We start from the raw sequence: 230,686 nt of genomic DNA, 5'->3' as shown, positions 1-230,686 counted from the left end.
CGCAGCCCTTCAGCCGGCCCGTGGCGATGCTGAACTTCGGCTGGAAGACAAGGAAAAGCTGGCCGAGATCCAGTGCCTGGCGCAAATCCTCCTCCATCTGCCGGCGCAGCCGCAGCACCTCCTCCTGTTCCTGCGTGAACATCACCGCCTGGCCACGGCCGCCCGCCTTGGCGCGGTACAGCGCGATGTCGGCGCGGCTCAGCATCATCTCGACCGTGGTGCCATGCTGCGGCGCCACGGCGGTGCCGATGCTGGCGCCGGAGCGGAGCGTATAGCCCTGCAGGCGATAGGGCTGGGCCAGCACATGGATCAGCCGCTCCGCGAAGACCGTGGCCTCTGCCTCGTTGCGCAGCCCGGGCTGGATCACGGCGAATTCGTCGCCGCCCAGTCGCGCCAGCATGTCCTCGGGGCGCATCGCGGCGCGCATCCGGGCCGTGGCGGCCAGCAGCAACTGGTCGCCCACCGGATGGCCCAGGCTGTCATTCACCTCCTTGAAGTGGTCGAGGTCGATGCAGTGCACCGCCAGCATGCGATCCGGTGCGGCGCGACCCAGCAGCGCCTGAAGCCGGGTGCCGAACAGCAGCCGGTTGGGCAGGTCGGTCAGCGTGTCATGCTCCGCCAGGTGGCGGATGCGGCGGTCGGCGCTGCGCTGTTCCGTCACATCCAGCGCCACCCGCACCACCCGCACCAGGTCGGTGCCGGCGAAGACCGGGGCGGTGCTGACCATCAGGGTCAGATCCTCGCCATTCGGCCGGCGGACGTGCTGTTCCTGGGTCGGCAGCGCCACGCCGGTCGCCAGCACGCGCTCGATATCCTCCTCCACCCGCGACGAGGCGCCGATCTCGGTGGCGCGGCGGCCCAGCGCCGCCGCCTCATCCTCCAGCCGCGCGAGATTGAGGCCGGCCTCGTTCATCAGCACGATCCGCCCGTCGGGGTCGAAGGCGGCGATGCCGACGGGCAGCGCGTCGACCAGGACGCGCAGGGTGCGCTCGGCCTCCGCCGCCCGCTGGCCGCCGCGGGCGATCAGCAGCAGCAGCAGCAGCACCGAGAGCAGCAGCCCGCACAGGCTGGCCACGAAGATCACGCCCAGTTGGCGGGAGTTGACGCGCGCCACCTCCACCGCCCTGCGCCGTTCGGTATGCAGATCGAGGTTCAGCCGGGTCAGCAGCAGGTCGACTTCGCCGACCACGGCGTCGATGCGGGCGAAGGTGGCCGCGTCGCCCGCCCGAAGCAGCAGGATATCCGGCTCGATCTGCTCCATCGCAGCCTGCATGCCGGCGACGACGTCGCTGCTGTCCTGGAGCGTGCGTGTCGTCGCCTCCTCCGCCCCCTCCAGCAGCGGCAGGCGGCTCAGCAGGATCTCGTAGCGCTCCAGCAGCCGGTCCTGGTCCCAGCCCGGCTCGCCCCGATGGTGACGCTGCAGGGCCAGGCCGAAGCGGTGCAGCTCCACCAGCGCCTGGGTGCTGAACCAGATGGAGACGCGCTGGCTGCCAGCCTCCAGCCGGAACTGCTCGCGCGCCCGCTGCAAGGCCGCGCCGACCGAGATGACGAGCAGGACAACGGCCGCCAGAAGCAGCGTGGCACTGCGCCAGCCGGTGCCGTGGAACCTCAGGCGCCCCCGGCGCGGCATCCGGCCTCAGCTCACATCAATGTGGCGAAGCTGCCAGATGGCCCGGTCTCGATAGACGGATCGGTCGAGATCCGGCCGGGCCGACCAGGGGTAGATCAGCCAGATGGGGCCGCGATCGCGCACCCGCAGCGGCACCCCATCCTGGCGCGTGGCGAGGAAGGCGCCGTGACGGTCGGCATCCTCGCGCGGCAGGTTCACCGCATAGTCGTTCAGGGCCGTGGCGCGCAGCTGGTCACCCTGCGCGCCCACGGCCCGCAGCAGCCGGGCGAGGGGGACACCGCTGAAATGCAGCGTATCGGCACCCGTCCAGGTCGTGCGGGTGCGCAGCGCCTCCAGGCCCAGCGCCTCCAGCTCCGCAAGGTCGAAGCTGCGTTCCGCCCCGGTGATGCGTCCGGTGACACGCAGGATGACGCGGCCGCGCTGCGGCTGGGCCTGCACCGGCAAGGCGGCGAGAAGCGGAATAAGCACGAGGCTGCGGCGCCGCATGGCGGAATTCCAGATCGGAGAGATCACGTCGCATTTTTTGCGCGGTCGCCCAGTCTCGCTCACAATTCGATGAAAATAGTTAACGCGACGAAGGAAATCGCCGTGATGGGCCTGGCCAGGGAATCAGCCCGGCGCGCCCTCCACCATCTCCACCGCCCTTTGGAGATCAACGCTCAGCAGGCGGGAGACGCCGCGTTCCTGCATGGTCACGCCGTACAGCCGGTGCATCCGCCCCATGGTCAGCGGGTGATGGGTGACGATCAGGAAGCGGGTGCCGCCGCGCCCCTGGTCGTCGCCGGCCGCCATCACCTCCAGCAGGTCACACAGGCGCTCCACATTGGCGTCGTCCAGCGGCGCATCGACCTCGTCCAGCACGCAGACCGGCGCGGGATTGCAGCGGAACACGGCGAAGACGAGCGACAGCGCCGTCAGCGCCTGTTCCCCGCCCGAGAGCAGGTTCAGCGAGGACAGCTTCTTGCCCGGCGGTTCCGCGAAGATTTCCAAGCCGGCCTCCAGCGGGTCGTCGGAGCCGACCAGGGCCAGATGCGCCTTGCCGCCGCCGAACAGGCGGGTGAACAGCGCGCGGAATTCGGTATCGACCTTGTCGAAGACCACCCGCAGCCTTTCGCGGCCTTCCCGGTTCAGATGCCCGATCACGCCGCGCAGCTTGGCGATGGCGGTGGCCACTTCCTGGCGCTCCGCCTCGATCCGGGCGCGGGTGGCGTCCAGGTCGTTCAGCTCGGCCTCGGCGCGGAGATTGACCGGGCCCATCTCCTCCCGCTCCTTGGTCAGCCGCTCCATCTTGCGGCGGGCCTTGTCCTCGGCCTGGTCGGTCAGCTCGGGGACCTCCCGCGGCAGAGGCGGGTGACCCTCGCCGAGGCGTTCGACGATGCGCTCCTCCACCGCCAGGGCGGCGGCCTCCGCCTGGCCGGCGGCGCCCTCCATGCGGAGCTGTGCCTCGCGCGCCTGGGCGAAGGCGGCATCGGCGCCGCGCCGGGCGATCGCGGCCTCCCGGTCCTCGGTCTCGGCGGCGGTCAGCGCGGCGGCGGCTGCCTTGTGGGCGGCCTCGGCCTCGGCCAGGGCGCGGCCGGCGGCGGCGCGCTGGGCGGCGGCGGTCTCCGGCGCCTCGGCCAGGGCATCGCGCTCGGCGGCGGCGGCGGCGGCGCGCTGGGCGAGTTCCTGGCGGCGGCCGGCGGCCTCCGTCCTGCGGCGCGCCCATTCCGCCCGCTCCGGCCCGATCGCCGCCTGGCGCTGGGCGATGCGGGTGGCCTCCGCCGCCAGCGTCGCGCGGCTGTCGCGGCAGCCGGCCTCCGTGTCGCGGGCCTGGGAGAGGGCGAGGCGCGCCGCCTCCACCTGCGCGCGCAGCGCGGCGAGGTCGGGGGCGGCGGCGCGGGCGGCCTGGGCCTCCGCCAAAGCCTTCGCGGCGGCCTCATGCTCGGCGGTGATGCGGGCGAGTTCCGGGGTCAGCGCGGCCAGCCGCGCTTCCGCCTCCGCCGCCCGCGCGGCGAGGCCGCGCGCCGCGTCGCGCGCCGATGTCAGCCGGGATTCGGCGCCGCGCCGGGCCTCGCGCGCGGCGGTCTCGGCGCGGGTTGCCGACAATTCCTCGGCGGCGGCGGCGCTGCGGGACTGGCGGGCGGCGGCGGCGTCGGGGGCGGCGGCGCGGGCGATGCGCGCGGCCTCCAGCGCCGCGGTCGCAGCCTGCACCTCCTGTTCAAGGCGCGCCAATTGGGGGGCGATGGCGGCGAGGCGCTGCTGCGCCTGCTGGTCGCGCGCGGTCAGCCGGTCCAGCGCCGTGGCGGCGAGGTTGGCGCGGCGTTCGGCGGTGGCGCGCGCCTCCCGCTGCCTTGCCTCGGCGCCGCGCGATTCCTGCTCGGCCGCGGCGGCCTCGGCGCGGGCCTGGCCGGCGGCGCCGGCGGCGGCCTCGGCCTTGTCGAGCCGGGCGGTGGCGGCGCGGAGCGCATTGCGCTGGGCGAGGCGGACGGCGCCGGGGGTGGGAATGCCGGGCAACAGCCCCTGGCCGTCCCAGCGCCAGACGGCGCCATCCTCCGTCACCAGGGACTGGCCGGGCTTCAGCAACGACTGAAGTGACGCGCCATCGGCGCCCTTGGGCAGCAGCCCGACCTGGGACAGCGCACGGGCCAGCGCATCCGGCGCTTCCACCAGCCGGGCCAGCGGCGTGGCGCCGGCCGGCAGGGCCGGCATCGGGTCGAGCGGCGGCAGCACCCGCCAATGGCGCGGCGCGTCGGTGTCCAGCGCCGCGTCCAGCCCCTCCCCCATCGCCGCGCCCAGCGCGGCTTCCAGGCCGGGCGGCACGCCGATGCGGTCGAGCACCGTCTCGGCGCCCCCGCCCACTTCGCGGGCGCGCAGCACATCGGCGAGGGCCGTGGCCTCCGCGGCGGCGCGGGCGCGGGCGGCGCCGGCCTCGCTGGCGGCGGTGCGGGCGGCCTCATGCCGGGTCTGGGCGGCGGCGCGGGTCTTTTCGGCGGCGTCGAGCGCGGCGCGGACCTCGGCCAAAGCGGCGGTGGCCGCCTGCGCCTCGGCGCGGCCGGCGGCCATCTCGGCCTCCGGCACGGCCCCGGCGCGGGCGGCGTCGCGTTCGGCGGTGAGGCGCGCCTGCTGTTCGGCGCCGCGCCTTGCGGCGGTTTCGGCGGCCTGGAGTTCGGCCGTGGCGCGGGATTCGGTGGCCTCCGCCTCGGAGGCCAGGCGGCGGGCCGCCTCATGCGCCGCCTGGGCGGTGGCGCGGGCGGTCTCGGCGGCGGAGAGCGCCGCTTCGGCCTCGGCGAGCGCCGATTCGGCCTCCGTCACCCGCGTTGCCGCCGCCGCGCGGGCTTCCTCCGGGATTTGCGCCTGCTGGGCCGCCGCATGATCGGCCGTGATCCTGCGGTGCTGTTGGGAGAGGCGCTCGGCGCGCGTCGCCGCCTCGGCCTCGGCAACTGCCAAAGCATTGGCCTGGGCGGCGGCCTCGGCGGCGATCTGGGTGGCGCGGTCGGCGGCTTCCACGGCAGCAGCGACGGCGGCGATGGCGGCCTGTTCAGCGGCCTCGGCATCGGCGCTGCGGCCGGGCAGTTCGGCGGCGATCCGGGCAAGTTCCTCGCCCTCCGCCGTCAGGCGTGCCTCGGCGGTGTCGGCATCCGCCTCCACCCGCGCGGCGTGGTCCAGGTCTTTTGCCAATGCGGCATGACGTTGCACGGCGCCGGCCAGCGCTTCCCGCGCGCGGGCTTCCTCGGCGCCCAGCGTCTCCGCCTCCACGCGCCGGCGTTCCAGCGCGGTGCGGGCATTGCCTTCCGCCGCGCGCGGCGCCGGCAGGCCCTGTTCGGCGGCGAAGGCCCGGCGCACCGCGGCCTCGGCAGCGGCCTCTGCCTGACTGGTCGCATGGCGGGCATGGGCAAAGGCGTCGCGCGCCTGGGTCAGGGCGGCCTGGGCGCGAGCCCGCAGAATGGCGAGCCACTCCACCTCCGCCTCCCGCACCAGCCCCGACAGGTTGCGGTAGCGCGCGGCCTGGCGGGCCTGGCGTTGCAGGTTCTGGCGGCCGGATTCCATCTGGCCGAGCAGATCCTCCGCCCGGCCGAGATTGGTCTCCGCCTGGCGCAGCTTGAGTTCGGCCTCATGCTTGCGGGCGCGCAGCCCGGCGATGCCCGCCGCTTCCTCCAGCACCGCGCGGCGTTCCTCCGGCCGGGCGGAGATCAGCGCGGCGACGCGGCCCTGGCTGACCATGGCGGAGGACCGGGCGCCGGAGCCGATATCGGCGAACATCGTCTGCACATCGCGGGCGCGCAGCTCGCGGCCATTCACCCGGAAGGAGCTGCCCTCCCCCCGCGCGATTTTTCTCGAAATCTCCAGATCCTGGGCTTCGGCATTGGGGGGCGGGGCGAGGCCGCCGGCTTCCTCCAATGTCAGCGTCACCTCGGCCAGGTTGCGACCGGGCCGGGTGGAGGTGCCGGCAAAGATGATGTCGTCCATCTCGCCGCCGCGCATGGCGCGGGCATTGGTCTCGCCCATCGCCCAGCGCAGGGCCTCGACGACATTGGACTTGCCGCAGCCATTCGGGCCGACGATGCCGGTCAGGCCGGGCAGCACCTCCACCACCGTGGCCTCGGCAAAGGACTTGAAGCCCGCGATGCGCAGCTTGGTCAGCCGCGCGCGGCGCGCGGCCTCGACTTGCTCTTCGGTCCGTGCCGGCTCGTCGGGGGTTTCACCCGGCTGCTCTGCCGGCACGGACTCCATGGATCAGCGGGTCTCGCCCACAAGCTGCGCGAAGCGGGTGAAGGTCATGTTGCCCGGCACGGCGCGGCTGCCGAAGACGAAGGTGGGGGTGGAGGAGACGTTGTGTTCCTGCTGCCCGGCGACGCGGGCGGCCAGGATGGCGCGGGCCAGCGCCTGGTCGGCGAGCACCTCGTCGTACTTGGCGCGCGGCATGCCAGCCAAGGCGGCGACCTTGAACAGCTCCTCCCGCGGGTCGCCGCCGCGCGCGAAGGCCCAGCGGTCCTGGCTGGACAGCAGGGTGGAGATGAAGGGCTCGTAGCGTTCCGCCGGCAGGCTGCGGGCGACGGCGGCGGCGGCCAGGGCCAGGCCATCCAGCGGGAAGTCGCGGAACACCATGCGCATGCGGCCGGCCTGCACCAGGTCCGACTTCACCTTGGGCCAGGTCTCCCGGTGGAAGGCCGCGCAATGGCCGCAGGTGAGCGAGAAATACTCGATCACGGTCACCGGCGCGTCGGCGCGGCCCAGGCTGCGCTCCGTCATGCGCGGGTCATCGGCGGCGAGCGCCGGCGGGGGCGGCGTGGCCGGGGCGGCGCCCTGCGCCAGCACCGCGCCGGGGGCGAAGGCCAGGGCACCGGCGGCGAGCGTCAGCAGTGAACGGCGGTCGGGCATGGAAGGCAGCCTCCGAAAAGGGTCGGTCAGCGCTTTCGATAGACGCCGAGGGCCAGCTTTGCCAGAGCATCGCGCAATTCGCCCGGCGGCATCTCCGCCAGCCGCGCCTCCACCCCCTCCGGCAGCGTCACCGGCTTCGGCCGCGGCCGGGGGGGTGGGGCGCCGGCCGGGGCCTGCTGCACGAAGCGCAGCCGCTCCACCGTGGTGCGACCGAGATGGGCGTTGATCCGGCCGATCAGCTCCGGCGCCAGATGCTGCAATTCCATCGCCACCGGCCCGGCGCAGGCCAGGGTCAGGGTGCCGGAGGTCAGGCGCAGCGGCTGGGTCGAGGCCGCCAAAGCGGGGCCGACCACATCCGGCCAATCGGCCATCAACTGCGCCCCGGCCGGGCTGCGCTTGCGGAAGGCCGGGCGGGTCAGCCGCGGAATCAGGGAGGACAGCGGCAGGGGGGCTGTCGGGAATCGCCGCCGGTCGCCATCTTCCGCCATGCGTGACCCCTTCCCTCCCCGATCCCGCCCTGCTGCTGGCCTGGTATGACCGTCATCGCCGGGTGCTGCCCTGGCGCGGCGACGATGCCAGCCGGCCCGACCCCTACCGGGTCTGGCTGTCGGAGGTGATGCTGCAGCAGACCACCGTGGCCGCCGTCGGCCCGCGTTATACACGATTCCTCGCCCGCTTCCCCGATGTCCAGGCGCTGGCCGCTGCGGGGTGGGAGGAGGTGGCGGAGGAATGGGCCGGCCTCGGCTACTACGCCCGCGCCCGCAACCTGCATGCCGGGGCCAAGGCCCTGGCGGCGCAGGGTTTTCCCCGCACGGTGGAGGGGCTGCGGGCGATTCCGGGCATCGGCCCCTATACCGCCTCCGCCGTCGCCGCCATTGCCTTCGGCCAGCCGGTGGTGCCGGCGGATGGCAATGTGGAGCGGGTGGTGGCGCGGCTGATGCGGGAGGAAACGCCCCTGCCCGCCGCCAAGCCGCGCCTGACGGCGCTGGCCCAGGGCTTCATGGCGCATGCGGCGGCGCGCGCCCGGCCGAGTGACTTCGCCCAGGCCCTGTTCGACCTGGGCGCCACCATCTGCACCCCGCGCAACCCCGCCTGCGCGCTGTGCCCCTTCCGCGACGGCTGCTCCGCCCGGGCGGCCGGGGTGCAGGCGGAGCTGCCGCGCAAGACGCCGAAGCGGGCACGGCCAACCCGGCATGGCGTGCACTTTCTGCTGTTCGACGATGCCGGCGCCATCCTGGTGCGCCGCCGGCCGCCGAAGGGGCTGCTGGGCGGCATGCTCGAAATCCCCGGCACGCCCTGGCGCGCCACGGCCTGGGCGGCGGCGGAGGCGCTGGACCACGCCCCGCTGCCCGGGCTCGCCTGGCTGCCTTCGCCCGGGGAAGCCCGGCATGGCTTCACCCATTTCGAGCTGCGCATGACGCTGCTCACCGCCCGCCTGCCCGGCCCGACCGAGGCGCCCGGCTTCGCCTGGATGGACCCCCAGGCCGCCCGCGCCGCCATGCCGAGCGCCATGCACCGGCTGCTGGCGCTGGAAGCGATCGGATAGTCGGGCGGATAGTCGGGACGATTCAAGTCCTCTCAATACTCCGTGTGGTAAATCCAGCTTGACAGTCAGGCCGGAGCCGCAATGCGAATCAAGACCCTCTTCACCCTCGCCATGCTGGGAATCGCCTCGGTCGGCGCAGCGGTCGGCGGCTTCATGGCCCATGACCAGTGGCAGCGCAGCCGCGGCGCGGCGCAGGCCAGCGGGCTGACGGAGGCCGCCGCCGGCCTGCTGCGCCTGACCGAGAAGCTGGTCATCGAGCGTGGCAACTGGGTGATCCGCATGCACTCCGCCGCCCCGGCCGATGCCGCCCTGCTGACACGGCTGAGCGCCATCGAGGCCAGCACCGATGAGGCGCTGGCCGCCGCCCTGACCGGCCTGCACCACGCCGGCGATGCCGCGCTGGAGGCGCATATGCGGCGCATCGAGGCGATGCCCGCCACCCTGACGACATTGCGCGCCGCCACCCGCAGCGCCGCCCTGCTGCCGATGGCCGAGCGCACGGCAGCGGCCCGCGCCCGGCCGCAGCAGGTCTATGACGGCCTGCTGACCGAGATCACCGCGGCGCTGGATGCCAGCCATCGCGGCATCGCCGGCCTCGGCGAGGGGCTGGAGACGCTGGTGCAGGCGGCGCGCATGGTGTGGGACCTGCGCGATGCCGGCAGCCGCCAGATCGTCGCCATCGCCACCGCCCGCGGCAATGCCCGCGCCCTGACGCCGGCCGAGCTGGAAACCATCGCCGGTGCCGGCCGGGTGCTGGAGACCGGCTGGCGCCAGGTTCGGCAATTGGCCGGGCTGGTCGGCAACCCGCCTGGCCTCGCCAGCGCGATCGAGTCGGTCGAGCGACGCTTCTTCGGAGAGGCGGCCGGCAAGGTCCGCGAACTGGTCGCGGCCGGCCGTGTGGGCGGCACCTATCCGATGGATGGCGACGCCTTCACCGCCTTCGCCACCCCCTCCCTCCAGATCCTGCTGGAAGTGCGTGACGCGGCGCTGGCGGAAGCGGCCGGCCTGGCCGCGGCGAAGCAGCAGGCCGCGAATGCGACGCTGGCCCTGGAACTGGTCGTGATCGGGCTGGTCGGCCTGCTGCTCGCGGGGCTCAGCCTGCTGCTGGTGCGCCGTGTGGTGGTGCCGATGGTGCAGCTGACCAGCACGGTGCAGGCCCTGGCACAGGGCGACAATGCCGTGACCGTGCCCTGCCGGGGCCGCGCCGATGAGGTGGGCCATATGGCGGAGGCGGTGGAAGTGCTGCGCCAGAACGCCGAGGCGGCCCGCCAGGCCGCCGCCGCGGCCGTGGCGGAGCAGGAGTCCAAGATGCGCCGCGCCGAGGCCACCCAGGCCCTGGTGGAACGCTTCGAGACCGAGGTGACCACCGTGCTGGAAGCCGTGGCCGGTGCTGCCGCACCGCTGGACGCGACGGCAGACCGGCTGGGCCGCGCCGCCGGCGAGGCGCGGGAACAGGCCGAGGGCATGGCCATGGCCGCCGGCGCGGCGTCCGAGAATGTGCAGACCGTCGCGGCCTCGGCCGAGGAGCTGGCCAGCAGCATCGCCGAGGTGGCGCGCCAGATCGCCGACAGCGCCCGCATCGCCCAGCGCGCCGCCGTCGATGCCCGCACCACCGATGCCGCCATGGGCGGGCTGGCGGAGGTGGCATCGCGGATCGGCGATGTGGTGGGGCTGATCCAGTCGATCGCCGGCCAGACCAACCTCCTGGCCCTGAACGCCACCATCGAGGCGGCGCGGGCCGGCGATGCCGGCAAGGGCTTCGCCGTGGTGGCCGGGGAGGTGAAGGCCCTGGCGGCGCAGACCGCCAAGGCCACCGAGCAGATCGGCGCCCAGATCAGCGCCATGCAGGCGGAGACGGGCCGCGCGGTGGAGGCGATTCGCGGCATCGGCCGCACCATCGAGGATCTGGCGCAGATCGCAACCCAGGTGGCGGCGGCGGCCGAGGAACAGTCCTCCGCCACGCAGGAAATCGGCCGTGCCGTGGCCCAGGCCGCGACCGGCACCGATCAGGTGACGCGCCGGACGGCCGAGGTCATGCAGGGCGCGGAGGCCACCGCCGCCGCGACCGGCGGGCTGCGCGACGCCTCCGCCGGGCTGTCGCGCCAGGCGGATGCGCTGCGCGGCCAGGTGACGGGCTTCCTGACGGCGATCCGGGCGGCCTGACCACAGGGCGTTACAGCAACGTCTTGAATCAACCAGCGCGCGCATGCCAGCCTGCCGATACGGAAAGGCAATGGGTGCGCGATGGCAGGACGCCGCGTCTTCTGTATGGGCCTCGGCGCCATGCTCTGCGGTTGCGGCGGCGCGGTGCGGCCGCCGCCGCTGCCGCCCACGGAGTCCGTGCGCCTCGCCGCGGCGGAGGCGGCGCAGGACCGGGTGACGCCGCGCCGCATGCTGGCCAGTGGCGAGGCCAGCGCCACCGTCCGGCGCATCGCCGGCCGGCTGAATCCGCCGGCGCTGGAGATCTGCCGGGAGATCGGGCTGAACCGCTGCGACTGGTTCTTCCGTACCTCCCGCAGCACCACGCTGAACGCCGCCGCGGGCAGCGATGGCCGGGTCGAGATCAATCGCGGCGTGCTGGAATATGCTCGCAACGACGACGAGGTGGCGCTGGTGATGGCGCATGAACTGGCGCACCACGCCGCCGACCATGTGCGCCAGGGCCGCGCCAACCAGCAGGTCGGCGCGGCGATCGGTGGCACGCTGATGGGCGCGCTGGTCATCGCCGGGGCGCTGGCGGGCGGGCGCAACTCCGCCGCCAGCAACCGCCGCGATATCGAGGGGGCGGGACGCCTCGGCGGACGTCTCGGCCGGCTGAGCTTCAGCCGGGATCAGGAGCGGGAGGCCGACCACCTGGGCGCCCTGATCCTGTTCCGCGCCGGCTACGACCTGGATAAGGCGCGCAGCTTCCTGCTGACCATGGCGCGGCTGTCGGACCGGCAGGAGAGCGGAATGTTCGATAGCCACCCCGCCGGGCCGGAGCGGATCGCGGCCTTCGACCAGACCGTGGCCCAGCTGCGCGCGACGCAGGGGCGCATCCCGGTGCGGCCGGGCTGACTGGACAGCCGGCGCGGCCAGCGTCACACCGGGGCGGAAACGCTTTGGAGACCCTGCCCATGGCCATCGCCCTGACATCCACCCGCCCGGCGCTGCGCTTCGCCGGTATTGCCCTGCTCGGCTCCTGGCTGCTGGCGGCCTCCGCCCAGATCAGCCTGCCGATGTGGCCGGTGCCCGCCACCCTGCAGACGCTGGCCGTGCTGCTGCTGGGCGCGCTGGGCGGGCCGGCGGCGGGTCTTGCCGCCGTCATGGCCTATCTGGCGCAGGGCGCGATGGGGCTGCCGGTCTTCGCCCATGGCACCGGCGGGCTCGCGGTGATGATGGGGCCGACGGCGGGCTATCTGCTGGGCTTCCTGCTCGCCGGCTGGCTGGCCGGCTTCGCCCGCGGGCTGGACATGTGGCGCCAGGGCGCGGTGCTGCTGGCCGCGCATCTGCTGATCTTCGTGCCGGGCGTGGCCTGGCTGGCCGGCTTCACCGGCTGGGCAAGGGCCTTCGAGGTCGGCTTCCTGCTGTTCGTGCCCGGCACGGCGGTGAAGACCGCTCTGGCCTGGGCGCTGCTGCGGGCGCTGAGCCGGCGCTAAATCAAGGCCTCGCGCAACGAAGCCGGAAGTCCCGCGAGCAGGAACGGGTCGGCGATCGCGGTCGGCGGGCCGGCGGCAACCAGCCGGGGTTCCGCCTGCTGCGTGTCGAGGATACGCCACAGGTCGCAGGCGCCAGCATAGGCCGCGAAATTGGCGCAAGCGCGGGGGAACCGGCGCCGCGCATCGGCCTCGGGCACCGAATGCCCGCCGGCAGTGACACGGGCGGCGATACGGGCCAGCGCCATCTCCACATCCGGCAGGATGCAGAAGACGAGGTTGGCCGCGAAGCCGGCGGCCTTGGCGGCGGCGATGGTGCGCAGATGGGTGCGGCCGGCGAGGGTTGTTTCCAGCGCGAAGCTGCGTCGCTGGGCGATATGGTCTGCAATGTGCAGAAGCACCGTTCGCGCGGCCTTCGTCGCCGTCTCGGCATCCGGTGTCGGCGTCAGCGGCGAGAAGCCGCGCGCTATCTCATCCAGATTGACGAAACGCTCGGTGCCGGCCGCGGCCCGTAGGTAGCGTCGGGCATAACTGGTCTTGCCGACACCATTCGGGCCGGCGATCAGCCATAGGACCGGCCGGTCAGCCGCCATCCCGCGCAATCTCCTGCCGCAGCTCGTCGATCAGCCGCAGCCGGCCGTCGCGGGTCTCGACATGCCAGAAGGTCCAGCCGTTGCAGGAGGGTGCCGCCTGCAAGGCCGCGCCGACCTTGTGGATGGAGCCCACCGCCTCGCCACAGCGCAGCGTCGCATCGGCGCCGACCACGGCGCGCCAGCGGCGGTTGCGGTCCACCAGCGTGCTGCCGGCGGGCACCAGCCCGCGTTCCACCAGCACGCCGAAGGCGATGCGCGGCTGCTCGCGCTTGTTCGGCAAAGCCAGCGCCGCGCTTTCATCCATCGGCACGATGCCGCGCAGCCTTTCCTCCGAGGCGGCGGCATAGACCGGGTCCTGCTCGATCCCGATATAGCGCCGGCCGAGCCGCTTGGCGGCAGCGGCGGTGGTGCCGGTGCCGGAGAAGGGGTCCAGCACCACCTCCCCCGGTGACGTGCAGGACAGCAGCACGCGGTGCAGCAGCGCTTCCGGCTTCTGGGTCGGGTGCAGCTTGGCGCCATCCGGGCCGCGCAGGCGCTCCCCCCCGGTGCAGAGCGGAAAATACCAGTCGCTGCGCATCTGGATGTCGTCGTTCAGCGACTTCATGGCGGCGTAGTTGAAGCGGTAGCGGGATTCCGGCCCGCGCGCCGCCCAGATCATCGTCTCATGCGCATTGGTGAAGCGCCGGCCGCGGAAATTCGGCATCGGGTTGGCCTTGCGCCAGACCACGTCGTTCAGGATCCAGAAGCCCAGGTCCTGAAGCGACGTGCCGAGCCGGAACACGTTGTGGTAGCTGCCGATCACCCAGATCGTGCCATCCTTGCGCAGCACCCGGCGGCATTCGCTCAGCCATTCGCGGGTGAAGGAATCATAGGCGCCGAAGCTGGCGAACTGGTCCCAGGCATCGTCCACCGCATCGACCAGGCTGTCATCCGGCCGGCGCAGCTCCCCCTTCAGTTGAAGGTTGTAGGGTGGATCGGCGAAGATCATGTGCACCGAGGCCGGCGGCAGGCGCTTCAGCACCGAGATGCAGTCGCCGCGCAGCACCTCGTCCAGCGGCAGGTCGAGCCCCATCCCCATCGTAACGCCACGCACCCCCTCGATTCGCGAGTCGCAACATGCGCGGCGCCGAGTCGCGCCGTCAACTCAGATACTTGGCGCGGTGAGTTGCAGGAAGAACTGATCGACCGGGGCGAAGCCTCGGCGGTGATGCGGCGTGGGGCCGAGGCGAGCCAGGCAGGCGCGGTGCTCGGCGGTGGGATAGCCCATGTGGCGGCCGAAACCCCAGCCGGGAAAGCGCGGATCGAGCCGCGCCATGGCCCGGTCGCGGGTGACCTTGGCGAGGATGGAGGCGGCGGCGATCGACAGGCTGATCGAATCCCCGCCCACCAGGCAGCGCACGGCCCAAGGCACGGGCGGCGCGCGATTGCCATCGACCAGCACCAGGTCGCAGGGCGCGCGCAGCCGGCGCAGGGCGCGGGCCATGGCGAGGTGGCTGGCATGCAGGATGTTCAGCCGGGCGATCTCCGCCACGCTGGCGGCGGCGATGCCGTATTCCAGCTCGCCGCGCCGCGCGGCTTCCAGCAACGCGACATAGGCGGCATCCCGCCGGGCCGCGTTCAGCTTCTTGCTGTCATCCAGCAGCGCGGCCAGGGCGGCGGCGGGCGGCGCGGTGAAGACCACGGCGGCGGCCAGCACCGGCCCGGCCAGCGGCCCGCGCCCCACCTCATCCACCCCGGCGACCCGCCCGCCGGCCTGCGATTCGTGGCTGTAATCCGGCATGCGCCGGGCATAGGGCATTTTGCCAACCGGCGAAATCATGGCGACGGCCGCCTGCGGCGACTCGTCGGCATGTTTGCCATTGCCTCAAGCGCCGGCACCCCCTCCGGGGGCTTGGCTGCGCGCCACTTGGCGCGGCGGCCGTTCGGCCGCTCGGCCCGCCATGCGGACCGCTGGTCCTTCAATCCGGCCGTTGGTTGCCATCAGCCGGTGCGCCGTTCCACCAGCCGCAGCGCGGCACAGAGCCGGGAAAAGGCATACCAGTACGGGCCATGCCCCACCGGCCCCTGCCCCAGCGCCGCATCCGGCCCCACCGGGGCGCCACGCCGCAGCAGGCCGAGGCGATTCTCGAAGCGGCCACGCATGTTTTCGAGAAAGGCGCCGCTCGCGGCCGTGTACTGCTCCAGCATCTCCGCCGCGATCTCGATCTCCGACTGCGCATGGCCCTCGATGGTCAGGCGCTTGAGCGCGCGGCTGTCGGCGGCCAGGGCGATGTGCAGGCGGTGGAGCTCCGCCAGGTGGCGGGCGATGGATTGCCGCATCTCCCGCGCCAGTTCGGTGCGGTTGGGATCGCTGTCGGGCATGGGCGCAGCCTCCGGCTTTTTCGGAAGGCTGCGCCGGCGGAGGTTGCGATTGGGTTAGCGTTTCCAGCCCCAGATCGCGAAAACGCGGTGCGGCACCGCCAGCGGGTCCTGCGGGAAGCGCGCATCGAGCATCGCCGACAGCTCCGCCTCGAAGCGCGCCACCGCCTCGCCCCCCAGGGCACCGCCCACGCCGGCGGAGGCGCGGATGCGGCCGATCCAGTCCGCGCGGCTGTAGAGCGCGGCGTGGTCGAAGCCGCCGAAGCCGATATCCTGGAAACCGGCCAGAGCGAGGTCCGTGGCCCAGGCCGGGTAGAAGCCGGTGCCGCGGCCCATGCGCCAATGCGGGTTATGCGCCTCGATCAGGAATTCCGTGGCATGGGCGACATTGCCGGGCAGCGGGATCCAGTCGAAGTGGCAGATCAGCAGTGCGCCGCCGGGCTTCAGCACCCGCATCGCCTCCGCCGCCGCCAGCCCCCGGTCGAACCAGTGCCAGGCCTGGCCGGCGGTGACCAGGTCGAAGGCGGCATTGGGCTGGTCGGTGCGCTCGGCGATGCCCTCATCGAAGCGGGCGCGGTCGGCCAGGCCCTCGGCCTCCGCCAGCCGGCGCGCGGCGGCGACCTGGCCGGCGGCGGGGTCGAGGCCCAGCGCGGTGGCGCCGCGCGCGGCAAGGCCCCGTGCCAGGGTGCCGGTGCCGGTGCCGAGGTCGAGCGCGGCGATGCCGGGGCGCAGCAAGGCCTCATGCGCCAGCATGTCATAGAGGCCGGGCGGAAAACCCTGGCGGTGGCGGGCGTAGTCGGCGCTGGTGGCGCTCCAGTTCGGGTTGCTCATGGGCGGGGGGGCTTCCGGCCGGGGCGCTGGGGGCGCTTCACGCGGCGCTTGGGGGTGGCGGTCAGGCGGGCCAGCGCGGCGGGCGGCGTCACCGCGCGGTCGCCGTCGAGCCAGGCGAGGTCCTCGGCCGTGTCCACATCGCGCAGGGTGCGCAGCAGGGCGACGGGGCGGCCGTGGCAATTGGCCAGGGTATCGGCCAGCGCCTGGTCGGAGGACCAGCGCACCGCCGCGAAGGGTTTTGGCGGGCGCCGCGGGCCGAAGCCGACCAGCCAGTAGCCGCCATCCTCCGCCGGGCCGAAGACCGCCTGGGCGCGGCCGAGCGCGGCGAAGGCGGCGGCGATGTCCGAGGCCGCGATGCCGGGGATGTCGCTGCCCACCAGCACCACGCGCCGATGCGGCGCCATGGCGCGCTGCATGCGCTGGCCGAGATCGCCCTTGGCCTGGGCGGAACGGGCCAGATGGGCCGGCCAGCGGGCGGCACCGCGGGCGGGGGTCACCACCAGCTCCGTCCGCCAGCGCCGGTCGCGCCCCACGGCGGCGAGCAGCGCGGCGAGCTGGCCGCGATAGAAGCGCAGCGCGGCCATGGCGCCGATGCCCTTCGCCAGGCGCCGCTTCACCGCGCCCAGCCTCGGCGCGCGTGCGAAGACCAGCAGCGTGTCACCCCTCATCGGCGCCCTCGGCCCGTATAGATCCGCGCGATCATGCCCGGGGGAAGGCCCGCGTAGAAGAGGGCGAGGCAGGTGAGGTTGCGCGCCGACCGCGCCCACCACCCATCGCGCCGCCAGCGCGCGGCGGAGGTGACGGCGGCGACGGGCAGCGCGGCCAGGCGCGCGCGGCCGAGGCGGCGGACGAGGTCCACATCCTCCATCAAGGGCAGCGGGCGCATCCCGCCCACCTGCGCCAGCAGGTCGCGATGGATCAGCAGGCCCTGGTCGCCATAGGGCAGGCCGAGGACGCGGCAGCGCCAGGCGACGGCGCGTTCCAGCCGGCGGGCCTGGGGCGCGGCATCGTCCAGGGCGAAGCGGAAATAGGCGGCGCGATCGGGGCTGGCCATGGCGACGCCGGCGGCCTCCGCCCAACCGGGCGCCAGGCGGGTATCGGCATGCAGCAGCAGCAGCCAGGGGCCGCGCGCGGCGGCGATGCCGGCTGCGATCTGCGTGCCACGGCCGCGCGGGGCGGTGATGAGGCGCGGGGCCGTGGTGCCATCCGTGCTGCCGCCATCCACCACCAGAACCTCCGCCGGCGCATCGCCCAGCGCCGCCAGCACCGCCGGCAGGGTGGCGGCGGCGTTCAGCGCGGGGATGACGACGGAAAGGCCCTCTATTCTCATTTTGTTCTTGACGCCCTGCGCGGGAATGTCTTCTGATGCCTGAGAACAAACCGCGAAACAAGAGGATCGGAGCCATGCCGGACGGAGGTGCCACCGCGATGCCCTCCCTGGCCCGCAAGGGTCGGGGTGCCGTCACCAATCCGGGCGTCCGCTACGAGTCGAGCCATTCCGAACTCTATGACGATGGCTGGGGCACGCTGGACACCGATTTCGCCGAATTGCCGCCGCTGGCGACGACGCTGACGCGCGACCATGCGCGCAGCGCGATGTCCTGGAACGACAGCCCGGATATCGGCTTCGACCGGTCGCTGAACCCCTATCGCGGCTGCGAGCATGGCTGCGTCTATTGCTACGCCCGGCCCAGCCACGCCTATATCGGCCTGTCCCCCGGCCTCGATTTCGAATCGAAGCTGATGTTCAAGCCGAACCTGCCCGAACTGCTGGAGAAGGAACTTTCCAAGCCGGGCTACAGGCCGAAGCCGGTGGCGCTGGGGGCGAATACCGATCCCTACCAGCCCGTGGAACGCACGCTGGGCATCACGCGGCGGGTGCTGGAGGTGCTGGAACGCTTCGGCCATCCGGTCACCATCGTCACCAAGGGCGCGCTGGTGCTGCGCGACCTCGACATCCTGCAACGCATGGCGGCGCGCAACCAGGTGCGGGTCTGCCTCTCCGTCACCACGCTCGACATGAAGCTGGCGCGGGTGATGGAACCGCGCGCGGCCCATCCGCTGAAGCGGCTGGCGGCGGTGACGGCGCTGACCAAGGCCGGCATCCCGACCGGCGTGCTGGCGGCGCCGATGATTCCCGGGCTGAACGACATGGAGATGGAGCGCATCCTGGAAGCCAGCGCCCATGCCGGCGCCACCCATGCCGGCTATGTGCTGCTGCGCCTGCCGCTGGAGATCAAGGGCATGTTCGAGGCCTGGCTTCAGGAACACCACCCGGACCGCGCCGCCCGCGTGCTGGCCCTGGTGCGGGAGACGCGCGGCGGCCGGCTGTATGACGCCCGCTTCGGCCAGCGCCAGACCGGCAGCGGCGCCTATGCCGAGCTGCTGTCCCAGCGCTTCCGCATCGCCCTGCGCCGCTATGGGCTGGAAGGGCGGCCGGGCCAGTTCGGCGCGCTGGATTGCAGCCAGTTCCAGGCGCCGCGCGCCGAGGCGCGGCAGATGGAGCTCTTGTAGGATCTACATCCGCCGGATCGGCACCCGGTCGGTCGTCGCCCAGTCCGGCCAGCCGATGAAGCGTTCCACCAGCACCAGCGCCGTGGCGACGATGAGCACCACGACGATGATCTGGACGGTGCGGCGGGATGGCGGATGGCGCAGCCACTGCGCCATCCGGATCAGCGCGCGTGTGAGGGGATCCACCTAGCCGTTGGTCGGCACGCCGAGGCGCCGGGCCACCTGCAGAATGCTCTCCCAGGTGTCCGGCTGCAGCGGCACGCCATGCGCCAGCCGATCGGCACGGGTCTGCGCTTCCTTGTCGCCGGGCGCCAGCACCGGGCTGGCGGGATCGGCCGGTGCCGTTTCCATCACCCAATCCACATAGGCGCGGCCCGTCGCCTCGAATTCCGACTGGGTCCCGAAATGCCTGGGCGAGACGTAGAAGCTCAGCATGCCATTGGCGATGCGCCCCCGCGCATCGACGGGGCCGGACGTGCCGCCGCCGGTCAGCGCGCCGGCCAGCATCTCGCACATGAAGGCGAGCCCACTGCCCTTGTGCTCGCCGAAGGCGCGGATCGCCCCCTTGCCGTTGGAGGGGTTGCGCGGGCCGATCTGGGGATAGTCGCCATAGAGCGTGTGCGGATCGGCGGAAAGCTGCCCGTCCGGCTCGATCAGCGCATCATGCGGCAGCGCCTTCCCGCCATTGGACGCCACCAGCACCTTGCCCTCCGCCACCAGCGAGGTCGCGAAGTCCAGGATCAGCGGCCGACCCGGCAGCGGCACGCCGACGCTGAAGGGCGCGGTCGAGAATCGCCGCTCCACCCCGCCGAAGGGCGCCACCAGCACGCTGCCCGCGACATTGACGAAATGCACGGAGATCAGCCCGGCCTCGATCGCCTTTTCGGAATACTCGCCGACCCGGCCGATATGCCCGGCATTGCGCAGCCCGACCACCGCGATGCCATGCTGCAAGGCGCGTGCGATGCCGAGTTCCACCGCCTGCGGGGCCACCGTCTGACCGAAGCCGAACTTGCCATCCAGCAGCGCGAAGCAGCCGCCATCGGTGACGATCTCCGCCTGCTGGCCCTTCAGCACATAGCCGGCCTCCAGCCATTCCACATAGCGCGGCACCCGCGCCACGCCATGGCTGTCATGCCCGGCCAGATTGGCGCCGAGCAGATGGGTGCTGATGCGATTGGCCTCTCCGCCATCGCAGCCCGCGGCCGCGAAGATCTTCTCGACGACCGCTTCCAGGGCAGGCGCGGGCACGGTGACATATTCGGCGGCCATGGCTCTCTCGGATTTTCTTGTGCCGCCAGCCTAGAACAGCTCCGCGCCGCCGGGAACCTACAGCACCATGCCGCTTTCCGGATCGATCACATGCATGTGGTTGAGGTCCGCCGCCAGCGGCATCGGCACCCCTGGCTCGGCCGGGGTCGTCGGGTCGATTCGCGCGCAGATCTCGGCGCCCTGCATCCAGAAATGCACCAGCGTCTCCATCCCCATCGGCTCGATCACCTCCGGCGTCACATCGAACACCGCGATATTGTCGCGCTCCAGGTTCTTGGGCTCGGTGAGGTGTTCCGGGCGGATGCCGAACAGCACCTCCCGCCCCGCCGCGCCCTGGTAGCGCGCCGTGCGATCCGCCGGCACCGGCAGCACGATGCCATTGGGCAGGTTCAGCCGCAGCGCGCCGGAGCCATTCTCCATCCGCGCCGGAAAGAAATTCATCGCCGGGCTGCCGATGAAGCCGGCGACGAAGCGGGTCCTCGGGTGGTGATACAATTCCTGCGGCGGGCCGACCTGTTCGATGATGCCGTGGTTCATCACCACCACACGATCCGCCAGCGTCATCGCCTCCACCTGGTCGTGCGTCACATAGACGGTGGTGGTGCGCACCTTCTGATGCACCTTCTTGATCTCGGTGCGCATCTGCACGCGCAGCTTGGCATCGAGGTTCGACAGCGGTTCGTCGAACAGGAACACCTTCGGATCCCGCACGATCGCGCGGCCCATCGCCACGCGCTGCCGCTGGCCGCCCGACAGCGCTTTCGGCTTGCGCTCCAGCAACGGCTCGATATCCAGGATCCGCGCCGCATTGTTCACGCGCTTGGCGATCTCCGCCTTCGGAAACTTCCGCAGCGTCAGGCCGAAGGCCATGTTCTCGTAGACCGACATGTGCGGATACAGCGCGTAGTTCTGGAACACCATCGCGATGTCCCGGTCGCGTGGCGGAATGTCGTTCACCACCGTGCCGCCGATGGCGATCTCGCCGGAGGTGATTTCCTCCAGCCCCGCGATCATCCGCAGCGTGGTGGATTTGCCGCAGCCGGAGGGACCGACGAGGACGACGAATTCATGGTCCGCGATCTCCAGATCAATGCCCTTCACCGCCTGGACATTGCCCTCATAGGCCTTGACCACCTTGCGGACCGAAACCTCAGCCATGTCGGATTCCCTAGCCCTTGGTTGCGCCGGCGGTCAGGCCGGCAATGTAGTAGTCCATCAGGAAGGCGTAGATCACCACCGGCGGCAGCGCGGCCACCAGGGCACCGGCCATGATCTGCCCCCAGGCGAAGGTATCCGCCCGCACGAGCTGGGAGACGACGCCGATGGTCAGCGGCATCTGGTCCGGCGTGGTGACGAAGGCGGTCGGATAGACGAAGGCGGCCCAGGACACGGTGAAGGCGAAGATCGTGGCCGCGATGATCCCGGGCAGCGCCACGGGGATGAAGATGCGCAGCAGCATCTGCGACCAGGACGCGCCATCGATCAGCGCCGCCTCGTCCAGCTCCTTCGGGATGGAGGTGAAGTAGCCGATCATGATCCAGGTGCAGAACGGCACCGTCAGCGTCGGATAGACCAGGATCAGCCCCCAGATCGAATTCAGCAGGCCGAGCCCGCCGACGATCTGGTACAGCGGAATGAACAGCAGCGTGTCCGGCACCAGGTAGGTCAGGAACACGCCGGTCGCCAGCACCTGGCTGCCGAAGAAGCGCATCCGCGCCAGCGCGAAGGCGGCGAGGATCGAGATCACCATGGTCAGCGCCACCACGAACAGCGTGATGACGATGCTGTTGAACATGAAGCGCTGGAACAGCGGGTTGAAGATGATCGCCGTGTAGTTCTCCAGCGTCGGGTCGCGCACCAGCCAGGGGCTGCCGATCTGGCTGGCGATCTCGCCGCTGCCCTTCAGGCTGGTGATGAACATGTAGAAGGGCGGCGCCATGAAGATGATGGCGGCGATGACCAGCGAAATATAGGCCGTCAACAACGCCCAGCGCCGTTCCTTCCGGAGGCTGCCGGCCAGGTGGTAGATGCCCTTCGGGGCCTCGCCCGCGGTGGTGGCCGACATCACATCTGCTCCTTGTTGCGCCGGGTGACGCTGCGCAGCACGAAGAAGGCGCAGAGGGCGAGGATCGGGAACATGAACAGCGACACGGCCGCACCGCGCGGGATGTTGCCGGACAGGATGCCGACCTGGAAGGCGTAGGAGGCAAAGACATGCGTCAGGTCGCGCGGCCCGCCATTGGTCAGCACGCGGACGATGTCGTAATTCGCGAAGGTCACGATCAGGCTGAACAGCACGGTGATGGAGATGATGTTGGCCATCATCGGCAGCGTCACGTAGCGCAGCCTCTGGAAGGAGGATGCGCCGTCGATCATCGCCGCCTCATACAGCTGCTCCGGCACCGATTTCAGCGCGGCCAGATACATGATCATGAAGAAGGGCGCGCCGATCCAGACATTCACCATGATGATGGCGATGCGCGCCCACCAATGGTGGCCCAGCCACGGCACCTCCGGCACCGAGATCACGGCCAGCAGCCAGTTGATCGAGGAGTAGGAGGGGTCGAACATCCACCACCAGCCGAGCGTCGACAGCGCCGGCGGGATCACCCAGGGCACCAGCAGCATGCCGCGCCACTTGCGCTGCCCCTTGTCCGGGATGTGGTGCAGCATATGCGCCAGCCAGAAGCCGATGGAGGCCTTCAGCACCACCGCCGTGATGGCGAAGAAGCAGGACTGGAACGCCACCATCCAGAAGGTGTCGCTCTCGAACAGCAATTCGAAGTTCAGCGTGCCGGCGAAGGCCGTCATCCGCCGGTTGAGCGTCGAGAGATAGATGGCATAGGCCGCCGGATAGGCGACCAGGCCGACGATGATCGCCAGCAGCGGCAGGGTCATCAGGAAGGCGATCGTCGATCGCCGTCGCGCGAAGCGCTGCATGGCGTTGGCGCGTCCGCGATCCCTGCTCGCCATGCCGCCCAGGGCGTGGCTGCCATCGGCTACCATGAACTTCTCCCCTGCATCCTTGCGGATGGGCGGCCGCGGCCGCCCATCCGTCGCCCCCGCCGCGCCGGCTTCAGCCGCCGCGGACGATGTTGGTCAGTTCGCGATGCAGCCAGTCCAGCGACTGGTCGATGGTCTCGCCACCCTGGGCGATGCGCGCCACCACCTTGGTGTTCAGCGCCTGCTGATAGGCCTGCACGGCGAATTCCGCCGGTGCCGGGGCCATGGCGATGCTGGCGGTGGCGTTGTGGTGCGCCCGCAGCGGGTAGTTGTAGACGGTGCCGACCGGCGGCCCTTCCTTCGCCCAGACCTCGAAGTTGTTCATGCTGACGAAGGGCGGGATGTCGTAGCCGTTGCTGGTGTTGGTCTGCTTCTCGGCGGAGGTCCGCTCGGACAGGAATTCCAGAAGCTGCTTGGCCGGACCCTTGTTGCGGCTGAACGCCCAGATGCCCCAGAAATACGGCAGGTAGGGGGTGAAGCGCCCCTCCGGCCCGGCCGGCACCGGCACGGTCCAGCACTTCTCCGCCACCTGCGGCGCATCCCGCTTGGCCACCGCCCAGGCGGAGGGCGGGTTGAAGATCAGCGCGGAACGGCCGGAGATCAGCGCCCGGTTGTTGGCACCATCATCCCAGGCCCAGACATCGTTCGGCAGGAAGCGGGAGAGCTTCACCAGGTACTCCACCGCCGTCTTCAGCTTGGCATTGCCCTGCACCGTGACCTTGCCCTCGCGGTCCATCATGCTGGCGCCGAAGGAGGCCATGATGGCGCCCACCGTATCCACCGCATCGGTGAAGGAGCCCATGGGCATGCCGAAGGGCACGCCGGCGGCGTGGCACTTCTCCGCCGCCGTCAGGAAGGTGTCCCAGTTCCAGGTGTCGGCGCCCGGGCCGCGGGTGTCGTTCGCGGGCCACATGGCGCGGATGTCGATGCCCGCATGCTGCTCCATCAGGTCGAAGCGGACGCAGGCCGGCTTCATCTGGGTGCCCGACACCGCCGGGATCGCCACCCATTTGCCGCGGATCTTGCCGAGATATTCCGCCGCCGCGTTCACCGGACCGTATTTCGCCGTCAGCCGGCCCATCACATCGTCCAGCGGCTCCAGCATGTCGTACTTCGCCGCCGGCTCCCAGGTCGGGAAGGACAGGATGTCGTGGCCGGAGCGCGACTGCGCCTGGGCGGCGATGGTCAGCAGGTTCTGGTTGCCGACCGAGGTGATGAAATCGACCTGCACATTGACGCGGTTCTTCTCGCCCCATTCGGCGCAGAGTTCACGCATCGCGCCATTGCCCGCCGGAACCCAGTGGTCCCAGAAGCCGCAGCGCAATGTGGTGGTGGCCTGGGCGTGAACCGCAGGCGCGGCGAGCGTTCCGCCCGCAACGGTGGCCAAGGCACTGGCGCGCAGCACATCGCGCCGGCTCATCCCGTCGAATGCCATCCGAACCTCCTCCCTCGCGGCCGGTTCTCCGGTCCGCTTTGTTCCCGCGGAAAGGTTAGTCAGCCTTTGCGCGCCCATGCAACCGCTGATGACGTTGCTTGCGCGATAGGAATCGCCCGCTGCCGCAGGAATCGCCGGATGCCGGAGGATTGACCCGAACCCCCGGGGCGCGGGACGATGCGGCCATGGACATTCTCGATTTCGACGTGGTCGTGATCGGTGCCGGCATCGCCGGCGCCACCGCGGCCGCCCATTGCGCGGCCACCGGCCGCGTCGCGCTGATGGAGGCGGAGGAAACCGCCGGCTATCACAGCACCGGGCGGTCCGCCGCCATCTGGATCCAGAACTACGGCCCGCCGGATGTCCGGCGCCTCTCCGCCGCCTCCCGCGCCTTCTTCGCCGCGCCGCCCGCGGGTTTCGCCGAGGCGCCGCTCTTCGCGCAGCGCCCCGTGGTCACCATCGCCCCCGCCGAGCAGGCGGCCGAGATGCAGGCGATGCTCGACGCCGGCGAGGGGCTGGAGCCGATCGCGGTGGCGGAGGTTGCCGCCATGGGGCCGCCGCTGAAGGCCGGCTATGCCGTCTCCGCCGCCATCGAGCGCGATGCCTTCGACATCGACGTGGCCGCGCTGCATGCCGGCTTCCTGAAGGCCGCGCGGGCGGCGGGCGGCGTGCTGGCGCTGCGCGCAAGGGCCGGGCGCATCTGGCACGAGAAGGGCCTGTGGCACGCCACGGCGAATGACGGCACCGTCTACCGCGCCCCGGTCCTGGTGAACGCTGCCGGCGCCTGGGGGGATGAGGTCGCGGCGCTGGCCGGCATCGCCCCGATCGGGCTGCAACCGAAGCGGCGCACCGCGCTCATCATCGATCCCGGCCAGCATGATTGCAGCGGCTGGCCCCTGGTCGGCGATGCGGCGCATAGCTGGTACGTGCGGCCGGAGGCGCGGCGCAAGCTGATGGTCTCCCCGGCCGATGAAACCGACATGCCGCCGCATGACGTGCAGCCGGACGAAATCGACATCGCCATCGCCATCGACCGCATGCAGCAGGCGCTCGATATTCCCGTGCACCGGGTGGAGCATCGCTGGGCCGGGCTGCGCAGCTTCACGCCGGATCGCAGCCTGGCCATCGGCTTCGATGCCCGGGCCTCTGCGGCAGGGGCGCCGGGCTTCCTCTGGATGATCGGCCAGGGCGGCTACGGCATCCAGACCTCGCCGGCGGCGGGGCGGCTGGTGGCCGGGCTGGTGGCCGGCGCGGTGGCGGAGGATTTGCGGCCGGTGGTGCCGCTGGTCGATCCCAATCGATTCAGGGCCGCCGCATGACCGCCTTGCCGACGGCGGGGGATGTGCGCGCCGCCGCCGCGCGCATCGCGCCCCATATCATCCGCACGCCGATGCTGCGCCACGCGCTGCTGGACCAGATCACCGGCGGGACCATCCTGGTGAAGCCGGAGCCCTTGCAGCGCACCGGCAGCTTCAAGCTGCGCGGCGCCACCAACGCATCCCTGCGGATGTCCGACGCCGCGCGGGCCGGCGGCGTGGTGACGCATTCCTCCGGCAATCACGGCCAGGCGGTGGCCTGCGCGGCGGCGCTGCTCGGCATGAAGGCGCTGATCGCCATGCCGCAGGACGCGCCCGCCATCAAGGTGGAGAGCACCCGCCGCTGGGGCGCGGAGATCACCTTCTTCGACCGCAGGACGACGGACCGGGAAGCGCTGTCCGCACGGCTGGCGGCGGAGCGGGGCGCCACGCTGCTGCCGCCCTTCGACCATCCGGACGTCATCGCCGGCCAGGGCACGCTGGCGCTGGAACTGGTCGAGGATGCCGCCGCCGCCGGCCTGTCGCTGGATGCGCTGGCCGTCTGCACTGGCGGCGGCGGGTTGATCGCCGGCTGCGCCCTGGCGGCGGAGGACGCCTCCCCCGCCACCGCCATCTGGGCGGTGGAGCCGGAGGGCTGGGACGATACGCGGCTGTCGCTGGAAGCGGGGCAGCGCATCGCCAATGACGGCCAGGGCGCCACCCTGTGCGACGCGCTGCTGTCGCTGCGGCCCGGCGAGCTGACCTTCGCCATCAACCAGCCCCGCCTGGCCGGTGGCGTGGTGGTGACGCAGGCGGAGGTGTTCCGGGCGATGCGCTTCGCCTTCGAACATCTGAAGATCGTGGCCGAGCCGGGCGGCGCCGTCGCCCTGGCCGCGGTGCTGGCCGGCAAGGTGGAAGCCCGGGGGCGCGCCGTCGGCGTGGTGGTCAGCGGCGGCAATGTGGACCCGGCGACCTTCGCGAAGGCGCTGGCCTCGCCCCTCAGCTGATGGCCGCCTGGAAGTGCATGGCATCCGGCGTGCCCCAATCGCCGCCCCAGACCCATCCCTGGGCCTGGAACGCCTGGATCACCGGCACCGGCATCATCCCGGCGCCGTCACGCCACGGCACGCCAAACCCGTTGCGAGCCGGGTCGAAATCCACTGCCGCGCCATAGGCATGGGTGGACAGGCGGCTGCCGCTCGTCCGTCGCCTGAACGTATACCCCCCGCCGTAGAGGTGCATGCGCGCGGCCTCGATCGCGGACTGGCTGCCGTAATGCGACATGATGGTGTCCAGCGCCTGCCCGAGGCTTTCGGCGCAGCGCCAGTGGATACGCAGTGACCTGATCTTGAGTCCATGATCCCAGGACGCCACCATTCTCCAGCGCGCGGGAATGGCAACCAGATTGGCGCCTTCCCAATGCGAATCGGGTGCACCGTCGTTGTCCTTGTCCGGATCGCCGTAGAAGGCATCCAGTGCGGCATCTGTATCCTGCGGCCATACGGGCATGTCATGCGCCTCCATCCTGCCAGCAAACCCTGGCGGATTTTGTTGTGAACCAGCAACATGAATCCGGCGCTGCCTGATGGCGCAACCGCATCGCGCGCCGCCTTAGCGCCCTCTTAACCGACCTCCGCTATCTCCTACCCCGACCGGCCCAACAGGGGCGCGGATGGGACTTCATGGAGATCCATGGCCAAGGGCGGCAAAAACGGCGCGACGATCGTCATCAAGCGCATCGAGGAAGGCGGCGGCGGGCACCATGGCGGCGCCTGGAAGGTCGCCTATGCCGACTTCGTCACGGCGATGATGGCCTTCTTCCTGCTGATGTGGCTGCTGAACGCGACCACGGAGGAACAGCGCCGCGGCATCGCCGACTACTTCGCCCCCACCAATGTCCTGGGCCAGAGCACCACCGGCTCCGGCCAGCCCTTCGGCGGGCGCACGCCGAACGAATCCGCCCAGCTCACCCAGAATGCCGGCGCCATCCGCCTGCAGCACGGCCCCCTGCCGGTGCTGGAGGATGTGGAGGTGGAGGAGGATGTGCCCACCGTCGCCCGCCCCATCCCGATGCGCGACGCGCCGGAAGGCGAGGATGAGGAGGCCGAGGAGCGCCGCAGCCAGCAGGCCCGCGCCGACGCCCCGCCGGGCGACATGGACCCGGTGGAACAGGCGCGGATCGCACAGCTTCAGGAGGAGGGGCGCGAGGCCGAGGCGCGGGCGCTGAGCGACGCCGCGCTGCGCGCCGAGCACGAACGCCGCGAACGCGCCGAATTCGAACGCACGGCGGAGGAGTTGCGCAATGCCGTGGCGGAGGACCCGCTGCTGGCCGAACTCGCCCAGCAGATGCGGGTGGAACAGGTGCCGGAGGGGCTGCGCATCCAGCTTCTGGACGCCGACCAGCAGCCGATGTTCGCCCTTGGCGGCGCCGCACCGAATGACCGCGCCCGGCAATTGCTGGCCCGCGTCACCCAGGCGGTGGCGCGGCTGCCCAATTCCATCGCCATCGCCGGACACACCGATGCCACGCCCTTCCGCGGCGGCGGCGATCGCTCCAACTGGGACCTCTCGGCGGAACGCGCCAATGTCACGCGCCGGCTGCTGACCGAGGCCGGCCTGGCGGAAAGCCGCATCCGCAGCGTCACCGGCCATGCCGCGCGCGACCTGCTGCTGCCGGAGACGCCCAATGCGGCGGGCAATCGACGCGTCTCCATCACCCTGCTGCGCGACCCGCCACCCGGCGCGGCGACAGCTCCGGCCACGACACCGCCGGCCGCTGCTCCCGCGCGCCCGGCCAGCGTGACGCCCCCGGCGCAACGCGCCGCCGCCCCCACCCCCTCCACGCCACGGAGCCTTGTGCGATGACGACAATCGGTGGCCTGGTCTTCCTGCTGGCGATGGTCTTCGGTGGCTACATGATCGCCGGCGGCAAGTTCGGCATCATCCTGAAGTCGCTGCCCTATGAGATGATGATGATCGGCGGCGCCGCCATCGGCGCCTTCGTCATGGGCAACAGCATGCACAGCGTGAAGCACACGCTCGGCGGCTTCGGGAAGATCATCAAGGGCGAGCGCTTCCACAAGCACGAATATGTCGACCTGCTGTCGCTGCTCTACTGGTTCGTGCGTCTGGCGCAGACCAAGGGCGCGATGGCGCTGGAAGCGCATATCGAGAAGCCCTCCGAAAGCCCGGCCTTCCAGAAGTTCCCCAAGATCATGGCGGACAAGATCGCGCTGGCGATGATCTGCGACTACCTGCGCATGGTCGGCATGAATGCCGACGACCCGCACCAGATCGAGGACATCATGTCCAAGGAGCTGAAGAAGGTGCGGGAGGAGGAGATGCATGTCGCGCACACCTTCCAGACCACGGCCGATGCGCTGCCCGCGCTCGGCATCGTCGCCGCCGTGCTGGGCGTCATCAAGACCATGGCTTCCATCGATTCACCGCCCGCCGTGCTCGGCGGCATGATCGGCGGTGCGCTGGTCGGCACCTTCCTCGGCATCCTGCTGGCCTATGGCGTGATGGGGCCGATGGCGACGCGACTGAACGGCGTGATCCTGGAGGATTGCAAATACTACGAGGTGATCCGCGCCGTGCTGGTCGCGCATCTGCACGGCAATGCACCGCAGGTGGCGGTGGAGGCCGGCCGCAAGACCGCGCCGACCCATTCCATGCCGAGCTTCGCGGAGCTGGAGGAGGCGTTGCAGAACCTCCAGATCGGCTGATCGGGCCGAAGGCGGTCAGCCACCCGGCGGTCGCAGTGCCAGCCGCCCCTCGGTGACCAGCGCGCGCACCCGGCGCAGCAGCTCCGCGCGCAGGAAGGGCTTGCGCAGGATCTGGATATGCGGCGGCAGGTCGCTCAGATTCTCCACGCCCGGATAGCCGGTCACGATCAGGCCGGGCAGTTCCGGCCGCAGCGTCTCGATCCGGCGCAGCAGGTCCACGCCGGACATGCCCGGCATCGCATAATCGGTCACCACGCAATCCAGCTTGGCACCGGCCACGACCAGGCGCAGCGCCTCATCGCCGCTGCCCACCCGCACCACCTGGTAGCCGGCGCCGGACAGGAAGGCGCCCAGCGTCTGCAGCACGGCCGGCGCGTCATCCACCAGCAGCACCCGGCCCTGCGCGGGCTGCACCGGCGCGGCCTGCCGATCCGCCGCCCGGTCGAGATCCACCGAGGCGCTGCGCGGCAGGAACAGCTCCACCCGCGTGCCCTGGCCGGGCTGGCTGGTCACCCGCACATCGCCGCCGGATTGCCGCGCATAGCCGAGCACCATCGGCAGGCCCAGACCGGATCCCTCCCCCACGCCCTTCGTCGTGAAGAAGGGTTCGAAGATCTTGTCGAGCAGCTCCGGCGGAATGCCGGACCCGGTATCCTCCACCGCCAGCAGGGCATAGTCGCCCGCGGGCAGGGTCTCGGTCGCCGCCTCCGGCCCGATATGGCAGCCTTGCGCGCGGATGGTCAGGGTGCCGCCCTGCGGCATGGCATCGCGCGCATTGATCGACAGGTTCAGGATGCAGGCCTCAAGCTGCGCCGCATCGGCGAAGGCATGCAGGCCGCCCTGCTCCTCCTCCGCCCTGATGCGGATATTCGGGCCGAGCGTGCGTTCCAGCATCGACACCGTGCGGCGCAGCAGGCCGGCGATCTCGATCCGGCTCGGCCGCAGCACCTGCTTGCGGGAGAAGGCGAGAAGATGATGCGTCAGCCGCGCCCCGCGCAGTGCCGCGTCGATCGAGGCCTCGACCAGTTCCTCGCTCTTCGGATCCGACTGAACGCGGTCCTTCAACATCTCCAGGCTGCCGATCATGGCCTGGAGCAGGTTGTTGAAGTCATGCGCCACGCCGGCGGTCAGCCGCCCCACCGCCTCCATCTTCTGCGCCTGGCGCAGCAGCGCCTCCAGCTGCACCCGCGCCGACAGGTCGAGGATGGCGGAGAGCACCATTGGCCCGTCCTCGGTCTCGATCGGGTTGAGACCGATCTCCACCGGGAACTCGCTGCCATCCTTGCGCAGCCCGTGCAGATCCCGCCCCGCGCCCATGGGGCGGGAGCGTGGATCGGACATGAAGGCGCCGCGCAGCCCCGGGTGATGGTGGCGGTAGCGGGCGGGCACCAGCATCTCCACCGGCTGGCCCAGCATCTCCGCGCGCGGATAGCCGAAGACGCGCTCGGCCTGGGCGTTCACCATCTCGATCAGCCCGGCGGCATTGATCATCACCATGGCATTGGGCGCCGCCTCCACCACCTGGCGGAAGCGCGCCTCCCCGGCGCCGCGCTGCTGGCGGCGCAGCGCGGTCAGTTCCGTCACCCGCTCCTCCAGCTCCCGGCGGGTGGCCTCCAGCGCATCGATGGCACGCCGCTGCTCGGTCAGGTCACGCAGCAGCAGGGCGAAGCCGGCCTCCGGCTCCGGTTGCGGCAGGATCGTGCTCTGCGCCCAGAAGCAGGACCCGTCCTGCCGGCAGATCGAGGATTCCAGGACGAGGCGCCCCCGCCTCCGCGCCTGTTCCAGGTCGCGCCAGGGCTGGCCGGCCGCCGCCTGCTCCGGCGCATAGAGTATGCCGACATGCTGGCCGAGCGCGGTCGCCTCGGCATGGCCCAGGATCCGCTGCGCCGCCTCCGTCCAATGGATGATGCGGCCATCGGGTGCCAGGCGAATGGCGGCGCAGCCCGGCAGGGCGTCGGCAAGTGCATCGATCAAGGCATCTTCCTGCATGGGCGACCTCATCGCGGGCGGTCCCGCCTGGCCGATTCACGGCGGCACCGCCACAGGGCGCGGCACCGCCGCGGTCTGGCCCGCGGCGCCGCCGCAGTCTGAACCGCATCGGTTGATGCATTGACACAATTAGAGCCCAAAACCTTCCCATTGTCGTGAGGCTTATTGCCGTTCAGCCGGGTCCGAGCACACGGCCCGTGCCGGCCTCCACCAGCAGGCGGCGCTGCGTGGCGCGGCGGTGCAGGGTCAGGCGCAGCCGCCCGGCATCGGCGCCCTCGCCGCGCTCGACCACGGAATAGACATGGCCGGCGCGCAGATCGGCGAGGAAGTCGGGGAGTGCGACACCCAGCAGCGCGGCCGCCTGTTCCGCGGTCAGCGCCACATCGCCGGCCGCATCGATCTCCACCCGCTCGGGCAAGGTCATCGCTGTCTCCCTGGTTGACCAGGGCGCCGCGGAACGGCAACGGGGAGGCATGACACAGATCCCGCCTCCCGATCCCGCCAGCCTGGACCCCGACGGCGCAGCCTATCACAGGCTGCTCGGCCTGACCCTGATCCACTGGGAGGACGGCTTCGCCCGCCTCGCCTGCCAGGCCGGGGATGCGCATCGCAACCGGTCCGGCATCATCCATGGCGGGCTGATCCTGTCGATGATCGACCAGGCCGCCGGCTATGCCGGTCTGTGGTGCAGCGTGCCCGGCAATGTCCGCAAGGCGGTCACGCTGGACCTCGATTGCCGCTTCACCGGCCAGGTGAAGGGCGGGCGGGTGATCGCCGAGGGCCGCATGGCGCAGCGCGGCCGCAACATCTTCTTCGTGCGGACGGAGGTCTTCGACGAATCCGGCCAGATGGTCGCCTTCGGCGCCTCCACCCATCGCTGGCGGGCCGGCAGCGAGACGCATGAGGGCCAGAAGCCCGGCGCCTGAGCGACTGGACAGGCCTTATACCAGCAGGGCCAGCCCGGCCTCCGGCCCCGCCAGGATTTCCGCCAGCCGGGCCAGCTCGATGCGGCTGAGCCCGGCCGGGTTCCCGGCCAGCCGGGCGAGGCGGCGCAGCGCTTCCTCCCGCCGTCGTTCGAACTCGGCCTGCTGGCCCAGTTCGCGCCCAGCGGCCTCCAGCCCACACAGGTCGCGCGCCGTCGCCTCCAGCATCGCCACCGTCGCATCATCGGCCGGGGGCGCCGCGGCGGCGCGGGTGGCGGGGGCGAGCAGCCGCGCGGCAAGCGCGGTCGCGTAATGGCCATGGCAGGCCTGGGCGGCCTCACGCCGCAACCGCGCCACCAGCGCCTGCCGCGCTGCCGGCGCATCCGCCTCCGGCTCCGCCAGCAGAACGGCCAGCCGCGCGGCGGTCGCCGCCATCGCGGCGGCATGGTCGCATTCGGCCAGGCAGGCCACCTCCGCCGCCAGCCGCGCCGCCAGCGCCGCCTCGGCCATGGCGGCCAGTTCCGGCGCCAGCCGGGTCGCGAGGCTGGCGACCAGGCCGGGCCGGGCGGCGTTGCGCAGCAGGAAGGCCATGCCCGCCGCCAGGGGTGCGGGCCCTTCGGCCGCCAGCGACGCCAATGTGGTGCGCAGCACCGCCTCCGACGGGTTCACCGCCAGGGAGGCCTGCCAGAGCGGCACGGCGCGGCGCCACAGCGCACTGGCCAGTTTCAGCGCCGGCAGCACGGTCTCCGGCGTCAGGCCCGGCGCCGTCCAGCCGTCGGGCGGGCCGTCCCGCAGCGCCTGGCCGGCCGCGGGCCAGAGCCGGGCGCCGAGGCCGGCGACCACCGCATGGTCGGCCAGACCATGCCAGGGCGCGGCGGCCTCCACCTCCGCCGCCAGCGCCGGCAGGTGCCTCGCGACCAGCGCGGTGGTCGCGGGGATGGCGGCGCGGGGGAAGGAGGGCAGGCCCTGCGCCGCGCCCACTGCGCCTTCCAGCGGCAGGAACAGCAGTTGTGCCAGGCGCATGGGGCGTTCCGGCACGACCGGAAGACCCTCCAGCAGGCCCAGCACCCGCCCCGCCCCATGGTCCTGTCCCTGTTGCAGCGCCTGGTGCAGCCGTCGCGTCTGCCCGCCGAGCAACCTCATGGCACCAGCGCCCGCAGCGCCTCATGGCGGGCCATCCACATCCCGGCGGGCATCTCCGGCAGGCCGGGCAGCACCGCGTCCCGGGCGCGCAGCAGCGTGTCCCAGGGGGCATCCTGTGGCGGATCCTCGGCCCAGCCCTCGGCCTCCCGGGGCAACACCGGCAGCATGGACAGCATTTCCGCCAGCAGGACACCGCGCTCCGCCGGATCGGCGGAAGCCCAGAGGGCGCCCAGCATCGGCCAGCCATCCAGCAGCCATTCCGCCCGCGCGGCCAGCGCCGCCAGCTTGGGCAGCACCTCCGCCGGCTGCGGCGCCTGCCGCGCCGGGCCGGGGGGCAGCTCGGCCACCGCCGCCCAGAGCGCGGCGAGGCAGGCATCCGCCTTGGGCAGGGTCATGCGCGCGGCGCTGAGCGCGATGGAAGCGGCGCGACGTTCGGCCTGGCCGGGGGCGGACTGCGCGAAGGCGGCGATGCTGGCACAGAAGGCCTGCAGGGCGACGATACCCTGCGGGATCGCCGCCGTGGGCGGGCTTTGCGCAAGCTGGTCGTGGCCCACCCCGGCCTGGGCCAGGATCGCGACCATCGGGCCGAGCAGCGCGCCGGCGGCCGCTTCCTCGCCGAAGGCCTTGGCCAGCGCCTCCCGCACCACGTCGCGCACCGCCTCCTGCTGCCGCTGCGCGGTCAGGGCGGCGGCCTGGGCGGGGCGGCCGGCATAGCCCAGCCAGGCCACCTCCCGCGCCGCGGCGCGGATCAGGGCCGGGGTCGGTCGTTCCTGCTGGGAGATCCGGGCCCAGAGCTGGCGGTCATGCAGCGAGGGGGCGCGCCGCGCCAGGCAGGCGTCCCATGCCACGACCTCCGTGCCACCCGGTCCGGGCAGGAGCAATTCCGCGGGTTCGGGCGACTGCCTGCGCAGCCTGGCGCCCGCGAGCAGGGGCGCGGTGAAGGGCACGGCACAGCCGCGCTCGGCGAAAAGCGCCGGGCGCGCCGGCGGGCGGGGGACAGGTTGGGGCATCGGCCGGGCCAGAGTGCCGGGCGGTGGATGAACAAAGTATTTGTCCCGGACAGGGATTCAGTTCCGCGCCCTTGCCCCTGGGCCGGATTCGAACTGCCGGAGCCGCCGCCGGGGTTCCTCCGACATGTCGAGGCCGCGCTCATCCCAGGCGTAGTGCGACATCAGCACCAGCTTGGCGGCGTAGTAGTCGGTCGCATCGGCGACGCGGGGCAGCGCCTCATGCCGTCCCCAACCCGCCTGGGCGGCCATGGCAAGCTGCGCGATCGCCAGGATTCCCGGCGTGGCGGCATAGGGGGCGGTGGCGCCGGTGACGACATCGACCCAGGCTGGAATCCGGCGCCAGCGCGGATCGCCCCAGAACTCGGCACAGGCCCGCAACGTCGGCTCCGCCACATGGCCGCCCCAGACCAGATGCAGCGGCACGCGCACCGCATCCCAGGAAAAGCGCGGCGGCCAGCCCGGGGCCGGACGGGGGCTGCTGCCATTGGCGGGCAGCATCAGCCAGTCGGGTGGCAGCCCCCAGCGGCCGAAGCGCGCCGCCCGGGTCAGGCGCAGCCCGGTTTCCCGCAGCGCGCGCCAGACCGGATCGGGCATCGCGGCCTCCAGCGCCCGCAGCGCGCCGAACAGCCAGTAGGACAGGTTGAGCACCACATGGTCGGCGTGGCGGAAGCCATAGGCGGCGGGCAGAAGCAGCGCCTCATCCCCCCGTCGCAGCACGCAGAGCCGCAGGATGTCGCGGGCGATGGCCAGCGCCTCGGCCCGGTGCGCCACATCCCCCCAGCGCTCATGCGCGATCAGCAGGCCCCAGGCGATCAGCAGGTCGCCATCGGTGGCATTGTTCGGGTCATCCACCGGGATAGCCGCGCCCGGATTGTAGCGCCAGGCGTGCAGCGAATCGCCCGGGCGGCGCAGCGTGCCGCGCGTCCAGCGCAGGATGCGTTCGAAGCTGCTCCGGTCGGAATGCCGGGCGGCGAAGATCAGCCCGGTGCCCTGGCCCTCGCTATGCGAGACGTTGCGGTTGCCGGAATCGATGATCCGGCCCTCCGGCAGCAGCCAACGGCGGCAGAAGCCCGCCCAATCGCCCGCATCCCGCGCCACCTCCGGCCGGGATGCAATGGCGACGCGCAGGGGGTCGGAGGCCTGCGCAGGATGGCTCCCGGCAGGCAAGGTCAGGGCCGGCAGGGAGGATATCAGCATCGAAGTCAGTGCGCGGCGGCCACCGACACATCGGGGCGGGAACCCGGGCAATATCGACACTCCACAGTAAATACATTTTAGAAAATATACTCTGACGTGCAGCGACCTAATTCGCAATATCTCAAGTATGCAGTGAAGTGTTACTTTCACCTACGTGAACAATAATTCCACAGAAAATCTTTCACCACATGTATTGCGTTGCGGTGTCTCCGTGGGCACAAGCCGTGAGGGGGGGCGATGGGAACCCTCATCCGCTGGGACAGAGCATGCCCCACAAGAATTCGAACTGAAATTGATATGGATCACGATCCGCCAGACGGTGAGGCCTAGGCTGATCGGATGAAACGCCGCCCCGCATTCCGGCTGGCTTCCCTTCTCGCCGGCCTTCTTCCAGGCGCCACCCTGGCCATGGATGGCGCCACCCTGCCCTTGCCACCCATGCCGATCAGCCAAGCGCTGGCGCTGGCACGCGATCAAGGGCTGGTGCCGGAGGCGCCGCAGGCCCTGTCAGATGGGCTTCTGCTGCATGTCGCCCTGCCTGTCGCCGACCGCTGCAGCCCCGCCGGCGCCTGGCTGCTGTGCCCCGGCCTGCGGATGGCCAGCGCCGGCGCCGCGCCCTGGGCCCCGCTGGTCGCGGCCTGGTGGACCCGCGACCTGGCCGAACCGACACCGTTGGCGCAACTGCGCGCCGAGGCCATCGGCCGGCTCGGCCCTCCTGCAGTGGAAACGGGTGAAAGCGACAGTCGGCGCGGGCTGGACCTCACCCTGCACCGGCTGGCCTGGCATCTGCCCGGTCCCCCGCCCCTGCTGCTGGAGGTGCGCTACGTGCTGGAGGACGACCCGCAACCCGCGCCAGGCGCCGCCCCCCTGGCCCGGCGCGTGGCCTGGTCCGCGGTGCCGGTACCGCGCTGAACCCACGCCAGATCATGCGGCTTGCACCGTCGTGCATGCCGCATGATCCTGCTTCCGCCTGATCGCGAGCCTCCGATGTCTCGGTGAGTCCGCCTCCCATCATCACGCTTCAGCGCAGAAGCCGCCGCATCAGCGTGTACAGCGCCTCCACCTCCGCCCGCTGGGCATGGGCCGTGCCCGCCTGCGCCACCGTGGCGCCACCGGCGGCGCTGCCCCAGGCGAAGGCCTCCTCCGGCGCCAGGCCGCGCGCCAACGCCAGGGTCATCGCCGCGACGAAGCTGTCCCCGGCGCCGGAGGCGCCGCGCACCGGCACATCCGGCGCCGGCAGCCGCCACACCCGCTCCGCGCTCGCCAGCACCGCGCCGCGATGGCCGAGCGTCACCGCCACCAGCCGCGCCGCGCCGGAGCGCGCCAATTCCTGCGCCGCCGCCTCCTGCTCCGCCGCCTCGGGCAGCTTGCGGCCGATCAGGGATTCGAATTCGCCGAGGCTCGGCTTCACCAGTTCCAACCCGCCGGCCTCGATCGCCGCGCGCAGCGCCGGGCCGGAACTGTCCACCACCACCCGCTGGCCGCGCGCGCGGGCCTCCACCGCCGCACGGGCGAAAAAATCACCGCCCATGCCGCGCGGCAGGCTGCCGCTGAGCACCAGCCAGCGACCGCCCGCCTTCGCCAGGGCATCGAGCGTGGCGCGGGCCTCGGCCTCCGTCACCTCCGGCCCTTCGGGAATGAAGCGGTATTCCAGGCCGCTCGACAGGTCCTGCACGATCTGGGCGATGCGCGTTCGGCCGGCGATCGGCACGATCTGGCGCGGCAGGCCGAGGTCATCCACCAGTTCCTCCAGGAACCGGCCCGTGACACCGCCGGCCAGCAGCACGGCCAGCGCCTGCCCGCCCAGTTCCCGTACCACGCGGGCGACATTCACCCCGCCGCCGCCGGGGTCATAGCGCTCATTGCGGGTGCGGATCTTGCGCACGGGCCGCACCGACTCGGCCTCGCTGGCCAGGTCGATGGAGGGATTGGCCGTCAGCGTGACGATGCGTTTTTCACTTGGCATACGATAAACCTGCCAGAGGGCACGCCGCGAGGCGAGGGGGCGGGATCATGTCCCGAACCAAATCACCGCCAGTGTCAGCGCCCCACCCATGGCCAAGGCCAGGGCACAGGCCGGCAAGGTGCGGCGCAGCACCGCGCCCTCCTGCCCCGCGAGGCCCAGGCTGGCCCCGCCGGCGACGATATTGTGCGGGCAGATGACATTGCCGATGGCCGCGCCGAAGCCCTGGGCGGCCAGCAGCGGCAGGGCCGGCAGCGCCAGCGCCGTGGCGGTGGCGAGCTGGAAATCCGTCAGCAGGATGTTCGATGCGGTGGCGGAGCCGGTGACGAAGGTGCCGAGCGCGCCGGTGGCCGCGGCGAAGAGCGGCCAGGCGCCGCCGGCCAGGCCCGCCGCCGCCTCCGCCAGCACCGCGATCATGCCGGAATGCACCATCAGCCGCGCCAGGCCGAGCATCAGCACCAGCGCCAGCAGCACCGGCGGCAGGCGCGGCAGGGCCCGGGCGGCGGCCTGGCGGAGCGCGGGCAGGCCTTCCCGGCGCAGGGCCACCGCCAGCAAAAGGCTGGCCAGCAGCAGCGTGCCAGGATGGGTCAGCGGCTGCATCGCGCCGTGGAAGGCGCCATCCGCCAGGGACCAGCCCAGCGCCGGGGCCGACAGCACCTCCCCCACCCCCGGCAGCAGGCGGGTGGCGAGGATCAGGCCCAGCAGCAGCAGATAGGGCAGCACCGCGCGCCCCAGCGCCGCCGCCCCCGGCGCCGGCTCCGCCGCCGCGCGGGGCCGGCGCGGAAGGGTTGCGATGAAGGCGAGGCCGCCGATCAGGGCGCCGCCCAATGTGGGCAGTTCCGGCCCGATCCAGATGGCGATGGCCAGGAACGGCAGCAGGAAGGCCAGGGCAGCGCGCAGCGCCAGGGCCGCCCCGCCCGATCCCGGCCCCGATCCCGTCACCCGATGCAGCGCCAGCGCCATCACCCAGCCGCAGCCCGCATGCAGCAGCGCCGTGGCGCCCGACAGCGCCCGCGGATCCAGCCCGCTCGCCGCCACCTGCGGCACCACCGGCGTGCCCACCGCCCCGAAGGACACCCCCACCGCATGGCCGAGCAGCGCCATGGCCACAGCCTGGGTCGGGGGAAAGCCCAGCCCGACCAGGATCGGCGCCGCCAGCACCACCGGGGTGCCGAAGCCCGCCGCCCCCTCGGTGAACAGGGTGAAGAACCAGGCCACCAGCAGCGCCGTCACCCGCCGGTCGGCCGAAAGCCGCAGCAGGGCGCGGCGCAGCGTCTCCGTGCCGCCATTGGCCTGCTGAAGCTCATGCAGGCACAGCGCCGGGGCGACGATCCAGAGAATGGTGAGGGCGGAGAAGCCGGCCTCCGCCGCCACGCCGCCCAGCGCCGCGGCCGCGCCGCCAGAAGCGATCGGCCCCTGCCAGCCGAAGACGAGCAGGGCCACCGGCAAAGCCAGGGCCAAACCGGCCAGTCCGGCCGGCACCGCGCCGCGCCCGGCGCCGGCCATCAGCAGCACGATCAGCGCGATGGGCGACAGCGCCGCGATGGTCATCATCCGCTCATCCCCCCCTGCGTGGCAGCGCGATGCCCCGCGCCAGCGCGACACCGTTCCAGGCCGCGGCGGAGATCCGCGGCCCGCATCGCCCACCGCTGTATCATACCAACGGCCCTTCCGCGTGACCGCCCCGGGCCACCCTGATGCGGCCGTGCCGAAGGCACGCCCGCGGCGGCGGCCGCTCGGACCGGTCAAGGACCGGCCCGCCGGTATCAAACGATTGAGAATCCGCGCACCATATCCGCACGGAGGGGCCGTTGGCTGAACCCCGCCCGGCGAAGCGGCGCCAGCTTTCGTCCGACAACATTGATTTTCATCAATGTTGTGACGTTCCCATTCCCTCAATCTACGCGTCGCATATCGAAGGAGGACCCCATGGCCATGACGCCACCGCAAGTGTCGGCCGACAGCGCCATCCCGCGCCGCATCCTGCTGGCCACCGATCTCAGCAGCCGCTGCGACCGCGCCCAGGACCGCGCCGTGCGCCTCGCCCAGGCCTGGGGTGCGAAGCTGTCCATCCTGCATGTGATCCCCGGCGAGGTACCGGCGGACAGGCCCTCCTGGCGGCGTGAGGACGGCGGCGGCCGCGCGATGGTGGAGGCGCAGATCCGCGCCGATCTCGAAGGCAGCGGGCTCGATCCGGAGGTGCTGCTGGCGCGCGGCGACCCGGCCGAGACCATCCTGCACCAGGCAGGCGCGCTGGGTGCCGGGCTGCTGGTGACGGGTGTCGCCCGGGATGAGATGCTGGGGCGCGCCTCGCTTGGCGCCATCGTGGACCGGTTGGTCAGCCACGCGCCGATGCCGGTGCTGGTGGTGAAGGGCCGCGCGCAGCGTTCCTATCGCGAGATCCTTGTCGCGACGGACTTCTCCGCCGCCTCCCGCCATGCGCTGGAGACGGCGCTGCGGCTGTTCCCCGAGGCCCGCATCACCCTGTTCCACAGCTATCAGGTGCCCTTCGAGGGCTTCATCAGCCGCGGCGCCAATCAGGAGGAGATGCGGCAGATGGCCCTGGCGGAGCAGGCGACCTTCCTGGACGGCGTGAGGGCCGCGCCGGGCTGGCAGGAACGGGTCACCCCCCTGCTGGAACATGGCGAGGTCAGCGGACTGGTCTGCGACTATGTGCGGGAACGCGGCGTCGGGCTGGCGGTGCTCGGCACCCAGGGGCGCAGCGGCCTCGCCGGCTTCCTGGTCGGCAGCACCGCCAAGCGGCTGCTCGCCGCCCTGCCCTGCGATACCATGACCGTGCGCCAGTCAAGCTAGGATCATTCCCATGCAGGTCGCCGTCTTCAGCGCCAAGCCCTATGACCGGCAGTTCCTGGAGGCCGCCAATGCGGCGGCCGGGGCGCCGCACCGCCTGGTCTTCCAGGAGGCGCGGCTCTCCGCCGAGACCGTCGCTTTGGCCCAGGGTGCGGGGGCCATCTGCGCCTTCGTCAACGACCAGGCGGATGCCGGGGTGCTGGAGGCGCTGGCCGGGCTCGACGTGCGGCTGGTCGCGCTGCGCTGCGCCGGCTTCAACAATGTGGACCTGGTGGCGGCGCAGCGGCTCGGCATCACCGTCGCACGGGTGCCGGCCTATTCGCCGGAATCGGTGGCGGAGCACACGGTGGCGATGATGCTGTCGCTGAACCGCCGCATCCACCGCGCCTATGCCCGCGTGCGGGAGGGGAATTTCGCGCTGGACGGGCTGCTCGGCTTCGACATGCATGGCCGCACCGCCGGCATCGTCGGCACCGGGCGCATCGGCCTGGCCGTCGCCCGCATCCTGCGCGGCTTCGGCTGCCATCTGCTGGCGCATGACACATTTCCCTCGGAGGAGGGGCGCGCGCTGGGCCTGGATTATGTGGCGATGGAGGAACTGCTGGCCCGGTCCGACATCATCACCCTGCACTGTCCGCTGACGCCGGCGACGCGGCATCTGATCGACGCGGCGGCGATCGGCGGGATGAAGCGCGGCGCCATGCTGATCAATACCAGCCGGGGCGCCATCGTCGACACGCGGGCGGCGATCGACGGGCTGAAATCCGGCGCCATCGGGCTGCTGGGCCTCGATGTCTATGAGGAGGAGGCGGATCTGTTCTTCGAGGATCTGTCCGGCCAGATGCTCCAGGACGACATCTTCGCCCGGCTGCTGACCTTCCCCAATGTGCTGGTCACCGCGCACCAGGCCTTCTTCACCGCCGATGCCATGGCGGCGATCGCGGAGATCACGCTGGACAATATCAGCGCCTTCGCCAGCACCGGCCGCGCGCGGCATGAGGTCTCGACCGAGAAGCTGGCCTGAGCGCCGTTTCGGTGCCCTCTGGCGCCGGGCGCGGCCTCTGGCCGCCTGGCTGCGCGCCACTGGGCACGGCGCCCGTTCGGGCGCTCGGCCGGCGTCGCCGGCCGCGGTCGGTCTTTGCGGGTATCGGCATGATACCGCCCCTCCGCCCCGGCTTCACGGCTGATTCACCAGGGCGCGGTTAGCCTGCCATCCAGACATCCAGGATGGAGGTCGGCGCCCGGGCGCATTCCCGGCCAGGCCAGGATACGCGGCCCTTGCAACGTGACTTGCCCCAGCGGCGCGACCTGCCCCCGCAACGCGGCTCCATGGACCGGATGGTGCGGCTGCTCGGCCTGGCGCCGGAGGCCGGCGCGGCGGCGCTGGCGGCACGGATGGGGCCGGATGTGGCGCTGCTTCCCTGCGGCCAGGCGGTGGCCCTGGTGCAACCGGCCGAGGCGCCCCTGCGCCGCCTGTTCCAGCGCCGCGACCGCGCCGCCCTGCTGCGCGCCTGGCCCCGGCTGCGGCAGCGGCTGGAACTGGCCTGCCGGCACGGCGCCTTCCTGGCCTGCGACCCGCTTTCCGCGACCTGTCCCGAGGCGGCGCTGCGCGACCTGCTGGCCATGCAGGAAGGCGCGCTGGCCAGCACCCTGGCGCGGCAGGGCGGCCGGCAGCAATGGGATGTGGTGCTGCACGGCGTCGCACCCGATGGCACGGCAGCCCAGGCCGCGCTGGAAGCCGCGCTGCATCCGCATGTCGTCGCCATCGCCGCCCAGCCCCATGACCTGGGGGAGCACGAGTCCGGCGCCACCATCATCCTGCGCGACGGCGCGGTGGCGGCGCTGCAGGCGGCGCTGAATCTCGCCTTGCCGCGCGACCAGCGGGTGGAACTGCGCGGCCCCTTGCCGGCGCTGGCACTCGGCGCGCTGCGCCTGCTGCGGCCCGCTGAGGCAACCGGCCACTGGTCGCTGGGCGGCCTGCCGGAACGGCGCCAGCCCGCCGAGGTGACGGAGCTGTGGCGCGGCCTGGCCAGCGCGCTCCAGCCCGGCACGCCGCAACTGCGCCAGGCCGCCACCATCGAGGCCGCCTGAGATGAGCGCGCTCTACGCCTATGCGGTGACCATGGGCGGCATGCCGCTGCCCCAGGCACCCGGCATCCTGCCCGGCCTGCCCCTGCTCGCTTTGGATGAGGCCGGGTTGACCGTGCTCGCCAGCCAGGTGCCCGAAGGCTTCTTCGACGCGGCCGAGGACCCGGACTGGCTGGGCGCCCGCGCCGAGGCGCATCACCGCGTGGTCGCCGCCGTGCCGGGGCCGACGCTGCCCCTGGCGCTCGGCGCCGTCTTTCCGGATCCTGGTTCCCTGCGGCTCTGGCTGCGGCAGCGCGCGCGCCGCTTCGGTTGCGCCCTGGCCGCCGTCTCCGGCTGCGCCGAATGGTCGGTGACGCTGGAGGAGGATGTGGCCCAGCACGCCGCCTGGCTGCGGCAGGCCGACCCTGATCTGGCCCGGCCCGCCACGTCCGACGAGATCGGCCAGCCCACCGCGCCACGGCCGGGCGCGGCGCTTCTCGCCGCCCGCCAGGCGCGGCGGCGGCAGGCGGCGCAGGACCTCGCCCGGCTGCTGGGTGCCGAGGCGCGACACCTCGCCCCGACCCGCCCCGAAGCGGGCGCCGTGGCCGGCTGGGCCGCGCTGCTGGCCGGCGATGCGCAGCGCCGGCTGCGCAAGGCGCTGGACACGGCCGCCATGGACCTGGCCGGTACGGGGCTGGTGCTGTCCCTCGCCGGCCCCTTCCCGCCCTATGCCTATGCGCGGGAGGCCGCGCGGGATGCCTGACGTGGCCGGATTTTCGAGGATGGAGACAGCCATGCAGGCGCCGAAGCCGGATCTTCGCAGGCTGAATCTCAGCAGGTTGGGTGCGGATGGCCTGCTGGCCGCGCTGTCGCTGGGCGCCGGGACGGGCCTGATGGGCGCGGCGCTGGCCGGGGGCCTGGAAACGCCCTGGGCCATGCCGGCCGCCGCCGGCCTCGGCCTGCTGGGCGCCGGCGTGGCGCTGGCCGGTCTGTGGCGCCGGGGCGCCGCCCCCGCCGCACCGGCGACACGGCCGGAGGCTATGACGGAACCCATGGCCGCGCTGCTGCGCGCCCTGACCGAGGAGATGATGCGGCTGAAGCGGGAGGGCGCGGAGGCCACGCGCATCCAGGCGGATTCCGCCCAGGCCGCCACGCGCATGGCCGAAGCCGCCGCCCGCGCCACCGCGAGGCTGGAGGAAAGCGCCGAGAGCAGCGGCAGCGCCGCCCAGGCGCTGGCTTTGCTGCCCGGGCTGGTGGACAGCCAGGCGCAGCGCATGGCGCAGATGACGGCCCGCGCCGAGCAGGCCCTCGCCCTGCTGCCGCAGGGCATGGCGGCGCGGCTCGACAGCCTGCCGCAGGAGGTCGCGGCCCAGCTCGCCGGGCCGCTCGACGCCTCGCTGGTCGCGGCGGAGGGGCGGCTGATGGCCCGGCTGGACCGGATGCCGGAAGGCCGGCCGGAGCCGACGCCCGGGGCGCGCCCTGATCCCGAGGAGAATGGCCGCATGGGCCAGGTGGCGCAGCGCCTGGAACGCGCCGCCACCGCCATGCTGGCGCTCGGCGACGCCCTGCCGCAGCGGCTGGAACAGGTCGCCAGCCATGTGGAACAGCGGCTGGAAGCCGCGCTGCCGCCCCTGCTCGCCGCGCTGCCCGGCCCGGTGGAGGCGGCGGCCGCGGCGTTGCGGACGGAAATGGACGGCCTGTCGGGCCGGTTGCGTGCCGATACCGCCATGCTGCGGGAGGAAGCGGCGGCGCTGGCGGCCATGGCCCCAGGCCTGGAAGGCAAGGCCGCCGAGGCCGTCGCCGAGCTGGCCGGGGCAGCGGAAATGCTGCGTGCCGAGACCAGCCGCATGGCCGCCCTGCCCGAGGCCCTGACCGCCGAGGCCCAGGCCTTCACCGCCGGACTGCGCGACGAGACCGCCGCCGCGGCAACCGCGATGCATGAACAGACCGCGCGGCTCGGCGCGCTGGAGACGGATACCGCCACGACCCTGGCGGCGATGCGGGAGGAGGCCGCGCGGCTCGGCACGCTCGGCCCGCTGCTCGCCGCCCAGGCCAGCGCGATGGTGGCCCAGGCCGCCGAGGCCGGCGCCACATTGCGGCAGGAGGCTGAGGCGCTGACCCGCGTCGCGCCGGAGATCGCCGCCCAGGCCGAGGCCATGGCGACCATGATGCGGGAGACGGCAGAACGCCTGCGGGAGGAAGCGGAACGGCTCGGCGCCGTCGCCCCGCAACTGGCGGAGGAGGCCGCGGCCAGCGCCGCCCAGGTGATGGAAGCCGCCGACACCTTGCGCGGCGAGGCGACACGCCTCGGCGGCGCCGTGCCCGCCTTCGATGCCCGGATCAACGAAATGGCGCAGCGGCTGGACGATGCGACGGAAGCCCTGCGCCAGGAAGCCGCCTGCCTCGGGCTGGTGGCCCCGGCGGTGGAGTCGCAGGGCATGGCGACACGGGACGATATCGCGGCGGCGACGGATGGGCTGCGCCAGCAGATGGATCGGCTCGAGCGGCTGGAACCGATCGCGGAGGCCCATCTGACCGCGGTCCAGGCGGCACAGCCGCTGCTGGAGGGCGCGGCGCAGCGCCTCGCGAGTTCCACCGGCATGATGGACGCCGCCGGCCACCGGCTGCGCCCGGCGGCGGAAGCGCTCGCCGCGCTGGCCGAACGCCTGCCGGAGACCTGCGCCGCGCTGGAGCGCGCGGCGGAAGCGCCGAACCGGGCCGCCGAACGGCTGGCGGAGGCGGCGGCGGCGCTGACCGCCGCGACCGGGGCAAGCCCGGGGGCGGCCACACTGGAAGTCGAGACGATCCCCATGGATCGCGCCGGCGCGGCGTAATACCGGCGGATCGGTCTCTTGACCGGTCCGAGCGCCCGAATGGGCGCCGCGGCTTATGCCGCGCAGCCGAGGAAACCGGAGGTTTCCGCCCGGCGCCTGAGGGCCTGGCAAGGTATACCAGCGCTCGATGCAATCGAGCGCTGGTATAAGCCTTACAGGATGAAGTCGCTGGCCTGCAGGGCCGGCTGACCGACCAGCAGGATCAGCATCTCGGCATCCCCGCCATCGCCGGCATCCACCTGCACCGCGGTGCCGGTGAGGCCGTACTGGACCCGGACGGAGGCCACGCCGCCGCCGAGGAAGGCGTCGCTGCCGACGAAGACGAAGCCCTGGTCCCCCGGCATCAGCAGGTCGGTGTCGATGAAGGAGAGGTCGATCTTGTCGCCCTCCGCCACCGAGAAGTCGCGGATGCGGTCGGAGCTGCCGCGCAGGCTTTCCTCATAGGCGGCGAAGCGGAAGATATCGGCGCCCGCGCCACCCAGCAGGATGTCGAGGCCAAGGCCGCCCATCAGCACGTCGTCGCCGGCGCCGCCCAGCATGCGGTCCGCACCGTCGCCGCCCTCCAGATCGTCATTGCCGGTGCCGCCGAGGATGGTGTCGTTGCCGTCCATGCCGAACAGGCGGTCATCACCGGCATCGCCCAGCAGGCGGTCGTTGCCGGCATCGCCGACCAGGGTGTCGTTGCCCGCGCCACCGGACATGGTGTCGTTGCCGTCGCCACCGAGCAGCGTGTCGGCACCCGCATCGCCGACCAGGCGATCGTTGCCGGCACCGCCGATCAGCAGGTCATCGCCACCGCGGCCGAGCAGGCGGTCATCGCCGTCGCCGCCGCTCTGCGTGTCGTCGCCCTCGGTGCCGACGATGCGGTCGGCACCCTCGCCGCCGGTGATGTCCAGGCCTTCGAACACCGTGTCCTCGGCCTTGGCGTTCAGGTTCTGGATGCGGGTGTCCTCGGAGGCCGGGGTATCCGCCTGGTTGAAGGCGGTTTCCGGCGTGCCGTGGAATTCCTGCATGTAGGCTTCCAGCGCCTGCTGCTCGCCCAGCGCATTGGCAGGGACATTGCCGCCCGCGGTGAAGTCCTGCGACGCGTCGATCGGCGCGCTCAGCGTGCCGTCATCCAGCAGGTAGCGGAAGTTGCTGCCATTGGCCTTCACCGGATAGCCGTCGCCACCATTCGCCGTGAAGTTCAGCGCGACGACGCTGATGAGCGCCGGGGCGCCGGCGACGATCTCGCCATTCTCGACCACGCGGGCGATCACATGGCCGGCCTGGTCCGTCAGGGCGACGCTGGTCACCTTCTCACCCACCGCATTGTCCGGGTCGAAGGCGAAGCGCACGCCGCCGAGCTGGATGAAGCCGCCGCTGCCGGGATTGATGCTGGCGGCGAATTCCAGGATGTTCAGCAGACCCTGCGGCGTGGTGTCGAACACCATCAGCTTGTTGTCGAAGCGCAGCGCATTCTCGACATCGAGTTCGGAGACCCCGCCGGCGGGCTTGCCGGCGCTGTCATTGGCGATCGGCGGCAGCTTGTCGCCGCTGACGACATCGATCGCGCCGATCTGCGCGCGGATGCCGCCGCCATTCTTCAGGGAGAAGATGAAGGGCTGGTCGCCCAGCGCATCCGCCGCCGCTTCGCGGTTGGCATCGGCGGTCAGGTTGCCGAGGTTGGTTTCCTGGCTGCGGACCTGGGCACGCTCGCCTTCCAGATAGACATCGGTATAGCCGAAGACATTGCCGTCCTTGGCGGCGATCACCGCGGCCACCGCATCGGTGATCTCGGCCACCTCGGCGCCCTTGGTGCCCTCGGCGAAGGCGGTGGTGTCGAGGTCCTCGACCTCCACGCCCCAGGCATCGGCCACATTCTGGTCGGTCGCGGCGTAGGCGCCGTTCACCGCGCTGTCGAGGTTCTCCAGGATGATGCGGCCCTCGGCATCGAAGTCAACCACCAGGCGGCCGAGGTAGGTGTACTCATTGTCGGTGTTGACGATCAGCGTGGTGCCGCCATCCGCGCCGGTGGTGACCAGCGGGTAGGTTCCGGCGAAATCCGCGGCATGGCCGGGGAATTCCACCGCCTGGTCGTTCTCGTCGCCAAGGCGGGTGTTGGAGCCGGCGGCGAGGATGATGTCGACACCGCTCAGCAGCGTCGCCAGTTGCTGCTCGAACTGGATCTGCTGGAGGTGGGACATCAGGATGATCTTGTTGACGCCCTGGGCGATCAGGTCGTCGATCACCGGCTGAAGCTGGGCGGCCAGCAGGACCATGTCGTTGGTCTCGGCGCCGTCGCCGTCAAAGCCCTTCACCTCGACGCCGCCGGTGGAGGAGATGTTCTCCAGGATCTGCGTGGTCACGCCGACCAGGCCGATCTTCTCGCCACCCTTGTCCACCACGGCGGAAGGCACGATGCGGCCGGCCAGCGTCGAGGCATCCTCCAGCCCACCCGTGCCGACCGTCTCCGTGTAGCGGCCGGCAAGCGCCGGGTCGCCGGAGAAGTCGAGGTTGGCGGAGAGATAGGGGAAGGCCGCGTCGTTCACGGCGTCGGCGAAGGCATTGGTGCCAAGGTCGAATTCATGGTTGCCGATGGTCGAGGCTTCCACGCCGATGCGGTTGTGGATCTCGATATCCGCCGCGCCGGGGTTGTTGCCGCGGCCATGGGTGGCGGCGACGGAGGCATCGGTGCCGGCGGCCAGGAAGGGACCGGGGATGTAGTTGTCGCCGCCGGCCAGGATCAGCGTGTTCTCATAGGTGCCGTCGAAGGCATCGACCAGCGCGGCCAGGTTCTTCGCCGTGCTGCCGGCCAGCAGGCCCGCCTCGCCATCGGCGAAATGCAGCAGCTGGAGGGTGAAGGCCGGGGTCTGGGTGGTGGTGAAGACGGAGAGCGTGCTGCTCACCTCGTTGCTGACCACGAGCAGCGCCTTGCCGGTCGGCGAATCCTCGGCCGGGATCACCAGCACGCCCTCGGGGCTGACCGAACCCTCCATCCGCGCGGCGCCGACATAGGACACCGCCTCCGGGTTCGTCACGTCGAAGCTCAGCGTGATATTGGAGCGTTCCAGCGCGACGAAGGCATAGGTGGAGCCGCCGATCTGGGCGATCTCGATGCCCTCCGGCTCCGGCCCCTTGTTGTCGCTGCGGCTGTCATCGACCAGTTCGGGGAAATGCTCGGCCACGATGCGCTCGATGATGTCGGCGCTGTCGAAGACGATATTGCCCTGCGCGTCGAGGATGGAGAACGACCGCGCGCCATACATCAGGATCTGGTCGATATCGCCGTCGCCATCCGTGTCCCCGCGCAGGCCCGGCGCGTTGGAGACGGTAAGCCGGCCGAGATTGTCATTGTCCTTCAACTCGGCCGCATTCGGGAAGACGGTCGGGTCGAGCACATAGCCGTTGTTGCCGACGCGGATGGTCTCGCCGCCGCTGAGAAAGTCGTCGCGGTCGTCGCCCTCATTGGCGATGACGTAGAAGGTCTGGCCATCGGCCTGGTAGCTGTCGATCGCATCCGGCATGTACATGCCGAAGACCGGGGCATTCACCAGGTTGCCCGGCAGCGGGTCGTTGCCCGGGCCGTCACGGTCGCTGTAGTCGGCCAGCAGGCCGGAGAAATCCTTCAGCCCGAGCGGCACGATGGCCGTGAAGGTGGCGGTGGCGATATCCAGCAGGGCCACCGCATTGGCTTCCTGCAAGGTCACCATGGCGGTCAGGCCGTCGGCGGAGATCGCCACATACTCCGGCTCGACATCCTGGGCGACGCTGCGGCTCTCGAAGATGCGCACGCCGGCGGCGCGCAGTGCGTCTTCCTGGCCGTTGAAGGCATCGAAGGTGGCGGTGGTGACGGTCGCGTTGGCCGCACCATTGCTCAGGTCGATGATGCTGACACTGCCGTCGCCATCGGTGCCGTCCTCGTTCATCTCGCCCTCATTGGCGACGAGGATCCTGCTGCCATCGGGGGTGAAGGTCAGGCTGTCCGGCAGCGCGCCCACGGTCACCGCATTCAGCAGCGCGCCATCGGCGGCGTTCAGCAGCACCACCTGGCCGGGCAGCGCCTTGTCGGCATCGGGCAGGGCCACGGCGACCACGCCATTCTTCACCGCGACGCTGGTGATGTCGGTGGTGACGAAGCCGAGATCGGTGAAGTCGATGGTCGTCACCAGCACCGGCGCGGCGGGGTTGGACAGGTCCACCACCTGAAGCCCGCTGCCGGAGGTCACGAAAAGGCGATTGCTGCCGGGATCGAAGGCCGAGATCTCGGCGCCGGCCAGGGCCAGGCTGCCGGTCTCCGCGAAGGTCAGGGCGTTGGTGGCGGTCGTGCTCAGGCTCATGTCATCGCTCCGGACATCGCGGCACGCCGTTCCACCCGACCCGTCTTCACGGATGCGGGTCGCCGGCTGCCTTTCATGCGCGGCTTGGTATCCGCGGCATGTGACAGGCGGAGGTCAGTTGGGCTTAAGGAATATTAACCTTGCTGCCGCCGCGCCCTTTTCCGGCGGTCGGAACCGCCGATGTTGCGACCAGCGCGGCGCCGCTTACCGGCCGAAACGCTTCGTAGCCAAAAGTCGGTGGCCCTCACGGCCCCGCCGGGCCAGAGAGACATGCAGAGGGCGTCCGCCTCCCCGGCGCCACAAGCAGGGTTCATATTGCCGCGCATGCGCCACCATCTTCCCCCCCGCCCCGCCATTCTCCGCACCTCCGGCCTGCTTGGCCTGGCGCTTCTGGCCACTGGCTGCGCGGCGCGGATCGACCCGGCGGCTTCCGGCCTGCGCCTGCCCAGCGTCTTCCGCATGGCCCAGGCCGAGCCGGCGCCGACCGCCATGCGCTGGCCGGAGCCCGATTGGTGGCGGGAATTCGACACGCCGCAGCTCGATGCGCTGATGCGGGCGGCCATGGCGGGCAACCTGGACCTGGCCGGCGCGGCGGCCCGGCTGCGGCAGGCGGATGCGGAGGTGCGGATCTCCGGCGCGGCACTGCTGCCGACCGTGGATGGGGACCTTTCGGCCGGCCGGTCGCGCGGCACCAACCGCAATCCGGGCTCGGCCGGCAGCGCGGGGAACAGCTTCGGGGTGGGCCTCTCGGCCAGCTATGAGGTGGACTTCTGGGGCCGCAACCGGGCCATCCTGGAAAGCGCCCGCTCCTCCGCCACCGCGGCGCGCTATGCCATCGGCGTCACCGCGCTCAGCACCCAGTCCTCCGTCGCCACCGCCCTGTTCAACGTGCTCGGCGCGCAGGAGCAGTTGGAAATCCAGCGCGGCAACCTGGAGCTGGCGAACCGCAACCTGTCCATCCTGCGCCAGCGCGTGGCGGTGGGCACCGCCACCGGCCTGGATGTGGCGCAGCAGGAAACCACCGTGGCGCAGCAGCGCGCCGCCATCCCGCCGCTGCAACAGACGGCGGAACAGAACAGCTTCGCCCTCGGCACCCTGACCGGCGTGGCGCCGGGGGAGATCGACATCCGCGCCATGCGGCTGGAGGCGATTCGCGTGCCGCCCGTGACGGCCGGCCTGCCGGCGGAGGTGCTGGTGCGGCGGCCGGATGTGCAACTGGCGGAGGCCAACCTCGCCGCCGGCAATGCCAATCTCGCCGCCGCCCGCGCCGCGCTGTTCCCGACCATCGCACTGACCGGCTCGGGTGGCCTGCAGAGCACGGCGCTGGACCTGCTGCTGCGGCCGGGTTCCACCGTGTACAGCCTGGCGGCCGGGCTGACCGCGCCGATCTTCAATGCCGGGTCGCTGCGCGCCCAGGTGGAGCAGTTCGACGCCCGGCAGCAGGAGTTGCTGGCGGAGTACCAGCGCACCATCCTGGCCGCGCTGCAGGACACCGAGACCAGCCTTTCCGCCCTGCGCCGCACCAGTGAATCGGTGGAGTTGCAGCGGGTGCGCGAAGCCTCCGCCCGGCGGGCCTATGCGATCGCGGAGGCGCAGCTGCAGGCCGGCACGGTGGATCTGCTGACGGTGCTGAGCGTTCAGTCCAGCCTGTTCACCGCCCGCAACGCCCTGGCCCAGGCGCAGACGGACCGGTTGCAGGCCGCTGCCGCCTTGTTCACCGCGCTCGGCGGCGGCTGGACCTATGTTCCGCCCGCCTCCACCCCATCTCCCCAGCCCGCCCCGATTGCCGGCGGCCCGACAAGGCCCCTGCCATGAATGACCTGCCCCGCCCGCCGCAGCCGGAGCCGCCCTTGGCCTCCCCCACGCCCAAGGCCCTGCCCGCGCCGCCGGAGGTGCTGGCGCTGCCGGCACCGCAGCCGGCCGCGCGGCGCCGGGCCTGGCCCTGGCTGCTTTCGGCCGCGCTGCTGGCGGCGGCAGGTGGTGGCTATGCCTGGCAGCAGGGCTGGTTCGGCGCGACACCCCAGGTGACGACCGGGGCTGGCCCCGCCGGCGCGAGGCGCGGCATGCCCGCGATTCCGGTGACGGCGGCGACCGCGACGGTCGAGAACCTGCCGATCCTGCTGGATGCGCTGGGCACCGTGCAGGCCTCCAACACCGTCACCATCGTGCCGCAGGTCTCCGGCCGCATCATGGAAATCCTGTTCCGCGAGGGGCAGGAGGTGACGGCGGGCGACATCCTGGTGCGGATCGATTCGCGCAGCTACCAGGCGGCGCTGGACCAGGCGGTGGCGACCCGGGCGCAGCGGGAGGCGCAGCTCGCCAATGCCCGGCGCGACCTGCAGCGCTACACCCAGCTCGCCCGCAGCAGCGGCACATCCCAGCAGACGCTGGACACCCAGCGCGCCACCGTGGCGCAGCTTGAAGCGCAGTTGCAGTTCGACGACGCGACCATCGCCAATGCCCAGGCGCAGTTGGACGACACCACCATCCGCTCCCCCATCGATGGCCGGATCGGGCTGCGGCAGGTGGATATCGGCAATTATGTGCAGTCCAGCAGCACCACCGGCATCGTGGTGGTGACGCAGCTTCGCCCCGTCGCCGTGAACTTCACCCTGCCGCAGCAGACCCTGCCGCAGGTGATGCAGGCGCTGGCCGGGGGCGAGGTGCCGGTGGAGGCGAGGCTGGCGGAATCGGCGCCGCCGCGCGCCGATGGCAGCCCGCCGCCGGCCAATCCGGTCGGCCGGCTGGTGACGGTGGACAACCAGGTGGACGCCACCACGGGCACCATCCGGCTGAAGGCCGAATTCCCCAATGCCGACCTGCGGCTCTGGCCCGGCGCCTTCGTCAATACCCGCATCCAGGTGGACACGCTGCGCGACGTGGTGGTGCTGCCGCTGGTCGCGGTGCAGCGCGGGCCGCAGGGGCCCTACGCCTTCGTGGTGAAGGACGACAATACGGTGGAGCAGCGGCCGCTGACGCTCGGCACCATCGCCGGCCAGCAGGCCGTGGTGCTGCGGGGGATGCGCCCGGGTGAGCGGGCCGTCACCTCCGGCGCGCTGCGCCTGGTGGCGGGCAGCGCGGTGCAGGTGGCCGATCCGGTGGTGCCGGTGGCGGTGCCGCGGCAGGCGCGGCGCCGGCCGCCGGCCGGTGGAGCGCCAGGGGCTCCTGCTGGCGCTCCCCCTGGCCCCCCGCCCGCACCGTGAACATCTCCGCCCCCTTCATCGCGCGGCCGGTCGCAACCGCGCTGCTGGCCATCGCGGTGCTGCTGACCGGCCTCTATGGCTACATGCGCCTGCCCGTGTCCTCGCTGCCGGAGGTGGATTTTCCCACCATCCAGGTGACGACGCAGCTTCCGGGGGCCTCGCCCGAGACGATCGCGGTGCTGGTCACCGCCTCGCTGGAGCGGCAATTGGCGCAGATCGCCGGGCTGGCGGAGATGGTCTCGGTCAGCGGGCCCTCGGTCAGCCGCATCACGCTTCAGTTCAACCTGGACCGGGACATCGACGACGCGGCGCAGGATGTGCAGGCGGCGATCAATGCCGCGCGCGGCACCCTGCCCTCCACCCTTCCCTACCCGCCGACCTATGCCAAGGTGAACCCGGCCGACCCGCCGATCCTGACCCTGGCGCTGACCAGTGAGACGCTGCCGGTCTCCCGCATGTCGGATATCGTCGACACGCTGCTGGCGCAGCGGCTGGCGCAGGTGGGCGGCGTCGGCCGCGTCGCGGTGCAGGGCAATATGCGCCCGGCGGTGCGGCTGCAGGTCGATCCGCGCCGGCTGGCCGCCTATGGCATCGGGATGGAGGCGGTGCGCAGCGCCGTCACCGCCGGCAATGTCGCCGGCGCCAAGGGTTCGGTGAACGGGCCGCTGCAGGCCTCCGCCGTCATGGCGAACGACCAGATCACCACCATCGCGGGCTTCGAGGACCTCATCATCGCCTGGCGGGATGAAGCTCCGGTGCGGCTGCGCGATGTCGGTGTGGCGGTGGAGGGGCTGGAGAACACGCTGACGGCGGCCTGGTTCAACGGCCGCCCCGCGGTGCTGCTGGATGTGCAGCGCCAGCCCGGCGCCAATATCGTCGCCACGGTCGAAGCGCTGCGCGGCCAGCTCGATGGGTTGCAACGCGCCTTGCCGGCGGGGATGGAGCTTTCCGTCGTCTCCGACCGGACGGAGACGATCCGCGCCTCGGTGCATGAGGTGCAGCTCACCCTTGTGCTGTCCATCCTGCTGGTGGTGGCGGTGATCTTCCTGTTCCTGCGCACCCTGCGGGCCACCATCGTGCCCGGCGTGGCGCTGCCGCTGTCCATCATCGGCACCTTCGGCATCATGGCGCTGCTCGGCTATTCCATGGACAACCTCTCGCTGATGGCCCTGGTCATCGCGACGGGCTTCGTGGTGGATGATGCGATCGTCATGATCGAGAACATCGTCCGCATGATCGAGGAGGGGAAGAAGCCCCTGCAGGCCGCCTATGAGGGTGCGAAGCAGATCGGCTTCACCATCGTCTCCCTGACCCTGTCGCTGGTCGCGGTCTTCATCCCGCTGCTGTTCATGGAGGGCGTGGTCGGCCGGCTGTTCCGCGAATTCGCCATGGTGCTGACCATCTCCGTGCTGGTTTCCATGGTGGTGTCGCTGACCCTCACCCCGATGATGTGCGGGCTGCTGCTGCGCCCGCATGGGGAAGACAGGCCCGGCCGCATCTCCGACCTGTTCGAGCGGGGGTTCGAGGCGATGCGCCGCGGCTATGCGCGCACGCTGGACATGGCCCTGGCGCGGGAGGGGTTGATGCTGGTGCTGGCGACCCTGACCGTGGCCGGCACGGTGGGCCTCTACGTCGTCATGCCGAAGGGCTTTCTTCCCCTTCAGGATACCGGCCTGATTACGATTACCACCGAGGCGCCGCAGGACGTCTCCTTCGCCCGCATGTCCGAATTGCAGCGGCAGGTGGCGGAGGTGGCGCAGGCCGATCCGGATGTGATCGCCGTGACCTCCGTCGCCGGCGCCGGCACGGTGAATGCGGCGCAGAACACCGGGCGGTTGACCGCGGTGCTGCGGCCGCGCGCGGAACGCAGCGACGGCGTCTCCGCCATCATGGCGCGGCTGTCCCCGCGCCTTGCCGAGATTCCCGGCATCGAGATCTACATGCAGCCGGTGCAGGACATCCAGATCGGCACCCGCCCGTCCTCCACCCAGTATCAGTACACGCTGATGGACAGCGATGCGGCGCTGATCGCCGAATGGGCGCCGCGCATGCTGGCGGCGATGCGCCAATTGCCGGAGCTGCGCGATGTCGGCAGCGACCAGCGGGAGGATGGGCTGCGCGTACAGGTCCAGGTCGACCGCCTGCGCGCGGCGCGGCTGGGCGTGACCATGCAGGCGGTGGACGACACGCTGTACAACGCCTTCGGCCAGCGCCAGATCTCCACCATCTATGCGCAGAACAACCAGTACCGCGTGGTGCTGGAAGCCGATCCGGCCCAGGCCAATGACCCGGCCGCCATCGGCCTGCTGCGCGTCACCGGATCGGCCGCCGGCGCCACCATCGCGCCGCAGATCCCGCTGGCGGAGATTGCCACCATCACCCGGGGCCGGGCGCCGCTGACCATCACGCGGCAGGACCAGTTCCCGGCGGTGACGCTCAGCTTCAACCTGGCCCCCGGCGCATCCCTGGGCGGCGCGCTGGAGGCGATCCGCACGGCGCAGGCCGGGCTCGGCCTGCCGGATTCCATGGCGGGCAGTTTCGGTGGCGACGCGGCGGAATTCACCCGGTCGCTGGCCGGCCAGGGCTGGCTGATCCTGGCGGCGATCATCGTCATCTACATCGTGCTGGGCGTGCTTTACGAAAGCGTCATCCACCCCATCACCATCCTGTCCACCCTGCCCTCCGCCGGCATCGGCGCGCTGCTGGGGCTGGAGCTGTTCGGGCTGGACCTGTCGGTGGTGGGCATGATCGGCATCGTGCTGCTGATGGGCATCGTCAAGAAGAACGCCATCATGATGATCGACTTCGCGCTGGAGGCGCAGCGCGAGCACGGCATGACGCCGCGCGACGCGATCCGGGAGGCCTGCCTGCTGCGCTTCCGGCCGATCATGATGACCACCATGGCGGCCCTGCTGGGCGCGCTGCCGCTGGTGCTGGGCAGCGGCGCGGGGTCGGAGCTGCGGCTGCCGCTCGGGGTTTCGGTCATCGGCGGGCTGCTGCTGAGCCAGGTCATCACGCTCTACACCACGCCGGTCATCTACCTGGCGATGGAGGCGATCCGCAGCCGCGCACAGCGGCTGGGCCATCGCGCCGCCCCGCCGGCCCCGGCCGAATAGCCCATGTCGATCTCCGCCCCCTTCATTGCGCGCCCCATCGGCACCACGCTGATGGCCATCGGCCTGGCCCTGGCCGGGCTGGTTGCCTATTTCGACCTGCCGGTGGCGCCACTCCCGAAAGTGGATTTCCCGACCATCGCGGTCACCGCCAGCCAGTCCGGCGCCGATCCGGCGATCATGGCGTCGTCCGTCGCCGCGCCACTGGAACGCAAGCTGGGCGAGATTCCGGGCATCAGCGAGATGACCTCCAGCTCCTCGCTCGGCTCCACCCGGATCATCCTGCAGTTCGATCTGTCGCGCTCCATCGAATCGGCGGCGCGGGATGTGCAGGCGGCGATCAACGCGGCGCAGGCCGACCTGCCCTCCGGCCTCACCAGCCAGCCGAGTTTTCGCAAATTGAACCCGGGTGATCAGCCGGTGCTGATCCTGGCGATGACCTCGGACACGCTGACGGCCGGCGAGATCTATGATGCGGCGGACAGCGTGGTGGTGCCGCGCCTCGCCCAGGTGAACGGCACCGCGACGGTGGGCATCGCCGGCGCCGAGCAGCCGGCGATCCGCGTCGCCGTCAATCCGGCGGCGGCGACGGCGGCCAATGTCTCGCTCGACCAGATCCGCACCGCGATCACCAATGCGAATGTCACCCAGCCCACCGGGCTGATCGACGGGCCGCTGCAATCCGCCGCCATCGCGGTGAATGACCGGCTGGTGACGGCGCAGGAATTCGGCGACATCGTGGTGACCCAGGCGGATGGCGCCATCGTCCGCCTGTCCGGCCTGGCGCAGGTGGATATCGGGTCGCGGGACCGGCGCCAATCCGGCTCCTATAACGGCCGCCCCGCCATCATCCTGACGGTCTACAAACAGGCCGATGCCAATGTGCTGGAGGTGGTGGACGGCATCCGCGCCCTGCTGCCCGACCTCGGCCGCTGGATCCCCGCCGGCATCGACATCACCATCATGCGCGACCGGTCGGAGACGATCCGCGCCAGCGTGGCGGAAGTGCAGCACACGCTGCTCATCAGCATCGTGCTGGTGGTGCTGGTGGTGGCACTGTTCCTGCGCCGCACCTCCGCCATCATCGCCGCCGGAATCTCCGTGCCGCTGTCCCTGCTGGGAACGCTCGGCGTGATGTGGATGCTGGGCTATTCGCTGAACAACCTGTCGCTGATGGCGCTGACCATCTCGGTCGGCTTCGTCGTCGACGACGCCATCATCATGATCGAGAACATGGCCCGGATGACCGAACGCGGGCTGCGGCCGCGGGAGGCGGCGCTGGAAGGCGCGCGGCAGATCGGCTTCACCGTGGTCTCGATGAGCCTCTCGCTGATCGCCGTCTTCATCCCCCTGCTGTTCATGGGCGGCATCGTCGGCCGCATGTTCTTCGAATTCGCCGCGACCCTGTCCATCGCCGTGGCGATCTCCGCCGTCATCTCACTGACCGTCACGCCGATGCTGGCCGTGCTGCTGGCCGGCCAGACGTCGCGCCCGCCGGGCCGCTTCGGACGGGAGTTCGAGGCGGCAATGGACCGGATCATCGCCGGCTATATGCGCAGCCTGGTGATGGTGCTGCGCTGGCGGCGGCTGACGGTGGCTGGCACCATCGGGTTGGTGGGGCTGACCGTCTGGCTCTACATGCAAGTGCCCAAGGCCTTCTTTCCCGAACAGGACAGCAACCTGCTGAGTGGCGCCGTGATCGCCCAGCCGGACACCTCCTTCCAGGCGATGGTCGCCTATCAGGAACAGGTGGTGGAGATCATCCGCGCCGATCCGGCCGTGGAGAATGTCTCGGCCTCGCTCGGCGGTGGTGGCTTCTTCGGCTCCAGCAATATCCGTCTGCAGGTCGGGCTGACGCCGCTGGCGGCGCGGGACGGGATGAACGCCGCCCAGGTCATCGCCCGGCTGCGTGTGCCACTGGGCCGCATCGTCGGCGCGCAGACCTTCCTGCGGGCGCAGAGCGACATCATGATCGGCGGCCGCCAGGGCAATGCGAATTACCAATATGTGCTGCTGAGCCCCGATCTGGAGGAACTCGGCACCTGGAGCGAGCGGCTGGTGAACCAGCTTCGCAGCATCCCGCAGGTGGTCGATGTCTCCTCCGACCAGGAACGCACCGGCCTCGTCTCCCGCCTGGTGATCGACCGGGATGCGGCGGCGCGGCTCGGCGTTTCCATCTCCGCGCTGGGCGGGACGCTGAACAATGCCTTCGCGCAGCGCCAGGTCTCCACCATCTACCGCACCCGCAACCAGTACCGGGTGATCCTGGAGATCGATCCGCGGCTGACGGAGGACCCTGGCCAGCTTACCGGCATCTTCGTGCCCGGCCGCGACGGGCCGGTGCCGCTGGGGTCGCTGGTGCGGCTCGAACGCAGCACGGCGCCGCGCTCGATCACCCATCAGGGCCTGTTCCCGGCCGCCAGCATCAGCTTCTCGCTGGCCGAGGGGGTGGAGTTGGGGGAGGCGACGCGGATCGTCGAGCAGGCGGCGCTGGATATCCAGATGCCGGCCAGCGTGCGGGGCGAATTCGCCGGCAATGCGCGCAGCTTCCAGAGCTTCCTGAGCGGCCTGCCGCTGCTGATCCTGGCGGCGCTGGTCACCATCTACATCGTGCTGGGCGTCTTGTATGAAAGCCTGATCCACCCGCTGACCATTCTCTCAACCCTGCCGACGGCGGGCATTGGTGCATTGCTGGCGCTGCTGGCGACCAATACGCCGTTCAGCGTGATCGCGATGATCGGCGTGATCCTGCTGATGGGCATCGTGAAGAAGAACGCCATCATGATGGTGGATTTCGCCCTCGCCCATGAACGCGAGGGCGGCGAGGGCGGCATGGTGGCGATCCTGGAGGCCTGCCGCGAACGCTTCCGCCCGATCCTGATGACGACTCTGGCCGCGCTGTTCGGCGCCATCCCGCTGGCGATCGCCACCGGGCCGGGGGCGGAGCTGCGGCAGCCGCTGGGCATCACAATCATCGGCGGGCTGATCCTGTCCCAGCTTCTGACGCTCTACACCACGCCGGCGGTCTATCTGACGTTTGAGCGCATGGCGGCGAAGCGGCGCCGGCCGCTGCCCCGGGTGACCGCGCCGGCCTGACCGGATGAAGGAATTTTCATACATCAAGGCTTGAGGCATCGACGTCCAAGGTATTAGCCTTGGCGCATGACCAACCTCCGCCCCGTCCCACCCCGCATCGACTATGGCGCCCGCGACTACTGGTCCGGCACCATCAAGATGGGATTGTCAAAGTTCTTCATCCTGCGGGTGCTGCACGACGCGCCGCTGCATGGCTATGACGTGGCCCGTGCGGTGGAGCGGGTGACCGGCGGCTGCTGCTCCCCCACCGAGGGCACCATCTACCCCGTGCTGCGGGAATTCGAGGCCGGTGGCTTCGTGACCGTGGCGGAGGAGGTGGTGCAGGGCCGGCAGCGCCGCGTCTATGCCCTGACCGACAGCGGTCGCGCCGCCTTTCGCGTGGCGCTGGACGCCTGGATGGAGGCCACCGCGGCGCTGACCGATACCGGCCGCGCCTTCGCCCAACCCTGCAAGACCCCCGGAGACTGCACATGACCATCGCCATCATCGGCGCCGGCCCGATCGGCCTTGCCGCCGCCGCGCAGCTTCGGGCGCGCGGGCTGCGCCCGCTGGTGCTGGAAGCCGGGCCGCGCATTGCCCAGGCGGTGCGCGACTGGGGACATGTGCGCATGTTCTCCCCCTGGCGCTACAACATCGACACGGCGGCGGCGGAATTGCTGGCCGCGCGCGGCTGGGTGGCGCCGGACCCGGAGGCCTATCCGACCGGGGCCGAACTGGTGGAACGGTATCTCGACCCGCTGGCCGAGGCCCTGGCCGGGGACATCCGCACAGATGCGCGCGTCACCGGCGTGGCGCGGCGCGACCTCGGGCGGCTGCGGGATGGCGCGGACCGCGCGGCGGCGCCCTTCATCCTGCATCTGGCCGAGGATGAGGCCATGGAGGCCGCGGCGGTGATCGACTGCACCGGCACCTGGTCAAGCCCCAACCCCGCCGGCGCCCATGGCATGCCGGCACTGGGCGAGGCGCGGAACCGCGGCCGCATCGCCTATGGCATTCCGGATGTGCTCGGCACGTCGCGGACAGACCATGCGGGCCGCACGACGCTGGTCGTCGGCGCGGGACATTCGGCGATGAATGCCATTCTCGACCTGGCGGAGCTGGCGCGGCAGTCGCCGGGCACGCGCATCCTCTGGGCCTTTCGGCGGCCGCTCGGCGCGGTGAATTTCGGTGGTGGCGCCAATGATGGGCTGGCGGCGCGCGGTGCCCTGGGTGGGCGGGCGCAGGCGCTGGTGGACAGCGGCGCGGTGACCGCCCTCGCCCCCTTCCTGATCGACCGCATCGCCGAACAGGGGGACGCGCTGGCCATCACCGGCCGGCAGGACGGCCAGGCGCTGACGGTGCAGGCGGATCGCATCATCGTCGCCACGGGCTTCCGGCCCGATCTGGGCTTCCTGCGCGAAATCCGGCTGGATCTGGACCCGGCGGTGGAGGCGACCCCCGCCCTCGCCCCGCTGATCGACCCGAACCACCATAGCTGCGGCACGGTGCGCCCGCATGGCGAGGCGGAGCTGCGCCAGCCGGAGCCGGGCTTCTACATCGCCGGCATGAAGAGCTACGGCCGCGCGCCCACCTTCCTGCTGGCCACCGGCCATGAACAGGTGCGCAGCATCGCCGCCCACCTGGCCGGCGACACGGCCGCCGCGCAGCGGGTCGAACTCGTGCTGCCGGAGACCGGCGTGTGCAGCCTGGATCGCGCGCCGGAGGCCGCCTCCTGCGGCACGCCGGCAACCCCGCAGGGCGGTTGCTGCACGCCAAAGCCGGCGCTTCCCGCCACCGCGCCCTGCTGCGGCGTGGCATGAGCGAGGTGGCGCCCGCCGGAGCCCCCAGGGGCGCAAGACGCGTTGTCATCGCCCTCGGCACGTCGCAGACGCTGGCCTGGGCCTCCTCCTACTACCTGCCGGCGATCCTGGCGGCGCCGATGGCGCGGGAATTCGGTATTTCGACCGCCTGGGTCTTTGGGGCTTTCTCCGCTGCGCTGATGCTCTCTGCCGTGCTGGGGCCGGTGGTGGGGCGGGTGATCGATACCAAGGGCGGGCGCGGCATGCTCACCGCCTCCAACCTGGTGCTGGCGCTGGGGCTGGTGGCGCTCGGCCTGGCGCAGGGGCCTTGGAGCATGGCGGCGGCCTGGTGCGTGCTCGGCATCGGCATGGCGATGGGGCTGTATGACGCGGCCTTCGCCACGCTGGCGGGGCTGTATGGCAGGGCGGCGCGGGGACCGATCACCGGCATCACGCTGATCGCCGGCTTCGCCAGCACGGTGGGCTGGCCCGTCTCGGCGCTGCTGGCGGAGGCGTTCGGGTGGCGCGGCGCCTGCCTCGGCTGGGCGGCGCTGCATCTGCTGATCGGCCTGCCGCTGAACCGGCTGCTGGTGCCCCCGGCCCCGCCGCCGGAACGCAAGGCGGCGATGGCGGAGGACGCGCCGCCGGCACCCGGCCGCCTCGCCATGCCGCTGCTGGCCTTCGTCTTCGCCGGAAGCTGGTTCATCGCCGGTGCCATGGCGGCGCATCTGCCGGCGCTATTGCAGGCGGCGGGCGCCAGCGGCGCCACCGCCGTCGCCGCGGCGGCGCTGATCGGGCCGGCGCAGGTGGCGGCGCGGGTCGCGGAGTTCGGGCTGCTGCGGCGCTTCCATCCGCTGGTCTCGGCCCGGCTGGCGATGCTGGGGCATCCGCTGGGCGCCCTGGTGCTGATCGGCTTCGGTGGCCCCGCGGCGGCGGCCTTCGCGGTGCTGCACGGCATGGGCAATGGCGTGATGACCATCGCCAAGGGCACGCTGCCGCTCGCCGTGTTTGGCCCCGCCGGCTATGGCGCGCGGCAGGGGCTTTTGGGGGCGCCCGCGCGGTTCCTGCAGGCGGCATCGCCCTTCCTGTTCGGGCTGCTGCTGGAACGCGGCGGCGTGGCGGCCGCGCTCAGCGTCACCATGGCGCTGGCCCTGTCCGGCTGCCTGGCGCTGCTGGTGCTGCGGGCGGCGCCGGAGGCGGCCGTTCAGGCGGGCAAGTAGCGGAGAAGATCCTCAACGCGCATCACCTCGCAATAGATGCGGTTGAGGATTTCGAGCTCGCGCAGATGCAGCTCCTCGCTGCCGGCGGCGCAGGCATCCTCCAGCACGATCACGTCGAAACTTTCATCGGCCAGGCTGCGGACGGTGGAGCTGACGCATTGGTCGGTGAAGATGCCGGCGCAGACCACATGGGTGATGCCCATGTTCGCCAGGATCAGGCGGAGATTCGTGCCGGTCAGCGCGGAATCGGTGGTCTTCGTCACCACGATCTCGCCGGGCAGCGGCGCGACGGAGGCATGGATCGCGGAATCGGCGCGATCATGCGGCAGCAGCAGGTTGTTCCAGCCGGGCTTCTTCTGGCTCAGCGACCGGTCCGCGCCATCCGGCCGCAGGCAGGCGATGCGGGCGAAGAACACCGGATGGCCATCGGCGCGGAAGCGCGCCAGCAGGCGCTGAATCGCGGGCAGCACCGTGCCGTGCATGCGGTCATGGAATGGCGTCCAGGCGTGATACCGGGCGAGGTCCTCACCCGTCAGCGACGCCGGGTCGGGGCGTTCGAGATAGGTTTCCTGGACATCGATCACCAGCAGCGCCACGCGGCCCGGGACCAGCACGGGGTCCGGTGCCGCCGGCGCGCCCTGGTAGTAGAAGCTGCGCCAGCCGGTCTTCCAATCCATTTTTCTTCAATGCCCCATCACATGCCGTGGGAGGATAGCCCGGCCCAGGGTTACCAGGTGAAGGGCTGCCCCACATGTCGTGAATCGACGATGGGCGAATACTCATGAGCCAATGCAGACCCAACTGCCCCTTTCCGGAGACCGCGTGATGGACCTGGATGTGCTGGTCATCGGCGCCGGCCAGGCCGGGCTTTCGGCGGGCTATTTCCTGCGACGCGGGGACCGAAGCTTCCAGATCCTCGATGCCGGGCAGGCCGCGGGCGGTGCCTGGCGGCATGGCTGGGATTCGCTGACCCTGTTCTCTCCCGCCGCGCAAAGCGCCCTGCCCGGCTGGCCGATGCCGGCGGTGCCAGGCGGTGGCTATCCGCCACGCGACGCCGTCATCGCCTATCTCACCGCCTATGAGGCCCGCTACGCCCTGCCGGTGCGGCGGCCGGTGCAGGTCACGGCGGTGCGCCGCGCGGCGGAGGGGTTGCAGGTGGAGGCGGCGGATGGCGCGGCCTGGACGGCGAGGGCCGTCATCAGTGCCACCGGCACCTGGAGCCATCCCTTCATCCCGGACATCCCCGGCCGGGACGTTTTCGCCGGCCCGCAGATCCACTCGGCCCATTACCGGCGGCCGGAGGATTTCGCCCGGAAGTCCGTGCTGGTGGTCGGCGGCGGCAATTCCGGCGCGCAGATCCTGGCCGAGGTTTCCCGGACCGCCGCGCAGGCCACCTGGGTGACGGATCGCCCGCCCGTCTTCCTGCCGGATGATGTCGATGGCGGCGTGCTGTTCGACCGCGCCACCGCGCGCTGGCAGGCAGAACGCGAAGGCAGGCCGCCGCCGCCGCCGCTCGGCGGCCTGGGCAACATCGTCATGGTGCCGCCGGTGATGGAAGCCCGCGCCCGCGGCGTGCTGCACAGCCTGCCGCCCTTCGCAAGGCTGGAGGCCGAGGGCGCGGTCTGGGCGGATGGGTCGCGCGTGGCGGCCGATGTCCTGATCTGGTGCACGGGCTTCCGGCCCGCGCTGGATCATCTGGCGCCGCTGGGCGTGGTGGAGGCCGATGGCCGCGTCCGCGTCAGCGCCACCGGGCGGGCCCTGGCCGAGCCGCGCCTCTGGCTGCTCGGCTATGGCGACTGGACCGGCGGCGCTTCCGCCACCCTGGCGGGCGTGACCCGGGCGGCGCGGGCTGCCGTGGCCGAGATCGGTTGAATCCATAATTCCAGTTTCATCGAATTGTCACGCCGCGACCGCCCCGCCACCGGCATAAGCGCGGCATGGAGATCGAGGACGCGGCGACCGCCTTCATGGCGCTCGGCCAGGGCACAAGGCTGGATCTGATGCGGGCCCTGCTGGCGGCCGGGCCTTCGGGCGTGGCGGCCGGCATGCTGGCGGAACGCCTCTCCGTGCCCGGCTCCACCCTGTCCTTCCATCTGCGCGCCCTGGAACAGGCGGGGCTCGTCGCCGCCACGCGGCAGGGCCGCAGCCTGATCTATGCCGCCCAGATCGACCGCCTGCGCGCGTTGATCGGTTTCCTGACCGAGGCCTGCTGCAACGGCGCGCCCGAGCGCTGTGGCGACCTTCACAGACTGCTGCCGGAGACACCGCCGATGACACAGGTCTTCAACGTGCTGTTCCTCTGCACGCGAAATTCCGCGCGCTCCGTCATGGCGGAAGCGATCCTGCACAAGATCGGCCAGGGGCGTTTTCGCGCCTTCTCCGCGGGGTCCGACCCGGCGACGGAGGGTCCGCTGCCGGAGGTGCTCCAGCAGCTCAAGGCGCTGGGGCACGACACCTCCGCCCTGCGGTCCAAGAGCTGGGATGAATTCACCGCGCCCGACGCGCCGCGCATGGATTTCGTCATTGCGCTGTGCGACACGCTCGCCGGCCAGGCCTGCCCGGATTTCGGCGAGACGGTGCTGACCGCCGCCTGGCCGCTGCCGGACCCGGCGAAGTTCAGCGGCAGTGCGGCGGAACGCGCGACGCTGCTGAACGAGCTTTACGCCGCGCTGCAACGGCGCCTCGGCATCTTCACCGCCCTGCCCTTCGCCACCCTGGACCGCATCGCGCTGAAGGCCCGGCTGGATGAGCTGGCGCAGCCGCAGGCGAGCGCCGGCGCATGAGGATCGGCATCAATGGCATGGGGCGCATCGGGCGGCTCGCCTTGCGCGCGGCCATGGGCGCGGCGGAACGGCAGCCGGAGGATCCGCGCGCCGGCAACCGCCTGGACATCGCGCATGTGAACGAGGTGAAGGGCGGCGTCGCCGCCTGCGCCCATCTGCTGGAATTCGATTCCGTGCAGGGCCGCTGGCGCGCCGACATCGCGGCGGAGGCCGATGCCCTGCATATCGGCGGCAAGCGCATCGGCTTTTCGGAACATGCGAAGCCCGGCGACATCCCCTGGGGCGATCACGGCGTCGACGTGGTGCTGGATTGCTCGGGCAAGTTCCTGACGCCGGAGGCGCTGCAGGGCCATCTCGACCGCGGCGCGAAGCGGGTGATCGTGGCGGCGCCGGTGAAATTCGACAGCGTGCTGAACGTCGTCGTCGGCGTGAACGAACATCTCTACGATCCGTCGCTGCACCCGATCGTCACCGCCGCCTCCTGCACCACCAACTGCCTCGCCCCGGTGGTGAAGGTGGTGCATGAGGCGATCGGCATCCGGCATGGCCAGATCACCACGCTGCACGATCCGACCAACACCAATGTGGTGGTCGATGCGCCGCACAAGGATCTGCGCCGCGCGCGTTCGGCCATGCTGTCGCTGTCCCCCACCACCACGGGCAGCGCGACCGCCATCGCCCTGATCTATCCGGAGCTGAAGGGCAAGCTGAACGGCCATGCGGTGCGCGTGCCGGTGCTGAATGCCTCCCTCACCGACTGCGTCTTCGAATTGCAACGCGCCACGACGGCGGAGGAGTTGAACGAACTCTTCGCCGCCGCCGCCGCCGGCCCGCTCGCCGGCATCCTGGGTTTCGAATCGCGCCCGCTGGTCTCCATCGACTATGCCCGCGACACGCGCAGCAGCATCGTCGATGGGCTGAGCACCATGGTCACCAACGGCACCATGGCAAAAATCTACGCCTGGTATGACAATGAGATGGGCTATGCCTGCCGCATGGTCGACCTCGCCATCCATATGGAGCGCGTCGGGCTGTGAATGCCGGCACCCGCAACTACACCATCGTCACGGCCGCCTATTGGGGCTTCACCCTGACGGATGGCGCCTTGCGGATGCTGGTGCTGCTGCATTTTTTCCGCCTCGGTTTTTCGCCCTTCACGCTGGCCTTCCTGTTCCTGCTGTATGAAGCGGCGGGCATCGGCGCGAACCTGATCGGTGGCTGGCTGGCCACGCGCTTCGGCATCGCGCGGATGCTGGCCGTCGGGCTTATCACGCAGATCACGGGCTTTCTGCTGCTCTCGGCGCTGTCGCCAGGCTGGAGCATGGCGGCCTCCGTTGCATGGGTGGTGCTGGCGCAGGGTATCTGTGGCGTCGCGAAGGACCTGACGAAGACCGCCAGCAAGTCCGCGATCAAACTCACGGCCGGTGATGCCTCTGGCCAATTGTTCCGCTGGGTCGCCTGGTTCACCGGCAGCAAGAACGCGATGAAGGGATTCGGCTTCTTCCTCGGCGGATTGCTTCTGGAGATCGTGGGTTTTCGCGGGGCACTTTGGCTGATGGCGGCGCTGCTCGCCTGCGTGTTGCTGGGCGTGCTGCTGTCACTGCCGCCGCTGATGGGCAGAGCGAAAGCCTCGAAATCCGCCAAGGAACTCTTCGCCAAGAACCACGGCGTGAATCTGCTGGCGGCGGCGCGGGTGGTGCTGTTCGGCGCGCGGGATGTCTGGTTCGTCGTCGGGCTGCCGGTCTTCCTCTATGCCTCCGGCTGGACCTTCACCATGGTCGGCGGGTTCCTGGCCGTCTGGACCATCGGCTACGGCCTGGTGCAGGCGGCAGCCCCCGCCCTGGTCCGGCGCAGCACGGATGGGCTGGCCACCGAGGTGCCGGCGGCACGGCTGTGGTCGCTGCTGCTGGCGCTGGTGCCGCTGGCGATCCTGGCCGCGCTCTGGTCCGACCTGCCGCGCGGCGATCTGCTGGTGGTCGTTGGGCTCTGCGTCTTCGGCTTCGCCTTCGCGGTGAATTCCTCGATCCACTCCTATCTCGTGCTGGCCTATGCGGGGTCGGAGAAGGCGGCGGAGGATGTGGGCTTCTACTACGCCGCCAATGCGGTGGGCCGCTTCGCCGGCACGCTGCTCTCCGGCCTGCTGTATCAATGGGGCGGGTTGTCGGCCTGCCTGATCGGCTCCGCCGCCATGCTGATCGCCTGCTGGCTGGTCACCCTGGCGCTGCCGATGACACGCTCAGTACCGGCAGCAGCAGCCGCGCCGGCGCCGCCCCGCCACAGCGCACCGAAAGCGTGATCGGCAGCGCCTCCGCCCCCGTCGCATGGCGCGGATCGGTGCCGGTGCCGGGATTGACCGGGTAGGCGGGGAAGCACGCGCCGGCCAGGGAAATCCGCAGACGGTCGCCCGGCGCCAGGGTGATGCACAGCGCGCGCAGCTTCAGCCGCACCATGCCGCGGGACAGCACGGCATGGGCCTGGGACAGGGCGTAACTTCGCCCCTCCGCCGTCACCAGCGACAGGGTGGCGTTCAGGTCGAAGCTCGGCGCATTGGCCCGCACCTCGGCGACCAGTTCCGACTCCCCCACCAGATCGAGCGGCGCGGTCAGCGGTTCGGTGGTGAAGGCCAGCACGTCGAAGCGCGCATCCACCTCCGCCCGGTCACGCCAGGCGGCGCCGCCGTGATGCAGGCCGAGCGCCGGCACGGGGCGCCAGGGGTCGTGGGTGACGTGTTCCCAGTGCGCGGCCTCCGGCGCCGCCGCTGTCAGGCCGCCATCCCGCACCGCCGCACGGCCATCGCCGGCCAGGAACAACGGCCGCATCTCCGGCTCCGGCAGCGCCGCGAATCCGCGCCAGGCGCGCAGGCCGAGATCGAACAGCCGCACGCGGGAGGCCGCCATCCAGCCGGTCAGCGGCGCGCCCTTCAGCACATGGTCGAACAATGCCACCTGAAGCGCATCCACATCGGACAGCGCCGCCGGCCCGAAATCCGCGCCGGCACCAACGGGCGACCAGGCCAGATGCGGCCAGGGCCCGATCATCAGCCAGTGATCCGCACCGCCCCGCGACAGCGCCCGATACCCCGCGAGCGTCCCGTCCAGGTGATAGTCGAACCACCCCCCGACCCAGAGCGCCGGCACATCCGGCCGTATCACGTCACGCGTCGCGCCAATGGCTTGGACCGGGGAGGCGCGTTGCCAATAGCCGTCCTCGGCCGGCGCATCGCGCCAGGTGGCGTAGTGGTGCAGCCCCGCATGCTTTTGCAGCACGGCGGGCGCCGCCGGCACAGGCCCGGCCAGCATCTCGGCCCCCGCCGCCGCCAGTTCCGCATAGGCCGCCGCATCCCCGGCCCGCCGCGCCTGCGCCGCGCCCATCTGCGCCGCCCAATAGGCATTGCCCGCGAGCAGGAAGGCCCCCTTGTCGCGCGCCTTCTCCCCATACAGCTCCCAGCTCGCCATCGCCGGCGACATCACCCGCAGCGCCGCCGGCCCCCGCGACAGCGCCAGCAATTGCGTGGCGCCCTGATAGGAGAAGCCATACATCGCCACCTGGCCGTCGCATCCGGGCAGCGTGGCGGCCCAGGCCACGGCCTCCGCGCCATCCTCCGCCTCCCGGTCATAGGCCAGGAAGTGGCCCTCGGAGGTGCCGCTGCCGCGCACATCCTGGATCACCACGATATAGCCCTGGGCCGCGTACCAGGCGGGATGGACGAAGACGACGGTGGAGGCGATGCGCCGGCCATAGGGCTGGCGCATCAGCAGCACGGGATGCGGGCCGGGCGTCGCCGGGCGCCAGACATCCGCATCCAGCCGCACGCCGTCCCGCAGGCGCATGGACAGTGTTTCGGGCGTCACCCGCCGTAGGTCCGCCGCACCATCTCGTCCATATGCTCGCCCGTGGTGCAGGGCGCGTAATGCGGCGGGCCGGCTTCCGGCAGGCAGGTCGGCACGCAATGCACCACATAGTCGCGGCGCGGGCTGTAGAAGGCGGCGCAGGAATAGCGGTCGCGGCCGCTCGCCGCGTTCACCACGCGATGCGGCGTCGACTGGTACAGGTCGTTGGTCCAGCGCCGCACCATGTCGCCAAGATTGACGATGAAGGTGCCGGGGATCGGCCTGGCGCTGATCCACTGCCCCTCCGCATTGCAGACCTCGAGGCCCCCCGCATCATCCTGCAACAGCAGCGTCAGCGCGCCCCAATCGGTATGCGCACCGGCGCCCAGCTGGTTGAAGGCCGCGTCCTTGGGATGCGGCGGATAGTGCAGCAGGCGGACGGAGGGCTTCACGCCGACAAAGCCATCGCCGAAATAGCTTTCCGCCAGGCCGAGCGACAGGGCGAAGGCGCGCATCAGCCGATCGGCCAGCGAGGTCACGGCGTTGTGGTAGGCCTCCATCTGCGCGCGGAAGTCGGGCAGCCCTTCCGGCCAGAGATTCGGCGGGCCGTTCGGCACCTCGCCCGCGAACATGAAGCTTTCCTTCAGGTCGGGCGGGGAGCCTTCGTCGAGGCGCTGGCGCTGCATCGCCTCATAGCCGCGATTATGCGCGCCGGGGCGGAACTGCACCGCCATCTTGGCGTCGAGCGGCAATGCGAAGAAGGCGCGGGCCGCGGCGAACTGGCCGTCCAGCAATGTCTGCGGAATGCCGTGATTGGCGGCGTAGAAGAAGCCGGTGTCGCGGCAGGCCTTGTGAATCTCCCAGGCCACATCCTTGCGCGCCGCGGGCTCGGCAGAGGCGAGGCCGCCGATGTCGATCACCGGGATGGAGGTGGCCACGACGGGGGGCTGGTAGATGATCATGCGACGTCCTTCTGATTCCCGGCGGGGGGCACGAAGCTCCGCATCTTGCCGGGGTTGAGCAGGCCGCGCGGATCGACCTCGGCCTTGAAGCGAAGCTGGTCACCGGGGGCGAGCTTGTAGCGGCTGCCATCCTCCACGGTGGAGACATGCGGATTGGCGATGGCCGCGCCGATGGATTCGTGGAAATCCATCACCGATTGCAGATGCCCGGGCGTCGACCAGCGGATCAGGTGCACGCCGCTGAGCGCGACGCGGCCTTCCCAGACGAAGAATTCGAAATGCGCCAGCACCTGGTCCGGGAAGCGCGCCTGCACCGCCGCCCATTGCGCCTCCGCCCGGTCGATGTCGTAGAGCGATTGCAGATAGGTGATGGCCTTGTCGCTTTTCAGCGCGTGCAGCGTGGTGTGGCCATAGGTGAATTCAAAGACCGGGGTGCGCGCCGGATCGGTCTCCGCCTCCAGGCTGTCGGCGCTGTGGTCGATCTGGCCGCCATGCGCCGCCACCAGGTCGCGCAGCGCCTCCATATGCGCCGCATCCACCATGCAGGGCACCACGTCCCGCCCCGCCGGCACCAGCACGCGCAGCGGCGTCATCAGCGCGACTGTGGGCGCGCCGAGCACGCTGACCAGCTTCCTGGCGATGCCAGGCGCTTCCGCCAGCGCGCGGCCGAAGCGGAGCGCGGCGTTGATCTCCGGAAAGCTGACCAGCACATCCTGCCAGGGCCGCACGGGATCGAGCGGCATTTCGATCTCGGTGACGATGCCGGTGCTGCCAAAGGTGCGGTTCACCAGGCCGGTGTCCTGGCCGCGCAGCTCGATGATGCGGGGCGTCTCCTCCACCGTGATGACGCGCGCGCCCAGCAGATTGCCCGGCTCCCGCAGCCCGCCATGAGTCACCGCGCCGACGCCGCCCGATCCACCGGCGAAGAAGCCGCCGATGGTCGACAGCCGCTTGGTGGAGGGGTAGTGGCGCAGCTCCTGCCCTTCCTTGCGCGCCAGCGCATCCAGCGCCGCGATGCGGATGCCGACCTGGGCGCGGATGCGGCCGGACTCGATCCAGCGCAGGCGGTTCAGGCCGGTCATTTCCATCACCACGCCGCCGAAGAGGGGCGTCGCCTGGCCGTAATTGCCGGTGCCGGCGCCGCGCACCACCAGCGGCAGGCGCAGCCGGGCGCAGGCGGCGGCGATGCGGATCACATCGGCCTCGTCGCGCGGCATGGCGATGAGATCGGCGCGGCAGGCATCGAGCTTTTCCGTCAGCACCGGGCTGAACCAGTAGAAGTCGCGCGATTTCAGCTTGAGCTGCGCCGGGGCGTCGGACCAGGGCACGTCCCCCAGCGCCGCGACCATCGCCGGCTTGTCGAAGCGTGTGAGCACGGCGCTCATGCCGGATCCTCCTCGCGACCCACGGCCCAGGGAAAAAAGATGCGTTCCGCCAGCACCACCGCCTGGAACAGCAGCATCCCCATGCAGGAGAGGACCAGCATGGCGCCGAAGGCCACCGGCAGGCGGAAATAGGCGGTGGAGGAATAGATCAGGTAGCCGAGACCCCTTTCCGCCGCGACGAACTCCGCGACCACCGCCCCGATCAACGCCAGCCCGATCGCCACCTTCAGCGCGCCGAAGATGTGGGGCACGGCGCAGGGCAGGCGAATATCGACCAGCCGCTTGAACCAGGACGCCTTCATCGAGGCGCTGAGCTCCAGCAATTCGCGCGGCGCCGCGGACAGTCCCGTCGCCATGCCGACCACCAGCGGAAAGATCGCGATCAGCGCGGTGATGGTGATGCGCGCGGATTCGCCCGTGCCCATCACCACCGTCAGGATCGGCGCCAGCGCCACCACCGGAATCGACTGCTTCACCAGCAGCAGCGGATAGATGGCGGAGGATGCGGCGCGGGAGGATGAGATGGCGACCGCGATCGGAAAGGCCACCAGGATGGCGACGATGTAGCCACCGACCACGGTCGTCAGCGTCGCGCGCAGATCGACGAAGAGCGCCGGTCCGACCGCGATGGTCTCCGTCCAGACCGCGCTCGGCGCGGGCAGGATGAAGCGCGGCACGGCGAAGATGCGCACGCCCGCCTCCCAGACCAGCACCAGCGTGGCCAGTGTCAGCACCGCCACGCCGAAGCGGCGCAGCCAGCCAAGCCTCAGGCTAGGCAGCGAGACCCGGAAGCCGGTGGGCGCCGAGGCGGTTGATGGTGTCCCGGACATCGTTGATGGCCTCCTGGAAGGCAGGCAGACGGGTGACCTCCGGCCCGCGCGGGCGGGGCAGGTCGGGGATGAACTCGGCGGCGATGCGGCCCGGGCGCGGCGACCTCACCAGCACGCGGTCGGCCAGCATCACCGCCTCCGCCACCGAATGGGTGATGAGGATCACGGTGCGCGGCCGCGCGGCGCCGAGGCGCAGCAGCTCGAAGCCCAGCTCGTCCCGCGTCAGCGCATCGAGGGCGGAGAAGGGCTCGTCCAGCAGCAGGATTTCCGGTTCTGTCACCAGCGCGCGGCACAGCGCCACGCGCTGCTGCATGCCCCCCGAAAGCTCATCTGGCCGGCGCTTCGCGAAATCCGCCAGGCCCATCATCGCCAGCAGGGACATGGCCCGCTCGCGCTCGGCCTGACCGATGCGCAACCCGCGATGCTTGAGAGGAAAAAGCACATTGCCCAGCACGTCGAACCACGGCGGCAGCGTGGGCTTCTGGAAGGCCAGCGCCATCGCCGCCTGCTGCGTGGCCGGCGCCGCGCCGCGCACCTCCACGCTGCCGCGCGAGGGGCTCAGCAGCCCGGCCACCATCCGCAGCAGCGTCGATTTGCCACAGCCGGAAGGGCCGACCACGGCCACGAATTCATGCGGCGCGACGTCGAACGCAACCTCCGCCAAAGCCTGCACCGGCGCAGCGTTGCGCACCGCATAGGCGTGGCCGACACCCGCAAAACGGATCGCCGGGGTCATGTGCCGGTGGCGGGCATGAAGCTGCGGTCGACGAAGGTCTCGGGGTCGGTCGCCGGGTTCAGGTTCTGCGCGCGGATCAGCCAGCCATAGGTCTCGCGCAGCACGGCAGGGTCGAATTGGCCGAAGCGCGCCGGGTCCATCTCCAGCATGCTGCGCTTCATGATCTCGATGCGGCTGGCCTCGATCTCGGGGTTCTGCTGCGGGTTCAGCGCGGCGGTCGCACGCGCCACGGCCAGCGGGTCCTGCTGCTGGAACAGCAGGGAACGGCGCATGGCGCGCAGGAAGCGCCGCGTGAGATCGCCGCGCCGTGCCAGCGTGTCGTCGGAGGCGATCAGCACGCCGCTGTACATGCGCAGCCCGGCGAGGGCGAAGGGCAGCACCACCAGCTCCGCCCCCTGTTCGCGCGCCGGGCCTTCCAGCTGCACGGTATTGGTCAGCCACAGCATGGCGGCATCGACGCGCTTGGTCAGCAGCATCGGCCCCAGCGCGGCAGGGTCGGTGTTGACGATGCGCACGCGCGCGGGGTCGAGCCCCGCATCGCGCATCACCAGCGGAAAGAACAGGTTTGAAGACGCCGTTGGCGCGGTGCCGAGCGTCTTGCCCTGCAAATCCGCAAAACTGTTGATGCCGCTGCTGTTCAGCGTGATGACGGCATGCGCCGGCTTCGCATGCAGCGAGAAGATGGCCTTCACCATCGCGCCCTGCGGCCGCGCCGCCATGACATTGGCGATGTCGGAATAGCCGAAATGGGATGCGCCGGTGGCGACCTTGGTCAGACTGTCGGCGGCGCCGCTGCCGCGGCGGATCTCCACATCCAGCCCCTCGGCGGCGAAGAAGCCCTGGGCGATGCCGCCGAAGCCGGCCTGCTTGTCGCCGGTCGGCAGCCAGTCGATGGTCAGGACAATCTTTTCGGTCTGCGAACGGGCGATGCGCGGCGCCATGAGCGCGAGCGCGGTGGCCGCGCCGGCCGTGCCGATCAAGGCGCGGCGCGAAAGGTCGAGGGTTGCGGTGGCAGGGCGGTCGCGCATCGTCCCAACTCTCCTGAGGTCGGGTGCGTGAAATGCAAGCCGCATGCCACGGCAGGACAGGCCCGCATCACCGCCATGCGGCCCGATGGCTGCGCAAATGCGCGGCGGCCCTCAGGCCGGAGTGACCGCGGCCTGGGCATGGATGAAACCGGCGATCGCGGCGATCGCCGCGCGCGAATCCGCCGCCTGCGGGTCCTCCGTGATGAACAGATGGCCCCGGCCCGGAAACAGCCGCAGTTCCACCGCACCGCCCGCTTCGCGGCAGGTTTCGGCGAAACGTTCGGCCATGTCCGGCGTCAGATTGGCATCGGCAGTGCCCTGGATCAGCAGCGTCGGCGGCGGCACCGCCTCCCCCCGCGCCACGATGTGCTGCGGACTGCCATCCTCCATCGCCGCCTCGTCCGGCCACCAGGCGTGATGCGCCGCCAGCAGCTTTTCCGCCTGCCGCGCCTGCGCCATGCGGTAGCGCGCCAGCGGGTCCAGCACCCCCCAGCAGACCGCGACGAAGGCCAGTGCGGCATCGCCCCCCGGCCGCAGCGCCGCCAGCATCACCTGATGCCCGCCGCTGGATGTCCCCAGCCCGCCCACCGGCCCCAGCCCCGGCTGCGCCTTCAGCCAGCGGATGGCGCACAGAATGTCCTCGATCGAGGCCGGATAGGGATGCGCCGGCGGTTTGCGCATCTCCGGCGCCATCACCAGCACCCCGGCCTCCGCCAATGCGCCATCCAGCGCCGCATTCATCATCCGGTCGCCAAAGGTCCAGGCACCGCCATGCACCGAGACCACGGCCGGATGCGGGCCTGGCCCCTCCGGGCGGTAGATCCGGGCCAGCAGCCCGTCCGGGTGGTAGGGGACATCCTCGATGACCATGCGCGCCTCTCCGCCGGCATGGGGCTTGCTTGCCGCTGGCCGGTCGCAGCGACAGGACAAGCAGCATGTATGCCATCGGCGAATTCATGGCCGCGATCGGCGATGTGCCGGTGATCGAGGATGGCGCCGAGATCCGGCTGCGCTCCCGCGACAATTTCGCGGTCAGCCCCCTGCTGCGGAAGGCCCTGGCCGGCAAGACGGCGGACCTGATCGTCGCGCCGCGCGACCGGGCGGAGCTGCTGCGGGTGATCCAGCAGGCGGTGCGGCTGCGCATCCCGCTGGTGCCGCGCGGCGGCGGCACCGCCAATTACGGGCAGTCCGTGCCCCTGGCCGGCGGCATCCTGCTCGACCTGCGCGGCCTGGACGGCATCCTGTGGCAGCGGGATGGCCGGGTGCGCTGCGGCAGCGGCATCCGCATGGACCTGCTGGATGCCGCGCTACGGCCGCGGGGGTGGGAGGTGCGGATCCATCCCTCCACCCGCAAGGCCAGCACGCTGGCGGGCTTCATCGCCGGCGGGTCGGGCGGCATGGGCAGTTGCGGCTTCGGCATGCTGCGCGACCGCGGCAATATCACCGCCCTGCAGATGCTGAGCATCGAGGACAAGCCCCGCACGCTGGAACTGCGCGGCCGGGACGTGGAGCTGGTGCACCACGCCTATGGCACCAACGGCATCATCACGGAGGTGGAGCTGCCCCTCGCCCCGGCCTGGGCGTGGCGGGAGGTGATCCTGGCCTTCCCCGACTATCCCAGCGCCGCCCGCTTCGGCGTGCGGCTGGGCAAGGAGGCCGGCATCCTGAAGAAGCTGATCTCCATCCACGAAGCGCCGGCACCCGCCATGATGCGCGCCCTGGGCGGGCTGGTGCCGGCGGGGATGACGGCGGTCTTCACCATGCTGGCCCCCTCCACCCGCGATGCGGCGGATGACATGATCGCCGAATTCGGCGGCACGTTGCTGGCGGACCATGCCGAGGGCGAGGGCCCCTATGGCGCGCCGATCTATGAATTCGCCTATGGGCACGGGCTGCGCCAGATCCAGAAATCCCATCCGCAGACCACGGTGCTGCAAGGCATGTTCCCGGCCGATGGGCTGCTGGAGACGTTGACCCGCATCCATCGCCGCCTGGGCCATGTCGGGCCGATGCGCAGCGAGATCTTCCTCTCGGATGGCGAGGTGGTCGGGCTCGGCTCGCCCTATATCCCCTTCCAGGATCCCGCACAGATGGCGGAGCTGGTGCAGGCGATGCAGGCGGAGGGCGCGCAGATCGCCAATTCCCATACCACCGGGCTGCGCGGCGTCGGCATCAAGTCCATCGGGGCGCGGGAGCTGGCCTTCAAGCGGGAGATGGACCCGCACCACCTGCTGAACCCCGGGCAGATGGAAGCGGAGGCCGTGGCCTCCGCCCTGCCGACGGATGGCTGGCGCTTCCGCAAGGCGGGATGATCGCCGCAGGATTGCCGAAATGGCAAATCCGCGATGCGCACAATTCAATCCCGGACAGATAATGTCCTGATAATTATTTCTTGACGCACGCAGCGGTGGCGTGAATTCTCGCCTGATATTTCAAGGCAGGAACATCACCATGCTGGTTTCGCGACGCAGTCTTCTCGTATCCGGCGCGGCGGCGACACTGGCTTGTACCGTTTCGCCCGCGACGGCGCAGGTCTTCACCCGGCCGGTGCGCCTGGTCGTGCCGATCGCGCCGGGCGGCATCGTCGATTCGGTCGGCCGCATCCTCGCCACCGGCCTTGCCGGCCCTCTGGGCCAGACGGTCGTGGTGGAGAATCGCGCAGGCGGCGGCGGCGTGGTCGGCACCGATGTGGTCGCCAAGGCGGCGAAGGATGGCCACACATTGCTGGTCTCGGATTCCGCCATCGTGGTGAATCCCTTCCTGCTGCCCAGCCTGCCCTATGACTTCGCCGCGGACCTCCAGGTGGTCGGCATGATCAGCGCCTCGCCACTCGTTGTCGCGGTCGGCCCCAACCTGCCCGTGACCTCACTCGCCGAGTTCGTGGCGCTGGCCCGCAGCCGGGCGGAGCCGGTCACCTTCGCCTCCCCCGGCGCCGGCACCATGACGCATCTGGCGGCGGAGCTGTTCGGCCGCCAGCAGGGGCTGCGCATGACCGCCGTGCCCTATCGCGGCGTCGCCGCCGCCTTCCCGGACATCATCGCCGGCCGCGTCGACTGCGTGTTCAGCAGCATCGCCGGCGCCCGCGGCCTCATCGCCGATGGACGCCTGCGCGGCCTGGCCACCACGGGCGCGGAACGCAGCCCGCTGCTGGCGGAACTGCCGACCATGGCGGAAGGCGGCGTGCCGGATTTCGTCGTCGATATCTGGCTCGGACTTTTCGCCCCGACCGGCGTGCCGGAGACAACGCTCGTGGCCTTGCGGCAGGGGCTGGAGGCGGCGCTGCGTGACCCCGCGACCGTCGCCACCTTCGCCCAGACCGGCAATGCCGTAGTGCTGTCCTCCCGCCCCGAGGCCATCGCCTTCGTGCGCGCGGAATATGAGCGCTGGCGCGCCATCGCCGCCGCCCAGCCGCGGCCCACGAATTGAGGGCGCGGAGATGTCCCGCCTCATCATCGAGAATATCGGCGAATTCTTCACGGGCGACATCGCCGCGCCGACCGCCGCCCTGACCAGCCTGCTGATCGAGGATGGTCGCATCGCCGCCCTCGACCCGGCGGCGGTGGAGGCCGCGCGCCCGACCTGCGAGCGCGTCATCGATGCCGCCGGCGGTGCGGTGCTGCCCGGCCTGGTGGATGGCCATGTGCATCCCGTGCTCGGCGAATGGACGCCGACCCAGGACGCCATCGGCTGGATCGGCAACTACCTGCATGGCGGCACCACCAGCATGGTCTCGGCCGGGGAGCTGCATATCCCCGGCCTCGACTACGGCAATCTCTCGGCGGAGCTGGTCACCTCCATCGCCATCGTCACCAGCGCCACCACCGGCCGCGTGCGCTGGTCCGGCGTGAAGCTCAGCGCCGGCACGGTGCTGCTGGTGCCGGGGATGGAGGAGGCGCATTTCGACCGCCTGGCCGCGGCCGGCGTGCGCTTCGCCAAATTCCTGTTCTACCCCTTCGGCGAGGATCGGACGGAGGCGCTGCGCTATGTCGCGCAATGCCATGCCCGCGGCATCAGGGTGAAGGTGCATACCGGCGGCGTCTCCCGCTCCGGCGCCTCGGCCGTCTGCGGCTATGACACGCTGTCCTGGCTGCAGCCGGATGTCGCCGCCCATGTCAGCGGCGGGCCGATTCCGATGAGCGACGTGGATATCGAGCAGGTGGTCGCCCGCACCGGTTTCGCGCTGGAGGTCTGCACCTCCGGCAATTACCGCTCCACCGCCCTGCTGGTGCGGCTGCTGCGGGAGAAGGGGGAGCTGCACCGGCTGACGCTGGGCACCGATACGCCGGGCGGCACCGGGGTGATCCCGCGCGGCATGCTGCGCAACCTGCTCTACCTCGCCTCCATCTGCGAGCTGACACCGGGCCAGGCCATCGCCGTCGGCACGGGCAATACCGCGGCGGCGCATGGGCTGGATGTGGGGCGGCTGGAGGTCGGGCGGCCGGCGGATATCGTGATCTGCGGCAGCATCACCGGATCGGCCGGCACCACGGTGGCGGATGCCGTGGCGCATGGCGACCTGCCGGGCATCAGCCATGTGCTGGTGGATGGGGTGGACCTGGTTTCCGGCCGCAGCGGCCAGACCCCGCCACCGGCCAGGCCGGCCTTCTTTTCCTGCTGCGGCGCGGGGGCGCCGAGCCGGTTCCGCTGCGACTGAAGGCACATGGGGGGCTTGGGTCCCCCGCCCGTTGCATGGCAGTAGGATGGCAACGCCGCGGGTCCAGCATCCGTCGCCCCGCGCCCTGTCCAGGAGGAATCGCCATGCCCGACGCCAACCAGCCCCCCACCGGCCCCATCCTGCCCATCGGCTTCGCCGACGCGCCGGGCCGCAACCGCCGGCTGCGGGAATTGCTGGCGGGGAAGGAGCTGTTCCTGGCCCCCGGCGCCTTCGACTGCGTCACCGCGCGGCTGGTCGATGCCTCCGGCTTCCCGGCGCTGTACATCACGGGCGCCGGCATCTCGATGAGCGCGCTGGGCGCGCCGGATGTGGCGGCGCTGTCCTTCGGCGAGATCATCGACCGCATCCGCCGCATCTGCGACGTGGTCTCCATTCCCGTCATCGCCGATGGCGACACCGGCTATGGCGGCCCGCTGAACGTCATCCGCACCGTGCGGGAGTATGAGCGTGCGGGCGTTTCCGCCATCCAGATCGAGGATCAGGAATGGCCGAAGAAGTGCGGCCATGAGCCCGGCCGCAAGCTGGTTTCCGCCACCGACATGCAGATGCGCATCCGCGCCGCGGTGGAAGCCCGGCGGGACCCGGATTTCGTGGTGATCGCCCGCACCGATGCCCGCGCCGGCGAAGGCCTGGCCGCCGCCATCGGCCGCGCCCGGCAGTACCGGGAGGCCGGGGCCGATGTGATCTTCGTCGAGAGCCCGCAATCCGAGGCGGAGCTGGAGGAGGTGGGCCGCGCCTTCCCGGACGTGCCGCTGCTGGCGAATATGGTCGAAGGCGGCAAGACCCCGATCCTGCCGGCCGAGCGGCTGACGGAACTCGGCTTCCGGCTGGCGATCTACCCCAATGCCATGACCCGGCTGATCGCCAAGGCGGGGATGGAGATGCTGGCTTCCCTGAAGGAGACCGGCTCCTCCAACGCCATGGCGGACCGCATGTACAGCCATGGCAAGCTGTGGGAGCTTTTTGATAACGCCACCTGGCGGGCGCTGGAGGATCGGTATTTGCGGGTCGAGACGCCCGCGAAGGGGTGAGCGGTCGTAGCGAGACGCGAACGCGTTTGCTGTCCTGCACTTCCCCCCTCACCCAACCCTCTCCCCCTGTCAGGGGGAGAGGGCTTTTCCGGGCTTTTCAGCCCTTCTGGGCGATCTCCCGGTGCTGGCGGACGACCTCCGCCATTACCCGGCGGATGAACTCCTCGGCGAAATCCTCATCCAGGCCGGCGCGGGCGGCGGTTTCGCGCAGGCGGGCGACCTTCGCCTCCTCCCGCGCCACATCCACCGCATCCAGCCGGTGGCGGGCCTTGAGATGGCCGACTTCCCGCGTCACCCGGAAACGTTCCGCCAGCATGGCGACCAGGGCCGTGTCGATATTGTCGAGACTGCTGCGCAGTCGCCAGAGATCCTCCGGTGCGGCCGGCTCGGTCGCGGTTTCGTTGGGCATGGGATGCTGCCGCCTTCTCGCCTGGAACTGAGGTTGAAGGCGTAGCAGACCGCCCGGCCTGAGGGGAAGCCAGGCTCCCCTACAGGATCTGGCTCAGGAACAGCCGGGTCCGGTCGTAGCGGGGGGCCGAGAAGAACACCTCCGGCGCCGCCTGCTCCACGATCTCGCCCTGGTCCATGAACACAACCCGGTCGGCGACGGTGCGCGCAAAACCCATCTCATGGGTGACGACGACCATGGTCATGCCGGTGCCGGCGAGTTCCACCATCACCTCCAGCACCTCCTTGATCATTTCCGGGTCCAGCGCGCTGGTCGGCTCGTCGAACAGCATGATGCGCGGCGCCATGCACAGCGCGCGGGCGATGGCCACCCGCTGCTGCTGGCCGCCGGAAAGCTGCAGCGGATACTTCTTCGCCTGTTCGGGAATCCGCACCCGTTCCAGATGCGACATGGCGATGGCCTCCGCCTCCGCCAGCGGCATCTGCTTCACCCAGGACAGCGCGAAGGTGCAGTTCTCCAGCACCGTCATATGCGGGAACAGGTTGAAGGACTGGAAGACCATCCCCGTCTCCCGCAGGATCGGCGCATCCCGCTTCGGCTCGCCAGTCAGGGCCTGGCCATGGATGCGGATATCGCCCTTCTGGTGCCGCTCCAACTGGTTGATGCAGCGGATCATGGTGGATTTGCCGGACCCCGATGGCCCGCAGACCACCACCCTCTCCCCTTCCGCCACGGTCAGGTCCAGCCCCTTCAGTGCCTGGAAGCCGCCATACCATTTGCTGACGCCGACAAGCTCGATCGCGGCACTCATCGGCGCTGCCCCTCCCCCAGCCTGCGTTCCAGGTTCAGGCTGTATTGCGACATCAGGAAGCAGAAGACGAAGTAGATCAGCGTGATGAAGAAGAAGGGCTCGATGAACAGGCCGAGCCAGCGTGTATCCTCCCCCACCGCGCGCGACATGCTGAGCAGGTCGAACAACCCGATGATGGAGACCAGCGTGGTGTCCTTGAACAGGCCGATGAAGTTGCCGACGATGGAGGGGATCATGATGCGCAGCGCCTGCGGCAGGATGATGAGGGAGGTGGACTGCCAGAAGCCCAGCCCCATCGCGGCGGCCGCCTCATACTGCCCCTTCGGGATCGCCTGAAGCCCGCCGCGCACGATCTCCGCCATATAGGCGGAGGCGAAGAGGCAGACGGCGACGATGGCGCGCAGCAGCCGGTTCACCTCCACACCCTCCGGCAGGAACAGCGGCAGCATGGTGTTGAACATGAACAGGATGGTGATGAGGGGGACGGAGCGGAACAGCTCGATGAAGGTCACGCAGAACACCCGGATCAGCGGCATCTCCGACCGCCGCCCCAGCGCCAGCACCACGCCGGCGGGCAGGGAGAAGGCGATGCCGATGCCGGAGATCACCAGCGTCAGGAACAGCCCGCCCCAGAAGCGCGTCTGCACCTCCACGAAATCGAGCTGCGAGACGATGACGAAGGTCAGCACATAGAGCGCCGCCAGCGCGCCCCAGCCGATGCGGCGCGCCCTTTCGTCATCCGCCGCGCCGAACAGCCGCGCCACCAGCGGCCCGAAGCCGAGGCCGAAGCGCATCTCCGCCAGGCTGGTCAACCAGGTCCAGGCGAAGGCCGTGGCGCCCAGCGCGATCAGCGCGGTCCAGACCAGCGTCTGCTGGCCGCCATGGAAGAAATAGGAGGCGAGGAAGGGATAGGCCAGCACCAGGCTGAGCCCGATGGCGACCTTCGACCGCACCCGCGGCAGCCAGAGCGGCACGGCCCAGGCGATCAGGATCAGGAAGCCGGTATTGATCCGCCAGACCTGGTCCTTCGGATACAGCCCGTAGATCAGGTTCGGAATCCAGGCGGCGACACCCGGCCAGCAGGCGCCGGAACGGCCGACCATGTCGAGGCATTGCCGGCGATTCTCTGCCTCCCACACCGCATTCACCAGCGCCCAGTTCACGATGGCGCTGACCACGACATAGAAGATGTAGATGCCGAGGAAGGTCAGGATGGCATTCGGCACGGAGGAGAACAGGTTGGCCCGCATCCAGCCGACCACGCCGATGGTGGAAGGCGGCGGCGGATCGGCGGGGCGGGGTGCGAAGACCAGCGGCGCGTCCGACATCTCAGCGTTCCCTCAGCAGGATGCGGCGATTGTAGGAATTCAGCACGAAGGACACGGCCAGGCTGACCACGCAGTAGAAGCCCATGGTCATGGCGACGATCGGAATCGCGCGTCCCGACTGGTTGAGCGAGGTGTTCATCCAGACGCTGACGAGATCCGGAAAGCCGATGGCGATCGCCAGCGAGGAATTCTTCGTCAGGTTCAGATACTGGCTGATCAGCGGCGGGATGATGACGCGCATCGCCTGCGGCAGGATGATGAAGCGCATGGTGCGGGAAGGCTTCACGCCCAGCGCCCGCGCGGCTTCCGTCTGGCCATGGCCGACGGATTGGATGCCGGCGCGCACGATCTCCGCGATGAAGCAGGAGGTGTAGATGGACAGCGCCACCACCAATGCGCAGAAGGCGGGCGGCACCGAAAAGCCGCCCTGGAAATTGAAGCCGCGCAGCACCGGCCAGTCCCAGGTGAGCGGCGCGCCCAGCAGCAGATAGACCAGCGTCGGCGCCACCAGCACCAAGGCGATTCCCACGAGCACGGAGGGAAAGGGCCGCCCCGTCGCACGGAAGCGCTGCCTTGCCCAGAGATGCAGCAGCACCGCCCCGATCAGGGCAGCGACCAGCGCCAGCAGCACCAGGCCGAAGCCCTCGCCCGGCACGGGGGCGGGGAAATAGGCGCCGCGATTGTTCAGATACATGACGCCGCCGAGATCCACGCTGGCGCGCGGCAAGGGCAGCAGGTTGAAGACGCCGAAATACCAGGCGATGATCTGCAGCAGCAGCGGCGTGTTGCGCAGGATCTCGACATACCAGCGCGCCAGCGTGCGGATCAGCCAGTTCGTCGAAAGCCGCCCAAGCCCCACCACCAGGCCGAGGATGCTGGCGAAGACCACGCCGATGGCGGCGACCAGCAGCGTATTGGCGATGCCCACCTGGAAGACGCGCAGATAGCTGTCACCCTCCCGATACGGGATCAGGGTGAAGGCGATGTTGAAGCCGGCGGAGACATCGAGGAAGTCGAAGCCCGCGGACATGCCGCGCGTCGCCATATTGGCGATGGTGTTCGACACCAGGTACCAGATCAGCCCGACGACGCAGACGAAGGTGACGGCCTGGTAGAAGACCGAGCGCACCGTCGCGTCATTGGCCAGCGTGCCAAGGCGCAAGGGCGGCGTGGCCGGGCGGCGGATGGCGGTGGATTGGGACATGGTCAGCCCTGCCTGGGCCGTGCGAGGCCGTCCCGGAAGGGCCGCGCATCGCGCGCGGCCCCCGGCCTCAGCTTCTCACGGCACGTCCTGTGGGAAGCGAAGGCGCCTCAGCGGAACGGCATGGCGTAGAGAATGCCGCCATTGGTCCAGAGCGCGTTCAGCGAGCGTTCCCGCGGAATGCCGATCGGCGTATTGGCGCCGACATTGCGCTCATAGGTTTCGCCGTAATTGCCGATATGGCGCAGCACCCGCACCATGAAATCGGCCGGCAGGCCCATGCCCTGGCCGACATTGCCCTCCACGCCCAGCAGCCGCTTGATGCCGGGATTCGGCGATTGCAGCATCTGCGTGACATTGGCGGAGGTGACGCCCATCTCCTCGGCCTCGATCATGCCGTAGAGCACCCAGCGGACGATATCGCCCCAGTTGTTGTCGCCATGCCGCACCACGGGACCCAGCGGTTCCTTGGAGATGGTCTCCGGCAGGATGATGTGGTCGTTCGGGGTCGGGAAGGCGGAACGGCGCGCGGCCAGGCCCGACTTGTCGTTGGTATAGGCGTCGCAGCCGCCGCCCAGATAGGTCTCCACCAGCACGTTGACGTTCTCATTCGTCACGGCGGTGAAGCGCATGTTGTTGGCGCGGAAATAGTCGGCGAGGTTCAGCTCCGTCGTCGTGCCGGTCAGCACGCAGATGGTCGCGCCATCGAGCTGCCGGGCGGAGGTGATGTTGGAGGCGCGCGGCACCACGAAGCCCTGGCCGTCGTAGAAATTCACGCCGGCGAATTCCAGGCCGAGCTGGCCGTCACGCACCGCGGTCCAGGTGGTGGTGCGCGACAGCATGTCGCTCTCGCCATTGGCGAGCGAGGTGAAGCGCACCGCGGAGGTCACCGACTGGTACTGCACCTTGCTGGGATCGTCGAAGATCGCGGCGGCCACGGCGCGGCACACATCGACATCCATGCCCGACCAGGTGCCATTCGCCGCCAGGGCGTAGAAGCCCGGGGTGGGCAGCCCGACCTGACAGTTCAGGCTGCCGCGCTGCCGCACCTGTTGCAGCGTCTGCTGGGCGGAGGCGGTCGCCACCACGCCAAACATCGTCGCCGCTGCCATGAGCAGCGAAACACCGAATTTCATTCCTTCATTCTCCCAGATACCGAACTGAAGCCCTGCAAGTGGCGTGCCATGGCCCTTGAATGGGCCTATGCGCGCAACTGGTCTCAGCCAGACGCCACCTGGGACGGAACGCTAGGTGGAACGGAATGGTGTTTCAAGCGGTATCGGGCAAGGGCGCCTAACGGAACACCAGCACCGGGATCCTGCAGCTTCGCAACAGGGCCGTGGTGGTGCTGCCGAGGATCATGTTGCGCAGGCGGCCATGGCCATAGGCGCCCATCACCAGCAGGTCGATGCCGGCACCCGCCACATGCCCGGCGATCGCCGTCTCCGGCTCGCCCCGCAGAACGGTCAAGGACGCCGTCCTGCCGGCATCGGCCAGTTGCTGGGCCGGCCTGGCCAGCAGCGCGCGCCCGGCCGCCTCATCCGCCGCCACCGTCACCAGCTCGCATTCCAGCCCGTCCAGGGCGGCGGTGCCGGCGGCATAGGCCACCGCCTTCTGGCCCGAAAGCCCGCCATCATAGGCGATGGCGCAGCGCGTCACCGGCCTGAAGGCTCGGGATGCCACCAGCACCGGCAGGGTGCTGGCGCGCAGCACCCGTTCGAGGTTGGCGCCGAGATGGCCCACGGCGAAGTTCGCCGCCTCCCCGCGCTTGCCGATCACCAGAAGATCGGCCTCCGCCTCGAACTCCACCACCGTGTCCACCAGCGCGCCGTGGCGCTGCACGGTGCTGACCTGCGCGACGCCGGCAGCCTTCAGCCGCGCCTCCGCGGCCTCCAGCAGCGCCCGCGCCCGGCGCAGCGAAACCTTGCCGCGCGCCGCATCCAGCTCCGCCAATTCGCGCAGCAATCCCTCCGAGGCATTCACGCCGAGCGCGCCGCTGCGGTCCACCGGCAGGTCGGCCGCGGCCCGGTCCAGCACATGCAGCACGCGGACAGCGGCGCCGCCCATGCGGGCGGAGGCCCAGGCGGCGTGGTCGAGGATGCTCTCGGCATAGATCGAGCCATCCGTGCAGGCGAGAATCCGCGCCATCTTTCCGTTCCCCCTCAATGCATCGCCGGTGCGTCGGATGCGCCCGGCTTGTCGTGTGTGGCGAGCTTGTCCACCAGCGTGGCGCTCGCTTCGTTCATGCCCAGCAGTTCCACCTCCGTGCCCTCGCGGCGGAACTTCAGCACCACGCGGTCCAGCGCGGCGATCGCCGTCAGGTCCCAGATATGGGCACCCGATACGTCGATGACCACGCGCTCGATGGCTTCCTTCAGGTCGAAGGCCTCCCCAAAGCTCTCGGCGGAGGCGAAGAAGATCTGGCCGGTGACGGTGTAGGTGCGCTGCCGGCCATCCGCGGAAAGCGCCGAGCGGATGCGGAAGATATTGGCCACCTTGCGGGCGAAGAAGATGCCGGACAGCAGCACGCCCACCAGCACGCCCTGCGCCAGGTCATGCGTGGCGACCGTGACGCCGACAGTCGCCAGCATGACGATGGACGAGCTCTTCGGATGCACGCGGAGGTCGGCCAGTGACCTCCACGAAAAAGTGCCGATGGAGACCATGATCATCACCGCGACCAGCGCCGGCATCGGAATCTGCCGCACCAGGTCAGCCAGCACGAGAATCAGGAACAGCAGGAACAACCCGGCCCAGAGCGTGGAAAGCCGCGCGCGGCCGCCGGATTTCACGTTGATGACGGACTGCCCGATCATCGCGCAGCCGGCCATGCCGCCAAAGAAGCCGGCGACGATATTGGCGAGGCCCTGGCCGTAGCTCTCGCGGATCTTGTCGGAAGGCGTGTCGGTCAGGTCATCGACGATCTGCGCCGTCATCAGCGATTCCAGCAGGCCGACCACGGCCAGCGTCGCCGAATAGGGCAGGATGATCCACAGCGTCTCCAGCGTCAGCGGCACATCCGGCAGCAGGAAGGCCGGGAACTCCGCCGGCAATTCGCCCATGTCACCCACCGTGCGCACATCCAGCCCGAACCAGATGGCCACGGCGGTGATGACGATGATGGCGACCAGCGGCGAAGGCACCGCTTTCGTCAGCAGCGGCAGCAGATAGATGATGGCCAGCGCCGCGGCGCAGAGCACATAGGTGATCCAGGTGACGCCGATCAGTTCCGGCAACTGCGCCATGAAGATCAGGATGGCCAGCGCATTGACGAAGCCGGTCATGACGGAACGCGAGACGTAGCGCATCAGCACGCCAAGCTTCAGCGCGCCTGCGATGATCTGAAGCACACCGCAGAGCAGCGTCGCCGCCAGCAGGTAGTTGAGGCCGTGCTCCTTCACCAGCGTGACCATCACCAGCGCCATGGCCCCGGTGGCCGCCGAGATCATCGCCGGCCGGCCACCCGCAAAGGCGATGACCACGGCGATGCAGAAGGAGGCATAGAGGCCGACCTTGGGATCGACGCCCGCGATGATCGAAAAGGCGATCGCCTCCGGAATCAGTGCCAGCGCGACGACGGTGCCGGCCAGGATATCGGCGCGGATATTCGAGAACCATTCGGCCTGGAGCCGGGCAAGGGACATGAATCAGGACTCCGGGGAAAAACCCCGCACAGGAGAAAAAGGACGCAGGGCACCAACCGCCATCAGGCGGGGCGCGGAAGGCACGTCACGCCCGCGATGCGGGCGTGGTGCGAAGCGTCAGGGGGGCGTGAAAGCCATGCAGGCCGTGTAGCAGCATGTTGCTGCGCCGCACAACCTTGCTCAGGTGATGACGGAAGGGGCATCCCGGCCGGTATGACGGGCAATCCCAGCAATCTCGCCCGCCGCCGCGATCACCGGCGCCAGCACGGCCTGCGTCTCCGCGTCGTGCCGCGCCACATCGGGCTCGAAGCGCTCGAGATAGACGCGCAGCGTGGCGCCCACCGTGCCCGTGCCGGACAGGCGGAACACGGCGCGGGCATCCTCGGCGAACAGGACGCGCACGCCCTGCTGCGCGGTGACGGAGCCATCCACCGGATCGGTGTAGGAAAAATCATCGCATGCCGCGACGGTCAGCCCGGCGAAGACCTTCCCCGGCAGCGTCGGCAGCATATCGCGCAGCGCCTGCATCAGCCCCTGCGCCGCCCCGGCATCGACCTCCTCATAGTCATGGCGGGTGTAGTAGTCGCGGCCGAAGCGCGCCCAATGGTCGCGCAGGATGGCATCCGCGCGCTGGCCCGTGCTGGCCAGGATGTTCAGCCAGACCAGAACGGCCCAGAGCCCGTCCTTCTCCCGCACATGGTCGGACCCGGTGCCGGCGCTTTCCTCTCCGCACAGGGTGATGCGGCCGGAATCGAGCAGGTTGCCGAAGAACTTCCAGCCGGTCGGCGTCTCATAGCAGGGGATGCCCAGCGCCTTGGCCACGCGGTCCACCGCCCGGCTTGTGGGCATGGAACGTGCGACGCCGGCCAGGCCCCGCGCATAGCCCGGCGCCAGATGCGCCTGCGCCGCCAGCACGGCCAGGCTGTCGCTCGGCGTCACGAACAGGCCGGGGGCCACGATCATGTTGCGGTCGCCATCCCCGTCGGAGGCCGCGCCGAAATCCGGCGCCTCGGCGCCGAGCATTTCCGCCATCAGCTCGGCGGCGTGGACGGGGTTGGGGTCCGGATGGTGGCCGCCGAAATCCGGCAGCGGCTCGGCATTCACCACCGTGCCCGGCGCGGCGCCCAGCGCGCCTTCCAGGATCGCCTTGGCATAGGGGCCGGTCACCGCGCTCATCGCGTCGAAGCGCATCCGGAAGCCGCCGCGGAACATCGCGGCGATGGCGTCGAAATCGACCAGCTTGCGCATCAGCACGGCGTAATCCGCGACAGGGTCCACCACCGCCACGGTGCAGTCACCCAGCGTCACCTCCCCCACCACGTCCAGGTCGAGGTCCGGCACATCGAGGATGGCGTATTCAACCAGCATGCTGGCGCGGCGATGCATGGCGCCCGTGATGTCCTCCGGCGCCGGGCCGCCATTGGCGGCGTTGAACTTGATGCCGAAGTCCCCATCCGGCCCGCCCGGATTGTGACTGGCCGAGAGGATGATGCCGCCGACGGCGCCCGAGATGCGGATCAGGTTGGAGGCCGCCGGCGTTGAGAGCAGCCCGCCCTGCCCCACCAGAATCCGCGAAAAGCCATTGGCCGCGGCCATCTTCAGCGTGGTCTGCACCACCTGCCGGTTCAGGAAGCGACCGTCACCACCCAGCACCAGCGTCGCGCCCTGCCGCGCCGCGCCGATGGTGTCGAAGATCGCCTGGACGAAATTCTCCACATAATGCGGCTGCTGGAACACCGTGACCTTCTTCCGCAGGCCGGAGGTGCCGGGCTTCTGGTCGGCAAACGGCGTGGTCGCGATGCGGCGCAGGCTCATGCGAAGTCTCTCCCATTTGGCGGCACCATCGCCCCGCGCCTTCACACTCGGCAAGGCCCCGGCTGATTACGCTTCGACGAGCCCCCGGTTGCGCAGCAGCGCCGCGACGCTGGGCGGGCGGCCACGGAAGGCCACATACAGCGCCATCGGATCGCGGGTATCGCCGGCCTGGTAGATGGCCTTCAGCTTCGCCGACAATTCGGGATGGAAGGGGTCGCCCGCCTCCTCGAAGGCCTCGAAGGCGTCGGCGTCCAGCACCTCGGCCCACATATAGGCGTAGTAGCCGGCCGCGTAGCCGCCGCCGGCGAACAGATGCTGGAAATGCGCCGGGCGGTGGCGCAGGCCGATCGCCTCCGGCATCCCGATCCCCGCCAGGAATTCGGCCTCGAAGGCCACCAGATCGAGGCTTTCGGGGTCTTCATGGGTGTGCAGCGCCAGGTCGATCAGGGCGGAGGACACGAACTCCACCGTGGCAAAGCCCTGGCCGTCCTGCCGCGCCGCCAGCAGATTGCGCAGCAGCGCCTCCGGCAGCGGGGCGCCGGTTTCGTGGTGGCGCGCATGTTCGCGCAGGATCTCGGGCACTTCCAACCAATGCTCCAGCACCTGGCTCGGGAACTCCACGAAATCCGCCAGCACGGCGGTGCCGGATTGCGACGGATGATGCGCGACCGAGAGCAGCCCGTGCAGCGCATGGCCGAATTCGTGGAACAGCGTCCGCGCCTCGTCGAAGGACAGCAGGGCCGGCGCGGATTTGGCGATGTTGTTGTTGTTCACCACGATGGGTGTCACCGCCCCATCCAGCCCCTGCCCAACCCGGAAGCTGCTCATCCAGGCACCGGACCGCTTGCCCGCCCGGGCAAAGCTGTCCAGCAGGAAGACGCCGCGATGCGCACCCTCCGCATCCTGCATGTCGAAGGCGCGGACATCCGGGTGGTAGACGGGAATGTCCGGGCGCTCGACGAAGCTGACGCCGAACAGGCGGCGCGCGGTGTCGAAAACCGCGTTCAGCATGCCGTCCAGCGGGAAATAGGGCTTGGTCAGGCTCTCATCGATGGCGTGACGGGCGCGGCGGGCGCGTTCGGCATAATGGCGCCAGTCCCAGGCCTGGATCGGATGGCCGGCCAGCGCCTCCAGCTCCGCCCGCTCCACCTCCGCCCGGCGGCGGGCGGGCGCCCAGACCTGGTTGAGCAGTTCGGCCGCCGCCGCGGGTTCCCGCGCCATGTTGTCGGCCAGGCGCCAGGCGGCGAAATCCGCATGGCCGAGCAAACGCGCGCGTTCCCGACGCAGGGCCAGGATTTCGCGAATCAGCGAAAAATTGTCCCGCGCGCCGGTGCCGCGCGCCACCCAGGCGCGCCAGGCCACCTCCCGCAGGTCGCGGCGGGTGGAAAAGGTCAGGAAGGGCTCGATGGAGGAGCGGGACAGGGTGATGACATAGCCCTGCGCCACGCCGCGTTCCCGCGCGGCCTCCCGCGCCGCCTCGCAGGCGAAGTCGGGCAGGCCGTCGAGCTCCGCCTCCGTCAGCACCATCTGCCAGTCATTCTCGTCGGCCAGCACGTTCTGGCCGAACTGGGTGTGCAGCACGGCGAGCCGGGTGGAGATCGCGGCCATGCGGTCGCGCCCGGCCTGGTCCAGCGCCGCGCCGCCGCGCACCAGCCCGGCATGGAGGCGTTCCAGCAGCCGGTCCCGCGCCGGGTCCAGCCCCAGCGTGGCGCGCTGACCCGCCAGGGTGGAGACCCGCGCGAACAGGCCGGGGTCGAGCGTCACGGCGGCGCGGTGCCGCGCGAGCTTCGGCGCATAGTCCCGCTCCACCGCCTGCAGGGCCTCGGTCGCCTGGCTGGAGACGAGGTTGAAGAAGACGCTGCGCACCCGGTCCAGGGTCCGGCCGCTGCGCTCCAGCGCCTCCACCGTATTGGCGAAGGTTGGGGGTTCGGGGTCGGCGGCTATGGCGGCGATCTCCGCCACCTGCTCGGCCATGCCCTGGTCGAAGGCCGGGCCGTAATGTTCGGGCCGGATGAGGTCGAAGGGCGGCACGCCGAAGGGCGTGGTCCAGGGGCTCAGCAGGGGATTGGTGTCCATGGCGCCCAATGTAGGGTGCCCGGCCCGTTCAGGTCACGGGTCCCATCTCCTCCGGTCCATTCGGATCGCCCGGCGCCGTTTCCCAGGCGAGGCCGACGAGCACCACGCTGCGCTTGCCGCCCCGCTCCGCCCGCACCACCAGCGCCCCCTGCTCCTCCATATAGGTCAAAAGCCGCCGCGCCCGGCCGATGGAGCGGCTGCCATAGGCGCGCGCCAGGGTGGCGTCGGAGGGGCAGGGCTGGCGTTCCAAAGCGGCGCGGGCCAGCAGCAGGAAGACGCCCTGCACGTCGTCGGGCAGGGACTCGGCGCGGCTGACGGCCTGCGCCCATTCGCTGCCCTCCGCCACCTCCGCCGCGATGCCGGCACGGGCCGTGGTCAGCAGGCGGCGGAAGGCCGGGATGTCGATGGCCGGGCCGCCGACCTCCTCGATCCGGCAGCGCACCAGAAAGTCCTGGTACAGCACGCTGGCCGGGCGGAAGGGCGCGTCCGGCTCCATCAGCACCTTGGCCAGCACGGCGCGCAGCCTGCGGCGGTGTTCCGCCTGCTCCGCCGGGCTGGCCGGCGCCACCGGCTCGGCGGCCTGCGCGGCGGGGCGGGCCTGGGCGAGCTGGGCCAGGATGTCCGGTGCCGGCGCGCGCGGGGCGCGGCGGGGCAGGCGCAGCGCCTCCGGCTCCGGCGCCGCCAGGATCAGCTCCCGCGCCTCCGCCGCGCTGGCCTGGGAGGGGGGCGGCACCAGCTTCGGCCCGGCGCTGCGCGACCCGGTCTCCACCAGCCCCACCCGCACCCGCAGGGGACGGCGGGAGATGGAGGGGCCGAGCGCCATGAACTGCCCCCGCTCCAGGTCCCGGAACATCTCCGCCTGGCGCCGCTCCATGCCCAGAAGGTCGGCGGCGCGGGCCATGTCGATGTCGAGGAAGGTGCGGCCCATCATGAAGTTGGAGGCCTCGGCGGCGACGTTCTTGGCCAGCTTGGCCAGCCGCTGCGTGGCGATCACCCCGGCCAGGCCACGCTTCCGGCCCCGGCACATCAGGTTGGTCATGGCGCCCAGCGCCGCCCGCCGCGCCTCGTCGGAGGTTTCGCTGGCCGCGGCGGGGGCGAAAAGCTGTGCCTCGTCCACCACCACCATCACCGGGTTCCAGGCATCCCGGTCCACGTCGAACAGCCCGCCCAGGAAGGCGGCGGCGAGCCGCAACTGCGCCTCCACCTCCACATGCTCCAGGTTCAGCACGACGGAGACGCGGTGCCGCCGCACCCGCTCCGCCACCACCTGAAGCGCCGCCTCGGTATGGTCCGCCGCATCCACCACCAGATGGCCGAAGCGGTCGGCCAGCGAGGTGAAGTCGCCTTCCGGGTCCACCACCACCTGCTGCACCCAGGGGGCGGATTGTTCCAGCAGCCGGCGCAGCAGATGCGACTTGCCCGACCCGGAATTACCCTGCACCAGCAGGCGGGTGGAGAGCAGCTCCTCAAGGTCGAATTCGGCCGGGTTGCCGGACGCGGTCAGGCCGATCTCGATGGCGATGGTCATCCAGGACTCCAGAAGGGCGCCCGGCCTCGCCTGGGCCGGGGGCGCGGCGGAGACCCAATACCAATGGCCCGAAACGTTGACACGTTTCAGGCCCCTCAGTCGGTCGTGCCGGAGGCACGCCAAAGGCGTGACGGGCGGAAACCTCCGGTTTCCTTGGCTTCGCCGCATAAGCGGCGGGCCGCATTCGCGGCCTCGGACCAGTCAAGCGACCGGTCCGCTGATATAGCGCCAACCCGGCCCGGACGAAAGCGGCGCCCATCCGCCAGGTGGCAACCCCTTGTCCCGGCGGGATTCCCCCGCGCCACCCTTCAAGCCGCCGAGTCGCCGCTTCAGCGCCAGACGGAAAGGGCCTGAAGCAGGACGGCGCGCGCCGCCTCGGGGTGGCGCAGCCGCGCCACCAGCTCATGCGGCCCTTCCGCCGCCGCCGCCAGCCGGCCCTCCTCGCCCAGCGTCAGGGTCACCTCGCGGGTTTCGAACAGCAGGGGATGGGTCAGCCGCAGCGCCGGCAGCAGCGCCAGGGGCGTCACCCGGGGCCGCCGGAGGCCCAGGCCACTCACCAGCAGGCGGGGCCACAGCGCCCGGCGCAGCGTCGTCGGCAGCGGCGCCAGGTCGCGGAGGCCCAGATGCAGGCCGAGTCCGCTGGCCGGCAGTACCGTCACCCGCGCCTCCGCCGCTTCCAGCACCAGCCGGGCGGCGGCGGGATCGGCCGCGAAATTGGCCGCGCGCCCCCCGCGCCCGCCAGGCGGGGCCACGCCCGGCCCGCCGCCGAGGCACAGGATGCCGGCGCAGCGGCCGAGGAACTCCGGGTCCATCCGCGCTACGGCGGAGGTCCGGGGATGGATGCAACGACCCCGAAAAAAATCCGTGCCAGGGCCGCGCCGGCGCCCCACGCCAGAAATCCGCCGCGCGTTAACCAAGCCCTTACCGCCCTCCCGGCAAAACCTGCCCAGTCGGCATGGGCCGGCTCGGGGATGGCAGGATGCGATCAGCGGGGGTCGGCGCCGAAGGCGCCAGGTTGGGGGACGTGGCATGGGTGGCCTGATCGCCCAGCTTCGTGGCCTGGGCATGCTGCGCCTGGCGGCGCTGGCCGGCATCGGCCTGGCCGTGCTCGGCCTGGTGACCGTGCTGGCGATGCGCGCCTCCGAACCGCCGATGGCCCTGCTGTATGGCGACCTCGACCCGCGCGATGCCGGGCAGATGGTCGCGGCCCTGGAACGCGCCCGCATCCCGCACCGGCTCGCCGCCGGCGGCGCCCAGCTCCTGGTCCCGGAATCGGAAGTGCCGCGCATCCGCCTGATGCTGGCGCGGGAGGGCATGCCCTCCGGCGGTTCCATCGGCTACGAGATCTTCGATCGTGGCGAAAGCCTGACCACCACGCCCTTCCAGCAGGATGTGAACCGGCTGCGCGCCCTGGAGGGCGAGCTCTCCCGCAGCATCCGCGCTTTGGCCGGCGTGCGCACCGCCCGCGTGCACCTGGTGCTGCAACGCCGCGAGCCCTTCTCCCGCGAAAGGGGCGAGGCACAGGCCAGCGTGGTGCTGACCATGCAGGGCGCGCAGCGGCTGGACCGCGAAGGCGTGCAGGCGGTGCTGCACCTGGTCGCCGCCGCCGTGCCCGGGCTGCGGCCGCAGCAGGTCTCCATCGTCGACAGCCGCGGCGAATTGCTGGCGCGCGGCGGCCAGGCCCTGACCGGCCCCGCCGCCGCCCAGACCGGGGAGGAGATGCGCCGCACGCAGGAGCTGCGCCTGGCCCGCGCCGTGGAAGACCTGCTGGAGCGCACGCTGGGCGCCGGCCGGGTGCGCGCCGAGGCCTCGGTGGAGATGGATTTCGACCGGGTGCAGACCACCGAGGAACGCTTCGACCCGGAAAACCAGGTGCCGCGCTCCACCCAGTCCAGCACCGAGAGCAACCGCAGCGGGGAGGCCGGCAACGTCACCGTCGCCAACCAGCTTCCGGGCGCCGAGGCGCAGAATGGCGGCAACCGCAGCGAACAGCAGCGGCAGGAGGAGACGACGAATTTCGAGATCGGCCGCACCACCCGCAACACGGTGCGCGAACAGCCCTCGCTGCGCCGCGTCTCGCTGGCCGTGCTGGTCGATGGCGTCTGGGAACCGCAGCCGGATGGCGCCCCGCCGCGCTTCCGCGAACGCAATGCGGATGAGATCGGCCGCATCATGGCGCTGGCCCGCTCCGCCATCGGCTTCAACGAGCAGCGCGGCGACAAGGTGGAGGTGGTGAGCCTGCGCTTCGCCGAGCCGCCGATCGCCGAGGCGACGAGCGAGGGCTTCTCCATCCTCGGCCAGGCCCTGCCGCCGGCGATGCTCGGGCGACTGCTGGAATCCGGCATCCTCGCCTTGGTCGCGCTGGCCGCCATCCTGCTGATCGGCAAGCCGGTGGCCAACCGCCTGGTGCTGGCCATGACCCCGCAGCCGGTGCTGGTGGGCGTCGGGCCGGATGGCAATACCGTGACCTTCGCCACCGCCGCCGAGGCCGCGATGGCCCAGGCCAATGGCACCATCACAGGCGCCGCCCAGGTGGCCGGCCCGGATGGTACGCCCTTGCTGGCGCAGGAGGGTGGCGAGGGCGGCGCGGTGGATGAGCAGATGGTGAAGCTGTCCAAGGTGGAAGGCGAGATGCGCGCCTCCGCCCTCGCAGCGCTGGTCGAGCTGGTCGAGAAGAACCCTGATGCCGCGGTCACGGTGGTACGCCGCTGGCTCGCTCCCCCGGAGGATTTGTGATGGCGACGCTGACCGGACCGCAGAAGGCCGCCACGCTGATGCTCGCGCTGGGGGAGGAACATGCCTCCAAGATCTTCACGCGGCTGCATGAGGATGAAATCCGCGACCTGTCGCTGGCCATGGCCGCGCTGGGTTCCGTCGGCGCCGCGACGGTGGAGGAGGTGCTGCGCGAATTCGCCGCCCAGCTCGGCCAGGCGGGGCATCTGATCGGCAGCTATGAAAGCACCGAGCGCCTGCTGCTGAAGACGCTGCCGAAGGAACGCGTCGCCCAGATCATGGAGGAAATCCGCGGCCCGGCGGGCCGCACCATGTGGGACAAGCTGGGCAATGTGAACGAGGCGGTGCTGGCGAACTACCTGAAGAACGAATACCCGCAGACCGTCTCCGTCGTGCTGTCCAAGGTCCGCCCCGACCATGCCGCCCGCGTGCTGTCGCTGCTGCCGGAAGGCTTCGCCATGGAAGTGGTGATGCGCATGCTGCGGATGGAGACGGTGCAGAAGGAGGCGCTGGAAGGCGTCGAGCGCACGCTGCGCATGGAGTTCATGTCGAACCTCGCCCGTGGCTCGCGCCGCGATGCGCATGAAGTCATGGCGGAGATCTTCAACAACCTCGACCGTGCCGCCGAGGGCCGCATCCTGGCCGCGCTGGAGGAGCGCTCACGCGACAGCGCGGAGAAGATCCGCGCGCTGATGTTCACCTTCGACGACCTCCAGCGCCTCGACGGCCAGGGCATCCAGGCGCTGCTGCGCGCCGTGCCGAAGGACAAGCTGACCCTGGCGCTGAAGGGCGCGTCGGAGACGCTGCGCGACATGTTCTTCCGCAACCTGTCCGAACGCGCCTCCAAGCTGCTGAAGGACGACCTGGCCGGCATGGGCCCGGTGAAGCTGCGCGAGGTGGACGAGGCGCAGGCGCAGATCGTCGGCATCGCCAAGGACCTCGCGGCCCAGGGCCAGATCCAGATCGCCGATGGGCGCGACGATGAGATGCTGGCATGAGGCTCGCCCTGCGCCTGCCCGACCTCAACGCGCCGCCACCGCCGGCCGCGCCGCCGCCGCCCGACCCGGCGGTGCTGGCCGCCGCCGCCCGGGCGGAGGGCCTGGCGGAAGGGCGCGGCATCGGCCATGCGGTCGGGCTGAAGGAAGGCCGCGCCGAACAGGCGAAGGCGCAGGAGGCGGCGATCCAGCGCGCGGTGGATCGCTGCGCCGCGCTGCTGGCCGAAGCCCCGGAAGCCGGGCGCCGGGTGGCGGAGGAATCGGCCCAGGCCCTGGCGGAGATGTTGATGCAGGCGATGGATCTCGCTCTGCCCGGCGCGCTGGAACGGCTGGGACCGGATATCGTGGCGCGGCTGGTGGTGCCCATGCTGCCCGCCATCGCCGACCGGCCGGAGGCCTTGCTGCATGTCGCGCCCGATCTCGTGACGCCCATCGCCGCCCGGCTGCCGCCCCGCGCGCCGGAGGTGGTGGCCGACCCGGCGCTGGCCCCCGGCGATGCGCGGCTGTCCTGGCGCGACGGGGCGCTGGTGATGTCGCTCGAAGCCCGCCGTGCCGCGATCGCGGAGGTGCTGGCGATCGCCGGGCTGACGCCCGTGAAACAGTCCATGACAATTGAGGAACCCACGCCATGACGGCACAGGATGGTTTCGAGGCCGTGCCCGCGCAGGATGCGCAGCATGGTACCGGCAATACCGGCGGGCCGCGCGACCTGGATGCGGTCTATGACATTCCGGTGCAGGTCAGCGCGGTGCTCGGCCGCGCCACCATGCAGGTCTCCCAGTTGCTGAAGCTCGGCCGAGGCGCGGTGGTGGAGCTGGACCGCAAGCTCGGCGAGGCGGTGGACATCTACGTCAACAACCGCCTGGTCGCGCGTGGCGAGGTGGTGATGGTGGATGACAACCGCCTCGGCGTGACGATGACGGAAATCGTCAAATCCGACCGGGGCGGCTGAGGCCATGGCCCGGCTGCTCATCATCGGTTCGCTGGAGGGGGAGCTGGGCGCGGCGGCGCGCGTTGCCATCGCGCGCGGCGCCAAGCTCGGCCATGCGGAAGGTGTCGCCGCCGGCCTGACCCGGCTGCGCGGGGAAGGCGCCGACCTCGCGCTGGTCGATCTGCGGCATGACGTGGTCTGGCTGGTGCAGGCGCTGGCCGCCGAGCGCATCGCCTGCCCCGTGGTCGCCTGCGGACGCGCCGAGGATGCCGATGCGGCGGTGCGTGCCATCGAGGGCGGCGCGCGGGATTTTCTTCCCCTGCCGCCGGATGCGGACCTCATCATCGCCATGTTGGAGGCTGCCGGCGCGGCGCCGCAGGCCAGCGACGGGCCGGTGGCGCGCGACCCCTCCATGGCGACACTGATGGCCCGCGCCGCGCAGCTCGCGCGCGCCGAGGCTTCCGTCCTGCTGACCGGCGAGAGCGGCACGGGCAAGGAGGTGATGGCGCGGCATCTGCACGCCATCTCCAAGCGCGCCCGCGGCCCCTTCGTCGCGCTGAACTGCGCCGCGCTGCCGGAAACGCTGCTGGAATCGGAGCTCTTCGGGCACGAGAAGGGCGCCTTCAGCGGCGCCGTTGCGGCGCGCAAGGGCAAGTTCGAACAGGCCGAGGGCGGCACGCTGCTGCTGGACGAGATCGGCGAGATGGACCCCCGCCTCCAGGCCAAGATTCTGCGAGTCATCCAGGAGCGGGAGGTGGACCGGCTGGGGGGCGGGGCGCCGATCAAGGTGGATGTGCGGATCATCGCCGCGACGCATCGTGACCTGGCCGCCGAGGTTGTCGCCGGACGGTTCCGGGAGGACCTGTATTTCCGACTGAACGTGGTGGCGCTGCGCATCCCGCCGCTGCGCGAGCGCACCGCCGACATCCTGCCGCTGGCCGAGCATTTCTGCATCCGCTACGCCCAGGTGAACGGCCTGCCGGAACGGCCGCTGTCGCCGCTGGCCCGCCACCGCCTGCTGGCGCATCCCTGGCCCGGCAATGTGCGGGAGCTGGAGAACGCCATCCACCGCGCCGTGCTGCTGGCCGAGGGCCATGAGATCGGGCCGGAGGCGATCGAGCTTTCCCGCCCCGCCGCCCCGCCGGCGGCCCCGGCCCTGCCGGCGCCTTCCGCACCGGCGGCATCCCCGGCGGAGCCGGCCGGTCAGGTCGCCGCGCTGGTCGGCCGCAAGGTGGAGGAGGTGGAGCGGGAGCTGATCCTGGAGACCCTCACCCACTGCCTCGGCAACCGCACCCGCGCGGCGGAGATCCTCGGCATCTCCATCCGCACGCTGCGCAACAAGCTGGGCGAATACCGCACCGCCGGCATCGCCGTGCCGCCCGCGCCCGGCCAGCCACCCTTCCAGATCGCGGTCTGATCCATCATGGGCGGGATCGTGATTCCGGCGTGGCTGATCCGCGCCCGGCCGGGCGGCGACGTGGCGCTTGGCCTCGGCGTGGTGCTGCTGGTGGCGGTGCTGGTGGTGCCGCTGCCAGGCTGGATGCTCGATATCGGGCTGGCGCTGTCCATCACCGCCTCCGTGCTGGTGCTGATGGTGTCCCTGTTCATGACCCGGCCGCTGGACTTCACCAGCTTCCCGACCGTGCTGCTGCTGACGACGCTGCTGCGCCTGGCGCTGAACGTCGCCACCACGCGCGCCATCCTGACCGATGGGCATCAGGGGCCGAACGCCGCCGGCAGCGTCATCTCCGCCTTCGGCAGCTTCCTGATGGGTGGCGACGTTCTCGTCGGCCTCATCGTCTTCGCCATCCTGCTGCTGGTGAACTTCGTCGTCGTCTCCAAGGGCTCGGGCCGTATCGCCGAGGTCGCGGCGCGGTTCAGCCTGGATGCGATGCCGGGCAAGCAGATGGCGATCGATGCCGACCTTTCCGCCGGGCTGCTGACCGAGGACCAGGCGCGCCTGCGCCGGCGGGAGCTGGAGGAGGAGAGCGGCTTCTACGGCGCCATGGACGGTGCCGCGAAATTCGTCCGTGGCGATGCCATCGCCGGCCTTGTCACCACGCTCATCAACCTGCTGGCCGGCATCGCCATCGGCACCGTCCGCCAGGGCCTGCCCTTCGGCGAGGCGGTGTCCACCTATTCCATGCTGACAGTGGGTGATGGGCTGGTCGGGCAGATTCCGGCGCTGCTGGTCTCGCTTGCCGCCGGTATCGTCGTCACCAAGGGCGGCGTGCAGGGCCGTGCCGACCAGGCACTGGTGCTGCAATTGGGCGGTTCCAAGCCGCTGGCGCTCGCCTCCGGCGCCGCCGTGGTGATGGGGATGCTGCCGGGGATGCCGCTGATCCCCTTCCTGGCCATCGCCGGGGCCGCCGCCTGGGGCGCGCGGATGCAGCACCAGGTGATCCAGGCCCAGCGCGCCGTGGACGAGGCGCCGCCACCGCCGCCCGGCGAACCGCCGCTGAGCGATTCGCTGAAGATGGACCTGCTGCGGCTGGAACTCGGCTATGGCCTGCTGAGCCTCGCCGCCGGCGACGCGCCGCGGCTGTCGGAGCAGATCAAGACGCTGCGCAAGACCACGGCGCAGGAGCTGGGCTTCGTGCTGCCCAGCGTCCGCATCCAGGACAATCTGCAACTGCCGCCCGACACCTATGTGATCCGGGTGAAGGAGATCGAGGCCGGCCGCGGCGTGCTGAAGCCGCCCTTGCATCTCGCCATCGACCCCTCCGGCAACCCGCCGGCCATTCCCGGGGAGCGGGTGCAGGAGCCCACCTTCGGCCTTCCCGCCGCCTGGATCGAGGAATACCGGCGGGAGGAAGCGCTGGCGCTGGGCTGCACCGTGGTGGATGCCGCCGGCGTGCTGGCGACACACCTCACCGAGGTGACTCGGGAAAACATGCCGGAGATGCTGTCCTTCGCGGAAACCCAGAAACTGCTGGACGAGATGGCGCCGGAGCATAAGCGCCTGGTCTCCGACCTGGTGCCGGCGCAGGCCAGCATCGGCACGGTGCAGCGGCTGCTGCAATCGCTGCTGGCGGAGCGGGTTTCCATCCGCGACCTGCCGACCATCCTGGAAGGGATGCAGGAAGCGGCGGCGGCCGGGGCGCGCTCGCTGGGGCCGATCCTGGCCACGGTGCGGATGCGCCTGGCGCGGCAGATCAGCGACGCGGCGCGCGGCCCCAATGGCTATGTGCCGATCATCGCCTTGTCCGGCGAATGGGAACAGGCCTTCGCCGAATCGCTGGTCGGACCCGGGGAGGAAAAGCAGCTCGCCATGGCGCCGTCGAAGCTCTCCGCCTTCATGGGGGCGCTGCGCAACGCCTTCGATGCGGCGAGCGGGGCGGGTGAGCCGGCGGTGCTGGTCTGCTCCGGCTCCATCCGCGCCCATGTCCGCGCCGTGGTGGAACGCTTCCGCCCGGCCACCAGCGTGCTGGCGCATACCGAGATCCATGCCCGCGCCCGCATCCGCACGGTGGGGAGCGTCGCATGAAACTGCGCGTCATCCGTGCCGCGCGCATGTCCGACGCCATGGCGCAGCTTCGCGCAGAGCTGGGCGAGGATGCGGTGCTGCTCTCCACCCGCCGCGTCGCCGGCGGGGTGGAGGTGACGGCGGCCCAGGAACAGGACGATGAGCCGCTGATGATCGCGCCGGATTCGGCGCGCAACCACCGGCCCATCCCGCCCGACCTCGCCCGCCACAACGTGCCGGCGGCGCTGGCGCAGAAGCTGGCGCAGGGCAGGCTGGCCACGGCGCTCGGCACGGTGCTGGGCTTCGGCAAGCTGCCGCTCGGCCCGGCGCCGATGCTGCTCTGCGGCCCGCCCGGCGCGGGCAAGACCCTGACCACGGCGAAGCTCGCCACGCGGCTGGTGATGGCCGGCGCCAAGCCGCTGCTGATCACCGCCGATGGCAAGAAGGCCGGCGCGGCCGAACAGCTCGCCGCCTTCGCCCGGGTGCTGGACCTGCCCTTGGCCATCGCCAGCGGCCCGGCGGCGCTGGCCAAGGCGCTGGCGCGGCGGGCGGAGGGTCAGCCGGTGCTGGTCGACCTGCCCGGCTGCGACCCCTTCAACCCGGTCGGCGCGCGGGGCCTTGCCGCGCTGCTGGACGTGGCGAAGGGCGCGCCGGTGCTGGTGCTGCCGGCGGGGCTCGACGCCGATGAATCGGCCGAGACGGCCAGCGCCTTCCGGCTGCTCGGCTGCCGCTGGCTGCTGCCGACCCGGCTGGATGCCGCGCGGCGGCTGGGCGGCGTGCTGGCGGCGGCGGCCACCGGCCTGAAGCTGACCGAGGCCGGCACCGGCCAGGATGCCGTGGCCGGCCTCGAACCCCTGTCACCGGAATGGCTGGCGAAGCGCCTGGCGGCGCCAGCCCTGCGGGAGGATCTCGCCTCGTGAGTGGACGCATCATCGCCATCGCCTCCGGCAAGGGGGGCGTCGGCAAGACCTGGCTGTCCATCACGCTGGCCCAGGCCCTCGCCCAGCAGGGGCGGCGCGTGGTGCTGATGGATGCCGATCTTGGCCTCGCCAATGCCGATGTGCAGCTCGGCCTGAACCCGGCGCGGGACCTGGCATCGGTGCTGGCCGGCGCGGCACCGGAGGATGCGGCGATGCCGGTGCCTGCCGGCTTTCACCTGTTGCCCGGACGGTCGGGCAGCGGCGCGCTCGCCGGCCTGTCCGGCGCGGCGCTGGAGGAGGCGCTGGCCCTGCCGCGCCGGCTGGCCGCGCGCTTCCAGGATGTGGTGCTGGACCTGGGCGCCGGGGTCGATGCGGCGCAGCGGCGCATGGCGGCGCTGGCCGACCTGCTGCTGGTGGTGGCGACGGAGGAGCCGACCAGCCTGACCGACGCCTATGCCGTGCTGAAGCTGCATGCCCAGGATCAGGACCAGGATGGAACCGCGCGGCCGGCGCGGCTGGTGGTGAACCTGGCCAGCAGCCCCGCCGCCGGCCAGCGCACCCATGCGACGCTGGAAGCCGCCACCCGGCGCTTCCTCCAGCGCGGCCTGCCGCTCGCCGGCGTGGTGCGGCGGGATGCCAAGGTGCCGGATTCGATCCGCCACCAGACCCCGCTGCTGACCCGCCATCCGGGCAGCCCGGCGGCCACGGATGTGCGGGCGCTGGCGCGGGGGCTGGGTTAGCCCCGGCCCAGCACCAGCAGCACGCCGGCCACCGGCACGCCCTTTTCCTGCCGCAGCGCCGTATCCTCCCGCGCCAGGGGCGAGAGGCCCGCTGCGGCGGCAAGTGCCAAGACATGGGTGGGGTCGTGGCGGTAGCGCAGCCCCTCCCCCAGCGCGAAGGCGTCGCCCTTCCCGGCTTCCAGGCTGAAGGCGGCAACGCCGCCCGGCGCCAGCGCCCCGGCGATTCCAGCCAGGGCCGGGCCCAGGTCGCCCAGGTAGTTCAGCACATCCACCGCCGCCACCAGGTCGAAGCCGGCCGGGCGGGTTGTCAGGAAATCGACCAGCTCGGCCTCGTGCAGCGCGTCGTACAGCCCGCGCCGCCGCGCCTCCGCCAGCATGCGGGGCGAAAGGTCCAGCCCCTCCATCCGCCGCGCCCAGGGTTTCAGCGCGAGGCCGGACAGGCCGGTGCCGCAGCCGAGGTCGAGCACCCGGCGCGTGCCATCCGCCGCGACGCCCGCCTGCGCCAGCAGCGCCGCCAGCAGCGCAGGGGTGCGGTAGCCGAGGCGGCCTTCCAGATCGGCGTCGAAACGCGGGGCATATTGGTCGAACAGGTCGCGCACATAGCTGGCCGGGGCGCGATCCGGCGGCGCCTCCGCCCCCAGCGCCGCCAGCAGGAAACGGGCCTGCTCGGCCAGGGCCGGGGCCAGGCCCGGCACGGCCAAAGCGCGTCGCGCGGCGGCGGTGGCGCCTTCCTGTCCCGCTTCCCGCAGGGCATGGGCCAGGGCGATCCAGGGCTCGGCGGCCTGGGGGGTGATCTCCACCGCCCGGCGCAGCGGGGCCACCGCCTCCCCGGCCCGGCCCATGGCACACAGCGCCTGGCCGAGGTTGCGCAGCGCGGTCGCATCCCCCGGCCGCCGGGCCAGCGCCGCGCCCAGCGCGGCCACTGCCGCCTCCAGCAGGCCGGCCTCCGCCAGGGTGGCGCCGCGGCTGGCCAGGAAGACGGCGCTGTCCGGCTGGGTCGCCAGCGCCTGGGCGGAGAGTTCCAGCGCCGCCGCCAGGTCCCCGCGCTGCCGCGCCGCGACGGAAAGCAGGTTCAGCGCATTGCCATCCCCCGGCCGCAGCTTCAGCACGCGGCGGTACAGTCGCTCCGCCAGCGCCAGGTCGCCGCGCGCGTGGCGGGCCGCGCCGTCGCGCAGCAAATCGTCAGCGGATGCTTGCGCCACGCCGTTCCCTTCCGCGATGCTTGCGCCGCATGACCTCTCCCCCATCCGTCAGCCCCGGCCGCGACATCAGGGTGGATTTCCTGCGCGGCCTGGCGCTGTGGTTCATCTTCATCACCCATACGCCCGGCAATCTGCTGGCGCACGCCACGCTGCGCAATGTCGCCTTCTGCGATGCGACGGAGGTCTTCGTGCTGCTGGCCGGATACGCGGCGGGCATCGCCTATGGCCGCATGCTGGAACGCGATGGCTGGCTGACGGCCGGGGCGCGGATCGCGGGGCGGATGGGCACGCTGTATGTGGCGCATATCTTCCTGTTCGTGGTCTTCGCCGCCCAGGTCGGGTTTTCCGCTGCCGCGCTGAACCAGGCCGCCTATCTGGACGAGCTGCATCTCGACCCCTTCGGCAACGAGCCCTATCGCGCGCTGCTGGAGGCGCTGCTGCTGCGCTACCAGCCGCATTTCCTGGACATCCTGCCGCTGTACATCGTGGTGATGGGGCTGTTCGCCCTGGCGCTGCCGCTGATCCGCCGGCCCGGCTGGCTGCTGGGCCTGTCCATCGCCATGTATGCGGCGACCCGGCTGAGCGGCTTCACCCTGCCGTCCTGGACCGGGGGTGGCTGGTTCTTCAACCCCTTCGCCTGGCAATTGCTGTTCGCCATCGGCGTGGTGCTGGGCCGGGCCGATCCGGTGGCGCTGGCGCGGCGCTTCCCCTGGCATCGCGGGCTGGCCGTGGCGGCCTTCCTGGTGCTGCTGGCATCCGCCCTGGCGCTCAACCTTGTCTGGCACGGGCCGGGCTTCGGCCTCTACGCGCCGGAACGGCTGGCGGCGGGCCTCGCCACGGTGGACAAGGCCGGGCTGCACCCGGCGCGGCTGGCGTCCGTGCTGCTGCTCGGCTGGCTGGTGGCGCATCTGATTCCGCGCCAGGCGGGCTGGCTGCGCCATCCGGTGCCGGCGGCCTTCGTGCTGATGGGCCAGCAGGGGCTGCCGGTGTTCTGTTCCGGCATCTTCCTGTCCTTTCTCGGGCGGCTGGCGCTGGATCAGCAGTCGGGCGCGCTGGCGCAGGTCGCGGTGAATCTGGTAGGGCTGGCCGCGCTGTATCTCGTTGGGCTGGTCTCCGCCTGGTATGGCGGCGAAGGCAAGCGCAAGGCCAAACCCGTCTTGCCCGTCGCGGCGGAGGCCGCTAGGCCATGAGCGTCATGCGCGCTTTCGCGAAACGCACCCTGGCCGGCCTCCTGTTGTCCAGCCTGTGGGCCATGCCGGCGCGCGCCGCCGAACCGGCCTGCGATGCGCCGGCGGAGGCGCTGGAAGCAGCCCCCATGGCCGGGGTCTTCGCCGCCCTGGCGCATACCGACCTGCGCATCCTGGTGGTGGGCAGCGCCTCCACCCAGGGGGGCGGCACCTCGGGCCCCGCCGCCACCTGGCCGCTGCGCCTTCAGGCCGTGCTGGCGGAGAAGGTGCGCCCGGTGGCGGTGCAGTTGGAGGTCTTCGGCGCCCGCGGCACCACCGCCGCCGACCATGCCCGCATCCTGGCCGAGCAGGGGCCGCGTGTGCGACCCCATCTCATCATCTGGCAACTCGGCACGGTGGAGGCCGCGCGCGGCCTGCCGGTGGAGGAGATGGCGGAGGCGGTGCAGGGCGCGGTGGAACGGCTGCGCGCCATCCGCGGGGAGCGCACGGATGTGGTGCTGATGGATCCGCAATTCTCCCGCTTCCTGCGCGGCAATGCGGATGTGGAAAGCTACCGGGACTGGCTGCGCGTGGCGGCCGCGGCCAGCGGGGCGCAGTTGTTCAGCCGCTGGGCGATCATGCGCCATTGGGTGGAGACCGACCGGATCGACCTGGAACGGGCGCCCCGCGCGCGCCGCGTCGCCGTGGCGGATGAGCTGCATGACTGCCTGGCCCACGCCCTGGCCGAATTCATCCTGGATGGCGCGCAGCGGGGGCGGCGGCACCGGCGCTGACGGCGCTTCGGTTCGCGGCCGCAAAGCATGACATCGTTGCAACGCGGCATGCGGAACCGGGCAGGCCACCATGCGCTGTAGTCCCATGAATTGTCAGCAGCAACCCCTTGTCGGATCAGCACCGCCGCCCAGGCCGGTTACGGCCCCCCGTCCCTCCCCGGCCTTTGATCGCTGGTTGCAGGACGAGCTGGCGCGTCGCTATGACGACGCGCTGGCCGAGCCGGTGCCGGAGGAGCTGCTGCGGCTGCTCCGCACCACGAACTGAGGGTCCGCTCAGAAGCGGATCTGCGTTCCCACATAGATGGTGCGGCCCTGGCCCGTGCCGATGGTGCTCAGGAAGGGCGTATAGGCCTCGTCCAGCAGGTTGGTGACGCGGGCATTCACCTGGATCGCGGGCGTCACGTCATAGGTCGCGAACAGCCCGAGCAGGTTGTAGGGATCGCCACCCTGGCTGGCCTCGCCGGCCGTGAAGGTGGCATTGCCCCCGGCCACGAGCCCGCCCGAGACGTAGTCCCAGCGCGCACCCACCGTCAGCTTCTCCTCCAGGAACCGCGCCCCGGCGCGCAGCGAGACCACGTCGTCCGGCGTGTACTGGCTGGCGCCCAGGCCCGGAAGCTGGCTCGGCAGGCGGGAATTGGTGTGGGTGTAGCTCAGGCTGGCGAAGACCACGCGCGGATCGTAGCTGATCTCCGCCTCGAAGCCGTCGAGCTTGGCGGTACCGGCGACGTTCTGGAACTGATAGGCGCGCGCTGAGGGAACGTAGCTCGTCGCGATATAGTCCTCCACATCCATCATGAAGTAGTTCAGCCGCGCGCTGAACACGTCGTTCGGCCGCAACAACCCGCGTCTGCGAACGTTCACGCCGAATTCCCAGCCCTGCTGCGTCTCCGGCTGCAGGTTCGGATTGGGGATATAGGAGCTGGAGACGGTGCCCGGATGATCGCCGCCCAGCATCGTCTCCTGCAAGGTCGGCGCGCGCATCGAGCGTGACCAGGTGACGAAAGGCTGAAGCCAGTCCGTGACATTGGCCGCCAGCGTGATCTTCGGATCGACCGAGCCTTCCGAGATATCCACATCATAGGCGCCATAGTTTCTGCTGAGCACGCCCGAGCCGTTCAGCGTGTAGTGATTGTAGCGCAGCGCCGGGGTCAGGTCGAAAATGCCGTAGCTGAAGGTGTTCTCGGTGAAGATGCCGAGCAGGGAGCTGGTGCCGTCGCCCGGATTGACCCCGCCATTCCGCGACGACACGTCGTCGTGGAAATACTCGAAGCCCGTGGTGCTGCGCACCCGCACCGGGCCGAGATTGAAGCGTGACGTATTGGCGGCATCGAAGCCCATGCCGACATCCTCGATGACGCGACCGAGGGCGGTGCCGGTGCCGCCGGTGTATTTCATCGACAGGTCGTTGCGATAGGCATTGACCCGCAGGTCGATCAGCGGATTGCCGGGGTTGTAGCGGTAGTTCGCCGTCAGCGTGCGGTTCTCCACCGTCTGGCGGTAGGAGTTGGCGTAGAAGTCGTTGTCGTAGAACACGCCGCCCAGCGACAGCGTATGGCCGCTGCCGAAATCGATATTGGTGCGCAGCAGGCCCGACAGCAGTTGCTGGCCGGAATTGGCCACGCTGTTGCCGTCGCCATCCTGGTAGTTGTCCGAATTGCGATGGCTGATCGCGCCGACCACGCCGATGCCGCCCGATCTCGCGCCGGCCGCCAGCATCTCCTGGAATCCGACGCCATTGCTGCCCCAGGACAGGCGCGTCAGCCCGCCCATCGTCCGGCCCTGCGCCACCACGTCATCGACATCGAGCGTGCGGAAATTCACCGTGCCCGCCAGAGCGCCGCCGCCGACGCCGGTGACGGCGCCGCGCGTCACGTCGATATCGGCCAGCAGGTTCGGATCGACATAGGTGAAGCCCGCCGCCTCATGGCTGGTGAAGCGGAAGTTCTGGCGCGCGCCGTCGATCGACATGTTGACGCGGCCAGAGCCCTCGAAGCCCCGAATGTTCACTGCGACGCCCGGCTGCTGCGCGGACTCGCGCGTAAAAGTGCCGGGCACGCTGCGCAGCAGGTCATCGAGGCTGAGGGCGCCTTCCAGGTTCAGGCGGTCCTGGCCGATGGTGCTGCGCGCGCCGGTGTCGCCCGGCTCGGTCACCACCACGGGGCTGAGGCGCACCGTCTCCCGCGCTGCCTCCTGCGCGCGGAGGGCCGGCGCGGCGAGCACCATCCCCATGGCGGTGCCCGCCATGAGCCAGTTGGGGAAGGATGGCATGACTTCGATCTCCGTCCTGCCGCGACAGGGGGTGCCGCGGCGCCTGTGTCATTCGCGGGCCGGGCTGGTCGCCGTGACGGTGCGGCGGCCTGGCTGGGGTGGCTGCGGCAGGGTTACTGCGAATACGACTTATTCGCAAATAAACTCGTGAAGAAAGGCGGCGATTGGCGGTGACGAAGCGTAACGCGGACAACGCCCGTGCCGCCGCCCTCGACACGGGCAGCGGCAGCCAGGCGGCGCCGGATCAGAACAGCCCCTCGATCCGGCCCTCCGCATCCAGCCCGATCGTCTCCGCCGCCGGGCGGCGCGGCAGGCCGGGCATGGTCATGATCTCCCCGCAGACCGCGACGACAAAGCCGGCGCCGGCCGAAAGCCGCACGTCGCGCACCGGCAGCGTGTGGTCCACCGGCGCGCCGAGGGCGGTAGGGTCGGCGCTGAAGGAATACTGCGTCTTGGCAACGCAGACCGGCAGATGGCCAAAGCCCTCCGCCTCCCACCGCGCCAGTTTCTGCGCCGCCGGGGCGGGAATCGCCACGTCCTTCGCGCGATAGACCTGCTGTGCGATGGTCCGCAGCTTGTCGGCCAGGGGCATCGCATCCGGATAGAGCGGCTGGAACCGCGCCGCCCCCGCCGCGATGCGCGCCTGCACCGCCTGGGCCAGCTCCGCCGCGCCCGCCGCGCCGTCCGACCAATGGGTGCAGAGGATCGCCTGGGTATCCAGCCGCGCCATGGCCGCCTGCACGGCGGCGATCTCGGCCGGGGTGTCGCTGGTGAAGCGGTTCAGCGCCACCACCACCGGCAGGCCGAATTTGTGCATGTTCTCGACATGGCGGGCGAGGTTCGCCACGCCGCGCTCCACCGCCGCCACATCCTCCTGCCCCAGGGCGGATTTGGCGACGCCGCCATGCATCTTCAGCGCGCGGACGGTGGCGACGATGACACATGCCGCCGGGTTCAGCCCGGCGAGGCGGCACTTGATGTCGAGGAACTTTTCCGCACCCAGATCGGCGCCGAAGCCGGCCTCCGTCACCACCACATCGGCCAGCCCCAGGCCCATCCGCGTGGCGACGACGCTGTTGCAGCCATGCGCGATATTGGCGAACGGCCCGCCATGCACCAGCGCGGGGCTGCCCGCGATGGTCTGCACCAGGTTGGGCGAGAGCGCGTCGCGCAGCAGCGCCGCCATGGCGCCATCCGCCTTGATGTCCCGCGCCGTCACCGCCGTTCCGTCGCGGCGGCGGCCGACGATCATCCGGCCCAGCCGGTCCTGGAGATCGGCCAGGTCCTTCGCCAGGCAGAACACCGCCATCACCTCGGAGGCCACGGTGATATCAAAGCCGTCCTCCCGCACCACGCCCTGGCTGGCCCCGCCCATGCCGACCACGCAATCGCGCAGGTTCCGGTCGTTCATGTCCATGGCGCGGCGCCAGGAGATGCGGCGGGGGTCGAGGTTCAGCTCGTTGCCCCAGTACAGGTGGTTGTCCACCATGGCCGAGAGCAGGTTGTTCGCGCTGGTGATGGCGTGGAAGTCGCCCGTGAAATGGAGGTTGATGTCCTCCATCGGCAGCACCTGGGCATGGCCGCCGCCCGTCGCCCCACCCTTCACCCCGAAGCAGGGGCCGAGGGAGGGTTCGCGCAGGCAGATCATGGTCTTCGTGCCCAGCGCGTTCAGCGCATCGCCCAGGCCGATGGTGGTGGTGGTCTTGCCCTCCCCGGCCGGGGTCGGGCTGATGCCGGTGACCAGCACCAGGGCGCCGGGCGGGCGGGCGGAGGCCTCCGCCACGAAATCCGTGCCGATCTTGGCCTTGTACTTGCCATAGGGCTCCAGCGCCGAATCGGGGATCCCGGCGCGGGCCGCGATCTCCGCGATCGGGCGCAAGGTCGCCGCGCGGGCGATGTCGAGGTCGGTGGCCATGCTGGTGCTTGCTCCCTGCGATGCCTCCGCGCTTATCGGGACATGGCCTTGGGGGCAAGCCATGCCAGTCAGCGCAGCAGGGCGAAGCCCAGCGCCATCAGCAGCACCAGAAGGCCGGTCAGCAAGGCGAGCAGTATGGCGAGGCTGCGGCGCATGGGACGTTCCTCAGGCCAGTTCGAAGATTTCGGTCTGGATCCGGGCCGCAGGCAGGCCCATGCCCAGCAGCGCCTGTTCCGCCGCCGCCGTCATCGGCGTCGGCCCGCACAGGAAGCAGTGCAGCAGCGGGCGGGGTTCGGCGGGGAGATACGCCTCCAGCACCTGCCGTGTCACGAATCCGCTCTCGCCTTGCCAGCCCTCCGGCGGGTCCTCCAGGATATGGATCAGGCGCAGGTCGAGCCGCGCCGCCAGCGTCTCCAGCTCCTCCCGGAAGGCCACATCCTCCCAGCCCTTGTTGCCGTAGAACAGCCAGACCGGCCGCCGGTCGCCGCGCGCGGCCAGGCTGCGCAGCATGCTGAGCATCGGCGTGATGCCGATGCCGCCGACGATGCCGACAATGCCCTCCGCCTCCGGATGCCGGTCGATGGAGAAGACGCCGAAGGGCGCGTCGATCCAGGCCGGGTCGCCGGGGCGGACCTCCCCGATCCGGCTGGTGAAATCGCCCAGCTCCTTGATGCCGAATTCCAGCCGCGGCAGGGATTCGGGGGCGGAGGCGATGGTGAAGGGATGCTCGCGCAGCCCGAAGGGGGAATTGCGCAGGGTCAGCCAGGCGAACTGGCCCGGCAGGAAGCCGCGCAGCCCGGCATGGCCCTCCGGCTCGATGGCCAGGGTCCAGACATCGTTGCGGCCGGGCCGCACCTCCACCACCCGCCAGGGCGCGCGCTTCTGGCGCAGCGGCTTCACCAGCCGGACCCAGACCAGCAACAGCAGCCAGGACAGGGTCGCCGCCAGCCACAGCGCCCGGTTCATGGGCGATGCGGTGAAATAGCCGATGCCGATGATATGGGCGACCGCGGCCCCGAAGCCCAGCGTCGCCAGCACCACATGCAGGTAGCGCCACAGCCCGTACTCCAGCCGCAGCAGCTTCCGCCATTCGGAGGTGACGACGGCCAGGCCGAACAGCACCAGCGCCGCGCGCCCCGCCGTCAGTTCCCAATCCGCCTCGAAGGGATTGATGGTGGGGCCGAGGCGGTCCTCGTACCACAGCCACAATATGCCGAAATGCGCAGCCGCGATCGCCAGGGCGATCCAGGCCAGGTAGCGGTGGAACAGGTAGATGATGTCGACGCCGAAGGGCGAGGTCATCGGCCGGATGCGGGCGGTCAGGGCGAATTGCACGCCCATCATCGCCATCCCGGCGAAGCCGAGCGCCATGGAGAAGTTCCACCAGAAGTCCCGCCCCGGCGGCACCTCGCCCAGGAACAGCAGCGCCTGGGGCGTCAGCACCAGGATCAGATAGAGCGTAATCCAGGCTGCCTGGCGGATCGCCATGCCTTCCTCCCTGCCATTCCCGGTTCGAACGCAGCGGCGGCGCGGACGTTCACCGGATGCTCCAGAACCTCCGCACCGCCGCCGCGCATGTCCCGGCGGGCGGCTTCGATGCCGTCGCCAACTCCCCGGATGACGACCGAACCTTCCAACAGGCGGACATCGCGCGCTGGCGCGAAGTGGTGCGCAGCGCCAACATCCGCGCGGAATAGCGCGCGGCGGTCGCGCGCCTTGACCTGCATCAAGGACGCATGACGCCACCACGCCGATGAACGTCACGTGGCGCCGCGATGGGCGCGCGCCGCGGACGAAAAGGCTGAGACTATGACAAGGAAGTTCTGCGCGATCGCCCTGGCGGGGATGGTCGCGGCAATGCCGGCAGTTGCGCAGGATGTGCGCGGCAAGCAGGCGGGCGATCTGGTCCTGGGCGCCAGCATCATCGGCGTGCTGCCTTCCAATGGCGGCAATACCAGCATCGGCGGCACTCCGCATGCGAGCGCGACGGCGACCCCGCAACTCGACCTCAGCTATTTCCTGACGCCGAATTTCGCGGTGAACGTCATCGCCGCGACCTCGCGCCATGATGTCAGCGTGCGCGGGCTGGCGGGCGGCAATATCGATCTCGGCCGCGTCTGGGCGCTGCCGCCGACGGTGACGCTGCAATACCACCCGCTGCCCGCCAGCCGATTCAGCCCCTATCTCGGCGTCGGGCTGAACTACACGGTGTTCTATGGCGAGGGCGGTGGCCGCAGCGCCGGCATCAGCCATGTCGATGTCGAGAATGCCTGGGGCTTCGCGCTGAATGCCGGCGTGGATTACGAGATCACGCCGCGCTGGGTCGCCAATGTCGATGTGAAGCGGCTGTGGCTGCGCCCGGATGTCAGCGTGAACCATGGCGCGGTGCGCGCGGAGGCGAATCTCGACCCGTGGATCATCGGCGCCGGCATGCGCTACCGCTTCTGACACCTTCCATATCGTGATCGCAGGATGCCATGCCGCACCCCATCTGGTGCGGCATGGCCAGTCCCTGCATCGATGTCTGCCGTTATGACGAGACCACCGGCTTCTGCTTCGGCTGCGGCCTGCTGAAGCGGGAGAAGAAGCGCTGGAAGAAGGATCGCGAGGACCGCCCCGCGATCCGCGCCGCCTTGCCTGACCGCATCGCGGAACTCGCCGCCGCCGGCCACAGGACCGGCGAGGCGGCGAAAAAGAAGAAATGATCCGGAGGCCCTATGAAGCGGTCGCCTCGCGCCGGCAGACGCTGTCCAGCGCCGCTTCCAGCCGACTCGTGAAACCGGCACAGTCGCCCAGCGTGCGCGCCCAGGCATCGCCCGCCAGCACCTGCTTCGCCGCCGCATGGCGGTCCCGGTCGGTGGCCAGCGCGATGGCGCGGGCAACATAGTCCTCGCGGCTTTCGGTGATGCCGTCCGTCAATCCGATCGCGGTCAGCAGGCTGGCCGCCATGCGCGCGGCAAAGGCCTGGCCGGCGAGGGTTAGCAGCGGCAGGCCCATGCGCAGCGCGTCGCTCGCCACCGTCCCGGAATTATAGGGCGTGGTGTCCAGGAACAGATCCGCCAGCCGCATGCGTGCGAGATAGCGCGCCGGTTCCACCCGCGGGCCGAGCACCAGCCGATGCGGCGGCAGGCCGGCGGCTTCCATGCGCGCACGCAGATTCGCGCTGGCGCCGTGCCCATCCTCGGCCAGCCAGAGCACGGAGTCCGGCACGGCGTGGAGGATGCGCAGCCAGTCGGCGAACATCGTCTCCGTGATCTTGTAGAAATTGGCGAAGCAGCAGAACACGAAGGCGTCCTGCGGCAGCCCCTCCTCCGCCCGCGTCAGCACCGGAAGTTCCGGCATGCGGCTGTCATTCGCCTGGTACAGGCCCTCGATCGGCAAAGGCCTCGGCGCGTAGAGATGCGCGCGGTCCGGCGGCACCGCCACGGTGTCGCACAGCAGAAAATCCAGCTCCGGCAGGGGCACGTTGCCGATATAGCCGAGATAGGTGCCCTGCACCGGCGCCGGCTTCCAGCGCAGCACGCCCATCCGCGCGCCGCGCGTCAGCCCGTTCAGGTCGATGAGGATGTCGATTTCGTCCGAACGGATGCGCCGCGCCGCTTCCTCGTCGCCCATCGCACCGATGCGCACATGATGGTCCAGCGCGCCGATGACGCGCGCGCGGATGTCGCTGCCATCCTCGGGGGAGGAGCAATAGCCAAAGACCTCGAAGCGCGCGCGATCGTGGCGTTCCAGCACCTCCGCGATCAGGAAGCTCATCGCATGGCGGCAGAAGTCGGAGGAGAGGTAGCCGATGCGGATCCGGTCGTGGCGATAGCCCTGCGCCGGCGCCAGCCGCTCCGGCGCCGCCGGCACCTTGCGCTCTAGCCAGGCGGCGACGATGCGGCGTTGCAGGTCGATATCGTCGAACAGCGCCAGCGCGCCGAGTGGGCCCGCATGAAGCTGCGCATCGGCCTCCGCCAGCCCCGGAATGTCGCCGGCATGGATCGGCCACAGGCAGAGCTTCTGGCGCAGATGCGTCCAGTGCTGCAGCACATCCGGCTGCATCGGGTCGCTGACCAGGCTGGCGCGCAACGACTGCTCGGCCTCGACGAAGCGGCCGGATTGTTCCTGCACACGGCCGCGCTGGTTCAGCAGGTTGCGGCGCGTCGCCTCCGGCTGCAGGGCTGCGCCCCAGGCGGCGAGCGCCGCCTCCGCCTGCCCGGTCGCTTCCAGCGCGAGACCGAGATTGATCGCCGCCTCGTGGAAATCCGCCTTCAGCGCCAGGGCGTTGCGGTAGCAGATCACCGCCTGGCCGGGATCGCCCGCCTGGGCCAGCTCCACGCCCAGGTTGAACCAGGCGGCCATCGCCTGGGCATGGCCGGGATTGGCGGCGAGCCAGGCCTGGTAGACGGCGACGGTCACGCCGCGCCGTCCCTCCCGCGTCGCCTGTTCCACAAGCGGCAGCAGCCCTTCCAGGCGGAGGGCGCGCAGCGCGCGCTGGCGCCGCGCCTCCTCCGCGGGCGGCAGCAAAGGCGGCCAGGCCGGGCCGGCGATCAGCCCGGCGAGCCAGCCGAGATCCAGCGTCTCCATCGGCAGCATCGCGTTCATGCCGCGCTCCACAGCCGCGCATCCGGCGGCAGCTTCTGGAAGCCATCGCGCCGCGCCAGCCTTGCGCGCCAGACCGCCTCGTAGTCCGGCACGGTGAACAGCTCCCGCGCATCATGGTCCTCGGCGAGGCCGAGATCGAGACAGGTGTCGAGATTGGTGAGATCCGGGCGCGGCAGCATGCCGTCGCGGAAGGCAGCCCACATCGCCTCGAACTGCGCCTCGATGGCGCGCACGAAAGCCTCCGTGTCGAACAGCACGGAGGTTTCGCGCAGGGCCAGCAGGCGCTCGCGATAGGCCCGCAGCAGCACCACATCATTGCCGAGCGCGATGGCCTGCGCCACGTAGTCTTCCGGCGTCGCGCAGACGAGTTCCGGCACGCCGGCCGCGCGCACCAGGCTGGCGCAGACACGGCTGGCAAAGCCGCGGCCCGGCAGGGTCAGTACCGGCGCGCCCATCCACAGCGCGTCAGACGCGGTGGTATGCGCGCCATAGGGCGCCGTATCCAGGAACAGGTCGGCGGCGGCGTAGCGCGCGACATGGTCCGCATTGCCCGCCATCGGCGCGAAGACCAGCCGCGCCGGGTCGATGCCCGCCGCCGCGGCGCGTTCGCGCAGCTTCACATCCACCGCATCGCTGGATTTCAGCAGCCAGAGCACGCTGCCGGGCACGCCCTGCAGCACCCGCATCCAGCGTTCGAAGACGAAGGGCGTGATCTTCTGGGCGCCGTTGAAGCAGCAGAACACCACCGCATCCTCCGGCAGGCCGAGCGAGACGCGTGTCGGCGTGGCCGCCACCTGCCGGTGCCGGTCATTCGGCTGGTAGCAGGGCAGCCGCAGCACGGCCTCCGAATACCAGGCCTCCGACCCCGGCGGGATGATGGTGTCGTCGGCCAGGATATAGTGGTGATAGGGCGTGCCCATGGTGCCGGCATAGCCGAGCCAGTTGACGATCACCGGCGCCGGCCGGCGCGACAGCAGTTTTGTGCGCGCGCCGCGCGTATGGCCGTTGATGTCCACCAGGATGTCGATGCCATCCGCCAGCATCAGGGCCAGCGCCGCGTCGTCGTCCAGCGGCGTGATGTCGGTCCAGTGCTCCGCGCTGTCGCGGATGCGCGCCTTCACCGCATCCTCCTGCGGGATGCCGCAGTAATAGATGAAGACCTCGAAGCGCGACCGGTCATGCAGGCGGTACATGTCGGCCGTCAGATGGCCGATGGCATGGGAGCGCAGGTCGGAGGAGAGGTAGCCGATGCGCAGCCGGCGGCCCGGCGCTGCCGCACGCCGGTCGGCGAAATCCGCATCGCTGCGGAATTCCGCCGGCACGCCGGTCTCGGCCTGGGCATAGGCGGCGGACAGTGCCAGCGCCATCAGCGGATCATCCGCATAGGTCACGAAGCTCAGCGGCGCCATGCCGCGCAGCAAGGCGGTGCGGTCCAGCGGTCCGACCGGCTCCAGCAAGGGCCAGGCGCATTGCCGCTGGCGCAGGCTGATCCAGTGCTGCACCACGTCGCGCATGGTCGGCGCGATCTCGATGATCTGGCGCAGATGCGCCTCCGCCTCCGCATGGCGCTGCTGCGATTCCAGCACGCGCGCGATGTGCTTCAGCGCCGTCGTCTTGTAGGCCAGCGCATCGCCGGTCACCGCGGCGAGGCTGGCCGCCGCATGCGCCCAATGCGCGACCGCCGGCTCCACCGCGCCGAGCCGTTCATAGACCACGCCCAGATTGATGAAGGGCGGGATGAAGGCGGCGTTGCGCCGGATCGCCTCGGCGAAGGCGGTGGCCGCCCCGGGCAGGTCATCGAGGCCGGACAGCAGCACGCCGTAATTGAAATAGACGGCATGGCCCAGCGGGTCCGCCGGGTGGCGTTCCAGCCAGTCGCGATACAGCGCGGCCGCCTGGCGCGGCTCCCCGAGGCTGGCAAGCTGATGCGCCGAGCCGAACAGCTCCGCCACATTGTCGATCCGCATGCTTCCATCCTGGCGCGCTGCAACGGCCGCGCAGCATGCCAAGCGGGGATGAAGAAGCGGTTACCGGCGCACCGATGCGCATCCGCATTTTTCCGCGACCCAAATTCACCAGCCGTCAACGGATCCTCCCTACTCTGCCCCCACGCCGGGACGACAGAAGGTCCACCCGCTTGCGTCGCGCCGCCTGCAACCCGGAATCCGTGATTCCTGGCGCGATGCCTTCTGCCCAATCGGGAGTTCAGGTGATGGCGCTGTTCGATTTGCTGACGACGACCCAGATCGGGCAGCTCACCACCACCAGCATCGCGGCCCTGACCACGTCGCAGATCCGTACCATGGCCACGACGCAGGTGGCGGCGCTGACGACGACACAGGTCGGCGTCCTGGCCTCCACCCAGCTTGCGGCGCTGACCAGCACCCAGGCGGCGGCGCTTGAAACCACCGACCTTGCCGTTCTCGGCTCCACACAGATCCGCGGCCTGGTCTCGACGCAGATCGCGGCACTCAGCACGACGCAGCTCGGCGCGCTGACCAGCACCCAGCTCGGGGCCTTCTCCTCCACCCAGGCGGGCGCGCTGAACACCACCCAGGTGGCGGCGCTCACCACGACGCAGATCGGCGGGCTGGGCACCACACAGATCGCCGGCCTGACCAGCCTGCAGGTGGCGGCCCTGACCACCACCCAGGTTGGCGCCCTGACCACGACCCAGATCAGCGCCATCCGCAGCAGCCAGATCCGCGGCATGGAGACCACGGACCTCGCCGCGCTGACCACCACCCAGATCGTCGGCCTGACCACGGCCCAGCTCGCCTCCCTCACCACCACCCAGGCCGCGGCGCTGGAGACCAGCGATCTCGCGGCGCTGACCACGACGCAGATCCGCGGCCTGGTCTCGACGCAGCTCGGCGCGCTGACCACGACGCAGGCGGTGGCGCTGACCACAACGCAGCTCAATGCGCTGACCGCGACGCAGGTGGCCGGGCTCAGCACCACGCAGATGGGCGCGCTGACCACGACGCAGGTCGCGGCGCTGGGCACCACGCAGGTGGCGGGGCTGACCTCCGGCCAGCTCACCGCGCTGACCACCACGCAGATCGGCGCGCTGACCAGCACCCAGATCGGTGCCATCACGGCGACGCAGATGCGCGGGCTGGAAACCACCGATGTGGCCGCGCTGACCACCACCCAGGTGGCCGGCCTCACCTCCGCCCAGCTCACCGGCCTCAGCGCGACGCAGGTCGTGGCGCTGGAGACGACCGACCTCGCGGCCCTCAGCACCACCCAGCTGCGCGGCCTGACCACGACGCAGGTGGCCGCGCTGACCACCACGCAGGCGGCGGCGCTGACCACCACCCAGGTCGCGGGGCTGGCGACGACGCAGGTCGCCGGCCTGACCTCCGCCCAGCTCGCGGCGCTGACCACCACGCAGTTCGGCGCGCTGACCAGCACGCAGATCGGTGCCATCAGCTCCATCCAGATCCGTGGCATGGAAACCACGGACCTCGCCGCGCTGACCACCACGCAGGTCGCCGGCCTGACCTCCGTGCAGCTCGGCGCGCTGACCACCACCCAGGCGGTGGCGCTGGAGACGACGGACCTCGCCGCGCTCAGCACGACACAGCTGCGTGGCCTGACCAGCAGCCAGCTCGGCGCGCTGACCACCACCCAGGCGGCGGCGCTGACCACGACGCAGATGGCCGCGCTGACCAGCACACAGGTCGGTGGGCTGACGACGACGCAGACGGCGGCACTGACCACTACCCAGATCGGCGCGCTCGGCACCACCCAGATGGCGGGGCTGATCTCCACCCAGATTGGCGCGCTGACCACCACCCAGATTGGCGCCCTCACCACCACCCAGATCGCCGCCATCCGCAGCAGCCAGATCCGCGGCATGGAGACGACAGACCTCGCCGCGCTCACCACCACGCAGATCGCCGGCCTGACCACGGCACAGCTTGCCTCGCTCACCAGCACCCAGGCCGTGGCGCTGGAAACCAGCGACCTCGTGGCACTGACGACGGCGCAGCTCGGCGGCCTGAGCTCCACGCAGCTCGCAGCGCTGACCACGACGCAGACGGCGGTGCTGACGACGACGCAGGTGGGCGCCCTGACCACCACCCAGGTCGGCGCCTTCACCACCACCCAGGTGGCCGCCCTGACCACGACGCAGATCGGCGCCTTCGGCAGCACCCAGATCATGGGCCTGACCACCGGCCAGCTTGCCGCGCTGACCACCACCCAGATCGGTGCCCTGACCAGCACCCAGATCGGCAGCATCCGCCGCAACTGGATCACCGGGCTGGAGACGACGGACCTCGCCGCCTTCACCACCACGCAGATCGGCGGCTTGACCTCCGATCAGGTGAATTCGCTGAACACCACCCAGGTCGCGGCGCTGGAGACCACGGACCTCGCGGTGCTGACCACGACGCAGCTGCGCGGCCTGACCAGCACCCAGATGGGCGCCCTGACCACCACCCAGGCCGCCGCGCTCACCACCACACAGCTCGGGGCCCTGGCCAGCACGCAGCTCGCCGGCATCACCTCCGCGCAATTGGCGGCGCTGAGCACGACCCAGGTCGGCACGCTGACCAGCACGCAGATCGCCGTCATCAGCTCCACCGCGATCCGTGGCATGGAGACCACCGATCTCGCGGCCCTCACCACCACCCAGGTCGCCGGCCTGACCGCGACGCAGATCGGCGCGCTGACCACGACCCAGGCGGTGGCGCTGGAGACGACGGACCTCGCTGTGCTCAGCACGGCTCAGTTGCGCGGCCTGAACAGCACCCAGGTGGCGGCACTCACCACCACCCAGGCCACCGCCCTGACCAGCACGCAGATGGCGGCGCTGAACAGCACGCAATTCGCGGCGCTGACCAGCACCCAGACCGCGGCACTGACCACCACGCAGATCGGCGCGCTCGGCACCACCCAGATCGCCGGCCTGACCAGCACCCAATTGGCCGCGCTGACCACGACGCAGGTCGGCGTGCTGACCACCACGCAGATCGCGGCCATCCGCAGCAGCCAGATCCGCGGCATGGAGACCACCGACCTCGCCGCGCTGACCACGACGCAGATCGCCGGCCTGACCACGGCGCAGCTCGCCTCCCTGACCACCACCCAGGCCGCGGCACTGGAGACCACGGACCTGGTGGCGCTCAGCACCACCCAGCTTCGCGGCCTGACCAGCACGCAGATGGCAGCGCTGACAACGACACAGGCCAACGCCCTGACCACCACCCAGGTCGGTGCCCTGACCACCACCCAGGTCGGTGGCTTCACCACCACCCAGGTCGCGGCGCTGACCACCACCCAGATCGGTGCCTTCGGCTCCGACCAGATAATGGGCCTCACCACCGGCCAGCTCGCCGCCCTCACCACGACGCAGATCGGCGCCCTGACCAGCACCCAGATCGGCAGCATCCGCCGCAACTGGATCCGCGGCATGGAGACCACCGACCTCGCCGCGCTGACCACCACCCAGATGGCCGGCCTTACCTCCGACCAGATCAACGGCCTGACCAATACCCAGGTCGCGGCGCTGGAAACCACCGACCTCGCCGTGCTGACCACGACGCAGCTTCGCGGCCTGACCAGCACCCAGCTTGGCGGGATGACCACGACGCAGGCGGCGGCGCTGACCACCACCCAGGTCGCCTCCCTGGTGAACAGCCAGATCGCCGGGCTCGTCTCCGGCCAGGTCGCCGCGCTGACCACCACCCAGATCGGCGCCCTGACCAGTACGCAGATCGCGGCCATCACCTCCACCGCCCTTCGCGGCATGGAGACCACCGACCTCGCCGCCCTGACCACCACCCAGGTCGCCGGCCTGACCGCGACGCAGATCAGTGCCTTGACCACCACCCAGGCCTCCGCACTGGAGACCACGGACCTCGTGGCGCTGAGCACGACCCAGCTGCGTGGCCTGAATGCGACACAGATCGGCGCCCTTACCACCACGCAGACGACGGCATTGACCTCGACGCAGATGGCGGCGCTGACCAGCAGCCAGCTCGCGGCGATGACCAGCACGCAGGCCGCGGCGCTGACCACGACGCAGATCGCGGCGATGGGCACCACCCAGGTGGCGGGCCTGACCAGCACCCAGGTGGCAGCCCTGACCACCACCCAGGTCGGCGCCCTCACCACCACCCAGATCGCCGCCATCAGCAGCATTGCCCTGCGCGGCATGGAGACCACGGACCTCGCCGCCCTGACCACCACCCAGGTGGCCGGCCTGACCACGGCGCAAATCGCCGCGCTGACCACCACCCAGGCCTCCGCGATGGAGACCACCGACCTCGCCGTGCTGACGACGACCCAGCTTGCGGGCCTGACCTCCGCGCAGCTCGCATCGCTGACGACGACGCAGGCCACCGCCCTGACCACGACGCAGGTCGGCGCCCTGACCACCACCCAGGTCGGCGGCTTCACCACCACCCAGGTCGCGGCGCTGACCACCACCCAGATCGGCGCCTTCGGCTCCAATCAGATGATGGGCCTGACCACCGGCCAGTTGGCCGCGCTGACCACGACGCAGATCGGTGCCCTGACCAGCACCCAGATCGGCAGCATCCGCCGCAACTGGATCCGCGGCATGGAGACCACCGACCTCGCCGCGCTCACCACCACCCAGATGGCCGGCCTCACCTCCGACCAGGTGAACGGGCTGACCAATACCCAGGTCGCGGCGCTGGAAACCACCGACCTCGCCGTGCTGACCACAACGCAGCTTCGCGGCCTGACCAGCACCCAGCTTGGCGCACTGACCACCACCCAGGCGGCGGCGCTGACCACCACCCAGGTCGCCGCCCTGGTGAACAGCCAGATCGCCGGCCTCGTCTCCAGCCAGGTCGCGGCACTCACCACCACCCAGATCGGCGCCCTGACCAGCACCCAGATCGCCGCCATCAGCTCCACCGCCTTCCGCGGTATGGAGACCACCGATCTCGCCGCGCTCACCACCACCCAGGTGGCCGGGCTGACCGCGACGCAGATCGGCGCGCTGACGACCACGCAGGCCTCGGCGCTGGAAACCACCGACCTGGTCGCGCTCACCACCGCGCAGTTGCGCGGCCTGACCAGCACCCAGTTGGCGTCGCTGACGACAACGCAGGCGGTGGCGCTCACCACCACCCAGGTCGCGGCGCTGAACAGCACGCAGATCGGCGGGCTGACCAGCACGCAGGCCGCGGCGCTGACCACGACGCAGGTCGCGGCGATGGGCACCACCCAGGTCGCCGGCCTCACCTCCACGCAGGTCGCGGCGCTGACAACAACGCAGGTGGGCGTGCTGACCACCACCCAGATCGCCGCCATCGGCAGCGTCGCCCTGCGCGGCATGGAGACCACCGACCTCGCCGCCCTGACCACGACGCAGGTGGCCGGCCTGACCACGGCGCAAATCGCCGCGCTGACCACCACCCAGGCCTCCGCGATGGAGACCACGGACCTCGCCGTGCTGACCACCACCCAGCTGCGTGGCCTGAGCTCCACGCAACTCGCGGCGCTGACCACGACGCAGGCCACCGCCCTGACCACGACGCAGGTCGGCGCCCTGACCACGACGCAGGTCGGCGGCTTCACCACCACCCAGGTCGCTGCCCTCACCACCACCCAGATCGGTGCCTTCGGCTCCGACCAGATGATGGGCCTCACCACCGGCCAGTTGGCGGCGCTGACCACCACCCAGATCGGCGCCCTGACCAGCACCCAGATCGGCAGCATCCGCCGCAACTGGATCCGCGGCATGGAGACCACCGATCTCGCGGCGCTGACCACCACCCAGATGGCCGGCCTTACCTCCGACCAGATCAACGGCCTGACCAATACCCAGGTCGCGGCGCTGGAAACCACCGACCTCGCAGTGCTGACCACAACGCAGCTTCGCGGCCTGACCAGCACCCAGCTTGGCGCACTGACCACCACCCAGGCCGGTGCCCTGACCACCACCCAGATCGGCGCGCTGGTGAACAGCCAGATCGCCGGTCTCGTCTCCAGCCAGGTCGCGGCACTCACCACCACCCAGATCGGCGCCCTGACCAGCACGCAGATCGCCGCCATCGGCAGCGTCGCCCTGCGCGGCATGGAAACCACCGACCTCGCCGCCCTGACCACCACCCAGGTCGCCGGCCTGACCGCGACGCAGATCGGCGCGCTGACGACCACGCAGGCCTCGGCGCTGGAAACCACCGACCTGGTCGCGCTCACCACCGCGCAGTTGCGCGGCCTGAATGCGACGCAGGTGGCATCGCTGACCACCACCCAGGCGGCGGCGCTGACCACCACCCAGGTCGCGGCACTGACCAGCAGCCAGGCCGCGGGGCTGACCACGACCCAGGTCGGCGTCCTGACCACGACGCAGATCGGCGCACTCGGCACCACCCAGGTGGTGGGCCTGACCAGCGCCCAGGTGGCGGCCCTGACCACCACACAGGTCGGCGTGCTGACCACCACCCAGATCGCCGCCATCGGCAGCGTCGCCCTGCGCGGCATGGAAACCACCGACCTCGCCGCCCTGACCACGACGCAGGTCGCCGGCCTGACCACGGCGCAAATCGCCTCCCTGACCACCACCCAGGCCGCGGCGCTGGAGACCACGGACCTCGCCGTGCTGACCACCACCCAGCTGCGTGGCCTGACCTCCACGCAGCTCGCATCGCTGACGACGACGCAGGCCACCGCCCTGACCACGACGCAGGTCGGCGCCCTGACCACGACGCAGGTCGGTGGCTTCACCACCACCCAGGTCGCGGCGCTGACCACCACCCAGATCGGTGCCTTCGGCTCCGACCAGATGATGGGCCTCACCACCGGCCAGCTCGCCGCCCTCACCACGACGCAGATCGGCGCCCTGACCAGCACCCAGATCGGCAGCATCCGCCGCAACTGGATCCGCGGCATGGAGACCACCGACCTCGCCGCGCTCACCACCACCCAGATGGCCGGCCTCACCTCCGACCAGGTGAACGGGCTGACCAATACCCAGGTCGCGGCGCTGGAGACCACCGACCTCGCCGTGCTGACCACGACGCAGCTGCGCGGCCTGACCAGCACCCAGATGGCGGCGTTGACCACCACTCAGGCGGCAGCCCTCACCACCACCCAGGTCGCCTCCCTGGTGAACAGCCAGATCTCCGGGCTCGTCTCCGGCCAGGTGGCGGCGCTCACCACCACCCAGATCGGCGCCCTGACCAGCACACAGATCGCCGCCATCACCTCCACCGCGCTCCGCGGCATGGAGACCACCGACCTCGCCGCCCTGACGACAACGCAGGTCGCCGGCCTGACCAGCACCCAGCTTTCCGCCCTGACCTCCACCCAGGCGGCCTCGCTGGAGACCACCGACCTCGTGGCGCTGACCACCACCCAGTTGCGCGGCCTGGCCTCCACCCAGCTCGCGGCGCTGACCACCACGCAGGCGATGGCGCTGACCACCACGCAGCTCGTTGCACTGACCACCACCCAGGCCGCGGCCCTGACCACCACCCAGGTGGCGGCGCTGACCACCACCCAGATCGGCGGGCTGGGCACCACCCAGGTCGCCGGCCTCGGCAGCAATCAGCTGGCGGCGCTGACCACGACCCAGATGGGCGCGCTCAGCTCCACCCAGATCGGCGGCATCAGCAGCGGGCAGATCCGCGGCATGGAGACCACCGACATCGTGGTGCTCACCACCACGCAGTTCGGCGGGCTGACCTCCACCCAGCTCGGCGCACTGACCAGCACCCAGGTCACCGCGCTCACCACCACCCAGGCCGCGGCGCTGGCCACCAGCCAGCTTGTCGGCCTGACCCAGACCCAGATCGGCGCCCTGACCACGACGCAGGTCGTGGCGCTGACCAGCACCTCCGTCACCGCCCTGACCACGCGGCAGATGGCGGGGCTGACCACGACGCAGCTCGCCTCCCTGACCACCACGCAGGTCACGGCGCTGGAGACGGTGGATATCGCGGCGCTCTCGGACGCCCAGGTCGCCGGCTTCACCAGCACCCAGATCGGCGCGATGTCCTCGAACCAGGTGAACGCGCTGTTCGTGTGATACCAGCGGGGTGGAGGGGGGTTGTCCCCCTCCCCCTCACGCCTGCGGCGGTGTTGGCCGGTGGCCGGAAACGCGCGCGGCCACATCCCGCGGCAGGCGCAGCGCGCCGGGCAGCATCGCCAGCATCACCAGCCCCGCCACCACGAAGCCGGCCTGGAATTCCGCCAGACCCGGTTCGGCGGTGCCCCGGAAATGCATCCCCGCCGCCAGGGTCAGCGACCCCAGCACCACGCCCAGCGCCACCGACAATTGCTGGATCGTGCCTGTCATCGCGGTGGCCGCCGCCAGCTTGTTCTGCGGCACATCCGCAAAGGCCATGGTGGCCATGGAGGTGAATTGCAGCGAGCGCGACAGCCCGCCCGCCGCCAGCACCAGGAAGATGGCGATCGGCGGCCAGGACGGGTTGAACAGCGCGCAGACCGCCACCCCCGCCGCCGCCGCCACGGCATTGGCCACCAGGATCGTGCGGAAGCCGAAGCGCCGCAGCAGCGGCCGGATCAGCGGCTTCATGGTCAGCGCACCGAGCGCCGTGGCGAAGGTCAGCAACCCGCTGCCGGAGGCCGAGAGCCCGAAGACCAATTGCAGCGTCAGCGGCAGCAGGAAGGGCAGCGCCCCGGCGCCGATGCGGAACAGCGTGCCGCTGAGCATCGGCATGCCGAAGCTCGGGATCGACAGCAGGGAAAGATCGACCGCCGGCCGCACCGCCTGCTTCGAATGCAGCACCGCCGCCAACGTCGCCAGCGCGCCCAGCCCCAGCACCCCCAGCGTCACCCAGAGCGGCACCAGGCCGCGCCCGATCGTCTCCAGCCCCGAGACCAGCAGCGCCAGCGCGATCCCCCAGAACAGCAGGCCGCGCGTGTCCAGCGGGCCGGGGTCCTGCTTCTCCAGCTCCGGGATGAAGCGCCAGACCAGCAGCAGCCCCAGCGCGCCGACCGGGATATTGATCCAGAACACCGCGCGCCAGGACACCGCATCGGTCAGCAACCCGCCGATCGGCGGGCCGAAGATCGGGCCGAGCAGCGCCGGCATGGTCAGCCAGGTCATCGCCGTCAGCAATTCCTCCTTGCTGACGCGGCGCAGCAGCAGCAGGCGGCCGACCGGCACCATCATGGCGCCGCCCAGCCCCTGGAGCACCCGCGCCGCCACCAGCGTGCCGAGGCCCTGCGACAGCCCCACCAGGGCCGAGGCGCCGGTGAAAACGAGGATCGCCCACATGAAGACCCGCCGCGGCCCGAAGCCGTCCGCCACCCAGCCGGAAACCGGGATGAAGACGCAGAGCGCCACGAGGTAGGAGGTGATGGCGACCGAGAGATGCACCGGGTCCCGCCCCAGGTCGCGCGCCATGGCCGGCAGGGCGGTGGCCACCACGCTGCTGTCCAGGTTCTGCATGAACAGCGCGCTGGCAACGATCGCCGCGACGATTCTCGGGTCGCGTAGCTTGGGGGTCGTGCCGCTCACTCGGACGCCATCTCCCGCAATCGCGCGCGCTGGATCTTTGGGCCGTTCGGCCCATCCACCACCGGAAATTTTTCCAACGCCACGATCCGTGACGGCACCTTGAATTTCGCGAGGTTCGCTTTCGCTGTCGCCATCAGGCTGGCCTCGTCATAGCCGGTGCCAGGGATGATGAAGGCCACGGGTCTGCCACCGGCCTCCACCACCTGCGCGGCGGCAACGCCGGGCTGGGCCTGGAGAAAGCCCTCGATCTCCTCGGGCGAGACCAGGAAGCCGCCGATGCGCAGGGCGTCGCCGCGGCGCGTCAGAAAGCCGAAGCCGCCATCGGGCTGCGGCTGCGCCAGGTCGCCGCTGCGGAACCAGCCATCCGACGTGCGGGCCTTGGCCGTCGCCTCCGGATTGCCGAGATAGCTGTCGAACAGGGAGGGGCCGCGCAGCAGCAATTCGCCATCCTCGGCGATGCGCCAGCCGGACTCGCCGCTGACCGGCGCGCCGCCGCCCACGGCGCGATGCGGGCCGGCTGGGTTCTGGCCGGCGAACAAGGCCTGCACCTCGGAACTGCCATAGACGCCGCGCACCGCGAGGCCCAGCGCGTCAGACGCCGCCAGCACCCGCTCCGCCTGGCCATGGAAGCTGGCGAATCCGGTGAAGCGAAATCCCTGGTAGGGGCGCCCCGCCGCCGCACCGGCCAGCAGCAGCAGCCATTCGTCGCCACCGACCATATGGGTGATGCCTTCCGCCCGGATCAGCGCATCGGCGGCCGGGGCGTCCAGCTTCTCCATACAGGCGATCCGCGCCCCACCCGCCACCGCCGCCAGCGCCGCGCTCAGCCCGAATGTGCCGCACAAGGGAACGGCGGCGAGCATCGCGGCGCCCGGTGCATCAGTGCCGATGGCCGCCGCCACATCCGCCGCATGGCCGGCGATGGAGGTTTGGCGGTGCAGCACCAGCTTTGGGCCCGCCGTGGTGCCGCTGGTGGTGAAGGTCAGGCATTCGGCCCCGGGCGTAGCGAGATCGGGCGAATCCTCCGCCGCCAGCAGCGCGTTGCGGGTCAGCACCGGAAGGCCGGCGAGCTGGCCCTCCCCCAGCCCATCCATGCCCAGCACCAGGCGCAGCGAGCCCGGCGGGTCCGGCAGCACGGCGGCGGCATCCACGGCCGCGAAATCGCGCGCCACGGCAATGGCCTTGGGCTGGGCGCGGGCCAGCAGGTTGCCGACCTCCAGCGCCCGGAACCGCGTGTTCAGCAGCACGGCGCAGGCGCCGCGCCGGGCCAGGGCAAACAGCAGCAGCAGGAAGTCGGGGCGATTCGGCAGGAACAGCGCCACCCGGTCGCCCGGCCCGATGCCTGCCGCCGCCAGCCCGCCCGCCAGGCGCCGCACCTGCGCCTCCGCCTGCGCCCAGCTCAGGCCGGGGAAAGCCGGGGCATCGGGTTGCGCGGCGGCGGTGTGCGCCAGAAGTTCGGTGAGTGTGGCGGGGCGTTCCATTGTCCCGCATGATGCGACCGCTTCGCGCCGCCCGCCAGACCACCCACCGCGGAACAACCCCCGCTTGACGCGCCGCGCCTGCGGCGGGACGGTCGGACCATGCCAAGCTCCCCGCCCGACCCCGTCACCCTTGCGGTGCTCGAAAACCGCTTCCGCGCCGTGGTGGAGGAGATGGGGGAGGCGCTGCTGCGCACCGCCACCTCCCAGATCCTGAATTCCTCCCGAGATTTTTCCATCGCGCTCTGCGATGCACGCGGGCGGCTGGTGGCGCAGGCGGACCACATCCCGGTGCATGTCGGCGCCATGCCCTTCGCGGCGGAGGCCGTGCTTCAGGCCTTCCCGGACGCCATGCGCCCCGGCGACTGCTTTCTGCTGAATGACCCCTGGCATGGCGGCAGCCACCTGCCCGATCTGACCATTGTCTTGCCCGTCTTCGACGGGCCCCGGCCCGATTCAGACCCTCGGCCTGCGGCCTCGGATCATCGGGACGGGCCTTCGCTCGTCTTCCTCTGCGTCGTCCGCGCCCATCAGTCCGACATCGGCGGCGCCACCCATGGCGGCTACAACCCCTCCGCCACCGAGATCTGGCAGGAGGGCATCCGCATCCCGCCGATCCGCCTGGGCGAGAACGACACCCTGCGCGAGGACCTCGTGCAGATGCTGGCGCTCAACACCCGCATCGCGCGCGACTTCCGGGGCGACCTGATGGCCATGTGGGGTTCCGCCCGACTCGGCGCGAAGCGGCTGGAGGCGCTGCTGGCCAGCCACGGCGCGCCCAAGCTGAATGCCGCGACGGATGCCATACTGGACCTGGCGGAGGCGCATGCCCGCCGCATCATCGCTGGTTGGGCCGACGGCACCTGGCAAAGCGAGGCGGTGCTGGATGATGACGGGCATGGGGCGGAGGACGTCACCATCCGCGCCACCGTCACCAAGCGGGGCGGCGAGCTGACCGTGGACCTGACGGCGAGCGACCCGCAGACCTTGGGCTTCGTCAATTCCTCCTGGCCCAACACCGTCTCCGCCGTGCGGATGGCGCTCGCCTATCTGCTGGACCCGGAGGTGGCCAAGAATGACGGCGCCTTCCGGCCCCTGACCGTGCTGGCGAAGGAGGGCACGGTCGTGCGCGCGGCGGAGGGGGCGGCGGTGACGCTCTGCACCAGCCATTGCTCGAACGAGATCGTGGAGGCCGTGGTCAAGGCGCTGGCGAATGCCTGCCCGGAGCGTGCCATGGGCGGCTGGGGCCGGCGCTTTCGCATCGCCATCCAGGGCAACGACCCGCGACGTGCGGGCAAGAAATTCGTCTGGCACCTGTTCCATGCGCGGCCCGGTGGCGGCGGCCATGCGACCGGCGATGGCTGGTCCGGCGCCGGCGAATGGCATTCGGCCGGCGGGCTGAAATTCGGCAGCGTCGAAATGGCCGAGGCCCGCTTCCCCCTGTTCTTCCGCCGCCACGAATTCTTGGGCGGCTCCGCGGGAGACGGCCAGTATCGCGGCGGGCTCGGCGGAGAGCTGGAATTGGTGGTGGAAACCGCCGGCCCGGCACGGGCCAATACGGCCGGCGACGGTGCGCGCCACGGCGCGGCGGGGATGCTCGGCGGCCAGGACGGCGCGCCGCATCACTACCGGCTGATCCCCGTGACGGGCGCGCCGCGCGACCTGCGCACCAAGGAGACTGGCGTGCCGCTCGCCCCCGGCGATGTGCTGCATGTGCGGTCGGGTGGCGGCGGTGGCTGGGGTGACCCGGCGAAGCGCGACCCGGCGGCGCGGGCGGCGGATGCGGCCGAGGGTTTTGTCTGACGTAGCGATCGACCTGCGTGGCCCCCCTCACCCAACCCTCTCCCCCCGTCGGGGAGAGAGGGCAGCGCAGGCTTGGCGCGCAGCGCCTTAGCCGGAGCGGGTGAGGGGGGCTCGCCAATTGGAGTAGCCATATGCTTCCCCCCTACCGGATCGGCTGCGACGTCGGCGGCACTTTCACCGATGTCGTCTGCATCGGTGCCGATGGCGCGACCCTGCTCGCCAAGGCGGCGACCACGCCGGATGACCAGTCGCGCGGCGTGCTCGATGGCCTCGGCGTGCTGGCCGGCATGCTCGGCCTGCCTTTGCCCGATCTGCTGGCCCGGACCGAGCGCCTGGTGCATGGCACCACCGTCGCCACCAATGCCCTGCTGGAACGCCGCACCGCCCGCATCGGCCTGCTGACCACCGAGGGCCATCGCGACGTCATCGAGATGCGGGAGGGGCTGAAGCCCGAACGCTACGACCTGCGCCTGTCACCCCCCGCCCCGCTGGTGCCGCGCCGCCTGCGCCTGCCGCTGCGGGAGCGCATCCGCGCCGATGGCGAAGTGGCCCTGGCGCTGGACGACGCCTCCCTCACCGCCGCCATCGAGACCCTGCGCGCCGAGCAGGTGCAGGCGGTGGCCATCTGCCTGTTCCATTCCTGGCGCGACCCGTCCCACGAACAGGCCGCCGGCGCCGCCGTGGCCGCCGCCTTGCCAGGCGCCTATGTGACGCTGTCCTCGGACGTGCTGCCGCAGATCAAGGAGTTCGAGCGCTTCTCCACCACCGTGGTGAATGCCGCCGTCGGGCCCATCGTCGCCACCTATCTCGGCCGGCTGGAAACCCGCCTGGCCGAGGCCGGGCTGCGCGCGCCGCTGTTCGTCATCCTCTCCCATGGCGGCGTGGCACCCGTCGCCGAGGCGTCGCGCATCGCCGCCGGCACGGCGCTCTCCGGCCCCGCGGGCGGCGTCGCCGCCGGGCTGGCGCTGGCCCGCGCCGGGCTGGGCCAGGACCTGGTGACCTTCGATGTCGGCGGCACCTCCACCGATGTCGCGCTGATCGAGGGTGGCGAGGCGGCGCTCGGCCGCGGCCGGGTGGTGGGCGGCGAGCGCATCGCGCTCGAAAGCCTGGATATCGTGACGCTGGGCGCCGGCGGCGGCTCCATCGCCCATGTCGGCGCCGGCGGCATGATGCGGGTGGGTCCCCGCAGCGCGGGCGCGGTGCCCGGCCCGGCCTGCTATGGCGCGGGCGGGACGGAGCCGGCGGTGACGGACGCCAACCTGGTGCTGGGCTACCTGGACGGCGCGCGCTTCCTCGGCGGAAGGCGTTCGCTGGACCTCGCCGCCGCAGAGGGCGCGGTGGAGCGGCTGGGCGCAAAACTCGGCCTCGGCATGATGGACTGCGCGGCGGGCATCCATGCACTCGCGAACATCGCCATGGCGGATGGCATCCGCGTCGCCACCGTGCGGCGTGGCGTCGATCCGCGCGGCTTTTGCCTATTGGCCTTTGGCGGCGCGGCGGGGCTGCATGCCAGCGCGGTGGCGCGGGACCTCGGCATGGCGCGGGTCGCGGTGCCGCTGCTGGCCGCCGGGCTCTCGGCCTGGGGCATGTTGCAGACCGACCTGCGCTACGAGGTCTCGCGCAGCCTGATCGGCGCCACCGGCCTGCCGGACGAGCCCGCCATCCGTGCGCTGTTTGCCGAGCTGGAGGCCGCCGCCCGCGCCCGCATGGCCGAATGGATGGCCCAGGGGACCGATGATGCCCCGACGATCCGCCGCAGCGCGGACATGCGCTATGGCGAGCAGGTTTTCGAAGTCGGCGTGCCGTTGGATACGGTGGATTGGGAGGCGCCCGGCCTGCCGGCGCAGATCTCGGAAAGCTTTCACACGCGGCATGAGGCGCTGTTCACCTATGCCCTGCGGGGGGAGGAGGTGGTGCTGGTCACGGCGCGGGTCGCCGCCATCGGCCGCCTGCCCGCCGTGCCCGTCCGGGAATTGCCGGACGTCGCCCCGGCGACACCGGTGGCGCAGCGCCGTGCCTTCGTCGCCGGCGCAGTCCAGGACCTGCCCGTCTATGCCTTCACCGCTCTGGCCCCGGGCCAGAAACTGCCCGGCCCGGCCATTGTCGAAAGCGACACCACCACCGTGCTGCTGCTGCCGGGCGACGTGGCCTGGCTGGATGCGCGCGGCTGGCTGGAGGTGGCGGTGGGGGGCTGACGCCCCGCCCCGAATTCAGGCCGCCCGCCCGTATCCCAGCCTGGCCTCGCCGGCCACGCAGACCGAAACGCTGGGGGCCAGCGCCGCATCGGCGCCCGGCTGCCCGGCGAGCCAACCGCCATAGAGCCCTTCCAGCACCGCCCCGATCCAGGCGCCCTCGGCATCCTGGCCGATGCCCACGGCCGGCGCGGCGGCATGCGTCACCAGCAGCCGGCGCTGCTCGACATCGACGGAGAGCTGGCAATAGCCCCATTCCGCCGCGCCCAGCGCGTCATTGATATGGGATTCCAGCCCCTTCAGCGTGTCGCAATGCGGCAGGGGCATCGCCTCCGCCATGCGTCGCCCAACCGCGCGCATCAGCGCGGCCCGGCCATCGCTGTCCAGATGCGCGTCGAGTGTCTCCACCAGCCCGCGCAGGAAGGGCCGCCACTGCGCCGCGACGCCGCGCCGGGCGAGATAGGCGGCCGTCACCGGTTCCGCCGCGTGAACATCTGTCATGCCCCGTATCCCATTCAGCGATCGAAGCGGTAGCGGGCATAGACCAGGCCGCGCGTCTCGCTCCAATCCGCCGCCTGATCGAAGCGCACCGCGCCACCGATGCGCAGTTGCGGCGTGATCATGTATTCGATGTCGCCGCGCAGCCCGCCGGTCAGGCCGGTCTTGGACTGGCCGGCATAGAAGGCGTCCACGCCGGTTTCGCTATTGGCGCGCGCCTGAAGCTGGCCCTGGAGGCCCGCATCATTCGGGAAGATCGCGGTGCGGTCCTCGGTGAAGGTCGCCACGCCGAGGCTGGCGCCGACGCGGTAGAACAGGTTGTTCGACCGGCCGCGATAATCGATCGGCACATTCGCCGCGATGAAGCTCTGCGGGCTGTAATAGCCGCCATGGCCCAGCGTGAAGAAGCGCAGGTTCTTGTCATAGGCGAAATAGACCAGGTCGAGGCCCGTCACCAACTCCTCGGTGGCGGAGCGCCAGATCGGGGTCTGGAAGCCGGCCCCGGCCTCGATGCGGCTGTTCTCCGCCACACCCTCGCCGTTCATGCTGAAATAGCCGCCGGCGATGTAGAAATTGGTGTCGCCGCTGGCGAATTCGATCTGCGCGCGCGCGCCGGTGCGAACCACGCCGCCCCAGGTCGTGCCGAAGGCCGGGTCGCGCAGGCCGCCCCAGGACAGCAGGCTGTCCGTCATGGCACGGCGTTCCGCCGTGACGCGCAGGCGCACGCCATCCCCGATCTCGGGCGCGATCTCGATGCCGCCGACCACATTCTCCCGCAGGAAGCCCAGCGGGGTGGTGCCGATATCGGCGGAGAAACCGCCGCGGGCATAGGCCGCGCCGAGCGCCACGCCGCTCTGGCTCGATTCGGTGGTGCGGGCCGAATTCGCCTGCGCCTGGGTCAGCGTGCCGCCCTGACCCGCCAGGGTCAGGGGATAGCCACCGAAGCGCCGCATGGAGGCCAGCGAGCCCTGGAGATCGCCCGAATCCAGCGTCACGGCACTCGCCCGCGCCGTCAGGCGGCCGCCGATGCCGGGCACCGCGATGCTGCCCTCGGCCCCGGCATGGGTCTCGGTCAGCGCGTCGATGCCATCATCGCCGGAGCGTGTGCGCATGCCGAGCGCCGGGGTGATGCGCGGCGCGGCTTCCTGCCGCACCTCCACCAATTGCCGGTTGATCTCGTTCAGCAGCGGATCGGCCGGCTGGGCCGGGCCGCCAAGGCCGGGAGAGCCGAAGCCCTGCGCCTGGGCGAATTGCTGGCCCTGGGTGGCGAAAGCACCCTGGTCCTGGCCCGAGAGCGGCACGCGGCGGAACGGATTTTCCGTCTGGGACGGCTGGCGGCCTTCCGGCAGCGTCGCCTGCGGCACCATGGCACCGCCGAGCAGCCCCGGCGTGGTGGCGCCGATTTGCTCGCGCCGCATGCGCGCCGCCGCTTCCAGCGCATTGCGGGCACGGCGCTGGTCGCCCCAGGCGCGCGCCAGACGCGATTCCAGCAGCGGGATGCGCGGATCGTTCGGCATCAGGGCGCGGCCCTCGGAGAGCAGCGCCTCCGCCCTGCCCCAGTCCCGGTTGGCGATCGCGGCATCCATCGCAGCCTGTCGCGCATCCGTGTCGCGCGGATTGCGCGACAGCACGGCCTCGGCGATGCGCCCCGCCTGCTCCGGGTCCCGCGCGCCCTGATACAGGCGGGCGAGGGCCAGGTTGGCCGCCGGATTGGTCGGGTTCTGGCGCAGCGTCGGCTCCAGCACATCGAAGGCCGCCGCCTGCTGCCCGCGCTGGTTGAGCTGGTCCGCCGCGCGGATCGACAGGCCGGCGGAGATGTCGTTCGCCTGCCGGCGCTGATCCGTCGTCAGCCGCCCGGCATCGATCGCGGCGGCGGCCGTGGCGGCTTCGGGGTTCAGCCCGGCTTCCGCCAGCGCCGACGCCGCCGCCAGTTGCGACGCGGGGGCCTGGCCGCGCGCCGCGATGGCATACATCCGCGCCGCTTCCTGCGCGCCGCGCGTGTCGTTGATGGAATTCAGCGCCCGCACCGCGGACGGCCCCGCCTGCCCGGACGGGTCGCGGCGGGAGGCGATGGCGATCAGCCGCTGGCGCGCGAGACTGCGCTGGCCCCGTCGCGCCAGGGCGACGGCGGATTGCACCTCCGCCTCCACCCGCGCGGTGGCCAGAAGCTGGTTATGGGCGCTGTTGCGCACCCGCGCCGGAATCCGCTCCAGCAGCCGCACCGTTTCATCCGGCCGCGACTGCTCGAAGGCGAAGATCGCGGCGGCGTGGATCGCATCCGGCGTCGCCCGGCTGGCCACCGTGGAGGCGACCATCTGGTTCGCTTCCGCACCCTGTCCGGATTGCGCCATCAGCCGCGCCAGATCGAGCCGCGGCCAGGGGTTGGAAGGGTCGTTCTGGATGGAGGCGCGCAGCAGCGCGGCGGCCGCCTGCGGGTCATCCGTGCGCTGCGCCTCGGCACGCAGGGCCTCGGCGCGTACCTGCGGCGCATTGGTGCCGCCGATGCGGCGATAGACTTCCTCCGCCTCGGCGAACTTGCCCTGTTCCTGCAGGGCATTGGCGAGGCCGGACATGGCCGCGCCGAAATTGCCCCGGCGGGCCAATGCGGTGCGGTAGCGCTGCTCGGCCAGGGCCGCATTGCCCTGTCGCAGGGCGATATCGCCCAGCAGCGCCTCGGCATCCGGGCGGTCGCCGCCATTGCGGGCCACGATGCGTGCCAGCAGCGGCTCCGCCTGGCTGACATTGCCCTGGGCCACTAGGTTGCGCGCCGCCTGGATATCCGGCCCCGGCGCGCCGCCGCCGCCCCGCACCACGCCGCGCCCGCCGCCCGCCGGACCCCGCGGCACGACGGTGGCGCCACGAAGCGCCTCCTCCCAATTCGCGCGGCGCGTGGGGTCGGCATCGATCGCCGCCTGAAGCAGCCGGGCCGCCTCCGCCCGTCGTCCCTGACGCAGCCGGACGAGGCCGAGTCCCCCCAGGCCGTCGGCATCATCCGGGTTGATTTCGAGCACGGCGGAGAAGCGCTGTTCCGCTTCCCGAATCTGGCCCTGGCTGAAGGCTTCCCAGCCGTCCATGCGGGCATTGCCGGCCTCATCGACCGGCTGCACCTGGGCGCGCGCCTCATCGAGCCGCCGCTGAATCTCGGCGTCATTGGGGAATTGCTGGAGGTAGCCCTCCAGCGGCCCCACCGCCTCCGGCCCCTGGCCGAGCCAGGTCAGCGCCTGGCGCCAGGCGGCGGCGGCGCTCTGCTGGCTGGCGGGCTGGCCGGACAGGCGGCGCAGCACATCGATGCCCTGGGCGCGGGTTTCCTCGCGATAGGTCAGCACCTGGCCATAGGCGAGCTGCACGGCGGTGTTGCTGGGGTTGCGCGAGGCAAGCTGGCCCAGGCCCTGCTGCGCTTCACGCCATCCGGCCTCGGTGCCGGCAAGGGCCTGGTAATATTCCAGTGCGAAACTGTCCGGCACCGGGGCGCCGGAGAAGATGCCACGGTAGCGTTCCACCGCTTCCGCGTTCCGGCCAGCCTGGGCAAGCTGGCGGGCCTGCGCCAGGGCGGTGGCATCAACGGTGGAGGTGCGAACGGCCACATCGGCCTGCAAGGTGCGGGGATCGGCCGGCGCCGTGGCACGAAGCTGCCCCAGCGCCTGCTGCGCCTGGGCGACATTGCCAAGCTGCGCCTGCGCCTCGGCGAGGCCCGACAGGGCGTCGGCGTTGCGCGGATCGACCTGGAGCACGCGTTCCAGCGTCCGCACCACCTGGTCCGGGCGATTCTGAAGCTTCCAGTAGTTCGCCTGGTCGAGCAGCGCGGCGATGCCGCGATCCTGGGCGAAGCTGGGGCCGGCGGCCAGGCTGACGGCCACCAGCGCGGTGCTCAGCAGCCCCGCGCGCATGGTCCGGGTCGGGCTTTTCATCATGTGGTCCTCGTCCGGAGACGGATGGCCGCGCGACGGCGCAGCGCCCAATAGGCGGGAACGGCGATGATGGCGCAGGAAATGGCCAGAAGCAGCAGCAGCAGGTCCGGCCGGGTCTGCAGGAAGTACTGCGGCCAGATGAAGGGAGGCAGCGTGCCGACGGTATAGTGGTCGCCCAGCGTGAAGCCGGTGATCCGGCCGGCCGACAGGATCGCAAGGTCGCCCTGGACCCGCGGCGCCTGTTCCGGATCGCGCAGCGCCGCCAGCATCTGCTCCAGCCCCTGCGGGGTGGTGCCGGTCAGCGCCACGACGGATTTGCCGGAACGCAGCGGGCTCTCGAAGCCGATCAGGATGCCGAGGCCGTCGCCGGTGGAGGTCAGCATCGCCTGCGCCTGTTCCCGGGCCACACGCGGCTCATCGCCGAGGAACAGGTTGCGGAAGCCGTCCAAGGCATCCGGCAATGCCACGCTCAGCCGGTTGCCTTCCAGCACCACCGGACCATCGCGCAGCAGTGTCTCCAGCGCCGGCTGGCGCCCGAGGGTGCCGATCACCAGCAGGTCGCGTCCCGAGACACTCTCCAGCGCATCGGGCCGCACCACACGGATACCCGTGGTGGCATGGCCGACATGGGAGGCGAGACGGCCCATCAGGGTCAGGAAGGCGGAGAGCTCGACCTCATTCGGGCGCTCCGGCAGCACCGCCGCCGTGTCGCCGAAATCCGCCATGCGGGTGAAGGGAAAGCCCGAGCCGGAGAAGAAGGCGAGGTTCGGCAGCGTGGTGAAGCGATAGGCGTCGGACAGGTCGATGGTGCTGTCCGGGTCGATCCCGGCGCGCACATCGGCCGGCACGGCGATGCAGTCGCCGCGATGCAGCGGGCGCATGTCGAAGCGCATCTGCAGCTCATTCGCCCCGAAGATCAGGTAGGGCGGCAGGCCGAAGCGGCCGGTCATGCGCTCGGACTGGCCGAACTGGCGGGAGAAGTAGCTGAGCGGCCAGGGCGCATCGGCATCCCGCAGCGGCAGGCTGCGCAGATAGATGTCGTTCAGCGCGACATCGAGGCGCGAGACCGCGACATCCATGATCGGCCCGGGCGGGGAGCGGTAGTTCAGCTCCACCGGCAGCGGCCGGCCACGCCAGGTGTAGAGGTCCGGCGCGGTGCGGAAGGGCACGGAGATCGGGCCCGGCGCATAGCCGAAGGCCTGCAATTCCGTCGGATCCACCAATTCACCAAGGCGCACCGGGCGGTCGCTGCGCACCCAGCGCGGCGCATCATAGGGCTGGCGCGGCGGCACGGTGATCGGCTGCACCACGGCGATCTCGCCGGCCAGGGCTTCCTTGCTGCCGGCCAGCACCACCGCGGCCTGCGTCGCTTCCTCGCCGGTGCGGCCGCCGACCACCAGGATCAGGCCGAAGCGATCCGTCGGGTTCGGCACCAAGGCGAGGGTCGGTCCGTCGAAGCGCGGCAGCGCCAGGCCCGGAATGGTCTCCGGCCCGCCCGCGATCACCACCGCATTGCCGCGCTGCGGCAGGGTGAAGGACACCGGGAAGCTCGCGCCGCGGTAGTCCGCCTGCACCGCGAACCAGGAGGCGACGGTCGCCGCCGCCTGAAGCCCCTCATTGCTCGCCGCTTCCGGCATCACCACCGGCAGCACCAGCGGCTCGCGCAACAGGCGCGGGTCGAAGAACGGTTCCGGCAGGCGTGCCAGGTCACGCTGCAGGGGCAGGCGTTCCAGCGTCAACTGAAGGGTCGAAAGGTCGGAGACATTGGCCCAGAGCAGGCCGGACAGCGGGTCGTTGCACTCCAGCGTGTAGCGGCCGGTGAAGCGGAAGTTCAGCCGGTTGAGGTCGGCGAAGAACACCGGGTTGATCGGGAATTCCAGCGGCCCGAAGGCCGGCCGGTTGCGGTCCGGATTGATCACGCCGACGAACTGCTCGTTCAGCGCCATCGCCACCTGGCTGTATTCCGGGATCAGCGCCGGGCTGGTCGCGCCCTGGAGCACGAGCCGCGCCCCGGTCACCACCTCATCGCCACGCACGCCGAACAGCACGCCCTGCAAGTCGGACGTGCCGCGCATCTGCATCGGTGCGCGCAGGCCAAGCTGGCGCAGGGTGCGGGTCTCAGTGCGGGTGGAGCCGACATCGCCGGTCGGCACGCCGAAGCTGCCGACACCGACGCCGCCGAGGAAGCCCGGCTGCGCCTGCGGCAGCGGCGGCAGGCCGGTATTGACCTGGACGCCGATCGGCCCCTGCTGGCCCGGGAACTGCCCCGGCGCAACCTGGCCGAAGGGCGCCAGCGGCGCATCGGCGGAGGCGGCGGGCGCCTGGCCCGGCTGCGCCGGCTGGCCGAAGGGCGTCCGCACATTGGACCCGGAGGCGGAAGGCGCCTGCCCGGGCTGGGCCGGCTGGCCGAAGGGCGCCACGACGTTGGAGCCTGGGGCCGACGGCGCCGGCCCCTGCTGGCTGAATGGCGCCAGCACATTGCCCGATGCCGCGGGCGGCTGGCCCGGCGGCACGAAGGGCGAGCCCTGCTGCTGCAAGGGCACCGCGCCGCTCTGGGTGGCCGGCGCCCCGAAGGTGCCAACGCCCGGCGACTGCGGGGTGAGCGTCAGCGGCAGACCTTGCGGCCCCGGCTGCAACGGCGTCGGCGGAGGCGGGGCGCCGCGCAGATTGACCTGCGCCATGGCGAGGCCCGGCGCCGACAGGGCCAGGGCCAGGGCGACGGCCGCGGCGCGCCGCACGGCGGTCTCGCCACGCGCCCGGCGGGGCGGCGGCACGATCTCCGGCGCCGTGTCGGCCGTGATGGCTTCCGGCGGCGGGGCCTCCATCACCACCCGGTTGCGCCGCTGGCGGCGCGTGAAGAAGGAGAACTGGCTGTCGCCGCGGAACAGGCCGCCGATGGACCGCGCCACCTCACCAAGGCTGCGGAGTGGTTTGTCTTCGCGCACGTCGTCCCAATCCACCCATGCATCCGCGCGGCCAAGAACGGCGCGCACAATGTTACCCTCGTCATGCAGCGTCTGCGCCGCGAAGCGCAGTTGCATCCGCCCGTCCTGCCAGCGCAGAACCTCGGCCGGGATGGCGACCCATTCGGGGCCGACATCCAACTCCAGCGTGATCGGCGTATTCTCCGCCACATCCGCCGGACGTTCGATGGCGACCGCGGCGCCGCCCAGCGAAAGGTCCATGGTCTCGCCTTCGATCACCCGCCCATCGGGCAGCACGGCATTGGCCGCGATCACCGCGCCGACGCGCGCGCGTTCGCGCACCTGCCGGCGTTCACGACCGACGGCGAGACCCGCCAGCACCACCACGAAGGACAGCGTCGCCCAGAGGAAGTTCAGCGCGAAGGCCTGGAAGTCGAGGCTTTCCACCGGATTGGTGCTCAGCCCGTAGATGCCCGACAGCAGGCCCGCGATCAGCGCCAGCGCCAGCACCATGTTCGGCCCCACGGCGCGCAGGTCGAAGAAGCCTTCCTGCAGCGTGCCGCCCTTGTCGGTGACGTTGAATTTTCCCTTTTTGGGATCGAGCAAGGTCGCCAGCATCACGGGGATCAAATACAGCGCCAGCACCGTCTCATAGATCTCGGACCAGAAGCTGTGGCGCACATGGCCGGATAGCCGGCTGGTGGCGCCGACCGAATGCAGGATATGCGGGCCGGCATAGGCGATAATGGCCAGCGGGCTGGCCGCGATGATGCTTTCGCCGAACAGCAGGAAGGCCAGCGGCGCGGTCAGGAAGACGAAGCGCGGCAGCGGGAACAGGAAGTGGAACTGCGACATGAAGTAGCAGCAGCGCTGGTAGAATTTCAGCCCGGAGCCGAGCATCGGATTCTCGATGCGCAGGATCTGGATCATGCCACGGCCCCAGCGCATGCGCTGGCCGATGTGCAGCATCAGCCGTTCCGTCGCCAGGCCGGCCGCCAGCGGGATGCGCAGATAGGCGGTGCGCCAGCCACGCCGCTGCATCTTCAGCGAGCAGTGGCAGTCCTCCGTCACCGTCTCGGTCGGCACGCCGCCCACTTCCAGCAGCGCCTCGCGCCGGATCACCGCGCAGGAGCCGCAGAAGAAGGCCGCGTTCCACAAGTCGTTGCCCTGCTGCACCATGCCGTAGAACAGCAGCCCCTCATTCGGCACGCGCTCACCGGAGGCGAGGTTCCGCTCGAAGGGGTCAGGCGAATAGAAGTGGTGCGGCGTCTGCACCATGGCGAGGTCGCGGTCCCGCAACAGCCAGCCCACGGTGAGCTGGAGGAAGGCGCGGGTCGCGACATGGTCGCAGTCGAAGATGCAGATGTATTCGCCGTTGGTCACCTTCAGCGCGGCATTGATATTGCCGGCTTTGGCGCCCTTGTTGTCGCCGCGGATCAGGTAGTTGCAGCCGACCTGTTCGCAGAATCGCCGGAATTCGTCGCGCCGCCCGTCATCCAGCAGATAGACGTTCATCTTGTCGCGCGGCCAGTCGATCGCCAGCGCGCCGTAGATGGCCGGCTTCACGATCTCCAGCGGTTCGTTGTAGCTCGGGATGAAGACGTCGATGGTCGGCCACTCATCCGGATCCTCCGGCAGCGGCACCGGCTTGCGGTCCAAGGGCCAGATCGCCTGGAAATAGGCCAGCAGCATGGTGGAGACGGCATAGACCTCGGCCAGCAACAGGCCGGTGCCGAGGAAGGTCTGCAGGAAGCTGGTGAATTCCAGCGTGTCGACCAGCCGCCAGTAGATGTAGCGCATCGACACAAGGCAGGACATGAAGACGACGAAGATCGTCATCGCCCGGCCGGGAATACGGTTGGCGACAAGGAACAGAAGGAATCCCGCAACCGCCAGCCAGGCCTGCTGCTCGGCCTGAAGCGGCGCGACCATGAAGATCACGCCGATCACCAGACTGAGCAACATCAGCGGCCAGATGACCCAGCTCCGTGCCCATGGGCCGCTGCGAAAAGCGCGGCGCTGGCGTAGCGATTGCGCGAAGCTCATCGGGCGCCCCAGCCCATGCCGAAGCCTTCCGGCGCGGCCGGCAGCGCGGCCTCGATGGCGCGGGCGATGCCGCGCAGATCCTCGGCCGCACGGCTGTCCGGCGCGATTTCCTGCACCAGCTTCTGCATGGCCAGGGCCTCCGCCATCGTCTCATCGCGGCTGACGGCGCCCAGCAGGCGCGGGCCGAGATGGCGCGCGACGGCATCCGCAGCGGCGCGGGACAGGCGGGAATTCAGGTCCACCTCGTTCAGCACCACCCGCAGGCGGCCGGCGAACAGCGCCGCCATGGTGCCCGAGCCGAGGAAGCGGCCGCTGTCGATATCCGGGATCAGCGCCGCGCTGATCGCTTCCGCCTGAAGCACGGCGATGACCATGGAGGCCATCGGCACCAGCACCGCCAGCGCATGCGACGGGCCGGGGGAGGTGTCGGCGATCACGGTGAGGCCGGGATCGGCCAGGATGGCGCGCATCGGCGCCGCCAGCAGTTCCGGGTCCCGTTCCAGCGCCGCGGCCAGGCCCAGCGCGCCGCGCAGTTCCATGGCGCCGTGCGGCAGCACCATCACGCCCGAACTGGTCTCGCGCACGCAACTGCGCCAGTCGGGGCGGCGCGGCAGTTCGGAGGTGAAGCCGCCCATGTCGGACAGCGGCACGCCGAAATGCAGGCGCAGCGTGTTCTGCGGGTCGAAATCGATGACCAGGGTGCGCCGGCCCTCGCGCTGCAGGGCATCAGCGAGATTGGCCGCCAGCGTGGTCTTACCGACGCCGCCCTTGGGAGATGCGAAACAGATCAGCGGCATGGTCGGGGGTAGCCTCCCGTCGGAGCGTGGAACATCAGGATTGGGGCGGTTCGGCCTGCGGCGCGTGGCGCAGGGCGAGGAAGGCATCGGCACTCTCCGCCGGATCCGCCGCCAGCAGGCGCAGCAGTTCCGGCAGGGGCAGGTCGATCTCGGCGGCCGTCAGGATGGCCGGCAAGGGAGACGGCTCGGGGGCCAGGGGTTCCGGCGCCGGCTCAGGCTCAGGCAAGGGTTCCGCCACGGCGGCGCCGCGCCGGGCCGTCAGGCCACCGGGCAGGTCCAGCGCCTCGATCAGGGGGAACATGGCACGCGGCGCGCCCTGGGGCTGCCCCGCACCGCCCGCGGGCGGTGCGGCGGAAAGCTGCGACAGGGTCGACATGCCGAGACGCGAGACGGGCGGCGCCACCATGGCATCGGCGGCCCGCAGCAGCCCCATATCGGCCACGCCATAGCTGCGACGGGTCGGCGCCTCGACAGGCAAGGGCGCGGGCGGCTGGGCCCGGGCGGCGGGCGGTTCCGCCACCGGGGTCCAGCCGGACGGGGCCGCCGGCTCCGGCGCAGCGGGCACGGGCGGCGGCGCAGCGACAGGCGGCGGTTCGGCAGCGGGCGGCGGCGCGACGGGCGCCGATGGCTGGGCCATGACGGGCGGCGCCATCACCGGGGCCGGGGCGGGCCAGGCGGGGGCGGCCGGAGCCGGATCGGACCAGGAAACGGCCGGCGGCGCCGGCGGCACGGGCGTCGGATCGGACCAGACCTGCGGGGGTTCTGACCACACCTGCTGCGCAGGCTCCGGCACGACCCGCGGCGCAGGCTCCGGCACGACCTGCGGGGCCGGCTCCGGCACGACCTGCGGGGCCGGCTCCGACCATGCCTGTGGCGCGGGTTCGGACCAGGGCGGCGGGGCCTCCACGGGCGCGGCCGGCGGCGGCCACGTCGCGGCGGGCGCAGGCTCCGGCCAGCTTCGCGTCTCGGCTGTGGTGTCCGGCGACGGCCAGGACTCGGCCGGGGGATGGCCCTGCTGTTGGCCCGCCTCGGCCGCCGCGGTCATGGCGGCGCCGAGCAGGCCATAGGCCTCTCCCTCCGGCGGCGGCGCAGGCGTGCGCACCGGCTCATTTCCGAAACTGCGGTAACGGATGGCTGGAGCCCGCAGTGCGGCAGCAACCCTAGCCACATCCGTATCTTGGCGCATGCGAGATCAACCCCCAATCGCGGTGCAACATGCCGTGGCCGCGACGGTTAGGGAATACCCAATCTCTACCGCATCGGCAGGCCTATATCGAAGATATCAAGGAGTCTCGCCAAGCGAGACGGGCGAGCAGCGCAAGAATAGCGGAATAATAGTCCTGCGACTCAGATATTGAGGAAAAAGTCGGAATCTGATCCTCGCTGCCATGTTTGGCGATGGCGAGTTGTGCCACCGCCCGGATCCCCGCCGACGCCGCATAGGGCGAGATCGCGTCTGAACCGAAATCAGTCCAGGCCGGCATCCGCGCATGCTGGGGGTCGGACCAGAAGCGTGCCGCACCGATCGCCGCCGGCTCCCGCCCCAGCCCCGCCCAGGCCAGGTACAGCGGCACACGGACCGCGTCATAGGAGAAGCGCGCCGGCCAGCCGGGCGCCGGGGCCGGCCGGCCGCCGCCGCGCGGCAGCGCCACCCAGTCCGCCGGCAGGCCCCAGCGGCCGAAGCGCGCCCGGCGCAGCAGCGACAGGCCATCCGAGGCAAGGCGCAGCCAGGTCGGGTCCGGCACCGCCTGGGCCAGCGCGCGCAGCGCCGGGAAGGCGTAGTAGGAAGGGTTGATGACCACATGGTCGCGCTGCTCGAAGCCGCTGGCGCCGGGCAACAGGACGGTTTCCTCCCCCACCTGGCGCACCAGCAGGCGCAGCACATCGCGTGCGATCGCGGTGCCCTGCGCGGTGTATTCCGGCGATCGCCAGCGCTTGCCGGCCCGCAGCAGCGCCCAGGCCACCATCAGGTCGCCATCGGTGGCGTTGTTCGGATCGTCCACCGCACCGCCGCCGCCCCGGGCATCCGGCCGGTAGCGCCAGGACAGCAAGGCGTCCTGCGGCCGGCCCAGGACCCGCAGCGTCCATCCCAGGATCCGGTCGAAGGTCTCCTGGTCCAGCGCCTGCTCGGCACAGACCAGCGCCCAGCCCTGGCCCTCGCTATGCGAGATGTTGTTGTTGAAGGTGTCCACCACCCGCCCATCCGGACGCAGGAAGCGGTTGCAGAAGGCCTGCCATTCGGCCGGCTCCAGCACCGGCACCCCCGGCGGGCCGGAGGCCGCCTGACGTGCGACGGCGGGGGCTGGCAGCGCGGGTGCGGCGGCCAGGGCGAACAGGGCGCGGCGGCGAATTGGATGGGACATGTGGTTCCAGGATCGCAGCAGCAGATGAAGAGGAAGTTGATTAAGAGCATCAACAACCTTTCGCTGCGTCAGTCCAGCAAAATGCCCGTGAAAGTTGCGCTTCTTCGCAATGGACCACCCGGAAACGCGCCGCGCGCCACAACGCGGACCGGCAGGCGGTTCCGGCCAGGAGATCACAAATAGTTGTCAACGGCGCGTCCGATCGCCGCCACAAAAGCGGCGCCGCGGTGATGCGAGCGTGACGACTCGGATCCTCAACCGCCGCGCCAGGCCGGGCGTCAGCCCAGCCTTTCGCAGGCGGTCGCCAGCCAGCCCGCCTCCCGCGCCGGCAGCAGCGGGCCCAGGCGGTGCAGAACCGCCGCATGATAGGCATCCACCTGCTTCCGCTCCGCCGCGCAGAGGCGCGCCACCTGGATCAGCCGACGGTCATAGGGTGCGAAGGTCAGGGTCTCGAACTGCAGGAAGGGCCTGGTCTGACCCGGCAGTTCCGGCGCCGGGGCGACCATGAGCAGGTTCTCGATCCGGATGCCGTAGGCGCCCGGCAGGTAGAAGCCGGGCTCATTGGACAGGATCATGCCGGGCTTCAACGGCACCGGCCGCGCCGCGCGGCTGATGCCGGCCGGCCCCTCATGCACCGAGAGGAAGCTGCCGACGCCATGGCCGGTGCCATGGTCGTAGTCCAGCCCCGCCTGCCACAGCGCGTGCCGCGCCAGCGCATCCAGATGCACCCCGGCCACACCTTCCGGAAAGCGCAGCGCCGACAGCGCCAGATGGCCCTGCAACACCATGGTGTAGCGTGCGGCCAGTTCCTCCGGCGGGTCGCCCGGCCCGGTCCAGAGGGTGCGGGTGACATCCGTGGTGCCGTCCCGGTACTGCGCGCCACTGTCGATCAGGTAGCACTCATCCGGGCGGATCGGCCGGTCGCTCTCCGCCGTGGCGCGGTAGTGGATGATCGCGCCGTGCTCCCCGGCGCCGCTGATCGCGGGGAAGCTCTCCGCCACGAAGTCCGGCGCCTCCGCCCGCAGCGCCAGCAGCCTGGCGGCGGCGGAGAGTTCGGTTTGCCCGCCCGCCGGCGCGGCCTCGGCGAACCAGGCGAGGAAGCGGCACAGGGCGACGGCATCGCGCCGATGCGCGGCCCGCGCGCCCGCCTGCTCCACCGGGTTCTTGCAGGCGCGCGGCAGGCGGCAGGGATCCTCCCCGGCGACCGGTTCCGCCCCCGCCGCGCGCAGGCGCTGGGCAAACCAGGCCGGCGTCACCTCCGCATCCAGCCGCACCCGCCGGCCCGCCAGGCCGTCCAGCGCCGAGTCCAGCGCCGCGGGCGGGTGCAGCGCCACGGCGTTGCCGAGATGCCGCCGCAGCGCCGCATCAGCCCGCGCGGGGTCGAGGAACAGATCGACCCGCGCATCGGCATGCAGCAGCGCCACCGCGAGGGCCAGCGGCGTATGGGTCAGGTCGCGGCCGCGGATGTTCAGCAGCCAGGCGACGGAATGCGGATCGGCCAGCACCGCCGCATCCTGCCCGGCCTCCCGCAGCAACGCCGCCGCCGCGGCGCGTTTCTCCGCCGAATCCACGCCCGCGCAGTCCGGCGGATGCACCGAGGCGGGGGCCGCCGGCGGGGCGGGGCGGTCGAACCAGACCGCATCCACCGCATTGGCCGCCATCGGCACCAGCACGGCGCCCGATTCCGCCAGCCGGTCGAGCGCCGCCTGTGGATGCAGCCAGGGATCGTAGCCGATGCGCGCGCCCGGCGCCTCCGCCTTCAGGAAGGCGGCGGGCGGCTGTTCCAGCAGATGGCGACGCTCCCAGCCCGGGGCTTCGGCCGCGGCCTGGGTGGTGTAGCGGCCATCGACGAACAGCACCGCCCGGTCCCGCAGCACCAGCGCCATGCCGGCACTGCCGGTGAAGCCGGTGAGCCAGGCGAGGCGCTCGGCCGAGGGGGGCACATATTCGCCGAGGAAGGCATCGGCACGCGGCACCAGAAGGCCATCCAGGCCCTGACGGACCAGTTCGGCGCGCAGGGCCACCAGGGCGGCGCCGGAGGCGGAATGTTGCATGTTGCGTTACCGAAGCCCTAACGACGAAACATATGTCCACAGTGTTTCATGCGTAAGACGCATGGCTTGGCTGTGGCTTGAACGCATCACCTGTGACCTTCCCGCCCCTATGTTGCACCTGCGAAGCGCGGCGACCCCAGGCCAAGGACGGCCCCAGGCCACCGCGCAGCTCAACAGAGGTCATCATGAACTCCCGCCACAGCCAGGAACAGGGCACCCTGTTCACCATCGCCAACCACGACCGCACCGCGCTGGAGATCGAGGCGCTGCGCCATGCCGCGATCCACGCCCGCGACAAGGCGATCGCCGATGGCATCCTGCGTCTTTTCAGCACGCTCGGCCGCGGCCTCAGCTTCCTCGGCAGCACCCTGCGGAGCTGGCCGACCCGCCGCCGCACCTATGAGAACCTGCGCAGCCTGACCGACCGCGAACTGGCGGATATCGGCCTGACCCGCGGCGAAATCGCCCGCGTCTTCGAGCCCGACTTCCGCCTGCCGGCCAAGCCGGAAACCGCGTTGCCGGCAACCGCGTTCCGCCTGCCAGCGGCCGTCGCCGCCAATGCCAACCAGGCCCCCGCCGCGAACGGCCAGCAGCCCGCCGCCGCGGCCTGAACGGCCCCAGTTACCCGCCCGCGCCGCCCCCGCGGCGGCGCGGTTCGCGGAAGCGCGAGGCCGGTCCCCTGACGGGGGCCGGCCTCAGCGCATGTCCGGGTCAGCGCCGCCGCAACACCAGCGTCGCCCAGGCACCCTGCGGCAGCCGCCGCTCCAGCACCATCCCGCGCCGACGATGCGCCGCCAGCACCATGCGCACCTGCGTCCCGAGCAGGCCAGCCAGGATCGCCGTGCCCCCCGGCGCCAGACCCACCGACAGATCCTTCGCCATCGAGCACAGCGGCCGCGCCAGGATATTCGCGAAAACCAGGTCATAAGGCCGCCCGGCCCGCACATGCCGGTCGCGCCAACCATCCGCCAGCCGCGCCCGCACCAGCCGCCCCACCCCGTTCATCCGGGCATTCTCCTCCGCCACCCGGACACTCCACGGCTCGATATCCGTGGCCAGCACCGGCCGCCGCAGCCGCTTCGCCGCCGCCATGGCCAGAATCCCCGACCCCGTGCCGAGATCCAGCAGCCGCCGCAACCGCCTGGCCCGCCCGCCACGCGCCACCGCCGCGAAAGCCACCAGGCAACCCCTGGTCGAACCATGCTCGCCCGAGCCGAAGGCAATCCCGGCATCGAGCTTCAACACCTCCCGCCCATAAATCCGGCGCTCGGGCAGATGCGTCGGCCGCACCAGATAGGCCCCGCCAATCTCCTGCTCGCCAAACGCCGCCACGGTCCGGGCCAACCACCCCTCCGCCTCCACCGGCGCCGCCTGCAGGACCGGCTCAAACCCACCCGACACCAGGGACGCCAAAGCCAGCGCACCCGCCAGCTCCTCCTCCCCCTGCCCACAAGGCCGCACCCCCTCAACCCGCCAGGTGTCCGTCACCTCATCCCGGAAAATCGCGACCGAAGGACACACCCGCTGCAACGCCGCCTCAAACGCCGGCACCACCTCCTCCGGCAACCCCTCCATCCACAAGGTCTCCAACGGATCCGCCCGCCGCGCCTGACGCTGGGCATACACATCACGCGACATCGAACCGGAGACCTTTTCAGCGGGAGACAGTGGGTGAAGGTGGGCGCGGGTTGGTCTTGCAGGGGGCGCTGCCCCCTGCACCCCCGCCAAAGGGACAGTGGTCCCTTTGGAAACCCATTTAAGGGGTAGGCGAGAGGAGGGGCAACGAGGGCGCGATGGGCCAGGCGGACGTTCGGCGCCCCTCCTCTCGCCTACCCCTAAGTCGAGGGTTCGAAGGGGCCACTGCCCCTTCGCGGGAGGGTGCAGGGAGGGCAGCGCCCTCCCTGCAAATCACCGGCGCCCCCCTCACCCACCATCCCGGCCGAAAAAGCCTACGAGGTCGGTCGGGGGTGGTGACCAGTGGGGGGTGTTGTCCTTGTCGACCAGGACGGCGCGGACGCCTTCGGCGAAGTCGGGATGTTGGGTGACGGGGCCGGTCAGGGCCAGTTCGGTGGCGAGGCAGGCGGCGAGGTCCTGGGTGGCGCCGCGGCGCAGCAGTTCCAGGGTCACGGCCAGGCTGGTGGGCGACATTCTGGCCAGGATGGCGGCCTGGGCGCGCGACCAGTCGGTGTTCTCGGTGGCGAGGGCGGCCTGGATGGCGGGAAGGGTGGTGGGGCCGAAGCAGCGGTCGATGGCGGGGCGCTGGGCGGCGATGGGGCCGGGCGGCACGGTTTCGGCGAAGCGGTCGATGGCGCTGGCGTCGCCGTCCAGCAGGGCGGTGCGCAGCGCGGGAAGGCGGTCGCGGGGGACGAAATGGGTGGCGAGGCCGGCTTCCACGGCCTCCGCGCCGCGCAGCCGGGCGCCGGTCAGGGCCAGCCAGCGGCCCATGGCGCCAGGGGTGGCGCTGGGCAGGCGCGGCAGGGCGTAGGAGGTGCCGACATCGGGGAACAGCGCGATGGCGGTTTCCGGCATGGCGAGCAGGGCCTGTTCGGTGACCACGCGATGGCTGCCATGGATGGAGACGCCGATGCCGCCGCCCATGCAGACGCCGTCGATCAGGCTGATCCAGGGTTTTTCGAATGCCGCGATGGCGGCGTTCACCGCGTATTCGCCGGCGAAGAAGGCGTGGACACCGGCGGCATCGCCGGCCAGGGCCAGTTCACGGATGCGGCGGACGTCGCCGCCGGCGCAGAAGGCCTTGCCGCCCGCGCCCTCGAGGATGACGAGGCGCACCGCCGGGTCGTCCCGCAGCCCGGCGATCGCGGCATCCAGCGCCGCGATCATGCCGAGGTCGAGCGCGTTCAGCGCGCGGGGGCGGTTCAGCAGAAGGGTGCCGGCCGCCCCCTCCTGCCGGAGGAGAACGGTCGGCTCGGCGGTGTCGGTCATCGGGTCGGTCAGGTGCCTTCGCGGGCGGCGAGCTGGGTGATCTGCTGGCGCATGGCGCCGAGCAGCGCCTGCACGTTGTTGCCGTTGCGGGTGATGACGCTGCTGTATTCGCTGCGGGTGGTCAGGCGCAGGCTGGTGCCTTCGGCGATCACGTCGACGACCCTGGGCTGGCCACCGACTTCCGCCACCCGCCAGTCCAGCCCGAAGGCCGGGCTGCCGGCGCGTTCGACGATGGTGCTGACCAGCACGTCTTCCTCCGTCCGCGACTGGCTGCGGCCGAGGGAGAAGGTGAGGCCCTGATATTCCCCGAAGCGGGAGGAGAGGTTGCGGATCAGCACTTCCTCGAACAGTCGCAGATATTCCTGCTGCTGCTGGGCATTGGCGGTGCGCCACCAGCGGCCGAGGATGAAGCGGCCCACGCCCTGCACGTCCACCGCCTGGCGCAGGATGGCGCCGACGCGGTCGCGCCGCTGCGGCACGGGGCCGTCGGCGTTGATGGCGGCGACCAGTTCCTGGCCGGTGGTGCGGATGAAGTTCGCGGCGCGCTGCGGTTCCATCTGCTGCGCGCGGGCGCCGCCGGCCGGGCTGAGCAGGCCGAGCGAGCCGCCGAGCGTGCCGAGGATCAGGGTGCGGCGGGCGGTAACGGTCATGGGCGGGTTGTCCTTTGCGGGTCGCGGCGCCTCAGCGCCGAAGCCCCTGGATGCCGGAGCCGATGCCGAGGTCGGAGGTCGCTGCGGCGCCGGTGGGCTCGTTGCGGATTTCCACCACCCGACGCTGCCGGTAGGCGCTGCGAATGGTGGCATAGGGATCGAGGGAGGTAGCGCGCACCTGGTCGATCGGTTCAATCAGGCCTTCGCGGGTATCCAGGGCGGTGGCGCCGGTACGGGTGATGGTGATGGCGTCCACCGTCTCCCCGCCCACATAGGTCAGCGGGTTCATCGCCACGTCGCCGGCGAAGCCCGCCACGTCGCGAGGGCTGGAGGGGCCGAGCACGGGAATGAACAGATAGGGGCCTTCCGGCGCGCCCCAGACCGCCAGGGTCTGGCCGAAATCCTCGGTATGGCCGAGCAGGCCGAAATCCGTGGCGCGGTCGAAGATGCCGCCGATGCCGACGGTGGTGTTCACCAGGAAGCGGCCCGTGGTGGTGGCGGCGCGCTGGGTTTCGCCCTGAAGCAGGTCGTTCACCAGGATCACGGGCGTGCGCAGGTTCGCCAGCACGTTGCGGATGGCGGTACGCACTTCCGGCGGCAGGAAGACGCGATAGATTTCCGCGGCCGGGCGCAGCACCAGGGTGTCGATACCGTCATGCACGAAGTAGGCGGCGCGGTTCATCGGCTCCAGCGGGTCGTTGTTGGCGCGGAATTCCGCGACCGCCTCGGTATCCGTGGGATCCGGCCGCGTGGCGCAGGCGCCGAGGCCGACCAGCAGGGCCAGGCCGAGGACGGAGCGCAGGCGCGCGGCGCGCGACAGGCCGGGGGCAGCTTGGGTGGCACGGGTAGCGATCAAGTTGCGACCTCCGGTGACGGACGACCGGGCAAACCCCGGGCTTCGCGTCCCGGGCCTTCCTGGGACGCGCGCACACCCTTATATGCGTTGGAAGGCATCAGCGGAACGGTGGTGCCGCCGAAGTTACGAACCGAGACGTCCGGTGTTGCCCGCCGGCCCGTGAGAGAACCCGCACCATGGACATGGCCCTGCCTGGCACCTTGCAGCGTTGGTTGACCGGCCCGCGCGTCGCCGGCCTTCCGGTGCCCACCGAGATGCCGCCGCCGAAACTGTCCTTCGAGTTCTTCCCGCCGAAGAACGAGGCGCTGGAGACCGCGCTCTGGGCCGCGATACGGCGGCTGGAACCGCTGGGGCCGCGCTTCGTCTCCGTCACCTATGGTGCCGGCGGCACCACCCGCAGCCGGACGCATGACACGGTGGCGCGGCTGGCCAAGGAAACCTCCCTCACCCCCGCCGCGCACCTGACCTGCGTCGGCGCCACCAGGGAGGAGGTGGATGAGGTGGCGCGGGACTACCTGGCCGCCGGGGTACGCAACATCGTGGCGCTGCGCGGCGACCCGCCGGCGGGCGCCAGCGAATACACCCCGCATCCGGGCGGCTACGCCCAGGCGGAGGACCTGGTGCGCGGGCTGCGCCGAATCGGCGATTTCGACATCTCGGTGGGCGCCTATCCGGAGACTCATCCCGCGGCGGCCTCCGCCAGTGCCGATCTGGACTTCCTGAAGCGGAAGATCGATGCCGGGGCGACCCGGGCGATCACCCAGTATTTCTTCGACACCGATGTCTACCTCCGCTTCATCGATCGTTGCGCCGCGGCCGGCATCACCGTGCCGATCGTGCCGGGCATCCTGCCCGTGTCGCATTTCGGGCAGATGAAGAAGTTCTCCGCCATGTGCGGCGCCTCCGTCCCGGCCTGGATGGGCAGGCTGTTCGAGGGGCTGGAGGAGGATGTGGAGACCCGCCGCATGGTCGCCGCCGTGGTGGCGGCAGAACAGGTGCGGCTGCTTCAGGCCAATGGGGTGGACGAATTCCACTTCTACACGCTGAACCGCGCCGACCTGACCTATGCCATCGCCCATCTGCTGGGGGCGAGGCCGAAGGCGGGCTGAGGCCCGCCGGAAACGCCAAGGCGGGCGAAGCCCGCCGGGCACGAACGACCTTCCCCTCCCCCCGGCGCTGGGTCCAGCATGGCGCACCGGCATCAGACCGGATGTGGAGGTGAAGCCCATGACGACCACCCGTCGCGCGACCCTTCTGGCCGCGCCCGCCCTTGTCCTCGGCAGCCGCCTGGCGCGCGCCCAGGCCTGGCCTTCCCGCCCCGTGCGGATCGTGGTGCCCTATACGCCGGGGGGCGTTTCCGACATCACCGCGCGGCTGATCGCGGAGCCCATGGCCGCGGCCATGGGTGTTGCGGTGCCTGTGGAAAACCGCGCCGGCGCCGATGGCGTCATCGGGACGGAGGTCGTGGCGCGCGCGCCCGCCGATGGCCATACGCTGGCCCTGGTGTCCGTCGGCCATCCCGTGAACGCCGCCTTCTACCGACTGCCCTATGACACGATGCGGGACTTCACCTTCATCAGCCTGACCACGAAGACCCCGCTGGTGCTCTGCGCCGCGCGCAGCTTCGGGCCCTCCACCCCGTCGGAGTTGGTGGCGCATGCCAAGGCCAGTCCGGCCGGCCATGTGACCTTCGCCGGCACGGGGGGCGTGGTCCGGCTGGCGCCGGTGCTCTTCGCCCAGCAGACGGGCATCGAGATGACCTATGTGCCCTATCGTGGTTCGACCCAGGCGCATCCCGACCTGATCGCCGGGCGCGTCGACATCATGTTCGACACCGTTCCCGCCGCGCTGCCGCATATCCAGGCCGGCACGTTGAAGGCCTTGGCCACCACCGGCGCCACCCGCGCGCCGCAATTGCCGGATGTGCCGACACTGGGCGAAAGCGTGGCGGGGTTCGAGGCCTCCACCTGGGGCATGGTGATGGGTCCGGCCAACCTGCCGGTGCCCGTGCTGGACCGGCTGCACCGGGAGATCACCGCCGCCGTGCTGCGCCCCGATGTGGTGGCGCGCCACCGGCAACTCGGGGCGGAGGTCGTCACTTCGAACCCCGATGAGACCCGCGGCTTCGTCCAGGCCGAGATGGAGAAATGGGGCGCCGCCGCCCGCGCCGCGGGGGTCCGGCCGCAGAACGCGGGATAGCCCGCCGCTACCAGCGGATCACCTTCTCCGCCAGAAACAGGGTGCCGAACAGCGTGCCGGCGAAGATCAGCAGGTGGTTCCGCACCGCGTCCTTGCGGAACACCATGGCGGGCGGCGGCGGCGGGGTGGCGGAAGCGGCCAGCGCCGCCAGGCCGCGCGGTTCCTCAGGCGCGGACTCCGCCCTGGCCTGCGCCTCGGCCGGCGTCAGGCAGGGGCCGAGATAGGTGAAGCGGCGCGCCGCCTCGGCTGCCGTGACCGCGCTGCCGTCCCAGACCATCCAGTTGCGCAATGCGCCATTCCAGCCGATCGGCAGGGGCGTGGCCGCCGCCCCATCCTCGATCCGCGCCACCCAGTGCCAGGGGCGGGAGGGGTCGGCGGGCTCGCCAGGGCGATGCGGGTCGGGCCAGGCCATGCCAGTCTTCCTTGTTGCGCTTCCTGTCCCATAACAGGGCGTGGATCAGGCGGCGGCAAGGGGTGCCTCAATCCAACAGGCGCAGGCGCAGCCGGTCATAGACAGGGCGCAGCAGCACCGGGGACAGGAACAGCGGGAACTGGCACAGCGCGAAGAACATAAGGATGCGCGCATCGGTCGCCGCCGGCAGCACCGCCAGATACAGCGCCATGTTGCGATTGCCCGACAGCAGGCCGCCGGACAGCGCCACCCGCGCCCCGGCGACCTTCAGGAAGACCAGCGCGGTGGCGATGTTCAGCCCGAAATTGCCGGCGAAGGCCAGCGCGATGCCACCCAGAACCCAGAGCGGCTCGGCCAGCAGCATGGCCTGCACGCCATCCATCACGCCGAAGCCGTAGAACACCACCAGCAGCACCACCGCCCCATCCACGCCACGGCCATAGCGCGCCAGCCGCGCCGGCCCCGCCAGCCGGCGGATCACCAGGGAGACCAGCAGCGGCAGCCCCACCACCAGGGACAGCCGCGCCATCAGCCCGGTCAGGGAGATCGCCAGGTCGATCCCCAGCAGGCCGAGCGCCAAGGGCGGCGCGGTGAAGGGCACCAGCAGCGTGGAGATCACCGCGACGACCAGTGAAATCTCCCCATCCAGCCCCACCATCCGGGCGAAGGCCGGGGAGGATGTGGCGGCGCAGCCCGTCGCCATGATGACCACCGCGGCACTGAGCGGCCCCTCGAACCCCAGGATGCGGACGATGGCGAAGACCAGCAGCGGACAGGCCAGCAACACCCAGCCCAGCAGCGCCGCCACCAGCAGCGGCCGGCGCAGATAACCAAGCACCTGGCCGAAATCGACCCGCAACAACACCAATGTCATCAGGCAGGCGACGACCGGCGTCACCACATCCCGTGTCGCGGCGGCCAAGGGCGGCAGCAACACGCCGATGAAGACACCAAATCCCAACAGCGCCCCGCCTTTGCGGGCTGACCATTCGAGAAAACGGAGCAAGGGAACCCAGATGCCAGGGGAGAGAAGGAAGCGGACGTCAGAGGTTGGAGTTGTTCGACCTGTGTTCTATATCGCGAGGGTGCGCCCCCGTCATCACACCCGGTTTGCCATCCTGTTTTTCACCCTTCTGGCGCTGTCCGCCGGGCTCGGCGCCGCGCCGGCCCAGGCCGCCTGCACCGACCCGCCCGGCGCGGGGGTGGATTGGCGGCGCTGCAGCCTGGACGGGCGGGACCTCAGCAATGCCAACCTCGCCGGCATGCAGCTGCGCGACGCCTCGCTCCAGCGGGTCCAGCTTGTCGGCGCCAATCTGGCCGGGGTCGAGGGGTCCTATGTGCGCTTCGTCTCCTCCGACCTCAACGGCGCCGACTTCACCGGCGCGACACTGCGGGAGGCGGATTTCACCCGGGCCACGCTGCGCGGCGCCAAGCTGATCCGCGCCGATCTGCGCCGGGCCCGGCTGTACCGCGCCGATCTGACGCAGGCGGACCTGACCGGCGCCATGCTGGGCGGCACCGATTTCACCGGGGTGATCCTGGACGGCGCCACCTGGACCGATGGCACGCGGATCTGCGCCGCCGGCTCCGTGGGCTCCTGTCAATGAGCTCCCCTGGGAGCCAGCCGACGACCCAGCCCGACTACCTGGCGCGGCTCAACCCGGAACAGCGCCTGGCGGTGGAAACGCTGGACGGGCCGCTGCTGGTGCTGGCCGGCGCCGGCACCGGCAAGACCAGCGTGCTGACCACCCGCTTCGCCCATCTGCTGATGACCGGCCGCGCCCGCCCCTGGCAGGTGCTGGCCGTGACCTTCACCAACAAGGCGGCGCGGGAGATGCGCGAACGCGTCGCCACCATCCTCGGCCAGCCGGCGGATGGCCTCTGGCTCGGCACCTTCCACGCGCTGTGCGCCCGCATGCTGCGGCGGCATGCGGAGATCGTCGGGCTGAAGTCCAACTTCACCATCCTCGACACCGACGACCAGATGCGGCTGCTGAAGCAGATCATGGAAGCCGCCGGCGGCATCGACAGCAAGCGCTGGCCAGCCCAGGGGCTGATGGCCGTGATCCAGCGCTGGAAGGACCGCGGCCTGACCCCGGCGCGGATCACGCCGGCCGAGGATTCGGACTACGCCAACAACCGCGCCCGATCCCTGTATGAGGCCTATCAGCGCCGGCTGATCGAGCTGAACGCCGCGGATTTCGGCGACCTGCTGCTGCACGTCACCGAAATCCTGCGCACCCGCGCCGATATCCTGGCCGAGTACCACCGCAGTTTCCGCTACATCCTGGTGGACGAATACCAGGACACCAACCTGGTCCAGTACCTCTGGCTGCGCCTGCTCGCCCAGAACGAGGACCCGAATCAGAGAAACATCTGCTGCGTCGGCGACGACGACCAGTCGATCTATTCCTGGCGCGGCGCCGAGATCGAAAATATTCTTCGATTTGAGAAGGACTTTCCTGGCGCCCGAATCGTCCGGCTGGAATCCAACTACCGCTCCACCAAGCCCATCCTCGCCGCCGCCGCCGGGCTGATCGCCCGCAATGCCGGGCGCCTCGGCAAGACGCTGCGCCCCGGCCGCAAGGATGCGGAAGGGGAGAATGTCCGCGTCGTCTCGCTCTGGGACAGCGTGGAAGAGGCCCGCATGGTGGGCGAGCGGATCGAGCAGGCGCAGCGCAAGGGCCACCCGCTCTCCGAATTCGCCATCCTCGTCCGCGCCAACGCCCAGACCCGCAGTTTTGAGGAACGCCTCATCACCCTCGGCCTGCCCTACCGTGTGGTCGGCGGGCTGAAATTCTACGAGCGCGCGGAAATCCGCGACGCCATGGCCTATCTCCGAATCCTGCACCAACCGGCCGACGACCTGGCGTTTGAGCGCATCGTCAACACGCCGAAGCGCGGCCTCGGCGACAGCGGCATGCGCACGTTGCACCAGGCCGCCCGCGCCGAGAACATTCCCCTGGCCCTCGCCGCCGAACGCATCGCCGAGACCGACACCCTCAAGCCGAAACCCCGCGCCGCACTCCGCGAACTCATGCGCGGCTTCGTCCGCTGGCGGCAGGTGAATGAGAAGGAGGGCCACGTCGTCGCCGCCGAGACCATGCTGGACGAATCCGGCTACAGAGAAATGTGGAAACTCGACCGCAGCCCCGAAGCCCCCGGCCGCCTGGAAAACCTCAGGGAACTGGAGCGCGCCCTCGGCGACTACCAGACCCTCGCCGGCTTCCTCGACCACGTCGCCCTGGTCATGGAAACCGACGAGAACGCCGAAGCCGAACGCGTCCAGCTCATGACGCTCCACGCCGCCAAGGGCCTGGAATTCGACACCGTCTTCCTGCCCGGCTGGGAAGAAGGACTCTTCCCCTCCCAACGCTCGCTCGACGAAGGCGGCGACAAGGCGCTCGAGGAAGAACGACGCCTGGCCTATGTCGGCATCACCCGCGCCCGGCGCACCGCCATCATCAGCCACGCCGCCAACCGCCAGATCTACGGCAACTGGACCTCCTCCATCCCCTCCCGCTTCCTCGACGAACTGCCGGAAGACGCCATCACCCGCGAAGGCCAATCCACCAGCCGCGCGAACCGCATGGCCGACACCCCCAGCGTCTTCCTCGGCAGCCAAGGCCTGCTCGCCCGCCGCCCCCGCCTGACCGAAGTGAACCCCTGGGACCAACGCGAACGCCCCGCCCGCGACACCGCCCTCACCAAAGGCGAACGCGTCTTCCACCAGAAATTCGGCTACGGCACCATCACCGACATCGACGAAGACCGCCTGGACATCACCTTCGACCACAGCGGCCCCAAACGCGTCCTCGACCGGTTCGTGTCGAAGGCAAGCGAGGTTTAGGCCCGGGGGTAGGTCGCGCTGGTGATTGCAGGGGGCGCTGCCCCCATCGGACGCATGCGTCCGATCCCCGCCAAAGGGACAGTGGTCCCTTTGGGATCCCGTTAAGGGGCAGGATGGAGGAGGGGCAAGGCGCGACCGCCTGGCCCGACGCTTCCGCCATGCCCCTCCTCCATCCTGCCCCTCATCCCTGGGTTCGAAGGGGCCACTGCCCCTTCGCGGGAGGGTGCAGGGAGGGCGGAGCCCTCCTTGCAAACAACCAGCGCCGACCTTCCCCCGGCCTTACCGCAGCTTGACGTCGATGCGCACCATGTCGCCGCGGTAGGTGCCGTTGGCGATGAGGAGGAGGGTGCCGTCGGGGTCGATGGCCAGGCGGTGGACGTGGGCGATGGGGGCGTTCAGGGGGATGTGGAGTTGGGCGGCCGCTTCGACGTCGGCGGCGCCGATGGTCAGGGTTTGGCGGGCTTGTGCGATACGCACGCCGGGGATGCTGGCGACCAGGCGGAGCGCGGTTTTGGTGGTCAGGTCTTCGGTGGTGATTTGGGGGGAGAGGCGTTCGTCCAGCCAGACGTCGGCGAGGAGGAAGGGTTGGTTGTCGCGCCAGTGGCGGCGGCGGAGGTGGCGGTAGAGGGGTGCGGGCAGGCCTTCGCTGGCGGGCAGGGATTGCGGGTCTTGTCCCGGGGTGTCGGAGAGGATTTCGATATGGGCGCCTTCGCGGGAGCGGAGCAGGCCGTTCCAGTCGGTTTCGACGTCGCACCACAGGCGTTGCGGGGGTGTGGTGCTGACGAAGGTGCCTTTGGCGCGGAAGCGTTCGATCAGGCCTTCACCGGCGAGCTGGTCGAGCGCCTGGCGGATGGTGGCGCGGGCGACGCCGTATTCGGCGGCAAGGTCGTCCACGGTGGGGATCTGGGTGCCGGGCAGCCAGATGCCTTGTTCGACGCGGCGGCGGAACAGGGTGGCGAGTTGCAGGTAGCGGGCGACCGCGCTGCGGTTGAGGTCGGGGGCCGCGGGCCGCGGACCTGTGGGCAGGCTGGGGCGTGCTGCTGCTGGCATCGGGCTGGCCGGGCTGCGGCTTTGGGTCATGCGGGATCCGGTCGGGCGCCGGGCTGGGCGCAATCCTCGCAGGTTACCGCAGCCTCATGCCGGAGGGAAATGCCGTGACGCGGAGGGGTGGCTGACGCATTGGCGGAGCCGTCAGCGGTGGGGCTGACGGCTTCGGCAATGTTCAGGACCCGGCGCGCATGACTTTCGGGATTTCCTCGCGGAACCGGAAGCGCAGGGCGGACCAGGTGTCGTCCAGGGCGACCTGGGTGACGGGCAGCAGGCCTTCGGTGGTCAGCGGGTCCCAGCCGTGGTCGCGGTCGAGGTCGGAGCGGACCGGGCCGGTTTTCTTCGGATAGGCGAGCCAGAGGCGGGCGCCGATGCCGTAGAGGTTGAGGGCGCGGGGCGCGATGGCGCGGAGTGCCACCTTGTCCGCCGCGAAGGCGAGGATGAGGTCCGCCGCCGCGGTTGCTCCGTTTGGAAGGCCGAAGGTCATCCCCGGGGGGTTGCCAAGAACTGCACAAGCCATGCCAGGGCGGTAGCCCAGCTTGCGTGCGACCTCCCCGATTACGACACCCATTTGAATAGTTTCCGTCATGGAGTTGCCACCATCCCGTGGGTCTAGCGCATAAGCAGCCGCTGTGCAGCCACGCAATCGGCAGGGCCGCAATGCGTTTTTGGGCGGGCGGCGCGCCAGTTTCGCATACCGTCTTGGTCTGGGGCGCAAAAAAACGCCGCCGGAGCGGGGGCACGCCGCAAGATCATGAAGGTTTCAGCGCGCGCGCAGCACCGCCACCGCCTCCACCGTCGCGGTCACCACCGTATCCTCGGCGACGGCGACGGGCGGGGCGGCGGAGGACAGGCTGCTGCCGCGGGCGGCCATGGCCATCATCGGGCGCGGCGCGCGATCCGGCACGTCGATTCGCACCTCCCGCAGCCCGACCAGATGCAGGCCGAGCTGGGTGGCGATGGCCCCGGCGCGGCGTTGCAGCGATTCGAGGGCGAGGCGGGAGGCTTCCTCCCGCGCCGTGCGGGCGGCCTCCCGCGTCAGGGTCCAGTCGAGCGAGGCCAGGGCCAGGCCCTGGCCCTGCAGCGCGCCGACCAGTTCCAGCAAGGCGGGGGCGGCGGCGCCGCGCAGGGTCAGGGTCTGGCTGGCCTGCCAGGCGCGGGCTTCCTCCACCCGCGCGGTCCAGTAGCCGCCGGTCGAGACCTGCACGCCGTTGCTGCCCTGGGCACGGGCAACGGCGGCGGCGATGGCGCGGTTCACCGCATCCTGGGCGGCGGCGGCGGTGCCGGCGCGGGATTCGGCACGCAGCACGGCCACCACTTCATTGGGCGCGCGGGTGACTTCGGCGGTCTCGGCGATGTGCAGCGTGGTCTCGGACAGGCCGGCGGGCTGGGCCAAGGCGGTTTGGGCCAAGGCGGGGGGCGCCAGCAGCAGTGTGGAGATGGCCAAGGCGCGGATCGGATGCAGCATACGGATTACCCCTCGGTGATCCTGCGAAGATGGTGATTTTTCGTGGCGGGACAGCGGCATGGCGCCGGAATGCGATTGACGCCTGCGCGATGCGGAAGGAGGCTGACCGCCGCGACCCCCCTCCCCGGAGAGCCCCCGCCATGCGCCCGCTTGCCCTTGCCGCCCTGCTCGCCGGCGGCCTCGCCATGGCTGCAATGGGGGCCGCGCCGGCGGCCGCGAAGTCCTTCACCTGGGCCTATAATGCGGATGTGCTGACGCTGGATCCGCATTCCTCCAACAACACCTTCACCAATACCTTCCTCGGCAATGTCTATGAGGCGCTGGTGCGGCACAATGACCGCATCGAGATCGAGCCGGCGCTCGCCGAAAGCTGGGAACGCACCAGCCCCACGGTCTGGCGCTTCAACCTCCGCCGCGGGGTGGTCTTCCATAATGGGGAGAGCTTCGACGCGGACGACGTGCTGTTCACCTGGGCGCGGGTGAACGGGCCGGGGTCCCTGGCGCGTGGGCTGCTGGGCGCGATCAAGGAGGTCCGGAAGCTCGACAGCCACACGATCGAGATCGAGACGCACCGCCCCTTCCCGATCCTGCTCGCCTCCATCACCCAGTTCTTCATGATGGATGAGGGCTGGTCGCGGGCGAACAATGCGGAGAATGCGGCCAACCTGTCCTCGCAGCAGGAATCGGGCGCGACCCGCACCGCCAATGGCACCGGCCCCTTCCGCATCACGGAGCGCCGGCCGGATGAACGCACGGTGCTGGAACCCCATGCACGCTGGTGGGATACGCCCGTGCACAACCTAACTCGAGTAAACTTCCAGCCGATCCGCAGCGCCGCGACGCGCACGGCGAGCCTGCTGTCGGGCGCCATCGACGCGAATGTGGAGGTGCCGCTTCAGGACATCCCGCGCCTGCTGCAGGACCAGCGGGTGCAGATGGTCGAGGGGCCGGAGCTGCGGACCATCTATCTCGGCTTCGACTATGAGCGCGACGAGCTGCTCTATTCCGACGTGCGCGGCCAGAACCCCTTCCGGGATCGCCGGGTGCGGGAGGCGATCTACCGCGCCATCGACGTGAACGCCCTGCGCCGAACGGTGATGCGCGAGAAGGCCTGGATCGCCGGCATGATGGTCAGCCCCTTCCTGACCGGCGCGCCGGCCGATCTGAACGAGCGCCTGCCCTATGATCCAGAGGCGTCGAGGCGCCTGCTGGCGGAGGCAGGATTCCCGAACGGCTTCTCTGTGGGCATCGTCTGCCCGAACGACCGCTATGTGAATGACGAGCGCACCTGCCAGGCGGTGGCCGCCATGCTGTCCCGGGTCGGCATCCGGCTGCAATTGCAGTCGGAGCCCACCAATATCTGGTCCCGCCGCACCGCGACGCGCGACTTCTCCATGTACATGCTGGGCCATGCCGGGCTGCCGCTGGCCGATGCCTATTCCACGCTGAACGAGGTGCTGCGCACCAACAGCCGCACCACCGGCGGGCTGAACTACGGCCGCTGGTCCAATGCGGAATTCGACGCGCTGGTGGCCCAGGCCGCGGAAGCCCCGGACGAGACCAGCCGCCGCGCCCTGATCCGCCAGGCGCTGCAGATCGAGCGGTCCGAGATCGCCCATATCCCACTGTTCCAGCAGCCCATCGCCTGGGCGTCCCGGCGGGGGATCGACCTGCGCCAGGCGCCGGACAACCGGCTGCGGCTGTGGCTGGTGAAGGTGGATTGAGACTGCCGCTTGCGTTTTTTCTCGACGCGCGAAGTCCCCCTCACCCGGGTGAGGGGGCCGTGCCGATTTGAGTACCCCCCATTCAAGGGACTTCCATGACCGATCTTCTCATCCGCGGCGGCGTCGTCATCACCATGGACACCCAGCGCCGCGTGCTGCCGGATGGCGCCGTCGCCATCAAGGATGGCCGCATCCAGGCCGTCGGCCCGACCGAGGCGGTGGAACTGGCGCATCCCCATGCGAAGCAGGTGATCGAGGCGCGCGGCCGCGCCGTGCTGCCCGGGCTGATCGACGGCCATGCCCATGCGGGCCATGGCCTGGTGAAGACGCTCGGCAACAATGACAGCGCCGCCTGGATGGAGGCCTGCCGTGTCATCTACACCCTCGCCTCCCCGCCCAGCTTCTGGCGGGCGGAGGCGAAGCTCGCGGCCTATGAACGGCTGCGCTTCGGCGTCACCACCGGCGTCTCCCTGCTCGGCGGCGGCGACAGCATCGGCCGGGTGGACGACCGCGCCTTCACCGATGCCCATGCCGAGGCGACGGAGGAGGTGGGCATCCGCAGCCTGCTGGTGCTCGGCCCGACCCGCCCGCCCTTCCCCCGCCCCTATGTCGGCCCCGATGGGGTCGAACGGCCGGTGAGCTTCGAGCAGCAGCTCGATGTCATCACCGCCGGGGTGGAGCGCTGGCACAACAAGGGCCGCGTGAAGGTGGCCACCCTGATGCCGGTCTACCGGGAGGCGAAGCACGACCCGGCGAAGGTGAAGGAGATCGAGCGCCAGGGTCATCTGGTCCGCGAAGCCGGGCGGTCGCGCGGCGCGCCCTTCCACCAGGATGGCCATCGCCAGGGCAGCATCGAGCTGGCGGACCGCATGTTCGGCCTGCTCGGCCCCGATGCCTGGCTCAGCCACTGCACCGAGCTGACGGATGCGGATATCGACACGCTGGTGCGGACGGGGACGAGCGTGGTGCACAACCCCTCGGCCATCGCCGCCGTCCGCGGCTATTGCCCGGCGCCGAAGATGATGGAGGCCGGGGTGACCGTGATGATCGGCTCCGACGCCACCGCGCCGGACCGCTCAGGCGACATGTTCCGCCACATGTTCCAATGCATCCGCTACCACCAGCGCCATTTCCGCGACGAGACCATGATCCCGCCCGGCAAGGCGCTGGAGATGGTGACGATCGACGCGGCGCGCGGCCTCGGCCTGGGCGATGAGATCGGCAGCCTGGAGGAGGGCAAGAAGGCGGATGTCATCACCGTCGACCTCTCCGCCCCGCATATGGTGCCGGCGAACATGCCGGTGGCGCGGGTGGTCTACTTCGCCAATGGGCAGGATGTGCTGGATGTGGTGGTGGACGGCCAGGTGCTGATGCGCGACCGCGTCTGCCCGCATCTGGACGGCACGGAGATCGCGACGGCGGCGTGGCGGGAGACGGATGCAATGCTCGACCGCGCCAATCTGCGCCATATGGCGGTGGAGGAGCCGGGCTGGGGCCGCACCCGGCGGTAGAAGCTGCCTCAGGCGCCGGCGCGTCGGGGCAGTGCCCCGACCCGGCCGCTTGGCTGCGCGCCACTGGGCGCGGCGGCCGCTCGGACCGGTCAAGTGACCGGCCCGCCGGTAATTACTCCCCCCGCAACGCGGCTCCGGCGGCGAGCGGGGCCAGGGGCGCGGCCAGGGCCAGCAGGGCGGCCAGCAGCAGAAGATAGGGTCGCGCCGGGATGCCGCCGGCCGCCGCCTCGATGGCGGCGGCGCCGAAGATCACCGCGGGGATAGACAGCGGCAGCACCAGCAGCGGCAGCAGCACCCCGCCGCGCCGCGCGCCCAGCGTCAGCGCCGCCCCCGCCGTGCCGAACAGCGACAGCACGCCGGTGGCCAGACCCAGCGCCAGCATCGCCACCCCCCAGGCTTCCACCGGCAGGTTGAGCATGGCCGCCGCCACGGGCGTCGCCACCAGCAGTGGCAGGCCGGTGACCAGCCAATGGCCGAGCGCCTTGGCCGCGGCCAGCAGCGCCGGCGGCAGGCCGGAGACCAACAACTGGTCGAGCGAGCCATCCTCCGCCTCCGCCCCGAACAGCCGGTCCAGCGGCAGCAGCGCCGCCAACAGCCCGGCCGCCAGCAGCGCGCCGGGGGCGATGCGGGCGAGGATTTCAGGGGAAGGCCCGATGCCGAAGGGGAACAGGGCGCAGACCAGCACGAAGAACATCACCGCCGCCAGGCTGTCCGCCGGATGCCGCAGCGCCAGCCGCAATTCGCGGCCGAGCACCGCGTTGAAGCCCCTCACAGCACCAGCTCCCGCGCGCCCGGCAGGGGCAGCGGCAGGTGGGTCGCGGCCAGCACCGCGCCGCCCGCCGCCCGGTGTGCCGCCAGCAGCGCGCCGAGCCGTTCGACGGAGGCCGCATCCAGCCCCACCGTCGGCTCATCCAGCAGCCAGAGCGGCACCGGCGCCAGGGCCAGCCGCGCCAAAGCCAGCCGCCGTTTCTGGCCGGAGGACAGCATCCGCGCCGGCAATTCCGCCAGTTCCGAAAGCCCGACACTCGCCAGCGCCGCCGCCACTTCCCCACCCCAGAGCCGGGCATAGAAGGAAAGATTCTCAGCGGCCGTCAGCGAGGGCTTCAGCGCATCCTGGTGGCTGAGGTAGCGCAGCCGCGCCGCATGGGCGACGCGATCGGCCAGCGCATCCTGCCCCTGCCATAAAAGAAGGCCCTCGGCCGGCGGGATCAACCCGGCCAGCAGCCGCAACAGGCTGGACTTGCCGGCGCCATTGGCGCCCAGCAGCAGCAGCGCCCCGCCGGGCTCAAGCGTGAAGGACAGGCCGGCGAAAATCGCCCGGTCGCCACGCCAGCAGGCCAGATCCCGCGCTTCCAGCACCCCTCCCCCTTCCCCGTACCCAGGCCGACGGCCCGGCGCACGAAAACAACTCCTGCACAGGTTTGCAGGGTCCAATCCGGCATGCGTCGGACACAAGGCGCGCACAAGCGCGCGCATTGGCGACGCTGGCGGATGGACCGCCCGTCATCCCTGTGGTTTAAGCCGCCTGCTGCGGTCGCGAAAGCGGCACGGCGGAACCGCGCCAGGCTTGGCGGAAGGCGCCCCGCTTCCGGGGTGGCACCCAACCCGGCGCCACGCGAACGGGGACCCCGGACCATGCGGATGATCGGGCAGGACAGCCTGAAGACCCGCCGTACCCTTCAGGTGGACGGCAAGGACTATCATTATTTCAGCCTGCCCGAGGCTGCTGCTGCCATCGGCGATCCGAGCCGGCTGCCGGTCAGCCTGAAGGTGCTGCTGGAGAATGTGCTGCGCTTCGAGGATGGCCGCAGCTATACGGTGGACGACGCCAAGGCCGTCGTCGCCTGGCTGGAGAAGGGCTCCTCCACCAAGGAAGTGCCGTTCCGCCCGGCCCGCATCCTGCTGCAGGACTTCACGGGCGTTCCGGCCGTGGTCGACCTGGCCGCGATGCGCGATGCGCTGAGCAACCTCGGCGGCGATCCGAAGAAGGTGAACCCGCTGGTGCCGGTCGATCTGGTGATCGACCACTCGGTGATGGTGGACTTCTCTGGCACCGCGAATGCGCTGCAGAAGAACGTGGACGTCGAGTTCGAGCGCAATGGCGAACGCTATGAGTTCCTGCGCTGGGGCCAGTCCGCCTTCGCCAATTTCCGCGTCGTGCCGCCCGGCACCGGCATCTGCCACCAGGTGAACCTGGAATATCTGGCCCAGGTCGCCTGGACGTCGCAGGACGGCCCGGACACCTATGTGTTCCCGGATAGCTGCTACGGCACCGACAGCCACACCACCATGGTGAACGGCCTGGGCGTGCTCGGCTGGGGCGTCGGCGGGATCGAGGCCGAGGCCGCGATGCTCGGCCAGCCCATCGCCATGCTGATCCCGGACGTCATCGGCTTCCGGCTCGTCGGCAAGGTGCGCGAAGGCGTCACCGCCACCGACATGGTGCTGACGGTCACGCAGATGCTCCGCAAGAAGGGCGTCGTCGGCAAGTTCGTCGAGTTCTATGGCCCGGGCCTGGAGGACATGGCGCTCGCCGACCGTGCCACCATCGGCAACATGGCCCCGGAATACGGCGCGACCTGCGGCTTCTTCCCGGTCGACCAGACCACCATCGACTATCTGCGCCTGTCCGGCCGCGACGAGCACCGCATCAAGCTGACGGAAGCTTATGCCAAGGCGCAGGGCCTGTGGCGCGATGCCTCCACCCCCGACCCGGTCTTCACCGATACGATGGAACTCGACCTGTCGACGGTCGAGCCCTCCATGGCCGGGCCGAAGCGGCCGCAGGACCGCGTGCCGCTGACCCAGGTCTCCACCAGCTTCGCCAAGGATCTGGCGGCCGGCACCATGGGCGTGCCCGGCGACAAGGCCGATCTGCGCGTGCCGGTGGCGGAGCGTAACTACGACCTCGGCCATGGGGATGTGGTGATCGCGGCGATCACCTCCTGCACCAATACCTCCAACCCCTATGTCATGGTCGCCGCCGGCCTTGTGGCGCGCAAGGCGCGGGCGCTGGGGCTGCGGCCGAAGGCCTGGGTGAAGACCTCGCTGGCGCCTGGGTCCCAGGTGGTCACCGAATACCTCGACAAGGCCGGGCTGACGGCGGATCTGGATGCGCTCGGCTTCCAGACCGTCGGCTATGGCTGCACCACCTGCATCGGCAATTCCGGCCCGCTGGAAGACCCGATCCTGGAGGCCATCGAGGACAACAAGCTGGTCGTCTCCAGCGTCCTCTCCGGCAACCGCAACTTCGAGGGCCGCGTCCACGCCAATGTCCGCGCCAACTACCTGGCCTCGCCGCCGCTGGTGGTGGCCTATGCCCTGGCCGGCACGGTGACGCTGAACATCACCACCGACCCGATCGGCACCGGCAGCAACGGCCAGCCGGTCTATCTGAAGGACATCTGGCCGACGCAGAAGGAGGTGAACGACACGGTTCACTCCGCCGTCTCCCGCGAGATGTTCATGCAGCGCTATGGCGACGTGTTCAAAGGCCCGGCGCAGTGGCAGGCCATCCGCGTCGACACGGACAGCGACACCTACCGCTGGAACAGCGGCTCCACCTATGTCCAGAACCCGCCCTATTTCACCGGCATGACGATGGAGATCCCGCCGATCCCGCCGATCACCGGGGCGCGCATCCTGGCGGAGCTGGCCGACAGCATCACCACCGACCACATCTCCCCGGCCGGTGCCATCAAGAAGACCTCCCCGGCCGGCGACTATCTGCTGGAGCACCAGGTGCGCCAGCACGACTTCAACAGCTACGGCGCCCGCCGCGGCAACCATGAAGTCATGATGCGCGGCACCTTCGCCAACACCCGCATCCGCAACGAGCTGGTGCCGGGCGTCGAAGGCGGGATGACCAAGCATCATCCTTCCGAGGAAATCCTGCCGATCTACGACGCCGCCATGAAGTACAAGGCGGAGGGCGTGCCGCTGGTGATCTTCGGCGGCAAGGAATACGGCACCGGCTCCTCCCGCGACTGGGCGGCCAAGGGCACCTTCCTGCTCGGCGTGAAGGCGGTCATCACCGAGAGCTTCGAGCGCATCCACCGCTCCAACCTGGTCGGCATGGGCGTGCTGCCGCTCACCTTCCAGAATGGCGAGGACCGCAAGTCCCTCGGCATCACCGGCGCCGAGATCATCGACCTGGAAGGGCTGGAGGATCTGAAGGCCCGCATGCAGGTCGGCATGGTCATCCACCGCCCCGACGGCACCACCCACCGCACGACGCTGCTCTGCCGCGTCGATACGGCGGATGAGGTCGAGTACTACAAGAACGGCGGCATCTTGAATTATGTGCTGCGCGGGATGGCCAAGGCGGCCTGATCCGAGCATCGCGCGATTGAGGAAAGGGGGCGCGGTCCGCAAGGGCCGCGCCCTTTTCGCATCCCCGCCAGGGCACGATCACGTGAGGCTCAAGCCCCACCAGCCTGTCCCACAAACATCGCTGGTGTCATCACACAGCTCCGGCGAACCTTTCGCTGGCCAAACCGTTGCGGGTCACATGCGCATCGCCGTCGTCATCAACGCCGCCTCCGGCACAGCTCTTGGCCGCGAGGAAATCGAGGCCGAGGTCACGCGGCATCTCACGGCCGCAGGCCTGGATGCCGTGCTGGTCCCCGATCATGCCGAGGGCCTGCTCGCCCGCCTCGACGAGGCCGTCGCCATGGGCGCGGATGCGGTGGTGGTGGGCGGCGGCGACGGCTCCATCATGGCGGCCGCCGAACGGCTGATGGGCAAGCAGACGGCGCTGGGCATCCTGCCGCTCGGCACCATGAACATGCTGGCCAAGGATCTCGGCATTCCGCTGGAGCTGGAGGCCGCGGCCATCGCGCTGTCGCACGGCCATATCCGCGTGATCGACGTGGCCGATGTAAACGGCCATGTCTTCCTGTGTTCCTCGGTCATCGGCTCCCCCTCCTGGCTCGGCCGGCACCGGGAACGGGGGCGCGGCAAGCGTGGCTGGCTGCCGCGCTTTCGCTTCGCCCTCGCCGCGCTGCGTTCCGAATGGCGGCATCGGCCGATGCGGCTGTCGGTGGCGCTGGAGGGGGGGCGGATCGTCCGGCTCTGGACCCGGGCGCTGGCGGTGGCCAACAATCGCTATGCGGAGGGTTTCGGGCTGATGATGGCGCGCCCGCGCCTCGATGCCGGGGAGTTGGCCCTCTATGTCGCGCGGCGCTACGGCGCCTGGTGGTGGGTGAAGCTGATGGCCGGGATGTTCCTGGGAAGCTGGCGCGGGTCCCGCCTGGTGCAGGAACGCACCGCGAGCCAGGTGACCATCGGCACGCCGCGCACCGCGATCCGGGTGATGAATGACGGGGAGGCGATGCTGCTGACCCCGCCGCTGGTCTATCGCATCCATCCCGCTTCGCTGCGCGTGCTGGTGCCGCCACCCGGGGAGGCCGAGGGCGCCGCCGCCGAAACCGCAGCCGCGGCCTGAGAATGGCCCGACGCATCGCGCATCTCTCGGACCTGCATTTTGGCGCCCATGACCCGGTGGTGGTGGCCAGCTTCACGCAGGAACTGGCGGAATGGCAGCCCGACCTTCTCGCCGTTTCGGGCGACCTGACCCAGGGCGCGCGGCACAGCGAGTTCATCGCCGCCATGGAATTCCTGCGCGGGCTGCGGATTCCCTTCCTCGCCGTGCCGGGCAATCACGACCTGTCGCCCTACAACCTGCTGGAGCGCTTCACCGACCCCTATCGCCGCTGGCGCTTCCATGTGGGGCCGGAGACGGAGCCGGTCTTCACCGATGCGGAGGTGGCGCTGGTCGGCATGAACACGGCCCGCCGCGCCGGCTTCTACCTGAACTGGGCGCGCGGCCGGGTTTCGCGCAGCCGGCTGGCGGCGGCGGAGGCGCATCTGATGGCGCTGCCCCCCGGCCCCTTCCGCATCATCGTGGCCCATCACCCCTTCCAGGCCCCCCTGCTGAAGCCCGGCGCCCGGCTGGTCGGCAATGCCGAGCCGGCGCTGGCCGCCTTCGCGCGGCTGAAGGTGGGGCTGGTGCTGACCGGGCATCTGCATCTGGGCGATGTGCGGCCGGTGCGGGATGGCGCGCTGGTGCTGGCCCAGGCCGGCAGCGCCACCTCCACCCGCCTGCGCGGCACGCCCAATGCCTATAACCGCATCGAGGTGGAAGACGGCCGCGCGAAGGTCACGCCGCGGGTCTGGTACGGGGATGGCTGGCGGGATTTGTAGACCGCGCGATTCAGACCTCCGGTGCCTTCGCACCTCCGGTCATCGCGCTTTGGGACCAATCGCCGCCCCCAGCGCCAGGCTGGCGGGCAGCGCCAGGGCACAGAGCACCGCCATGGCCCAGAAGCCGGCCCCACCCGCCCAGGCATAAAGCGGCCCGCAGACCAAGGCGAGCAGCCCCATCCACAGCCCGACGCCCACCGCCGCGTGCAGGGTCTGCGCCGTGCCGGCCTCGGCTGGCGGCACCACGCGGGACAGCACGGCCATGGTCGCCAGGTGCTGCATCCCAAAGGTCGCGGCGTGCAGCATCTGCGCCGGCACCAGCAGCCAGGGGTCGACCGTCAGCGCCGTCACCCCCCAGCGCAGCACCCCGGCCCCGGCGGCGGCCAGCGACAGGCCGACCGGCCCGAGTCGTGCGACAAGCCCCCGCCCCCAGAGGAACAGCGCCACCTCCGCCAGCACGCCCACGGCCCAGAGCCCGCCGATCAGACCGGCGCCCAGCCCCGCCGCCTGCCAGTGCAGGGTGCCAAAGCCGTAATACAACGCATGGCTGCCCTGGATCAGGGCGGAGACCAGCATCAACCGGCGCACCGCCGGAATGCGCAGCGGCGCCAGGAAGCCGGCCCAGCCGCGCGCCAGGCCTCGCGCCGGCCGGGGCGGTGACGCGGGCAGGACCAGTCCGGCGAGCGCGGTGGCGACCAGCCCCGCAAGCATCAGCCAGACCGCCGCGCCGATCCCGGCCCAGGCCACCGCCTGCCCCACCGCCACCGCCGCCAGCATGAAGGCGATGCTGCCCGCCGCCCGCACCCGGGCATAGTCGAAGCCCGGCGCGCGGCGGGACGCGGCCAGCGCCAGCGCATCGGTCAGCGGCACCACCGGCGCGAAGGCGGCGCTGTGCAGCGCCATCGCCAGCATCAACAGAAGAAAACCCGCCGGCAGCAGGAAGCCGCAGGCGGCCAGCGCCGCGATGGCCGCGCCGGCGACCAGCACCGCCCGCGCATCGCCCAGCGCATCCGCCACCCGCCCGCCCGCCGGCCCCGCCAGCAGCCGCACCGCCGAGCCCACCGCCAGCAGCACCCCGACTTCCTGCGGCGACAACCCCTTGTCGGCCAGCACCGCCGGCAGGAAGGGCAGCGTGACGCCGACCACCACGAACTGGGCACTGTAGAGCAGGACGAAGCGAAGGGCGGGTGTCACCCGCGCAGGCTGGCCTGCCCGGGCAGCGTCGCCAAGGCCTGTTGCCGCATGGCGGAAATCCGCCAAGCTGCGGGGCCTCGTGTCAGGAAAAGGTCAGCCGCGATGGATCCAGGCCTGCGCTGGATGTTGGTCATTGGCGTCGTCGCCCCAGCCCTGTGGATCGCCCTGGCCAGCGCCGATACGCTGGTGCCGCGCCTGCCGATGCAGGAGCTGGGCATCGGACTGGCCGCCGCCATCTGGGTCCTCGAATCGGCCCGCTACCTGCGGCTGCAATGGCGCGACCTGCCGTTGCGGCCGGGCTTCCCGGGTCGCAAGATGCCGACCGATGCCATCGACATGCGCCTGATGGCGGTGCCGGCCGCCACCTTTCTCGGCGCCCTGCTGATGCTGGGTCACCTGCTGCTGGGCTGACCGGCTCAGCCGGCCGCATGCGTCTCCCGAACGGATGAGGTCGCCTCTGCCTCCAGGCGCGCGATGGCGGCCACGGATTGCCCGGCCGCGGCGCGGATGGTCACCACCTGCCGCGCCAGTTCCCGCGCCTCCCGCGCCAGTTCCTCCCACGCCGCACCGGGTGCGAGGCTGGTCTCCAGCGCCCGGGCCGCGGCGCCGGCCGCGATCTGCTCGATATGGCGCGTCGCCGCCTCGATCCCGGGGCCGGCGCCCGGCGCCACCTCCTCCTGCGCCATCAGCGTCGCGATGCGCAGGCGTTCCAGGCTGCGCGCCAGGGCGCCGGCCTCATCCGCCCGCCCGGTGCCGGGCACCGCGCTGTCCAGATTTCCCTCCGCCATGGCATCGGCCACGTCGCGCAAGGCGCGGAAGGGGGCGAAGAGCAGCCGCTCCAGCAGCAGCGCGGCGATCCCGGCGCAGAGCGTGGCGCCGGCCAGCGCCAGCGCCAGCAGGATCAGCCCCAGGCCGGCGGCATCATCGGCCGGCTCGACCAGTCCCGCGCGTGGCGCTGCCTCCGGCATCTGGCGCCCCGGGCCCGCGCCATCGGCCAGGCTGGCGCGCAGGGGGCCCAGATCGACCTGGCCTTCCGGCGCCACCAGCCGTTGCCAGATGCTCAGGTCCCGCTCCAGCACCGCCAGGGCACGGCCCAGCCCGCCCAGCGTCGCGGGCTCCGCCGGACGTGGTGCGAGCAAGGAGAGGGCCTCGGCCGTATCGGGTGACGGCAATGGCGCATCGCTTCGCGGCAGCAGCACGGTTGCGGTCAGGCAAAGACCCAGCAGCGCCCCGAGGCCGATCATCCAGGCAAGGCGACCCTCGTTCGGCTCGGACTGCGATGGGGAATCGAAGCGCGGCCCTGGCTGCAGGGCTCGCCGAAACGTTACGGACATCCTGGGCCTCCTGCCCGAATGTGGCCCGGGGGGAACGGCCACCGGGGGCAGTCTGACCCGCGGAGATTGACACTTCGTTGCCATTTCGATGAAGGCCTGCGGCGTGGCTGCTGTTGCCAAGGGCGCGATGGCGTGCCACGCAACCGCTGCCCCCACGGACCATGCCCAATTCCCAATATGTCCGACCATCACATGTCCCATGGCCAGATGTTTGCCCCGCGCGTTCGCGCGGTGCTTGGCCCGACCAATACCGGCAAGACGCATCTGGCGATCACTCGCCTGCTGGCGCATGCCTCCGGCATCATCGGCTTCCCGCTGCGCCTTCTGGCGCGCGAGAACTACGACCGCATGGTCGCGGCCAAGGGGGAGAAGTACGTCGCGCTGATCACCGGGGAGGAAAAGATCGTCCCCCCCGAGGCGCGCTGGTTCGCCTGCACGGTGGAAGCCATGCCGCTGGACCGCCGCGCTGAATTCGTCGCGGTGGACGAGATCCAGCTCTGCGCCGATGCCGATCGCGGGCACATCTTCACGGATCGCCTGCTGCATGCGCGCGGCATGGTCGAAACCATGTTTCTGGGGGCCGAGACCATCCGGCCGCTGCTTCAGCGACTGGTGCCGCAGGCCGAGATCGAGACGCGGCCCCGCCTGTCGCAGCTGACCCATTCCGGCCCCGCCAAGCTGACAAAACTGCCGCCGCGCAGCGCCGTCGTCGCCTTCAGCGCGGCCGAGGTCTATGCGATCGCGGAGGCCATCCGTCGCCGCCGGGGCGGTTGCGCCGTGGTGATGGGGCGCATGTCGCCCCGCACGCGCAACGCCCAGGTGGCGCTGTACCAGAATCGCGAGGTGGATTTCCTGGTCGCGACCGATGCCATCGGCATGGGCCTGAACATGGATGTCGACCACATCGCCTTCGCCGACCTCCAGAAGTTCGACGGCCACCAGATCCGCCCGCTGAACGCCCAGGAAGCCGCCCAGATCGCCGGCCGCGCCGGCCGCGGCATGCGCGACGGCACCTTCGGGACCACCGCCGAATGCCCGCCGCTGCCGGATGAGCTGGCCCGCCAGATAGAAGGCCATGCCTTCGAGCCACTGGCACAAATCGCCTGGCGCAATTCGGACCTGGATTTCGCCAGCATCGACGGGCTGCTGGACAGCCTTGCCACCGCGCCGCCCACGCCCGGCCTCGCCAAGGGCAATGACGCGGTCGACCACATCACGCTGAACGCCCTGTCCCGCGAATCGGAAATCCGGGAACTCGGCAAGGGCCGCGCCCGCGTGCGGCTGCTGTGGGAAGCCTGCCAGGTGCCGGACTTCCGCAAGATCGCGGATGACAGCCATACGCGGCTCTGCGCCAAGATCTTCGAGCATCTGGCGACGGATGGCCGGCTGCCAAGCGACTGGGTGGCCGGCAATATCGCCGCACTCGGCAATGTCGAGGGTGACCTCGACACCCTGATGGCCCGCCTCGCCAATATCCGCATCTGGTCCTACATCGCCGCCCGCGCCGACTGGATCGCCGATGCCGCGACCCAGCAGGCGGAAGCCCGCAAGGCCGAGGAAGCGGTTTCCGACGCGCTGCATGAGCGCCTGATCGCCCGCTTCGTCGACCGCCGCGCCGCCCATCTGATCCGCCGCCTGGATGACACGGAGGAGACGCTGCTCTCCGCCGTGACGCGCCAGGGCGAGGTGGTGGTGGAAGGCCATACGGTCGGCAAGGTCACCGGCTTCCACTTCCAGCCGGATGCCGAGGCGACCAAGGAGGAAGACAAGCGCCTGGTGCTGCGCGCCGCGCGCCGCGCCCTGCGCGAGGAAATCCCCCGCCGCCTGGCGAGTCTTGAGGTCGCCAAGGACGACGCCTTCCGGCTGACGCCGCAGCACCGGGTGATCTGGGACGAGGCCGAGATCGCCCGCCTGCGCCCGGGGCCGGAGCCGCTGAAGCCGCATGTCGACGTCATCGCCACCGAATTCCTGGACAATGCCCAGCGGGAACGGGTGCGGGTGCGGCTCGCGGCCTGGATGGACTCCCTGGTCAAGCGCGAGCTCGGCGGGCTGGAGGCGATCGAGGCCAAGGCGGCCGAGGACAATACCCTGCGCGGCCCGGCCTTCCGGCTGCGCGAAGCGATGGGCCTCGCCCCCGGCGCGACCGAGCGGGAAATTCCGGCGGAGCTGCGGGCGCGGCTGAAGGCCATCGGCATCCGCGCCGGGCGCTACGCCATGTACCTGCCGGACGTGCTGAAACCGCGCGCCATGGGGCTGCGCGCGCAGCTCTGGGCGCTGCGCCGCAATATCCCGACGCCGCTGCTGCCGAATCCGGGGCTGGTCTCCGTCACCCTGCCGGAAACGCCGCTGCCGGCGCCGGAAGACCCGAACACGCCGCGCGGGCCGGAAGGCTGGCCGCAAGGCTTCGCCCAGATCGCCGGCTGGCTGCCGGCCGGGCGGGTGCTGCTGCGGCTGGATGTGGCGGAGCGGATTGCCGGCGAGCTGGGCTATCTGACCCGCCGTGCTGCCGCGCCGGTGCCGGAGGGTCTTGCCTCCCGCCTCGGGGTGAAGGGCGACACGCTGTCCATGGCGCTGGAGGCGATGGGCTTCCGGCTGATGCCCTCCCCGCCGCTGGAGGAGGGGCAGTTCGGCCCGCTTGTCCCGCCGCGCATCAGCGTGGTGCGGCAGGACCGGCCAATGGGGCCGCGCGGCCCGCGTCGCGATGCGCGCGGGGAACCTCGGGGCGACCAGCATCGGGGCGACCAATCGCGGGGCGATGTGCCGCGTGGGGAACGTGGTCCGCGGCCCGAACGTGCGCCGCGCCCGGCCGATGCCGGCCCGCGTCCGATCTATTTCGGCCCACCCATCCCGCCGGAGCTGCGGCCCAAGCGTGAGGATGGCCCGCGCCATGATGGCCCGCGCCGTGACCGCGGCCGGCCGCCACAGCGCCGGGATGCCGCGCCGGCGGAAGCCGGTACCGCAGGCGCCGCGGCCGAGGCACCGCGCCAGGACCGCCCGCGCTTCGAGGGTCCACGTCGCCCCCGGCCGGATCGGCCCCAAGGGGATCGGCCGCCGCAGGGGGATCGTCCCCAGGGTGACAGGCCGCAAGGTGACAGGCCCCAGGGGGATAGGGCGCCGCGCCCGCAGGGTGACCGGCCCCAGGGGGATCGGCCCCAGGGGGATCGCCCCCAGGCCGACCGTCCGCGTCCCGAGGGGCCGCGCCCCGACCGGCGCGGTGGCGACCGTTTCCCGCGCCCGGATCGCGACCGCGACCGGGGCGGCGGCGACCGGCAGCCGCGCGAATGGTCCTCCGGCCCCAAGCCGGATTCGCCCTTCGCCGTGCTGGCCCAGTTGAAGCTGCGCAAGGACTGACGCGTGGAGGCTGAGCCCGCCTTCCAGCGGCTCGACCTCTGGCTCTGGTGCGCGCGCATCGCCAAGACGCGCGGCGAATGCGCGCGCCAGGTCTCCAACGGGCGCGTGCGCGTCAACAGCCAGCGGACCGACAAGCCGCATTACAAGCTGCGCCCCGGCGATGTGCTGACACTGGCCATGGCGGGCGAGGTCCGCATCTGGCGCGTGCTGGCCCTGGCGGCGCGGCGCGGCCCGGCCAGCGAGGCCCGCGGGTTGTATGAAGACCTCTCCGATCCCGCGCCCGAGGGACGATCCGGGCCGGAACCGGCGTGATGATGCAGCGCAACCGCTTGCCATGCGCCGGATGCTGGGCCATGTGGGGCTGGCCGCGGCCCCGAACTGGCGCGGTGGTGGAGCCGCCAATGGGCGCGGCCCCGCATCCCCGCCGGAGGCGCAGTTGACCTACGTCGTCACCGAGAACTGCATCAAGTGCAAATACATGGACTGCGTGGAAGTCTGTCCGGTGGACTGCTTCTATGTGGGCGAGAACATGCTCGTCATCCACCCGGATGAATGCATCGACTGCGGCGTCTGCGAGCCCGAATGCCCCGCCGAGGCCATCCTGCCGGACAGCGACGACAAGGCGACGCCCTGGGTCGAGCTGAACCGCACCTACGCCACGCAATGGCCGAACATCACCCGGAAGGGCGAAGCGCCGGACGATGCGGATGAGTGGAAGGACAAGCCCGGCAAGAAGGACCTGTTCGACCCGGCCCCCGGCAAGGCCTGAGCCCTTCAACGAGGGTCAAGCGAAGCCGATTCCGGCCGGGGGGTGGCAATTCGCCCCGCTTTGTATTACATAATCAATGGGATCGGGAAGTTGCGGCGCCATGCAGCCGCCTTGCCGCCCATCGGGTCCATGACATGCCCAAGCCTGGGGCCCCCTTGCCATCGGCACGGGGGCAGCCGGGGTGCGGGATGCAGAATCGGGTGGCCATATGAAGCAAACCGCCCAGGCGAAAACCGGCGAGACGGCGAAGTCCGGTCCGGCGACAACCCAGAAATCCGAGCCGGAGGCCGAGACCTCCGCCGAGATCAAGGTCGCCAAGCCTGAAAAGAAGGCGGGCACGGCGCCGCTGCCACCGCGCCAGGATTCCCCCCCGCCGCCGCATCGCCCGCCCGGCCGCCCTGGCTCCGGCGCCTCCAATGCGCCCCGGCCGCCGATGTTCCCGCCGCGCGGCGGCCCGCGCCCGCTGCCGCAGGACGATGAGGAGGGCGCGAGCCCGCCGCCACCGCCCCGCCCCAAGGGCCCGCCGCCGGAATTCCATCCGGGCGACCATGTGGTCTACCCGACCCATGGCGTCGGCCAGGTGCAGGGCATCGAGGACATGCCCGTCGCCGGCATGTCGCTCAAGGTGATCATCGTCACCTTCGAGGAAAACCGCATGACCCTGCGGGTGCCGGTGAACAAGGCCGCCTCCTCGGGCCTGCGCAAGCTGGCGACCGGCGACCACATGGCCGAGGCGCTGGAAGTTCTGCGCGGCCGCGCCCGCATCAAGCGCACGATGTGGTCCCGCCGCGCCCAGGAATATGAGGCGAAGATCAACTCCGGCGACCCGCTGGCGATCGCGGAGGTCGTGCGCGACCTGCACCGCAACGCCGGCCAGCCGGACCAGTCCTTCTCCGAACGGCAGATCTACGAACAGGCGCTGGACCGCCTGGCCGCCGAACTCGCCGCCATCGACCGCACCGACAAGGCCGCGGCCTCGGACAAGCTGCTGACCTTCCTGAAGGCGGTTTGATTTTTGTACCCTCAGACGCCGGGCGCGCGCTCCGCGCGCCTGGCTCATCGCGCCGAAGGCGCGGCCTCGGCCGGCAAAGCCGGCCGCCTCGTTTCAGGCCCCTCAGACGCCGGGCGCGCGCTCCGCGCGCTTGGCTTCGCCGCATAAGCGGCGGGCCGCCTTCGCGGCCTCGGCCGGCAAAGCCGGCCGCCTGGGGCGCAGGGCCACTTCCGCCTCCCGCCCCGCCGTGCCATCAGACACGGCGCGTCCACCGCAGAGGCAACGTCCCCCATGCCAACCGAGACCGCCCACCGCCTGACGCCCCATCTCAGGCGCCTGGAGGCGGAGGCCATCGGCATCCTGCGCGAAACCGCGGCCAGCTTCCGCAACCCCGTCCTGCTCTACTCCATCGGCAAGGACAGCTCCGTCGTCCTGCAACTGGCGATGAAGGCCTTCGCCCCGGGCAAGCCGCCCTTCAGCCTGCTGCACATCGCCACCGGCTGGGATTTCCGGGCGATGCTGGATTTCCGCGACCGCCGCATGGCCGAGCTGGGCCTGGACTGCATCGTCCATACCAACCCCGATGGCCTGGCCCGCGGCATCGGCCCGATCAGCCACGGCTCCCAGCTCCATATGAACGTCATGGGGACGGAGGCGCTGAAACAGGCGCTCGACGCCCATGGCTTCGATGCTGCCATCGGCGGCGCCCGGCGCGACGAGGAAAAGGCCCGCGCCAAGGAACGCGTGTTTTCCTTCCGCGCCCCCGGCCATGTCTGGGACCCGCGCGGCCAGCGGCCGGAACTCTGGGGCCTCTACAACACCCGCATCAATCCGGGCGAGGAAATGCGGGTCTTCCCGCTGTCCAACTGGACCGAATTCGACGTCTGGGACTACATCGCCGCCGAATCCATCCCCGTCGTCCCGCTGTACTACGCCGCCCCGCGCCCCATGCTCCGCCGCAACGGCGCCCTCATCATGCGCGACGACGACCGCATGCCGCTGGAACCGGGCGAGACGGTGGAAACCATGTGGGTCCGCTTCCGCACCATGGGCGACTGGCCCCTGACCGGCGCCCATGAAAGCCGGGCGGAGACCATCGACCAGGTCCTCACCGAAATCCGCGAAAGCCGCCACAGCGAACGCCAGGGCCGCCTGATCGACAACGACCAGGAAGCCTCCATGGAACGCAAAAAACGCGAAGGGTATTTTTGACAGGCTGCCGCTGCAGGGTTGCGAAGTGGGGCGCCTGGGTTGGGGGCGGCGGGGTGTTGGGAGCGGGTTTGCGTTGACAGGGGTGGGGCTGGGGCGGGATTCTGGGGGCATGGGCAGCCTCACCATCCGCAATCTCGATCCCGGGCTGAAGGACAGGCTGCGTGCCCGCGCGGCGGAACAGGGACGGTCGATGGAAGCGGAAGCGCAGCACATCCTGCAAAGCGCCCTTTCCACCCCCGACACCGGCAAGACGGACCTCGGCGCCCGCATCCGGGCGCGCTTCGCCCCATTGGGCGACGTCGATCTGGAGCTTCCCGCACGCGAAGAGGCCAGGGACCCTCCCGGCTTCGCGTGACCCTGATCCTCGACACCAACGTCCTGTCGGCCCTGATGCGTGCCGAACCCGATCCGGCATTGATGGGCTGGATCGCAGCCCAGCCCATCGACCAGCTTTGCACGACGACACTGACGCAGGCCGAGATCATGGCAGGCCTGGCCATCATGCCCGAAGGCCAGCGCCGCACGCGCCTGATCGAAACGGCCATCGCGATGTTCGCCGAGGATTTTGCCGGTCGCCTGCTGCCCTTCGACAGCGCTGCAGCCGAGGCCTATGCCAGGATCTTCGCGGAGCGCCGTCGCGCCGGGCGGCCGACCACCACCATCGACCTGATGATCGCAGCCATCGCGCACTGCCGAACGGCCAGCGTGGTCACCCGCAATGGCCGTGATTTCGAAGGCTTTGGCGTGAGGGTGATCGACCCCTGGGCGAGGTAGCCGCCCTCATCCCAGCTCGTACTCCACCTCCGGCACGTAATGCGCCGCCTCCTTCCCCAGATAGGACGAAAACAGCACGAAATTGTCGATCGGCACCGGCGGGGACCGGAACAGGCTGTGGGCATGAACAAAACCGATCAGCTTGTGCGTCTCCGCCTTCTCGGTCCGCGCCAGGGTCACATGCGGGGCGAAGCGGCGGCGTTCCGGCTCCAGCCCGACGCGCTGCAACGCCGTCTCCACCTTGGCCTGAAGCCGCGTCAGCGCCTCGCTGCGTTCGGCGGTGATGTGGATGGACTGGATGCGGCCGCCCTTCTCGAAGGTGCCGATCCCGGCCAAGGCCAGGTCGAAGCGCGGCGCGCGGATCGCGGCGAGGGCCGCATCCACCTCCTCCGCCTGCCAGGATTCCACCTCCCCGATGAAGCGCAGCGTCAGGTGGTAGTTCTCCGGCGGCACCCAGCGGGCGCCGGGGATGCCGCCGACCAGCGCGGCGAGCTGGGCCTTGACCTCGTCCGGCAAGGCAAGGGCGACGAAGAGACGAACCATGGCAGGCGGCTCCGAATCCGGGGCGGTGTCAGCCTGCGGCGGAAGCCGGTATGCGGTCCAGTAGCGTTTCGATGGCGGGCAGCATCCGCTCCGCCATAATCTGCGCGCCGCGCGGATTGGGGTGGATGCGATCCGCCTGGTTCAGCGCCGGGTCGCCGGCCACGCCCTCCAGCAGGAAGGGGTAGAACACCACCTGCGGCCGCGCCGCCGCCAGATCGGTGAAGACGGCGGTGAAGTCGCGGCCGTATTCCGCGCCGAGATTGGGCGGCGCCATCATCCCCGCCAGCAGCGTCGGGATATTCCGCGCCGCCAGCCCGTCCAGGATCGCGGTCAGGTTGGTGCGCATCTGCGCCGGGGTCAGCCCGCGCAGCGCGTCATTGCCGCCGAGTGCCACGATCGCCGCCTGCGGCCGGTCGGCCAGCGCCCATTCCAGCCGGGACCGCCCGCCCGCCGTGGTATCGCCGGACACGCCGGCATCCAGCACCCGCACATTGCGGCCGCGCTCGCGCAGCAGGGCTTCGATCCGGGCTGGCGGCCCCTCCCCCCGCGCCAGGCCGTAGCCCGCGGTGATGGAATCGCCCAGCATCAGCAGGCGCACCTCGGACGTCTGGGCGCGGGTGCCCCTGGTCGCAGCCAGCAATATTCCGATACCGAAGGCCGCCTTTTGCAGCGCAGCACGGCGCCCATATGACATGAAACCGCCGTAATAGGATTCCCGCCCCGTGAGCATACCCGCATCGCCGCTGATCGCCGCCACCGGACTGGTCTTCACCGCCAAGGCGGCCTCCGGCCCGGTGCATGTGCTGCGCGGCGTCGACCTGGCGGTGCAATCTGGAGAGGCGGTGGGCATCGTGGGGCCTTCGGGCTCGGGCAAGACATCGCTCCTCATGCTGCTGGCCGGGCTGGAGACGCCGAGTGCGGGGCGCCTCGCCGTGGCCGGACGGGATCTGGGGGCGCTGGATGAGGATGCGCTGGCCCGGTTCCGTCGCGACGAGGTGGGGATCGTCTTCCAGGCTTTCCACCTCATCCCCACCATGACGGCGCTGGAGAATGTCGCCATGCCGCTGGAATTCGCCGGCCGGCGCGACGCCTTCGACCGCGCGGCGGAAGCGCTGAAGGATGTCGGCCTCGGCCATCGGCTGGAACACTACCCCGGCCAGATGTCGGGCGGGGAGCAGCAGCGCGTGGCGCTGGCCCGCGCCGTGGTGGCGGAGCCCCGCCTGATCCTGGCCGATGAGCCCACCGGCAATCTCGACCGCGCCACCGGCACGGTGGTGATGGACCTGCTCTTCGGCCTGCGCGCCCGGCTCGGCACCACCTTGCTGCTGATCACCCATGACCCGCTGCTGGCCGAACGCTGCGAGCGGCAGGTGCGGATGGAGGATGGCCGCATCGTCGCCGACAGTGCCGGCCTGAAGCTGGCGGCGGAATAACGCGCCATGATGGATCATATCCGGCTCGGCGCGCGGCTGGCGCGGCGGGAATTGCGCGGCGGCTTTCGCCAGTTGCGCATCGTGCTGGCCTGCCTGGCGCTCGGCGTGGCCGCCATTGCCGCGGTCGGCACGCTGCGCGCGGCGACCGAGGCCGGGCTGCTGGCCGATGGCGCCCGGCTGCTCGGCGGCGATGTCGAGGTGCGGGTGAACTACCAGCCGCTGCCCGATGCGGCGCTGGACTGGGCAAGGGCGCGCGGCGCCGAAGCCTCCCGCGTCGTTGAGATGCGGGCCATGGCCGTGGCGCCTTCCGGCGAAAGGTCGCTGGTCGAGCTGAAGGCGGTGGATGCCGCCTATCCGCTCTACGGCACGCTGCGCCTGGACCCGCCCCAGGCCAGCCTGGTGCCGATCGATGGCAGGCCGCGCGTGGCGCTGGAGGCCTCGGTGGTCGAACGCCTCGGCCTGACGCCCGGTGACATGGTCCGCATCGGCGAGGCCAGCCTGACCTTCGCCGGCACCATCGCGCAGGAGCCGGACCGTGTCGCCAGCCCTGCCGTGCTCGGCCCGCGCGCCCTCATCCTGGCGGAGACCCTGCCGGCCACGGCGCTGATCCAGCCCGGCAGCCTGATCTCCTACGACACCCGCTTCCGCCTGCCCCCGGGCACGGAGGTGCGCCGCTTTGGCCGCGAGATGCAGGCGGCGGTGGGCGATGGCGGCTGGCGGGTGCGGACGGCGGACCAGGCGGAGCCGGGGGTGAACCGCTTCATGGACCGCGCCGCCGCCTTCCTGGTGCTGGCCGGCTTCACCGCTTTGCTGGTGGGCGGCATCGGCGTGGCCACCGGCGTGCGCGCCTGGCTGGATGCGCGCGGCCGCACCATCGCGACGCTGCGCTGCCTGGGCGCCCCGGCGGGGACCATCCTCGCCACCTATCTGATCCAGGTGCTGGTGCTGTCGGTCATCGGCATCACCATCGGCCTGGTCGCCGGCTTCGGCCTGACCTGGCTGGCGGCGCAGGCCCTGGCCGGTGCGCTTCCGGTGCCGCCGCGGCTCGGCGTCTACCCGGCACCGCTGGCGCTGGCCGCGCTGTATGGGCTGCTGACGGCGCTGACCTTCTCGCTCTGGCCGCTTGGGCGGGCGCAGCGGATTCCGGGGGCCGCGCTGTTCCGCGACCTCATCACCGCCAATCCCGGCTGGCCGTCCCGGGGCATCCTGGTGGCGACCGGACTTTCGGCCTTCGCCTTGGTGGCGCTGGTGGTGGGCACGGCGGAACAGCCGCGCTTCGCGCTCGGCTTCTGCGCCGGCGCGGCGCTGACCCTGCTGCTGTTCCGCCTGGGGGCGAGCGGGCTGATGGCCTTTGCCCGCAGCCTGCGCGGGCTGCGGCGGCCGACCATCCGGCTCGGCCTCGCCAATCTGCACCGCCCCGGCGCGCCGACCTCCACCATGCTGGTGGCGCTGGGCATCGGCCTGACGACGCTGGCAGCGGTGGCGACCATCGAGGGCAATCTGCGCGCCCAGCTGTCGGACCAGCTGCCGCAGGCCGCGCCAAGCTTCTTCTTCATCGACATCCAGTCCGACCAGTCGGAGGCCTTCAACACCCTGGCCGCTGCACAGCCCGGCGTGGCGGAGGTGCGCAGCGTGCCTTCCCTTCGTGCGCGCATCGTCGCGGTGGATGGCACGCCGGCCGACCACGTCCAGGCCACCGAGGACACCCGCTGGGCGCTGCGCGGCGATCGCGGCCTGACCTATGCGGCGACGCCGCCAGATGGCACGCGGCTGGTCGCGGGCCAGTGGTGGCCGGCGGATTACAGCGGCCCGCCGCTGGTCTCCTTCGACGCCAACCTCGCCGCCGGCTGGGGCATGGGCATCGGCTCCATCGTGACCGTGAACGTGCTGGGCCGCGACATCGACCTGCGGGTGGCTTCGCTGCGTGAGATCCAGTGGCGTGGCCTGGGCATCAACTACGTCATGGTCGCCTCCCCCGGTCTGCTGGCGGCGGCGCCGCACACCCATATCGCCACGGTGCGCAGCACCGAGGCGGTGGAGACCTCCGTGCTGCGCACGCTGACCGACGCCTTCCCCAATATCTCCGGCATCCGGGTGCGGGATGCGCTGGAGGCGGTGGCGGGGCTGCTGACGCGGGTGGGTGTCGCCCTGCAGGCGGTGTCCTCCGTCACTTTGCTGGCGGGCATGCTGGTGCTGGCCGGGGCGGTGGCCGCCGGGCAGCGGGCCCGGGTGCGGGATGCGGTGGTGCTGAAGACCATCGGCGCCACGCGGTCGCAGATCCGCGGTGCCTGGCTGGTGGAATTCGGCCTGCTCGGGCTGGTGGCCGGGCTGCTGGCCGCGGCCGCCGGATCGGCGGCGAGCTGGGCCGTGGTGCGCTACATCATGCGGGCCGACTGGGTCTTCCTGCCCGGGACATTGGCCGTGACCGTGCTGGGCTGCGTGCTGCTGACCCTGGCGCTGGGCTATATCGGCACGGCGCTGGCGCTGCGCGTCCGCCCCGCGCCGCTGTTGCGCAACGAGTAGGCACGCGCTTGGATGGGGGCATGGACAGTGACCTCCACCCCCAGGATATCGAGCATCTGCGCCACGCCTTCCACCTGGCCGGCGTGGCCCGCGCCCGTGGCGACCGCCCCTTCTCCGCGGTGATCGTGGCGGAGGACGGGACCATCCTGGCGGAGGGCCTGTCCACCCAGGGCACAGGCGGCGGCGGCACCCTGGCGCATAGCGAGATGAATGCCTGCCAGGCGGTGATCGCCGCAGGCGTGCCGCGCGCGCGGCTGCGGCGGGCCAGCATCTATTCCTCCGGCGAGCCCTGCGCCATGTGCTCGGCCGCCATCTTCTACACCGGCGTCGGGCGGGTGGTGTATGGCCTGTCGGCGGCGGCCATCCTGCATCTGCGCAATGCCCAGCCGCATACAGCCGGCCTCACCTTGTCCTGCCGCGCGGTCCTCGATTCGGCGGCGGAGCCGGTGGAAGTGGTCGGCCCGGCCCTGGAATCGGAAGGCGCGGTGCCGCATCAGGGCTACTGGACCGAGGGCGCGGCCTGATTCGCCGCGGTCCCGCGTGAATCTTGCGCGTCCCGGCCACCCCCCCGTTGATCCGGATTACAGAAGTTCCATATGATGGGCCGTATGCGGGCGGCCCCTAACCATCGCCCGCGAGGAGATTTCCTGACCATGGCTCTCGGTCCCGACAACCGCTTCCGGACGGGCGCGTCGGCCTGGACCCAGCCCATTGGGCGGTCCGCGGGCGTGGACGCCGCAGCGCTCGATGCAGGCCTGCGCGCCTACATGCTGCGCGTCTACAACTGGATGGCCTCCGGCCTCGCGCTGACCGGCATCGTCGCCTATTTCATCGCCTCCAACCCCGACATCGCCAGCCTGTTCTACCAGGTGGTCCGGACGCCGCGCGGCAATGCGACGGCGCCGACCATCCTGGGCTGGGCCGCGATGTTCGCGCCGCTGGCCTTCATCCTGGTGCTGAGCTTCGGCGTGAACCGGATGAGCAAGACCAGTGCGCAGGCGCTGTTCTGGGCCTTCTGCGCCGTGATGGGCGCGTCGATGTCGAACATCTTCGCGATCTACACGGGCGCTTCCATCGCCAGCACCTTCTTCATCACGGCCGGCATGTTCGCGGCGATCAGCCTCTATGGCTACACCACGAAGGCCGACCTGACGAAGCTGGGCAGCTTCATGCTGATGGGCCTGATCGGCATCATCATCGCGAGCCTGGTGAACATGTTCATCGGCAGCTCCGCCCTGCAATTCGCCATCAGCGTCATCGGCGTGGTCGTCTTCGTCGGCCTCACCGCCTATGACACGCAGCGGATCAAGGCGGACTACATCGAGCATGCCTATGCCGAAGGCTCCGACGAGGCTGGCAAGCGCAGCGTCTTCGACGCGCTGGGCCTCTACCTGAACTTCGTGAACCTGTTCCAGCTTCTGCTGCAGTTCATGGGCGTGCGCCAGAACAGCGACTGATGCCCAGGCCAACCGCCTGACATGGCGCGGCGCGCGATCCGGAAGGGTCGCGCGCCGCTTCCGTTTCAGGGGTCGGCAGTGCTACAGCTACGCCGTGCGCTTCCGCCCTGCCCTCACCCGGCTTCTCGTGCTGCTGCTGCTCATGCAGTGGGGCACGGCGTTCGGCCATTGCCTGAAGCTGGCCGCGCCCGGCGATGTTCTGCACATGGACATCTGCACGCCGGAGGGGATGCGCAGCATCCCGCTGGTGCTGGACGACCACGAGCTTCCGGGCGCCGACCATGCCACGGGCATGCTCTGCCCGCTCTGCGGCGGCCTCGGTGGCGCCGCCTTGCCGCCCCCCCCGATGGCGCTGCTGCCGCCCCTGCTGCTGGCGCAGGCCGAGGCCCCCGCCCCGCCCTCCACGCCCAGCCCGGCGCCCCCGCCCCGCTGCCAGCCGCAACCAAGGGCACCGCCGACCTCCTGACGACCAACCGGGCCTATCCCCTTGGAATGCAGGAATCTCGCCATGTTCAAGACCACCCTGGGCGCCTTCGCCCTGGCCGGTGCCGCCCTGTGCAGCGCGCCCGCCGCCGCGCATGTCACGCTGGAAACACAGCAGGCCGCGCCGAACAGCACCTATCGCGCCACCTTCCGCGTGCCGCATGGCTGCGACGGCGCCCCCACCATCCGCTTCACCGTGCGGCTGCCGGAGGGTGTGACCATCGCCCAGCCGATGCCGAAGGCGGGCTGGACGCTGCGCACCGTCGCGCGCGGCGAGGCCGGCAGCGGCCATGGCGCCACCGCCCCGCTTTCCGAGATCATCTGGGAAGGCGGCCGGCTGGAAAGCGCGCATTACGACGAATTCGTCATCCGCATGCGCCTGCCCAACACGCCCGGCGAGCTGCTCTACATCCCCGTCGTGCAGGATTGCCCGGAGGGCAAGCAGGCCGCCTGGACCGAGATTCCCGAAGCCGGCCGCCGCATCACCGACTACCGCATGCCCGCCCCGGCCGTGCGGCTGCTGCCGCGCAACTGAGGACATCACCATGACCCAGACCCGCCGTTTCCTGCCGCTCGCCGCCGCCGCGGTCGCCGCCGGCACCCTGCTCACCACCCGCCGCGCCGCCGCCTGCGATGCGGAGGCGATGGAGGCCCACCTGACCGCCGTCTGTGACGGCGCGCTGGAGCCGGCCCGGAGAGCGCTGGAGGCCGCGCTGATTCACGCGACCCCGGCCGAGACCATGGCGATGCAGCGCGCGCTGACCATCGCCAATGCCACCTGCACCACCGGCGACCCGGTGGCCGGCGCCCGCATCGCCGCCAATCTCGCCCGGCTGGCGGGGCGCATCGAGGGCCGCGCCGGTATAGGTGCCGACAGCCTCGACATGCTGGGCTGAGGAGGCAGGACGATGACGGCATTCACACGCCGCGCCGGCCTCGGCGCGCTGATCGGTCTGGCCGCGACCCGCGCCCAGGCACAGGGCCATGCCCATGGCCCGATCCAGGCCGAGGCGGGCTGGTCCCGCGCGGCCGGCGCCGGCCGGGTCGGCGCCGGCTTCCTCACGCTGCGCAACAGCGGCGCGGCCGACCGGCTGGTCGCCGCCCGCGCCGACATCGCCCGGACGGTGGAGCTGCACACCCATATCCGCGACGGCAACGTCATGCGCATGCGGCCAGTGGAGGCCATCGACCTGCCGGCGGGGGAGACGGTGACGCTCGCCCCCGGCGGGCTGCACATCATGCTGATCGACCTGAAGCAGGCCCTGCGCCAGGGCGAAAGCGTGCCCGTCACCCTGGTCTTCGAGAAGGCCGGGGAGATTCAGGTCACCCTCGAAGTGCAATCCGCCGGGTCCCGCGGCCCGGCTGCCGTCGGCGGCAGCCACCGACACTGACGGGTCGGTCCTGACCTCGGCGCAGCCCCATGCTGTGATGCTCTTTCGCTCCAAAAGGAAACGCAGCATGGGCAAGCGCATCGATCCCGCCACCCTTCCCCCCGTCATCGGCTGCCACTATCCCGCGCCACATGACGAACCCTGCCGGAGCCGCGAACGCCGCCGGCTGGGCGATGCGGCGGGGCTGACGCAGTTCGGCGTCAACCTGCTGCGCCTGCCGCCCGGCGCCTGGTCCAGCCAGCGCCACTGGCACAAGGGCTCCGACGAGTTCATCTTCGTGCTGGCCGGCGAGGTGACGCTGGTGACCGATACCGGGGAGGAAGTGCTCCGCCCCGGCGAAGCGGCCGGCTTCAAGGCCGGCGAGCCGGATGGCCACCATCTGCACAACCTGTCCGGCGCCGAGGCCCTGGTGCTGGAGATCGGCAGCCGCATCCCGGACGATGACGCCACCTATTCGGACATCGACATGCTGGCGCCGCCCCATGACCAACCCGCGATGTTCACGCGCAAGGACGGCACGCCGCTTGAGGCGACGGGCATCGACCCCTGATGGCCTCGGCGCACCGTCCGGTGTAGCCCCCGCTCATGCCGCTTCTTGCCCTCGCCTTCCTCGCCTTCATCGGCCTCGGCCTGCCGGACCCGATGCCGGGCAGCCTGTGGCCGGAGTTGCGACCCTTCTACGGCGTGCCGAATGCCGGGCTCGGGCTGATCCTGGCGGTCACGGCCGGCGGCTATGTGCTGGCCGGCATCTTCACCGCCCGCCTGGTCGACGCCTTCGGCATCGGCTGGCTGCTGGTGGCCAGCCTGGCGGCCACCGCCTGCGCCGCCCTGCTGCAATCGGCGGCGCCGCCCTTCGTCTTCTTCGTCGCCCTGGCGGCGCTGGCCGGCGCCGGGGGCGGGGCGGTGGATGCGGCGATGAACGCCTTCGCCGCCGCCCGCTTCCAGCCGCGCCACATGAACTGGCTGCACGGCTTCTGGGGGGTCGGCGCCACGCTCGGCCCGGCCACGGCGGCGGCCCTGCTGGCGGCGGGCTTCGGCTGGCAGGCCGGCTACCTCGCCGTCGGGCTGGCGCTGGCGCTGCTCACCCTCGGCTTCCTCGCCACCCGCCGCCGCTGGCAGGGCGCCGGCCCGGCGGAGGGGCCGCGCCACGGCGCCTGGACCGTGCTGCGCAACCCGGTGGCGCGGCTGCAGGTGGCGATCTTCTTCCTCTATACGGGGCTGGAGGCCGGCGCCGGCCAATGGGCCGCCACCATCATGACCGCCGCCCGCGGCGCCACCCCGGCGGAGGGCGCCATGGCCGCCACGCTGTTCTTCGCCGCCCTCACCGGCGGGCGCATCGGCCTGGGCTTCGTGGTGGACCGGATCGGTGCGGACCGGCTGCTGCGGCTGCTTGCCCCGGTGGCGGTGCTGGCGGCGCTGGGTTTTGCCAGCGGGGTGGCGGACCTGCTTATGCTGGCGCTGCTGGCCGTGGCGCTGGCGCCGATCTACCCCACCATCATGGCCCGCACCCCGGCCCGGCTGGGCGCGGCGGCGGCGGCGCAGGCGGTGGGGTTGCAGGTCTCGGCGGCGACTCTGGGGGTGGCGGTGGTGCCGGCGGCGCTGGGGCTGGCGGCCGACCTTGGCGGGGCCGGGCTTGTGCCCTGGCTGGTGGCCGGACTGGCCCTGGTCGTCGCGGTCCTGATTCATCGTTTGCCGACCCGGCGGGCTGCATGATCCGCGCCGCCCTGCTCGCCCTGTTGCTGGCCAGCCCGGCGGCGGCGCAATTGCCGGGGGTGGGGCAGGACGCGGCGCGCCGGCCGGTGCTGACCGGGCAGGCCCCCTGGTCCAGCCTGGTGCGGGTGCAGAGTGAGGCCGGCGGCCGCTGCACCGGCGTGCTGATCGCGCCCGACCTGGTGCTGACGGCGGCGCATTGCGTGGTGGCGCGGCGCACAAGGCAGCCGCTGCGGCCGGAGCGTCTGCATGTGCTGGCCGGCTATCATCGCGGCGACTTCACCAGCCATGCGCAGGGTGCCGCGCTGCGGATCGGCCCTGGCTACGACCCCGCTTCCGGCGGCCCGGCCGGCGCCGACTGGGCGGTGCTGCGGCTGGCGCGGCGCCTGCCCAATCCGTTCCTGCCCCTGGCCGCCCTGCCGCCGGCCGGCACGGCCGTGGCGCTGGGCGGATGGCAGCAGGACCGGGCGCATGCGCTGCTGGCCGATACCGATTGCCGGGTGCTGGCGGTGCAGCGCGACGCGGCGGGCCAGCTGCTGCTGCGCCATGGCTGCGCCGGCACGCGCGGCGTCTCCGGCGCGCCGCTGCTGCTGCGGCAGGGGGAAGGCTGGGCGGTGGCGGGGGTGGCGGTCATGGCGCTGCGCGACCAGCGCGGCGGCCTCGCCGTCGCGGTGGACGGACTGCCTCTCGCCGAATAGCCCTTTACGCGGCGCGGTCGGAGCCGGCGGGTTGCTTCGGCTTGACCGCGAGGCCCAGCTTGCGCAGTAGCGTCTCGCGCTGCACCGGCTTGCCGAGGTAGTCGTCCATCCCCGCCTCCCGGCACTGCCGCTCGAATTCCGGGCCGACGGCGGCGGTCAGGCCGATGATGCGGGTGCCGCTGTTGGGCCCGGACCTGGCGCGGATGGTGCGGGTGGCCTCCAGCCCGTCCATCACCGGCATCTGAAGGTCCATCAGGATGGCATCGAAGGGGTCGCCCTCCGCCGCCGCCACGGCCTGCGCCCCGTCCCCCGCCACCTCCACCAGGGCCCCGGCGCGGGACAGGATGGTGCGCATGACCAATTGGTTGGTCGGGTTGTCCTCGACCAGCAGGATGCGGATCTGCGGCCCCTCCGGTTCGGGGCTCGGCTCGGGCGCCGGGGCGGGCGCCGCCGCCGCCTGGCGTGGCGCCAGCGCCAGCAGCAGCGCGTCCCGCAGCCGGGTCGGCAGCGCCGGCTTCAGCAGCAGCCCGTCGAGCACCCCCTGCCCCGAATGGTTCCCCGAATGCCCCCCCTGGCGCTGCGCCTCCCGCGGGTCGGCGGAACCGGAAGCGCAGAGCAGCAGGCGCGGCCGGCCAAAGCTGTCCCAGTCCTGGCGGATGCGCCGCGCCAGGGCCAGGCCGTCGCCATCCGGCAATTGCCCGTCCAGCACCGCCGCCTCGAAGGGCCGGCCCTGGCTGGCGGCGGCGCGCAGCGCGGCGAGCGCGGTGCCGCCATCGGAAACGGCGGCGGCTTCCGCCCCCATGCCGACCAACTGTCGCACCAGGATTTCCCGGTTCAGCGGCAGGTCGTCCACCACCAGAACGCGGCGCCCGGCGAGGCCGGTCAGCGGCTGCTGGTCGCCCTCCACCCGGCCGATCTTCACGGAGAAGCGGAAGACGCTGCCGCCGCCATTGCGCACCCCGGCCAGCCGCGGCACCGCCTCGATCCCGCCGCCCATCTCCTCCGCCAGCCGCTTGCAGATGGCGAGCCCCAGGCCGGTGCCGCCGTATTTGCGGCGGATCGAGGCATCGGCCTGGGTGAAGCGTTCGAACAGATGCGCGATCTTGTCGCGCTCGATGCCAATTCCGGTGTCGGAGACGGAGGCGCGCAGCCGCCAGTAGTCCAGCTCGGCATCGACCGAGATCGCCACCTGGATCCAGCCCGTCTCGGTGAATTTCACGGCGTTGCCGACCAGGTTGAACAGCATCTGGCGGATGCGGCCGGGGTCGCCCATGACGCGCGCCGGCAGTTCGGGCGACAGGGCGCAGACCAGCTCCACCCCCTTGGCGGCGGCGCGCGGGGCGAAAAGCTCGACGATCGTGGCGATCTCGGCCTCGATGTTGAAGGGCACCTGCTCGATCTGCAGCGCCCCCGCCTCCAGCTTGGAGAAGTCGAGGATGTCGTTCAGCACCAGCATCAGATGCTCGGCGGAGCCCTGGATGGTCTCGGCATAGCGGCGCTGGAGGCTGTCGAGCCGCGTGTCCAGCAGCAGGCCGGTCATGCCGATCACGCCATTCATCGGCGTGCGGATCTCATGGCTCATCGAGGCCAGGAAATCCTCCTTGGCGCGGGAGGCGGCGACGGCATGACGCTCGGACTCGGAAAGGCGCTGGCCCTGCATCTTCAGCGCCTGGGCCTGGCGCACCAGCAGCCACAGCGCCACCAGCGTGACCACGGCGGCGGCGGCGACACCGGCGGCCAGCAGCGCGCCCAGGCGATGCGCGCTGTCCAGCGCATCCTCCCGGTTGCGGGCGACCTCGACCACGAAGGCCCCCTGGCGGGTGACGGCGAAGGAGGCGACGACATCGGACCGGTCCTGGTCGATTCCGGCCCAGGTGCCGGATTCCCGGCGTGGCAGGAAATCGCGGAAGATCCAGGAGGAGGAATTCAGCTCCCCCACCCCTTCCACCCGGCCATCGGAACGGGCCAGCAGCAGGCCCTGGAAGGAATGGATGCGGATGACGGCGCCGAAGCTCTCCGCATGGCGCCGGGCCACGCCGACGAAGTAGTCCGGATTCAGGATGGCGATGATGGTGCCGAGGAATTCGCCGCGCGGCCCGCGCAGCGCCCGGGCATAGGGAATGGCATAGAGCCCGCCGGCATGGCCGATGGCCCGCCCGGTGGGGCCAAGGTAGCGCCCGGCCTCCGGCGCGCCCAGGCGCAGGGCCTGGCCGCCGAAGCGCAGCAGGCGGAACCATTCCCGCTCCGCCACCGAGGCCTCGCGCAGCCCCTCCACCGAGCTGGCGATGATGAAGCCCTGGGCATCGGCGATCAGCACGGCGCGCAGCTGCGGCACATCCCGGATGCGGACGGTGACCTGCCGCGCGACCTGGCCCGGCTCGGCTTCCGTCAGCCGGTCCTGGGCATCCAGCATCACCAGGTCGACCGTCTGGATGGCGCGGGTGAGCTGGTCCGCCAGCCCGGCGGCGACCCCCTGGGTCAGCCTTTCCGCATCCGCGATGGCGTCCTGCTGGCCGCGATGCATCAGGATGCTGTAGATTCCCACAAGGCACAGGGCGACCAGCCCGACGGCCGCGGTGAACAGCAGCCAGGGACGCGGCTCGGCGGGGCGGGGTGCGCCGAGGCCCAGCGAGCGCCGCAGGGCGAAACGGAGTTGGGTGATGCGTGGAGCCATCTTTGCGACGACGTTTATGGTTCTTTTTGTCTTAATTTGCGAGCGGAGAGACGCAGTTCGGGCGCAAATTCTGTCAGGACCGCCTGACGCGACCGCAACCCCGTCCGCACCCGGCCGCCTGGGCGCGATCCGCAGCCGTGGTGAACTGCTGGTCTGTATCTGGCCGGATTATTTCGCGATCTCCTACCGCAATCCCCGGAACGGCGAGATGGAAGGCCTCGACATCGACATGGCGCGCGGCCTGGCGGCGCGACTCCAGGTGCGGCCGGCCTTCATCGAGACGAATTTCACCGAATTCATGGCAAGGCTGGAGGAGGGGCGCTGCGACATCGCGATGATGGCGGTCGGCATCACTCCCGCTCGCGCCCTGCGTGTGGCCTTCTCGAAGCCCTATATGGCCAGCGCCGTCTATGCGGTGACCACGCGCACCAATACCCGGGTGCAGAGCTGGCGGGACATCGACAGCCCCGGCACGGTGGTGGCCGTGGCCGCCGGGACGGTGATGGAACCGCTGATGCGGGAGACGCTGCGCAACGCGGAGGTGATGGTGGTGACCCCGCCCCGGACGCGGGAGGGGGAAATCCTGTCGGGCCGGGCCGATGTCTTCATGTCCGACTTTCCCTATACCCGGCGGATGGTGCTGATGCATGACTGGGCGCGGGTCATCGACCCGCCCGGCCGCTTCGGCGACACGCTCTACGCCTATGCCATGCCGCGTGGCGACCAGGCCTGGCTGAACGAGGTCAACGCCTTCCTGGAGCGCAGCCGGGTCGATGGCAGCCTGGCCCGCGCGGCCGAACGGCACGGGCTGGCGCCGATCATGCTGCCGTGAATTTCGAGGCCCTCAGGCGCCGGGCGCCCCCTCCGGGGGCTTGGAATTTTATGACCCTCATGCGCCGGGCGCCGGCTCCGCCGGCTTGGCTGCGCGCCACCTGGCGCGGCGCCCATTCGGGCGCTCGGCCAGCTTCGCCGGCCGCAGGATATTTCCAGTCCCTCATGCGCCGGGCGCCGGCTCCGCCGGCTTGGCTGCGCGCCACTTGGCGCGGCGCCCATTCGGGCGCTTGGCCAGCTTCGCCCGCCGCAGGTGAGGCTTTTCCGGCATTGGCTGGCACCTATCCGATGGCGGGTTCCAGCCCCAGCCCGGGGGCCTGGGGCACGGCGATGGCGCCATCCCGCACGCACAGTTCCGGATAGGGCGGCGCTGCGAGATCGGCAAAATAGATTTCGAGCGGCGCGGCCCGGGGCCAGGCCGCCAGCAGATGCAGCGTGGCCAGCAGCCCCGGCCCGAAATAGGGCGCATGCGGCACCACCGCCACGCCGGCCTTCGCCGCCAGCCCGGCCACCGCCATCAGGCCGGAGACGCCGCCATGCTTGGTGATGCTGGGCTGCGCCACATCCACCGCGCCGGCCGCGAACAACCGCGCGAAATCCGGCACGCCGCCCAGATTCTCCCCGGCCGAGATCGGCACCCCGGCCTCCCGCCGCAGCGTGGCGAGGCTGCCGAAATCCTCCGGCGGCCAGACCGGCTCCTCGACCCAGCCGATATGCAGGTCGCGCACGGCGGCGCAGAAATCGCGCGCGTCGGCCAGCTCATCGAAGGCGCAGTTGATATCGAGCATCAGCGGCACCTCGGCCGGCGCCACTGCCCGGGCCGCGCGGATGCAGGCGATGTCCACCTCATGCAGCTTGATCTGGCGATAGCCGCGCCGCACCGCCTCCGCCACGTTGCGCCCCACATCGGCGGCCACGCCATAGCGCAGCAGGCTGGCATAGGCCGGCACGCTGGGCCTTGCCGCATCGCCCAGCAGCGCATGCAAGGGCAGGCCGCGCGCCTTCGCCGCGATGTCCCACAAGGCGATGTCGATGGCCGCCAGCGCGAAACTCACCGGCCCGTTGCGGCCGTAATTGTGGAAGCGGCGCGCCAGCATGGCGCCGAGCCCGGCGATGTCGCCGGCATCCTGGCCGATACAGGCAGGCGCGACCAGCCGGTCCACCGCATCCCGCGTGGTGCCGGCCAGGGAGAAGCCGAACCCCTCCCCCCAGCCATGCAGGCCATCCTCGGTCTCGACGCGCACCAGCAGCGTCTCGATCTCCCGCAGCCGCAGATTGCCGCCGCTGGTCTGGGCGCCCGCCCCATAGGTGAAGGGGCTGCGGTGCAGATGGGTCGTGACGCGCGCGATCTTCATGCCGGCATCATGCCAGCACGGCGCCGCCCCGCCTATGCGGCGGGCGCGGCCTCTGCCTGCCGGTCGAGATGCGCCACGAGGTCCGGCGGCAGTTGCAGCCGGTGCGCCAGCGCCTGGAGATAGGCGCGCTCCGCCGGATGGTCCGGATCCACCGCGAGGCGGGAGATCAGGTAGATCTCGCTGGCCTGTTCCTGCGTCTTCGCGGCGGCCACCACCTCCGTCACGCCGATGCCCTGGTCGATGGCGTCGAAGACGAAGGCCTTGGCCTCCGGGTCCAGCCCGGCCTTTTCCACCTGGGCGAAGATGCGGCCGCGCTCCTCCCCGTCGATATGGCCATCGGCGCGGGCGGCGCCGATCATGGCGCGGATCAGGGCGAGTTCGAAGGCCTCGCCAGTCGCCGCCGGGCTGGCGCCGGGCAGGAAGCGGGGCTCCACCGCCGCGGCGTCCTGCGCGGTGGCGGGCGGCGCGGTGGCGGGGGCCTGGCCGGCCTGCCAGTTCTGCCAGGCACGATGCGCCAGCGCGCCGAGCACCGCCGCGCCACCATGGCTGAGCAAGCCACCGCCGCGCCGGAAGCCCTTGCCGCCCAGCAGCATCCCGGCCAGGCCGCCCGCGGCGGCGCCGCCGGCGAAGCCGCCCATGCCGCCCGTGCGGTTCAGCATCTGCCGCGCCGCATCAGCCAGCCCGCCGCCGGCACCGCCGGGGGAGGTCCAGGGGGAGGGTGCCTGGCCGGAGGGGGGCGCCGCCGGCGGCTGGGCACCCGGCTGGGCGCCCCAGGGCGAGGCGGATTGGCCACCGCTGCCGGTGCCGAGGAAACGGTCGAGGAGAGCCTTGGGGTCGATCATGCCCCGGATGTTGCGATGGGCGATGCGTGGTGCAAGACGCCCGACGCTCATCAACCCGTCAGCCAGCGCCCGGGGCGCGCCAGCGATGTGGGCGGGCGGCCGGTCTGGCTTTCCCGGTTGCGCAGGACCAGCGGATCGTCCCGCCTTCCCCATTGCACGATCAGGTTGCGGCGCGGTGTGGCGGAGCGGTTCGGCGCGCCGCCATGCAGCACCCGGGCATGGATCAGCACCAGCCCGCCCCTGGGCACCCGTGGCACCACCGCCGGCCGGCTGGCGCCGCGATGCGAGCCGGGCCGGAAGGCGGTGCCGCCATTGGCCGGGCGCATGCCGTCCAGGCAGATCATGGCGCGCAGGAAGGCGCCACGCCGGCTCGGCATGTAGCGGTTGGTGGCGTCCCGGTGCCAGGCGATGCCGCTGCCGAAGCCCGCCGCCTTGGCGGTGACATTGGCGAAGTGGAAGGCGAGCCTTTCGCTGCCCAGCGCCCGCGACACGGCGGCGATGACGCGGGGATGCGCCACCGCCGCCGAAAAGGCCGGATGCAGCCGGCCGGGCTCGCCGAGGATGAAGATGGCGTCCCGCCCCTCCGGCAGCGCCATGCCGCGCTGGCTTTCCCTCAGGGCGGATTCCATGACGCAGCGACCGCGTTCAGCCGGGCTCAGCGCGCGCCGGTCCAGCCTTCCCAGAAGCGCCCGCAGCCGGTCCTGCAAGGCCGCCGGCGGGCCGGGCAACACCGCGAAACCGTCGCGCCGGAACCGCAGCAGCGCCGCCCGCATGGCTCAGCCGAAGCTGGCCAGGGCTGCTTCCGCCGCCGCATCCAGCGGCCGGAGCACCAGCCCGGTTTCCGCCCCCTGCGCATCCAGCGCCGCCAGCCCGGCCTCCGTCCGGCGGAAGCCGGTGACGGAGCCGCCGCGCAGATGCAGGTGGAAGTCCGGGCGGATGATATTGGCGTAGCCCATCACCCCCTTCACCTCCTCCACCTGGCCGCGCCAGACCTGGCGGGCGCCGGCCTCGCCGAAGCCGATCTCCACCTGGCCGCCGCTGTCGCGCAGCGCCTCCAGCGCCGCATTGCCGGCATCGGCCTCGGGCTGCTGGTCCGTGGGCGGCAGGTCGGGGCGCGGTGGCGACTCCAGCACCGTGCCGACATGGGCGCGCACGGCTTCGTCGTAGAGTTCGGCGCCGTCCATCGCGGTGACCGACATCAGCGTCACATCCGCCGCATCCTTGAATTCGAAGCGCGGATAGGATTTGCCGCGCATGGTGCTGCTGCGGTCGCCGATCACGCGCACCACGCGGGCCAGCGCCAGTTCCGAATCATGCTGCTCGCCCTGGATGCGCAGCGTCTCCGCCGTGCAGGGCGCGGCCGCGATCACGCCGATACGCTCATGCGTGGTGCCGCCGCCGCTGATGCCGACCATGGCGCGGCCGATCGCCGGCAGCATCGCCGCCACCTCCTCCAGGCTGGCCTCCAGCAGGAAGCGTTTCGGCAGGGTGTCGGGGGTGGTCTCGCTCATGGGGTCGTCTCCAGTTGGGGTGTTGGGCGGTGCAGCACCCGGAAGCCGGCGATGCGGCCGGCGGCCAGGCGCAATTCCTCATCCGCCAGGGCGGCGACCACGCGCGGATCGTGGGTCACCAGCAGGCAGGCGAAACCGCGCGCGGATTGCAGCCGGGCGATCAGGGCCAGCACCTCGGCCTCCACGCTGCGATCGAGCGCGCTGGTCGGCTCGTCCAGGATCAGCACATCGGGTCCTGCGATCAGGGCGCGGGCGATGGCGACGCGCTGGCGCTGGCCGCCGGAGAGCGCGGCGGGCTTGCGCCCGGCCAGCGCCGGGTCCAGCCCGACCTCCGCCAGCGCCGACCGCACCCGCGCCGCCCGCAGGCGGGGGGAGAGGTTGGGCATGTGCAGCCGCAGCGGCTCGTCCAGGATGGCGCCGAGGGTCATGCGCGGGGACAGGCTGCCGGCCGGGTTCTGGAACACCACCTGCACCCGCCGCCGCCAGCCGCGCCCGGGTGGCAGGGGCTGGCCATCCAGCCGCACCTCGCCCTCCGAAGGCACCAGCCGCAGCAGCGCCAGCGCCAGCGAGGTCTTGCCGCAGCCGGAGGGGCCGGTGACGGCCAGGGTGCGGCCCGCATGCAGCGTCAGGTCCACCCCATCCAGCACCCGCGTGGCGCCGTACAGCAGGCCGATGCCGGATGCGGCGAGCACCGGGCGCCCGGCCGGCGGGGGGGAACGCGGCGGCGCGGCCTGGGGCCGCAGCAGCCGGCGCAGCGCCGGTTCCCGCGCCGTATCCAGATGGGCGACCGGCAGGTCGGCCAGGATGCGCCCGCCCTGCATCACCGCGACGCGGTCGGCCACGGCGCGCGCCGCGTCGATGTCGTGGGTTATCAGCAGCAGCGCCATGCCGAGCCGCCGACGCAGCCCGTCCAGCAATTCCAGCAACGCCCCGCGCAGCGCGGCATCGAGCGAGGCGGTGGGCTCGTCGGCGATCAGCAGCAGCGGTTCGCGGGCGATCGCCATGGCGATGACGGCGCGCTGCAACTGCCCGCCGGAGAACTGGTGCGGCAGGGCGCGCGGCCGCATCACCGGCTCCGGCAGGCCCACCATGCGCAGCAGCTCCGCCGCCCGGTCGCGCGCCGCGCGGGCGGAGAGGCCGGCGGTGGCGGCGGCTTCCGCCACCTGGCGCAGCACGGGCTGCAGCGGGTTGAAGGCGGCGCCGGGCTCCTGGAAGACCAGCCCGATGCGGTCCCGCAGCACCACCCGCCGCGCCGGCTCCGCCAGGCCCAGAAGCTGCTGCCCGGCGAGGCGGATGCTGCCCGCCAGCCGCGTCGCCTGCGGCGGCACCAGCCCGGCGATGGCCAGCCCGGTGACGGTCTTGCCGGAGCCGCTCTCCCCCAGCAGCGCCAGCGCCTGCCCGGCCGCGATGGTCAGGTCGACGCCGCGCAGCGCCTGGGTGGCGCCGAAATCCAGCTCCAGCCCGCGGATGTCCAGCAGCGCGTCGCCGGCCGGGGCCGGGCGAAGCTGCACCAGGCGGCGGGCCGGGGCGAGGCGCGGGTCCATCGCGTCGCGCAGCTTCTGGCCGACCAGCGTCACCAGCAGCAGCATGCCGCCCAGCGTGCCCACCGCCGCCGCCGCCAGCCAGGGCGCGTGCAGGTTGTTGCGCGCCTGCGCCAGCAGCTCGCCCAGCGAAGGCGTGCCCGGCGGCATGCCGAGGCCCAGCAGGTCCAGCCCCGCCAGCAGGGTCATCGACCCGGCCATCAGGAAGGGCGCGATGGACAGGGTCGGCGCCAGGGCATTGGGCAGTATGTGGTGGAAGATGATGCGCGGCGGCGCCGCCCCCATGGCCACGGCGGCGCGCACGAAGTCCTGCCCGCGCAGGCGCAGGAATTCCGCACGGGTCAGCCCGGCGATCCCCATCCACATGAACAGCGACAGCACCGCCGCCAGCACCCAGAGGTTCGGCGCGATGGCGCTGGCCAGCATCATCAGCAGGAACAGCAGCGGCACGCCGCCCCAGATCTCGGTCAGCCGCTGCAGCACCAGGTCGGTGATGCCGGCGAAATAGCCCTGGATGGCCCCCAGGGTGAGCCCGAAGACCAGGCTGAGCGCCGTGACCACCGCCCCGAAGCCGAGCGACAGCCGCAGCCCCCAGACCAGCCGCGCCAGCACGTCCCGCGACTGGTCATCCGTGCCCAGCCAATGCTGGCGGGAGGGCGGCGCGGGCGCGGCCTGCGGCAGGCCGGGCGCCACCGTATCCGGCGCGAAGCGGATCGGCGGCCAGATCTGCGTGGCGCCGCGCGCCTCCAGCAGCGCCTGCACCGCCGGGTCGTGGAAATCCGCCGGGATCGGCAGGCTGCCGCCCAGCGCGCGCTCGGTCGGCCGCCGCAGCGCCGGGGAGGATATGGCGCCGTCCAGCACCAGCAGCACCGGCCGGTCATTGGCGACGAATTCCGCCGGCAGCACCAGCAGCGCCACCAGCCCGAGCAGCAGCGCCGGCAGGCTGCGCCAGACGGGCCGCTTCACGGGGCTAGTTGCGGCGGCCATCGAAGCCGATACGCGGGTCGATCGCGACATAAAGCAGGTCCGAAGCCAGGTGCATCAGCAGCCCGAGCAGGGTGAACAGCCACAGCGTCCCGAAGATCACCGGAAAGTCGCGGCTGAGCGCGGCATCGATGCCGAGCAGGCCGAGGCCCTGCAGGCCGAACAGCGCCTCGATCAGCACCGCGCCGCTCGACAGCTCCATCAGCAGCGCGGCGGGCAGGCCGGCGGCGATGACCAGCATGGCGTTGCGGAAGACATGGCCGAACAGCACGCGGCGCGGCGCCAGCCCCTTGGCCTGGGCGAGCAGGACATAGGTCTTGCCCAGCTCCTCCAGGAACAGGTTGCGGGTCATCAGCGCGAGGGAGGAGTAGCCGGCGATCACCATGGCCGAGACCGGCAGCACCAGGTGCCACAGCCAGTCCAGCACCAGAAGCGGCCAGGACAGGCTGGCGGCATCGGCGGAAAGCAGCCCGCCGGCCGGGAACCACTGCCAGAAGCGGCCACCGGCAAAGACCACCAGCAGCACCACGGCGACCACCATGGCCGGCACCGCATGCAGCCCGACGGTGATGGCCGTGGCCATCCGGTCGAAGCGGCTGCCGCGCCGCACCGCCAGCGCGATGCCCAGCGGCACGGCGATGAGATAGGTGAACAGCATCGACCAGGCACCGAGGGAGGCGGTGACCGGCAACCTCTCCCACAGCAGCGTCACCACCGGCCGGTCGAGGAACAGCGACCGGCCGAGGTCGAAGGTCACCAGCCTCTGCAGCAACAGCCAGAAGCGTTCCAGTGGCGGCTTGTCGAAGCCGAACTGCCGCTCGATCTCCGCCACCAGGCGCGGGTCCATGCCCTCGCTGCCGCGGTAGCGCAAGGCGGGCTCCTGCGGCTCGTCGAAGGCCTGGGCGCCCAGCGCACGCTCCGCCGCATCCTGCACATCGCCGCCGAGCGTCGCGATCATATGCTCCACCGGCCCGCCCGGCGCGAGCTGGGCGACCATGAAGTTCAGGGCCACGATCGCCAGCAGCGTCGGCGGCACGAGAAGCAGGCGGCGGAGGATGTAGCGGTGCAGTTGCATCTTGCCCTGGAGCGGCGTTGGCCCTGATATATGCAAATGATTCGCAATTGCATATCCGCCTTCGGCGTCCTTCCCCTGTTTTTCGGCATGCCGGCCCCAGGGGCCGCGCAGGCACCACGCCACGACGCCGTGGCCGCGCATGCCGCCCCGGCCCTGCCCCCGGGCTTCACCCATTTCCCGCATGTGAATCCGGATGCACCCAAGGGCTGCACCCTGCGCATGGTGCAGCCCGGCACCTTCGACACGCTGAACCCCTTCACCCTGCGCGGCCGCATGGTGATGGGCGTCTGGACCTGGTCCTTCGATTCCCTGCTGATGGGCAATCCGGACGAGGCCCAGGCGGCCTATGGCCACCTCGCCGAAAGCTTCGAGATCGACGCGGAGGCGCGGCTGGTGCGCTTCACCCTGCGGCCGGAGGCGCGCTTCACCGATGGCAGCCCGATCACGGCCGATGACGTGGTCTTCACCGCCCAGACCCTGGGGCGGGAGGGCCGGCCGCATTTCCGCGCCCTGTTCGAACATGCCGATCCGGTGGCCGAATCGCCGCGCGTCGTGCGCTTCCGCCTGCCGCCCGGGGACCCGGCCAATGCGGTGCTGCGCCTCGGCGCCGTGCAGATCCTGCCGCGCCACTATTGGCAGGGGCGCGAATTCGGCGCGCTGACCATGGATGCGCCGCCCGGCAGCGGCCCCTATCGCGTGACGGAGGTGGATCCGGGCCGCCGCGTGGTCTTCGAGCGCAACCGCGACTGGTGGGCGCGCGACCTGCCGACGGCGCGCGGCCGCTGGAATTTCGACCGGATCGAGGTGACCTACCACCGCGACCGCATCGCCGCCTTCGAATCGCTGCTCGCCGGCAATGCCGACTGGATGATCGAGGCCGATACCCGGCGCTGGGCCGTGGGCTACGACACGCCCGCGGTGCGCGATGGCCGCATCCGCCGCGTCGAACAGCCGCATTGGTACATCACGGGCATGAACGGCTTCGGCTTCAACCTGCGCCGCGCGCGATTCGCCGATGCGCGGGTGCGGGAGGCGCTGACCACTCTGCTCGATTTCGAATGGGCCAATGCCGCGCTGTTCCATGAAAGCTTCCGGCGCACCGGCAGTTTTTTCGAGAATTCCGACCTCGCCGCGCAGGAGCCACCCGATGCGGCGGAGCGCGCATTGATGGCGGAATTTCCGGGGCTGTTTCCGCCCGAGGCTTTCGACCGTGCCTGGCAGCCGCCGCGCAGCGATGGCAGCGGCCGCGACCGCGCCATGCTGGAACGCGCCCTCGCCTTGCTCGACGCCGCCGGCTGGGCACCGCGGGAGGATGACGGCAGGCTGGTGCACAAGGAAACCGGCGAGCTCTTCAGCCTGTCGGTCCTGGCGCAGAGCAATGCGCAGCAGGCGCTGATCACCGTCTGGTTCCGCGCGCTGCGGCGCATCGGCATCAACCCGCGCTTCGAGATCCTGGACGCCTCCACCTTCGCCCAGCGCATCCGCGCGCGCGATTTCGACCTCGCCTTCCGCTTCACCATCCCGCCGGAATGGCCGGGGGCGGAGCAGCGCAACCTGTGGTCCTCGGAAGCCGCGTCACGCACGGGCAGCGGCAATCTCAGCGGCATCGCGAATCCGGCGCTGGATGCGCTGCTGGACCGGCTGGTGGCGGCGCCGGACCGCGACAGCCTGCGCAGCACGGCGCGGGTGCTGGACCGGGCGCTGCAATGGCAGTGGCTGGTGGTGCCGTCCTACTACAATCCGATGCGGCGACTGGCGGTTTCCGCCCGCTTCACCGCGCCACCCCAGCCGCCGCGCTTCGGCTATGGCGACGACGCCTGGTGGTGCCGCGATTGAGCATTGTGCCGGCGCCGCGATGCGGCGCCGGCCGGTCACCTCAGAAGGTGACGCGCGCGCCGAGCCGGAAGGTGCGGCCGGGCGCCACCTGAAGCTCGATCGGGTTCGTCGCCTTGGTCGCGTCGCTGGCGAATTCCGAACGGGTATAGGTGGTGCCGCCGGGGGCCAGCGGCAGGTAGCGCGTGTCGAGCAGATTGAAGATGCCGCCATTCAACTCGACATTCGGCAGCGGCCGCCAGGAGGCCAGCATGTCGAAGACCTGGTAGGACTTCGGCATGTAGAGCTGAGATGAACTCGCCTCCGTCACCTCCGCCGCATAGGTCCCGTTCAGGGTCACGCTGGTGCGCAGGTCGCGGTTGTCATAGGTGACGCCCGCCGTCGCCGTCAGCGGCCGCGCGCCATCGAAGGCGGTGCGCTGGGAGGTCGGCGTGGCGCGCTGGCGACCTTCCTGCCAGGAGGCCGCGCCATTCAGCGTCCAGTCGCGCGCGAAGCGCCAGGCACCGCTGAATTCCACACCCTGCACCGTCACCTCGCTGAGGTTCTGATAGGTCAGGTCGGCCGTGCCGGGGATGCTGACGAAGCTCTGGATGAAGTCCGTGTAGTCGGCGCGGAAGACGCCGAGGCTGGCATAGGCATTCGGAAGCTGCACGCGGATGCCGCCCTCCACGCTGCGCACTTCCTCCGGCCGCAGGTTGGCATTCGGCACCAGGTTGAAGGTGGTGCTGGGCAGGGAGGTATAGAGCTGCTCCGCCGTCGGCTGCTTGAAGCCCTCGCCGTAATTCGCATAGAGCGAGAAGACCTCGTCCAGCCGCCAGATGGCACCCAGCGCCAGCGACAGGTTGCTGTCATCCTGGTTGCGCGGCTCCGCGCCTGCCACCGGCTTGTAGTCCCCATCCGGGCGCGGGCTGATGCGCGTGGTGGAATAGCGCATGCCCGGCACCAGGGTCAGCCTTCCGCCGAACAGCGTGATCTCATCCTGCGCGAAGGCATCGAGGCGGCGCGTATCGGCATTGGCGAAGTTGAAGCCACCGGCCCGCGTCACCGTGCGCACACCGGTGTTCAGGTTGGTGGCGATGTCCTCCCGCTCATAATCCGTCTCCGTCGTGCTGGCGGAGACGCCATAGGTGAAGACGTGGCGCGTGCCGATCACGTTGAGGCTGGAGCTGAGCTGCAATTCGCCCTGCAGCACATTCTCGGAATAGGTCGTCCGGTCATAGGTGCTGGTGCGCTGGCCATTGGCGATCTGGCGCAGCCGCGTGCCGGTCCGCTCGATCTCCTGCGGCTGGTAGCCGGCCATGATGCGCACGGAATCGAGCCAGCCATATTCCGGGCGCCACTCCGCATCGGTGGAGAACAGGCCGCGATTGATCGCCTGGCGGCGCTGGTAGTCGAGGTTGGTGATGCCGCTGGTGGCCGAGGTCGGGCCGAGGTCGTAGCGCTGGTCCACATCCGTCGCGCGCTGCATCACATCGGCGGTGAAGCGCATGCGGAAGTTGGGCAATGGATCCCAGACGACACGCGCAAAGTAGTTGTCGGAAGCGATGTCGGTCGGGTTCAGCCGGTTGCAGGGCAAGGCGCCGGCGGCGGTGTTGCGCGTGCAGTTCCAGATGCCGTCGGGGGAGCGGGAATTGTTGCGCGAGGGCTCGCTGGCATCCCGCCTTTGATAGGAGAACATGGCCGAGTATTCCGCGGCGCGCGCCGCGACCGTCATGCGGCTTTGCAGGCTGTTGTCGAGCGAGGAGAAGCTGGTGCTCGCCTCGCCGCCCCAGCTCTGGCCGGGCTGGATATAGTCGGAGGGATTGCGGGTGATGTAGTTCACCACGCCGCCCAGCGCATCCGAGCCATAGAGCACCGAGCCCGGGCCGCGCACGACCTCGACACGGCTCATGTTCCAGGGATCGACCACGTCTCGGGTGTTGTCGGTGATGCGTTCGATGGTGCGGAAGCCGTCCACCACGGTCAGCACGCGGTTGCCGCCGACGCCGCGCACGGTGATGCCGCCGAGGCTGCCGAAGGGGTCGGTGCCGGTGGTCTGGCGGTTCACCGTGACGCCGGGGGTGTAGCGGAACACATCCTCCGCATTCCGCGCCATCTGCCGGTCCAGCTCGGCACCGGAGATGACATCGACGGTGGCCGGCGTGTCCATCAGCCGGCGCTCATTGCGCAGGCCCGTGGTGTTGACCGGCGGCAGCAGGGTGAGCGCCGGCACCCGCACCTCGCCCTCGGCGGGGGCGGTGCTGTCCTGGGCCAGGGCGGGGCTGACGGCAAAGGCGGCGACGGTGGCCAGCAGCAGGGCGCGCCAGGGGCGCGGGCGGTGGATGGGCAAGGCCTGTGGGAACGACATCGGAACTACCCCCTCGTGAAAGAGGCGGGATGCAAATGCGAATCATTATCATTGTCAACGCGCCGGGAGCGTCCCCTCCAAGTTTTGGAACGACCTGTTGCGCATATGTCGCCCGGCGCCGTGAAGGCGGCAGGGCCGACCCTCAGCGGAAATCCCGGCTTCCCGGCAGCCGTGCCTTCGGCCGTCGGCCGGCCGATTCCGGGCGCCGGACCTCGTCGGAATGGCCCAGATTGCGCTCCGCCCAGGCGGCGTCCCCCACCGGCGCCCGCAGCAACCCGTCCAGCAGGTCCGAACGATCCGTCAGCCGGCGGATGATGAGATGGGTGATCGGCACCTCCGCATGCTCCACCACCCGCTCCACCCACCCCTCCGCGATCAGCAGCCGGGCCTTGACCAAGGCGGCGCGGTGGCGGGCCGCCACATCGGTGAAGACGACCAGGTTCGCCACGCCGTGCTCATCCTCGATGGTGATGAAGATCACCCCCTTGGCCGAGCCCGGGCGCTGGCGCATCAGCACCAGCCCGCCGATGCGCAGCAGGGAACCGGGCCGCGCCGTCAGCAACTGGCGCGTATCGGCATGGCCCAGCGCCGTCAGTTCCGGCCGCAGCAGCGCCAGCGGATGCCGGCCCAGCGTCAGCCCGGTGGCGCGGTAATCTTCCACCACCCCCTCCCCCTCCGAAGGCGGGCGAAGCGCCACCGGCGCCTCCGGCATCAGCGGGGCTTCCTCCGCCAGCGGGTCGCGCGCGGCGGCGAACAGCGGCAGCGCCTGCGGCCCGCCGGCCACGCCCCGCGCCGCCCAGGCCGCCGGGCGCCGTGCCACGCCGAATCCGGCAAAGGCATCCGCCGCGGCCAGCGCATCCAGCGCGCGGCGCTCCACCCCGGCCCGCAGCGCCACCTCCTCCACACTGGCGAAGGGCGCGCCGTTATGGGCATCCCGCACCGCGAGGATCGCATCGGCATCCGTCCCGGCCAGGCCCGTCACCATCCGCAGGCCGAGTCGCAGCGCCAGGCCCTGGGCGCTGTCCGCGCGCGACTCCAGCGTGCAGTCCCAGGCGCTGGCATTGACGTCGATGGGCAGGATGGCGACGCCGTGTTCCCGCGCATCCCGCACGATCTGCGCCGGCGCGTAGAAGCCCATGGGCTGGCTGTTCAGCAGCGCGCAGGCGAAGACCGCCGGGTGGTGGCACTTCACCCAGGCCGAGGCATAGACCAGCAGGGCGAAGCTGGCGGCGTGGCTTTCGGGAAAGCCGTAGCTGCCGAAACCCTCGATCTGCTTGTAGACGCGCTCGGCGAAATCGCGCTGGTAGCCGCGCCGGACCATGCCGGAGACCAGCTTGTCGCGGTACTTCTCCACCTGCCCATGCGCCTTGAAGGTCGCCATGGCGCGGCGCAACTGGTCGGCCTCATCCGCCGAGAAGCCGGCGGCGACCATGGCGATGCGCATCGCCTGTTCCTGGAACAGCGGCACGCCCAGGGTCTTGTGGAGCACCTGCCGCAACTCATCGGGATCGCCACCCGCCGGGGCAGGATAGTCCGGCTCCTCCTCCCCGGAACGGCGGCGCAGATAGGGGTGCACCATGTCGCCGGCGATGGGGCCGGGGCGGACGATGGCGACCTCGATGACCAGGTCGTAGAACTTCTCCGGGCGCAGCCGTGGCAGCATGTTCATCTGCGCCCGGCTTTCCACCTGGAAGACGCCCACCGTATCGGCGCGGCGCAGCATGGCGTAGGTCTCGGGGCATTCGCGCGGCAGCGTGGCGAGATCGAGATCCAGCCGCGCATGGCCGCGCAGCAGGTCGAAGCCCCGGCGCAGGCAGGACAGCATGCCGAGCCCCAGCACATCCACCTTCAGGATGCCCAGCGCCTCCACATCGTCCTTGTCCCATTCCAGCACGGTGCGGTCCTGCATCGCCGCCTGGCCGACCACCGCCAGTTCCACCAAGGGCCCGCGGGTGATGACGAAGCCGCCGACATGGGTCGCGGCGTGGCGCGGGAAATCGACCAGTTCCCCGGCCAGTTCCATCGCCATGGCGAGGCGCGGATCGCGCGTGTCCAGCCCCTCCTCCGCCGCCAGCTCCGGCAATTCCCGCTCGCGGCCCGGCCCCCAGCTCGCCTTGGCGAGGCGCGCGGTGACGTCCTCGGTCAGGCCCAGCGCCTTGCCGACCTCGCGGATCGCGCTGCGGGCGCGGTAGCGGATGATGGTGCCGCAGATCGCCGCGCGGTCGCGGCCATAGCGCTGGTAGAGGTGCTGGATCACCTCCTCCCGCCGCTCATGCTCGAAGTCGATGTCGATATCGGGCGGCTCGCCCCGGCTGGCGGAGATGAAGCGCTCGAACAGCAGGTCGTGCTCCGCCGGATCGACGGCGGTGACGCCCAGCGCGTAGCACACCGCCGAATTCGCCGCCGAGCCGCGGCCCTGGCACAGGATCGGCGGGGTCTGCGCGCGGGCGAAACGCACGATCTCATGCACCGTCAGGAAATAGGGCGCGTAGCCGAGCTGTTCGATCAGCCGCAGCTCCTCCGCGATGCGGATGCGGACATGGTCCGGCACGCCATCCGGCCAGCGCGTTTCCATCGCGGCGGCGACCCGCGATTCCAGCGTCTGCTGCGGGCTGCGGCCTTCCTCCAGGATTTCGTCCGGATATTCGTAGCGAAGCTGGTCGAGCGAGAAGCCGGCGGTGGCGCGCAGCACCTCCAGCGTGTTCGACAGTGCCTGGGGATGGCGGGCGAAGAGCCGCGCGACTTCAGCGGGGGGCTTCAGATGGCGCTCGGCATTCGGCTCCGCCGCGCCGCCCAGCGCGGCGACGGGCCGGCCGAGCCGGATCGCGCTCAGCACATCCGCCAGCGGCCGGCGCGCGGGATCGTGGTAGCGGACATCGCCGGTGGCGAGCAGCGCGGGGCCGATGGCAGCCAGGCGGTCCAGCCGCGCCTGGTCGTCGCCGCGACAGGTGCAGGCCGCGGCCAGCAGCAGCGGCAGGGCCAGCTGCCCGCGCAGCGCCGCCGCATCCTCGCGCAGGCGCGCGGCGAAGGCAGCGTCGGGGTCCTCCGGCGGAATGGCGGCCAGCACCCAGCCGGTGGCGGCCTGCCGCATCGCGGCGCGGCTGATCCGCCCGGCATCCTTCGGCGCCGCCATCCGGGCTTCCGAGAGCAGCCGGGTCAGGCGGCCATAGCCGGCGCGGTCCGTCGGCCAGGCCAGGAATTCGCTGTCATCCTCCAACCGCAACCGGCAGCCGACGCGAAAGGGCAGCCCCTTCGCCTTCGCCGCGACATGGCCGCGCACCACGCCGGCCAGGGAATTGGTGTCGCAGATGCCGAGCCCGGCGAGGCCCAGCTCCGCCGCCCGCTCCACCAGTTCCTGCGGGTGGGAGGCACCATCGAGGAAAGAAAAATTCGACCGCGCCGCCAGTTCCGCATAGCCGGTCAAGGGAGATGCCCGTGCAGCATCCAGCGCGCGGCCTCCGGCGGGCCGGCGCGGAACAGCCAGAGCCGCGCGCCGCTGGCCAGCGCCACCTGGTGGTAGTCGCGCGCCACCCCCGGGCCGCGCCACCATTCCGGCTCCAGCCGCCTCGGCCCCTCCGCCCGCAGCACGGGATGAGGGCGGTTGCGCCAGCGCAGCAGCGCAGGCGGATCATCCGGCAGCAACGCCACCACCTCGATCGGCTGTGGCCGGCGCAGCAGCAGCACCGGCGCGTCGGGCCGGACCCAGCCCACCGGCATCTCGGGCATCGGCGCCAGCAGGGGCAGCGCCGCCACGCTGCGCTCCGGCCAGTGCCCATCGCGTGGCGCCAGGCGCCGCACCTTCACCCGCTGGCGCAGCCGGTCGAGCAACTGCGCCAGAAGCTGGGCCGCCGCCTCGTCCCGCCGGCCGCCAATGGCCAGGGCGGATTGCAGGCCGCCGCTCATCGGCTCGGTCACCCGCGCCTCCAACGCCATGCGCTCGAAGCCCAGGCCCGGTTCCAGCCGTTCCAGACGGTCCCGGAACAGGTGGCGCAGATGGGCGGGGGCGCGCAGCGGGGTGCCGGTGCCGATCGCCACCTCCTGCACCGCGCCATCCACCCGCCAGGCCATCAGCACCACCTGCCGCGCCCCCCGCCCCGCCGCCCGCAGCTTCGCGCAGAGCTGGTCCAGCAGCCGGTCGAGCAGCGCATCGATGGCGGTGCGGGTGATGATCGGCTCCACCAGGTCCCGCGCCGCGCCCAGATCGGGCGGCGACAGCACCGGGCGCAGCGGGGCGTGCCGCCGGCCGGCGAGGGCATCCAGCCGGTCCAGCAGATCCACCCCGAAGCGCCGGGCGAGGCCGGGGCGCGGCAGGCGTAAAAGATCCGCCACGGTCATCAGCCCCAGCCCCCCCAACTGTTCCAGCAGCGCCGGGTCCAGCCGCAGCGCCGGGGCGATGGAGAGCGGCCCCACCCATTCGGCCTCCGCCCCGCTGGGCGCCACCGGGCCATCCCCGTGGGCGCGGGCCAGGGCGCCGGCGGTGGCGGCGGCGCCGGCCACCGCGCCCCGCACCGCGAATCCGGCCCGCCACAGCCGCTCCTGCGCCTCCGCCAGAAGGGCCGCCTCCCCACCCCACAGATGGTCGCAGCCGGTGATGTCGAGCAGCAGCCCATCCGGCGCATCCAGCGCCGCCAGCGGCGTGTAGCGCCGGGCCCAGAGGGCGAGGCCCTCCAGCAGGCGCAGGTCGCCTTCCGGATCGGCGGGGCGCAGCAGCAGGTCCGGCGCGATGGCCTGGGCATCGGCCAGCGCCTGGCCCGGCCGCAGCCCGGCCGCCCAGGCCCGCAAATCCACGGCCGAGAGCAGGCGGCGCGGCCCCTGGCTGGCCCAGATGGCCAGCGGCACGTCCTGTGGCAGGTCGGGCTCCGCGCGGCGCAGCCGGTCTGTCGCGAAGGCGGGCAGGTGCAGTGCCAGGTAGCGACGCGGCGCGGTCATGCCGATTCGGCCTCCAGCGCCTCGGATTCGCGGTCGATCTGCCCAGCCGCGGCGCGCCAGGTGACGGTCCAGGGGCCGCCCGGCCGGCCACCGCGCTGCCGCAGCAATTCCAGCCGCCAGCAGGGATCGCCGATGCCCTGCCCGGCGCCCGCCGCATTCTGGGCCGCGATGCGCCAGCGGCTGGCGGCCACGCTGGGCGGCGGCTCCGCCATGTCCGGGCGCAGCAGCAGGCCGATGCCGCCCCCCGCCTCGGCGGCGAGTTGCAGGCGGCGGCTGGCGGTGAGGTCCAGCGCCTGCGCCGCCGGGTCGCCCGCCCAATCCGGCGCCAGCAGCACCCCGGCCACCGCCGGGCAGCGCAGCGCCTCCTCCATCGCCCAGAGTGCGTCGCTCCATTGCGCCGCGCGCAGCAGGATCAGGTTGGCCGGCAGCAGCCCGAATCGCGCCAGGCCGGGGGGCCAGGCGGTCAGCGCCTCCGCCCCGGCGCCGATCCACAGCACCGTGCCCCCGGCGCGGCCGAGCAGCATGGCGGCGAAGGCCGCACCGCAGCCGGGCTCGGCCGCCAGGATCTCATGCAGCGCCGCCCGCGCCAGGCCGCCGCCGGACAGGCCGAGACCCTCGCAGACCGGGATCGGGGCCGCCCCATGCCCTTCCCGCCCCGCCCCTTCCAGCCGCGCCACCCGCGCGCGCAGCGCCGCCAGCAGGGTCTGCTGGTCGATGCCCGGCGGGTCGGTATCGGGGGGCGCAATGGGGAGAGGGGGCGGCGGCATGGTCGGGAGAGTGGCCGAAGCCCTGGAACAAATCAAGAACTGTCGATGCGGGCCGGTCCCGCCTTCCCCGACTCGGCACGGGCCTCAGAACAGGATGTCGTCCAGCTCCGCCACCATCGGTTCCTCCAGCTCCGCGCCGAAGTCGCGGGCGATCTCCCGCTCCCGCGCCATGGTGTAGGGCACGGCATTCACCAGGCCGAGGCGTTCCCGCAGCAGTTCGGCACTCGCCACCGGCGCCCGCGGCCCGGGCAGCGCCTCCACCTCCGCCGCCGCATCGTGCAGCAGGCCGGGCAGCGCGGCGGCGCCGGCCAGGCCGGAGGACATGCCGGTCAGCGCATCGGCCACCTGCCCGCCATCCTGCCGCAGCCGCGCGATCGCGCCATCCATGTCGTCGCCCGCCCCCTGCAACCCGGCCAGGCCCTGCCGCAGCGCGCCGAGCGTGGTCTCCAGCGCCCCGGCCTGCGCCGCGCCGCCGGCCGCCATGATGCCATCGCCCGCTTCCAGCGCCGCCTCCAGCGCCACCGAAAGCGCCTGCACCCCTTCCGCCATCTGCCGGGCATGGCTGCGCAATTCGCGGGTGATCGCGGCCAGCGCGCGGCCCTTCTCGCCCAGGCGGGCGCATTTGAAGGCGGCGTTCAGCCCGGCCAGGCGCATATCCGTCTCGATCTCACGGATCGCGGCGAGGCCTGTCAGCAGGCCGCGCATCATCCCGTCGATGCCGGCCATGGCCGCATCGACCTGCCGCCGCCGGGCATGCCCCTCACCGAGCAGCGCGGTCGCCTCGTCCAGGTCGCGCCGCATGGCGGTGAGGAAGGACCCCTCGCCCCCGCCGCCAAACACCGCATCCCCGGTCGCGACCATGCCATGCGCCTGGTCCCCCAGCCGCGCCAGGGCTGTGGAGATGCGGGCAATCTCGGTGGACAGCGACTGCCCGGTGTCGCGCAACTGCGCCGCCTGCAAGGCGGCCGCGCGCGCGGCCAGCGCATCCCGCTCCGGCGGCGCCAGCCCGACGCACCAGGGCAGCGCGGCACCGCCGAGGCCTTCCGCCAACAGGCCGAGCGCATCCACCACATGTTCAATCCGCTGCCGCGTCGCATCGCCGACCTGCAGGGCCGAGACGGTGTCGGCCACGGCGGTGACGATGGACTGCCCCCGTTCCTGCACCGCCGCCGCCGCCTGCGCGGCGTCGCGCCGACGCGTGGCGACATGGCCGAGGCCGGTGGCGATCCGCTCCGCCACCTCCCGCAGCAGCGGGCCATGCTGGCGGGCGAAGCCAGCCTGGGCGGCGGCCACGCGCCGCAGCTCCGTCAGCGCCGCCGCATGCGCCTGTTCATAGCGCCGCACCGCGCCTTCGGAGATCTGCATCAGCGCGCGGATCTCCTCCGCGAAGCTGCTGAGGTCGCGGCTGGTGTCGATGATGCCGCTGCTGGCAATGGCGGAATTCAACGACAGCACGGACAGCCCGCGATTGATCCGCGCCAGGGTCGCGATGCAGGTGCCGACGCCGCCGAGCTTCACGGAAAGCGCCGACAGCCCCTCCCCCTCCTGCCGCAACTGATCCGACAGCGCCCGCATCGCGCCCGCCGCCTCGCCCAGCGTCGCGCCCGCGGCGGCAACAGCCTCGCCATCCAGCGTCTGGCGCAGCCCGTCGAAGCTCGCATTGATGTCGTTCAGCCGCGTCACCGCCTGGCCGAGCCGGTCACCGGCGGCCAGCAGTTCCACGTCCACCGGCGCGAAGGCCTCGTCCAGCCGGTGGCGCAGCCCGCGCAGCGCGGGAATTCTCAGGCCCATTGGCGGATATCCGCGATGGAGGTGGGGATGCGGTCCAGCGGAATGATGCGTTCCGCCCCGCCCAACGCGATCGCTTCCTTCGGCATGCCGAAGACGACGCAGCTTTCCTCATCCTGGGCGAAGGTGGTGGCGCCGGCCTTGCGCATTTCCAGCAATCCACGCGCGCCATCATCGCCCATGCCGGTCATGATGAAGCCGACGGCATTCGGCCCGGCATATTGCGCGGCGGAACGGAACAGCACATCGACCGAGGGCCGGTGGCGGGAGACCAGCGGGCCGTCCTTGATGGCCACGCAATACCGCGCGCCACTGCGATGCAGCAGCATATGGCGGTTGCCGGGGGCGATCAGCGCGCGGCCGGGCAGCACCGCATCGCCATCCTCCGCCTCCTTCACATCGATCCGGCACATGCCGTCCAGCCGGCGCGCGAAGGCCGCGGTGAAGCGTTCCGGCATATGCTGCACGATGACAATGCCGGGGCAGTCCACCGGCAGCGCCGTCAGCACCGCGGCCAGCGATTCCGTGCCGCCGGTGGAAGCGCCGATGCAGACCACGCGTTCCGTCGTGCGCGCCATGGCGCGGCTGCTGGGCGGCGGCAGCACCGCATCGGCGGTCAGCTTGCGTTCCACCACGCGTGATGGCAGATGCGCCGCCTGCCGCCCCGGCCGCACGCGGGATGCGGCGCGCACCGCGTCGCAGACGCGCACGGCGGATTCCTTCAGGAATTGCGCGCTGTCCAGCCGCGGCTTGGCGATGACCTCCACCGCGCCGGCATCCAGCGCCTGCAGCAACGTCTCCGACCCGCCCTCCGCCAGGGAGGAGCAGATGACCACCGGGATCGGCCGCTGCGCCATGATGCGGCGCAGGAAGGTGATGCCATCCATGCGCGGCATCTCGATGTCCAGGATCATCACATCCGGCACCTCCTGCTGGATGCGCTGCGCGGCGATGAAGGGGTCGGAGGCGGTGCCCATCAGCTCGATATCCGGTGCCTCCTCGATGATGCGGCTGAGCGCGGCGCGGACCGCGGCGCTGTCATCGACGATGAGCACGCGGATGGGGCGGCCGGCCAGGCGGGTCATGCGCCTTCTTCCTCACGCTGCCAGATGGTGGAGACGACGGCGCGCATCCCGGACAGACCGTTGCCGGCGGCGGTCTCGGAATGACCGACCAGCAGGAAGCCGCCGGGGCGCAGATGGCTGCAGAGCCGGGTGAGCACCGCATGCTGCGTCGGCCGGTCGAAATAGATCAGCACATTGCGGCAGAAGATGACGTCCACGTCGTGATCGACCGGATAGCGCGCATCCATCAGGTTCAGATGGCGGAAGCCGGTCACGGCCCGCAGTTCCGGCACGATCCGCAGCTCGTGGCACGACGGGTCGCGATGCCGCAGCGTGTAGCGGCGGCGCATCTCCACCGGCACCGGATGCAGCAGATCCTCGGGATAGACCGCGCGCCGCGCCGTCTCCACCACCTGGGTGGAGATGTCGGTGCCGAGGATGCGAAAGCTGAAGCTGGGCGTGGCGGCCTGGGCCATCTCCGCCAGCACCATGGCGATGGTATAGGCCTCCGCGCCGGTGGAGCTGGCGGCGCTCCAGATCTTCAACTGCCGGTCGGCGCGGCTGCGGCCGGCGAGAAGCCGCGGCACCGCCTGCTGTTCCAGGAAGGTGAAGTGCTCCGGCTCGCGGAAGAAGTCGGTCTTGTTGGTGGTGACCAGGTCGACGACATGCTGGTATTCCGTCTCCAGCAGCCCTTCCTCGAACAGCGCCCTGCAATAGGCATCGACCCCGCCCATGCCGAGGCCGCGTGCGCGCTTGCGCAGGCGGCCTTCCACCATGGTGCGCTTGGCGGCCGGCAGGCGGATGCCGACCTGTTCCTCGATCAGCCCGGCGACCTGCCGGAATCGTCGGTCGCTGAGTTCGTCCATGGACCCTCAGGCGGCCATCGGGGCTTCGGCGACGGCCAGCGCGGCCGGCGCCTCCGTGCCGATCAGGCGGGCGATGTCGAGCACGATGACGAAGCCGCCCGAGCGGCGGCCGATGCCGCGGATGCAGTCGGAGCGCCAGGGGCGGCCGATCTCGGGCGCCGGCTCCGAACGATCCTCGTCCAGCGCCGTCACCTCGAAGACGCGGTCCACCACCAGGCCGAGGCGCAGCGGGCGCCCGGCCAATGTGAGTTCCAGCACCAGGATGCGCGTGCCCTGGCTGGCGGGCACGGGTGGCAGGCCGAGCATGCTGCGCAGATCGACCACCGCCACGCTCTGCCCGCGCACATCGGTCAGGCCGAGCAGGCTGGCGGGCGCATGCGGCAGGCGTGCGATGGGGCGCAGGTCCAGGATTTCCTGGACATGGGCGACGGGGATCGCGAAGACCTCCTCCCCGACGCCGAGCGTGATGTACTGGCCGTGATCCGCCATGGATGCCTCCGCCCGTCAGTGGCGCTGGAATTCGGTGTCGAGCTGGTCGCCCGCGCCGGCCAGGTCGATGGCGAAGCCGCCGCCATTCAGCTTGCCATTGGCGTGCTTCACCGGCTTCTCCGGCGCCCGCTTCGGCGCGGCCTTCACCATCGGCCTGGACCGCGCGAAGTTGGCCGGACGCGCAGCCTGGATCGGGGCCGCGGGCTGGGCGTGATGCGTCTCCGAACCCAGGCGGAAATAGGCGATGGTGTTCTGCAGCACCTCGGCCTGGGTGGAGAGTTCCTCGGAGGTCGCGGAGACTTCCTCGGACGCGCTGGCGTTCTGCTGCGTCACCTTGTCGAGCTGCTGGATCGCCTGGTTGATCTGGCTGGCGCCGATATCCTGCTCGCGGCACGCCGCCGTGATCTCCTCCACCAGCTCCGCCGTGCGCTTGATGTCCGGCACCAGCCGCAGCAGCATGTCGCCCGCTTCCTGCGCCGTCTTCAGCGTGTTCGACGACAGCGTGCTGATCTCGCCCGCCGCCGCCTGGCTGCGTTCCGCCAGCTTGCGCACTTCGGAGGCCACGACGGCGAAGCCCTTGCCGTGTTCGCCGGCACGTGCCGCTTCCACCGCCGCGTTCAGCGCCAGCAGGTCGGTCTGGCGGGCGATTTCCTGCACGATGTTGATCTTCTCGGCGATGGACTGCATCGCCGCCACCGCCTGGCCCACCGCATCGCCGCTGCGCTGCGCATCCAGCGCCGACTGCCGCGCGATCTTTTCCGTCGTGCCGGCATTCTCGGCGTTCTGCTTGATGTTCGCGGCCATCTCTTCCATCGAGGAAGAGGCTTCCTCGGCCGAGGAGGCCTGTTCCGTCGCGCCCTGCGCCAGTTGCTCGGCGCTGGAGGACAGTTCCTGGCTGCCGGAGGAGACGTTCTGCGCCGCCGTCACGGCCTCGGAGACCACGCCGCGCAGCTTCTCCAGCATCCGCTCCAGCGCGATGCCCATCGTGTCCTTGTCGGACAGGCGCCTGGCCTGCACGGCCAGGTTGCCATTGGCGATCTCCTCCGCCACCGCGGCGGTGGCCTTCAGGCCTTCCGTCATGCGGGCCATGGAGTCGATCAGGTCCTTGATCTCGTCATTGGTCGAGACCTTGGCTTCCGCCGTCAGGTCACCGATCGCGACGGCATTCGCCACGCCCACGGCCAGGGCAAGACCGCGGCTGACGGACAGCGCGATCCACAGCGCGGCGCCGATGGCGATCAGCAAGGCCACGCCGGCGATGGACAGCAGCAGGGTGCGTGCCTGCTCATAAGTGGCGACCGCCTCGGCCTGCGCCGCGCGCGCCATGTCCTGGTTCAGCGAGACAATCTCCCCAAGACGATCCATCGCCTCCGTGACATGGCGCCGGCCGGCAGAGGTGGATATCGCCACGCCCTGCGCATTGTTGCCAGCCCGCACGAAGTCACGAATCTGGTCCTGCGCCTGGATGTACTGCTGCAACGCCGCGCGCGCGGCGACCCAGCGCGGCCGACCCGCTTCGGAGGCGACGCGGATCGCATCATCCATGGATTGGGTCAGCGCCTGGCGCCGCTGGTCCATCTCGCCCGCGAACTGGTCAATCGTGGCCCGGTCGGTCGAGACCAGCAGGTTCTTCTCCGCCCGCACCAGCAGCGCCATGTCGGTCTGCACGGTCTGGGAGCGCTGCACGCGGGGCACGGCGCCGTTCAGCACATCCTCCAGGGTCGTGTTCAGCGCGCCGAGGCTGCTGATGCCCAGCCCCACCATGCCTGCCATCAGCAGGATGACGAAGCCGAAGGCGGCAAAGAGTTTCGCCTTTACCGTGATACGCATGGTCCGAATCATCCTGTCTCGAGCGGTTTGGATGGAAGGGGTGGTCTCAGTGGCGCTGGAAGTCCGCATCCAGCGGATCGCCAGCGCCGGCCATGTCGATGGCGAAGCCGCCATTCAGCTTGCCACTGGTGGTGGGGCGCGCCGGGCGCCGCGTGGCGGGCTTCGCGAAATCCGCGACGCGCGCCACGCGGATCTGGCGTGGCGCCGGGGCCGTCCGGGGCACGGAGTTTGGCTTCGGCGCATCCTCCGCACCCAGGCGGAAGTAGGAGATCGTCGACTGCAGCACCTCGGCCTGGGTGGAGAGTTCCTCGGAAGTCGCGGAGACTTCCTCGGACGCGCTGGCGTTCTGCTGCGTCACCTTGTCGAGCTGCTGGATCGCCTGGTTGATCTGGCTGGCGCCGATATCCTGCTCGCGGCACGCCGCCGTGATCTCCTCCACCAGCTCCGCCGTGCGCTTGATGTCCGGCACCAGCCGCAGCAGCATGTCGCCCGCTTCCTGCGCCGTCTTCAGCGTATTGGACGACAACGTGCTGATCTCCCCCGCCGCCGCCTGGCTGCGTTCCGCCAGCTTGCGCACTTCGGAAGCCACGACAGCGAAGCCGCGACCATGTTCGCCGGCGCGCGCCGCTTCCACCGCCGCGTTCAGCGCCAGCAGGTCGGTCTGGCGGGCGATTTCCTGCACGATGTTGATCTTCTCGGCGATCGACTGCATCGCCGCCACCGCCTGGCCCACCGCATCGCCGCTGCGCTGCGCATCCAGCGCCGACTGGCGCGCGATCTTTTCCGTCTGGCCGGCATTGTCGGCGTTCTGCTTGATGTTCGCCGCCATCTCTTCCATCGAGGAAGATGCTTCCTCGGCCGAGGAGGCCTGTTCCGTCGCGCCCTGCGCCAGTTGCTCGGCGCTGGAGGACAGCTCCTGGCTGCCGGAGGACACATTCTGCGCCGCCGTCATCGCTTCCGTCACCACACCGCGCAGCCCCAGCGTCATGCGTTCCATGGCGGAGATCAGGTCCTTGATCTCGTCGTTGGAGTTCACCTGCGCATGGCGTGTCAGGTCGCCAGTGGCGATGGCATCCGCCAGCGTCACCGCCTTGGCCAGGCCACGGCTGATCGACAGCGCGATCCAGACCGCAGCCACCAGGCCGATGAGCAATGCACCAATGCCCAGGCCGATCAGCATCAGCCGCGCTTCACGATAGGTGGCCGCGGAATGCGCGCGTGCCTCCCGCATATCGGCCTGGTCGGCGGTGACCGCGTCGGTCAGGTGCCGGACCGCCTCCGTCACATGCCGCTGCGCGATCCCGGTCGAGATCGTCTCCGCCTGCGCGACGGCACCGCCCCGCACCATGTCACGCATCTGCTGCTGCAAGGGGAGATAGCTTTGCAGGGAGGCCCGCGCGCCCGCCCAATGCGGCTTCTCGCTGTCCGGCACCACCGCCAGGGCGTCGTCCATGGCGCGCAACATGGCCTGCTGGCGCTGCTCCATCTCGGTCACGAACTGCTCGGCAGCGCCGCGCCCACCCGCGACCAGCATGTTCTTCTCGGCCTGCACCAGCAGGCCCATCTCGATCTTGGCGTTCATCGCCCGCTGCACCCGCGGCACCGGGCCGTCGAGCACGCCTTCCAGCTCCGCATCCAGCCGGCCGAGGCTGGCGATGCCAAGCCCACCCATGCCAGCCATCAACAGCAGGACGAGTCCGAATGCGGCGAACAGCTTCGCCTTGACTGTGATGCGCATGGCAGCGCTCCTTCGTAACTTGTTCGATCAGTTCAGGATGCGGGCAAGATCGGGCAGGATGATCAGGTCGTCGCCCCGCATGCCGACACCGCGGATGAATTCGGGACGCCAGCGCATGCCGACCCGCGGCGCGCTTTCCAGGCTGGCGGTCGCGAGCTGCGTCACCTCATGCACGCGGTCGGCCAGGATGCCGACCGGCGTCGCCTCCCCGTCCAGTTCCAGCTCCAGCACGATGATGCGCGTATCGGCGGTCGGCGCGGTCTGCTTCATGCCGAATTGCCAGCGCAGATCGGCCAGCGGCACGATGCGGCCGCGCACATTGACGACGCCGCGCACGAAGTCCCGCGCGCCCGGCACATCCGTGACGGGAACAAGATCCAGGATCTCGCGCACCATGCCGGCCTCGATGGCGAAGGTCTCGCCGCCGATGCCGAGCGTCAGCACGTCGAGCATGGCGGGGGGATGGGTCTCTGACATCATGCGGCCTGCCTTGAGCGGTTGCGCAGCTCCTCCTCCTCCGCCTGCCCGATCTCCAGAAGCTGGGCGACGTCGAGGATGAGCGCGACGCTGCCATCACCGAGGATGGTGGCGCCGGAGAAGGTCTTCACATCGGCATGCAGCCGCGACAGCGACTTGATGACCGTCTGGTGGCTGCCGAGGATCTGGTCCACGACCAGGCCGAGCCGCTGGTCACCGGCGGAAATGATGACCACCTTCTGATGCGGGTCGGCCGGCGTCGCGCAATGCATCATCTCCCGCAGCCGCAGGAAGGGCACCAGCGCGTCACGGATATTGAGCAGGCTGTAGCCGCCGGAGCGCGCCGCCTCGCCCGCCGGCAGCTCGACGCATTCCTCGACCGCGGACAGCGGGATGACGTAGCGGCCGTTGCCGACGCGCACCAGCAGTCCCTCGATGATCGCCAGCGTCAGCGGCAGGCGCAGCGTGACATCGGTGCCCTGGCCCGGGCGGCTCGCGATCTCGATGCCGCCGCGCAGTTGTTCGATGGTGCGCTTCACCACATCCATGCCGACGCCGCGGCCGGAGATGGCGGAGATTTCCTTGGCCGTGGAGAAGCCCGGCTGGAACAGCAATTGGTGGATTTCGCTTTCGCTGAGCCGCGCCTCCGCGGCGATCAGCCCCTGCTCCAGCGCCTTGGCGCGGATGCGTTCCGCATCCAGGCCGCGACCATCGTCGCTGACGGTGACAAGCACCTCCGCCCCGGCATGCCGCGCCTTGAGGCGGATGACGCCGCCGGCGGGCTTGCCCGCCGCGCGCCGCGCCTCTGGCATCTCCAGCCCATGATCCACGGCGTTGCGGATCAGATGCACCAGCGGATCGGCCAGGCGCTCGATCATCGTCTTGTCGAGTTCGGTCTCCTCGCCGCTGGTCACCAGCTCCACCGGCTTGCCGAGTTCGCGCGACAGGTCGTGCAGCAGGCGGCGGAAGCGGCCGAACAGGGAACCGATGGGCAGCATGCGGATGCCCATGGTGGTGTCGCGCAGTTCCGACACCAGGCGGCCGATTTCCTCCGCCACCGTGGTCAGGCCGGTATCGCCGCCGACGGCAAGCTGGCTGAGCCGGGCCTGGGCGATCACCAATTCGCCGACGCGATCCATCAGCTCATCCAGCCGTTCGGCCTGCACGCGCAGGCTGCCACCGACCCGGCCGATCTCCGCCTCAGCGCGCGGGCGTTCCGCGACGGCGGCTGGCGTGGCGGCAGCCGGGACGGCGGCGATGGGCGCGGCCTCGGCCGTGGTCGCGGCGGGCACCTCCGCCGTCGTCATCGGCGTGATCTCGATGCGGGCGTCGTCGCTGACGAAGATGAAGACCTCCTCGATCGCGGCGCGCGGGCTTTCGGTGCGCAGCAGCACCTCCCAGCCCAGATGGCAGCTTTCGGGATCGATCTCGTCCAGCGGCGGCACCGCATCGACCAGCGCGGTGACCTGCGCCGTGCCCAGGCTGTGCAACTCGTCCAGCATCAGCAGCGGATTGGCGCCATTCACCAGCGCCTCCGCCCCCAGGTGGAAGCGCACGCGCCAGTCCTGGCCAGGGGTGGGGCCATGGATGGGGCCAGGGCTGGCGTCAGGGGTGGCGGCAGGAGTGGCCGCGACCTCCCCTTCCACCGCCGCGCGCAGCGCCCGCAGCAGCGATTCGCCATGCGCCGCATCGGCCGCCTGCGGCTGCTCGATCAGCGCGCGGATATGGTCGCGCGCTTCCAGCGCCGCAGCAACGAGCGCCGGGCTGCAGGGGCTCAGGCCGCGCCGCACGCGATCGAAGGCGGTTTCGAAATCATGCACGAAGGCCGCCACGGCATCGAAGCCGAACATGGCGCCGGAGCCCTTGATCGTGTGCAGCGCCCGGAAGGCTGTGTCCACCAGACTGCGATTGTCCGGCTGGCGATGCAGGTCGAGCAGCGCCTGCTCCAACTGCTCCAGCAATTCGCTGGCTTCCTGGCGGAAGATCTCCGTGGCTTCGGCGATGCTGCTCATCCCAGCACCTTCCGGACGACGTTCAGCAACTGGTCCTGCTGGAAGGGTTTCGTGATCCAACCGGTGGCGCCCGCCAGCTTCGCCTCCTGCTTGCGCGCGGCATCCGATTCGGTCGTCAGGAAGATGATCGGCACCCCCTTGTAGGCGGGCAGCTTGCGCAGTTCGCGGATGAAGGTCAGCCCATCCATCACTGGCATGTTGAGGTCGGTGACGATCATGTTCACCGGCGCGGCCTTGGCCTGCTTCAGGCCCTCCGCGCCATTCTCCGCCTCCACCACCTTGTAGCCGGAGCCGGAGAGGGTCAGGCGCACCATCTGCCGGATGCTGGCCGAGTCATCGACGGTGAGAACGCTCTTCATGCTGCACTCCGATCCTGAGCGGCGTCCCAGCCGCGAAAGCCGCCGGCGGCCAGCATCTCGGCCAGTCGTGGCGGCAGTGGCTGCGCCAGGCGCAGCGTGGTTCCCTGGCGGGTGGCGAGGATGCGTGCCGATTCCAGAAGCTGGATGAAGGCGATGTCGAAGGCCGTTGCCTCGGCGCAGTCGACCGTCACCGGCCCCGGCGCCCGCAGCGCGTCCAGCAACCTGTCGCGTGCCTGCTGCGCGGTGCCGATCGTCAGCGGCCCGGACAGGCGGATGACGGACGAGTCTGCTTCATCTGCGTCGTTGACACGCATGTTCACGCTCACGCCTTTGGTGATGCGCGAAGTGTAGGGAAGAGTAATGAGCGTATCGTGAAGAGCGGGCCGGGTTGCGCCCCCGCGGGGCGTTTACGCCTGCGGCCGCTCCCGCAGCCCGCCACGCAGCAGCATCAGCCCGCAGGCGAGCGAGGGCACCGCGCAGATCAGGTAGCCCAGCACATAGCCGCCGCTCAGCCCCAGCGCCGCGGCGAAGACCAGCGGCATCAGCAGCGCGCCGAGCTGGCCGAAGGACAGCACGCCACCGGTCGCCGCCCCCATCATGCCCTTCGGCGCCAGCCGTGCCGCCTCCGCCAGCAGCACGCCGTTCCAGGACAGCGCCGTGGCGCTCAGCCCCACCCCGACCAGGCCCAGCGCCACCAGCGACCAGCCCGGCCCGGACAGGCCGGCGAACAGGAAGCTGGCCGCCATGCCCAGCGCCAGCACGCCCATCACCACGCGCGGGCTGGTCAGCACGCTGCCGGCCCAGCCCCACAGGATGCGCCCCGGCACGGCGATCAGCGTCGCCACCGAGAACACCATCCCGGCCACCGCCAGCTCATGCCCCAGCGCCGTCAGGTAGACCACGAAATAGGACATGAAGACGGTCTGCATGCCGTTGAAGACGAAGCAGGCCAAGGCGAGCTTGAACAGCGGCCGGTCGCGCATCACCACCGCCAGGGTGGTTTGGAAGTCGGAAAGCCGGAAGCTGCGGGATGGCACGCGGTCGGCGTCGAATTCCGCCCGCAGCGGCTGCAGCAGCACCGCCAGAACCAGGCAGGCGGCGGCGGAGGTCAGCAGCGCGCCGCGCCAGCCCCACCATCCGGTCAGCAGCGGCCCGAGCAGCCCGGCCAGCAGCAGCCCGGCCGGCACCGCCGTCTGCTTGATGGAAAACACCAGCGGCGCGTAGCGCGGCGGCGAATAGCGGCCGAGCAGATGCGAACTGGCGGGGGTGGAGACCGCCGCCCCGCCGGCCCCGATCAGGGCGGAGATGGCGAAGAAGGCCAGCGATCCGGCGGTCGCCACCACCAGCCCCACCGCCAGCATCAGCAGCGCCATCTGGCTGATACGCAGCGCGCCATGGCGGATGATGAAGCTGCCGCAGCCGAGCTGGAACAGCAGCGACCCCGCCGCCCCGATCCCGACATAGACGCCGAGCCAGGCCGGATCGAGCGCCAGGTCCTGCAGGATGGCCGGCGCGATGACCGAGATCAGGTTGCGCCCGAGCGCGGCGAAGGTCTGCTGGAAGAACATGGCGCCGAGCGCGACCAGCAGAAGTGTCCAGGCCTGGCCGCGTCGCATCCGGTTCGATATCCCCCCAACCGCCGCGGCCACCGGGCCGCGGTCAGGCCCGGATCATCCGCGCCGGCGCCAGGGTTGTGAACCCATTCAGCCCCGCGGTCCGACGAGGTCCAGGCTGCGGTCGATGCAGGACTCGTAGCCGGGATGATGGGCCATGGCGCCGGAGGAGATCATCGCCGCCGCCAGCCAGTCCAGCGCCGCCTCCGGCAGATGGGTGGTGCCGCCCCAGAGGTCGAGGCCGCGATAGCGGGCCACGGCCCGGGCCAGGTGCCGCCCTTCCACATCCGCGAAGCGCGGCGCCAGCACCTCCACGATCGCGGCATCCTCCGCATCCCGCAGCCAGTCCTTGGCCACGCCGAGCGCCCGCACCACGGCGGTGAAGGCGGCATGCTTCTCCGCGATGCGGGTGGTGGTGGCATAGAGCGCGGAATAGGCGGTGGGGCCGCGGCTGGCGGCGGCGTACCACTGGCTCGCCCCCTGTTCCTCCAGCGCCGCCGCCATCGGCTCGAACAGCATCACCGCATCGACCTCGCCGGCCAGCAGCGCCCTGGCCCCTTCGGGCATCGGCATGCGGACATGGCCCGGGCAGGCGGCGGGGTCGATGCCGGCCAGGCGCAGGTCGTGCATCAGGCACCACCAGGGGGTCGGCACTTCGGATGGAATGGCGACGCGCATCGTGGCGAGGTCGGAAAGGCTGAAGTCGGGTCGCGCGCCCATCCCCATCAGCAGGAAGGGGTCGCGCATCACCGCCGCGCCGAAGCTGCGCAGCGGGCTGGCAGCGTCGCGGCTGCGTTCCAGCATGGGCCGCATCGGGCCGGACCAGGCGAGGTCGGCACTGCCATCCAGCAGGCGGCCGGCGGCGGCATCCGGCGTGCCGGCGGTCTCCAGCATCATCTCGATGCCTTCCGCCGTGAAGCAGCCGCGTTCCAGGGCCACGTAGTAGGGCGCGTAGAAGATCGCCCGGAAGGGCTCGATCAGGACCAGCCTTTCCATCAACCGGCGCTCGCACCGGTGCGGGCCAGGATCGGCAGCCATTTGTCAGCCTCCGCCTTCAGGAAGGCCCGCGCCGCCGCCGGGTCGCCCGGCATCGGGTCCACCCCGCGATCGACGAAGCTGGCCTGCACCGCCGGGTCGGCCAGCACCTTCAGAAGCGCGGCCGACAGCGTGGCGATGATCGGCTCCGGCGTCCCGGCCGGGGCATAGAGCGACTGGAAGGAGGAGGCGCGGTAGCCGGTGATGCCCGCTTCCGCGAAGGTCGGCAGGTCGGGGAACATGCGCGACCGGCGCGTGGTGGTCACCGCCACGGCCCGCGCCTTGCCATCCGCCACGAAGGGCGCCAGCAGGGTCTGGCTGTCGATCATCATGTCGATCCGCCCGGCGATGAAATCCGTCACCGCCGCCGGGGTGCCGCGATAGGTCACCACGGTGAAATCCACATTCGCCAGGCTTTTCAGCAGCTCACCCGCGAGGTGGGAGGCCGCGCCGATGCCGGTGGTGGCGAAGGTCGCCTGGCCGCGCTTCTCCCGCAGCCAGGCCAGCAGGCTGGGCACATCGGTGACGGGGACGGAGGGATGCAGGCAGGCCAGGAAGGACTGGTCGCCGACCAGCCCGACCGGGGCGAAGTCCGCCACATTGTCGAAGCCGGCCTCCTTGTAGAGCGCCGGGATCACCGGATGCGCGGCGCCGTTCAGCAGCAGCGTATGGCCATCCGGCCGGGCGCGGGCGACGGTGCGGGCACCGATGGTGGAGCCGGCGCCGGGCTGGTTTTCCACCACCACGGGCTGGCCGAGTTCCCGCGACAGCGGCTCCGCCACCAGGCGCGCCACCACATCGATGATGCCGCCGGCGGCGAAGGGCACGACCAGGCGGATCGGCCGGTCGGGATAGCGGCCTTGGGCCTGGGCGGCGAGGGGCAGCAGGGTGGCGGCGCCGAGGAGGGTGCGGCGGTTGATCTGCATCACTGGATCCACTTCCTGGTTCAAGGGGGGATGAAACCAGCCTGGAAAAGTCCTGTCAAAACCACGCCGCCCGGGTTCCGCCCCCGCGCGCCCCGGTGCAGCCTTGCGAGGCACAGCAAGGGAAAGCGCCATGTCCGGACTCAAGGGCCTCGTCGTCTGCCCGCAGCCGCGTGCGGCCGATGCCGGGGCGGCCGTGCTGCGGGAGGGTGGCAATGCCTTCGACGCCGCCCTGGCCGCCGCCTTCTGCCAGATGCTTCAGGACCCCTTCATGTGCGGGCTGGGCGGCATGGGCACGCTGCAATTCTTCGAGGCGGCCGGCGGCCGCCATGGCATGATCGACTTCCACGCCCGCGCCGGGGCCGGCGTGACGCCCGCGATGTGGGCCGCCGACAGCCAGGGAAGGTCGGAGATTTCCGGCTATGCGCTGTTCGACGACCACCGGGCGGAACTCGGCTACCAGGCCATCATGACCCCCGGTACCGTCGCCGGCCTGGCGCATCTGCATGCCACCTTCTGCACCCGCGACTGGGCCGATCTGCTGCAACCGGCGATCCGCATGGCGCGGGAGGGGGTGACGGTGACCCCCTTCTTCCGCGACTTCCTCTCCCGCAAGCCCCAGCCCGGCCTGCCGGACGGACTTTCCCGGGTTTCCACCACCCCGGCCTGCGCCGCGCTGTATCTGCGGCCGGATGGCAGGCTGCATGAGGTGGGGGAGACGCTCCGCCATCCGGAGATGGCAGCCACGCTGGAACGGCTGGCACGGCACGGCGCCGCGGATTTCTACAGCGGCGGGATCGCCGCGCGCATCGCCGAGGACTTCGCCGCGCAGGGCGCCTTCGTCACGGCGGCGGACCTCGCGGGCTACCGGGTGCGGGAAAGCGCACCCGTCATCGGCAGCTATCGCGGCCATCGCATCGCCTCGAACCCTCCGCCCGGCTCCGGCGCGGTGCTGATCGCCATGCTCAATATCCTGGAGAATTTCGACCTCTCCGCGACCCATCCCGGCAGCGCGCGGCATTACGATCTGGTGGCCCGCGCCATGGCGGCGGCACATGAGGACCGGGAGGCGATGCTGGCCGACCCCGAATTCCATGACGTGCCGGTGGAGGAGATGATCTCGAAGGACCGCGCCGCGCGCTGGGCGGCGAAGATCCGGGAAGGCTGGATGCCCGGCGGCGGCGTGGCCGCGCCACCCTCCTGCACCACGCATCTCTCCGTCTGGGATGCGGCCGGCAATTGTGTGTCGCTGACGCATACGCTGGGCACCGGGGCGGGGGTGGTCACGCCGGGCCTCGGCTTCAACTGGAACAATGCGATGAAGCTGTTCGACATGCGGCCGGGCCGCCCGAACAGCATGGCGCCGGGCAAGGCGCGCACCACCGGCATGGTGCCCACCCTGGTCTTCAAGGATGACAGGCCCTGGATGATCGTCGGCGCGCCCGGCGGCAGCGTCATCATCTCCGCCGTGCTGACCACGATCGTCAATGCCATCGACTTCGGCATGAGTGCCGTCGAGGCCGTCTCCTTCCCCCGCATCCATTGCGAGGCCGGCCCCGTGTTTTGTGAGGCCAGGGTGCAGGCGGATGTGGTGCAGGCGCTGCGCGAGCTGGGCCATGAGGTGCGGCATTCGCCGCTCTCCTACGACCCGGGCATGAGCCGGGCGCACGCCATCCTGCTGCGGGACGGCGTGCCGACCGGCGGCGCCGATCCGCGCGGCGGCGGTGGAGTCGCCTATGCCTGGTGAGGCGGCGCCCCCCGGCGCAACGGCTCCAGCCGCCGCTCCGGATCCTGGCCCTGCCGCAGGCAGCTTTCGGCCGTCGCGGCGGGTTCGTCGCGTTCGCCTCGCCGAAGGGTTTCGAGCGCCGCCCGGGTCGGGGCGCCACGGCGGGCCTGGGTGACGGCGCGGTGCATCTCGTTGCTGTCCATGCTCGGTCCTCCTCTGCCCCCCCAACGCGCGGCGCGGCCCTCAGTTCAGCCGCAGGGCGTGGATATGCGCCGGGTCGGGCGCGATCTCGCCGCGCTCGATCCGCTGCACCAGGGCGGTCAATGCCGCATTGGCGGGCGTCGCCAGGCCGAGCGGCGCGGCCTGGGTGGCGATGAAACCGTTCAGGTATTCGATCTCCGTCCGCCGCCCCTTCACCATGTCCTGGCCCATGGAAGGCCGGTGCCCCGCCGCGCCGCCCGGCTTGTTGGCCTCCGCGAGCCGCGCCTTGTCGTAGCCGGCGACGGCTTCCGCATCGCCTTCACCCGCGCGGGCGATCAGCTCGGGGTCGAGATGCAGGATCTCCTCCAGCCCATAGCCCAGCGCCTGGCCGAGGCGGATCGCCTCGCTGCCCAGCCGGGCGGTGAAATGGCGCAGCCGGTCGTCCAGCAGCACGTCGCGGCTGATGAGGCCGGTGGCGGCCGAAATGCCATTGCCCATCACATTGGTCACCAGCTTGGACCAGCGTTCGCCCCACAGGTTGTTGGTGACCAGCGTGCTGTCGGAGAGCGCGGTCAGCCGCGCCACCTCCTTCGCCCGGTCGGTGATGCGGCCATGCACCTCCCCCACCCGGTAGACCGTATGCGCCGCGCCGCCCTTGCCGGAGGCGCGCTTCACATGGCCGGGGGCGGCGAGTTCCACGGTGATGGAGCTGGCGATGCAGCCCAGCGTGCGGCCCCAGCCGACGAGGCCGGCGATGGTTTCCTCATTCATGCAGTTCTGCAGGCTGACCACATAGCCATCCGGCGCCAGGTACTGCCGCACCATCAGCGTCGCCCAGTCGGTGTCGTAGGACTTCACGCAGATGAAGGCGATGTCGAAGGGTTTTTGCCGCGCCACGGACTGCAACTCGGTCAGGTGCAAAGCGCGCGCCTTCACGGTGAATTCGGGCACGTCCTTGATGTGGCTGATGCGCAGCCCGGTGCTGCGGATCGCCTCCACATTCTCCGGCCACATGTCGACGAAGGTCACATCCTCGCCGGCCTGGACCATATACGCGCCGGCATAGCCGCCGACCGCGCCGGCCCCGATGATGGCGATGCGCTTGCCCATGGATGCGGTTCCTTCCCTTGATTCCGTCCCGCCGAAGCTACCGCCGGCGGGCGGGCGCGGCCAGATGGGGCGGCCCTGGCTCGACAGGAAATAGGTCACAGGACTAACCTTTCCGCCAAGGAGACGCCCCAACCATGAGCCTTGCCGGCCCCGCCACCCCACCGCCCCGCCAGGCCGCGCTGCCCGGCGTCAGCCTCTGCTACCGCGACAGCGGCGGTCCCAATGGAGGCACGGGCGCGCCCATCGTGCTGCTGCACGCCAATACCGGCACCAGCGCGAGCTGGGAGCCGCAATTCGCCGCCTTCACCGCCGCCGGCCACCGCGTGATCGCCTTCGACCGCCGCTTCTGGGGCAACAGCCTGGCCGACCCCGCCACCGGCCCGCAGCCGGGCAGCGTGGCGGAGGATCTGGACGCGCTGGCCAACCACCTGAACCTGCCGCCCTTCCACCTTCTGGGCGTCGCCGGTGGCGGCTTCATCGCGCTGGACTATGCCGGCTGGCGGCAGGACCGGCTGCGCAGCCTGACCGTCGCCGCCAGCACCGGCGCCTTCTCCGAGCCCGAAATGGAGCAACTGACCCGGAACGTGCTGTTCGACGGCTTCCGGCAATTGCCCGAGAGCTTCCGCGAGATCGGCCCCTCCTTCCGCGCCCTGCATCCCGAGCGGACCGAAGCCTGGGCCCATGCGCAGGAGGTGGCGAAGCAGAAGGACGCGCCGACCCAGCCCTCGCTCCGCACCCCCAACACCTTCGCCAAGATCGCGGCGATCCGCCTGCCCATGCTGGCCATCACCGCCAGCGCCGATCTCTATGCGCCGCCGACGCTGATGGCGCGCTGGCTGCGGCATGTGCCGCAGGCGAAGGTGGTGGCCATCGCCGATGCCGGTCATTCCGTGCCGATGGAGCAGCCGGAACAGTTCAATACGGCGGTCCTGGCCTTTCTCGGCCGGGTCTGAAACTGCTCGGCGCTGGACAAGGCGGCCGGTTCGGGCGAAGAGGCGCGCTTCCGCCATCGCCCCCGGAGCCTGTTCGCCATGACAACCCCGGTTTTCGACCAGATCGCCGACATCATCGCCGAGAACAGCGAAGTGGCGCGCGACAGCATCACGCCGGGCGCGCATGTCATCAATGACCTGGGCATCGACAGCCTGGACTTCCTCGACATCGTCTTCGCCATCGACAAGGCCTTCGGCATCAAGGTGCCGGTGGAAAGCTGGACGCAGGAAGTGAATGCCGGCACCGCGCCGGCCGAGAAGTATTTCGTCATGGGCAACCTCGCCCAGCGGATCGAGGAGCTGGTGGCCGCCAAGCAGGCCAAGGCCTGAGGCCAGGCGTTCGAGGGGGAGACGGGGGCACAGGCGATGCGGCTGGAATATTTCCAGATGGTCGATCGCGTGGTGACGCTCGACGCGGACCGGATCACGGTCGAAAGCCGGGTGCCGGAGGCCAGCCCGGTCTTCGAGGGCCATTTCCCCGGCTACGCCATCGTCCCCGGCGTGCTGCTGGTGGAGACCATGGCCCAGACCGCCGGCTGGCTGCTGCTGTCGATCGAGAAGCTGCAACGCATGCCCTTCCTGCTGAAGGTCAACGGCGCCAATTTCCGCGGCTTCGTCGGCCCCGGCGCACCGCTGGTGGTGGAAGCGACGCGCACCCATGACGGCTCCGGCTACGCCGTCGCCAGCGCCCGCATCCTGTCCGACGGCAAGCGCGTGGCCGATGCCGAGCTGACCTTCCGGATCATGGATTTTCCCGCCGAGCCGCTGCGCCAGGCCATGACCGAAACCGCCCGGCGCATCGGCCTGCCCGGATATGATGGATCGGGGCATGGCTGAGATGGCGCAGGAGCCGATCTGGATCACCGGCATCGGGCTGGTTTCCGCCGCCGGCGAGGGCCGCGCCACCCATGCGGCACTGCTGGCCGGCACCGCGCCGCCGCCGGTCGATGCCGAAAGCCACGCCCCCTTCCCGCTGCATCCCTCGCCGATGCTGGAACTGGACCGCCAGATCCCGAAGAAGGGTGACCAGCGGCAGATGGAGCCCTGGCAGCGCCTCGGCACCTATGCCGCCGGCCTGGCCCTGGACGATGCCGGCGCCCGCCCCCTGGTGGCGGAGATGGACCTGCTGATCGCCGCCGGCGGCGGCGAGCGCGACATGGGCCTGGATGAGAATGTGCTGGCCGCGCTGGCCGGCCTGCCGCCGCCGGAAGCGGCCACCATGCTCAACAGCCTGCTGGCCGGCGGGCTGCGGCCGACCCTGTTCCTGGCGCAGCTTTCGAACCTGCTGGCCGGCAATGTCTCCATCGTCCACGGCGTCACCGGCGCCTCCCGCACCCTGATGGGGGAGGAACAGGCGGGGGCGGAGGCGGTGCGCATCGCCGCCGCGCGTCTGGCCGAAGGCCGCGGCCAGTCGGCCCTGGTCGGCGGCGCCTTCATCGCCCCGCGCTGGGACCTGCTGGTGCTGTATCATGCGGGCGGGCTGCTGCGCCGGGGCGGCTACGCCCCGGTCTTCGCCCGCGCGGCGGCGCCCGGCGCCATTCCCGGCACGCTCGGCGCCTTCCTGGTGCTGGAGACCGCTGGCAGCGCCCGCGCCCGCGGCGCCCGGGGCCTCGCCCAGGTGATGGGCGTCGCCTGCGAACAGGCACGCCGCAGCGCCACCGACACTTCCGGCGCCGCCGCCGGCCGCGCGCTGGCGCGGCTGGACCTGCCGGAAGGCCCGCTCACCGTGCTGTCCGGCGCCACCGGCCTCGCCGCGCCCCTGGCGGCGGAGCGGGAATTCCTCGCCGGGCTTGGCCGGGAGGTCACGCTGCGCGCCGCCGGCAGCCGGCTCGGCTGGGGCGTGGAGGCCAGCTTCCCCGCCAGCCTCGCCCTGGGCGCGCTGATGCTGGCCGAGGGGCTGACGCCGCCCGCGCTGGAAGACGCCGAAGCCCCGATGACCGAACCCGCCCGCGACCTGCTGGTGACCGGCTTCGGCGCCTGGCGCGGCGAGGCCCTGGCCCATCTGCGGGCGATCCCGGCGGAGGAACAGGCGTGAGCGCTTTCCTGGATCACGCCGGCCGCCCGATCGTCGCCGTCACCGGCATCGGCCTGGTCACGCCACTGGGCTTCGGCGTCGCGCAGAACTGGGCGGCGCTGCTGGCCGGCACTTCCGGCATCCGCCGCATCACCCGCTTCCCCACCGACCACCTGCGCACCACCATCGCCGGCACGGTCGACCTGCCGGAGGAGGCGGAGGGCGCGCCGCTGACCGCCACCCCCCGCGTCATGCGCATGGCGGTGATGGCGGCCGAGGAAGCCCTGGCCGAATCCGGCCTCGGCGCCGATGGCGCCTTCCCCGGCCCACTGATGCTGGGCATGCCGCCGGTCGAGGTCGAATGGCCGCACCGCTTCGAACTCGCCCGCCGCCTGGCCCCGGCCGCCGTCGCCTATCCGGATCTGACGGAAGCGGCCACCGGCTGGACGGCGCTGTATGAGACGGCCGCCTTCGCCAGCGTCGGCGAGCATCTCGCCGCCCGTTTCGGCACGCGCGGTTCGCCCATCGCCGTCACCACCGCCTGCGCCACCGGTGCCTCCGCCATCCAGCTCGGCGTCGAGGCGATCCAGCGCGGCGAGACCCAGGCGGCGCTGGCCATCGGCGCGGACGGCACGGTGCAGCCGGAGGCGCTGATCCGCTTCTCCCTGCTCTCGGCCCTGTCGACCCGCAACGAGGACCCCACCGCCGCCTCCCGCCCCTTCGAGAAGACCCGCGGCGGCTTCGTGATGAGCGAGGGCGCCGCCTGCCTGGTGCTGGAAAGCCTTTCCCATGCCCGTGCGCGCGGGGCGCGCATCCTGGGCGTGGTGCGCGGCGCCGGCGAGAAGTCGGACAGTTTCCACCGTACCCGCTCAAACCCCAATGGCAGCGCGGTGATCCAGGCCATGCGCAATGCCATCGCCGATGCCGGGCTGACGCCGGACGACATTTCCTACGTCAATGCCCACGGCACCGGCACGCCGGAGAACGACAAGATGGAGAACCTCGCCATGCGCGCCGTTTTCGGCGAGCAGGCGCCGCCGATCTCCTCCAACAAATCCATGATCGGCCATACGCTGTCGGCCGCGGGCGCCATCGAGGCCGCCTTCAGCCTGCTGGCGATCCGCGACCAGATGCTGCCGCCCACCATCAACCATGACGAGCCGGACCCGGCGATCACGCTGGACGTGGTGCCGAATGTCGCCCGCGCCGCGAAGGTCACCCATGTGATGTCCAACAGCTTTGGCTTCGGCGGGCAGAATGTGTGCCTGGTGCTGAGCGGGGAGCCCGGCTGATGCGCGCGCTCCGCCTGCATGGCGACCGTGACCTGCGGCTGGAGGATATCGAACCGCCGCCGCCGCCCGCCGAGGGCGAGGTGCAGCTTCGCATCCGCGCCGTCTCGCTGAACCATATCGACGTCTGGGGCTGGCGCGGCATGGCCTTCGCCCAGCGGACGCTGCCGCTGGCGGTGGGCGCGGAGGCGTCGGGCGAGGTGGTGGCCGTCGGCGCCGGCGTCAGCGGCTGGAAGGCCGGCGACCGCGCCGTGCCCTATGGCGCCCGCACCTGCGGCCATTGCGCCGCCTGCCGCGAAGGCCGCGACAATTTCTGCGAGAACGTCTCCGGCGTCGCCGGCTTCCATATCGACGGCTTCGCGCGCGAACTGGCGAATGTGCCGGCGCGGCTGCTGGTGCGCGTGCCGGAAAACGTGCCTTTCGAGGAAGCGGCCTGCGCCACCGTCACCTTTGGCACCGTCGAGCACATGCTGTTCGACAATGCGCAGTTGAAGCCGGGCGAGACCATCCTGATCCAGGCTGCGGGGTCAGGCATCGGCTCGGTGGCCA

The 230,686-nt window shown here is 71.0% G+C and carries 186 protein-coding genes and 1 pseudogene (2 of these 187 cut by a window edge); 85 read left to right on the top strand and 102 right to left on the bottom strand.

The features are described from left to right. The 5 genes from JJQ90_RS08430 to JJQ90_RS08410 all read right to left on the bottom strand — a co-directional run. Window positions 1-1,630: the 5' portion of a putative bifunctional diguanylate cyclase/phosphodiesterase gene (locus JJQ90_RS08430; RefSeq protein WP_216874321.1), read on the bottom strand. Its footprint begins 701 nt before the window's first position; 1,630 of the gene's 2,331 nt are visible here — the first part of the coding sequence; the start codon lies at window positions 1,628-1,630; its stop codon lies off the left edge, out of view. A 6-nt stretch (window positions 1,631-1,636) separates the two neighbouring features. Next, window positions 1,637-2,116, bottom strand: coding sequence for a molybdopterin-dependent oxidoreductase (locus JJQ90_RS08425; RefSeq protein ID WP_216874320.1), 480 nt, complete (start codon window positions 2,114-2,116; stop codon window positions 1,637-1,639). A 123-nt stretch (window positions 2,117-2,239) separates the two neighbouring features. Continuing rightward, a complete protein-coding gene (locus JJQ90_RS08420; RefSeq protein ID WP_329959409.1) occupies window positions 2,240-6,331 on the bottom strand; it encodes a chromosome segregation SMC family protein in 4,092 nt (1,363 codons plus the stop codon). Between the two features lie 12 nt (window positions 6,332-6,343). Next, window positions 6,344-6,988, bottom strand: coding sequence for a thioredoxin domain-containing protein (locus JJQ90_RS08415; protein ID WP_216874318.1), 645 nt, complete (start codon window positions 6,986-6,988; stop codon window positions 6,344-6,346). Between the two features lie 26 nt (window positions 6,989-7,014). Then, a complete protein-coding gene (locus JJQ90_RS08410) occupies window positions 7,015-7,476 on the bottom strand; it encodes a DUF721 domain-containing protein (protein ID WP_216874317.1) in 462 nt (153 codons plus the stop codon). Between the two features lie 2 nt (window positions 7,477-7,478). Here JJQ90_RS08410 and JJQ90_RS08405 point away from each other — a divergent pair, with 2 nt between their 5' ends. The 4 genes from JJQ90_RS08405 (at window position 7,479) to JJQ90_RS08390 (ending at window position 12,172) form a co-directional block, all read left to right on the top strand. Further along, window positions 7,479-8,534 (top strand): A/G-specific adenine glycosylase, encoded by a 1,056-nt coding sequence (locus JJQ90_RS08405; protein WP_216874316.1) that lies wholly within the window; start codon window positions 7,479-7,481, stop codon window positions 8,532-8,534. Between the two features lie 81 nt (window positions 8,535-8,615). Continuing rightward, window positions 8,616-10,697, top strand: coding sequence for a methyl-accepting chemotaxis protein (locus JJQ90_RS08400; protein ID WP_216874314.1), 2,082 nt, complete (start codon window positions 8,616-8,618; stop codon window positions 10,695-10,697). A gap of 81 nt (window positions 10,698-10,778) precedes the next feature. Continuing rightward, window positions 10,779-11,591 carry a M48 family metallopeptidase gene (locus JJQ90_RS08395; RefSeq protein ID WP_216874312.1) on the top strand — a complete coding sequence of 271 codons (813 nt, stop codon included), beginning with the start codon at window positions 10,779-10,781 and terminating at the stop codon, window positions 11,589-11,591. Window positions 11,592-11,650: 59 nt separating this feature from the next. Further along, complete coding sequence (locus JJQ90_RS08390) at window positions 11,651-12,172, top strand: biotin transporter BioY (RefSeq protein WP_216874311.1); 522 nt, start codon at window positions 11,651-11,653, stop codon at window positions 12,170-12,172. On the opposite strand, the gene JJQ90_RS08385 is transcribed toward JJQ90_RS08390, so the two are convergent. The 7 genes from JJQ90_RS08385 to JJQ90_RS08355 all read right to left on the bottom strand — a co-directional run bounded on the left by JJQ90_RS08385 (window position 12,169) and on the right by JJQ90_RS08355 (window position 17,281). Continuing rightward, complete coding sequence (locus tag JJQ90_RS08385; RefSeq protein WP_216874309.1) at window positions 12,169-12,762, bottom strand: AAA family ATPase; 594 nt, start codon at window positions 12,760-12,762, stop codon at window positions 12,169-12,171. The genes JJQ90_RS08390 and JJQ90_RS08385 overlap by 4 nt on opposite strands. Further along, the gene (locus JJQ90_RS08380; RefSeq protein ID WP_216875215.1) at window positions 12,752-13,840 is read right to left on the bottom strand and encodes a site-specific DNA-methyltransferase; all 1,089 of its coding nucleotides are present in this window, start codon (window positions 13,838-13,840) and stop codon (window positions 12,752-12,754) included. Before JJQ90_RS08380 ends, JJQ90_RS08385 begins: the two co-directional genes overlap by 11 nt. A 66-nt stretch (window positions 13,841-13,906) precedes the next feature. Further along, complete coding sequence (locus tag JJQ90_RS08375; protein ID WP_216875214.1) at window positions 13,907-14,542, bottom strand: ribonuclease HII; 636 nt, start codon at window positions 14,540-14,542, stop codon at window positions 13,907-13,909. Window positions 14,543-14,742: 200 nt separating this feature from the next. Next, entirely contained in the window at window positions 14,743-15,123 is a 381-nt protein-coding gene (locus JJQ90_RS08370; RefSeq protein WP_216874307.1) for a hypothetical protein, read from the bottom strand. Window positions 15,124-15,177: 54 nt separating this feature from the next. Further along, window positions 15,178-15,951: a class I SAM-dependent methyltransferase gene (locus JJQ90_RS08365; protein ID WP_216874305.1), complete on the bottom strand. Its 774-nt coding sequence runs from the start codon at window positions 15,949-15,951 to the stop codon at window positions 15,178-15,180. Beyond that, on the bottom strand, window positions 15,948-16,619 hold the full coding sequence (locus JJQ90_RS08360) for a TIGR04282 family arsenosugar biosynthesis glycosyltransferase (protein WP_216874303.1): 672 nt from the start codon (window positions 16,617-16,619) through the stop codon (window positions 15,948-15,950). The genes JJQ90_RS08365 and JJQ90_RS08360 overlap by 4 nt, the downstream gene beginning before the upstream one ends. Further along, complete coding sequence (locus JJQ90_RS08355) at window positions 16,616-17,281, bottom strand: TIGR04283 family arsenosugar biosynthesis glycosyltransferase (RefSeq protein WP_216874301.1); 666 nt, start codon at window positions 17,279-17,281, stop codon at window positions 16,616-16,618. Before JJQ90_RS08355 ends, JJQ90_RS08360 begins: the two co-directional genes overlap by 4 nt. Window positions 17,282-17,355: 74 nt before the next feature. Between JJQ90_RS08355 and JJQ90_RS08350 the strand changes: the two genes are divergently transcribed. Then, window positions 17,356-18,465, top strand: a complete 1,110-nt coding sequence (locus JJQ90_RS08350; protein WP_216874300.1) for a PA0069 family radical SAM protein — start codon at window positions 17,356-17,358, stop codon at window positions 18,463-18,465. A gap of 3 nt (window positions 18,466-18,468) precedes the next feature. Here JJQ90_RS08350 and JJQ90_RS08345 read toward each other — a convergent pair whose 3' ends face one another. The 6 genes from JJQ90_RS08345 to JJQ90_RS08320 all read right to left on the bottom strand — a co-directional run bounded on the left by JJQ90_RS08345 (window position 18,469) and on the right by JJQ90_RS08320 (window position 24,175). After that, window positions 18,469-18,651 carry a hypothetical protein gene (locus tag JJQ90_RS08345; RefSeq protein WP_216874299.1) on the bottom strand — a complete coding sequence of 61 codons (183 nt, stop codon included), beginning with the start codon at window positions 18,649-18,651 and terminating at the stop codon, window positions 18,469-18,471. Continuing rightward, a complete protein-coding gene (locus JJQ90_RS08340; protein ID WP_216874298.1) occupies window positions 18,652-19,737 on the bottom strand; it encodes a malate/lactate/ureidoglycolate dehydrogenase in 1,086 nt (361 codons plus the stop codon). A gap of 57 nt (window positions 19,738-19,794) precedes the next feature. Beyond that, window positions 19,795-20,895: an ABC transporter ATP-binding protein gene (locus tag JJQ90_RS08335; protein ID WP_216874297.1), complete on the bottom strand. Its 1,101-nt coding sequence runs from the start codon at window positions 20,893-20,895 to the stop codon at window positions 19,795-19,797. Between the two features lie 10 nt (window positions 20,896-20,905). Beyond that, the gene (locus tag JJQ90_RS08330; RefSeq protein WP_216874296.1) at window positions 20,906-21,802 is read right to left on the bottom strand and encodes a carbohydrate ABC transporter permease; all 897 of its coding nucleotides are present in this window, start codon (window positions 21,800-21,802) and stop codon (window positions 20,906-20,908) included. Beyond that, window positions 21,802-22,743 carry a carbohydrate ABC transporter permease gene (locus JJQ90_RS08325; RefSeq protein WP_230410492.1) on the bottom strand — a complete coding sequence of 314 codons (942 nt, stop codon included), beginning with the start codon at window positions 22,741-22,743 and terminating at the stop codon, window positions 21,802-21,804. The genes JJQ90_RS08330 and JJQ90_RS08325 overlap by 1 nt, the downstream gene beginning before the upstream one ends. 70 nt (window positions 22,744-22,813) lie before the next feature. Next, a complete protein-coding gene (locus JJQ90_RS08320; protein WP_216874295.1) occupies window positions 22,814-24,175 on the bottom strand; it encodes an ABC transporter substrate-binding protein in 1,362 nt (453 codons plus the stop codon). Between the two features lie 149 nt (window positions 24,176-24,324). On the opposite strand from JJQ90_RS08320, the gene JJQ90_RS08315 reads away from it, so the two are divergent. Continuing rightward, window positions 24,325-25,494, top strand: coding sequence for an NAD(P)/FAD-dependent oxidoreductase (locus JJQ90_RS08315; RefSeq protein WP_230410491.1), 1,170 nt, complete (start codon window positions 24,325-24,327; stop codon window positions 25,492-25,494). Then, on the top strand, window positions 25,491-26,477 hold the full coding sequence (locus JJQ90_RS08310) for a threonine ammonia-lyase (RefSeq protein WP_216874293.1): 987 nt from the start codon (window positions 25,491-25,493) through the stop codon (window positions 26,475-26,477). Before JJQ90_RS08315 ends, JJQ90_RS08310 begins: the two co-directional genes overlap by 4 nt. Here the strand turns inward: JJQ90_RS08310 and JJQ90_RS08305 are convergent. Next, entirely contained in the window at window positions 26,470-26,994 is a 525-nt protein-coding gene (locus JJQ90_RS08305; RefSeq protein WP_216874291.1) for a M15 family metallopeptidase, read from the bottom strand. The genes JJQ90_RS08310 and JJQ90_RS08305 overlap by 8 nt on opposite strands. A gap of 168 nt (window positions 26,995-27,162) precedes the next feature. Between JJQ90_RS08305 and JJQ90_RS08300 the strand changes: the two genes are divergently transcribed. Together JJQ90_RS08300 and motA are read left to right on the top strand one after the other, a co-directional pair. Continuing rightward, window positions 27,163-28,335 carry a flagellar motor protein MotB gene (locus JJQ90_RS08300; protein WP_216874290.1) on the top strand — a complete coding sequence of 391 codons (1,173 nt, stop codon included), beginning with the start codon at window positions 27,163-27,165 and terminating at the stop codon, window positions 28,333-28,335. After that, a complete protein-coding gene (gene motA, locus JJQ90_RS08295; RefSeq protein WP_216874288.1) occupies window positions 28,332-29,198 on the top strand; it encodes a flagellar motor stator protein MotA in 867 nt (288 codons plus the stop codon). The genes JJQ90_RS08300 and motA overlap by 4 nt, the downstream gene beginning before the upstream one ends. A gap of 15 nt (window positions 29,199-29,213) precedes the next feature. On the opposite strand, the gene JJQ90_RS08290 is transcribed toward motA, so the two are convergent. Next, on the bottom strand, window positions 29,214-31,187 hold the full coding sequence (locus JJQ90_RS08290) for a hybrid sensor histidine kinase/response regulator (RefSeq protein ID WP_216874286.1): 1,974 nt from the start codon (window positions 31,185-31,187) through the stop codon (window positions 29,214-29,216). 172 nt (window positions 31,188-31,359) lie between these two features. After that, on the bottom strand, window positions 31,360-31,611 hold the full coding sequence (locus JJQ90_RS08285) for a DUF6522 family protein (RefSeq protein ID WP_216874284.1): 252 nt from the start codon (window positions 31,609-31,611) through the stop codon (window positions 31,360-31,362). 49 nt (window positions 31,612-31,660) lie between these two features. On the opposite strand from JJQ90_RS08285, the gene JJQ90_RS08280 reads away from it, so the two are divergent. Next, window positions 31,661-32,113, top strand: a complete 453-nt coding sequence (locus JJQ90_RS08280; RefSeq protein ID WP_216874282.1) for a PaaI family thioesterase — start codon at window positions 31,661-31,663, stop codon at window positions 32,111-32,113. Window positions 32,114-32,128: 15 nt separating this feature from the next. Here the strand turns inward: JJQ90_RS08280 and JJQ90_RS08275 are convergent, their stop codons facing one another. Genes JJQ90_RS08275 through JJQ90_RS08265 form a run of 3 tightly spaced genes read right to left on the bottom strand, consistent with a single transcriptional unit; the run spans window position 32,129 to window position 35,460 of the window. Next, window positions 32,129-33,253: a hypothetical protein gene (locus JJQ90_RS08275; protein WP_216874280.1), complete on the bottom strand. Its 1,125-nt coding sequence runs from the start codon at window positions 33,251-33,253 to the stop codon at window positions 32,129-32,131. Further along, a complete protein-coding gene (locus JJQ90_RS08270; protein ID WP_216874278.1) occupies window positions 33,250-34,263 on the bottom strand; it encodes a hypothetical protein in 1,014 nt (337 codons plus the stop codon). The genes JJQ90_RS08275 and JJQ90_RS08270 overlap by 4 nt, the downstream gene beginning before the upstream one ends. 57 nt (window positions 34,264-34,320) lie before the next feature. Further along, on the bottom strand, window positions 34,321-35,460 hold the full coding sequence (locus tag JJQ90_RS08265; RefSeq protein WP_216874276.1) for a glycosyl hydrolase family 8: 1,140 nt from the start codon (window positions 35,458-35,460) through the stop codon (window positions 34,321-34,323). 339 nt (window positions 35,461-35,799) lie between these two features. Here JJQ90_RS08265 and JJQ90_RS08260 point away from each other — a divergent pair, with 339 nt between their 5' ends. Then, on the top strand, window positions 35,800-36,372 hold the full coding sequence (locus JJQ90_RS08260; protein ID WP_216874274.1) for a hypothetical protein: 573 nt from the start codon (window positions 35,800-35,802) through the stop codon (window positions 36,370-36,372). Between the two features lie 109 nt (window positions 36,373-36,481). On the opposite strand, the gene JJQ90_RS08255 is transcribed toward JJQ90_RS08260, so the two are convergent. Beyond that, the gene (locus JJQ90_RS08255) at window positions 36,482-37,426 is read right to left on the bottom strand and encodes a 1-phosphofructokinase family hexose kinase (RefSeq protein WP_216874273.1); all 945 of its coding nucleotides are present in this window, start codon (window positions 37,424-37,426) and stop codon (window positions 36,482-36,484) included. Between the two features lie 45 nt (window positions 37,427-37,471). Then, window positions 37,472-38,977 carry an L-lactate permease gene (locus JJQ90_RS08250; protein WP_216874271.1) on the bottom strand — a complete coding sequence of 502 codons (1,506 nt, stop codon included), beginning with the start codon at window positions 38,975-38,977 and terminating at the stop codon, window positions 37,472-37,474. 381 nt (window positions 38,978-39,358) lie between these two features. On the opposite strand from JJQ90_RS08250, the gene JJQ90_RS08245 reads away from it, so the two are divergent. The 5 genes from JJQ90_RS08245 (at window position 39,359) to JJQ90_RS08225 (ending at window position 45,135) form a co-directional block, all read left to right on the top strand. After that, window positions 39,359-40,237, top strand: coding sequence for a universal stress protein (locus JJQ90_RS08245; RefSeq protein ID WP_216874270.1), 879 nt, complete (start codon window positions 39,359-39,361; stop codon window positions 40,235-40,237). A gap of 10 nt (window positions 40,238-40,247) precedes the next feature. Next, window positions 40,248-41,258, top strand: coding sequence for a 2-hydroxyacid dehydrogenase (locus JJQ90_RS08240; RefSeq protein ID WP_216874268.1), 1,011 nt, complete (start codon window positions 40,248-40,250; stop codon window positions 41,256-41,258). A 254-nt stretch (window positions 41,259-41,512) separates the two neighbouring features. Then, complete coding sequence (locus JJQ90_RS08235; protein WP_216874266.1) at window positions 41,513-42,325, top strand: hypothetical protein; 813 nt, start codon at window positions 41,513-41,515, stop codon at window positions 42,323-42,325. A 1-nt stretch (window position 42,326) separates the two neighbouring features. Beyond that, window positions 42,327-43,064 (top strand): GvpL/GvpF family gas vesicle protein, encoded by a 738-nt coding sequence (locus tag JJQ90_RS08230; RefSeq protein WP_216874264.1) that lies wholly within the window; start codon window positions 42,327-42,329, stop codon window positions 43,062-43,064. A gap of 31 nt (window positions 43,065-43,095) precedes the next feature. Then, window positions 43,096-45,135, top strand: coding sequence for a coiled-coil domain-containing protein (locus JJQ90_RS08225; protein ID WP_216874262.1), 2,040 nt, complete (start codon window positions 43,096-43,098; stop codon window positions 45,133-45,135). A gap of 152 nt (window positions 45,136-45,287) precedes the next feature. Here JJQ90_RS08225 and JJQ90_RS08220 read toward each other — a convergent pair whose 3' ends face one another. After that, complete coding sequence (locus JJQ90_RS08220) at window positions 45,288-49,454, bottom strand: choice-of-anchor I family protein (protein ID WP_216874260.1); 4,167 nt, start codon at window positions 49,452-49,454, stop codon at window positions 45,288-45,290. Window positions 49,455-49,778: 324 nt separating this feature from the next. On the opposite strand from JJQ90_RS08220, the gene JJQ90_RS08215 reads away from it, so the two are divergent. The 7 genes from JJQ90_RS08215 to JJQ90_RS08185 all read left to right on the top strand — a co-directional run bounded on the left by JJQ90_RS08215 (window position 49,779) and on the right by JJQ90_RS08185 (window position 61,864). Continuing rightward, complete coding sequence (locus JJQ90_RS08215) at window positions 49,779-51,269, top strand: efflux transporter outer membrane subunit (RefSeq protein WP_216874258.1); 1,491 nt, start codon at window positions 49,779-49,781, stop codon at window positions 51,267-51,269. Further along, window positions 51,266-52,657 (top strand): efflux RND transporter periplasmic adaptor subunit, encoded by a 1,392-nt coding sequence (locus JJQ90_RS08210; RefSeq protein WP_216874256.1) that lies wholly within the window; start codon window positions 51,266-51,268, stop codon window positions 52,655-52,657. Before JJQ90_RS08215 ends, JJQ90_RS08210 begins: the two co-directional genes overlap by 4 nt. Further along, the gene (locus JJQ90_RS08205) at window positions 52,654-55,773 is read left to right on the top strand and encodes an efflux RND transporter permease subunit (RefSeq protein ID WP_216874254.1); all 3,120 of its coding nucleotides are present in this window, start codon (window positions 52,654-52,656) and stop codon (window positions 55,771-55,773) included. The genes JJQ90_RS08210 and JJQ90_RS08205 overlap by 4 nt, the downstream gene beginning before the upstream one ends. A 3-nt stretch (window positions 55,774-55,776) precedes the next feature. Then, window positions 55,777-58,866 carry an efflux RND transporter permease subunit gene (locus JJQ90_RS08200; RefSeq protein WP_216874252.1) on the top strand — a complete coding sequence of 1,030 codons (3,090 nt, stop codon included), beginning with the start codon at window positions 55,777-55,779 and terminating at the stop codon, window positions 58,864-58,866. A 66-nt stretch (window positions 58,867-58,932) separates the two neighbouring features. Continuing rightward, window positions 58,933-59,340 carry a PadR family transcriptional regulator gene (locus JJQ90_RS08195; protein WP_230410490.1) on the top strand — a complete coding sequence of 136 codons (408 nt, stop codon included), beginning with the start codon at window positions 58,933-58,935 and terminating at the stop codon, window positions 59,338-59,340. Then, the gene (locus JJQ90_RS08190) at window positions 59,337-60,665 is read left to right on the top strand and encodes an FAD-dependent oxidoreductase (protein WP_216874250.1); all 1,329 of its coding nucleotides are present in this window, start codon (window positions 59,337-59,339) and stop codon (window positions 60,663-60,665) included. Before JJQ90_RS08195 ends, JJQ90_RS08190 begins: the two co-directional genes overlap by 4 nt. After that, entirely contained in the window at window positions 60,662-61,864 is a 1,203-nt protein-coding gene (locus JJQ90_RS08185) for an MFS transporter (RefSeq protein ID WP_216874248.1), read from the top strand. The genes JJQ90_RS08190 and JJQ90_RS08185 overlap by 4 nt, the downstream gene beginning before the upstream one ends. Here JJQ90_RS08185 and JJQ90_RS08180 read toward each other — a convergent pair. Further along, entirely contained in the window at window positions 61,849-62,541 is a 693-nt protein-coding gene (locus JJQ90_RS08180; RefSeq protein ID WP_216874246.1) for a cysteine hydrolase family protein, read from the bottom strand. The two genes, JJQ90_RS08185 and JJQ90_RS08180, sit on opposite strands and share 16 nt — an antisense overlap. Window positions 62,542-62,689: 148 nt before the next feature. Here JJQ90_RS08180 and JJQ90_RS08175 point away from each other — a divergent pair, with 148 nt between their 5' ends. From JJQ90_RS08175 to arsJ, 4 genes are all read left to right on the top strand, one after another. Continuing rightward, a complete protein-coding gene (locus JJQ90_RS08175; protein ID WP_216874244.1) occupies window positions 62,690-63,736 on the top strand; it encodes an ArsO family NAD(P)H-dependent flavin-containing monooxygenase in 1,047 nt (348 codons plus the stop codon). A 65-nt stretch (window positions 63,737-63,801) separates the two neighbouring features. Beyond that, complete coding sequence (locus JJQ90_RS08170) at window positions 63,802-64,647, top strand: metalloregulator ArsR/SmtB family transcription factor (RefSeq protein WP_216874242.1); 846 nt, start codon at window positions 63,802-63,804, stop codon at window positions 64,645-64,647. Next, entirely contained in the window at window positions 64,644-65,684 is a 1,041-nt protein-coding gene (locus JJQ90_RS08165; protein WP_216874241.1) for an ArsJ-associated glyceraldehyde-3-phosphate dehydrogenase, read from the top strand. Before JJQ90_RS08170 ends, JJQ90_RS08165 begins: the two co-directional genes overlap by 4 nt. Beyond that, window positions 65,681-66,943: an organoarsenical effux MFS transporter ArsJ gene (gene arsJ, locus JJQ90_RS08160; RefSeq protein WP_216874240.1), complete on the top strand. Its 1,263-nt coding sequence runs from the start codon at window positions 65,681-65,683 to the stop codon at window positions 66,941-66,943. Before JJQ90_RS08165 ends, arsJ begins: the two co-directional genes overlap by 4 nt. On the opposite strand, the gene JJQ90_RS08155 is transcribed toward arsJ, so the two are convergent. From JJQ90_RS08155 to JJQ90_RS08125, 7 genes are all read right to left on the bottom strand, one after another. Continuing rightward, on the bottom strand, window positions 66,858-68,498 hold the full coding sequence (locus JJQ90_RS08155; protein ID WP_216874239.1) for a CocE/NonD family hydrolase: 1,641 nt from the start codon (window positions 68,496-68,498) through the stop codon (window positions 66,858-66,860). The genes arsJ and JJQ90_RS08155 overlap by 86 nt on opposite strands. Further along, the gene (locus JJQ90_RS08150) at window positions 68,495-69,439 is read right to left on the bottom strand and encodes an isopenicillin N synthase family dioxygenase (protein ID WP_216874238.1); all 945 of its coding nucleotides are present in this window, start codon (window positions 69,437-69,439) and stop codon (window positions 68,495-68,497) included. The genes JJQ90_RS08155 and JJQ90_RS08150 overlap by 4 nt, the downstream gene beginning before the upstream one ends. Further along, window positions 69,436-70,824 carry an FAD-binding oxidoreductase gene (locus JJQ90_RS08145; protein ID WP_216874237.1) on the bottom strand — a complete coding sequence of 463 codons (1,389 nt, stop codon included), beginning with the start codon at window positions 70,822-70,824 and terminating at the stop codon, window positions 69,436-69,438. Before JJQ90_RS08145 ends, JJQ90_RS08150 begins: the two co-directional genes overlap by 4 nt. Next, complete coding sequence (locus JJQ90_RS08140) at window positions 70,821-71,654, bottom strand: ABC transporter permease (RefSeq protein ID WP_216874235.1); 834 nt, start codon at window positions 71,652-71,654, stop codon at window positions 70,821-70,823. The genes JJQ90_RS08145 and JJQ90_RS08140 overlap by 4 nt, the downstream gene beginning before the upstream one ends. After that, window positions 71,596-72,390 (bottom strand): ABC transporter ATP-binding protein, encoded by a 795-nt coding sequence (locus JJQ90_RS08135; RefSeq protein WP_216874233.1) that lies wholly within the window; start codon window positions 72,388-72,390, stop codon window positions 71,596-71,598. The genes JJQ90_RS08140 and JJQ90_RS08135 overlap by 59 nt, the downstream gene beginning before the upstream one ends. Next, window positions 72,387-73,418 carry an ABC transporter substrate-binding protein gene (locus JJQ90_RS08130; RefSeq protein WP_216874231.1) on the bottom strand — a complete coding sequence of 344 codons (1,032 nt, stop codon included), beginning with the start codon at window positions 73,416-73,418 and terminating at the stop codon, window positions 72,387-72,389. Before JJQ90_RS08130 ends, JJQ90_RS08135 begins: the two co-directional genes overlap by 4 nt. Before the next feature lie 111 nt (window positions 73,419-73,529). Beyond that, on the bottom strand, window positions 73,530-74,288 hold the full coding sequence (locus tag JJQ90_RS08125; RefSeq protein ID WP_216874229.1) for an alpha/beta hydrolase: 759 nt from the start codon (window positions 74,286-74,288) through the stop codon (window positions 73,530-73,532). A 65-nt stretch (window positions 74,289-74,353) separates the two neighbouring features. On the opposite strand from JJQ90_RS08125, the gene JJQ90_RS08120 reads away from it, so the two are divergent. The 4 genes from JJQ90_RS08120 (at window position 74,354) to JJQ90_RS08105 (ending at window position 79,124) form a co-directional block, all read left to right on the top strand. Continuing rightward, window positions 74,354-75,730, top strand: coding sequence for an FAD-binding oxidoreductase (locus JJQ90_RS08120; RefSeq protein ID WP_216874227.1), 1,377 nt, complete (start codon window positions 74,354-74,356; stop codon window positions 75,728-75,730). A 139-nt stretch (window positions 75,731-75,869) separates the two neighbouring features. Continuing rightward, on the top strand, window positions 75,870-76,844 hold the full coding sequence (locus tag JJQ90_RS08115; RefSeq protein ID WP_216874225.1) for a Bug family tripartite tricarboxylate transporter substrate binding protein: 975 nt from the start codon (window positions 75,870-75,872) through the stop codon (window positions 76,842-76,844). 10 nt (window positions 76,845-76,854) lie between these two features. Beyond that, entirely contained in the window at window positions 76,855-78,072 is a 1,218-nt protein-coding gene (locus tag JJQ90_RS08110; protein WP_216874223.1) for an amidohydrolase family protein, read from the top strand. A 104-nt stretch (window positions 78,073-78,176) separates the two neighbouring features. Beyond that, window positions 78,177-79,124, top strand: coding sequence for an isocitrate lyase/PEP mutase family protein (locus JJQ90_RS08105; RefSeq protein WP_216874221.1), 948 nt, complete (start codon window positions 78,177-78,179; stop codon window positions 79,122-79,124). A 97-nt stretch (window positions 79,125-79,221) separates the two neighbouring features. Here JJQ90_RS08105 and JJQ90_RS08100 read toward each other — a convergent pair whose 3' ends face one another. The 11 genes from JJQ90_RS08100 to JJQ90_RS08050 all read right to left on the bottom strand — a co-directional run bounded on the left by JJQ90_RS08100 (window position 79,222) and on the right by JJQ90_RS08050 (window position 92,748). After that, window positions 79,222-79,533 (bottom strand): chorismate mutase, encoded by a 312-nt coding sequence (locus tag JJQ90_RS08100; protein ID WP_216874220.1) that lies wholly within the window; start codon window positions 79,531-79,533, stop codon window positions 79,222-79,224. 79 nt (window positions 79,534-79,612) lie between these two features. Then, entirely contained in the window at window positions 79,613-80,344 is a 732-nt protein-coding gene (locus JJQ90_RS08095; RefSeq protein ID WP_216874218.1) for an amino acid ABC transporter ATP-binding protein, read from the bottom strand. Beyond that, window positions 80,341-81,672, bottom strand: coding sequence for an amino acid ABC transporter permease (locus tag JJQ90_RS08090; protein ID WP_216874216.1), 1,332 nt, complete (start codon window positions 81,670-81,672; stop codon window positions 80,341-80,343). Before JJQ90_RS08090 ends, JJQ90_RS08095 begins: the two co-directional genes overlap by 4 nt. Before the next feature lies 1 nt (window position 81,673). Beyond that, entirely contained in the window at window positions 81,674-82,876 is a 1,203-nt protein-coding gene (locus JJQ90_RS08085; RefSeq protein WP_216874214.1) for an amino acid ABC transporter permease, read from the bottom strand. A 107-nt stretch (window positions 82,877-82,983) separates the two neighbouring features. After that, the gene (locus JJQ90_RS08080; RefSeq protein WP_216874212.1) at window positions 82,984-84,009 is read right to left on the bottom strand and encodes an amino acid ABC transporter substrate-binding protein; all 1,026 of its coding nucleotides are present in this window, start codon (window positions 84,007-84,009) and stop codon (window positions 82,984-82,986) included. Window positions 84,010-84,166: 157 nt separating this feature from the next. Next, entirely contained in the window at window positions 84,167-85,021 is an 855-nt protein-coding gene (locus JJQ90_RS08075) for a universal stress protein (RefSeq protein ID WP_216874210.1), read from the bottom strand. Between the two features lie 14 nt (window positions 85,022-85,035). After that, window positions 85,036-86,517, bottom strand: a complete 1,482-nt coding sequence (locus tag JJQ90_RS08070) for a SulP family inorganic anion transporter (protein ID WP_216874208.1) — start codon at window positions 86,515-86,517, stop codon at window positions 85,036-85,038. A gap of 180 nt (window positions 86,518-86,697) precedes the next feature. Beyond that, a complete protein-coding gene (locus JJQ90_RS08065) occupies window positions 86,698-88,332 on the bottom strand; it encodes an alpha-D-glucose phosphate-specific phosphoglucomutase (RefSeq protein WP_216874206.1) in 1,635 nt (544 codons plus the stop codon). 66 nt (window positions 88,333-88,398) lie between these two features. Next, window positions 88,399-90,408: a M3 family metallopeptidase gene (locus JJQ90_RS08060; protein WP_216874204.1), complete on the bottom strand. Its 2,010-nt coding sequence runs from the start codon at window positions 90,406-90,408 to the stop codon at window positions 88,399-88,401. A gap of 28 nt (window positions 90,409-90,436) precedes the next feature. Next, window positions 90,437-91,936: a helicase HerA domain-containing protein gene (locus JJQ90_RS08055; protein WP_216874202.1), complete on the bottom strand. Its 1,500-nt coding sequence runs from the start codon at window positions 91,934-91,936 to the stop codon at window positions 90,437-90,439. 329 nt (window positions 91,937-92,265) lie between these two features. Then, window positions 92,266-92,748, bottom strand: a complete 483-nt coding sequence (locus tag JJQ90_RS08050; RefSeq protein ID WP_216874200.1) for a hypothetical protein — start codon at window positions 92,746-92,748, stop codon at window positions 92,266-92,268. A 217-nt stretch (window positions 92,749-92,965) separates the two neighbouring features. Between JJQ90_RS08050 and fliF the strand changes: the two genes are divergently transcribed. The 8 genes from fliF to JJQ90_RS08010 are packed head-to-tail and all read left to right on the top strand — an operon-like array spanning window position 92,966 to window position 101,721. After that, on the top strand, window positions 92,966-94,672 hold the full coding sequence (gene fliF / locus JJQ90_RS08045) for a flagellar basal-body MS-ring/collar protein FliF (RefSeq protein WP_216874198.1): 1,707 nt from the start codon (window positions 92,966-92,968) through the stop codon (window positions 94,670-94,672). Next, a complete protein-coding gene (fliG, locus tag JJQ90_RS08040; RefSeq protein WP_216874196.1) occupies window positions 94,672-95,667 on the top strand; it encodes a flagellar motor switch protein FliG in 996 nt (331 codons plus the stop codon). Before fliF ends, fliG begins: the two co-directional genes overlap by 1 nt. After that, a complete protein-coding gene (locus JJQ90_RS08035) occupies window positions 95,664-96,296 on the top strand; it encodes a FliH/SctL family protein (RefSeq protein WP_216874194.1) in 633 nt (210 codons plus the stop codon). The genes fliG and JJQ90_RS08035 overlap by 4 nt, the downstream gene beginning before the upstream one ends. Next, the gene (gene fliN, locus JJQ90_RS08030; protein WP_230410489.1) at window positions 96,293-96,616 is read left to right on the top strand and encodes a flagellar motor switch protein FliN; all 324 of its coding nucleotides are present in this window, start codon (window positions 96,293-96,295) and stop codon (window positions 96,614-96,616) included. The genes JJQ90_RS08035 and fliN overlap by 4 nt, the downstream gene beginning before the upstream one ends. Before the next feature lie 4 nt (window positions 96,617-96,620). Further along, complete coding sequence (locus JJQ90_RS08025) at window positions 96,621-98,012, top strand: sigma-54-dependent transcriptional regulator (RefSeq protein ID WP_216874193.1); 1,392 nt, start codon at window positions 96,621-96,623, stop codon at window positions 98,010-98,012. A 6-nt stretch (window positions 98,013-98,018) separates the two neighbouring features. Continuing rightward, a complete protein-coding gene (flhA, locus tag JJQ90_RS08020) occupies window positions 98,019-100,082 on the top strand; it encodes a flagellar biosynthesis protein FlhA (RefSeq protein ID WP_216874191.1) in 2,064 nt (687 codons plus the stop codon). Continuing rightward, a complete protein-coding gene (locus JJQ90_RS08015) occupies window positions 100,079-100,981 on the top strand; it encodes a flagellar biosynthesis protein FlhF (RefSeq protein WP_216874190.1) in 903 nt (300 codons plus the stop codon). The genes flhA and JJQ90_RS08015 overlap by 4 nt, the downstream gene beginning before the upstream one ends. After that, on the top strand, window positions 100,978-101,721 hold the full coding sequence (locus JJQ90_RS08010; RefSeq protein ID WP_329959408.1) for a nucleotide-binding protein: 744 nt from the start codon (window positions 100,978-100,980) through the stop codon (window positions 101,719-101,721). Before JJQ90_RS08015 ends, JJQ90_RS08010 begins: the two co-directional genes overlap by 4 nt. On the opposite strand, the gene JJQ90_RS08005 is transcribed toward JJQ90_RS08010, so the two are convergent. Beyond that, window positions 101,718-102,923: a methyltransferase gene (locus tag JJQ90_RS08005; RefSeq protein WP_329959407.1), complete on the bottom strand. Its 1,206-nt coding sequence runs from the start codon at window positions 102,921-102,923 to the stop codon at window positions 101,718-101,720. The genes JJQ90_RS08010 and JJQ90_RS08005 overlap by 4 nt on opposite strands. 29 nt (window positions 102,924-102,952) lie before the next feature. Here JJQ90_RS08005 and JJQ90_RS08000 point away from each other — a divergent pair, with 29 nt between their 5' ends. Both JJQ90_RS08000 and JJQ90_RS07995 read left to right on the top strand, forming a co-directional pair. Further along, window positions 102,953-104,113, top strand: coding sequence for an OpgC family protein (locus tag JJQ90_RS08000; protein ID WP_216874187.1), 1,161 nt, complete (start codon window positions 102,953-102,955; stop codon window positions 104,111-104,113). Continuing rightward, window positions 104,110-104,883, top strand: a complete 774-nt coding sequence (locus tag JJQ90_RS07995) for an SGNH/GDSL hydrolase family protein (RefSeq protein WP_216874186.1) — start codon at window positions 104,110-104,112, stop codon at window positions 104,881-104,883. Before JJQ90_RS08000 ends, JJQ90_RS07995 begins: the two co-directional genes overlap by 4 nt. Window positions 104,884-105,156: 273 nt before the next feature. Here the strand turns inward: JJQ90_RS07995 and JJQ90_RS07990 are convergent, their stop codons facing one another. From JJQ90_RS07990 to JJQ90_RS07980, 3 genes are all read right to left on the bottom strand, one after another. Next, the gene (locus JJQ90_RS07990) at window positions 105,157-107,151 is read right to left on the bottom strand and encodes a TonB-dependent receptor domain-containing protein (RefSeq protein WP_216874185.1); all 1,995 of its coding nucleotides are present in this window, start codon (window positions 107,149-107,151) and stop codon (window positions 105,157-105,159) included. Between the two features lie 244 nt (window positions 107,152-107,395). After that, window positions 107,396-109,066, bottom strand: a complete 1,671-nt coding sequence (locus JJQ90_RS07985) for a formate--tetrahydrofolate ligase (protein WP_216874183.1) — start codon at window positions 109,064-109,066, stop codon at window positions 107,396-107,398. 165 nt (window positions 109,067-109,231) lie between these two features. Further along, window positions 109,232-110,554 (bottom strand): ferredoxin reductase family protein, encoded by a 1,323-nt coding sequence (locus tag JJQ90_RS07980; protein ID WP_216874181.1) that lies wholly within the window; start codon window positions 110,552-110,554, stop codon window positions 109,232-109,234. Between the two features lie 56 nt (window positions 110,555-110,610). Between JJQ90_RS07980 and JJQ90_RS07975 the strand changes: the two genes are divergently transcribed. From JJQ90_RS07975 to JJQ90_RS07965, 3 genes are all read left to right on the top strand, one after another. Beyond that, window positions 110,611-110,763 carry a hypothetical protein gene (locus JJQ90_RS07975; RefSeq protein WP_216874179.1) on the top strand — a complete coding sequence of 51 codons (153 nt, stop codon included), beginning with the start codon at window positions 110,611-110,613 and terminating at the stop codon, window positions 110,761-110,763. 112 nt (window positions 110,764-110,875) lie between these two features. Next, the gene (locus JJQ90_RS07970) at window positions 110,876-111,514 is read left to right on the top strand and encodes an OmpW/AlkL family protein (protein ID WP_216874177.1); all 639 of its coding nucleotides are present in this window, start codon (window positions 110,876-110,878) and stop codon (window positions 111,512-111,514) included. 29 nt (window positions 111,515-111,543) lie between these two features. Further along, a complete protein-coding gene (locus JJQ90_RS07965) occupies window positions 111,544-111,771 on the top strand; it encodes a DUF1289 domain-containing protein (RefSeq protein WP_216874175.1) in 228 nt (75 codons plus the stop codon). Between the two features lie 10 nt (window positions 111,772-111,781). Here JJQ90_RS07965 and JJQ90_RS07960 read toward each other — a convergent pair whose 3' ends face one another. After that, window positions 111,782-113,656: an O-linked N-acetylglucosamine transferase, SPINDLY family protein gene (locus tag JJQ90_RS07960; RefSeq protein ID WP_216874173.1), complete on the bottom strand. Its 1,875-nt coding sequence runs from the start codon at window positions 113,654-113,656 to the stop codon at window positions 111,782-111,784. After that, window positions 113,653-115,623, bottom strand: a complete 1,971-nt coding sequence (locus JJQ90_RS07955) for an O-linked N-acetylglucosamine transferase, SPINDLY family protein (RefSeq protein WP_216874171.1) — start codon at window positions 115,621-115,623, stop codon at window positions 113,653-113,655. The genes JJQ90_RS07960 and JJQ90_RS07955 overlap by 4 nt, the downstream gene beginning before the upstream one ends. 245 nt (window positions 115,624-115,868) lie before the next feature. Here JJQ90_RS07955 and JJQ90_RS27265 point away from each other — a divergent pair, with 245 nt between their 5' ends. After that, a complete protein-coding gene (locus JJQ90_RS27265; protein WP_216874169.1) occupies window positions 115,869-123,674 on the top strand; it encodes a beta strand repeat-containing protein in 7,806 nt (2,601 codons plus the stop codon). Window positions 123,675-123,710: 36 nt separating this feature from the next. Here the strand turns inward: JJQ90_RS27265 and JJQ90_RS07945 are convergent, their stop codons facing one another. Together JJQ90_RS07945 and JJQ90_RS07940 are read right to left on the bottom strand one after the other, a co-directional pair. Then, entirely contained in the window at window positions 123,711-125,132 is a 1,422-nt protein-coding gene (locus JJQ90_RS07945; protein ID WP_329959406.1) for an MFS transporter, read from the bottom strand. Beyond that, a complete protein-coding gene (locus JJQ90_RS07940) occupies window positions 125,129-126,613 on the bottom strand; it encodes an AMP-binding protein (protein ID WP_216874167.1) in 1,485 nt (494 codons plus the stop codon). Before JJQ90_RS07940 ends, JJQ90_RS07945 begins: the two co-directional genes overlap by 4 nt. Window positions 126,614-126,712: 99 nt before the next feature. Here JJQ90_RS07940 and JJQ90_RS07935 point away from each other — a divergent pair, with 99 nt between their 5' ends. Both JJQ90_RS07935 and JJQ90_RS07930 read left to right on the top strand, forming a co-directional pair. Next, complete coding sequence (locus JJQ90_RS07935) at window positions 126,713-128,413, top strand: hydantoinase B/oxoprolinase family protein (RefSeq protein WP_216874165.1); 1,701 nt, start codon at window positions 126,713-126,715, stop codon at window positions 128,411-128,413. Window positions 128,414-128,544: 131 nt separating this feature from the next. Continuing rightward, complete coding sequence (locus JJQ90_RS07930; RefSeq protein ID WP_216874163.1) at window positions 128,545-130,608, top strand: hydantoinase/oxoprolinase family protein; 2,064 nt, start codon at window positions 128,545-128,547, stop codon at window positions 130,606-130,608. 15 nt (window positions 130,609-130,623) lie between these two features. On the opposite strand, the gene bcsD is transcribed toward JJQ90_RS07930, so the two are convergent. From bcsD to JJQ90_RS07895, 7 genes are all read right to left on the bottom strand, one after another. Beyond that, window positions 130,624-131,106 (bottom strand): cellulose biosynthesis protein BcsD, encoded by a 483-nt coding sequence (gene bcsD / locus JJQ90_RS07925; protein WP_216874161.1) that lies wholly within the window; start codon window positions 131,104-131,106, stop codon window positions 130,624-130,626. A gap of 14 nt (window positions 131,107-131,120) precedes the next feature. Then, a complete protein-coding gene (locus JJQ90_RS07920) occupies window positions 131,121-135,011 on the bottom strand; it encodes a cellulose biosynthesis protein BcsC (RefSeq protein ID WP_216874159.1) in 3,891 nt (1,296 codons plus the stop codon). After that, complete coding sequence (bcsA, locus tag JJQ90_RS07915; RefSeq protein WP_216874157.1) at window positions 135,011-139,900, bottom strand: UDP-forming cellulose synthase catalytic subunit; 4,890 nt, start codon at window positions 139,898-139,900, stop codon at window positions 135,011-135,013. Before bcsA ends, JJQ90_RS07920 begins: the two co-directional genes overlap by 1 nt. Before the next feature lie 77 nt (window positions 139,901-139,977). Further along, a complete protein-coding gene (bcsQ, locus tag JJQ90_RS07910) occupies window positions 139,978-140,778 on the bottom strand; it encodes a cellulose biosynthesis protein BcsQ (RefSeq protein ID WP_216874155.1) in 801 nt (266 codons plus the stop codon). A gap of 34 nt (window positions 140,779-140,812) precedes the next feature. Continuing rightward, complete coding sequence (locus JJQ90_RS07905; protein WP_216874152.1) at window positions 140,813-141,880, bottom strand: hypothetical protein; 1,068 nt, start codon at window positions 141,878-141,880, stop codon at window positions 140,813-140,815. Between the two features lie 166 nt (window positions 141,881-142,046). After that, complete coding sequence (locus JJQ90_RS07900; protein ID WP_216874150.1) at window positions 142,047-143,141, bottom strand: glycosyl hydrolase family 8; 1,095 nt, start codon at window positions 143,139-143,141, stop codon at window positions 142,047-142,049. Window positions 143,142-143,419: 278 nt separating this feature from the next. Beyond that, on the bottom strand, window positions 143,420-145,195 hold the full coding sequence (locus tag JJQ90_RS07895; protein ID WP_216874148.1) for an aminopeptidase P family protein: 1,776 nt from the start codon (window positions 145,193-145,195) through the stop codon (window positions 143,420-143,422). A 185-nt stretch (window positions 145,196-145,380) separates the two neighbouring features. On the opposite strand from JJQ90_RS07895, the gene JJQ90_RS07890 reads away from it, so the two are divergent. Further along, window positions 145,381-145,806, top strand: coding sequence for a DUF1127 domain-containing protein (locus tag JJQ90_RS07890; protein WP_216874146.1), 426 nt, complete (start codon window positions 145,381-145,383; stop codon window positions 145,804-145,806). A gap of 100 nt (window positions 145,807-145,906) precedes the next feature. Here the strand turns inward: JJQ90_RS07890 and JJQ90_RS07885 are convergent, their stop codons facing one another. From JJQ90_RS07885 to JJQ90_RS07870, 4 genes are all read right to left on the bottom strand, one after another. Further along, window positions 145,907-146,833, bottom strand: coding sequence for a 50S ribosomal protein L11 methyltransferase (locus JJQ90_RS07885; protein ID WP_216874144.1), 927 nt, complete (start codon window positions 146,831-146,833; stop codon window positions 145,907-145,909). Window positions 146,834-147,118: 285 nt separating this feature from the next. Further along, window positions 147,119-148,138, bottom strand: a complete 1,020-nt coding sequence (locus JJQ90_RS07880; RefSeq protein WP_216874142.1) for an enoyl-CoA hydratase/isomerase family protein — start codon at window positions 148,136-148,138, stop codon at window positions 147,119-147,121. An 8-nt stretch (window positions 148,139-148,146) separates the two neighbouring features. Beyond that, the gene (locus JJQ90_RS07875; protein ID WP_216874140.1) at window positions 148,147-148,788 is read right to left on the bottom strand and encodes an MlaC/ttg2D family ABC transporter substrate-binding protein; all 642 of its coding nucleotides are present in this window, start codon (window positions 148,786-148,788) and stop codon (window positions 148,147-148,149) included. 31 nt (window positions 148,789-148,819) lie between these two features. Then, window positions 148,820-149,644 (bottom strand): MlaA family lipoprotein, encoded by an 825-nt coding sequence (locus tag JJQ90_RS07870; protein WP_230410488.1) that lies wholly within the window; start codon window positions 149,642-149,644, stop codon window positions 148,820-148,822. Between the two features lie 176 nt (window positions 149,645-149,820). Between JJQ90_RS07870 and metF the strand changes: the two genes are divergently transcribed. After that, on the top strand, window positions 149,821-150,753 hold the full coding sequence (metF, locus tag JJQ90_RS07865) for a methylenetetrahydrofolate reductase [NAD(P)H] (protein WP_216874138.1): 933 nt from the start codon (window positions 149,821-149,823) through the stop codon (window positions 150,751-150,753). Between the two features lie 118 nt (window positions 150,754-150,871). Further along, a complete protein-coding gene (locus JJQ90_RS07860; RefSeq protein ID WP_216874136.1) occupies window positions 150,872-151,843 on the top strand; it encodes a Bug family tripartite tricarboxylate transporter substrate binding protein in 972 nt (323 codons plus the stop codon). Between the two features lie 7 nt (window positions 151,844-151,850). On the opposite strand, the gene JJQ90_RS07855 is transcribed toward JJQ90_RS07860, so the two are convergent. Then, complete coding sequence (locus tag JJQ90_RS07855; RefSeq protein WP_216874134.1) at window positions 151,851-152,255, bottom strand: hypothetical protein; 405 nt, start codon at window positions 152,253-152,255, stop codon at window positions 151,851-151,853. A 67-nt stretch (window positions 152,256-152,322) separates the two neighbouring features. Beyond that, entirely contained in the window at window positions 152,323-153,216 is an 894-nt protein-coding gene (locus JJQ90_RS07850; protein WP_230410487.1) for a hypothetical protein, read from the bottom strand. Between the two features lie 106 nt (window positions 153,217-153,322). On the opposite strand from JJQ90_RS07850, the gene JJQ90_RS07845 reads away from it, so the two are divergent. Both JJQ90_RS07845 and JJQ90_RS07840 read left to right on the top strand, forming a co-directional pair. Further along, complete coding sequence (locus tag JJQ90_RS07845; RefSeq protein WP_329959405.1) at window positions 153,323-153,862, top strand: pentapeptide repeat-containing protein; 540 nt, start codon at window positions 153,323-153,325, stop codon at window positions 153,860-153,862. After that, on the top strand, window positions 153,859-156,105 hold the full coding sequence (locus JJQ90_RS07840; RefSeq protein ID WP_216874128.1) for an ATP-dependent helicase: 2,247 nt from the start codon (window positions 153,859-153,861) through the stop codon (window positions 156,103-156,105). The genes JJQ90_RS07845 and JJQ90_RS07840 overlap by 4 nt, the downstream gene beginning before the upstream one ends. A gap of 279 nt (window positions 156,106-156,384) precedes the next feature. On the opposite strand, the gene JJQ90_RS07835 is transcribed toward JJQ90_RS07840, so the two are convergent. The 3 genes from JJQ90_RS07835 to JJQ90_RS07825 all read right to left on the bottom strand — a co-directional run bounded on the left by JJQ90_RS07835 (window position 156,385) and on the right by JJQ90_RS07825 (window position 158,620). After that, complete coding sequence (locus JJQ90_RS07835; protein WP_230410486.1) at window positions 156,385-157,185, bottom strand: GntR family transcriptional regulator; 801 nt, start codon at window positions 157,183-157,185, stop codon at window positions 156,385-156,387. Between the two features lie 142 nt (window positions 157,186-157,327). Continuing rightward, window positions 157,328-157,639 carry a hypothetical protein gene (locus tag JJQ90_RS07830; protein WP_216874126.1) on the bottom strand — a complete coding sequence of 104 codons (312 nt, stop codon included), beginning with the start codon at window positions 157,637-157,639 and terminating at the stop codon, window positions 157,328-157,330. Between the two features lie 276 nt (window positions 157,640-157,915). Continuing rightward, the gene (locus JJQ90_RS07825) at window positions 157,916-158,620 is read right to left on the bottom strand and encodes an SIMPL domain-containing protein (RefSeq protein ID WP_216874125.1); all 705 of its coding nucleotides are present in this window, start codon (window positions 158,618-158,620) and stop codon (window positions 157,916-157,918) included. Between the two features lie 140 nt (window positions 158,621-158,760). Here JJQ90_RS07825 and JJQ90_RS07820 point away from each other — a divergent pair, with 140 nt between their 5' ends. Further along, a complete protein-coding gene (locus tag JJQ90_RS07820) occupies window positions 158,761-160,344 on the top strand; it encodes an ABC transporter substrate-binding protein (protein ID WP_216874124.1) in 1,584 nt (527 codons plus the stop codon). A gap of 95 nt (window positions 160,345-160,439) precedes the next feature. Next, complete coding sequence (locus tag JJQ90_RS07815; RefSeq protein WP_216874123.1) at window positions 160,440-161,855, top strand: amidohydrolase family protein; 1,416 nt, start codon at window positions 160,440-160,442, stop codon at window positions 161,853-161,855. A 112-nt stretch (window positions 161,856-161,967) separates the two neighbouring features. On the opposite strand, the gene ccmB is transcribed toward JJQ90_RS07815, so the two are convergent. Both ccmB and ccmA read right to left on the bottom strand, forming a co-directional pair. Next, window positions 161,968-162,627: a heme exporter protein CcmB gene (gene ccmB / locus JJQ90_RS07810; RefSeq protein WP_216874122.1), complete on the bottom strand. Its 660-nt coding sequence runs from the start codon at window positions 162,625-162,627 to the stop codon at window positions 161,968-161,970. Further along, window positions 162,624-163,214: a heme ABC exporter ATP-binding protein CcmA gene (ccmA, locus tag JJQ90_RS07805; protein ID WP_329959404.1), complete on the bottom strand. Its 591-nt coding sequence runs from the start codon at window positions 163,212-163,214 to the stop codon at window positions 162,624-162,626. The genes ccmB and ccmA overlap by 4 nt, the downstream gene beginning before the upstream one ends. A 276-nt stretch (window positions 163,215-163,490) precedes the next feature. Between ccmA and acnA the strand changes: the two genes are divergently transcribed. The 3 genes from acnA (at window position 163,491) to JJQ90_RS07790 (ending at window position 168,059) form a co-directional block, all read left to right on the top strand. Next, window positions 163,491-166,187 (top strand): aconitate hydratase AcnA, encoded by a 2,697-nt coding sequence (gene acnA, locus JJQ90_RS07800; RefSeq protein ID WP_216874120.1) that lies wholly within the window; start codon window positions 163,491-163,493, stop codon window positions 166,185-166,187. Between the two features lie 178 nt (window positions 166,188-166,365). Beyond that, on the top strand, window positions 166,366-167,301 hold the full coding sequence (locus JJQ90_RS07795) for a diacylglycerol/lipid kinase family protein (RefSeq protein WP_216874119.1): 936 nt from the start codon (window positions 166,366-166,368) through the stop codon (window positions 167,299-167,301). Window positions 167,302-167,303: 2 nt separating this feature from the next. Next, on the top strand, window positions 167,304-168,059 hold the full coding sequence (locus JJQ90_RS07790) for a metallophosphoesterase family protein (RefSeq protein WP_216874117.1): 756 nt from the start codon (window positions 167,304-167,306) through the stop codon (window positions 168,057-168,059). 39 nt (window positions 168,060-168,098) lie between these two features. On the opposite strand, the gene JJQ90_RS07785 is transcribed toward JJQ90_RS07790, so the two are convergent. After that, complete coding sequence (locus tag JJQ90_RS07785; protein WP_216874115.1) at window positions 168,099-169,253, bottom strand: MFS transporter; 1,155 nt, start codon at window positions 169,251-169,253, stop codon at window positions 168,099-168,101. A gap of 102 nt (window positions 169,254-169,355) precedes the next feature. Here JJQ90_RS07785 and JJQ90_RS07780 point away from each other — a divergent pair, with 102 nt between their 5' ends. Beyond that, a complete protein-coding gene (locus JJQ90_RS07780; RefSeq protein WP_216874113.1) occupies window positions 169,356-169,664 on the top strand; it encodes a hypothetical protein in 309 nt (102 codons plus the stop codon). Window positions 169,665-169,669: 5 nt separating this feature from the next. Here the strand turns inward: JJQ90_RS07780 and JJQ90_RS07775 are convergent, their stop codons facing one another. Continuing rightward, on the bottom strand, window positions 169,670-170,587 hold the full coding sequence (locus tag JJQ90_RS07775; protein ID WP_216874111.1) for a HAMP domain-containing protein: 918 nt from the start codon (window positions 170,585-170,587) through the stop codon (window positions 169,670-169,672). 192 nt (window positions 170,588-170,779) lie between these two features. On the opposite strand from JJQ90_RS07775, the gene JJQ90_RS07770 reads away from it, so the two are divergent. From JJQ90_RS07770 to JJQ90_RS07740, 7 genes are all read left to right on the top strand, one after another. After that, a complete protein-coding gene (locus tag JJQ90_RS07770) occupies window positions 170,780-173,938 on the top strand; it encodes a helicase-related protein (RefSeq protein ID WP_230410484.1) in 3,159 nt (1,052 codons plus the stop codon). A gap of 3 nt (window positions 173,939-173,941) precedes the next feature. Next, window positions 173,942-174,250, top strand: a complete 309-nt coding sequence (locus tag JJQ90_RS07765; RefSeq protein ID WP_216874109.1) for an RNA-binding S4 domain-containing protein — start codon at window positions 173,942-173,944, stop codon at window positions 174,248-174,250. Between the two features lie 124 nt (window positions 174,251-174,374). Further along, window positions 174,375-174,707, top strand: a complete 333-nt coding sequence (fdxA, locus tag JJQ90_RS07760; protein ID WP_216875198.1) for a ferredoxin FdxA — start codon at window positions 174,375-174,377, stop codon at window positions 174,705-174,707. A gap of 208 nt (window positions 174,708-174,915) precedes the next feature. Beyond that, window positions 174,916-175,719, top strand: a complete 804-nt coding sequence (locus JJQ90_RS07755; protein ID WP_230410483.1) for a CarD family transcriptional regulator — start codon at window positions 174,916-174,918, stop codon at window positions 175,717-175,719. A gap of 270 nt (window positions 175,720-175,989) precedes the next feature. Beyond that, window positions 175,990-176,910, top strand: a complete 921-nt coding sequence (gene cysD, locus JJQ90_RS07750) for a sulfate adenylyltransferase subunit CysD (RefSeq protein ID WP_216874107.1) — start codon at window positions 175,990-175,992, stop codon at window positions 176,908-176,910. 109 nt (window positions 176,911-177,019) lie between these two features. Further along, window positions 177,020-177,265, top strand: a complete 246-nt coding sequence (locus tag JJQ90_RS07745; RefSeq protein ID WP_216874106.1) for a FitA-like ribbon-helix-helix domain-containing protein — start codon at window positions 177,020-177,022, stop codon at window positions 177,263-177,265. After that, window positions 177,262-177,684, top strand: a complete 423-nt coding sequence (locus tag JJQ90_RS07740) for a type II toxin-antitoxin system VapC family toxin (protein ID WP_216874105.1) — start codon at window positions 177,262-177,264, stop codon at window positions 177,682-177,684. The genes JJQ90_RS07745 and JJQ90_RS07740 overlap by 4 nt, the downstream gene beginning before the upstream one ends. Window positions 177,685-177,690: 6 nt before the next feature. Here JJQ90_RS07740 and thpR read toward each other — a convergent pair whose 3' ends face one another. Both thpR and JJQ90_RS07730 read right to left on the bottom strand, forming a co-directional pair. Next, window positions 177,691-178,227, bottom strand: coding sequence for an RNA 2',3'-cyclic phosphodiesterase (thpR, locus tag JJQ90_RS07735; RefSeq protein WP_216874104.1), 537 nt, complete (start codon window positions 178,225-178,227; stop codon window positions 177,691-177,693). Window positions 178,228-178,255: 28 nt separating this feature from the next. After that, window positions 178,256-178,867 (bottom strand): arylesterase, encoded by a 612-nt coding sequence (locus tag JJQ90_RS07730; protein WP_230410482.1) that lies wholly within the window; start codon window positions 178,865-178,867, stop codon window positions 178,256-178,258. An 82-nt stretch (window positions 178,868-178,949) separates the two neighbouring features. Here JJQ90_RS07730 and JJQ90_RS07725 point away from each other — a divergent pair, with 82 nt between their 5' ends. From JJQ90_RS07725 to JJQ90_RS07675, 11 genes are all read left to right on the top strand, one after another. Then, window positions 178,950-179,660 (top strand): ABC transporter ATP-binding protein, encoded by a 711-nt coding sequence (locus tag JJQ90_RS07725; RefSeq protein ID WP_457851881.1) that lies wholly within the window; start codon window positions 178,950-178,952, stop codon window positions 179,658-179,660. 6 nt (window positions 179,661-179,666) lie between these two features. Then, window positions 179,667-182,183 carry an ABC transporter permease gene (locus JJQ90_RS07720; protein WP_216874102.1) on the top strand — a complete coding sequence of 839 codons (2,517 nt, stop codon included), beginning with the start codon at window positions 179,667-179,669 and terminating at the stop codon, window positions 182,181-182,183. Window positions 182,184-182,203: 20 nt separating this feature from the next. Further along, window positions 182,204-182,707, top strand: a complete 504-nt coding sequence (locus tag JJQ90_RS07715) for a nucleoside deaminase (protein ID WP_216874101.1) — start codon at window positions 182,204-182,206, stop codon at window positions 182,705-182,707. 129 nt (window positions 182,708-182,836) lie between these two features. Continuing rightward, the gene (locus JJQ90_RS07710) at window positions 182,837-183,640 is read left to right on the top strand and encodes a Bax inhibitor-1/YccA family protein (protein WP_216874100.1); all 804 of its coding nucleotides are present in this window, start codon (window positions 182,837-182,839) and stop codon (window positions 183,638-183,640) included. 94 nt (window positions 183,641-183,734) lie between these two features. Further along, window positions 183,735-184,106: a DUF2946 family protein gene (locus JJQ90_RS07705; RefSeq protein ID WP_216874098.1), complete on the top strand. Its 372-nt coding sequence runs from the start codon at window positions 183,735-183,737 to the stop codon at window positions 184,104-184,106. Between the two features lie 42 nt (window positions 184,107-184,148). Continuing rightward, on the top strand, window positions 184,149-184,658 hold the full coding sequence (locus JJQ90_RS07700; protein ID WP_216874096.1) for a YcnI family protein: 510 nt from the start codon (window positions 184,149-184,151) through the stop codon (window positions 184,656-184,658). 10 nt (window positions 184,659-184,668) lie between these two features. Then, window positions 184,669-185,019: a hypothetical protein gene (locus tag JJQ90_RS07695; RefSeq protein ID WP_216874094.1), complete on the top strand. Its 351-nt coding sequence runs from the start codon at window positions 184,669-184,671 to the stop codon at window positions 185,017-185,019. 12 nt (window positions 185,020-185,031) lie between these two features. Beyond that, window positions 185,032-185,514: a copper chaperone PCu(A)C gene (locus JJQ90_RS07690; RefSeq protein WP_216874092.1), complete on the top strand. Its 483-nt coding sequence runs from the start codon at window positions 185,032-185,034 to the stop codon at window positions 185,512-185,514. A gap of 67 nt (window positions 185,515-185,581) precedes the next feature. Beyond that, window positions 185,582-186,064, top strand: coding sequence for a cupin domain-containing protein (locus JJQ90_RS07685; RefSeq protein WP_216874090.1), 483 nt, complete (start codon window positions 185,582-185,584; stop codon window positions 186,062-186,064). A gap of 35 nt (window positions 186,065-186,099) precedes the next feature. Next, window positions 186,100-187,227, top strand: coding sequence for an MFS transporter (locus tag JJQ90_RS07680; RefSeq protein WP_216874088.1), 1,128 nt, complete (start codon window positions 186,100-186,102; stop codon window positions 187,225-187,227). Continuing rightward, a complete protein-coding gene (locus JJQ90_RS07675) occupies window positions 187,224-187,922 on the top strand; it encodes a trypsin-like serine peptidase (protein ID WP_216874086.1) in 699 nt (232 codons plus the stop codon). Before JJQ90_RS07680 ends, JJQ90_RS07675 begins: the two co-directional genes overlap by 4 nt. A gap of 4 nt (window positions 187,923-187,926) precedes the next feature. Here the strand turns inward: JJQ90_RS07675 and JJQ90_RS07670 are convergent, their stop codons facing one another. Then, window positions 187,927-190,596, bottom strand: a complete 2,670-nt coding sequence (locus JJQ90_RS07670) for a hybrid sensor histidine kinase/response regulator (RefSeq protein ID WP_216874084.1) — start codon at window positions 190,594-190,596, stop codon at window positions 187,927-187,929. On the opposite strand from JJQ90_RS07670, the gene JJQ90_RS07665 reads away from it, so the two are divergent. Continuing rightward, window positions 190,583-191,428 (top strand): substrate-binding periplasmic protein, encoded by an 846-nt coding sequence (locus tag JJQ90_RS07665; protein ID WP_329959403.1) that lies wholly within the window; start codon window positions 190,583-190,585, stop codon window positions 191,426-191,428. The two genes, JJQ90_RS07670 and JJQ90_RS07665, sit on opposite strands and share 14 nt — an antisense overlap. 280 nt (window positions 191,429-191,708) lie before the next feature. Here the strand turns inward: JJQ90_RS07665 and JJQ90_RS07660 are convergent, their stop codons facing one another. Genes JJQ90_RS07660 through JJQ90_RS07635 form a run of 6 tightly spaced genes read right to left on the bottom strand, consistent with a single transcriptional unit; the run spans window position 191,709 to window position 198,735 of the window. Continuing rightward, the gene (locus tag JJQ90_RS07660) at window positions 191,709-192,782 is read right to left on the bottom strand and encodes a mandelate racemase/muconate lactonizing enzyme family protein (protein ID WP_216874080.1); all 1,074 of its coding nucleotides are present in this window, start codon (window positions 192,780-192,782) and stop codon (window positions 191,709-191,711) included. Between the two features lie 32 nt (window positions 192,783-192,814). After that, window positions 192,815-193,675 (bottom strand): tellurite resistance TerB family protein, encoded by an 861-nt coding sequence (locus tag JJQ90_RS07655; RefSeq protein ID WP_230410480.1) that lies wholly within the window; start codon window positions 193,673-193,675, stop codon window positions 192,815-192,817. Next, on the bottom strand, window positions 193,675-194,397 hold the full coding sequence (locus JJQ90_RS07650) for a phytanoyl-CoA dioxygenase family protein (protein WP_216874078.1): 723 nt from the start codon (window positions 194,395-194,397) through the stop codon (window positions 193,675-193,677). Before JJQ90_RS07650 ends, JJQ90_RS07655 begins: the two co-directional genes overlap by 1 nt. Window positions 194,398-194,400: 3 nt before the next feature. After that, the gene (locus JJQ90_RS07645) at window positions 194,401-195,135 is read right to left on the bottom strand and encodes a hypothetical protein (RefSeq protein ID WP_216874076.1); all 735 of its coding nucleotides are present in this window, start codon (window positions 195,133-195,135) and stop codon (window positions 194,401-194,403) included. Further along, on the bottom strand, window positions 195,132-197,642 hold the full coding sequence (locus JJQ90_RS07640) for an ATP-binding cassette domain-containing protein (protein WP_216874074.1): 2,511 nt from the start codon (window positions 197,640-197,642) through the stop codon (window positions 195,132-195,134). Before JJQ90_RS07640 ends, JJQ90_RS07645 begins: the two co-directional genes overlap by 4 nt. A gap of 4 nt (window positions 197,643-197,646) precedes the next feature. After that, window positions 197,647-198,735 (bottom strand): ABC transporter permease subunit, encoded by a 1,089-nt coding sequence (locus JJQ90_RS07635; RefSeq protein ID WP_329959402.1) that lies wholly within the window; start codon window positions 198,733-198,735, stop codon window positions 197,647-197,649. 87 nt (window positions 198,736-198,822) lie between these two features. Between JJQ90_RS07635 and JJQ90_RS07630 the strand changes: the two genes are divergently transcribed. Then, window positions 198,823-200,571: an extracellular solute-binding protein gene (locus tag JJQ90_RS07630; RefSeq protein ID WP_216874072.1), complete on the top strand. Its 1,749-nt coding sequence runs from the start codon at window positions 198,823-198,825 to the stop codon at window positions 200,569-200,571. A gap of 40 nt (window positions 200,572-200,611) precedes the next feature. Here the strand turns inward: JJQ90_RS07630 and JJQ90_RS07625 are convergent, their stop codons facing one another. From JJQ90_RS07625 to JJQ90_RS07550, 17 genes and pseudogenes are all read right to left on the bottom strand, one after another. Further along, window positions 200,612-202,915: a TonB-dependent hemoglobin/transferrin/lactoferrin family receptor gene (locus JJQ90_RS07625; RefSeq protein WP_216874070.1), complete on the bottom strand. Its 2,304-nt coding sequence runs from the start codon at window positions 202,913-202,915 to the stop codon at window positions 200,612-200,614. 142 nt (window positions 202,916-203,057) lie between these two features. Further along, window positions 203,058-206,339 carry an error-prone DNA polymerase gene (locus JJQ90_RS07620; protein ID WP_230410478.1) on the bottom strand — a complete coding sequence of 1,094 codons (3,282 nt, stop codon included), beginning with the start codon at window positions 206,337-206,339 and terminating at the stop codon, window positions 203,058-203,060. Further along, window positions 206,336-207,844, bottom strand: coding sequence for a Y-family DNA polymerase (locus JJQ90_RS26865; protein ID WP_230410477.1), 1,509 nt, complete (start codon window positions 207,842-207,844; stop codon window positions 206,336-206,338). The genes JJQ90_RS07620 and JJQ90_RS26865 overlap by 4 nt, the downstream gene beginning before the upstream one ends. Next, window positions 207,841-208,611: an ImuA family protein gene (locus JJQ90_RS07615; RefSeq protein ID WP_216874066.1), complete on the bottom strand. Its 771-nt coding sequence runs from the start codon at window positions 208,609-208,611 to the stop codon at window positions 207,841-207,843. The genes JJQ90_RS26865 and JJQ90_RS07615 overlap by 4 nt, the downstream gene beginning before the upstream one ends. 84 nt (window positions 208,612-208,695) lie before the next feature. Further along, window positions 208,696-210,402 carry a hypothetical protein gene (locus JJQ90_RS07610; protein WP_216874064.1) on the bottom strand — a complete coding sequence of 569 codons (1,707 nt, stop codon included), beginning with the start codon at window positions 210,400-210,402 and terminating at the stop codon, window positions 208,696-208,698. After that, the gene (locus tag JJQ90_RS07605) at window positions 210,393-211,484 is read right to left on the bottom strand and encodes a protein-glutamate methylesterase/protein-glutamine glutaminase (protein WP_216874062.1); all 1,092 of its coding nucleotides are present in this window, start codon (window positions 211,482-211,484) and stop codon (window positions 210,393-210,395) included. Before JJQ90_RS07605 ends, JJQ90_RS07610 begins: the two co-directional genes overlap by 10 nt. After that, entirely contained in the window at window positions 211,481-212,329 is an 849-nt protein-coding gene (locus JJQ90_RS07600) for a CheR family methyltransferase (protein ID WP_216874060.1), read from the bottom strand. Before JJQ90_RS07600 ends, JJQ90_RS07605 begins: the two co-directional genes overlap by 4 nt. Window positions 212,330-212,335: 6 nt before the next feature. Next, on the bottom strand, window positions 212,336-212,818 hold the full coding sequence (locus JJQ90_RS07595; RefSeq protein ID WP_216874058.1) for a chemotaxis protein CheW: 483 nt from the start codon (window positions 212,816-212,818) through the stop codon (window positions 212,336-212,338). A gap of 15 nt (window positions 212,819-212,833) precedes the next feature. Further along, on the bottom strand, window positions 212,834-214,648 hold the full coding sequence (locus tag JJQ90_RS07590; protein WP_216874056.1) for a methyl-accepting chemotaxis protein: 1,815 nt from the start codon (window positions 214,646-214,648) through the stop codon (window positions 212,834-212,836). Between the two features lie 310 nt (window positions 214,649-214,958). Then, a pseudogene (locus tag JJQ90_RS27710) lies at window positions 214,959-215,762 on the bottom strand (methyl-accepting chemotaxis protein); the annotation flags it as partial. 651 nt (window positions 215,763-216,413) lie between these two features. Continuing rightward, window positions 216,414-216,866: a chemotaxis protein CheW gene (locus JJQ90_RS07580; protein ID WP_230410476.1), complete on the bottom strand. Its 453-nt coding sequence runs from the start codon at window positions 216,864-216,866 to the stop codon at window positions 216,414-216,416. Beyond that, complete coding sequence (locus tag JJQ90_RS07575; RefSeq protein ID WP_216874052.1) at window positions 216,863-218,875, bottom strand: chemotaxis protein CheA; 2,013 nt, start codon at window positions 218,873-218,875, stop codon at window positions 216,863-216,865. The genes JJQ90_RS07580 and JJQ90_RS07575 overlap by 4 nt, the downstream gene beginning before the upstream one ends. Beyond that, window positions 218,872-219,234, bottom strand: a complete 363-nt coding sequence (locus JJQ90_RS07570; protein WP_216874050.1) for a response regulator — start codon at window positions 219,232-219,234, stop codon at window positions 218,872-218,874. The genes JJQ90_RS07575 and JJQ90_RS07570 overlap by 4 nt, the downstream gene beginning before the upstream one ends. Continuing rightward, window positions 219,231-219,560 (bottom strand): STAS domain-containing protein, encoded by a 330-nt coding sequence (locus JJQ90_RS07565; protein ID WP_216874048.1) that lies wholly within the window; start codon window positions 219,558-219,560, stop codon window positions 219,231-219,233. The genes JJQ90_RS07570 and JJQ90_RS07565 overlap by 4 nt, the downstream gene beginning before the upstream one ends. A gap of 81 nt (window positions 219,561-219,641) precedes the next feature. Then, entirely contained in the window at window positions 219,642-220,850 is a 1,209-nt protein-coding gene (locus tag JJQ90_RS07560; protein WP_216874046.1) for an MFS transporter, read from the bottom strand. Between the two features lie 87 nt (window positions 220,851-220,937). Next, a complete protein-coding gene (locus tag JJQ90_RS07555) occupies window positions 220,938-221,843 on the bottom strand; it encodes an ABC transporter substrate-binding protein (protein ID WP_216874044.1) in 906 nt (301 codons plus the stop codon). Further along, window positions 221,843-222,808, bottom strand: coding sequence for a Bug family tripartite tricarboxylate transporter substrate binding protein (locus JJQ90_RS07550; RefSeq protein ID WP_216874042.1), 966 nt, complete (start codon window positions 222,806-222,808; stop codon window positions 221,843-221,845). The genes JJQ90_RS07555 and JJQ90_RS07550 overlap by 1 nt, the downstream gene beginning before the upstream one ends. Window positions 222,809-222,938: 130 nt before the next feature. On the opposite strand from JJQ90_RS07550, the gene ggt reads away from it, so the two are divergent. Continuing rightward, the gene (ggt, locus tag JJQ90_RS07545; protein WP_216874040.1) at window positions 222,939-224,552 is read left to right on the top strand and encodes a gamma-glutamyltransferase; all 1,614 of its coding nucleotides are present in this window, start codon (window positions 222,939-222,941) and stop codon (window positions 224,550-224,552) included. On the opposite strand, the gene JJQ90_RS07540 is transcribed toward ggt, so the two are convergent. Then, entirely contained in the window at window positions 224,540-224,734 is a 195-nt protein-coding gene (locus JJQ90_RS07540; protein ID WP_216874038.1) for a hypothetical protein, read from the bottom strand. The two genes, ggt and JJQ90_RS07540, sit on opposite strands and share 13 nt — an antisense overlap. Window positions 224,735-224,774: 40 nt before the next feature. Continuing rightward, the gene (locus tag JJQ90_RS07535; protein WP_216874036.1) at window positions 224,775-225,842 is read right to left on the bottom strand and encodes a ketopantoate reductase family protein; all 1,068 of its coding nucleotides are present in this window, start codon (window positions 225,840-225,842) and stop codon (window positions 224,775-224,777) included. Window positions 225,843-225,976: 134 nt separating this feature from the next. Here JJQ90_RS07535 and JJQ90_RS07530 point away from each other — a divergent pair, with 134 nt between their 5' ends. The 6 genes from JJQ90_RS07530 to JJQ90_RS07505 form a co-directional block, all read left to right on the top strand. Further along, the gene (locus tag JJQ90_RS07530; protein ID WP_216874034.1) at window positions 225,977-226,795 is read left to right on the top strand and encodes an alpha/beta fold hydrolase; all 819 of its coding nucleotides are present in this window, start codon (window positions 225,977-225,979) and stop codon (window positions 226,793-226,795) included. A gap of 78 nt (window positions 226,796-226,873) precedes the next feature. Then, a complete protein-coding gene (locus tag JJQ90_RS07525) occupies window positions 226,874-227,164 on the top strand; it encodes an acyl carrier protein (RefSeq protein WP_216874031.1) in 291 nt (96 codons plus the stop codon). A gap of 36 nt (window positions 227,165-227,200) precedes the next feature. Continuing rightward, on the top strand, window positions 227,201-227,671 hold the full coding sequence (locus tag JJQ90_RS07520) for a 3-hydroxyacyl-ACP dehydratase FabZ family protein (RefSeq protein ID WP_216874029.1): 471 nt from the start codon (window positions 227,201-227,203) through the stop codon (window positions 227,669-227,671). Beyond that, the gene (locus JJQ90_RS07515; RefSeq protein WP_216874027.1) at window positions 227,664-228,869 is read left to right on the top strand and encodes a beta-ketoacyl-ACP synthase; all 1,206 of its coding nucleotides are present in this window, start codon (window positions 227,664-227,666) and stop codon (window positions 228,867-228,869) included. The genes JJQ90_RS07520 and JJQ90_RS07515 overlap by 8 nt, the downstream gene beginning before the upstream one ends. After that, entirely contained in the window at window positions 228,866-230,140 is a 1,275-nt protein-coding gene (locus JJQ90_RS07510) for a beta-ketoacyl-ACP synthase (protein WP_329959401.1), read from the top strand. Before JJQ90_RS07515 ends, JJQ90_RS07510 begins: the two co-directional genes overlap by 4 nt. Next, on the top strand, window positions 230,140-230,686 hold the 5' portion of the coding sequence (locus JJQ90_RS07505; RefSeq protein WP_216874025.1) for a zinc-binding dehydrogenase. The gene runs 476 nt beyond the window's last position; 547 of the gene's 1,023 nt are visible here — the first part of the coding sequence; its start codon is at window positions 230,140-230,142; its stop codon lies off the right edge, out of view. Before JJQ90_RS07510 ends, JJQ90_RS07505 begins: the two co-directional genes overlap by 1 nt.

The organism is Falsiroseomonas oleicola, from assembly GCF_019029495.1.
In the GTDB taxonomy this organism is placed as follows: Bacteria; Pseudomonadota; Alphaproteobacteria; order Acetobacterales; family Acetobacteraceae; genus Falsiroseomonas; species Falsiroseomonas oleicola.
The sequence above is the reverse complement of the archived record's forward strand: the minus strand, read 5'-3'. Positions and strand labels throughout refer to the sequence as shown.

Excerpts from the sequence above, each read along its gene's own strand:
- JJQ90_RS08135 (WP_216874233.1), bottom strand. The coding sequence starts at position 72,390 with ATGACCCCGGCGATCCGTTTTGCGGGTGTCGGCCACGCCTATGCGGTG.
- JJQ90_RS08180 (WP_216874246.1), bottom strand. The coding sequence starts at position 62,541 with ATGGATTGGAAGACCGGCTGGCGCAGCTTCTACTACCAGGGCGCGCCG.
- JJQ90_RS08360 (WP_216874303.1), bottom strand. The coding sequence starts at position 16,619 with ATGAGGGGTGACACGCTGCTGGTCTTCGCACGCGCGCCGAGGCTGGGC.
- JJQ90_RS07595 (WP_216874058.1), bottom strand. The coding sequence starts at position 212,818 with ATGGCGGATCACGGCCAGTACATCACGCTCGGCGTCGGGGAGGAGGTC.
- JJQ90_RS07660 (WP_216874080.1), bottom strand. The coding sequence starts at position 192,782 with ATGAAGATCGCGCGCGTCACGACCCATCTGCACCGCAGCCCCTTCACC.
- JJQ90_RS07995 (WP_216874186.1), top strand. The coding sequence starts at position 104,110 with ATGAGCGTCATGCGCGCTTTCGCGAAACGCACCCTGGCCGGCCTCCTG.
- JJQ90_RS08110 (WP_216874223.1), top strand. The coding sequence starts at position 76,855 with ATGTCCCGCCTCATCATCGAGAATATCGGCGAATTCTTCACGGGCGAC.
- JJQ90_RS08075 (WP_216874210.1), bottom strand. The coding sequence starts at position 85,021 with ATGGCGCGGATTCTCGCCTGCACGGATGGCTCGATCTATGCCGAGAGC.
- JJQ90_RS07670 (WP_216874084.1), bottom strand. The coding sequence starts at position 190,596 with ATGGCTCCACGCATCACCCAACTCCGTTTCGCCCTGCGGCGCTCGCTG.
- JJQ90_RS07615 (WP_216874066.1), bottom strand. The coding sequence starts at position 208,611 with ATGCCGCCGCCCCCTCTCCCCATTGCGCCCCCCGATACCGACCCGCCG.
- JJQ90_RS08340 (WP_216874298.1), bottom strand. The coding sequence starts at position 19,737 with ATGGCCGCCGAATATGTCACCGTGCCCGCGCCTGCCCTGGAAGCGGTC.
- JJQ90_RS08080 (WP_216874212.1), bottom strand. The coding sequence starts at position 84,009 with ATGAAATTCGGTGTTTCGCTGCTCATGGCAGCGGCGACGATGTTTGGC.
- JJQ90_RS08320 (WP_216874295.1), bottom strand. The coding sequence starts at position 24,175 with ATGGCATTCGACGGGATGAGCCGGCGCGATGTGCTGCGCGCCAGTGCC.
- JJQ90_RS08035 (WP_216874194.1), top strand. The coding sequence starts at position 95,664 with ATGAGGCTCGCCCTGCGCCTGCCCGACCTCAACGCGCCGCCACCGCCG.
- JJQ90_RS08025 (WP_216874193.1), top strand. The coding sequence starts at position 96,621 with ATGGCCCGGCTGCTCATCATCGGTTCGCTGGAGGGGGAGCTGGGCGCG.
- JJQ90_RS08120 (WP_216874227.1), top strand. The coding sequence starts at position 74,354 with ATGTATGCCATCGGCGAATTCATGGCCGCGATCGGCGATGTGCCGGTG.
- JJQ90_RS08185 (WP_216874248.1), top strand. The coding sequence starts at position 60,662 with ATGAGCGAGGTGGCGCCCGCCGGAGCCCCCAGGGGCGCAAGACGCGTT.
- JJQ90_RS08415 (WP_216874318.1), bottom strand. The coding sequence starts at position 6,988 with ATGCCCGACCGCCGTTCACTGCTGACGCTCGCCGCCGGTGCCCTGGCC.
- JJQ90_RS08165 (WP_216874241.1), top strand. The coding sequence starts at position 64,644 with ATGAGGATCGGCATCAATGGCATGGGGCGCATCGGGCGGCTCGCCTTG.
- JJQ90_RS08085 (WP_216874214.1), bottom strand. The coding sequence starts at position 82,876 with ATGTCCCAATCCACCGCCATCCGCCGCCCGGCCACGCCGCCCTTGCGC.
- JJQ90_RS08105 (WP_216874221.1), top strand. The coding sequence starts at position 78,177 with ATGCCCGACGCCAACCAGCCCCCCACCGGCCCCATCCTGCCCATCGGC.
- JJQ90_RS08385 (WP_216874309.1), bottom strand. The coding sequence starts at position 12,762 with ATGGCGGCTGACCGGCCGGTCCTATGGCTGATCGCCGGCCCGAATGGT.
- JJQ90_RS08310 (WP_216874293.1), top strand. The coding sequence starts at position 25,491 with ATGACCGCCTTGCCGACGGCGGGGGATGTGCGCGCCGCCGCCGCGCGC.
- JJQ90_RS08000 (WP_216874187.1), top strand. The coding sequence starts at position 102,953 with ATGACCTCTCCCCCATCCGTCAGCCCCGGCCGCGACATCAGGGTGGAT.
- JJQ90_RS27265 (WP_216874169.1), top strand. The coding sequence starts at position 115,869 with ATGGCGCTGTTCGATTTGCTGACGACGACCCAGATCGGGCAGCTCACC.
- JJQ90_RS07690 (WP_216874092.1), top strand. The coding sequence starts at position 185,032 with ATGACGGCATTCACACGCCGCGCCGGCCTCGGCGCGCTGATCGGTCTG.
- JJQ90_RS08190 (WP_216874250.1), top strand. The coding sequence starts at position 59,337 with ATGACCATCGCCATCATCGGCGCCGGCCCGATCGGCCTTGCCGCCGCC.
- JJQ90_RS07895 (WP_216874148.1), bottom strand. The coding sequence starts at position 145,195 with ATGCAACATTCCGCCTCCGGCGCCGCCCTGGTGGCCCTGCGCGCCGAA.
- JJQ90_RS07860 (WP_216874136.1), top strand. The coding sequence starts at position 150,872 with ATGACGACCACCCGTCGCGCGACCCTTCTGGCCGCGCCCGCCCTTGTC.
- bcsD (WP_216874161.1), bottom strand. The coding sequence starts at position 131,106 with ATGACAGATGTTCACGCGGCGGAACCGGTGACGGCCGCCTATCTCGCC.
- cysD (WP_216874107.1), top strand. The coding sequence starts at position 175,990 with ATGCCAACCGAGACCGCCCACCGCCTGACGCCCCATCTCAGGCGCCTG.
- JJQ90_RS08350 (WP_216874300.1), top strand. The coding sequence starts at position 17,356 with ATGCCGGACGGAGGTGCCACCGCGATGCCCTCCCTGGCCCGCAAGGGT.
- JJQ90_RS08125 (WP_216874229.1), bottom strand. The coding sequence starts at position 74,288 with ATGGTCATCGAGGATGTCCCCTACCACCCGGACGGGCTGCTGGCCCGG.
- JJQ90_RS07635 (WP_329959402.1), bottom strand. The coding sequence starts at position 198,735 with ATGCAACTGCACCGCTACATCCTCCGCCGCCTGCTTCTCGTGCCGCCG.
- JJQ90_RS08425 (WP_216874320.1), bottom strand. The coding sequence starts at position 2,116 with ATGCGGCGCCGCAGCCTCGTGCTTATTCCGCTTCTCGCCGCCTTGCCG.
- JJQ90_RS07795 (WP_216874119.1), top strand. The coding sequence starts at position 166,366 with ATGCGCATCGCCGTCGTCATCAACGCCGCCTCCGGCACAGCTCTTGGC.
- JJQ90_RS08115 (WP_216874225.1), top strand. The coding sequence starts at position 75,870 with ATGCTGGTTTCGCGACGCAGTCTTCTCGTATCCGGCGCGGCGGCGACA.
- JJQ90_RS07990 (WP_216874185.1), bottom strand. The coding sequence starts at position 107,151 with ATGCCATCCTTCCCCAACTGGCTCATGGCGGGCACCGCCATGGGGATG.
- JJQ90_RS08330 (WP_216874296.1), bottom strand. The coding sequence starts at position 21,802 with ATGTCGGCCACCACCGCGGGCGAGGCCCCGAAGGGCATCTACCACCTG.
- bcsQ (WP_216874155.1), bottom strand. The coding sequence starts at position 140,778 with ATGCCGCTGATCTGTTTCGCATCTCCCAAGGGCGGCGTCGGTAAGACC.
- JJQ90_RS08225 (WP_216874262.1), top strand. The coding sequence starts at position 43,096 with ATGCAGGCGCCGAAGCCGGATCTTCGCAGGCTGAATCTCAGCAGGTTG.
- JJQ90_RS07590 (WP_216874056.1), bottom strand. The coding sequence starts at position 214,648 with ATGCGTATCACGGTAAAGGCGAAACTCTTTGCCGCCTTCGGCTTCGTC.
- JJQ90_RS07710 (WP_216874100.1), top strand. The coding sequence starts at position 182,837 with ATGGCTCTCGGTCCCGACAACCGCTTCCGGACGGGCGCGTCGGCCTGG.
- JJQ90_RS07655 (WP_230410480.1), bottom strand. The coding sequence starts at position 193,675 with ATGAGCGTCGGGCGTCTTGCACCACGCATCGCCCATCGCAACATCCGG.
- JJQ90_RS07855 (WP_216874134.1), bottom strand. The coding sequence starts at position 152,255 with ATGGCCTGGCCCGACCCGCATCGCCCTGGCGAGCCCGCCGACCCCTCC.
- JJQ90_RS07900 (WP_216874150.1), bottom strand. The coding sequence starts at position 143,141 with ATGTCCCATCCAATTCGCCGCCGCGCCCTGTTCGCCCTGGCCGCCGCA.
- JJQ90_RS08290 (WP_216874286.1), bottom strand. The coding sequence starts at position 31,187 with ATGCAGGAAGATGCCTTGATCGATGCACTTGCCGACGCCCTGCCGGGC.
- JJQ90_RS07880 (WP_216874142.1), bottom strand. The coding sequence starts at position 148,138 with ATGACCGACACCGCCGAGCCGACCGTTCTCCTCCGGCAGGAGGGGGCG.
- JJQ90_RS08200 (WP_216874252.1), top strand. The coding sequence starts at position 55,777 with ATGTCGATCTCCGCCCCCTTCATTGCGCGCCCCATCGGCACCACGCTG.
- JJQ90_RS08100 (WP_216874220.1), bottom strand. The coding sequence starts at position 79,533 with ATGCCCAACGAAACCGCGACCGAGCCGGCCGCACCGGAGGATCTCTGG.
- fliF (WP_216874198.1), top strand. The coding sequence starts at position 92,966 with ATGGGTGGCCTGATCGCCCAGCTTCGTGGCCTGGGCATGCTGCGCCTG.
- JJQ90_RS08390 (WP_216874311.1), top strand. The coding sequence starts at position 11,651 with ATGGCCATCGCCCTGACATCCACCCGCCCGGCGCTGCGCTTCGCCGGT.
- JJQ90_RS07555 (WP_216874044.1), bottom strand. The coding sequence starts at position 221,843 with ATGGAAAGGCTGGTCCTGATCGAGCCCTTCCGGGCGATCTTCTACGCG.
- JJQ90_RS08055 (WP_216874202.1), bottom strand. The coding sequence starts at position 91,936 with ATGACCATCGCCATCGAGATCGGCCTGACCGCGTCCGGCAACCCGGCC.
- JJQ90_RS07530 (WP_216874034.1), top strand. The coding sequence starts at position 225,977 with ATGAGCCTTGCCGGCCCCGCCACCCCACCGCCCCGCCAGGCCGCGCTG.
- JJQ90_RS07975 (WP_216874179.1), top strand. The coding sequence starts at position 110,611 with ATGCTCCAGAACCTCCGCACCGCCGCCGCGCATGTCCCGGCGGGCGGC.
- JJQ90_RS08065 (WP_216874206.1), bottom strand. The coding sequence starts at position 88,332 with ATGAGCCTGCGCCGCATCGCGACCACGCCGTTTGCCGACCAGAAGCCC.
- JJQ90_RS07570 (WP_216874050.1), bottom strand. The coding sequence starts at position 219,234 with ATGAAGAGCGTTCTCACCGTCGATGACTCGGCCAGCATCCGGCAGATG.
- JJQ90_RS08070 (WP_216874208.1), bottom strand. The coding sequence starts at position 86,517 with ATGTCCCTTGCCCGGCTCCAGGCCGAATGGTTCTCGAATATCCGCGCC.
- JJQ90_RS08400 (WP_216874314.1), top strand. The coding sequence starts at position 8,616 with ATGCGAATCAAGACCCTCTTCACCCTCGCCATGCTGGGAATCGCCTCG.
- JJQ90_RS07715 (WP_216874101.1), top strand. The coding sequence starts at position 182,204 with ATGGACAGTGACCTCCACCCCCAGGATATCGAGCATCTGCGCCACGCC.
- JJQ90_RS07575 (WP_216874052.1), bottom strand. The coding sequence starts at position 218,875 with ATGAGCAGCATCGCCGAAGCCACGGAGATCTTCCGCCAGGAAGCCAGC.
- bcsA (WP_216874157.1), bottom strand. The coding sequence starts at position 139,900 with ATGTTGCTCAGTCTGGTGATCGGCGTGATCTTCATGGTCGCGCCGCTT.
- JJQ90_RS08370 (WP_216874307.1), bottom strand. The coding sequence starts at position 15,123 with ATGCCCGACAGCGATCCCAACCGCACCGAACTGGCGCGGGAGATGCGG.
- JJQ90_RS08210 (WP_216874256.1), top strand. The coding sequence starts at position 51,266 with ATGAATGACCTGCCCCGCCCGCCGCAGCCGGAGCCGCCCTTGGCCTCC.
- JJQ90_RS08015 (WP_216874190.1), top strand. The coding sequence starts at position 100,079 with ATGAAACTGCGCGTCATCCGTGCCGCGCGCATGTCCGACGCCATGGCG.
- JJQ90_RS07685 (WP_216874090.1), top strand. The coding sequence starts at position 185,582 with ATGGGCAAGCGCATCGATCCCGCCACCCTTCCCCCCGTCATCGGCTGC.
- JJQ90_RS07630 (WP_216874072.1), top strand. The coding sequence starts at position 198,823 with ATGCCGGCCCCAGGGGCCGCGCAGGCACCACGCCACGACGCCGTGGCC.
- JJQ90_RS07885 (WP_216874144.1), bottom strand. The coding sequence starts at position 146,833 with ATGTCGCGTGATGTGTATGCCCAGCGTCAGGCGCGGCGGGCGGATCCG.
- JJQ90_RS07580 (WP_230410476.1), bottom strand. The coding sequence starts at position 216,866 with ATGATGTCAGAGACCCATCCCCCCGCCATGCTCGACGTGCTGACGCTC.
- JJQ90_RS07890 (WP_216874146.1), top strand. The coding sequence starts at position 145,381 with ATGAACTCCCGCCACAGCCAGGAACAGGGCACCCTGTTCACCATCGCC.
- JJQ90_RS07625 (WP_216874070.1), bottom strand. The coding sequence starts at position 202,915 with ATGTCGTTCCCACAGGCCTTGCCCATCCACCGCCCGCGCCCCTGGCGC.
- JJQ90_RS08090 (WP_216874216.1), bottom strand. The coding sequence starts at position 81,672 with ATGTCGGACGCGCCGCTGGTCTTCGCACCCCGCCCCGCCGATCCGCCG.
- JJQ90_RS08240 (WP_216874268.1), top strand. The coding sequence starts at position 40,248 with ATGCAGGTCGCCGTCTTCAGCGCCAAGCCCTATGACCGGCAGTTCCTG.
- JJQ90_RS07550 (WP_216874042.1), bottom strand. The coding sequence starts at position 222,808 with ATGCAGATCAACCGCCGCACCCTCCTCGGCGCCGCCACCCTGCTGCCC.
- JJQ90_RS07775 (WP_216874111.1), bottom strand. The coding sequence starts at position 170,587 with ATGTCCGTAACGTTTCGGCGAGCCCTGCAGCCAGGGCCGCGCTTCGAT.
- JJQ90_RS07825 (WP_216874125.1), bottom strand. The coding sequence starts at position 158,620 with ATGCTGCATCCGATCCGCGCCTTGGCCATCTCCACACTGCTGCTGGCG.
- JJQ90_RS07875 (WP_216874140.1), bottom strand. The coding sequence starts at position 148,788 with ATGACCGTTACCGCCCGCCGCACCCTGATCCTCGGCACGCTCGGCGGC.
- JJQ90_RS08265 (WP_216874276.1), bottom strand. The coding sequence starts at position 35,460 with ATGCTGATATCCTCCCTGCCGGCCCTGACCTTGCCTGCCGGGAGCCAT.
- JJQ90_RS08245 (WP_216874270.1), top strand. The coding sequence starts at position 39,359 with ATGACGCCACCGCAAGTGTCGGCCGACAGCGCCATCCCGCGCCGCATC.
- JJQ90_RS08195 (WP_230410490.1), top strand. The coding sequence starts at position 58,933 with ATGACCAACCTCCGCCCCGTCCCACCCCGCATCGACTATGGCGCCCGC.
- JJQ90_RS08335 (WP_216874297.1), bottom strand. The coding sequence starts at position 20,895 with ATGGCTGAGGTTTCGGTCCGCAAGGTGGTCAAGGCCTATGAGGGCAAT.
- JJQ90_RS07675 (WP_216874086.1), top strand. The coding sequence starts at position 187,224 with ATGATCCGCGCCGCCCTGCTCGCCCTGTTGCTGGCCAGCCCGGCGGCG.
- JJQ90_RS08325 (WP_230410492.1), bottom strand. The coding sequence starts at position 22,743 with ATGGTAGCCGATGGCAGCCACGCCCTGGGCGGCATGGCGAGCAGGGAT.
- JJQ90_RS07680 (WP_216874088.1), top strand. The coding sequence starts at position 186,100 with ATGCCGCTTCTTGCCCTCGCCTTCCTCGCCTTCATCGGCCTCGGCCTG.
- JJQ90_RS07540 (WP_216874038.1), bottom strand. The coding sequence starts at position 224,734 with ATGGACAGCAACGAGATGCACCGCGCCGTCACCCAGGCCCGCCGTGGC.
- motA (WP_216874288.1), top strand. The coding sequence starts at position 28,332 with ATGACGACAATCGGTGGCCTGGTCTTCCTGCTGGCGATGGTCTTCGGT.
- JJQ90_RS08140 (WP_216874235.1), bottom strand. The coding sequence starts at position 71,654 with ATGTCCGGGACACCATCAACCGCCTCGGCGCCCACCGGCTTCCGGGTC.
- JJQ90_RS07780 (WP_216874113.1), top strand. The coding sequence starts at position 169,356 with ATGGATCCAGGCCTGCGCTGGATGTTGGTCATTGGCGTCGTCGCCCCA.
- JJQ90_RS08365 (WP_216874305.1), bottom strand. The coding sequence starts at position 15,951 with ATGAGCAACCCGAACTGGAGCGCCACCAGCGCCGACTACGCCCGCCAC.
- thpR (WP_216874104.1), bottom strand. The coding sequence starts at position 178,227 with ATGGTTCGTCTCTTCGTCGCCCTTGCCTTGCCGGACGAGGTCAAGGCC.
- JJQ90_RS07720 (WP_216874102.1), top strand. The coding sequence starts at position 179,667 with ATGATGGATCATATCCGGCTCGGCGCGCGGCTGGCGCGGCGGGAATTG.
- JJQ90_RS07840 (WP_216874128.1), top strand. The coding sequence starts at position 153,859 with ATGAGCTCCCCTGGGAGCCAGCCGACGACCCAGCCCGACTACCTGGCG.
- JJQ90_RS08145 (WP_216874237.1), bottom strand. The coding sequence starts at position 70,824 with ATGAGCGCCGTGCTCACACGCTTCGACAAGCCGGCGATGGTCGCGGCG.
- JJQ90_RS07820 (WP_216874124.1), top strand. The coding sequence starts at position 158,761 with ATGCGCCCGCTTGCCCTTGCCGCCCTGCTCGCCGGCGGCCTCGCCATG.
- JJQ90_RS08380 (WP_216875215.1), bottom strand. The coding sequence starts at position 13,840 with ATGGGGATGGGGCTCGACCTGCCGCTGGACGAGGTGCTGCGCGGCGAC.
- JJQ90_RS08270 (WP_216874278.1), bottom strand. The coding sequence starts at position 34,263 with ATGCCCCAACCTGTCCCCCGCCCGCCGGCGCGCCCGGCGCTTTTCGCC.
- JJQ90_RS07935 (WP_216874165.1), top strand. The coding sequence starts at position 126,713 with ATGCCAAGCTCCCCGCCCGACCCCGTCACCCTTGCGGTGCTCGAAAAC.
- JJQ90_RS07610 (WP_216874064.1), bottom strand. The coding sequence starts at position 210,402 with ATGGGCCTGAGAATTCCCGCGCTGCGCGGGCTGCGCCACCGGCTGGAC.
- JJQ90_RS08355 (WP_216874301.1), bottom strand. The coding sequence starts at position 17,281 with ATGAGAATAGAGGGCCTTTCCGTCGTCATCCCCGCGCTGAACGCCGCC.
- JJQ90_RS07970 (WP_216874177.1), top strand. The coding sequence starts at position 110,876 with ATGACAAGGAAGTTCTGCGCGATCGCCCTGGCGGGGATGGTCGCGGCA.
- JJQ90_RS08395 (WP_216874312.1), top strand. The coding sequence starts at position 10,779 with ATGGCAGGACGCCGCGTCTTCTGTATGGGCCTCGGCGCCATGCTCTGC.
- JJQ90_RS08375 (WP_216875214.1), bottom strand. The coding sequence starts at position 14,542 with ATGCCGGATTACAGCCACGAATCGCAGGCCGGCGGGCGGGTCGCCGGG.
- metF (WP_216874138.1), top strand. The coding sequence starts at position 149,821 with ATGGACATGGCCCTGCCTGGCACCTTGCAGCGTTGGTTGACCGGCCCG.
- flhA (WP_216874191.1), top strand. The coding sequence starts at position 98,019 with ATGGGCGGGATCGTGATTCCGGCGTGGCTGATCCGCGCCCGGCCGGGC.
- JJQ90_RS08095 (WP_216874218.1), bottom strand. The coding sequence starts at position 80,344 with ATGAGTGCCGCGATCGAGCTTGTCGGCGTCAGCAAATGGTATGGCGGC.
- JJQ90_RS08050 (WP_216874200.1), bottom strand. The coding sequence starts at position 92,748 with ATGGACCCGGAGTTCCTCGGCCGCTGCGCCGGCATCCTGTGCCTCGGC.
- JJQ90_RS07515 (WP_216874027.1), top strand. The coding sequence starts at position 227,664 with ATGGCTGAGATGGCGCAGGAGCCGATCTGGATCACCGGCATCGGGCTG.
- JJQ90_RS07930 (WP_216874163.1), top strand. The coding sequence starts at position 128,545 with ATGCTTCCCCCCTACCGGATCGGCTGCGACGTCGGCGGCACTTTCACC.
- fliN (WP_230410489.1), top strand. The coding sequence starts at position 96,293 with ATGACGGCACAGGATGGTTTCGAGGCCGTGCCCGCGCAGGATGCGCAG.
- JJQ90_RS07700 (WP_216874096.1), top strand. The coding sequence starts at position 184,149 with ATGTTCAAGACCACCCTGGGCGCCTTCGCCCTGGCCGGTGCCGCCCTG.
- JJQ90_RS07980 (WP_216874181.1), bottom strand. The coding sequence starts at position 110,554 with ATGGCGATCCGCCAGGCAGCCTGGATTACGCTCTATCTGATCCTGGTG.
- JJQ90_RS08410 (WP_216874317.1), bottom strand. The coding sequence starts at position 7,476 with ATGGCGGAAGATGGCGACCGGCGGCGATTCCCGACAGCCCCCCTGCCG.
- JJQ90_RS08150 (WP_216874238.1), bottom strand. The coding sequence starts at position 69,439 with ATGATCATCTACCAGCCCCCCGTCGTGGCCACCTCCATCCCGGTGATC.
- JJQ90_RS07835 (WP_230410486.1), bottom strand. The coding sequence starts at position 157,185 with ATGACCCAAAGCCGCAGCCCGGCCAGCCCGATGCCAGCAGCAGCACGC.
- JJQ90_RS07955 (WP_216874171.1), bottom strand. The coding sequence starts at position 115,623 with ATGCGGATCGACAATGTGGCGGAGCTGTTCGGCTCGGCGCATCAGCTT.
- JJQ90_RS08220 (WP_216874260.1), bottom strand. The coding sequence starts at position 49,454 with ATGAGCCTGAGCACGACCGCCACCAACGCCCTGACCTTCGCGGAGACC.
- JJQ90_RS07790 (WP_216874117.1), top strand. The coding sequence starts at position 167,304 with ATGGCCCGACGCATCGCGCATCTCTCGGACCTGCATTTTGGCGCCCAT.
- JJQ90_RS08250 (WP_216874271.1), bottom strand. The coding sequence starts at position 38,977 with ATGATGACCATCGCGGCGCTGTCGCCCATCGCGCTGATCGTGCTGCTG.
- JJQ90_RS08260 (WP_216874274.1), top strand. The coding sequence starts at position 35,800 with ATGAAACGCCGCCCCGCATTCCGGCTGGCTTCCCTTCTCGCCGGCCTT.
- JJQ90_RS26865 (WP_230410477.1), bottom strand. The coding sequence starts at position 207,844 with ATGACCGCGCCGCGTCGCTACCTGGCACTGCACCTGCCCGCCTTCGCG.
- fliG (WP_216874196.1), top strand. The coding sequence starts at position 94,672 with ATGGCGACGCTGACCGGACCGCAGAAGGCCGCCACGCTGATGCTCGCG.
- JJQ90_RS07755 (WP_230410483.1), top strand. The coding sequence starts at position 174,916 with ATGAAGCAAACCGCCCAGGCGAAAACCGGCGAGACGGCGAAGTCCGGT.
- JJQ90_RS07525 (WP_216874031.1), top strand. The coding sequence starts at position 226,874 with ATGACAACCCCGGTTTTCGACCAGATCGCCGACATCATCGCCGAGAAC.
- JJQ90_RS08255 (WP_216874273.1), bottom strand. The coding sequence starts at position 37,426 with ATGCCAAGTGAAAAACGCATCGTCACGCTGACGGCCAATCCCTCCATC.
- JJQ90_RS08215 (WP_216874258.1), top strand. The coding sequence starts at position 49,779 with ATGCGCCACCATCTTCCCCCCCGCCCCGCCATTCTCCGCACCTCCGGC.
- JJQ90_RS07960 (WP_216874173.1), bottom strand. The coding sequence starts at position 113,656 with ATGAACGCGATGCTGCCGATGGAGACGCTGGATCTCGGCTGGCTCGCC.
- JJQ90_RS07520 (WP_216874029.1), top strand. The coding sequence starts at position 227,201 with ATGCGGCTGGAATATTTCCAGATGGTCGATCGCGTGGTGACGCTCGAC.
- JJQ90_RS08175 (WP_216874244.1), top strand. The coding sequence starts at position 62,690 with ATGGACCTGGATGTGCTGGTCATCGGCGCCGGCCAGGCCGGGCTTTCG.
- acnA (WP_216874120.1), top strand. The coding sequence starts at position 163,491 with ATGCGGATGATCGGGCAGGACAGCCTGAAGACCCGCCGTACCCTTCAG.
- JJQ90_RS08060 (WP_216874204.1), bottom strand. The coding sequence starts at position 90,408 with ATGGACACCAATCCCCTGCTGAGCCCCTGGACCACGCCCTTCGGCGTG.
- JJQ90_RS07695 (WP_216874094.1), top strand. The coding sequence starts at position 184,669 with ATGACCCAGACCCGCCGTTTCCTGCCGCTCGCCGCCGCCGCGGTCGCC.
- JJQ90_RS08300 (WP_216874290.1), top strand. The coding sequence starts at position 27,163 with ATGGCCAAGGGCGGCAAAAACGGCGCGACGATCGTCATCAAGCGCATC.
- JJQ90_RS07830 (WP_216874126.1), bottom strand. The coding sequence starts at position 157,639 with ATGACCTTCGGCCTTCCAAACGGAGCAACCGCGGCGGCGGACCTCATC.
- JJQ90_RS07535 (WP_216874036.1), bottom strand. The coding sequence starts at position 225,842 with ATGGGCAAGCGCATCGCCATCATCGGGGCCGGCGCGGTCGGCGGCTAT.
- JJQ90_RS08305 (WP_216874291.1), bottom strand. The coding sequence starts at position 26,994 with ATGGAGGCGCATGACATGCCCGTATGGCCGCAGGATACAGATGCCGCA.
- JJQ90_RS08285 (WP_216874284.1), bottom strand. The coding sequence starts at position 31,611 with ATGACCTTGCCCGAGCGGGTGGAGATCGATGCGGCCGGCGATGTGGCG.
- JJQ90_RS07985 (WP_216874183.1), bottom strand. The coding sequence starts at position 109,066 with ATGGCCACCGACCTCGACATCGCCCGCGCGGCGACCTTGCGCCCGATC.
- ggt (WP_216874040.1), top strand. The coding sequence starts at position 222,939 with ATGTCCGGACTCAAGGGCCTCGTCGTCTGCCCGCAGCCGCGTGCGGCC.
- JJQ90_RS07650 (WP_216874078.1), bottom strand. The coding sequence starts at position 194,397 with ATGCGGGCGGCGCTGCTGCGGTTCCGGCGCGACGGTTTCGCGGTGTTG.
- JJQ90_RS08130 (WP_216874231.1), bottom strand. The coding sequence starts at position 73,418 with ATGCGCGACCGCCCTGCCACCGCAACCCTCGACCTTTCGCGCCGCGCC.
- JJQ90_RS07965 (WP_216874175.1), top strand. The coding sequence starts at position 111,544 with ATGCCGCACCCCATCTGGTGCGGCATGGCCAGTCCCTGCATCGATGTC.
- JJQ90_RS08230 (WP_216874264.1), top strand. The coding sequence starts at position 42,327 with ATGAGCGCGCTCTACGCCTATGCGGTGACCATGGGCGGCATGCCGCTG.
- JJQ90_RS07665 (WP_329959403.1), top strand. The coding sequence starts at position 190,583 with ATGCGTGGAGCCATCTTTGCGACGACGTTTATGGTTCTTTTTGTCTTA.
- JJQ90_RS07920 (WP_216874159.1), bottom strand. The coding sequence starts at position 135,011 with ATGAAAAGCCCGACCCGGACCATGCGCGCGGGGCTGCTGAGCACCGCG.
- JJQ90_RS07745 (WP_216874106.1), top strand. The coding sequence starts at position 177,020 with ATGGGCAGCCTCACCATCCGCAATCTCGATCCCGGGCTGAAGGACAGG.
- JJQ90_RS08275 (WP_216874280.1), bottom strand. The coding sequence starts at position 33,253 with ATGAGGTTGCTCGGCGGGCAGACGCGACGGCTGCACCAGGCGCTGCAA.
- JJQ90_RS07560 (WP_216874046.1), bottom strand. The coding sequence starts at position 220,850 with ATGCGACGCGGCCAGGCCTGGACACTTCTGCTGGTCGCGCTCGGCGCC.
- JJQ90_RS07940 (WP_216874167.1), bottom strand. The coding sequence starts at position 126,613 with ATGGAACGCCCCGCCACACTCACCGAACTTCTGGCGCACACCGCCGCC.
- JJQ90_RS08170 (WP_216874242.1), top strand. The coding sequence starts at position 63,802 with ATGGAGATCGAGGACGCGGCGACCGCCTTCATGGCGCTCGGCCAGGGC.
- JJQ90_RS07815 (WP_216874123.1), top strand. The coding sequence starts at position 160,440 with ATGACCGATCTTCTCATCCGCGGCGGCGTCGTCATCACCATGGACACC.
- JJQ90_RS07600 (WP_216874060.1), bottom strand. The coding sequence starts at position 212,329 with ATGGACGAACTCAGCGACCGACGATTCCGGCAGGTCGCCGGGCTGATC.
- JJQ90_RS07645 (WP_216874076.1), bottom strand. The coding sequence starts at position 195,135 with ATGAGCGAGACCACCCCCGACACCCTGCCGAAACGCTTCCTGCTGGAG.
- JJQ90_RS07770 (WP_230410484.1), top strand. The coding sequence starts at position 170,780 with ATGTCCCATGGCCAGATGTTTGCCCCGCGCGTTCGCGCGGTGCTTGGC.
- JJQ90_RS08280 (WP_216874282.1), top strand. The coding sequence starts at position 31,661 with ATGACACAGATCCCGCCTCCCGATCCCGCCAGCCTGGACCCCGACGGC.
- JJQ90_RS07605 (WP_216874062.1), bottom strand. The coding sequence starts at position 211,484 with ATGACCCGCCTGGCCGGCCGCCCCATCCGCGTGCTCATCGTCGATGAC.